General features: G+C 65.3%; 218 protein-coding genes, 8 tRNA genes, 1 other RNA gene and 1 pseudogene (2 of these 228 cut by a window edge). 121 read left to right on the top strand and 107 right to left on the bottom strand.

Features of this window, described 5'->3' with window-relative positions:
• Positions 1-328: the final stretch of a GGDEF domain-containing phosphodiesterase gene (locus tag DL238_RS08835; RefSeq protein ID WP_115491917.1), read on the top strand. 1,982 nt of this gene lie to the left of the window's left edge; 328 of the gene's 2,310 nt are visible here — the last part of the coding sequence; the start codon falls outside the window, past its left edge; its stop codon occupies positions 326-328.
• 173 nt (positions 329-501) lie between these two features.
• Here DL238_RS08835 and DL238_RS08840 read toward each other — a convergent pair whose 3' ends face one another.
• From DL238_RS08840 to wrbA, 4 genes are all read right to left on the bottom strand, one after another.
• Positions 502-831 (bottom strand): winged helix-turn-helix domain-containing protein, encoded by a 330-nt coding sequence (locus DL238_RS08840; RefSeq protein WP_115491918.1) that lies wholly within the window; start codon positions 829-831, stop codon positions 502-504.
• The gene (locus tag DL238_RS08845) at positions 824-1,459 is read right to left on the bottom strand and encodes a hypothetical protein (RefSeq protein WP_115491919.1); all 636 of its coding nucleotides are present in this window, start codon (positions 1,457-1,459) and stop codon (positions 824-826) included. The genes DL238_RS08840 and DL238_RS08845 overlap by 8 nt, the downstream gene beginning before the upstream one ends.
• A 14-nt stretch (positions 1,460-1,473) precedes the next feature.
• The gene (locus DL238_RS08850; RefSeq protein WP_115491920.1) at positions 1,474-1,908 is read right to left on the bottom strand and encodes a DUF2141 domain-containing protein; all 435 of its coding nucleotides are present in this window, start codon (positions 1,906-1,908) and stop codon (positions 1,474-1,476) included.
• Between the two features lie 336 nt (positions 1,909-2,244).
• Positions 2,245-2,847, bottom strand: coding sequence for an NAD(P)H:quinone oxidoreductase (gene wrbA / locus DL238_RS08855; protein ID WP_115491921.1), 603 nt, complete (start codon positions 2,845-2,847; stop codon positions 2,245-2,247).
• A gap of 122 nt (positions 2,848-2,969) precedes the next feature.
• On the opposite strand from wrbA, the gene DL238_RS08860 reads away from it, so the two are divergent.
• Positions 2,970-3,758 (top strand): hypothetical protein, encoded by a 789-nt coding sequence (locus tag DL238_RS08860; protein WP_115491922.1) that lies wholly within the window; start codon positions 2,970-2,972, stop codon positions 3,756-3,758.
• Positions 3,759-3,779: 21 nt separating this feature from the next.
• Here the strand turns inward: DL238_RS08860 and DL238_RS08865 are convergent.
• The 5 genes from DL238_RS08865 to infA all read right to left on the bottom strand — a co-directional run bounded on the left by DL238_RS08865 (position 3,780) and on the right by infA (position 6,041).
• Positions 3,780-3,854: transfer RNA gene (locus tag DL238_RS08865), tRNA-Phe, on the bottom strand.
• 102 nt (positions 3,855-3,956) lie between these two features.
• Positions 3,957-4,184: a DNA gyrase inhibitor YacG gene (locus tag DL238_RS08870; protein ID WP_115491923.1), complete on the bottom strand. Its 228-nt coding sequence runs from the start codon at positions 4,182-4,184 to the stop codon at positions 3,957-3,959.
• Entirely contained in the window at positions 4,181-5,152 is a 972-nt protein-coding gene (locus DL238_RS08875) for a ribonuclease E/G family protein (RefSeq protein ID WP_115491924.1), read from the bottom strand. The genes DL238_RS08870 and DL238_RS08875 overlap by 4 nt, the downstream gene beginning before the upstream one ends.
• Before the next feature lie 9 nt (positions 5,153-5,161).
• Complete coding sequence (locus tag DL238_RS08880; RefSeq protein WP_234031022.1) at positions 5,162-5,749, bottom strand: Maf family protein; 588 nt, start codon at positions 5,747-5,749, stop codon at positions 5,162-5,164.
• Between the two features lie 37 nt (positions 5,750-5,786).
• Positions 5,787-6,041, bottom strand: a complete 255-nt coding sequence (infA, locus tag DL238_RS08885) for a translation initiation factor IF-1 (RefSeq protein ID WP_115491925.1) — start codon at positions 6,039-6,041, stop codon at positions 5,787-5,789.
• A gap of 194 nt (positions 6,042-6,235) precedes the next feature.
• Between infA and DL238_RS08890 the strand changes: the two genes are divergently transcribed.
• Together DL238_RS08890 and uvrC are read left to right on the top strand one after the other, a co-directional pair.
• Complete coding sequence (locus DL238_RS08890; protein WP_115491926.1) at positions 6,236-9,166, top strand: TonB-dependent receptor; 2,931 nt, start codon at positions 6,236-6,238, stop codon at positions 9,164-9,166.
• Positions 9,167-9,210: 44 nt separating this feature from the next.
• Entirely contained in the window at positions 9,211-11,166 is a 1,956-nt protein-coding gene (gene uvrC / locus DL238_RS08895; RefSeq protein WP_115491927.1) for an excinuclease ABC subunit UvrC, read from the top strand.
• Positions 11,167-11,187: 21 nt separating this feature from the next.
• On the opposite strand, the gene DL238_RS08900 is transcribed toward uvrC, so the two are convergent.
• The 10 genes from DL238_RS08900 to hisG all read right to left on the bottom strand — a co-directional run bounded on the left by DL238_RS08900 (position 11,188) and on the right by hisG (position 21,883).
• On the bottom strand, positions 11,188-11,913 hold the full coding sequence (locus DL238_RS08900) for an EcsC family protein (protein ID WP_115491928.1): 726 nt from the start codon (positions 11,911-11,913) through the stop codon (positions 11,188-11,190).
• 48 nt (positions 11,914-11,961) lie between these two features.
• On the bottom strand, positions 11,962-12,909 hold the full coding sequence (locus DL238_RS08905; RefSeq protein ID WP_407640844.1) for an acyl-CoA thioesterase: 948 nt from the start codon (positions 12,907-12,909) through the stop codon (positions 11,962-11,964).
• Positions 12,910-12,977: 68 nt separating this feature from the next.
• Positions 12,978-14,018, bottom strand: coding sequence for a GNAT family N-acetyltransferase (locus DL238_RS08910; RefSeq protein WP_115491929.1), 1,041 nt, complete (start codon positions 14,016-14,018; stop codon positions 12,978-12,980).
• The gene (locus DL238_RS08915) at positions 14,015-14,914 is read right to left on the bottom strand and encodes a cupin domain-containing protein (RefSeq protein ID WP_115491930.1); all 900 of its coding nucleotides are present in this window, start codon (positions 14,912-14,914) and stop codon (positions 14,015-14,017) included. Before DL238_RS08915 ends, DL238_RS08910 begins: the two co-directional genes overlap by 4 nt.
• On the bottom strand, positions 14,911-16,053 hold the full coding sequence (locus DL238_RS08920; RefSeq protein WP_115491931.1) for a GNAT family N-acetyltransferase: 1,143 nt from the start codon (positions 16,051-16,053) through the stop codon (positions 14,911-14,913). Before DL238_RS08920 ends, DL238_RS08915 begins: the two co-directional genes overlap by 4 nt.
• A 185-nt stretch (positions 16,054-16,238) precedes the next feature.
• Entirely contained in the window at positions 16,239-18,347 is a 2,109-nt protein-coding gene (locus DL238_RS08925; protein WP_115491932.1) for a sodium-translocating pyrophosphatase, read from the bottom strand.
• 156 nt (positions 18,348-18,503) lie between these two features.
• Positions 18,504-19,373: a thiamine-phosphate kinase gene (gene thiL / locus DL238_RS08930; RefSeq protein ID WP_115491933.1), complete on the bottom strand. Its 870-nt coding sequence runs from the start codon at positions 19,371-19,373 to the stop codon at positions 18,504-18,506.
• A 100-nt stretch (positions 19,374-19,473) separates the two neighbouring features.
• Entirely contained in the window at positions 19,474-19,923 is a 450-nt protein-coding gene (gene nusB, locus DL238_RS08935) for a transcription antitermination factor NusB (RefSeq protein WP_115491934.1), read from the bottom strand.
• Positions 19,923-21,212: a histidinol dehydrogenase gene (gene hisD / locus DL238_RS08940; RefSeq protein WP_115491935.1), complete on the bottom strand. Its 1,290-nt coding sequence runs from the start codon at positions 21,210-21,212 to the stop codon at positions 19,923-19,925. The genes nusB and hisD overlap by 1 nt, the downstream gene beginning before the upstream one ends.
• Positions 21,212-21,883 carry an ATP phosphoribosyltransferase gene (gene hisG, locus DL238_RS08945; RefSeq protein ID WP_115491936.1) on the bottom strand — a complete coding sequence of 224 codons (672 nt, stop codon included), beginning with the start codon at positions 21,881-21,883 and terminating at the stop codon, positions 21,212-21,214. Before hisG ends, hisD begins: the two co-directional genes overlap by 1 nt.
• A gap of 49 nt (positions 21,884-21,932) precedes the next feature.
• Here hisG and DL238_RS08950 point away from each other — a divergent pair, with 49 nt between their 5' ends.
• Both DL238_RS08950 and DL238_RS08955 read left to right on the top strand, forming a co-directional pair.
• Positions 21,933-23,003, top strand: coding sequence for a DUF2332 domain-containing protein (locus DL238_RS08950; protein WP_234031023.1), 1,071 nt, complete (start codon positions 21,933-21,935; stop codon positions 23,001-23,003).
• A complete protein-coding gene (locus DL238_RS08955; protein ID WP_115491937.1) occupies positions 23,000-23,467 on the top strand; it encodes a hypothetical protein in 468 nt (155 codons plus the stop codon). Before DL238_RS08950 ends, DL238_RS08955 begins: the two co-directional genes overlap by 4 nt.
• On the opposite strand, the gene DL238_RS08960 is transcribed toward DL238_RS08955, so the two are convergent.
• From DL238_RS08960 to DL238_RS08980, 5 genes are read right to left on the bottom strand one after another with little or no spacing between them, the layout of a single operon-like run.
• Positions 23,464-24,375, bottom strand: coding sequence for an alpha/beta fold hydrolase (locus DL238_RS08960; protein WP_115491938.1), 912 nt, complete (start codon positions 24,373-24,375; stop codon positions 23,464-23,466). The genes DL238_RS08955 and DL238_RS08960 overlap by 4 nt on opposite strands.
• Positions 24,375-25,193, bottom strand: coding sequence for an SDR family NAD(P)-dependent oxidoreductase (locus DL238_RS08965; RefSeq protein ID WP_115491939.1), 819 nt, complete (start codon positions 25,191-25,193; stop codon positions 24,375-24,377). The genes DL238_RS08960 and DL238_RS08965 overlap by 1 nt, the downstream gene beginning before the upstream one ends.
• Before the next feature lie 10 nt (positions 25,194-25,203).
• Positions 25,204-26,097, bottom strand: a complete 894-nt coding sequence (locus DL238_RS08970; RefSeq protein WP_115491940.1) for a pirin family protein — start codon at positions 26,095-26,097, stop codon at positions 25,204-25,206.
• On the bottom strand, positions 26,094-26,801 hold the full coding sequence (locus DL238_RS08975; RefSeq protein WP_115491941.1) for a glutathione S-transferase: 708 nt from the start codon (positions 26,799-26,801) through the stop codon (positions 26,094-26,096). The genes DL238_RS08970 and DL238_RS08975 overlap by 4 nt, the downstream gene beginning before the upstream one ends.
• Positions 26,802-26,804: 3 nt before the next feature.
• A complete protein-coding gene (locus DL238_RS08980) occupies positions 26,805-27,083 on the bottom strand; it encodes a BolA family protein (RefSeq protein ID WP_115491942.1) in 279 nt (92 codons plus the stop codon).
• Between the two features lie 54 nt (positions 27,084-27,137).
• Between DL238_RS08980 and DL238_RS08985 the strand changes: the two genes are divergently transcribed.
• A complete protein-coding gene (locus tag DL238_RS08985) occupies positions 27,138-27,731 on the top strand; it encodes a J domain-containing protein (protein WP_115491943.1) in 594 nt (197 codons plus the stop codon).
• Between the two features lie 5 nt (positions 27,732-27,736).
• Here DL238_RS08985 and DL238_RS08990 read toward each other — a convergent pair whose 3' ends face one another.
• Genes DL238_RS08990 through DL238_RS09025 form a run of 8 tightly spaced genes read right to left on the bottom strand, consistent with a single transcriptional unit; the run spans position 27,737 to position 32,540 of the window.
• Positions 27,737-28,411, bottom strand: coding sequence for a glutathione S-transferase family protein (locus DL238_RS08990; protein ID WP_199801321.1), 675 nt, complete (start codon positions 28,409-28,411; stop codon positions 27,737-27,739).
• Positions 28,411-29,085, bottom strand: a complete 675-nt coding sequence (locus tag DL238_RS08995; protein ID WP_115491945.1) for a dihydrofolate reductase family protein — start codon at positions 29,083-29,085, stop codon at positions 28,411-28,413. The genes DL238_RS08990 and DL238_RS08995 overlap by 1 nt, the downstream gene beginning before the upstream one ends.
• A gap of 1 nt (position 29,086) precedes the next feature.
• On the bottom strand, positions 29,087-29,569 hold the full coding sequence (locus DL238_RS09000) for a VOC family protein (protein ID WP_115491946.1): 483 nt from the start codon (positions 29,567-29,569) through the stop codon (positions 29,087-29,089).
• Positions 29,562-30,221, bottom strand: a complete 660-nt coding sequence (locus DL238_RS09005) for a glutathione S-transferase family protein (protein ID WP_115491947.1) — start codon at positions 30,219-30,221, stop codon at positions 29,562-29,564. Before DL238_RS09005 ends, DL238_RS09000 begins: the two co-directional genes overlap by 8 nt.
• Before the next feature lie 12 nt (positions 30,222-30,233).
• Positions 30,234-31,043, bottom strand: a complete 810-nt coding sequence (locus DL238_RS09010) for a VOC family protein (protein WP_115491948.1) — start codon at positions 31,041-31,043, stop codon at positions 30,234-30,236.
• Between the two features lie 10 nt (positions 31,044-31,053).
• Positions 31,054-31,407, bottom strand: a complete 354-nt coding sequence (locus DL238_RS09015) for a DUF1428 domain-containing protein (protein ID WP_115491949.1) — start codon at positions 31,405-31,407, stop codon at positions 31,054-31,056.
• A gap of 2 nt (positions 31,408-31,409) precedes the next feature.
• On the bottom strand, positions 31,410-32,093 hold the full coding sequence (locus DL238_RS09020) for a glutathione S-transferase family protein (protein ID WP_115491950.1): 684 nt from the start codon (positions 32,091-32,093) through the stop codon (positions 31,410-31,412).
• 12 nt (positions 32,094-32,105) lie between these two features.
• Complete coding sequence (locus DL238_RS09025; protein WP_115491951.1) at positions 32,106-32,540, bottom strand: VOC family protein; 435 nt, start codon at positions 32,538-32,540, stop codon at positions 32,106-32,108.
• A 69-nt stretch (positions 32,541-32,609) separates the two neighbouring features.
• Between DL238_RS09025 and DL238_RS09030 the strand changes: the two genes are divergently transcribed.
• Complete coding sequence (locus DL238_RS09030) at positions 32,610-33,272, top strand: winged helix-turn-helix transcriptional regulator (protein ID WP_115491952.1); 663 nt, start codon at positions 32,610-32,612, stop codon at positions 33,270-33,272.
• Between the two features lie 5 nt (positions 33,273-33,277).
• Here DL238_RS09030 and DL238_RS09035 read toward each other — a convergent pair whose 3' ends face one another.
• Positions 33,278-34,126, bottom strand: coding sequence for an oxygenase MpaB family protein (locus DL238_RS09035; RefSeq protein WP_115491953.1), 849 nt, complete (start codon positions 34,124-34,126; stop codon positions 33,278-33,280).
• Between the two features lie 94 nt (positions 34,127-34,220).
• Between DL238_RS09035 and cobS the strand changes: the two genes are divergently transcribed.
• Positions 34,221-35,207: a cobaltochelatase subunit CobS gene (gene cobS / locus DL238_RS09040; RefSeq protein WP_115491954.1), complete on the top strand. Its 987-nt coding sequence runs from the start codon at positions 34,221-34,223 to the stop codon at positions 35,205-35,207.
• Position 35,208: 1 nt separating this feature from the next.
• Positions 35,209-35,748, top strand: a complete 540-nt coding sequence (locus DL238_RS09045; RefSeq protein ID WP_115491955.1) for an NUDIX domain-containing protein — start codon at positions 35,209-35,211, stop codon at positions 35,746-35,748.
• On the opposite strand, the gene DL238_RS09050 is transcribed toward DL238_RS09045, so the two are convergent.
• The gene (locus tag DL238_RS09050) at positions 35,735-37,024 is read right to left on the bottom strand and encodes a hypothetical protein (RefSeq protein ID WP_115491956.1); all 1,290 of its coding nucleotides are present in this window, start codon (positions 37,022-37,024) and stop codon (positions 35,735-35,737) included. The genes DL238_RS09045 and DL238_RS09050 overlap by 14 nt on opposite strands.
• A 137-nt stretch (positions 37,025-37,161) precedes the next feature.
• Between DL238_RS09050 and DL238_RS09055 the strand changes: the two genes are divergently transcribed.
• The gene (locus DL238_RS09055; protein WP_115491957.1) at positions 37,162-39,312 is read left to right on the top strand and encodes a transglycosylase domain-containing protein; all 2,151 of its coding nucleotides are present in this window, start codon (positions 37,162-37,164) and stop codon (positions 39,310-39,312) included.
• 2 nt (positions 39,313-39,314) lie between these two features.
• Here the strand turns inward: DL238_RS09055 and DL238_RS09060 are convergent, their stop codons facing one another.
• Together DL238_RS09060 and DL238_RS09065 are read right to left on the bottom strand one after the other, a co-directional pair.
• Positions 39,315-39,728: a PaaI family thioesterase gene (locus DL238_RS09060; protein ID WP_115491958.1), complete on the bottom strand. Its 414-nt coding sequence runs from the start codon at positions 39,726-39,728 to the stop codon at positions 39,315-39,317.
• Positions 39,721-40,209: a PaaI family thioesterase gene (locus DL238_RS09065; protein WP_115491959.1), complete on the bottom strand. Its 489-nt coding sequence runs from the start codon at positions 40,207-40,209 to the stop codon at positions 39,721-39,723. Before DL238_RS09065 ends, DL238_RS09060 begins: the two co-directional genes overlap by 8 nt.
• Before the next feature lie 126 nt (positions 40,210-40,335).
• Between DL238_RS09065 and DL238_RS16120 the strand changes: the two genes are divergently transcribed.
• The 3 genes from DL238_RS16120 to DL238_RS09075 are packed head-to-tail and all read left to right on the top strand — an operon-like array spanning position 40,336 to position 42,236.
• Complete coding sequence (locus DL238_RS16120; RefSeq protein WP_181883879.1) at positions 40,336-40,503, top strand: hypothetical protein; 168 nt, start codon at positions 40,336-40,338, stop codon at positions 40,501-40,503.
• A gap of 9 nt (positions 40,504-40,512) precedes the next feature.
• Complete coding sequence (locus DL238_RS09070) at positions 40,513-41,469, top strand: hypothetical protein (protein ID WP_115491960.1); 957 nt, start codon at positions 40,513-40,515, stop codon at positions 41,467-41,469.
• Positions 41,466-42,236 carry a transposase gene (locus DL238_RS09075; protein ID WP_199801320.1) on the top strand — a complete coding sequence of 257 codons (771 nt, stop codon included), beginning with the start codon at positions 41,466-41,468 and terminating at the stop codon, positions 42,234-42,236. Before DL238_RS09070 ends, DL238_RS09075 begins: the two co-directional genes overlap by 4 nt.
• Positions 42,237-42,261: 25 nt before the next feature.
• Here DL238_RS09075 and ruvX read toward each other — a convergent pair whose 3' ends face one another.
• The 8 genes from ruvX to pyrE form a co-directional block, all read right to left on the bottom strand.
• Positions 42,262-42,750, bottom strand: coding sequence for a Holliday junction resolvase RuvX (gene ruvX / locus DL238_RS09080; RefSeq protein WP_115491962.1), 489 nt, complete (start codon positions 42,748-42,750; stop codon positions 42,262-42,264).
• Positions 42,729-43,952: a DUF3089 domain-containing protein gene (locus DL238_RS09085; RefSeq protein WP_115491963.1), complete on the bottom strand. Its 1,224-nt coding sequence runs from the start codon at positions 43,950-43,952 to the stop codon at positions 42,729-42,731. Before DL238_RS09085 ends, ruvX begins: the two co-directional genes overlap by 22 nt.
• Positions 43,953-43,960: 8 nt before the next feature.
• The gene (locus DL238_RS09090) at positions 43,961-45,136 is read right to left on the bottom strand and encodes an AI-2E family transporter (protein ID WP_115491964.1); all 1,176 of its coding nucleotides are present in this window, start codon (positions 45,134-45,136) and stop codon (positions 43,961-43,963) included.
• 10 nt (positions 45,137-45,146) lie between these two features.
• Positions 45,147-46,049: a signal peptidase I gene (gene lepB / locus DL238_RS09095; protein ID WP_115491965.1), complete on the bottom strand. Its 903-nt coding sequence runs from the start codon at positions 46,047-46,049 to the stop codon at positions 45,147-45,149.
• Positions 46,046-46,447 carry a holo-ACP synthase gene (gene acpS / locus DL238_RS09100; protein WP_115491966.1) on the bottom strand — a complete coding sequence of 134 codons (402 nt, stop codon included), beginning with the start codon at positions 46,445-46,447 and terminating at the stop codon, positions 46,046-46,048. The genes lepB and acpS overlap by 4 nt, the downstream gene beginning before the upstream one ends.
• Positions 46,448-46,709: 262 nt before the next feature.
• The gene (locus DL238_RS09110) at positions 46,710-47,441 is read right to left on the bottom strand and encodes a pyridoxine 5'-phosphate synthase (RefSeq protein ID WP_115491968.1); all 732 of its coding nucleotides are present in this window, start codon (positions 47,439-47,441) and stop codon (positions 46,710-46,712) included.
• Positions 47,438-48,604 carry a serine hydrolase domain-containing protein gene (locus DL238_RS09115; protein ID WP_147291003.1) on the bottom strand — a complete coding sequence of 389 codons (1,167 nt, stop codon included), beginning with the start codon at positions 48,602-48,604 and terminating at the stop codon, positions 47,438-47,440. Before DL238_RS09115 ends, DL238_RS09110 begins: the two co-directional genes overlap by 4 nt.
• Positions 48,601-49,182: an orotate phosphoribosyltransferase gene (gene pyrE / locus DL238_RS09120; protein WP_115491970.1), complete on the bottom strand. Its 582-nt coding sequence runs from the start codon at positions 49,180-49,182 to the stop codon at positions 48,601-48,603. The genes DL238_RS09115 and pyrE overlap by 4 nt, the downstream gene beginning before the upstream one ends.
• Positions 49,183-49,499: 317 nt before the next feature.
• On the opposite strand from pyrE, the gene coxB reads away from it, so the two are divergent.
• The 16 genes from coxB to DL238_RS09195 all read left to right on the top strand — a co-directional run bounded on the left by coxB (position 49,500) and on the right by DL238_RS09195 (position 61,595).
• Positions 49,500-50,636, top strand: a complete 1,137-nt coding sequence (gene coxB, locus DL238_RS09125) for a cytochrome c oxidase subunit II (protein ID WP_115491971.1) — start codon at positions 49,500-49,502, stop codon at positions 50,634-50,636.
• Positions 50,637-50,695: 59 nt separating this feature from the next.
• On the top strand, positions 50,696-52,420 hold the full coding sequence (gene ctaD, locus DL238_RS09130) for a cytochrome c oxidase subunit I (RefSeq protein WP_115491972.1): 1,725 nt from the start codon (positions 50,696-50,698) through the stop codon (positions 52,418-52,420).
• 101 nt (positions 52,421-52,521) lie between these two features.
• A complete protein-coding gene (locus tag DL238_RS09135) occupies positions 52,522-53,469 on the top strand; it encodes a heme o synthase (RefSeq protein WP_115491973.1) in 948 nt (315 codons plus the stop codon).
• Entirely contained in the window at positions 53,466-53,618 is a 153-nt protein-coding gene (locus DL238_RS16125) for a hypothetical protein (protein ID WP_181883880.1), read from the top strand. The genes DL238_RS09135 and DL238_RS16125 overlap by 4 nt, the downstream gene beginning before the upstream one ends.
• Positions 53,618-54,202, top strand: coding sequence for a cytochrome c oxidase assembly protein (locus DL238_RS09140; RefSeq protein WP_115491974.1), 585 nt, complete (start codon positions 53,618-53,620; stop codon positions 54,200-54,202). Before DL238_RS16125 ends, DL238_RS09140 begins: the two co-directional genes overlap by 1 nt.
• Before the next feature lie 62 nt (positions 54,203-54,264).
• Entirely contained in the window at positions 54,265-55,146 is an 882-nt protein-coding gene (locus tag DL238_RS09145; RefSeq protein ID WP_115491975.1) for a cytochrome c oxidase subunit 3, read from the top strand.
• Complete coding sequence (locus DL238_RS09150) at positions 55,146-55,439, top strand: hypothetical protein (protein ID WP_115491976.1); 294 nt, start codon at positions 55,146-55,148, stop codon at positions 55,437-55,439. Before DL238_RS09145 ends, DL238_RS09150 begins: the two co-directional genes overlap by 1 nt.
• Positions 55,436-56,107, top strand: coding sequence for an SURF1 family protein (locus DL238_RS09155; protein WP_115491977.1), 672 nt, complete (start codon positions 55,436-55,438; stop codon positions 56,105-56,107). Before DL238_RS09150 ends, DL238_RS09155 begins: the two co-directional genes overlap by 4 nt.
• 2 nt (positions 56,108-56,109) lie before the next feature.
• Entirely contained in the window at positions 56,110-57,516 is a 1,407-nt protein-coding gene (gene thrC / locus DL238_RS09160; RefSeq protein WP_115491978.1) for a threonine synthase, read from the top strand.
• Positions 57,516-58,400, top strand: coding sequence for a class I SAM-dependent methyltransferase (locus DL238_RS09165; RefSeq protein WP_115491979.1), 885 nt, complete (start codon positions 57,516-57,518; stop codon positions 58,398-58,400). The genes thrC and DL238_RS09165 overlap by 1 nt, the downstream gene beginning before the upstream one ends.
• Before the next feature lie 9 nt (positions 58,401-58,409).
• Positions 58,410-58,781: a dihydroneopterin aldolase gene (locus DL238_RS09170; protein ID WP_115491980.1), complete on the top strand. Its 372-nt coding sequence runs from the start codon at positions 58,410-58,412 to the stop codon at positions 58,779-58,781.
• Between the two features lies 1 nt (position 58,782).
• Positions 58,783-59,154 carry a Rossmann fold domain-containing protein gene (locus DL238_RS09175; protein ID WP_115491981.1) on the top strand — a complete coding sequence of 124 codons (372 nt, stop codon included), beginning with the start codon at positions 58,783-58,785 and terminating at the stop codon, positions 59,152-59,154.
• Positions 59,135-60,205 carry a GTP 3',8-cyclase MoaA gene (moaA, locus tag DL238_RS09180; RefSeq protein WP_115491982.1) on the top strand — a complete coding sequence of 357 codons (1,071 nt, stop codon included), beginning with the start codon at positions 59,135-59,137 and terminating at the stop codon, positions 60,203-60,205. Before DL238_RS09175 ends, moaA begins: the two co-directional genes overlap by 20 nt.
• Position 60,206: 1 nt before the next feature.
• Positions 60,207-60,449 (top strand): MoaD/ThiS family protein, encoded by a 243-nt coding sequence (locus DL238_RS09185; RefSeq protein ID WP_115491983.1) that lies wholly within the window; start codon positions 60,207-60,209, stop codon positions 60,447-60,449.
• Positions 60,449-60,946 (top strand): molybdenum cofactor biosynthesis protein MoaE, encoded by a 498-nt coding sequence (locus DL238_RS09190; RefSeq protein ID WP_115491984.1) that lies wholly within the window; start codon positions 60,449-60,451, stop codon positions 60,944-60,946. The genes DL238_RS09185 and DL238_RS09190 overlap by 1 nt, the downstream gene beginning before the upstream one ends.
• A gap of 112 nt (positions 60,947-61,058) precedes the next feature.
• Positions 61,059-61,595: a hypothetical protein gene (locus DL238_RS09195; protein WP_115491985.1), complete on the top strand. Its 537-nt coding sequence runs from the start codon at positions 61,059-61,061 to the stop codon at positions 61,593-61,595.
• A 96-nt stretch (positions 61,596-61,691) separates the two neighbouring features.
• Here DL238_RS09195 and DL238_RS09200 read toward each other — a convergent pair whose 3' ends face one another.
• Positions 61,692-62,273, bottom strand: coding sequence for a hypothetical protein (locus DL238_RS09200; protein WP_115491986.1), 582 nt, complete (start codon positions 62,271-62,273; stop codon positions 61,692-61,694).
• Between the two features lie 216 nt (positions 62,274-62,489).
• On the opposite strand from DL238_RS09200, the gene rplU reads away from it, so the two are divergent.
• The 3 genes from rplU (at position 62,490) to DL238_RS09215 (ending at position 64,023) form a co-directional block, all read left to right on the top strand.
• Entirely contained in the window at positions 62,490-63,023 is a 534-nt protein-coding gene (rplU, locus tag DL238_RS09205) for a 50S ribosomal protein L21 (RefSeq protein ID WP_115491987.1), read from the top strand.
• A 31-nt stretch (positions 63,024-63,054) separates the two neighbouring features.
• The gene (rpmA, locus tag DL238_RS09210; protein ID WP_010414272.1) at positions 63,055-63,324 is read left to right on the top strand and encodes a 50S ribosomal protein L27; all 270 of its coding nucleotides are present in this window, start codon (positions 63,055-63,057) and stop codon (positions 63,322-63,324) included.
• Between the two features lie 147 nt (positions 63,325-63,471).
• A complete protein-coding gene (locus tag DL238_RS09215; RefSeq protein ID WP_115491988.1) occupies positions 63,472-64,023 on the top strand; it encodes a GNAT family N-acetyltransferase in 552 nt (183 codons plus the stop codon).
• 27 nt (positions 64,024-64,050) lie between these two features.
• Here DL238_RS09215 and DL238_RS09220 read toward each other — a convergent pair whose 3' ends face one another.
• Complete coding sequence (locus tag DL238_RS09220) at positions 64,051-64,899, bottom strand: metal-dependent hydrolase (protein ID WP_115491989.1); 849 nt, start codon at positions 64,897-64,899, stop codon at positions 64,051-64,053.
• A 140-nt stretch (positions 64,900-65,039) separates the two neighbouring features.
• Here DL238_RS09220 and DL238_RS09225 point away from each other — a divergent pair, with 140 nt between their 5' ends.
• Positions 65,040-65,645, top strand: coding sequence for a TetR/AcrR family transcriptional regulator (locus DL238_RS09225; protein WP_115491990.1), 606 nt, complete (start codon positions 65,040-65,042; stop codon positions 65,643-65,645).
• A gap of 22 nt (positions 65,646-65,667) precedes the next feature.
• On the opposite strand, the gene DL238_RS09230 is transcribed toward DL238_RS09225, so the two are convergent.
• Both DL238_RS09230 and ygfZ read right to left on the bottom strand, forming a co-directional pair.
• Positions 65,668-66,768 (bottom strand): S41 family peptidase, encoded by a 1,101-nt coding sequence (locus DL238_RS09230; protein ID WP_181883881.1) that lies wholly within the window; start codon positions 66,766-66,768, stop codon positions 65,668-65,670.
• Between the two features lie 69 nt (positions 66,769-66,837).
• On the bottom strand, positions 66,838-67,581 hold the full coding sequence (ygfZ, locus tag DL238_RS09235; protein WP_115491991.1) for a CAF17-like 4Fe-4S cluster assembly/insertion protein YgfZ: 744 nt from the start codon (positions 67,579-67,581) through the stop codon (positions 66,838-66,840).
• Between the two features lie 203 nt (positions 67,582-67,784).
• Here ygfZ and pyrC point away from each other — a divergent pair, with 203 nt between their 5' ends.
• A complete protein-coding gene (gene pyrC / locus DL238_RS09240) occupies positions 67,785-68,825 on the top strand; it encodes a dihydroorotase (protein ID WP_115491992.1) in 1,041 nt (346 codons plus the stop codon).
• 6 nt (positions 68,826-68,831) lie between these two features.
• Here pyrC and rarD read toward each other — a convergent pair whose 3' ends face one another.
• The 3 genes from rarD to DL238_RS09255 form a co-directional block, all read right to left on the bottom strand.
• On the bottom strand, positions 68,832-69,743 hold the full coding sequence (rarD, locus tag DL238_RS09245) for an EamA family transporter RarD (protein ID WP_115492857.1): 912 nt from the start codon (positions 69,741-69,743) through the stop codon (positions 68,832-68,834).
• A gap of 225 nt (positions 69,744-69,968) precedes the next feature.
• Positions 69,969-71,384, bottom strand: coding sequence for a succinylglutamate-semialdehyde dehydrogenase (gene astD / locus DL238_RS09250; RefSeq protein WP_115491993.1), 1,416 nt, complete (start codon positions 71,382-71,384; stop codon positions 69,969-69,971).
• Between the two features lie 88 nt (positions 71,385-71,472).
• Entirely contained in the window at positions 71,473-72,873 is a 1,401-nt protein-coding gene (locus tag DL238_RS09255; protein ID WP_115491994.1) for a protein adenylyltransferase SelO family protein, read from the bottom strand.
• An 82-nt stretch (positions 72,874-72,955) separates the two neighbouring features.
• Between DL238_RS09255 and DL238_RS09260 the strand changes: the two genes are divergently transcribed.
• The 5 genes from DL238_RS09260 to DL238_RS09280 all read left to right on the top strand — a co-directional run bounded on the left by DL238_RS09260 (position 72,956) and on the right by DL238_RS09280 (position 78,758).
• A complete protein-coding gene (locus DL238_RS09260; protein ID WP_115491995.1) occupies positions 72,956-73,843 on the top strand; it encodes an alpha/beta fold hydrolase in 888 nt (295 codons plus the stop codon).
• Positions 73,843-75,015, top strand: a complete 1,173-nt coding sequence (locus DL238_RS09265; RefSeq protein WP_115491996.1) for a glycosyltransferase family 4 protein — start codon at positions 73,843-73,845, stop codon at positions 75,013-75,015. Before DL238_RS09260 ends, DL238_RS09265 begins: the two co-directional genes overlap by 1 nt.
• Positions 75,016-75,143: 128 nt before the next feature.
• Positions 75,144-75,938: a tetratricopeptide repeat protein gene (locus tag DL238_RS09270; RefSeq protein WP_115491997.1), complete on the top strand. Its 795-nt coding sequence runs from the start codon at positions 75,144-75,146 to the stop codon at positions 75,936-75,938.
• A 29-nt stretch (positions 75,939-75,967) separates the two neighbouring features.
• Positions 75,968-77,326, top strand: coding sequence for an outer membrane protein assembly factor BamB family protein (locus DL238_RS09275; protein WP_115492858.1), 1,359 nt, complete (start codon positions 75,968-75,970; stop codon positions 77,324-77,326).
• 67 nt (positions 77,327-77,393) lie between these two features.
• A complete protein-coding gene (locus DL238_RS09280; RefSeq protein ID WP_115491998.1) occupies positions 77,394-78,758 on the top strand; it encodes a methyltransferase family protein in 1,365 nt (454 codons plus the stop codon).
• A gap of 17 nt (positions 78,759-78,775) precedes the next feature.
• Here the strand turns inward: DL238_RS09280 and DL238_RS09285 are convergent, their stop codons facing one another.
• Positions 78,776-80,146 (bottom strand): glutamate--cysteine ligase, encoded by a 1,371-nt coding sequence (locus DL238_RS09285; protein ID WP_115491999.1) that lies wholly within the window; start codon positions 80,144-80,146, stop codon positions 78,776-78,778.
• 41 nt (positions 80,147-80,187) lie between these two features.
• The gene (locus DL238_RS09290) at positions 80,188-80,955 is read right to left on the bottom strand and encodes a 16S rRNA (uracil(1498)-N(3))-methyltransferase (RefSeq protein WP_115492859.1); all 768 of its coding nucleotides are present in this window, start codon (positions 80,953-80,955) and stop codon (positions 80,188-80,190) included.
• Positions 80,956-80,995: 40 nt separating this feature from the next.
• Between DL238_RS09290 and ubiA the strand changes: the two genes are divergently transcribed.
• The 3 genes from ubiA to DL238_RS09305 all read left to right on the top strand — a co-directional run bounded on the left by ubiA (position 80,996) and on the right by DL238_RS09305 (position 85,320).
• Positions 80,996-81,922, top strand: coding sequence for a 4-hydroxybenzoate octaprenyltransferase (gene ubiA / locus DL238_RS09295; protein WP_115492000.1), 927 nt, complete (start codon positions 80,996-80,998; stop codon positions 81,920-81,922).
• Between the two features lie 66 nt (positions 81,923-81,988).
• A complete protein-coding gene (locus tag DL238_RS09300) occupies positions 81,989-84,757 on the top strand; it encodes an ATP-dependent DNA helicase (protein WP_115492001.1) in 2,769 nt (922 codons plus the stop codon).
• 35 nt (positions 84,758-84,792) lie between these two features.
• Positions 84,793-85,320, top strand: coding sequence for a SixA phosphatase family protein (locus DL238_RS09305; protein WP_115492002.1), 528 nt, complete (start codon positions 84,793-84,795; stop codon positions 85,318-85,320).
• On the opposite strand, the gene soxR is transcribed toward DL238_RS09305, so the two are convergent.
• Positions 85,317-85,757 carry a redox-sensitive transcriptional activator SoxR gene (soxR, locus tag DL238_RS09310; protein ID WP_115492003.1) on the bottom strand — a complete coding sequence of 147 codons (441 nt, stop codon included), beginning with the start codon at positions 85,755-85,757 and terminating at the stop codon, positions 85,317-85,319. The genes DL238_RS09305 and soxR overlap by 4 nt on opposite strands.
• Before the next feature lie 114 nt (positions 85,758-85,871).
• On the opposite strand from soxR, the gene DL238_RS09315 reads away from it, so the two are divergent.
• Together DL238_RS09315 and DL238_RS09320 are read left to right on the top strand one after the other, a co-directional pair.
• Positions 85,872-86,243, top strand: a complete 372-nt coding sequence (locus DL238_RS09315) for a VOC family protein (protein ID WP_115492004.1) — start codon at positions 85,872-85,874, stop codon at positions 86,241-86,243.
• Positions 86,244-86,329: 86 nt separating this feature from the next.
• Positions 86,330-87,964 (top strand): lysine--tRNA ligase, encoded by a 1,635-nt coding sequence (locus tag DL238_RS09320; RefSeq protein WP_115492005.1) that lies wholly within the window; start codon positions 86,330-86,332, stop codon positions 87,962-87,964.
• Positions 87,965-87,968: 4 nt separating this feature from the next.
• Here the strand turns inward: DL238_RS09320 and DL238_RS09325 are convergent, their stop codons facing one another.
• Positions 87,969-88,640 carry a prolyl hydroxylase family protein gene (locus DL238_RS09325; protein WP_115492006.1) on the bottom strand — a complete coding sequence of 224 codons (672 nt, stop codon included), beginning with the start codon at positions 88,638-88,640 and terminating at the stop codon, positions 87,969-87,971.
• 73 nt (positions 88,641-88,713) lie between these two features.
• Here DL238_RS09325 and DL238_RS09330 point away from each other — a divergent pair, with 73 nt between their 5' ends.
• Positions 88,714-89,271 carry a cytochrome b gene (locus DL238_RS09330; protein WP_115492007.1) on the top strand — a complete coding sequence of 186 codons (558 nt, stop codon included), beginning with the start codon at positions 88,714-88,716 and terminating at the stop codon, positions 89,269-89,271.
• Positions 89,272-89,332: 61 nt separating this feature from the next.
• Here the strand turns inward: DL238_RS09330 and DL238_RS09335 are convergent, their stop codons facing one another.
• Positions 89,333-90,235 (bottom strand): RcnB family protein, encoded by a 903-nt coding sequence (locus DL238_RS09335; protein WP_115492008.1) that lies wholly within the window; start codon positions 90,233-90,235, stop codon positions 89,333-89,335.
• A 214-nt stretch (positions 90,236-90,449) separates the two neighbouring features.
• Here DL238_RS09335 and DL238_RS09340 point away from each other — a divergent pair, with 214 nt between their 5' ends.
• The gene (locus DL238_RS09340; RefSeq protein WP_115492009.1) at positions 90,450-91,025 is read left to right on the top strand and encodes a pyridoxamine 5'-phosphate oxidase family protein; all 576 of its coding nucleotides are present in this window, start codon (positions 90,450-90,452) and stop codon (positions 91,023-91,025) included.
• 218 nt (positions 91,026-91,243) lie between these two features.
• Here DL238_RS09340 and DL238_RS09345 read toward each other — a convergent pair whose 3' ends face one another.
• The 3 genes from DL238_RS09345 to DL238_RS09355 form a co-directional block, all read right to left on the bottom strand.
• The gene (locus DL238_RS09345) at positions 91,244-91,744 is read right to left on the bottom strand and encodes a hypothetical protein (protein ID WP_115492010.1); all 501 of its coding nucleotides are present in this window, start codon (positions 91,742-91,744) and stop codon (positions 91,244-91,246) included.
• Positions 91,745-91,816: 72 nt separating this feature from the next.
• Positions 91,817-92,098: an acylphosphatase gene (locus DL238_RS09350; protein ID WP_115492011.1), complete on the bottom strand. Its 282-nt coding sequence runs from the start codon at positions 92,096-92,098 to the stop codon at positions 91,817-91,819.
• Positions 92,095-92,673, bottom strand: a complete 579-nt coding sequence (locus DL238_RS09355; protein ID WP_115492012.1) for a TMEM165/GDT1 family protein — start codon at positions 92,671-92,673, stop codon at positions 92,095-92,097. Before DL238_RS09355 ends, DL238_RS09350 begins: the two co-directional genes overlap by 4 nt.
• Before the next feature lie 305 nt (positions 92,674-92,978).
• On the opposite strand from DL238_RS09355, the gene DL238_RS09360 reads away from it, so the two are divergent.
• Both DL238_RS09360 and DL238_RS15925 read left to right on the top strand, forming a co-directional pair.
• The gene (locus DL238_RS09360) at positions 92,979-93,290 is read left to right on the top strand and encodes a GIY-YIG nuclease family protein (RefSeq protein ID WP_115492013.1); all 312 of its coding nucleotides are present in this window, start codon (positions 92,979-92,981) and stop codon (positions 93,288-93,290) included.
• A gap of 222 nt (positions 93,291-93,512) precedes the next feature.
• Positions 93,513-93,734: a hypothetical protein gene (locus DL238_RS15925; RefSeq protein ID WP_147291004.1), complete on the top strand. Its 222-nt coding sequence runs from the start codon at positions 93,513-93,515 to the stop codon at positions 93,732-93,734.
• 181 nt (positions 93,735-93,915) lie between these two features.
• Here the strand turns inward: DL238_RS15925 and ettA are convergent, their stop codons facing one another.
• Positions 93,916-95,589: an energy-dependent translational throttle protein EttA gene (gene ettA / locus DL238_RS09370; protein ID WP_115492015.1), complete on the bottom strand. Its 1,674-nt coding sequence runs from the start codon at positions 95,587-95,589 to the stop codon at positions 93,916-93,918.
• A 133-nt stretch (positions 95,590-95,722) separates the two neighbouring features.
• Here ettA and DL238_RS09375 point away from each other — a divergent pair, with 133 nt between their 5' ends.
• The 5 genes from DL238_RS09375 to DL238_RS09395 are packed head-to-tail and all read left to right on the top strand — an operon-like array spanning position 95,723 to position 101,050.
• Entirely contained in the window at positions 95,723-96,649 is a 927-nt protein-coding gene (locus tag DL238_RS09375) for an NAD(P)/FAD-dependent oxidoreductase (RefSeq protein ID WP_115492016.1), read from the top strand.
• A gap of 38 nt (positions 96,650-96,687) precedes the next feature.
• A complete protein-coding gene (locus tag DL238_RS09380) occupies positions 96,688-97,761 on the top strand; it encodes a L,D-transpeptidase family protein (RefSeq protein ID WP_234031025.1) in 1,074 nt (357 codons plus the stop codon).
• Positions 97,762-97,805: 44 nt separating this feature from the next.
• Positions 97,806-98,303 (top strand): DUF427 domain-containing protein, encoded by a 498-nt coding sequence (locus DL238_RS09385; protein ID WP_115492017.1) that lies wholly within the window; start codon positions 97,806-97,808, stop codon positions 98,301-98,303.
• Between the two features lie 40 nt (positions 98,304-98,343).
• Positions 98,344-99,738: a M20/M25/M40 family metallo-hydrolase gene (locus DL238_RS09390; protein WP_115492018.1), complete on the top strand. Its 1,395-nt coding sequence runs from the start codon at positions 98,344-98,346 to the stop codon at positions 99,736-99,738.
• A 40-nt stretch (positions 99,739-99,778) separates the two neighbouring features.
• The gene (locus DL238_RS09395) at positions 99,779-101,050 is read left to right on the top strand and encodes a cation:proton antiporter (protein ID WP_115492019.1); all 1,272 of its coding nucleotides are present in this window, start codon (positions 99,779-99,781) and stop codon (positions 101,048-101,050) included.
• 2 nt (positions 101,051-101,052) lie between these two features.
• Here DL238_RS09395 and DL238_RS09400 read toward each other — a convergent pair.
• Positions 101,053-101,129, bottom strand: a tRNA-Pro gene (locus DL238_RS09400).
• A gap of 665 nt (positions 101,130-101,794) precedes the next feature.
• On the opposite strand from DL238_RS09400, the gene DL238_RS09410 reads away from it, so the two are divergent.
• Positions 101,795-103,975 (top strand): transglycosylase domain-containing protein, encoded by a 2,181-nt coding sequence (locus DL238_RS09410; protein WP_234031026.1) that lies wholly within the window; start codon positions 101,795-101,797, stop codon positions 103,973-103,975.
• Positions 103,976-104,021: 46 nt separating this feature from the next.
• Here the strand turns inward: DL238_RS09410 and DL238_RS09415 are convergent, their stop codons facing one another.
• From DL238_RS09415 to DL238_RS09430, 4 genes are all read right to left on the bottom strand, one after another.
• Complete coding sequence (locus tag DL238_RS09415; RefSeq protein ID WP_181883882.1) at positions 104,022-105,095, bottom strand: AraC family transcriptional regulator; 1,074 nt, start codon at positions 105,093-105,095, stop codon at positions 104,022-104,024.
• Positions 105,096-105,233: 138 nt separating this feature from the next.
• Positions 105,234-105,309 (bottom strand) — tRNA-Ile (locus DL238_RS09420).
• A gap of 61 nt (positions 105,310-105,370) precedes the next feature.
• Complete coding sequence (locus tag DL238_RS09425; protein ID WP_115492022.1) at positions 105,371-106,360, bottom strand: polysaccharide deacetylase family protein; 990 nt, start codon at positions 106,358-106,360, stop codon at positions 105,371-105,373.
• A gap of 62 nt (positions 106,361-106,422) precedes the next feature.
• On the bottom strand, positions 106,423-108,282 hold the full coding sequence (locus DL238_RS09430) for a sensor histidine kinase (protein WP_115492023.1): 1,860 nt from the start codon (positions 108,280-108,282) through the stop codon (positions 106,423-106,425).
• A 244-nt stretch (positions 108,283-108,526) separates the two neighbouring features.
• On the opposite strand from DL238_RS09430, the gene DL238_RS09435 reads away from it, so the two are divergent.
• The 3 genes from DL238_RS09435 (at position 108,527) to DL238_RS09445 (ending at position 109,988) form a co-directional block, all read left to right on the top strand.
• On the top strand, positions 108,527-108,991 hold the full coding sequence (locus DL238_RS09435; RefSeq protein ID WP_115492024.1) for an Lrp/AsnC family transcriptional regulator: 465 nt from the start codon (positions 108,527-108,529) through the stop codon (positions 108,989-108,991).
• Positions 108,988-109,434, top strand: a complete 447-nt coding sequence (locus tag DL238_RS09440; RefSeq protein ID WP_115492025.1) for a GFA family protein — start codon at positions 108,988-108,990, stop codon at positions 109,432-109,434. The genes DL238_RS09435 and DL238_RS09440 overlap by 4 nt, the downstream gene beginning before the upstream one ends.
• Positions 109,435-109,511: 77 nt before the next feature.
• Entirely contained in the window at positions 109,512-109,988 is a 477-nt protein-coding gene (locus DL238_RS09445) for a hypothetical protein (RefSeq protein WP_147291005.1), read from the top strand.
• Here DL238_RS09445 and accC read toward each other — a convergent pair.
• The 3 genes from accC to DL238_RS09460 all read right to left on the bottom strand — a co-directional run bounded on the left by accC (position 109,940) and on the right by DL238_RS09460 (position 112,316).
• Positions 109,940-111,289, bottom strand: coding sequence for an acetyl-CoA carboxylase biotin carboxylase subunit (gene accC, locus DL238_RS09450; protein WP_115492027.1), 1,350 nt, complete (start codon positions 111,287-111,289; stop codon positions 109,940-109,942). The genes DL238_RS09445 and accC overlap by 49 nt on opposite strands.
• Before the next feature lie 11 nt (positions 111,290-111,300).
• Entirely contained in the window at positions 111,301-111,792 is a 492-nt protein-coding gene (accB, locus tag DL238_RS09455; protein WP_115492028.1) for an acetyl-CoA carboxylase biotin carboxyl carrier protein, read from the bottom strand.
• A gap of 89 nt (positions 111,793-111,881) precedes the next feature.
• On the bottom strand, positions 111,882-112,316 hold the full coding sequence (locus DL238_RS09460) for a type II 3-dehydroquinate dehydratase (RefSeq protein WP_115492029.1): 435 nt from the start codon (positions 112,314-112,316) through the stop codon (positions 111,882-111,884).
• 93 nt (positions 112,317-112,409) lie between these two features.
• On the opposite strand from DL238_RS09460, the gene DL238_RS15930 reads away from it, so the two are divergent.
• Complete coding sequence (locus tag DL238_RS15930) at positions 112,410-112,982, top strand: hypothetical protein (protein WP_147291006.1); 573 nt, start codon at positions 112,410-112,412, stop codon at positions 112,980-112,982.
• 10 nt (positions 112,983-112,992) lie between these two features.
• On the opposite strand, the gene DL238_RS09465 is transcribed toward DL238_RS15930, so the two are convergent.
• On the bottom strand, positions 112,993-113,406 hold the full coding sequence (locus DL238_RS09465; RefSeq protein ID WP_115492030.1) for a holin family protein: 414 nt from the start codon (positions 113,404-113,406) through the stop codon (positions 112,993-112,995).
• Positions 113,407-113,534: 128 nt separating this feature from the next.
• Here DL238_RS09465 and DL238_RS09470 point away from each other — a divergent pair, with 128 nt between their 5' ends.
• The 12 genes from DL238_RS09470 (at position 113,535) to DL238_RS09525 (ending at position 126,513) form a co-directional block, all read left to right on the top strand.
• Positions 113,535-113,993: a MaoC family dehydratase gene (locus DL238_RS09470; protein WP_115492031.1), complete on the top strand. Its 459-nt coding sequence runs from the start codon at positions 113,535-113,537 to the stop codon at positions 113,991-113,993.
• Positions 113,994-114,204: 211 nt separating this feature from the next.
• The gene (locus tag DL238_RS09475; protein ID WP_115492032.1) at positions 114,205-114,519 is read left to right on the top strand and encodes a hypothetical protein; all 315 of its coding nucleotides are present in this window, start codon (positions 114,205-114,207) and stop codon (positions 114,517-114,519) included.
• Positions 114,520-114,695: 176 nt separating this feature from the next.
• On the top strand, positions 114,696-115,364 hold the full coding sequence (locus DL238_RS09480; RefSeq protein ID WP_234031027.1) for a lytic transglycosylase domain-containing protein: 669 nt from the start codon (positions 114,696-114,698) through the stop codon (positions 115,362-115,364).
• Between the two features lie 4 nt (positions 115,365-115,368).
• Positions 115,369-115,677 (top strand): TrbC/VirB2 family protein, encoded by a 309-nt coding sequence (locus tag DL238_RS09485; protein WP_115492034.1) that lies wholly within the window; start codon positions 115,369-115,371, stop codon positions 115,675-115,677.
• 22 nt (positions 115,678-115,699) lie between these two features.
• Entirely contained in the window at positions 115,700-115,984 is a 285-nt protein-coding gene (locus DL238_RS09490; RefSeq protein ID WP_115492035.1) for a type IV secretion system protein VirB3, read from the top strand.
• 28 nt (positions 115,985-116,012) lie between these two features.
• The gene (locus DL238_RS09495; RefSeq protein ID WP_115492036.1) at positions 116,013-118,442 is read left to right on the top strand and encodes a VirB4 family type IV secretion/conjugal transfer ATPase; all 2,430 of its coding nucleotides are present in this window, start codon (positions 116,013-116,015) and stop codon (positions 118,440-118,442) included.
• The gene (locus DL238_RS09500) at positions 118,439-119,641 is read left to right on the top strand and encodes a type IV secretion system protein (RefSeq protein WP_115492037.1); all 1,203 of its coding nucleotides are present in this window, start codon (positions 118,439-118,441) and stop codon (positions 119,639-119,641) included. Before DL238_RS09495 ends, DL238_RS09500 begins: the two co-directional genes overlap by 4 nt.
• The gene (locus tag DL238_RS09505; protein ID WP_115492038.1) at positions 119,638-120,411 is read left to right on the top strand and encodes a TrbG/VirB9 family P-type conjugative transfer protein; all 774 of its coding nucleotides are present in this window, start codon (positions 119,638-119,640) and stop codon (positions 120,409-120,411) included. The genes DL238_RS09500 and DL238_RS09505 overlap by 4 nt, the downstream gene beginning before the upstream one ends.
• Positions 120,412-120,456: 45 nt before the next feature.
• A complete protein-coding gene (locus DL238_RS09510; RefSeq protein WP_115492862.1) occupies positions 120,457-121,605 on the top strand; it encodes a TrbI/VirB10 family protein in 1,149 nt (382 codons plus the stop codon).
• A gap of 31 nt (positions 121,606-121,636) precedes the next feature.
• Positions 121,637-122,683, top strand: coding sequence for a P-type DNA transfer ATPase VirB11 (virB11, locus tag DL238_RS09515; RefSeq protein ID WP_115492863.1), 1,047 nt, complete (start codon positions 121,637-121,639; stop codon positions 122,681-122,683).
• A 123-nt stretch (positions 122,684-122,806) separates the two neighbouring features.
• Positions 122,807-124,957, top strand: a complete 2,151-nt coding sequence (locus DL238_RS09520; RefSeq protein WP_115492039.1) for an RNA degradosome polyphosphate kinase — start codon at positions 122,807-122,809, stop codon at positions 124,955-124,957.
• Positions 124,957-126,513, top strand: coding sequence for a Ppx/GppA family phosphatase (locus tag DL238_RS09525; RefSeq protein WP_115492040.1), 1,557 nt, complete (start codon positions 124,957-124,959; stop codon positions 126,511-126,513). The genes DL238_RS09520 and DL238_RS09525 overlap by 1 nt, the downstream gene beginning before the upstream one ends.
• Positions 126,514-126,523: 10 nt before the next feature.
• Here DL238_RS09525 and DL238_RS09530 read toward each other — a convergent pair whose 3' ends face one another.
• Complete coding sequence (locus DL238_RS09530) at positions 126,524-127,288, bottom strand: queuosine precursor transporter (protein ID WP_234031028.1); 765 nt, start codon at positions 127,286-127,288, stop codon at positions 126,524-126,526.
• 57 nt (positions 127,289-127,345) lie between these two features.
• Here DL238_RS09530 and DL238_RS09535 point away from each other — a divergent pair.
• From DL238_RS09535 to folE, 4 genes are all read left to right on the top strand, one after another.
• Positions 127,346-127,422: transfer RNA gene (locus tag DL238_RS09535), tRNA-Arg, on the top strand.
• An 86-nt stretch (positions 127,423-127,508) separates the two neighbouring features.
• Entirely contained in the window at positions 127,509-128,000 is a 492-nt protein-coding gene (locus tag DL238_RS09540) for a hemerythrin domain-containing protein (protein ID WP_115492042.1), read from the top strand.
• Positions 128,001-128,107: 107 nt separating this feature from the next.
• On the top strand, positions 128,108-129,556 hold the full coding sequence (locus DL238_RS09545) for a phospholipase D-like domain-containing protein (protein ID WP_199801317.1): 1,449 nt from the start codon (positions 128,108-128,110) through the stop codon (positions 129,554-129,556).
• Positions 129,553-130,161 (top strand): GTP cyclohydrolase I FolE, encoded by a 609-nt coding sequence (folE, locus tag DL238_RS09550; protein ID WP_115492044.1) that lies wholly within the window; start codon positions 129,553-129,555, stop codon positions 130,159-130,161. The genes DL238_RS09545 and folE overlap by 4 nt, the downstream gene beginning before the upstream one ends.
• A gap of 20 nt (positions 130,162-130,181) precedes the next feature.
• Here folE and DL238_RS09555 read toward each other — a convergent pair whose 3' ends face one another.
• Entirely contained in the window at positions 130,182-130,823 is a 642-nt protein-coding gene (locus tag DL238_RS09555) for a TetR/AcrR family transcriptional regulator (RefSeq protein ID WP_115492045.1), read from the bottom strand.
• Positions 130,824-130,935: 112 nt separating this feature from the next.
• Between DL238_RS09555 and DL238_RS09560 the strand changes: the two genes are divergently transcribed.
• On the top strand, positions 130,936-133,305 hold the full coding sequence (locus DL238_RS09560) for a TonB-dependent receptor (protein WP_234031029.1): 2,370 nt from the start codon (positions 130,936-130,938) through the stop codon (positions 133,303-133,305).
• 84 nt (positions 133,306-133,389) lie between these two features.
• Here the strand turns inward: DL238_RS09560 and DL238_RS09565 are convergent, their stop codons facing one another.
• Complete coding sequence (locus tag DL238_RS09565; protein ID WP_115492047.1) at positions 133,390-133,869, bottom strand: peroxiredoxin; 480 nt, start codon at positions 133,867-133,869, stop codon at positions 133,390-133,392.
• Between the two features lie 337 nt (positions 133,870-134,206).
• Here DL238_RS09565 and ahcY point away from each other — a divergent pair, with 337 nt between their 5' ends.
• From ahcY to trxA, 8 genes are all read left to right on the top strand, one after another.
• Positions 134,207-135,604 carry an adenosylhomocysteinase gene (gene ahcY, locus DL238_RS09570; protein ID WP_115492048.1) on the top strand — a complete coding sequence of 466 codons (1,398 nt, stop codon included), beginning with the start codon at positions 134,207-134,209 and terminating at the stop codon, positions 135,602-135,604.
• A 91-nt stretch (positions 135,605-135,695) separates the two neighbouring features.
• Positions 135,696-138,050, top strand: a complete 2,355-nt coding sequence (locus tag DL238_RS09575) for a PAS domain-containing sensor histidine kinase (RefSeq protein ID WP_115492049.1) — start codon at positions 135,696-135,698, stop codon at positions 138,048-138,050.
• Positions 138,029-138,499 carry a tRNA (adenosine(37)-N6)-threonylcarbamoyltransferase complex ATPase subunit type 1 TsaE gene (gene tsaE / locus DL238_RS09580; protein WP_115492050.1) on the top strand — a complete coding sequence of 157 codons (471 nt, stop codon included), beginning with the start codon at positions 138,029-138,031 and terminating at the stop codon, positions 138,497-138,499. The genes DL238_RS09575 and tsaE overlap by 22 nt, the downstream gene beginning before the upstream one ends.
• Entirely contained in the window at positions 138,496-139,491 is a 996-nt protein-coding gene (locus DL238_RS09585; protein ID WP_115492051.1) for an aminoglycoside phosphotransferase family protein, read from the top strand. The genes tsaE and DL238_RS09585 overlap by 4 nt, the downstream gene beginning before the upstream one ends.
• Complete coding sequence (locus DL238_RS09590) at positions 139,488-140,204, top strand: nucleotidyltransferase family protein (protein ID WP_115492052.1); 717 nt, start codon at positions 139,488-139,490, stop codon at positions 140,202-140,204. Before DL238_RS09585 ends, DL238_RS09590 begins: the two co-directional genes overlap by 4 nt.
• Positions 140,205-140,228: 24 nt before the next feature.
• Positions 140,229-143,240, top strand: a complete 3,012-nt coding sequence (gene addB / locus DL238_RS09595) for a double-strand break repair protein AddB (RefSeq protein ID WP_115492053.1) — start codon at positions 140,229-140,231, stop codon at positions 143,238-143,240.
• Positions 143,237-146,755 (top strand): double-strand break repair helicase AddA, encoded by a 3,519-nt coding sequence (gene addA / locus DL238_RS09600; protein WP_115492054.1) that lies wholly within the window; start codon positions 143,237-143,239, stop codon positions 146,753-146,755. The genes addB and addA overlap by 4 nt, the downstream gene beginning before the upstream one ends.
• A gap of 22 nt (positions 146,756-146,777) precedes the next feature.
• The gene (gene trxA, locus DL238_RS09605) at positions 146,778-147,098 is read left to right on the top strand and encodes a thioredoxin (RefSeq protein WP_115492055.1); all 321 of its coding nucleotides are present in this window, start codon (positions 146,778-146,780) and stop codon (positions 147,096-147,098) included.
• Positions 147,099-147,102: 4 nt separating this feature from the next.
• On the opposite strand, the gene DL238_RS09610 is transcribed toward trxA, so the two are convergent.
• Together DL238_RS09610 and argJ are read right to left on the bottom strand one after the other, a co-directional pair.
• The gene (locus DL238_RS09610) at positions 147,103-147,915 is read right to left on the bottom strand and encodes an inositol monophosphatase family protein (RefSeq protein WP_115492056.1); all 813 of its coding nucleotides are present in this window, start codon (positions 147,913-147,915) and stop codon (positions 147,103-147,105) included.
• Positions 147,916-147,925: 10 nt separating this feature from the next.
• Entirely contained in the window at positions 147,926-149,152 is a 1,227-nt protein-coding gene (gene argJ / locus DL238_RS09615; RefSeq protein WP_115492057.1) for a bifunctional glutamate N-acetyltransferase/amino-acid acetyltransferase ArgJ, read from the bottom strand.
• Positions 149,153-149,303: 151 nt separating this feature from the next.
• Here argJ and DL238_RS09620 point away from each other — a divergent pair, with 151 nt between their 5' ends.
• The 4 genes from DL238_RS09620 to DL238_RS09635 all read left to right on the top strand — a co-directional run bounded on the left by DL238_RS09620 (position 149,304) and on the right by DL238_RS09635 (position 153,822).
• Positions 149,304-149,855: an energy transducer TonB gene (locus DL238_RS09620; RefSeq protein ID WP_181883884.1), complete on the top strand. Its 552-nt coding sequence runs from the start codon at positions 149,304-149,306 to the stop codon at positions 149,853-149,855.
• An 88-nt stretch (positions 149,856-149,943) separates the two neighbouring features.
• Positions 149,944-150,189, top strand: coding sequence for a hypothetical protein (locus tag DL238_RS09625; RefSeq protein ID WP_147291007.1), 246 nt, complete (start codon positions 149,944-149,946; stop codon positions 150,187-150,189).
• A gap of 115 nt (positions 150,190-150,304) precedes the next feature.
• Positions 150,305-153,079 carry a preprotein translocase subunit SecA gene (secA, locus tag DL238_RS09630; protein WP_115492060.1) on the top strand — a complete coding sequence of 925 codons (2,775 nt, stop codon included), beginning with the start codon at positions 150,305-150,307 and terminating at the stop codon, positions 153,077-153,079.
• Complete coding sequence (locus DL238_RS09635; RefSeq protein WP_234031097.1) at positions 153,076-153,822, top strand: sulfite exporter TauE/SafE family protein; 747 nt, start codon at positions 153,076-153,078, stop codon at positions 153,820-153,822. The genes secA and DL238_RS09635 overlap by 4 nt, the downstream gene beginning before the upstream one ends.
• Before the next feature lie 70 nt (positions 153,823-153,892).
• Here the strand turns inward: DL238_RS09635 and DL238_RS09640 are convergent.
• Positions 153,893-153,967, bottom strand: a tRNA-Asn gene (locus tag DL238_RS09640).
• Positions 153,968-154,054: 87 nt separating this feature from the next.
• Entirely contained in the window at positions 154,055-154,843 is a 789-nt protein-coding gene (locus DL238_RS09645; RefSeq protein ID WP_115492062.1) for an NAD kinase, read from the bottom strand.
• 174 nt (positions 154,844-155,017) lie between these two features.
• Here DL238_RS09645 and DL238_RS09650 point away from each other — a divergent pair, with 174 nt between their 5' ends.
• Both DL238_RS09650 and DL238_RS09655 read left to right on the top strand, forming a co-directional pair.
• The gene (locus DL238_RS09650) at positions 155,018-156,304 is read left to right on the top strand and encodes an EAL domain-containing protein (RefSeq protein ID WP_115492063.1); all 1,287 of its coding nucleotides are present in this window, start codon (positions 155,018-155,020) and stop codon (positions 156,302-156,304) included.
• Positions 156,305-156,331: 27 nt separating this feature from the next.
• Positions 156,332-157,393, top strand: coding sequence for an alpha/beta hydrolase family protein (locus tag DL238_RS09655; RefSeq protein ID WP_115492064.1), 1,062 nt, complete (start codon positions 156,332-156,334; stop codon positions 157,391-157,393).
• Here the strand turns inward: DL238_RS09655 and mfd are convergent.
• Positions 157,390-160,881 (bottom strand): transcription-repair coupling factor, encoded by a 3,492-nt coding sequence (gene mfd / locus DL238_RS09660; RefSeq protein WP_115492065.1) that lies wholly within the window; start codon positions 160,879-160,881, stop codon positions 157,390-157,392. The two genes, DL238_RS09655 and mfd, sit on opposite strands and share 4 nt — an antisense overlap.
• A 100-nt stretch (positions 160,882-160,981) precedes the next feature.
• The gene (locus DL238_RS09665) at positions 160,982-161,257 is read right to left on the bottom strand and encodes an FAD assembly factor SdhE (RefSeq protein WP_115492066.1); all 276 of its coding nucleotides are present in this window, start codon (positions 161,255-161,257) and stop codon (positions 160,982-160,984) included.
• A 150-nt stretch (positions 161,258-161,407) separates the two neighbouring features.
• On the opposite strand from DL238_RS09665, the gene recG reads away from it, so the two are divergent.
• Entirely contained in the window at positions 161,408-163,471 is a 2,064-nt protein-coding gene (gene recG, locus DL238_RS09670) for an ATP-dependent DNA helicase RecG (RefSeq protein WP_115492067.1), read from the top strand.
• Between the two features lie 336 nt (positions 163,472-163,807).
• On the opposite strand, the gene DL238_RS09675 is transcribed toward recG, so the two are convergent.
• Positions 163,808-164,278, bottom strand: a complete 471-nt coding sequence (locus tag DL238_RS09675) for a low molecular weight protein-tyrosine-phosphatase (RefSeq protein ID WP_115492068.1) — start codon at positions 164,276-164,278, stop codon at positions 163,808-163,810.
• 65 nt (positions 164,279-164,343) lie between these two features.
• Between DL238_RS09675 and DL238_RS09680 the strand changes: the two genes are divergently transcribed.
• Complete coding sequence (locus DL238_RS09680) at positions 164,344-166,098, top strand: DUF885 domain-containing protein (RefSeq protein WP_115492069.1); 1,755 nt, start codon at positions 164,344-164,346, stop codon at positions 166,096-166,098.
• 147 nt (positions 166,099-166,245) lie between these two features.
• On the opposite strand, the gene DL238_RS09685 is transcribed toward DL238_RS09680, so the two are convergent.
• The 5 genes from DL238_RS09685 to DL238_RS09705 form a co-directional block, all read right to left on the bottom strand.
• On the bottom strand, positions 166,246-167,586 hold the full coding sequence (locus DL238_RS09685) for an ABC1 kinase family protein (protein WP_115492070.1): 1,341 nt from the start codon (positions 167,584-167,586) through the stop codon (positions 166,246-166,248).
• Between the two features lie 4 nt (positions 167,587-167,590).
• Positions 167,591-167,746: a YqaE/Pmp3 family membrane protein gene (locus DL238_RS09690; protein ID WP_115492071.1), complete on the bottom strand. Its 156-nt coding sequence runs from the start codon at positions 167,744-167,746 to the stop codon at positions 167,591-167,593.
• 68 nt (positions 167,747-167,814) lie between these two features.
• Complete coding sequence (locus tag DL238_RS09695; protein WP_115492072.1) at positions 167,815-169,320, bottom strand: ATP-binding protein; 1,506 nt, start codon at positions 169,318-169,320, stop codon at positions 167,815-167,817.
• A gap of 87 nt (positions 169,321-169,407) precedes the next feature.
• The gene (locus tag DL238_RS09700; RefSeq protein WP_115492073.1) at positions 169,408-170,625 is read right to left on the bottom strand and encodes a cystathionine gamma-synthase family protein; all 1,218 of its coding nucleotides are present in this window, start codon (positions 170,623-170,625) and stop codon (positions 169,408-169,410) included.
• Positions 170,626-170,629: 4 nt separating this feature from the next.
• Positions 170,630-172,576, bottom strand: a complete 1,947-nt coding sequence (locus DL238_RS09705; protein WP_115492074.1) for an isoaspartyl peptidase/L-asparaginase — start codon at positions 172,574-172,576, stop codon at positions 170,630-170,632.
• 190 nt (positions 172,577-172,766) lie between these two features.
• On the opposite strand from DL238_RS09705, the gene DL238_RS09710 reads away from it, so the two are divergent.
• The 3 genes from DL238_RS09710 to DL238_RS09720 all read left to right on the top strand — a co-directional run bounded on the left by DL238_RS09710 (position 172,767) and on the right by DL238_RS09720 (position 177,957).
• On the top strand, positions 172,767-173,240 hold the full coding sequence (locus DL238_RS09710; RefSeq protein WP_115492075.1) for an Lrp/AsnC family transcriptional regulator: 474 nt from the start codon (positions 172,767-172,769) through the stop codon (positions 173,238-173,240).
• A gap of 237 nt (positions 173,241-173,477) precedes the next feature.
• Positions 173,478-176,354 carry a TonB-dependent receptor domain-containing protein gene (locus DL238_RS09715; RefSeq protein ID WP_181883885.1) on the top strand — a complete coding sequence of 959 codons (2,877 nt, stop codon included), beginning with the start codon at positions 173,478-173,480 and terminating at the stop codon, positions 176,352-176,354.
• A 73-nt stretch (positions 176,355-176,427) separates the two neighbouring features.
• A complete protein-coding gene (locus DL238_RS09720; RefSeq protein ID WP_234031030.1) occupies positions 176,428-177,957 on the top strand; it encodes a C69 family dipeptidase in 1,530 nt (509 codons plus the stop codon).
• A gap of 15 nt (positions 177,958-177,972) precedes the next feature.
• Here the strand turns inward: DL238_RS09720 and DL238_RS09725 are convergent, their stop codons facing one another.
• Both DL238_RS09725 and DL238_RS09730 read right to left on the bottom strand, forming a co-directional pair.
• The gene (locus DL238_RS09725) at positions 177,973-178,974 is read right to left on the bottom strand and encodes a copper resistance protein B (protein WP_115492078.1); all 1,002 of its coding nucleotides are present in this window, start codon (positions 178,972-178,974) and stop codon (positions 177,973-177,975) included.
• Positions 178,971-180,683, bottom strand: a complete 1,713-nt coding sequence (locus DL238_RS09730; RefSeq protein ID WP_115492079.1) for a copper resistance system multicopper oxidase — start codon at positions 180,681-180,683, stop codon at positions 178,971-178,973. The genes DL238_RS09725 and DL238_RS09730 overlap by 4 nt, the downstream gene beginning before the upstream one ends.
• A 77-nt stretch (positions 180,684-180,760) precedes the next feature.
• On the opposite strand from DL238_RS09730, the gene DL238_RS09735 reads away from it, so the two are divergent.
• Positions 180,761-181,060: a metal-sensitive transcriptional regulator gene (locus DL238_RS09735; RefSeq protein WP_115492080.1), complete on the top strand. Its 300-nt coding sequence runs from the start codon at positions 180,761-180,763 to the stop codon at positions 181,058-181,060.
• A 3-nt stretch (positions 181,061-181,063) separates the two neighbouring features.
• On the opposite strand, the gene DL238_RS09740 is transcribed toward DL238_RS09735, so the two are convergent.
• On the bottom strand, positions 181,064-181,654 hold the full coding sequence (locus tag DL238_RS09740) for a DUF305 domain-containing protein (RefSeq protein WP_115492081.1): 591 nt from the start codon (positions 181,652-181,654) through the stop codon (positions 181,064-181,066).
• 543 nt (positions 181,655-182,197) lie between these two features.
• On the opposite strand from DL238_RS09740, the gene DL238_RS09745 reads away from it, so the two are divergent.
• Positions 182,198-183,784, top strand: a complete 1,587-nt coding sequence (locus tag DL238_RS09745) for an ATP-binding protein (RefSeq protein ID WP_199798042.1) — start codon at positions 182,198-182,200, stop codon at positions 183,782-183,784.
• A 10-nt stretch (positions 183,785-183,794) separates the two neighbouring features.
• Here DL238_RS09745 and DL238_RS09750 read toward each other — a convergent pair whose 3' ends face one another.
• The 3 genes from DL238_RS09750 to DL238_RS09760 form a co-directional block, all read right to left on the bottom strand.
• Positions 183,795-185,663: a coiled-coil domain-containing protein gene (locus tag DL238_RS09750; protein WP_147291008.1), complete on the bottom strand. Its 1,869-nt coding sequence runs from the start codon at positions 185,661-185,663 to the stop codon at positions 183,795-183,797.
• Positions 185,664-185,901: 238 nt separating this feature from the next.
• Positions 185,902-186,807, bottom strand: a complete 906-nt coding sequence (locus tag DL238_RS09755; RefSeq protein ID WP_115492083.1) for a hypothetical protein — start codon at positions 186,805-186,807, stop codon at positions 185,902-185,904.
• A gap of 179 nt (positions 186,808-186,986) precedes the next feature.
• The gene (locus tag DL238_RS09760; RefSeq protein WP_115492084.1) at positions 186,987-187,295 is read right to left on the bottom strand and encodes a hypothetical protein; all 309 of its coding nucleotides are present in this window, start codon (positions 187,293-187,295) and stop codon (positions 186,987-186,989) included.
• A gap of 273 nt (positions 187,296-187,568) precedes the next feature.
• Between DL238_RS09760 and DL238_RS09765 the strand changes: the two genes are divergently transcribed.
• The 3 genes from DL238_RS09765 to DL238_RS09775 all read left to right on the top strand — a co-directional run bounded on the left by DL238_RS09765 (position 187,569) and on the right by DL238_RS09775 (position 189,615).
• Positions 187,569-188,114: a hypothetical protein gene (locus tag DL238_RS09765; RefSeq protein WP_115492085.1), complete on the top strand. Its 546-nt coding sequence runs from the start codon at positions 187,569-187,571 to the stop codon at positions 188,112-188,114.
• A gap of 89 nt (positions 188,115-188,203) precedes the next feature.
• The gene (locus tag DL238_RS09770) at positions 188,204-188,770 is read left to right on the top strand and encodes a hypothetical protein (RefSeq protein ID WP_115492086.1); all 567 of its coding nucleotides are present in this window, start codon (positions 188,204-188,206) and stop codon (positions 188,768-188,770) included.
• A gap of 83 nt (positions 188,771-188,853) precedes the next feature.
• The gene (locus tag DL238_RS09775; protein ID WP_115492087.1) at positions 188,854-189,615 is read left to right on the top strand and encodes a hypothetical protein; all 762 of its coding nucleotides are present in this window, start codon (positions 188,854-188,856) and stop codon (positions 189,613-189,615) included.
• Between the two features lie 92 nt (positions 189,616-189,707).
• Here DL238_RS09775 and DL238_RS09780 read toward each other — a convergent pair whose 3' ends face one another.
• The 6 genes from DL238_RS09780 to DL238_RS09805 all read right to left on the bottom strand — a co-directional run bounded on the left by DL238_RS09780 (position 189,708) and on the right by DL238_RS09805 (position 199,338).
• Positions 189,708-192,842 carry a type I restriction endonuclease subunit R gene (locus tag DL238_RS09780; protein ID WP_115492088.1) on the bottom strand — a complete coding sequence of 1,045 codons (3,135 nt, stop codon included), beginning with the start codon at positions 192,840-192,842 and terminating at the stop codon, positions 189,708-189,710.
• Positions 192,839-194,089, bottom strand: coding sequence for an FRG domain-containing protein (locus tag DL238_RS09785; protein ID WP_115492089.1), 1,251 nt, complete (start codon positions 194,087-194,089; stop codon positions 192,839-192,841). Before DL238_RS09785 ends, DL238_RS09780 begins: the two co-directional genes overlap by 4 nt.
• Positions 194,089-195,321, bottom strand: a complete 1,233-nt coding sequence (locus tag DL238_RS09790; protein ID WP_181883886.1) for a restriction endonuclease subunit S — start codon at positions 195,319-195,321, stop codon at positions 194,089-194,091. The genes DL238_RS09785 and DL238_RS09790 overlap by 1 nt, the downstream gene beginning before the upstream one ends.
• A gap of 64 nt (positions 195,322-195,385) precedes the next feature.
• Complete coding sequence (locus DL238_RS09795; protein ID WP_115492091.1) at positions 195,386-196,981, bottom strand: class I SAM-dependent DNA methyltransferase; 1,596 nt, start codon at positions 196,979-196,981, stop codon at positions 195,386-195,388.
• Positions 196,982-197,126: 145 nt separating this feature from the next.
• Positions 197,127-199,151: a site-specific integrase gene (locus DL238_RS09800; protein WP_115492092.1), complete on the bottom strand. Its 2,025-nt coding sequence runs from the start codon at positions 199,149-199,151 to the stop codon at positions 197,127-197,129.
• Between the two features lie 110 nt (positions 199,152-199,261).
• Positions 199,262-199,338, bottom strand: a tRNA-Pro gene (locus DL238_RS09805).
• 132 nt (positions 199,339-199,470) lie between these two features.
• On the opposite strand from DL238_RS09805, the gene thyA reads away from it, so the two are divergent.
• From thyA to DL238_RS09825, 4 genes are all read left to right on the top strand, one after another.
• Positions 199,471-200,403, top strand: coding sequence for a thymidylate synthase (thyA, locus tag DL238_RS09810; protein ID WP_115492093.1), 933 nt, complete (start codon positions 199,471-199,473; stop codon positions 200,401-200,403).
• A gap of 122 nt (positions 200,404-200,525) precedes the next feature.
• Positions 200,526-201,827 carry a 3-methyl-2-oxobutanoate dehydrogenase (2-methylpropanoyl-transferring) subunit alpha gene (locus tag DL238_RS09815; protein ID WP_115492865.1) on the top strand — a complete coding sequence of 434 codons (1,302 nt, stop codon included), beginning with the start codon at positions 200,526-200,528 and terminating at the stop codon, positions 201,825-201,827.
• Entirely contained in the window at positions 201,827-202,903 is a 1,077-nt protein-coding gene (locus DL238_RS09820) for an alpha-ketoacid dehydrogenase subunit beta (protein WP_115492094.1), read from the top strand. The genes DL238_RS09815 and DL238_RS09820 overlap by 1 nt, the downstream gene beginning before the upstream one ends.
• A 7-nt stretch (positions 202,904-202,910) precedes the next feature.
• Positions 202,911-204,239 (top strand): dihydrolipoamide acetyltransferase family protein, encoded by a 1,329-nt coding sequence (locus DL238_RS09825; RefSeq protein WP_115492095.1) that lies wholly within the window; start codon positions 202,911-202,913, stop codon positions 204,237-204,239.
• Between the two features lie 4 nt (positions 204,240-204,243).
• Here the strand turns inward: DL238_RS09825 and DL238_RS09830 are convergent, their stop codons facing one another.
• Entirely contained in the window at positions 204,244-204,684 is a 441-nt protein-coding gene (locus DL238_RS09830; RefSeq protein WP_115492096.1) for a hypothetical protein, read from the bottom strand.
• Positions 204,685-204,881: 197 nt separating this feature from the next.
• Between DL238_RS09830 and DL238_RS09835 the strand changes: the two genes are divergently transcribed.
• Both DL238_RS09835 and DL238_RS16365 read left to right on the top strand, forming a co-directional pair.
• Positions 204,882-204,958: transfer RNA gene (locus DL238_RS09835), tRNA-Asp, on the top strand.
• 102 nt (positions 204,959-205,060) lie between these two features.
• Positions 205,061-205,243: pseudogene (locus DL238_RS16365) on the top strand (glutathione S-transferase N-terminal domain-containing protein); the annotation flags it as partial.
• A gap of 113 nt (positions 205,244-205,356) precedes the next feature.
• On the opposite strand, the gene DL238_RS16370 reads toward DL238_RS16365, so the two are convergent.
• Positions 205,357-205,509: a hypothetical protein gene (locus DL238_RS16370; protein ID WP_234031031.1), complete on the bottom strand. Its 153-nt coding sequence runs from the start codon at positions 205,507-205,509 to the stop codon at positions 205,357-205,359.
• A 77-nt stretch (positions 205,510-205,586) separates the two neighbouring features.
• On the opposite strand from DL238_RS16370, the gene DL238_RS16375 reads away from it, so the two are divergent.
• Entirely contained in the window at positions 205,587-205,736 is a 150-nt protein-coding gene (locus DL238_RS16375) for a glutathione S-transferase family protein (RefSeq protein ID WP_234031032.1), read from the top strand.
• 3 nt (positions 205,737-205,739) lie between these two features.
• Here DL238_RS16375 and DL238_RS09845 read toward each other — a convergent pair whose 3' ends face one another.
• The 6 genes from DL238_RS09845 to DL238_RS09870 form a co-directional block, all read right to left on the bottom strand.
• Entirely contained in the window at positions 205,740-206,522 is a 783-nt protein-coding gene (locus DL238_RS09845) for a DNA-formamidopyrimidine glycosylase family protein (RefSeq protein ID WP_115492866.1), read from the bottom strand.
• Entirely contained in the window at positions 206,515-206,757 is a 243-nt protein-coding gene (locus tag DL238_RS09850) for a DUF2842 domain-containing protein (RefSeq protein ID WP_115492097.1), read from the bottom strand. The genes DL238_RS09845 and DL238_RS09850 overlap by 8 nt, the downstream gene beginning before the upstream one ends.
• A complete protein-coding gene (locus DL238_RS09855) occupies positions 206,754-207,329 on the bottom strand; it encodes a 5-formyltetrahydrofolate cyclo-ligase (protein ID WP_267897136.1) in 576 nt (191 codons plus the stop codon). Before DL238_RS09855 ends, DL238_RS09850 begins: the two co-directional genes overlap by 4 nt.
• Positions 207,330-207,439: 110 nt before the next feature.
• Positions 207,440-207,608, bottom strand: a non-coding RNA gene (gene ssrS / locus DL238_RS09860) — 6S RNA.
• A gap of 11 nt (positions 207,609-207,619) precedes the next feature.
• Positions 207,620-208,192 carry a cell division protein ZapA gene (locus tag DL238_RS09865; protein ID WP_115492099.1) on the bottom strand — a complete coding sequence of 191 codons (573 nt, stop codon included), beginning with the start codon at positions 208,190-208,192 and terminating at the stop codon, positions 207,620-207,622.
• Positions 208,193-208,202: 10 nt separating this feature from the next.
• A complete protein-coding gene (locus DL238_RS09870) occupies positions 208,203-208,400 on the bottom strand; it encodes a hypothetical protein (RefSeq protein ID WP_115492100.1) in 198 nt (65 codons plus the stop codon).
• Positions 208,401-208,606: 206 nt separating this feature from the next.
• On the opposite strand from DL238_RS09870, the gene tkt reads away from it, so the two are divergent.
• The 4 genes from tkt (at position 208,607) to DL238_RS09890 (ending at position 213,448) form a co-directional block, all read left to right on the top strand.
• The gene (gene tkt, locus DL238_RS09875; protein WP_115492101.1) at positions 208,607-210,598 is read left to right on the top strand and encodes a transketolase; all 1,992 of its coding nucleotides are present in this window, start codon (positions 208,607-208,609) and stop codon (positions 210,596-210,598) included.
• Between the two features lie 17 nt (positions 210,599-210,615).
• The gene (gene gap / locus DL238_RS09880; protein ID WP_115492102.1) at positions 210,616-211,623 is read left to right on the top strand and encodes a type I glyceraldehyde-3-phosphate dehydrogenase; all 1,008 of its coding nucleotides are present in this window, start codon (positions 210,616-210,618) and stop codon (positions 211,621-211,623) included.
• A gap of 144 nt (positions 211,624-211,767) precedes the next feature.
• The gene (locus DL238_RS09885; RefSeq protein ID WP_115492103.1) at positions 211,768-212,982 is read left to right on the top strand and encodes a phosphoglycerate kinase; all 1,215 of its coding nucleotides are present in this window, start codon (positions 211,768-211,770) and stop codon (positions 212,980-212,982) included.
• 1 nt (position 212,983) lies between these two features.
• Entirely contained in the window at positions 212,984-213,448 is a 465-nt protein-coding gene (locus tag DL238_RS09890) for a PaaI family thioesterase (protein WP_115492104.1), read from the top strand.
• 3 nt (positions 213,449-213,451) lie between these two features.
• On the opposite strand, the gene DL238_RS09895 is transcribed toward DL238_RS09890, so the two are convergent.
• Positions 213,452-214,210 (bottom strand): flavodoxin family protein, encoded by a 759-nt coding sequence (locus tag DL238_RS09895; protein WP_115492105.1) that lies wholly within the window; start codon positions 214,208-214,210, stop codon positions 213,452-213,454.
• A gap of 123 nt (positions 214,211-214,333) precedes the next feature.
• Here DL238_RS09895 and DL238_RS09900 point away from each other — a divergent pair, with 123 nt between their 5' ends.
• Positions 214,334-215,227: a fructose bisphosphate aldolase gene (locus tag DL238_RS09900; RefSeq protein ID WP_115492106.1), complete on the top strand. Its 894-nt coding sequence runs from the start codon at positions 214,334-214,336 to the stop codon at positions 215,225-215,227.
• A gap of 3 nt (positions 215,228-215,230) precedes the next feature.
• On the opposite strand, the gene DL238_RS09905 is transcribed toward DL238_RS09900, so the two are convergent.
• Positions 215,231-215,629: a hypothetical protein gene (locus tag DL238_RS09905; RefSeq protein ID WP_115492107.1), complete on the bottom strand. Its 399-nt coding sequence runs from the start codon at positions 215,627-215,629 to the stop codon at positions 215,231-215,233.
• Between the two features lie 93 nt (positions 215,630-215,722).
• On the opposite strand from DL238_RS09905, the gene thiE reads away from it, so the two are divergent.
• Both thiE and DL238_RS09915 read left to right on the top strand, forming a co-directional pair.
• Positions 215,723-216,394 carry a thiamine phosphate synthase gene (thiE, locus tag DL238_RS09910; RefSeq protein WP_115492108.1) on the top strand — a complete coding sequence of 224 codons (672 nt, stop codon included), beginning with the start codon at positions 215,723-215,725 and terminating at the stop codon, positions 216,392-216,394.
• Positions 216,387-217,151 (top strand): M23 family metallopeptidase, encoded by a 765-nt coding sequence (locus tag DL238_RS09915; RefSeq protein WP_325048442.1) that lies wholly within the window; start codon positions 216,387-216,389, stop codon positions 217,149-217,151. Before thiE ends, DL238_RS09915 begins: the two co-directional genes overlap by 8 nt.
• A 28-nt stretch (positions 217,152-217,179) precedes the next feature.
• On the opposite strand, the gene DL238_RS09920 is transcribed toward DL238_RS09915, so the two are convergent.
• Positions 217,180-217,590, bottom strand: coding sequence for a hypothetical protein (locus DL238_RS09920; protein ID WP_234031033.1), 411 nt, complete (start codon positions 217,588-217,590; stop codon positions 217,180-217,182).
• Positions 217,591-217,716: 126 nt separating this feature from the next.
• Here DL238_RS09920 and efp point away from each other — a divergent pair, with 126 nt between their 5' ends.
• The 7 genes from efp to DL238_RS09955 all read left to right on the top strand — a co-directional run.
• The gene (efp, locus tag DL238_RS09925; protein ID WP_115492110.1) at positions 217,717-218,280 is read left to right on the top strand and encodes an elongation factor P; all 564 of its coding nucleotides are present in this window, start codon (positions 217,717-217,719) and stop codon (positions 218,278-218,280) included.
• Positions 218,281-218,282: 2 nt separating this feature from the next.
• Complete coding sequence (locus DL238_RS09930; RefSeq protein ID WP_115492111.1) at positions 218,283-218,648, top strand: hypothetical protein; 366 nt, start codon at positions 218,283-218,285, stop codon at positions 218,646-218,648.
• A 21-nt stretch (positions 218,649-218,669) separates the two neighbouring features.
• Positions 218,670-219,491, top strand: coding sequence for an inositol monophosphatase family protein (locus tag DL238_RS09935; protein ID WP_115492112.1), 822 nt, complete (start codon positions 218,670-218,672; stop codon positions 219,489-219,491).
• An 84-nt stretch (positions 219,492-219,575) separates the two neighbouring features.
• Positions 219,576-219,660 (top strand) — tRNA-Leu (locus DL238_RS09940).
• A gap of 105 nt (positions 219,661-219,765) precedes the next feature.
• Positions 219,766-220,359, top strand: coding sequence for a hypothetical protein (locus DL238_RS09945; RefSeq protein WP_115492113.1), 594 nt, complete (start codon positions 219,766-219,768; stop codon positions 220,357-220,359).
• Positions 220,360-220,438: 79 nt separating this feature from the next.
• Positions 220,439-222,235 carry an SLC13 family permease gene (locus tag DL238_RS09950; RefSeq protein WP_115492114.1) on the top strand — a complete coding sequence of 599 codons (1,797 nt, stop codon included), beginning with the start codon at positions 220,439-220,441 and terminating at the stop codon, positions 222,233-222,235.
• A gap of 168 nt (positions 222,236-222,403) precedes the next feature.
• Positions 222,404-223,162, top strand: partial view of an amidohydrolase gene (locus DL238_RS09955; protein ID WP_115492115.1) — the 5' portion only. The gene runs 606 nt beyond the window's last position; 759 of the gene's 1,365 nt are visible here — the first part of the coding sequence; it begins with the start codon at positions 222,404-222,406; its stop codon lies beyond the right edge, outside the window.

A 223,162-nucleotide genomic window follows, 5' to 3' on the forward strand; every position in this document is an offset into this window, starting at 1 on the left:
CGATTTCGGAGTGGGGAGCGCCAATTTCGAGGCGTGGTTCGAACTGCCGTTCGACGAAATCAAGATCGACCGCAAATTCGTCGCCGGCCTCGAACGATTGCCGCGTGCCAATGCGATCGTGTCGGGAATCATCCATTCCGCGCGCGAGGCCGGTGTCGCGGTGCTGGCTGAAGGGATCGAGGACCGTGCGACCTATGACCGACTGGCGACCATGGGCTGCACCTATGGTCAGGGCTATTATATTTCGCGACCCCTATGGCTGGCCGAGTATATCGCGGTCCTAAAGGCCGAGAGGGAGGCCGCTTTGCCGCACCGGGACTTTGGTTAATGCTTTACTAACGATCATGGTTAAGATATTGGAAAGCTCCATCTAGAGGAGATTTACCATGTGTCGTTCGATCTGGGACTGGCTCTTCAACTAAGCCGATCCATTCAAAAATCTTGGAAAAGGGCCCCTTAGAGGGCCCTTTTTTTGTGCTGTCCTGGCGCATCGAAGGTGCCTCAGCCGGGTGGGTCTTCGCCGAACAGCATCGCCTTCATCCGGTCGAGATAGGCGATCCACGCTTCGCGCCCGGCATCGGTCAGGCAGGCGGTGGTGACGGGCTTCTTGCCTTCGAACCGCTTGTCGATGGTGACGTAGCCCGCATCTTCCAGCTTGCGCAGGTGGACGGACAGGTTCCCGTCGCTGCCCCCGGTGCGTTCGCGCAGTTCGCCGAAATCCGCGCATTCCGCGCTCGACAGGTACGCCATGGTGGCGAGCCGGACGCGCCCGTGGATCGTGTCGTCGATCGCGCGGTAATCGAGCGGTGTATCGGGCGGCGGATCAGCCACGGGCCGTGTTCTCCCGCTTGATCAGCAGGAAGCCGGGGATGATCGACACGAGGATCACGCCGACGCCCATCACCGCGAACTGGAGCGCGGTGCCCGCCGTCATCGCGGTTGCCACCACGAATGCCATCGCGAGCGCGGCGAACGGTCGCAGCACCGCAACCCGGCCCGCCGCCGCGCTTGCGGCAAGGGCAGTCGCATAGACGCCGAAGGTGATCGGAGCGATCATGCTCATGAGGTAGAAGGTGACCGTCTCGCCCGTCCGGTCCAGCCGCAGGTAGGCGAGCGCCAGGGTCGATACCGAGATGATGCCGAGGAACGCGCCGCCCGCCTGCCACACCGCCTGTTCGACCTTGTGGCCTAGCGACGGCCGCCAGTCGCGCTCGCCTGAGCGCCACAGCTTGCTGACGACCATGGCGGGCACGATCAGCCCGAGCCAGATGACCGGCAAGGCGTTCGGCGACCAGTCGATCGTGCCCAGCATGACCAGCCCGTGCAGCAGGCTGGCCAGCGCTATGGCCGCCCCGAACAGCACCAGATGGCGACCGGAGAGGAGCGGGCGGGTCAGCCCCTCCTCCGCCAGTTCCCGCATCATTCGCAGGTCGTCCTGCGCGCTTGGCGCCGGATCCATAGGGGCCGCGGCGCTCATTCGCCGTCTCGCGGATAGATCACGGCTTCGGTGACCGTGGCGCTGCCGTCGAGCGTGAAGCTCTGCGCGGGGAAGGTCGGCATGCCGCGCAGTTCGCTCGCGCCGATCATCGCCCAGCCGTCGGTCGGGCCCATCGGACCCATGCTGAATGTGCCGTCGCCGTCGATGTCGTGCCACACCATCAGGGCGTAGCGGCCATCGGGCACGTCGTCGAAAATGACGGTGACCGTCCGATCCTGCGGATTTTCGATCAGGTCGCCGGCAACCGCCGCTTCCTGCATGAACTGCGTTTCGCTCTGCAGGCTGACGTAGAGGTCGCCCGCGTCGGGCTGAACGTCGGTGAGGGTCACCGTGACCTCGCCTGCGAGGGCAGGGGCCGAAGCGGATGCCGCGATGAAGGCGGCGGTGGCGAACAGTGCGTTGCGAATCATGTCACTCTCCTTGGTTTCGATGTGCACTTTAAAACATAAAGTACACTAATGCGCAAGAGGGTGGCTGCTGCGTGGAAGCGGACACGGTGGAAGTGACATGTGGCGTGGCCATGCGGGCGCGCTGTCCTACAGCGCACAGGGCCGCTATCCTGCGCCTTTCCATGCATTCGTCGATCCGTGTCGGCCGCTTCGGGCAAGGTCCGCACGAAAAAGGGGCGAGCCATGCTGGCCCGCCCCGCCGGATTTTGGGTTTGCAGGAAGGCCCGGTTTTTACCCCTAGGACACTGTGTCAGGTGTTTCAGAAGTCCTACCGGCCCCGCCCTTGGCGGCCCGGTATCAGCCGTGCAGCTTCACTGCGGTCTGCGCCACCCGCTTGCCGAGGTAGCGCGCCCCGTCGAGCTCGACCTTGCTCGGCTCGCGGCTGCCGTCACCGTCCGCGATCGTGCTGGCGCCATAGGGCGTGCCTCCCTTGACCTCGTCGACGCCGACGAGCCCCTCGTAGCCGTAGTCGAGCCCCACGATGGTCATCCCCATGTGGAGCAGGTTGTTGAGGATCGACCACAGCGTGGTCTCCTGCCCGCCGTGCTGGCTGGCGGTGGAGGTGAAGGCCGCGCCGACCTTGCCGATCAGCGCGCCCTTCATCCACAGGCCGCCGGTCGTGTCCCAGAAGGCGGCCATCTGGCTGGTCATCCGGCCGTAGCGGGTCGGCGAGCCGACCACGATGCCGTCATACTCGGCCAGTTCGTCCGGGCCCGAAATCACCTCGTGCCCGGGCATCCCGGTGAAACCGGCGTTCTTTACGACTTCGTCTGGGGCGGTTTCGGGCACGTGACGGATCACCGCTTCGGCCCCGCCTTGGCGAATGCCTTCGGCAACCGCCTCGGCCATCGTGGAGGTGTGCCCGTAGGAGGAATAATAGAGGACGAGGATCTTGGTCATGGGTTTCCCTTCGTGAAACTTGCTCGGTCTGCCATACGCCAACGCGGCAGACAGCCGCCCTTTCCGGCTAGCAGGATAGAAAATTCCGGTTAGACTGAACGGAAGATTGGGCGGGGGGCACTATGGCGTCGAAGCGATCCGGTTTCCTGGAATTGGGCGTGGTGGTGAGAGCGCTGGGCTTTGTCGTCGCAATGGCGGGATCGAGTGCGTGCACCTCGCTCGCCGACGGGCAGAGCCAGACGATCTACGTCGCGGGTGCTAACGGCGTCGAGGCGCAGACGGTCGCGATCGGTCCCGACCCCGCGAGGCCCGACCCTGTCGGGCCGGACGAGCTGCGCCGTGCGCTCACCAGCATCGCAACCTACGGCAACGGCTGCGCGGACTGGATCGCGCGGGAACTTTCGCTTCGCGACGAAAGCGACTTTCACAAGCCGGTCGACCGGCAGGACCGCGGCGCCATCCCGCCGGATTGGCGCGCGATCGACGCCAGCGATCTCCAGGTGCATTGCATTCTGCGCGATGGCGCGGGCCAGGCACCTTCCGATGCGACCCCACAGACCCAGCAACTGGTCGAAGCGCTGGCTTCACTGATCGAAAATTCGGGCGAGGGCACGATACCGGCCAATAGCCGGGATCTGGTCAGGAAGGTCGCGCTTGGATCGGACTGGCGCACCCGCGATACGAACTACCTCGAACAGGTCACGGTCGAATTGTTCAATTTCGAGGGCGTCGTCGGGAATCAGCACGGGCTCGTCACGTGCGGGATGGCGAATTGCCGATTCCTCCACACGGTATGCGGTCGGATCAGCCGGACCTATTTCGAGGACACGCCCGATATCGAGGGTTTGAAGACGATCTGCCGCGCCCGAACCGATGCAGCGCTCGATCAATTCAGGCGGTCGATGCGTTGATACATCGCTCGAAGGGGGTGGTGGTGCCCAGGGGCGGAGTCGAACCACCGACACGACGATTTTCAGTCGTCTGCTCTACCACTGAGCTACCCGGGCGTCGCCACGACGGCGGACCTGCCTTGCGGCGTTTCGGTCCGGCGAGCGAATGAGTGCGCGCCTATGGCGAAGCCTCGGACGCTTGGCAAGCCCTATCCGCGATCAATCCTGTCGAGGTCCCCGGTCCAGGTCCTGCCGAGAGTCCGGATCGCGTGCGATCTCTTCTGGATCGGCGGGCCGTCCGGGCACGGCATAGCTGTCGCTGAACCAGCGGTTGAGGTCCTTGTCGCGGCAGCGTGCGGAGCAGAAGGGCTTGAATTCGGCCGTCTGCACGGGCGATTTGCAGATGGGGCAGGGCCGGCTTGGAGTGGGGCGTCTGGTTTCGCTCATGATGCAAGAACTTGGGCGTGCCCGCCCGCGATCGCAAGCGAGGCGTCGCGTTCCACCACAACTTCGCGCCCGCTGCGCCGCGCCAGCTCGACGAGCCAATCATCCTCGAGCCGGTCGGCCACCGCCGGATGCGCACGCAGCAACAGGCGCGGGCCGATTCCCTCGGCCCCTTCGCCCCGGCGCAGCAGCATGCGCGCGGCCGCCGCAGTGCGGTGGAAATGGAGCCGGTGCAGGATCGAGGGGCCCTCGAGTCGCGCAACTAGATGGACGATTCCGAAGCCGTTCATTGCGGTCCGCTCGTGCGGCCAGTCGCCCAGCGCCTCGGCGAGCGCGTGATCGACCGCGCCGCGCTGCGTTTTCTCCGCCAGGGTGGGAAAGTCGATCGCAACCGAGCCGCCGAGGTCCAGCCGCCGCAGGGTGCTCGCGACGGAGGGCACCGCTGCCATGGCCAGCTCGCTTGGAGGCAGATCGCCGTCGATGTCGATCACCGTCATGGCGGGGGTGGGCGTGACGAGGATCGAACCGCCGGCGAACCCGATTTCGGCTTCCCACGCATCGCTCCACACATCTTCCCATGCACCGGCGCCAAATCGGGGCACGACCTTGGCGTCGGGAAGGTCGAATGGATCGTTGCGCGTGTCGGGTGCGACTATGTGCGCCTCGCTGCCCTGGTAGGTGCCCTGTGCGCGTTTGTAGCGCCCCTGTTCGGCGATCGGTGCGCGGGTGATGGCGATGGCGATCTCGCGCCCCTCGCTCGCGTCCTTCGGCAGGCCGGAGACGTTGATTTCGAGGCCGTCAGATGTGCGCGCGATTCCCCGCTTCGCGCCGCCGCTGCGCCGGATGAGCCGGGCTCTGGCCGGGCCGGGCACGACATCGCCGGGCCAGTGGAGCCGGGCTGCGACCACCCGGTCGCCTTCGATAAGCAGTGCGCGGGTTTCCGCGATTCCATGCTCGACCAGCCAGCCCATCGCAGGGCCTCAGGCAAGCGGAAGGCCCGCTGCTTTCAGCAACGCGCGCGTTTCGAACAGCGGCAGGCCGACGACGCCCGAGTGACTCCCGGAGAGGAAGTCGATCAGGCCTGCGGCGCTGCCCTGGATGGCATAGCCACCCGCCTTGCCGATACCCTCGCCAGAGCTTGAATAGCTGGCGATTTCTTCTTCCGAGAGGCGCTTGAAACGGACCTGCGAGGTGGCGCAGCGCGTCCGCTGTCCACCATCCGCGTCGATCACCGAAATCGCAGAATAGACGCGGTGGCGACGGCCCGAGAGCATGCGCAGGAAGCGCGCAACCTCAGCTTCGCTGTCTGCCTTGGGCAGGATCCGCCGACCGAGCGCGACGACCGTATCGCCAGCAAGCACGACCTCGCCATCCTCCCGCGCAACGGCGCGCGCTTTCTCGCTCGCCATGCGCTGCGCATAGGGAAGCGGCAGCTCGCCTTTGTGCGGATTCTCGTCGATATCGGGCGCACGGATATCCGCCGGAACGGCACCGATCTGCGTCAGCAGATCGCGCCGCCTTGGGCTGGTACTGGCAAGGACCAGGGCGGGTCGGGGGCGCGCCATCATGTTGGGCAGACGCTCTGCCGGATCAGGACGCGGCCAATCAGGACGAGGCTTGCGGGCCGGGTCCGCCACGGCCCGGCATGAAGCGATAGGTGATGCGACCCTTGGTCAGGTCGTAGGGGGTAAGCTCTACCAGCACTTCGTCGCCGGTCAGGACACGGATGCGGTTCTTGCGCATCTTGCCGGCCGTGTGGCCGAGGATTTCGTGGCCGTTTTCGAGCTCTACCCGGAACATCGCGTTGGGCAGAAGTTCGACTACCCGACCGCGCATTTCGAGGAGCTCTTCTTTCGCCATACTGTTTTCAATCCTGTATTGTGGTGCGTGTTTGCAACGCGCACGTAGCGATCCGCGGGACAAATTGGAAGACGGGTCAGCTTTGGGAAAGCTTCACACGACAATTCGTTACGCGGTGACGTTTGCCTTTGTTCTCTGCGGCTGCAATCGCCGCGGCAGGGGGGCGTCAGATTTTTCAAGGACGATATCCCCCGATGACCTTTACCCCCCGCTTTGCCTGCTGCGTATCCCTGCTTGCCCTTGCCGCGACGATCGGTGCCCCGGCTGTCGCGCAGGAAGACGCCGCCGATGCGGGCCAGAGCGCCCCGCAGGAAGAGCCTTCGGAAGAAAGCGGCGGAGATGCGAGCAGCACCGACATCGTCGTGGTGGCAAACCGGATCCGCGGCTCGGTCGACACCGATGTCCCGCCGGTCGTCGAGCTCGACGAGGCAGACATCGCCTCTTACGGTGCGGATTCGATAGCCGATCTGGTGGCACAGCTTTCCCCCCAGGTGAGCTCCGGGCGCGGTCGCGGTGGCGGGCAACCGGTGATCCTGGTCAATGGTCAGCGCATCGCGAGCTTCCGGGAGTTGCGCGGTTACCCGCCTGAAGCGATCCAGAAGGTCGAGGTTTTCCCAGAAGAAGTTGCGCTGCAATACGGGTACAGTGCCGATCAGCGCGTCATCAATTTCATTCTCAAGGACAATTTCAAAAGCCGCGAGATCGAGCTGGAATACGGCGATGCGTGGGAAGGCGGCGCGCCCTCTGGCGAGATCGAGGCTTCGCAGCTGCAAATTTCCGGCCCGCGCCGGATCAACATCTCGGGCGAGTTCGAAAAGCAGGGCCTGCTGACGGAGGCCGAACGCGACATCGAGCAGACCCAAGGCAGCCGGCCGACCGTGGCGGGAGACCCCGACCCGGCCCCCTTCCGCAGCCTGCGCGCCGAAACCGAACGCTACCAGCTCGAAGGATCGTTCAACACGGCCATCGGCGAAGGTGCGAATGCCAAGGCGATTTCGCTCAACCTGACGGCGCAGCAGAACAATGCGCGCTCGCTCTCGGGGCTCGAGATCGTCACGCTGACCGATGACGGCAGCAGCGCGGTGCGCGCGATCGATGCCGACCCGCTGACAACCCGTTCGCGCAGCACGTCGCTCTCCGGTGGTGGGTCCTATCGCCAGCCGCTTGGCGAATACGAACTGAACCTGACGCTCGATGCCGCCTATACTGGCAGCGAAAGCGATATCGACCGGCGGCGCGATCTGTCCACGCTACAGGATCTGGTCGATGCCGGATCGCTGGCGATCGACGGGCCGCTGCCCGGGATTGCACCGCTGGGCGCGGATCGCTCGACCAGCGACACATATACGGTGGACTCGCTCGCCACGATCCGCGGTGTGCCGCTCTCTCTGCCTGCCGGCGACGTGAACCTCACGGTCGATGGCGGCTACAAGTGGAACCGGATCGAAAGTACCGATACGCGCCCGTCACGAGGCGCAGTGCAACTGACGCGCGGACGGATCAACGGCGGGGTCAATCTGGCCGTCCCGCTGACCAGCCGTCGCGACGATGTCCTCGGTGCGATCGGCGACGTCACGCTCAATGCGGCGGCAGGGATCGATCATCTTTCCGATTTCGGCACGTTGACCGACCTGACGCTCGGCCTGACCTGGAGCCTTACCGACCGGCTGACGCTTGCAGCGACGATGGTCAATCGCGACGCTGCGCCCAGCCTGACGGAGCTGGGCGCGCCGGTAGTCGAGACCTTCAACGTTTCGCTGTTCGATTTCCGGAACGGCGAGAATGTGCTGGCGACCGTGACCACCGGCGGCAACCCCTTCCTGCCCGCATCGTCGCAGAACGACTGGAAGCTGAGCGCCAGCTACGACCTCGACCTCTTCGAGCGGACGAACTTGCTGTTCGAATATAATCGCAACCGGTCGCAGGACACGAGCGAGAGCTTCCCTCTGCTGACCGCCGAGATCGAAGCAGCATTCCCCGAGCGGGTCACGCGCGACGACGCAGGACGCCTGTTGGCGCTCGACCAGCGGCCGGTCACCTATGCGGAGCGCAACAGCGAGCGAATCCGATACGGCTTCAACATGTTCGGCCGTGTCGGACCTGCGCCGGAAGAGACTGCAGGCGGCGGGCCGGGCGAGGGCGGTCGCGGGCCGGGCCCGGCAGCCGGCGCAGGTGGCGGTGCGATCACGATGCGGATCGATCAGGGCCAGATGCAGAAGATGCGCGAACAATTCTGCGCCAGCGAAGCGGGCACCGTGCCCGACCTTTCGGCACTGCCGCCCTTGATGCGCGATAGTTTGACCAACGAAGACGGATCGGTGAATCGGGAACGGCTTGCCCAGATGCGAACGCGCTTCTGCAGTGCCGACGGGGCCTCCGGATCAGGCGGACCCGGTATGCTGGACCCGCAGCAGGCAGCTGTGATCCGGCAGGCGCTGTGTAGCGCACCCGACCAGCCGATCGACCTTGCGGCCCTCCCGGAGGGCCTGCGGGCCAGGCTCACCAACGAAGACGGCAGCGTGAACGAGGAGCGGCTCGCCCGGCTTCGCGAAGCGCTGTGCACGGCAGAGAATGCGGCTGCGGACCAGGGCCAGGCCTCGGGCGGCCAGCGCGGCGGCGGTCGCCGTGGAGGCCCTGGTGGCCGCGATGATGACGGCCAGGGTCGCTGGTTCCTCTCGCTCTACCATAGCGTGGAATTGCAGAACGAGGCCCTGATCGCGCCCGGCGTTCCCGTGATCGACTATTTCGACCTCGGCCTTCCGAAGCACACGGTCGAAATGGAAGGCGGCGTGTTCCACAAGGGACTGGGTACGCGGCTAAGCGGGCGTTATAGCTCCGGTTATACGATCGAAGGCAGCGACCCGACCGGGGCGACCGATCTGAACTTCGGCGATCTCGTGACGTTCGATCTACGCTTCTTCATGAACCTGGAGCAGCAGAAATGGCTGACGGGCGGAACCCCCGGCTTCTTCAAGGGAGCGCGCCTGTCGTTCAGCGTCGATAACATCTTCAACGCGCGGCAGGATGTGACTGATGAGAACGGGATCACCCCGATCCGGTACCAGCCTGCGCTGATCGACCCGCTGGGCCGTACGTTCGAGATCGAATTCCGCAAGCTTTTCTAGGCGCGAACTGGCGCGGGTCGGTTTGCAGGCCTATCTAGCTGGCGATGTCAGACAGCAAGGCAGACCGACCCCACAACCCGCGCGGCAAGGAACGCTTCAACGAAGAACGCGCGGCGTACACCGTTGCGAGCGCGCAGCCCGATCTCGAAGCGGGGGTCAATGCGATCCGCGAGACGGTGAAAACGCTGCCGCCGCGGCCGGGCGTCTATCGCATGCTCGATGCGCGCGGCGACGTGCTCTACGTGGGCAAGGCGCGCAGCCTAAAGGCGCGGGTGGCGAACTACACGCAGGTCGCCGCTCTCACCAACCGGCTCCAGCGGATGGTCAGCCAGACGCGGCGGATGGAGATCGTCACCACCAATTCGGAGGCGGGTGCGCTCCTGCTCGAAGCGCAGTTCATCAAGCGCTACCGCCCGCCTTACAACGTGCTGCTGCGCGACGACAAAAGCTTCCCCTTCATCCTGCTGCGCGCCGACCACGCCTTCCCGCGCATCCACAAGCATCGCGGTGCCCGGCGCGCGAAGGGCAACTATTACGGGCCGTTCGCCAGCGCAGGCAGCGTCAACAAGACGCTTAATGCGCTGCAGAAGTTGTTCCTCTTAAGGTCCTGCAACGACACGTTTTTCAAGAACCGCGACCGACCCTGCCTGCTCTACCAGATCAAGCGCTGCTCGGCCCCGTGCGTGGGCCGGATCGACGAGGACGGGTACGAAGAGCTGGTGCGGCAGGCCAAGGACTTCCTCGGCGGCAAGTCGTCTGCGGTGCAGCAAGATCTCGAAAAGCAGATGGCCGAGGCGGCGGAGAAGCTCGACTTCGAAACCGCCGCCATCCTGCGCGACCGGCTGCGTGCGGCGACCTTCATCCAGGGCAGCCAGGCGGTCAATGCCAGCGGCGTGGGCGACGCGGACGTGTTCGCGCTCGCCGCCAAGGGTGGCCAGATCGCGGTGCAGGCCTTCTTCATCCGCGGCGGGCAGAACTGGGGCCACCGTGCCTTCTTCCCCACCCATACGCAGGATGTCGACAAGGACGAGGTGCTCGCCCGCGTCATCATGCAATTTTACGAGGAAGTGCCGCCCCCGCGCACCGTGCTGGTCGACCGCGAGCTTCCCGAAGCGGAGCTGCTGGCACAGGCGCTGTACGAGATGGCCGAGCACAAGGTGGAGATTTCGGTGCCCCAGCGCGGCGACCGGCGCCGGCTGATGGAACAGGCGCAGAGCAACGCGGTCGACGCGCTCGACCGGCGGCTGGCGGAGACCGGCACCAAGGCGAAGATCAATCGCGATCTGGCGGATTTTCTGGAGCTGGAAGAACCGCCGCAGCGGATCGAGGTGTACGACAACAGCCATATCCAGGGTTCGAAGGCCGTGGGTGCGATGGTCGTCGCCGGGCCGGAGGGGTTCGAGAAGAGCCAGTACCGCAAGTTCAACATCAAGACCGCGCAGACCAACGATGACTTCGGAATGATGCGCGAGGTGATGCAGCGCCGCTTCCGTCATCTGGCGGAGGATCCGGAAGGCGAGGGTGGGAAGAAGAACACCCATGAAACCGTCTGGCCCGACCTGGTCCTGATCGACGGGGGCAAGGGGCAAATGTCGTCGGTGCGCGATACCTTGGCCGAAATGGGGATCGAGGATGTTCCGCTGATCGCCATCGCCAAGGGGCCCGATCACGGGCGCGAGGGGCGCGAGGTGTTCCACTTTCCCGACGGGCGCGAAAAGACGTTGCCGGTCAATTCGCCGCTGCTGTTCCATCTCCAGAACCTGCGCGACGAGGTTCACCGCTACGCCATCGGCGCGCACCGCGCCAAGCGCAGCCGCGCAATCACCGCGTCACCGCTCGACGAAATTCCCGGTATCGGCCCGTCGCGCAAGCGCGCGTTGCTGCTGCATTTCGGCACGGCGAGCAAAGTCCGCGCGGCGGCGCTCGACGACCTGAAGCGGGCGCCGGGCATCAGCGATACCGTTGCGCAGCAGATCTACGATTTCTATCACGCCCGGTGAGAGAAGGTTCCTAGCGGACGCTCAGGCTTTGGCCGACCGCAGGCGCCTTTCCTGGAAGGCATAGCGCGCTGCTTCGCCAATATCGCCCTGGAACGACACGTTCACCGCGCCGCCGATAACCAAGCCGACGAGCGGCACCACGGCACCTACACGGCGACGGAACAGGGCGAGGGCCAGCGCACGCGACACACGTTCGACAGCCTGCTCGATGATCGGTTCGATTTCGTCGGGCGAGATTTCGGTAAGGCTACCATCGGCTGAAATGCCCGCGTCGAGAACTGCGATGCGCTCCTGCCGCTGGCTCCGGTCGTTGAGGCTAGCGAGTTCGAGGATCTGCAACCGGAACAGCCGCTCGCGCGCGCCCTTGCCATCGTAGCCATAGGCGCGGCCGGTATCGCGGATCGAGCGCAGGGCCACGGCGATGGTCGCCGGGATATCCAGCCCCATCGTCGCAATGCCTCCGAGCCCCGAAGCGGCCCCGGTCGACCCGCTGACCGCCTTGGCCGTGCGCTCGACCTTCTTCGCGGCGTCATGGCATGCGGGCAGGTCGCTCAAATCGTGATCGAACTTGACGAGCTGCGGTGCGCTTATCGCCTGGTCGATGCCCTTGAGGACGCCCTTGACGAGCCCGCCGGGTATGAAGCCTGTGACCGCACTCGCGACCGGGTTGGTGAATTTCTCGAAACCGCGCCCGATGAGGGAGGGTTTGCTGTCGCGAAAGGCCTGTTGCTGTTTTTCGAATTCCATGGAGGCCCAACGGCTCGGACATTGCGCCGTTCCGTATCAAGCAAATGCTTATTCGGACCCCTTCTTGGGCCGCCGCTTGCGCATCATACCTTCCTGCGCCACGCTGGCCACCAGCGTGCCGTCCTCGCTGAAGATGCGCCCGCGGTTATAGCCGCGCCCGCTCCCCGACCACGGGCTGTCGGTATCGTAGAGCAGCCATTGGTCGGCGCGGGCCTGGGCGTGGAACCATACCGCGTGGTCGAGGCTGGCGCCCACCAGTTCGTTGCGCATCCACGAAAGGCCGTGGGCGATCGCCGCGGTGCCGAGCAGCGTGTAATCGCTGGCGTAGGCGATCACCGCGCGGTGCAGTGCCGGATCGTCGGGCAGGGGGCCCACGGTCTTGAACCAGGTCTGCGACTTGGGCTCGCGCGGTTCGGTGTTCATCCAGTGGAGCCCTTCCACGGGCCGCATCTCGATCGGGCGGGGGCGCAGCATGAAATGGCGCTGCGTCGCGTTCATCTGGTCGAGCTTGTCGGCGAAAATCTCCCGCCGCAACTGCTGGTCGGACTTGAGCGACTCCGGATCTGCCACTTCCGGGAAAGCCATGGCTTCGTGCGACAGGCCCTCCTCGGGTGTCTGGAAGCTTGCGGTGAGGTTCAGCATCGGCGTGCCGCCCTGGCTGGCGACCGCGCGCCGGTTGGCGAAGCTGCGCCCGTCGAAATCGCGCGCGATGGCGTAGTCGATCGGGGGGCCTTCCTCGCCCCCGCGCAGGAAATAGGCATGCAGCGAATGCGCCTGCTTCCCGTCGCCGATGCTCGCCTGCGCGGCCTGGAGGGCCTGGGCGATCACCTGCCCGCCGAAAACGCGGCCGATCCCGTCTGTTTGCGGCTTGCCGCGATAGGAATCTTCCGCCACCCTTTCGACCGTCAGCAGGTCGACCAGCTCGCGGGTCAGTGCCTCGGGGTCGGCCTCGGCCATGGCGTCGAAAGCGGAAGTGCTCGATACGGTTTCGTTCATGCGCGAAACCTTGCGGTCTCGCTCGCGCAAAATCAACGCGGGGCTCGCATCCGCCGGGGAATTCATCGCTAGCCGCGTTGCCAGAGCTTCCCGGCGATGCTCGCCAGCACCCGGTTGCGGACGAACAGCAGGTCGACCATGGCGGCGTCCTGGTGCGCGCCCATCTGGCTCTTGTAACCACCGTCGCCCAGGCCCCAGTCGATCCGCGCGAAACCGCGTTCGGCTGCGTCCTCGAAATCGTGGTACAGGAGTACGCGTCCCGGGCTGAACTTGTTGAACTGCTTGTCGAAATTATTGGCAATGCAATAGCGCGTATCGCCTGCTTCGAGGCCGAAAGTGAAGGCGGCGGGAGTATTTCCGACCCACAGGATCGCACCCCGGATCATCGCGGCGATGACGGGGTCGGTCGCCGCGCGCTCCCAGTATTGCCGCAGTTGCGGGTCGAGGAACTTGGTGTCGCCCCCTTTTTCGAGCTGTCCGACCCACGATGCGCCCTCGATGGCCGCGATGGCGTCGCGATCCCGCCCGGTCCAGTCGAGGCCGGTATAGGTTCTAATCGTGACCGGGCCGGTTTTCTCGAGCTGCCGGAGACGCCAGCGATCCTTCTGCTTGCCCTTGGTCGACGGCCAGTTTCCCGAGGCGCGCAAGGCGACCAGATCGAGGCAAAACAGCGTGCCGACCGCCCGCTCGAGACACTGCCAGCCTGCGACCTTCGCCGCGTCGCGCAATCGCACGACCGCAGGGTCGTCGGCGACGACGGGTCCCATCCGCCATACCTGGCCCAGAGCGCGGCGGACGGCTTGCCTGTCGAGCGCGAGGGCGAGATCCTCCACCGACGCCGATCGGTCTGTCGGTACGCCGCGAAAGGGCCAATATGCGCCCGCGACCTGTTTGACCGAAAAGGGCCCGATCGAATGCGAGACCAGCGGGAGGGCGGCGAGCGGCCGGCCATGAGCTTCGCGCGCGATAGAAACATCGAGGGTGGGATCGTCTGCAGCGGTAAACCATCGGCCGCGCAGGAAGGCGCGTCGCGGTTCGTCCGCTTCGGCAAGCAGATTGACCTGCGCCAGCTCCGCCGTGCGATGGCTGATGGCGGTGTGCTCGTTCATCCGGGCATCTTGGGCGGGGCAGGCGGGCCGAAAAGCTTGCGGTAGGCGCGAAAGCCGACGCATTTCATGCGGTTCGATCCGGGCCAGCGCTTCGGGGCTGTGGGTTCCAGACCCGCCTTGCGCAGCAGTGCGTTGAAACAGCGCGCGCCCGCTTCGTCGTAGCTCCAGTCTGAGCGCCACGTGATGCTGAGCGAGATCGAGCTCTCCGGGCCGTTTCTCACGAAATGCGGAGCCATCACCGGGACGAACAGCGCTTGTCCCGCAGCGATAGCGTACTCGGTGCCGTCGCTTGCCAGGTCGTCGCTCCACCGCAACTCGCGCGGGCCGCCGAGGTGATAGCTCTCATGCATGATATCATGGGCAAACCGCGCGTCGCCGGCCGGAAACTGCGTCATGGTCTTCGAGCCGCGCAGCTGCAGCAGGATGTTGTGTTCGGGATCGAAATGATAGGGGGTGACCGCGTCCGGGCTTGAGATGAAGACGAAGCCCTGCGGATGCAGCATCGCGCCGGTCTTCGCCTCGATCGCAGGCCGAAGCTCCTGCAGCAGTGCGTGCAGGAGTGTCCGGTACGCATCGTCCTGCTCGATATTCTTGAGCACGGCCCAGCTGTTCGCCTCGGCAATGCGATGGATCGTCTCGGTGATCGAGAGGCCGGTCGGCCCTGGCTTGCCGTCGACTCCGATTGGCAGGTCGCCGCGATTATACTCGATCGAGCTTTCGGGCAGGCGCGCCGCCAGCTCGGCGAGCGCGTCGAGGCCCAGTAGCGGATGGTCATGCAGATGATGGTCGATGACCAGCGGCTGTTCGGGATAGGCGGCGGCGAAGTTTGCGCGCGAAAGTTGAGCAAACACATACGTGTCGTGCGAGAGTGCGGCAGGTTGGGCGATGGCGTTCATGGTGCGGTTCCACAAGCGAGTTTGCGGCTTTCGTAGGCTATGAGGCGCGCGCCAAGCGCGCGGCGGGCGCGGCCACCGATCGCCACGTTGCGCGAAACGATGGCGCGCTGCTCGCGCCAGAAATGGTCGATCATCGGATGGTCGGGCGCGGCGCAGCTGTCGCACCAGGCAATGTCTTCGCGCGCGAGCAGCGCGAGGTTTTCCTTCTGCAGCAACACTCCGGGCGAATAGCGGGCGAAGCGTTCGTCGAAGGTGGTCTTGAAGCTGAACGCGCCCGGCGGCGTGAGGAAGGTGGCCAGCATCGCGATCGGCTCCCCGTCGAGCAGCAGCGACAGCCCCTCTACCCGGCCGCGCCGTGCGGCCCCGATCAGGCTGTCGCGAAAGAAGCGTGCGCCGGCCGGATCATTGGCAAGCGCGGTTCCTTCGCGCCCTTTCCAGCTGGCCGCTTCGAGCGTGAGGAACCGGTCGGCCCATAGCGCGATGTCCCCCGGCGAAGCGACCCGGTCGACCCGTATCTCGCCAATCTCGGTCAGGCGTCGCGCCTGCCTGCGAAGTTCCTTGCGCTTCTTGTTGGGGAGCGACTGTTCGAAATAGGTGTCCGGAGGCAGATCGGACGCGAGCTGGGCTCGCAATTCGCGCTCGACCATGCCGCCTGTGCGTCCGCTGTCGCGCATCGCGATTTCGAGCGCGCGGTCTGGGATCGAGCCTTCGGGCAGGCCGGGCAGGTGGAAGACCGCGGCCTTTCGCTCATGCCCGTCGGCCCAGTCGAGCAGCTTGGCCCAGAAGATGCTTTCGAACCCGGGTGCGATCAGCGGCACGCCGCAGAAGGTATTGTCGTGCATCCACACCGAGATGTGCGGGACCGGGTTGTGGTAATAGAGAGCGGCGAATTTCAAGGGCGCGAGGCCGACAAGGTGGCCGTCGATCCGGAGCGTTGCCAGTCGCACACGCGCAGCAGGGTCGAACGCTTCTAACGAAGGCCTGAGATACCACTGTTCGAAATACGGATTGGGCTCGCTTGCACCGGCGGCCAGCTGGTCCCACTCGTGCGCATCGGGCAGGCCCGCGCGCCAGGACGCAACCGAGAGCGACGCCTCGCACCCGCTCGCCTGGTCGAAACCGGATTGCACCAGCGTCATTTCGAACCGCTGCCCCTCGCACGCCTGAGCCTTACCGAGCCATTAAGCTAAGCTGCAAAGCCTGCGATTTGCTTAAATCCGGGAGGCGCGTGCGGGTTTGCGGGCCTTTTCAAAGGGAAGGGCGCGGCAATAACCCCCGCCCGGGCTACCGGACGGGGGCTGGTTTCGCTTCGGTAAGCGGCTGGCTAGCCAGCACCACCCGCCGCCAGTGCCGCGAGCAGCAGCAGGGCGACGATGTTGGTGATCTTGATCATCGGGTTGACCGCCGGACCGGCCGTATCCTTGTACGGATCGCCCACGGTATCGCCGGTCACCGCGGCCTTGTGCGCTTCCGATCCCTTGCCGCCGTGGTTGCCGTCCTCGATATATTTCTTCGCATTGTCCCATGCGCCGCCACCGGCGGTCATCGAGAGCGCGACGAACAGGCCGCCGACGATCACGCCGAGCAGCAGTGCGCCGAGCGCCGCGAAGCCATTGTCCTGCCCCGCGATCAGCGTGATCACGAAATAGACCACGATCGGGGCCAGCACCGGCAGCAGCGACGGCACGATCATCTCCTTGATCGCTGCCTTGGTGACGAGGTCCACCGTGCGGGCATAGTCGGGCCGCGAGGTGCCATCCATGATGCCCTTGTCGGCAGCGAACTGCTCGCGCACGTCCTTCACCACGTCGCCCGCCGCGCGGCCCACGGCGGTCATGCCCATGGCCCCGAACAGGTACGGGAGCAGCGCGCCGAGCAGCAGGCCGACGATCACGTAGGGATTCTCGAGACTGAAGTTCACCTCCGCCGTCGGGAAATATTCCGCGATGTCGGTGGTGTAGGCGGCGAAGAGCACCAGTGCGGCAAGGCCCGCCGATCCGATGGCATAGCCCTTGGTCACCGCCTTGGTCGTGTTGCCCACGGCATCCAGCGCATCGGTCTTCTCGCGCACGCTGTCATCCAGCCCCGCCATCTCGGCGATGCCGCCCGCATTGTCAGTCACCGGGCCATAGGCGTCGAGCGCTACGACCATCCCGGCCAGCGCCAGCATGGCGGTGGCGGCGTAGGCAATGCCGATGAGCCCTGCGAGCATGTAGGCGACGATGATCCCCGCCACGATCACCAGCGTCGGCAGCGCGGTCGCTTCGAGGCTGATCGCGAGGCCCTGGATCACGTTGGTGCCGTGGCCGGTCTCGGACGCCTTCGCGATCGAGCGGACCGGGCGGTAGTTGGTGCCGGTGTAATATTCGGTGATCCAGATGATCAGGCCCGTAATCGCGAGGCCGACCATGGCGGACCAGAACAGGTCCATACCGGTGAAGGTGGTCAGCTCGCCGCCGCCCATCTCGGCCCCCATGTCGCCGAGCGCCCAGGCGGTCACGCCGAAGATCGCCGGGATCGAAAGGATCGCGGTGACGAGGAAGCCCTTGTACATCGCGCCCATGATGTTCTGCTCGCGGCCCAGCTTCACGAAATAGGTGCCGATGATCGAGGTGACGATGCAGGCCCCGCCGATCAGCAGCGGCAGCGCCATCAGCGGCATCAGCATGTCGCCCGCCCCGCGCAGCAGCAGGGCGGTCAGCACCATGGTCGCGCCGACGGTGACCACGTAGGTCTCGAACAGGTCGGCGGCCATGCCGGCGCAGTCGCCCACATTGTCGCCCACATTGTCCGCGATCACCGCGGGGTTGCGGGGATCGTCCTCGGGAATGCCTGCCTCGACCTTGCCGACGAGGTCCGCGCCGACGTCCGCCGCCTTGGTGAAGATCCCGCCGCCAAGGCGCGCGAAGATCGAGATCAGCGAGGCGCCGAAGGCGAGGCCGACGAGGCCGTCGACCACTTCGCGGCTATTCGCCTCGAAGCCGAGCGGGCCGGCGAGGACGTAGAAGAAGCCTGCGATCGCGAGCAGGGCGAGGCCCGCCACCAGCAGGCCGGTGATCGCGCCCGCGCGGAACGCCAGCGTCAGGCCCTGCTGCAGGCCGCTCTGCGCGGCGGCGGCGGTGCGCACGTTGGCCTTCACCGAAATGTTCATCCCGATATAGCCCGCCGCACCCGACAAGATCGCGCCGATCAGGAAGCCCACGGCGGGAATCCAGCTGAGGAAGACGAAGACGAGTACCGCGACGACCACGCCGACGATGGCGATGGTGGTATACTGGCGGTTGAGATAGGCGCGCGCGCCCTCCTGAATGGCGCCCGCGATTTCCTGCATCCGCTCGTTGCCCGGTCCGGCGCTGAGCACCTGGCGGCTCGTGAATATCCCGTAGATGATGGCCAGCAGGCCGAGCGCAATCGCGACGAGCACGAGTTCCACGTCTTGTTTCTCCCCCAATATTGTCCCGAATTTCCTTCGGCTGGCTGCCTTTGTTCGGGGCAGTCCTAGAGGGGTAGGGCTATATAGGCTTGCCCCGCTGTGCAAGCCCTCGCGAAACGTGCGCTCGCTCGCATCGATAGCGAGGCACCGTATTCATCAATGTCGGTAGCCCAGACTTTCCGATTGTTTCGGAGGCTTGCCATCGAGCATCACGGGTGCCGCACCGCGCTCGACGACCGTGCCGATCCGGGTGGCTGCCACCGGCAGGGTTCGCTCGGCGGGTGAGGCGAACAGCAGCGCGTAATCGTCGCCCCAGCGCAAGGCGTCCGCGCGGCGATCCTCGGGCGCACCAAGTGGCACCGCACCACTGTCGATTTCCAGTGTCGCACCGCTGGCTTCGGCCATTCGCCATGCGTCGAGAAGAAGCCCGTCCGACACGTCCATCATCGCCGTGACATGCGGCGCGAGCGCGCGACCCTCGGCCAGCAGCGGCGTGGGGCGGGTGAAGGGGCTGATGTCTGCGCCGCTATCGGTCGTGATGGCCTCGAAGCCCATCATCGCCCCGCCGATGCTGCCGCACAGGAACAGGCCGTCGCCCGGGCTGGCGCCGCTGCGCGCGGGCACCGGGGTATGCGTCGCCCGACCGATCGCGGTGACGGAGAAGCTGCGCGCACCGGATGCGCGGACGGTATCCCCACCAAGCAGCGGGACGCCGAACGTGTCGAGAGCCTCGTGCAATCCTTCCAGAAACACTTTGTCGCCTTCGCCCAGCATGTAGGACAGCAGGATTCCGACAGGCTCCGCGCCCTTCGCCGCAAGGTCCGAGAGATTTACGGCAACCAGCTTCCACGCGACATCGGCAAGCGACTGCTGCGCGGGCCAGTGCGTGCCCTCGACCATCGTGTCCGCGGTGAGGACAAGCGTTTCGTTGCCGACGGCGAGCACTGCTGCATCGTCGGCGAGGCCGCGCGCGGCTGGATGCGGGGCAAGCGCGCTGAGCGCGGCGATGAAATCGGCTTCTCCCATGCGAGCTGTCTAGCCCTTCGCCCCGAGCCTGTCGAAGGGCAGCATCTGCTTCATGAGAGGAGCGCTTCGTGAAGGTTGAATCCGCCGGGAGGGGATTGTCCTAGGAGCGAACCGCTTTCGCCACCGCATCGAGCACGCCATTGGCGAACTTGGCTTCGCGGTCGTCGAAGAAGGCTTTCGCGACATCGACATATTCGCTGATGACGGCGCCCTTCGGAATGTCGACGCGCGCGATCAGCTCGTAGGTGCCGCAGCGCAGAACCTGCAGCAGCGTCTTGTCGAGCCGCTTGAGGCTCCACCCCTCGGCCAGCTTCGCCGCTAGGGCTTCGTCGATCTCTTCGCGGCGTGCATCCACGCCGCGCACGATATCGTCGAAGAAGGGGACTTCGGCATCGGCATAGGTATCGCCCTCGATCTCCCGGCCCAGCCGGTGCTGGTGGAATTCGTCGAGCAGGCGGGGGAGGGGGGTGCCCTCCATGTCGCGCTGGTAAAGCGCCTGGACGGCGGCGAGACGCGCGGCGGAGCGGGCGGTGGAACGTTGGTTGGACATTACTTGAGACGCAATCTGATGGACTGGGCATGGGCCGGAAGCCCTTCGGCTTCGGCAAGGGCGATGGCGGCGGGGCCGATGGCGGCGAGCGCATCGGCATCCGCGTCGATAAAGCTGGTCCGCTTCATGAAATCGAGCACCGACAGGCCGCTGGCGAAACGCGCGCGGCGGCCGGTGGGCAGCACGTGGTTGGGGCCCGCGACATAGTCGCCGACCGCTTCGGGCACCATCCGGCCGAAGAACACGCTGCCTGCATGGCGAAGCTTTGCGAACAGCGCTTCGGGATCGTCGACCGCCAGCTCGACATGCTCCGCCGCCAGCCGGTTGGCGAGCGGGATTGCGTCGTCGAGTGTCGGCACCGTGATGATCGCGCCATGCGCGTCCCACGCGGCGCGCGCGGTCTTGCCGGTCGCGAGCATGGCGGCCTGCACATCGACCTGGTCTTCGACCTGCGCGGCAAAATCGGCGCTGTCGGTGATGAGGATGCTTTGCGAGCTGGGATCGTGCTCGGCCTGGCTGAGCAGGTCAGCGGCGATCCATGCGGGGTCGTTCTGGTCGTCGGCGATGACGAGGATCTCGCTCGGCCCGGCGATCATGTCGATCCCGACCGTGCCGAACACCTGCCGCTTGGCCTCCGCCACCCAGGCATTTCCGGGGCCGGTGATGACATCGACCGGGGCGATCCTGTCCGTGCCATAGGCGAGCGCGGCAATCGCCTGCGCGCCGCCGACGCGCCAGATCTCGTCGATCTCCGCGATATGCGCCGCTGCCAGAACCAGCGGATTGATCTCTCCCTTGGGAGTGGGCGTGACCGCGACCAGCCGTTCGACCCCGGCGACGCGGGCGGGGATCGCATTCATCAGCAGCGAGGACGGGTAGGCCGCGCGCCCGCCGGGGACGTAGATCCCTGCGGCATCGACGGCATTCCAGCGATGGCCCAGCCGCACGCCCGCATCGTCGGTATAGTCGCGCGGATTGGGTTTCTGCGCTTCGTGGTAGGACCGGATCCGCTCCGCCGCGAGGTTCAGCGCATCGCGCAGATCGCCGTCCAGCTCCTCGTATGCCTGCTCGCAGCGCGAGGCCGGGATGCGCCAATCCTCGTCGGAAGAGAGCGTGTGGCCGTCGAACCGGATGCTGAGCTCGGCCAGCGCCCTGTCGCCCTGCGCACCGACCTTGGCGATGATTTCGGCCACGTCACGGCCGACATCATTGGCGCTCTCGCGCCGCGCATTGACGACGCGGTCGAACCGGTCCGCGAAATCGGGCGCGCTGGCATCAAGGATTTCCATCAGGCGGCCGCCTTTTCGTTGAGGCGCGCATCGGCTTCGCGCCGGAAGGTCTCGACCAGTTCGGACACCCGGCTGTCGGTCTTCAGCGCGGCGCGGTTCACGATCAGCCGTGCGGTGATGTCGAGGATGCGCATCGTTTCGACGAGGCCGTTCTCGCGCAAGGTGGTGCCGGTCGAGACGAGATCGACGATCCGCCGCGAAAGTCCCAGAGAGGGCGCGAGTTCCATCGCCCCGTTCAGCTTCACGCATTCGGCCTGGATGCCGTGCCGCTCGAAATGGCGACGGGTGATGTTGGGATATTTGGTCGCGACGCGCACGTGGCTCTCGCTGTCGACATCGCGCGCATCGGCGGCCAGCCGGGCGACCGCGAGGTGGCAATGGCCGATATCGAGATCGACCGGCGCATAGAGGTCCGAATAATCGAATTCCTCGATTACGTCCGATCCCACGATGCCGATCTGCGCCGCGCCGTGGGCGACGAAGGTCGCCACATCGAAAGCACGCACCCGGATCAGGCGCATGTCGTCGCGCGTTGTCGCGAAGCTAAGTGAACGGTTGCCCTTGTCGTGAAAAGCAGGCTCGGGCACGACGCCCGCGCGCTCCATCACGGGCAGGGCATCTTCCAGGAGCCGGCCCTTGGGCACGGCGAAAGTGAGTTCGCTTTGCGGCATGGGGCGCCAGATAGGATGAGGCGGACGAAAGGGCAATTGCGCGCAGACTATGACGGACAAAACGGCTGTGATGGATATCGTCTCGATCCCCGAAGCGATCGAATGGCAGGCACGCCATGCCGAGGAAGCCGGCGCGCCGGGTACCGCACGCGTGATCCGCGCGCTCCTCTCGCTCGAAGACAGCAATGCGGCGACCGCGCGGCGCATCTTCGGCTGGCAGGGCCTTAGCCTGCGCGACGCGATGCCCCTGCGCATCGCGGGCGGCCTGCATTACCTGCTGCTGAGCGGCGAGGAGCCACGGCTCGCGGACGTCTATGCCGGGCGCATCAGCGACCAGGGCCAGGTCGATGCGCTGGTGCGCGAGACGCTGGAGCGCTTCGACGCAGTGCTGATGCCGTGGCTCGACGGGCCGCCGCAGACCAACGAGGCGGGCCGTTCGTCCAGCATCATGGCGGGGCTGTGCTGGCTGGCGGGCAAGGTGCAGCCGCGCTTCGAAATGCTCGAGATCGGGGCGAGCGCGGGGATCAACACGATGATGGGCCGCTATCGCTTCGATCTGGGCGGGGTGGCTGTCGGCCCCTCGGGCAGCCGGATGGCGATCGCACCCGAGTGGCGCGGGGATGCGCCTCCCGCCACCGATCCGCAGATCGTCGATGCGCGTGGGTGCGACGTGAAGCCGGTCGACCTAGCCGATCCGGACGCTGTGCTGAAGCTGAAAAGCTATGTCTGGCCCGAAGCGCGCCAGCGGATGGCGCGGATCGATACCGCCGCCGCGATGGCAGAGCGGATGCCGCCCGAGATCGACCGCGAGCGGGCCGGGCCGTGGGTCGAAGAGGCTCTTGCGCGCCCGCAGGAGGACGGCGTCACGCGCGTCCTGTTCCATACCATCGTGTGGCAATACGTGCCCGAGGGCGAGCAGGCGGCGATTGCTGCCGCAATGGAGAAGGCCGGCGAGGCGGCGAGTGAGGACAAGCCGCTGGCGTGGCTGTCACTGGAGACCAACCGCGAAACCTTCCGCCACGAACTGCACGCGCGATACTGGCCGAGCGGCGGCGAATCGCAGCTGCTTGCCCATGCGCATCCGCATGGCGAATGGGTGGAGTGGGTGGCCGCGCAATGAGTAGTCAGGTTCGCTATCAATTTGCCGAGATGTACGTCGCGGGAGCAATGACGGACGCCGGATGGAAAATCTACTTGCCGTATCGCGACGAGGGCTTTGATTTCATTGCGATGTTGGGTTCTGGGGATGAGACCTTAATCCGTCCGGTACAAGTCAAAGGACTTTATCCCAGCGAACAGAAACTGAAGAAGGGACACTATGGATTTCGTCAGAAATTGTCGGCGCTGAACCCTCAAATGATTCTAGCTCTGGCTTTTTTTCCGACTGACTTTTCGCCTTTCCCCCAACACATCGCGTGGATGCCCAGAGCTGAGATCAAGACAATGTCTCGGGGGTGGCATCGGTGCGAGCCCGCGTCTTTCAGTGCTGACGGTCCGGCGCCGCGACGACACTTCTTGCCATACTTTGATGGTGACGGGCTCTCAAACGCTGCCAGCCCGACGTTCAGCGTCGGGTTGCGCTAGGCCGTCTTCGCCAGAAACGCTTCCATCGCGGCATTGACCTTCTGCGGCGATTCCCACGGCACGAAATGTCCGCAGCCCTGCACCTGCTCCACCGTCAGGTCGTCGATGATGTCTTCAAGCCCCACCAGGTTGCCCGGTGGCAGGGCGACGTCGTCCATCGCCCAGATCACCAGGGTGGGGATCGTCAGGCTGGGCAGCTGCGGCGCCTGGTAGCTGACCGGGATCTCGAAAGGCGCATCCATCGGCGGGACGATGACCGGGCTCGCGCGATACCAGTTGAGCATCCCGAAGGCAGCATCGCGATCCTGCCAATCTTCGAGCAGCCTGGCGCGCTCCTCGTCCTCCATGGCCGAGGAACGGTCCCATTTCACTTCCTGCATCAGGATGCCGACGAGGCCGTTCTCGCGCACCAGATCGTCGTTGTCGGTGTTGCGGAAGCCTCGCATGTACTGGCTGCTCTCGCGCTGGTGCGGATCGAGGAAGAGCAGCTTCTGGAAGATTGCGGGGTGGGGCGCGTTGGCGATGATGCAGCGCGACACGCGGCTCGTGCCGCCGCCCTTCTGCCCGGCGAGGGCAACACCCCAGGCGATGGCGCCGCCCCAGTCGTGCCCGACGATGGTGAAATCGTCGATGCCCAGTTCCGCTGCGAGCAGGAAGACGTCGCCGATCAGCTTGTCGGGCGTGTAGGCCTCGACCTCTTGCGGCTTCGACGAACCGCGATAGCCGCGCTGGTCGGGCGCAATGCAGCGGTAGCGATCCGAGAAATGCGCGATCTGGTGGCGCCAGGTGCGGTGGCTTTCGGGGAAACCGTGGAGGAAGATGAGGGCGGGTGCGTCGCGCGGCCCCTCGTCGACCACATCGAGTTCGATCCCGTTTCCAAGCCTTACGCGAGTCTGTTCCAAGCTCATCACTCCGCTTCGATCTTTTCCATGTAGCCTTCCGCAACCCGCTGCGCGACCTGATCGAACAGCGCGTCGGGCGTCCGGCGCTGTTCGCCCCAGCTGCTCTCGCCGCCGCGCGCGACGATGATCTCGCGCTCATCGGCAGAGATGCCCTCGAGGATGCGCTGCGCGGCTTCTTCGGGCGACATGCCGTTGTCGATCACGCTGTCGCTGCGCCCGCGCACATTGCCATCGGCGGTCAGTGCGTTGCGGCTGACATCGGTCGCGACCGATCCGGGGCACACGACATGGACTGCAACACCTGTTTGCGAAAGTTCGGCACGCAGCGCGTCGGCATAGCCGACGAGCCCGTGCTTGGCCGCGCAATAGGCGGTGCGCAGCGGAATGCCGACCTTGCCCGCGACCGAGGATATGAAGACGAACCGGCCGCTGCCGCGCGCAGTCATATGAGGCAGCAGTGCCTGTGCCGCCGCGATCTGCGCGGTGAGATCGACCGCGATGATCCGCCGATAGACGTCCATGTCGGTATCCACCGCCGCGCTGCGTTGCGAAATTCCGGCATTGGCGACGAAGATATCGACCCCGTTCTGCCATGTGGTCGCCTGTTCGGTGGCGGCGTGCATCGCCGCCTCGTCGGTCACGTCGAACGGTAGGATCAGCGTTTCGGTGTCGAGCGTGTCGGCCACCGCCTGCAGCCGCGCGTCGTCACGCCCCGAAAGTATGACCCGCGCTCCTGCGCTGGAGAACTTGCGCGCCAGCGCCGCCCCGATGCCCGAGGACGCGCCGGTGACCCACGCGACCTTGCCTTCGAACATGCTGCTCATCCTTGGCCGATCACGGATAGGTCACGGTCTTGGGCTTGTCGGGCAGGGGAATCCACTCCTCCTCGTCGCCCGGCACCGTGGGGAAGCGGCCGTTTGCCCAGTCTTCCTTCGCCTGCTCGATCCGGTCGCGGTCCGAGCTGACGAAATTCCAGTAGACGTGGCGTTTGGTGGAAAAGCTTTCCCCACCCAGCAGCATCACCCGCGCGCCCTTTTCGGACCGCAATGCGGGGGCGTCGCCGGGCTTGATGACCACGAGCCAGTAAAGTGGCAGTTCCTCGCCATCGAGCGTCGCCTCGCCGTCTACGACCATCAGCGCCCTCTCGTCCGCCGGCGAATCGATCGGCAACTGCCCGCCGGGCGCGAGGACGATTTCGGCGTAGATCGTGTCGGCGTAGGTCGTGGTGGTGGCGCGTTCTCCCCACAAATCGCCCATGATGACGATGGCGCGCGCGCCGCCGTCCTCGATCACGGGCAGATTCTCGACCGCTTCGAACGCGGGGTCGATCTCTTCCTTGCCGTCGGGAAGGGCGAGCCAGGTCTGCATTCCGAACATGCGCGGACCGCCGGTTCGGTCGTTCTCGGGCGAACGTTCCGAATGAACGATCCCGCTGCCCGCGGTCATCAGATTGACCTGCCCCGGCTCGATCGTGGAGAACGTGCCGAGGCTGTCGCGGTGGTCGATCGCGCCCTCGAACAGCCAGGTGACGGTCGCGAGATTGATGTGCGGATGCGGGCGTACGTCCATACCGCCGCCGGGAGGCAGGCGCGCCGGGCCGAACTCGTCGACGAAGATGAAGGGGCCGACCATGCGGCGATGCTTCGACGGCAGCGCGCGGCGGACCTCGAAATCGCCGAGATCGTGGTTGGTCGGCTTGATGGTCGCTTCTACGGGTCCGGGAATCATGCGGCGTCGAGCTCCGGATAGTGGCGGAAAATACCGTCTTCGTTGAACGCCATCCGGCGATCCGACGCAAGGTATGCCTTCAGCCCGTCAAGCTGCGCCATCGCGTCGCGGCACGCGATCAGCTTCGGATAATCGCCTTCGATCGCTGCCATGCGTTGCGGAAAGGCATAGCGGAGGCCTTCGACCAGCTGGAACAGCGACGTGTCGACGTGGGACCACTTCTCACCCAGCACGAAGGGGCCGTCGTTGGCGGACAGGGCATCCTCGAAATAGCGGAAGAACTTCGGCATCCGCTTCTCGCGAAAATCCTCCGCCACGCGCTTGGCCGCGTCCTTCTGATCGTCGTAATAGAGCGCGTCGGCGATCGGGTGGTGCACGTCGTGCGCCTCGGCGGTGATATCGGTGACGGTCAGCTGCAGCATGATAAGCTCGAGATTGCTGCGCGCGTCCTTGCCGCCGAACCCATGCCGGTCGGCCAGCCAGGTCACGATATGCGCGACCTGGGCGATGCAGATATCGCCATCGACCAGATATGGAGGCGCAAAGGGCCGAATGCCCGTGCGTGCTTCCATGTCGTCGACCAGCGCATCCACGCCATCCTCGCGCGCGCGGTCGCGGTAGCTTATGCCCGCGGCCTCCATCGCGACGCGCACGAACTCGCCACGCCCCGGTGCGCCGGTCCAGTACCAGAGGTCGTATGCCATTGGTTAGCCTCCCGCGCCCGGCGCGCTGGCCTTGATCGCCAAGGCGTGGACCCGGTCGCCGGGAATGTCGCCGAGGGCCGCGTTGACCATCCGCTGACGCTCCAGCCTCGACTTGCCGGCAAAGACCGCAGCCTCGATCGCAATCGTGAAATGCGATTCGCCGCTGCCGTCGTCGCCCATGTGGCCACGGTGCTTCGCGCTGTCGTTGATGATGTCGAGCGTGTCGGGCGCGAATGCATCGCGCAGGCGCCGTTCCATCTCCTGGGCCACGGTTTCGGCCATATCGTCTCTCGGTCCCTTTGAAATTCGCGTCCCGCTATCCCACACTAAAGCGCTATGCGACAGACCCGGTTCCATGGCCGCCACGAAGCGGACGGAAGATTGTGTTCCCACCCCGCCTGCGACGAGCCCGGCGAATTTCGTGCGCCCGGAGCCTACGGCAACAGCTTCGACGGGCCGGGCGAGTGGCGCTGGTTCTGTCTGGACCATATTCGCGAATTCAACGCCGGGTACGACTGGTTCGACGGCATGAGCGCGGACGAGATCCTGCGTGCGCAATCTCCCGCCGCCGGGTGGCAGACCGAAAGCCCCGCCTTCCGCCCGACCGCAGGCGTCGACGGAATGCCACGCTGGGCCGAATTCGACGATCCGCTCGATGCGATTTCGGCGCGTGCAGGCGGGATCAAGAGCCGTGCACGGCGCGAGGCCGAAATGGCGATGGACGGGCGCTTCTCGAAAGAAGAGGCGCAGGCGCTGGAGGTTCTGGGGCTGGGTGCGAAGACCGACCGCAAACGGCTTCGGCAGCGCTATTCCGAGCTGGTCCGGCGCTACCATCCCGACCGCAACGGCGGAGACCGCAGCCACGAAGCGCGGCTGGGGCGCGTGGTGGAGGCGTACCAGCTGCTGAGAAAAAGCGCGGCGATCGCCTGACCGGTTCAGTCGCGGTCTGGCGCGCCGGGCGGGAAAAACTCGCGATAGGGCCTCGCATCCTCCACGCAACGAGCGACCGCAGGCAGCCCGAGCATTTCGGCGCGTAGCGCGGCAACACGCGGGCAATCCGCGGGAATGCGCTCGATCCAGTCGGCGTAGAATAGCGAGGGCGCCGCGGCGCAGGTAACGAGGCTGACATGCGGCGGTAGCCTATTGGAACCGAGCCAGTTCTCGATCCAGTTGTAGGCTTGATTGAGCCGCATCCGGGCGGCCGCCTGTTCGGCTGCATCTGGCGTCTCGCGCATACCCTTTTCAGGACGGTCGCGGCTTACGAACCAGCTCGAAACGAAGCGCTGCATGTTGCCCATCACATAATTGTCGAACACGCGGTCCATCATGCGCGCGATTACTGCCTCGGCAGGGTCCGCGGGAATCAGCGGGGAGGGGCCGGGATGGTGCACGGCGAGATGTTCGACAATACTGGTCGCCTCGACCACCACATTGCCATCGTCGACCAGCACGGGAATGTGCCCGCCGGGATGAACCTTTCCGCAGAATTGCTGGTGCAACGGCTTGCCGCCTTCCAACTGCACGAAGGTGAACGGCGTATCATTGGCGTAAAGCGCGATGAGCGCCTTCCAAGTGTAGGAAGAAAACGGGTGCCCGTGGAGTTCCAGCATCACCAGGTGCCTTCTTCCATCCGCCTGCGCCGTTCCAGCTCGCGGTCGCTGGTGATCGGGATCGGCGCTTCGTCGGGGTAGGGGGGCAGCGTGCCGCCGGGGGTGTAGGTCGCCACCACCGTGCCCTTGGCCGTCACGCGGTGGTCAGTCATCTCCAGCTTGTCGACCAGAGTGCCTTCGCCGAACAGCCGCTTCCCGCGGCCGAGGATCACCGGGTAGGTCATCGTGATCAGCTGATCGATCAGCCCTGCGGCGAGGAGGGCGGGGTAGATCTGGCTCGATCCCTGGATGACGAGATCGGCCCCCTCGGTCTGCTTGAGCGCGGAAATGTCTTCGACACCGCGCATCCGGTGGCTGTTCTGCCATTCGAGCGGCTGGTCGCCGCGCGTCAACACATACTTGTTCGCCGCGTCGAAGGCTTCGCCCATCGGCTTGTTGTCGCCATCGGCATAGGGCCAGTAGGCGGCGAAGATATCGTAGGTCCGCCGCCCCAGCAGCAGGTCGTAGGGCGGCGTGAACAGCGCGCCCAGCGTCTCGTCGATCCCCTCGTCCCACAGCTTGAAGACCCAGCCACCCTGGTCGAACCCACCCGTCGGATCTTCGGTAGGGCCGCCCGGGGCCTGCATCACTCCGTCGAGCGACAGGAACGCGGCCCCGGTAATTCTGCGCGCCATCTCAGTCGCCCCGTCGTGCGGCTTCGATCGCTGCGATATCGATCTTCTGCATCTGCATCATGGCTTCGAAGGCGCGCTTCGCCTCCTCACCACCCGCTGCCAGGGCGTGTGTCAGGGCGCGCGGCGTGATCTGCCAAGAGACGCCCCACTTGTCCTTGCACCAGCCGCACGCGCTTTCCTGCCCGCCATTGCCGACGATCGCGTTCCACAGCCGGTCGGTTTCCTCCTGATCCTCGGTATGGATCTGGAGCGAATAGGCTTCGTCGTGCGTGAACGCCGGGCCGCCATTGAGCAGCAGATAAGGCAGCCCGCAGATCGTGAGCGTCGCCAGCAACACTTCGCCCTGCCTGGTCGAAGGGTTATCGGAGGGGGCGCGTTGGATTTCGCCCAAAGCGCTGTCGGGGAAGGTCGCAGCGTAGAAACGCGCGGCTTCCTCCGCATCCTTGTCGAACCACAGGCAGATGGTGGCTTTGGTATCAGGCATTGGCCGCCTCCCGCTGGGCGATCAGGTCTGCGTCCACCTTCTTAGCGGCCTGGTACGCGCCGCGCTGCTTCAGCCGGTCGGCATAGGCTTCGAACACGTCGCGCTTCGGCAGCGATCCGAACTGCATGCCCCAATCGACATGCGACCCGACATAGACGTCCGCCATGGTGAACCGGTCGCCGCACACGTAGTCGCGCCCGGTCAGCATCGCTTCGAACGTGTCGACCATGCGGTCGAAACTGCCGTAGCCGAGCATGCCCTGCTTCTGCGGATCGTCACCCGCGCTCCAGCCCATGCTGTTCGCGACGACCGCCTGCTCGACCGGCCCCGCGGCGAAGAACAGGTAGCGGAAGTAATCCGCCTTCTCGTGCGTGTCGGGGAGCAGCGCCGCGTCGGGGTGCATCTCGGCGAGGTAGTGGCAGATGGCCGCCGCTTCGGTCACCACGTGGTCGTGGACGCCCCCGTTATCATCGGCGTGGTGATGCACGAGCGTGGGGAACTTGCGCATCGGATTGGCTTTCACGAAAGCTTCGGGCTGGTTGGGCCCGTATTCGACGATCACATGATCGTAATCGGTACCGGCTTCGTGCAGAGCCCAGCGGGCGATCTGTCCGCGGCTCTTCGGGTTGGTGTAGAACGTATAGTCGGCCATGCTCGGTTTCCCTTATGCCCCTTGGCTTCGAGGCCCCACGAGTCCGATCGTCGCGCCCTGCGGATCATGGGCATAGACGGTGTATTCGCCGCCGGGAATTTGCTGCGGGTCGCTGAGCAGCTTGCCGCCGTTCTGGGTCACAGCCGCACAGGCACGATCGATATCGTCGACTCCCGCGAAATACTGCCAGCGCGAGCCTTCGCCATCGGGCTGTGCCTTACCGACTGCGCCGATGCCCACACCATCGTTCTCGATGAAGCGGTAATCGCCCATCTCGCCCATCGGCATCGCGCTCTCCTGCGTCCAGCCGAAGAGCTCGGCGTATAATGCGACGGCGGCGTCCTGGTCCGTGGTCCACAGCTCGTTCCAGCGCATGTGCTGCGCTTGGTCGACCGAGAAGACGTCGCTTTTCGCCTCGGGATCGTCGGCGGGCGGGGTGGGGGACATGACGTAGAAGACCGCTCCCTGCGGATCGGCAACCATCGACATTCGCCCGACGCCGGGCATGTCCATCGGCGGCATGTGGACCGCGCCGCCCGCGTCCTTCAGCGCCGATACGGCACCATCGACATCGGGGTGATGGATATAGCCCAGCCAGCCCGGGGCCGCTCCGCCGGCCTTCATGTCGGCGGTGAGTTCGAGCACCCCGCCGGCAAAGCCGCCGTCCGAGCGGACGATCATGCGATAGGTGCCGCCCGTCGGCAGCGCCTGCCCCTCGGCCTCGATCTCCCAGCCGACGACCGCACGATAGAACGCGCGCGCGCCCGCCGGATCGTCGGTCATCAGTTCGTACCAGATGAAGCTTCCGCGATCTTCGGTCATCACGGCCTCCTCAGGCGTGTTCTTCGAGGATCGGGTCGAATCCGCCGAAGATCATGCGCTTGCCATCGAACGGCATCTCGCCGAACTCCGCCATCCGCGGGTCTTCCATCATCTTCTTTTCCGCGGCCTTGGCGGTTGCCTGATCGGGCCAGGTGACCCAGCTGAAAACGATCTTCTCGCCAACCTCGGCCTTGGTGGCGCGGCGGAAGTCGGTGGTGTGCCCGTCCTGCACGTCGGCCTCCCAGCATTCGATTTGGCTGAGGGCGCCGAACTCCCTGGCAAGCGGCCAGAATTTCTTCGCCACGTCTATATAGGCCTGCTTGTTGCCCTTGGGCACGGCGAGAACGAATCCGTTTACGTACATTCTTACTCTCCCTGTGGTTCTGGTGGTTCGTGCCGGTCGAAGACGGCGAGCTGGTCGGCCATCGCCTGCCGGAATGCCGGGCGGGCCTCGCCGCGCGCAACGTAGGCCTGTGTCGCGGGGTGGGGCGAAAGCAGGTCGCTGCCGCCGATCGCGCGGAGCACGGTGACCATGGCGATATCGGCGATGGTGAATGTCTCGCCCAGCCAGTTCTGCCCACCGAGCAGCCTTTCGAGCGGGGCGAGGCGCTTGGCGATGAACTCCTCAAGGCTCGGGCGGCGGAGCCTGGCCCATTCTTCATCGCGCGCGAAGGCGGTTACGTTGACCCACTCGAACAGCCACGGTTCGACCGAGTTGAACGCTCCGAACAGCCAGGAGATCGCTTCGGCATTGCGCTGCGGATCGCCGGGAAGCAGCGTTTCGCTCTTCCTGCCCAGGTGCAGGAGTGTCGCCCCGCTTTCGAACAGCACGATGTCCCCGTCGCGCAGAACCGGGACCTGGCCCCAGGGTTGCGCTTCGAGTAGCCAGTCCGGCTTGTCGGTCACATCGGCGAGCCGCTCGCGATAGCGGATGCCCGCTTCCTCGCACGCCCAGCGCGGGCGCAGGTCGCGCACGAAGCCGCGCGCAAACGGCGGGACCCACTGGTAGCCGGTGATTTCGATTTCGGCGTCGGGACTAATCATCGACATGGTGCCCGTCCCTCAGGCGTCGATTTCGGCTTCGGCCGGCGGGCCGTCGCTGGGGGCCGCCGGGTCCATCCAGACCGTTTCCCAGGTGTGCCCGTCCGGATCTTCGAAAGCGCCGCCGTACATGAAGCCCTTGTCCTCGATCGGGCGGGGCTCCCCGCCACCGGCGTCGCGCGCGGCGGCATGGATCGCATCGACGGCAGCCTTGTCGTCGAAGGTCAGGCACAGCAGCGCGCCGCTGGTGCTCTTCGCGTCGATGATCGCCTTGTCGGTGAAGGTTGCATAGAACGCATGGTCGAGAAGCATCACGTAGATTGCTTCGGACCAGACCATCGCAGATGCCTGTTCGTTGCTGAACTGCGGGTTTTTCTCGAATCCCAATGATTCGTAGAACGCGGTCGATGCGACCACGTCGGCGACGGGGAGGTTCACGAAAATCATCCTGGCCATGGTGCTGTCCTCTCTTCGCCCCCGACTCGATGTTGAAAACAATGCGCCCTACGATTACATAAGGCAACAATGAAGTTACAAAAAGATACTAAAGTCCATGGCCGCTGGTATGACGACGCCTGCGGCACCGCTTTCGCGCTGGAACTGGTGGGGGAGCGCTGGTCGCTGCTGATCATCCGCGAGCTGCTGCTGGGGCCGCGCCGCTTCTCGGACCTGCGCGCGACGCTGCCTGGGATCAGCGCGAAGGTGCTGACCGAGCGGCTGTCGACGCTGGCCGACGCGAACGTGCTGACCCGCCACAAGCTGCCACCGCCGGCCGCATCGCAGGTCTACGAACTGACCGAGTGGGGCTATTCCGCCGAGACCATTATCCAGGAGCTGGGCCGCTGGGCGGCGACCTCGCCGCTGCACGATCCCACGCTGCCACTGTCGGCGGTGTCGTTCATGATCTCGCTGCGCACGATGTTCGATCGGGGGAGGGCCGGAAACTGGTCCGCCATGATCGGCTTCGCCATCGGCGAGGATCGCTTCGTCGCAAGCCTCGCGAATGGTGCCTTGCCGATCGTGCGCGGTGAGAGTGACGGGACGGACGCGGTTTTCATCGCCGCCGAAGCGCCTCAGCTGGCGGCGGTATTCTACGGCAAACAGCCCGCCGATGCGGTCGGCGCGAGCATCGAGGGCGATGCAGAGGTGGCGGCGCGCTTCATCGACCTGTTCCACCTGCCGCGCTGAGCGCGCTACTGCCGCATCGCCCAGCGCAATGTCTTACCCAGCCCCCAGCTGGTCGCGCGGGCGGGCAGGGCGGCGAGGCCGGGGCGCGAGAGCCCCAGCATCGATCGCGCGAAGGGGGGCAGGAGCATTACAGCCTCGGCGCCGATCGCCCGCTGCAAGGGCGCAGGAAAGCCGCGCGGGCGGATCGCGAGCACGAATTGCGCGATCTCGCGCGCTTCGGGCGACGTCCTCAGCTCTTGCCGGAACTCTCGCATGATCGCGTCCGCCTCGGCCACGCTGGTCGGGACCGGATCGGCGTGCAGCGCGCGCCCGATCACCGCCATCTGCGCATAATATTCGTCCTGTTCTGCCAGCGGCATGTCGGGCCTGGCATGGCGCAGATATCCTTCGAGAAAGCTGGACGCCTCGGCAATGTGCACCCATGCCAGCGTACGCGGATCGCCCGCCGAATAGGGCGATCCATCGGGCAATGTGCCGGTGATCTTGCGGTGGATCTTGTTCACCCGGTCGATCGCCTCGTGCGCGCGGTCGCGGTGCCCGAAGCTGGTGATCGAGATGAACTGCGCGGTGCGGTGGAAGCGCCCTTCGGCATCCTCGCGAAAGTTCGAGTAGTCGAGCACGCCCTGCAGCGCCGGTGGATGGAGCATCTGGAGGAACAGGCCCCTGATCCCGCCGATCATCATGCCCATCACGTCGGCATGGACCATGCGGATGGGCGAGTCCTTCGCGAACAGTGCCTCGTCCGAGGGCGGCGTGCGGTTCTCGGGCACCTTGCCTTCGTTGAACGCCGCGCGCACCTGCCGCAGGATCGCATTGCGGAGCGGGTCGAGCGGATCGGGGCGGGGCGCTGGCATCTCGCGGTGGACTATAGCGCGCGGGGCGCGATTGGAAATCCATGGGCCAAAGCCCGCTTGCGAGCGTCGCGCAACCTCTCTACGTCCGCCTGCGATGAGCGAAGACAAGACATTCAAGCCCTCCGACACCACCATCCTCGGCGCGCCCGACACCATGCTCGACGTGCGCGAGACTTTCGGCGTCGATATCGACTGGCAGGTCCCGGCCTTCAGCAAGGCCGACGACCGCGTGCCCGACCGGGACGACAGCTACGTGTTCGATCCGGACACCACGCTGGCGATCCTGGCTGGCTTTGCGCACAACCGCCGCGTGATGGTGCAGGGCTATCACGGCACCGGCAAGTCGACCCATATCGAGCAGGTCGCCGCGCGCCTCAACTGGCCGACGGTGCGGATCAACCTCGATGCGCATATCAGCCGCATCGACCTCGTCGGGCGCGACGCCATCGTGCTGCGCGACGGGTTGCAGGTCACCGAATTCCGTGAGGGCCTGCTGCCATGGGCGCTCCAGCACCCGGTCGCGCTGGTCTTCGACGAATACGACGCGGGCCGCCCCGACGTGATGTTCGTGATCCAGCGCGTGCTCGAAGCGCAGGGCAAGCTGACCCTGCTCGATCAGAATCGCGTGATCCGCCCCAATCCCGGCTTCCGCCTGTTCGCGACCTCGAACACGGTCGGGCTGGGCGATACCAGCGGGCTCTATCACGGCACCCAGCAGATCAACCAGGGCCAGATGGACCGCTGGAACGTGGTCGTAGGCCTCAACTACCTGCCGGCCGAGACCGAGCAGGAAATCGTCACCGCCAAGGTGCCCGAGATCGAAAAGGACACGATCGCGGACATGGTCAAGGTCGCCGATCTCAGCCGCCAGGGCTTTATGAACGGCGATATCTCGACCGTGATGAGCCCGCGCACGGTCATCAGCTGGGCGCAGAACTACGCGATCTTCAAGGATATCGGCTTCGCCTTCCGCGTCACCTTCCTCAACAAGTGCGACGAGGCGGAGCGGATGCTGGTGGCGGAGTATTACCAGCGCGTGTTCGGGACCGAGCTGCCCGAAAGCGTGGTTGGAGCCGCCTGACTTGAAAGGCACCATCGAGACCATGGAGGAACGGGTCGTCTACGAGAACGACTACGCCACGGTCTACGACGACCGGGTGCGCTTTCCCGACGGGCACGAAGGCACCTATTTCCGCTGGCAGTGGAACGCGCCGCACGGGGTGGCGATCGTACCCGTGATCGAGGACCGCGTCGTCCTCATCAGGGCCTACCGCTATCAGAACAAGGCGTTCGTCGTCGAAATCCCGCAAGGGTTCGGCGGCCAGGAAGGCGGTCCCGAAGAGGACGCGCGCCGCGAATTGCGGGAGGAGACCGGGCTGGAGGCGGGCGAGCTCGTCCCCCTCATGCAGTTCGAAGGGAACATCGCGACCCATTGCTATCTCGCGAAGATAGCGGGCGGGCAGAGCAGGCACATGGAAGGCGCCGAATCGACCGAGAGCATCGTCGAGACGATCGAGCTTCCGATATCCGAACTCACGCCCGCGAAGCTCAACGCAATGGGTGTCGTCGGTCCGGTGACGATGGCCGCTCTTCTTGCGGTGCGTCTCGTCAGCGAACGATGATTTCGCGCTCGAAGCCATCGCTCGCTTCGACATCGTGTTCGAACTGCAGTGAATCGCCTTTGCCCTGGCTCCTGAGGTAGGCTTCCAGCTCCGCCCTCTCCAGATCGTGCATCGCGGCGTCGATGTGCTTGCGCTCCGGATTGATCTTCGCGTTGACCGCATCGACCAGAAAGCTGCTTGCCCATCCCAGCGCCACGCCGCTGATCGACGGAAAGACGGGCGTGATCGAAAGCACGTCGGTGGCACGCTTGATCCCTTGCGAGACCCAACTCCCGTACTGCTTTCGCAACTGGCGCGGGTCGGGGGCGGGGCTGTGCCCGGCCAGTTCGCGGAAGCGGGTGAAGATCCGGTCCTCGATCACGCGGTTGAGCTCGCCATAGACGATGAACAGCGGATCGAAACTGGCGACGGGGTCGGGATCGCTGTTCAGACGATGGAACTCCCTGAACGCGTCGCTCTGGTGGACGCTCTCGATGTCTTCCACGTCGAGCATGTTGAGCCCTTCGGTGAAATGCTTCGCGGTGAGGCGTGGCTTGAGGTCGAGCGGATCGCCCATGTCCGAAAGTTCGTAGCGCCCGCCGCGCAGGAGCATGAAGGAATCGCGATGCTCCTCGGCGTAGATCGGTTGCAGGCCGATCGTCTTGGGCAGGTTCGACAGGTAGACCGCGTCGGAACAGCGCGTGAGGAATTCCAGCGCACGTGCGCTGTCCAGAATTCCTGCCTTGTCCATCATGTCGGGCAGGTCGCGCTGGAGAAATATCCGGCCGAGCCCTTCGTTCGCCTGCGACTCCTCTCGCAGGGCGTCGTGGAGGAAATCGACCTGTGCGGTCTCGAACGAGCGCCGCCCCTGTTCGAGGATGATCCTCTCGCACTCGCTCGTGAAATTGCGCCTCACGGCATCATATTGCCAAGGAACCAGCGAGCCGTGCCGCTGCATGAAATCGATCTCGGGGCTTTCTCCCAGGTCGCGATAGGCCGGCGGGATCTTCTGCTCGGCGAGGAACTGCTCGAACGTCTCCTGCAGCGTCTGCGGACCCTCGCCGTGGGGATCGCGACAGGCGACGCGGATTTGGCCATCCTTCACCAGGGTGCGGATGATGCCGTCGTCACGTACCAGGAGCCTGAGGTTGGGGGACGACATCATCTGGTTGTCGGAGAACGTCAGTTCGCCGTTGACCAGGATATTGAAGACGACATGCGCCTTGAATGGCTTGAAGAGATTTCTGTCTTTCGAGAAGCGCGAATTTTCGTCGGCCAGCAGCGTGTAGGTGCCCATTCGCTCGATCCTCCCCCATCGATCGGGCAAGGATAACGCGAGCCGGTACCGATGGAAGGTTTTTTCCCGGCATTGCTTGCTGCCGCCTGACCAAGATCGGCTGGCACGGTTAACGCGCTTGCGGTATTCATGCCGGGATGTGGGGATCAAAGGCCAAGCCGCGCCTGAGCCGCGAAGGAGCCGGGGGCGCCGGCCATTCGGGCTATTACAGCCTCTCCGAAAGCATGGTCGACGATCCGTGGGACGGCGATGACGACGACTTCATCGACCAGCGGGAAGGGCTGACCGGCTGGGGCCTGAGGCAGCGCAGCTGGGATTTCCTGACCGACCGGCGTACGCGCTTCTGGGGCGTGCGCGTGCTTGCCGGGATGGTCCTGCTTCTGATCCTGATCGTGATCTGGCTCGCCTTCACCGCGCCGCTATCCAAGTCGCTGGAGCCGATCGCGCCGCCGCAGGTCACGCTGCTGGCCGCCGATGGCACGCCGATCGCGCGCAACGGCGCGGTCTACGACGAGCCGGTGGAAATCGACCGCCTGCCCGATCACGTGGTCGAGGCGTTCCTCGCGACCGAAGACCGGCGCTTCTACAGCCACTGGGGCATCGATCCGCGCGGTCTGGCGCGCGCCACGCTCAACAACATGTCGGGCGGGCCGACGCAGGGTGGCAGCACGATTACGCAGCAGCTCGCCAAGTTCACCTTCCTGACGCCCGAACAGTCGCTCTCGCGCAAGGCGCGCGAGGTGTTGATCTCCTTCTGGCTGGAGACGTGGTTGAGCAAGGACGAAATCCTCGAACGCTATCTCTCCAATGCCTATTTCGGCGACAATACCTATGGTCTGCGTGCGGCGAGCCTGCACTATTTCTACCGCCAGCCGGAAAAGCTGCAGCCCAATCAGGCGGCGATGCTGGCCGGGCTGCTGAAGGCGCCATCGGCCTATGCCCCGTCGAAGCATTACGGGCGTGCTGCGGCGCGGATGCAGGCGGTGAAGGCGAGTCTCGTCTCGGCCGGATACATTTCCGAGAGCGAGGCCGAGGCGATGCGCCCGCCCGAGCTCGACATGCGGCTGACCAACGACCTGCCCACCGGCACCTATTTCGCCGACTGGGCGCTGCCCGAGGCGCGCGACCGCGCCCCGCCGGGCTATGCGGTGCAGGCGCTCACCACAACGCTCGACGCGCGGCTTCAGGGCATCGCGCGCGACGTCATCGCCAGCGCGCCGCTCGGCGATGCGCAGGCGGCGCTGGTCGCCATGCGCCGCAATGGCGAGGTCGTGGCGATGATCGGGGGCAAGGACTATTCGGACAGCGCCTTCAACCGGGCGACGCAGGCGCGCCGCCAGCCGGGTTCGACCTTCAAGACGATCGTCTACCTTGCCGCATTGCAGGATGGCTTCGAACCGGACGACCCGGTCAGCAACAGGCCCTTTACCGAAGGCAGCTACCGGCCCGAGAATTACGACGGGCGCTATTCCGATTTCCTGACGCTGGAACAGGCTTTCGCGCGGTCGAGCAATGTCGCGGCGGTGCGCATGTTCAACGAGGTCGGCTCGGACCAGGTCATCGAACTGGCGCGCGATCTGGGCATCCGGACTCCGATCGCGCGCGGCGACCCGAGCGTCGCGCTCGGCACGGCGGGCATGTCGCTGATGGATCTGACCGCGGCCTATGCGGGCATCGCGGGCAATTCCTACCCCGTGCGGCCGACCGCTTTCGTGCGCGAGCCGCGCGGCCTGTGGGATCGCATTTTCAATGCTCCGCGCAGCTTCTCCCATTCGACGCACCGCGAGATGGAACAGCTGTTGCGCGCGGCGATCAACGACGGGACGGGGCGCGCCGCGCAGCTCCCGGGGCTCAATTTCGGCAAGACCGGGACCACGCAGAACAATCGCGACGCGCTGTTCGTGGGCTACGCGGGCGATCTGGTGGTCGGCGTGTGGATCGGCAACGATGACAACACCCCGCTCGACGGGGTGACCGGCGGCGGTTTGCCCGCGCGCATCTGGAAGAGCTTCATGCTGCGCGCGCAGGGGCAGGGGGATCGGGCATCGCCGATCCGCCGCCAGGACCCGACCGCTCCGGTCGAACCGCTCGACGTGCCCGACGCGAGCGACATTCCCGAGCCGGTGGCAGAGGACGGGTCGGAGATCACCATCGACGCGCAGGGAATCACGATCCGCGAGGAAGCGCCGGACAGGCAGGCACCCCCGATCGACGCACCGGCCGATGCCCCCCGCACCGCGCCCGAGATCGCGCCGCTGCGCGAGGAAGAACCCGCTCCGGCGCAGTAGCCTCAGGCTTCGGCGTTCTCGGTCCGCTGGATCATCACGTTCATCACCGCGCTGGCGCGGGGGCGATGGCGTTCCTCCTGCCACGCCTCGACGCTCACGTTGGCGCTGCGCCGCCCCAGCTTCGTGATCCGCGCCTTGGCGAAAAGCGGTGCCTTCTTCGCTGCGGCGAGGAACTGGACGGTGATGTTGATCGGCTTGAGCTGCGCTTCCTCGCCCCGCTCGTGCAGCGCCACGCGCAGCGCGGCATAGGCGGCGGTCTCCATCAGCCCGCTGGTCGCGCCTCCGTGGAAATGGCCGGGACGCCCCTCGATCGCGTCGATGCCGGAGACGCACAGCACCGGCACGCCGTCCTCGAAGGAATCGACTTCGATGCCGAGCGAGCGGGCGTAGTTGGAGAGCAGATCGGGCTCAGTCATTCCTGGGCGCTCCGGTGTTGCCGATCGTCATGTAGACCGCCGCCATGGTCGCCACCGGATTGTCCGGATCGCCATCATGCGCGCTGCCGCGCACGAAGGCGGCGGAGCGCGTGGTGCGGAAACATTCGCAGCGGCCGATGACGTCGGCACGCTCGCCCGCCGGGCGCTGGTAGTCGACCCGCATGTCGAGCGTGGCGACCGGCACGAAACGCTTCTCGCGCGTCCAGATCGCGATGCCGCCCGCCATGTCGAGCATGGAGAAAATCGGACCGGAAGCGATCACACGGCGCACGTCGTCGCCCATCAGCTCCTCGCGCCAGGGCAGCGTCAGCTCGGTCCAGTTCTCGCCATGATCGCGATAGGCGAGGCCGAGCCAGCCGGGATGCCCACCTGCGAAAAGGAAGGGCGAGGCGGCCTTGGGATCGAACACATTGGACGGATCGCGGTGCGCGTCGGGTTTCGGGGAGGACTGTTTCTCCATGCGCGTCTTCCTGTGCGGTGCATCCCGCGATGACAATATTTTAATTCGCTTCTGCAGGCAGGCTGCGGGAATCCATGCGCGTCGCGCGGCGGGGGGCTGCGCGCGCAACAGGGAGCTTCTTGCGACATGATCTTGCCCAAAATCCTGCTCGACAGCCTGCCCGGTCTCGCCGACGCACCGGGGCTCGTCGGCAGCCTGTCCGATCTGGCCAATGCCCATACCGACGACCGGCTCGTCTACCTGATGGTCTATCTCTACGACACCTATCCGCCCGACGCCCTGTTCCCGGGCTGAGGCCGGGCGATGCGCGTGGACCCTGCGCTGGCGGAATTTGCTGGCGATCCGGCCTGGATGGCGCTTGCGCAGGGTCGCGTGCTGGCCGCGCGCGATGCATGGGCGGCCTGGCCAGACGTGGCGAGCGTTCTGCGCGAATGCGATGCCCTAGCCGGAGGACGCGCGTTCCAAGAATGTCCGCAACTTGGCCGACTCATGGCGGGGGAGGGCGCTCACGGATTTGTCGCCAACTGGCTGAACGCGATGATGCAGGCGTGGCGCGACAATCCGATGGCCCAGCTTTCTTTCCGGCACAGCCATGCGGGTGGCACTGCGATCATGCACCTCTATCACGCCAACCGGGTGACGCTGGCGGTGATGGCAGTGGCACCCGGTGTTGCGGAGAGCCTGTCCACGATTGCCTTCACCGATTGCGAGCGGCGCGAGATCGTTCTGGCCGGGAGGGGGCGGGCGAAGACCTATCCTTTTCGCGAAGGAGCGACGCCCGAAGCCGAGGAGCAGCCGTTGGAGCGAGGCGTTCAGCTTCGCCGCGACGGCGGCCAGTCGGGCGTCATTCTGGCCGAGGGTGCTCCGGTCGTCCTGCTGAGACTTGCGCTGGATCCCGAAAGACCCGCGCCGACGCACGAGGTCGAGATTGCGAGCGGGCGGGTCGTCCACCGTGCCTCGGCCAGCGCGGCCGAAGGACGCGCGGAACTCGCTGCAGCCTTACTCGGCGCAATGGGTCGGTCCGACGCTGCGCCCACCCTCGCCGACTATGCCTGTGGACAAGCCGGGGAGGGCGCGCGCTGGCAGGCGCTGCGCCACGCGCTCGCGCTGGAGACAGGCGCGGGATTTGCAGGGCTCTGCGCGATTGCGGACCGCGGCTCGGACCCGCTGGCGGCTCCGGCGCGCGACCTGCGCGATCGCTTGTGCGCAACCTATCCACAGCTTGCCAACCTGCGGGCGGACGCGTGCCTCGCGAGTTGAAACCGACGATCGAGGGGGCTCTGTCGCTCGAGCAATGCGTCGCGCGGCTCGACGCGACCGGCTTCGATCCGCGCGACGAGGACTCGCTTGGCCACGCCGCACAGGCGCTGGCAAGGCTTGCCGCCAACCGCACATTCCTGGGCGATCTGCTGATCGCGCAGATCGCCGGCGAAAGCGATGGACAAGCGACCGCTTACGGCCCGCAGGCGATCATGCTGGCGGGGCCGCGCAACGGCTGGTTCCTGCGCGCCAATATCTGGCCCGCTCGCGCCGACCCGGCTTTCGAGGCGAGCGGCGCGGCGAGCTTCGTCTACGGCCTGCCGCACGATCACAATTTCGACTTCCTGACCGTGGGCTATTTCGGGCCCGGCTATGTCAGCGACTATTACGAGTACGACTACGAGAGCGTGCACGGTCAGCCGGGGGAGGCCGTGGACCTGCGCTTCATGGAGCGATCCGCGCTGAGTGAGGGACGCGTGCTGCACTACCGCGCGCACCGCGACGTGCATTGCCAGCATCCGCCGGCAAGCCTCTCGGTCTCGCTCAACATCTGCTCCGCGCATCCGGCGCAGGGGTGGTTCGACCAGTATCGCTTCGACCTCGAAAAGGGCGAAATCGCGGGCGTTCTCAATGCGAGCGCGAACGAGGTCATGCTGCGGATCGGCATGGCGCTGGGCAGCGATGCTGCACGCGATTGTGCGCAGCATTTTGCGGCAGAGCATCCTAGCGCCGCGATGCGCCGCGTGGCTTCCGAACTGTCGCAGTGAAGCCGCTCACGAGCGGGCGCGGGCGTCAGTCGAGCGGCGCGTTGGACGCCGCATCGATCGCGGCTTGCAGGATCACCGCCGCAGCCTCGGCATCGATCCGTTCGGCGCGCTTGCGGCGGCTGACATCGAGGCCGATCATCGCGTCGTCCGCGCTCTTGGTCGACCAGCGCTCGTCCCACAGAAGGACCGGCAACGCGAAAGCTTCGGCCAGATTGCGGGCATAGGCGCGGCTCGCCTGCGCGCGCGGCCCTTCGCTGCCGTCCATGTTGCGCGGCAGGCCGAGCACGAAGCCACGGATGCCGCGCTCGTCCACCAGTTGGCGCAGCGCGTCGCGATCGCGGCCGAATTTGCCGCGCGGCAGCGTCTTCAGCGCGTTGGCGAAGCGCCAGCCCGCGTCGCAAACGGCGACGCCGATGGTCTTGGTGCCGAGGTCCAGCCCGATCAGCGCGCCCCCATCGGGCAGCGCCTCGGCCAGCCGCGCGGCGGATTCGCCTACGAGTTCGCTGCCGCCCATTCGCGCACCCGCGTCACGACGTCTTCCTGCAGGTTCCGCCAGAACAGCGGGATGTCGTAGACGTGGTAGTTCGCTCCGGGCAGCACCGCAGAACCCATTGCGGGCGGATCGCCGATCCGCAGGATGCCCTGTTCATCGCACCGCGCACCGACCGCACCCGCGACCAACTGGCCCGAGGCGAGATTTTCGTCGGGCACCAGCGTGCCCTTGTTGTCGTCGGCAGGGGCGGCGCTGTTCTGGAAGCCGGTGATCGGATTGACGCACAGGATCGGCGTATCGCCGCGGACCTCGCCGTCCAAACCGGGGGTATCCCTGAACCGGCTGAGAAGCTGGCTCGGATCGCCGTCGTCGGCGAAGCTCGCCCAGCTCAAGATGCAGCCCGCCTGATTGGGACGCTCGCAGCCGGGCAGGGGGAGGACGGGCAGGTCGTGATCGAGCGAGATCGGCCAGCCGACCGCGTAGACGGCGGCAATGCGGTTCTCGAGATCGCGGCCCTTCACCCGCTCCCGCAGCAGGCGCAGAAGGTGAAGCGATCCCTGGCTGTGGCCCGCAAGAACGATCGGCCGGTCCTCGTCGACGCTTTCGAGGAAATAGTCGAAGGCCTGCGCGACGTCGCGATAGGCGGAATCGATCGAGCGCTGGCCATCGGGTCTGGCGGTCACGAAGGCACCGACATGCGCCTGGCGATACTTGGGCGCCCAGATTTCGGCCGCCTGGTTGAAGGGGCTGGCGAGCCCGCGCAGGAACAGGTCGGCCCGCGCTTCGGCTTCCTCGTTGCCGAAATCGGCGTTCCAGTTGACCTCGCCGCCGTCGAAACGCGTGGGGATGTAGCTGGTCGGGTGGACGAAGAAGACCGCGAAGGGCGGGGCGTCTTTGATATCTTCGGAGGATGCGCGGTGCGATCCCGCCTCGCTGGCCTGTTCGACCAGCGTGCCTTCGTCCTCGCTGCGCGGCAGCGGGTTCTGCGTTTCCGCGATGGCGGGCTGGTAGCGCGAGGGGTCGTTGGTGCCGATGCCGGGGCGCGAATACCACATGTCCGGATCGTTGTAGGCGTTGTCCTCCAGCGGATCCTGCTCGACGAATTCGGTATCGGGCGTGAAGGTGAACTCGGTCACCTGGTCGGACCAGATGTTGAGCGCGAACATGCCCGCGATCACCAGCACGACCATCGTTGCGATGAAGTAGAGAAACGCGCGAACCATCTTTCCCCCTAGGTGTCGCTCACGATGTCTGTGCCTCGGGCAAGTTCGGCCGCCTGGGCCACTTCGTTGGCTTCGGACCGGCGAACCAGCGCCACTTTGATCATCGCCAGCAGCGGATCGGCCAGAAGCAGTCCGATGATGCCGAACAGGACGCCCATGATCAGCTGCGCGCCCAGCACCAGTGCAGGGGGCAGGTCCACGGTTTTGCGCGCGATCATGGGGATGACGACATAGCCGTCGAAGGTCTGCACCACGAAATAGACCGCGATTGCGGCGAGGCCGGTTTCCACGCCGACCGAGAAGCCGACGATCGCCATGAGAATGCCGGAGATCAGCGCGCCGAGGTTGGGAATGAAGGCCAGCAGGCCGGTCAGGATCCCGAGCAATGCCGCCATCGGCACGCCGAACAATTCGAGCGCGATCCAGGTGAACACGCCTTCGAAAAGCATGCCGACGACGCGGCCCGCCATCAGGCGGCGCATCGTATGCGCCATCTGCGCGAGCGTCTTGCGCAGTTCGCTGCGTTCGCCGCGCGGGGCCATCCATTCGACGCCGCGTTCGTAGAGGTTGGGTTCGAGCGCAATGTAGATGCCGATGACGAGGATGATCACGGTCGTGCCGAGGGCGCCCGCAATGCCGCCGATGGCGCGGGTGACGGTGCCGACGCCGGAAAGCACCTGATCGAGCATTGATTGCGCATCCGACAGCGAGACCGCCATGCCGTTCTGGCGGGCGAGGCTGACCAGCTCGTTGAGCTGCGCCTCGACAATGGCGGGCAGGGTCGCCGCCTGTTCGGTGACCTGCTGGCCGGCGAAGTAGCCGAGCCAGATGAGGAAGGCGATGGCCCCCAGCAGCACCATGGCGATCCGCGCGGGGCGCGGCAGCCCGATATAGCGTCCAATCAGTCGCGATCCGCCATCGACGAGCGAGGCGAAAACCAGTGCGGCGAAGATCACCAGCAACGCCTGTGAGATATAGATCGCGAGCGCGACGAGGCCGATCACGCTGACCCAGATCAGCGCCTTGCCGACCTCCTGGCGCAGCAGGGGGTTGGAGATGTAGGCGGGGCTTGCGGTATCCCACTCGTCGCGCTCGGGCGAGATAGCGGGGCCGACGCCCGGCAGCGGGTAGTTCGCCGGGTCGGCGGTGCTTGCCTGATCGGGAGTGTCGCCTGTGTCCTGCATGGCCAAGCGATCAGGTCGCGTCGCTGGCGGTGGGGGAGGCCTGCACCGCGGCATCCTCCGAATGCGTCGGGCGCAGCGTGCTGAAGGCACGGTCGCCGCGCATCGCGCCGAACCAGCTGAACGGGTTCCAGGTGGCGCTGCCGTCGAGCGAGAAGGTGATGAATTCCGCGCGCCCGCCGATATTGGTCAGCGGGACCGGCCCGCCGAGGCCCTGGCGAGCCACCGAGGCGCGGCTGTCGGCCGAATAGTCGCGGTTGTCGCCCATCACGAAGACCGCGTCGTCGGGGACGAGGATCTCGTCGTAATTGTCGAGCGGCTGATCGGGCAGGGCCTCGATGATGAGGTAGCTGACGCCGTTGGGCATGGTCTCGCGCATGACCGGCACCTTGCACTTCTGCGTGCCGTCGGGCCCTTCGACCACCTGGAACTCCGGCTCGAGGCAGGGCGTGTTGAGGTCGAGCGGCAGCAGCATGTCGGGCTCCACTTCCTGGCGGACGGGCTGGCCGTTCAGGATGATCTGGCCGTCGCGCACCGCGATCCTGTCACCCGGCAGGCCGACGACGCGTTTGATGTAGTCCTCGTTGCGCTGCGGGTGCACCGGAATCACGATATCGCCGTATTCGGGCGTGCCGCCGAACAGGCGCCAGTCGCCGCGCGGCAGCAGGTGGAAGGTGATCGAGGACCAGTTGTAGCCGTAGGGATAGCGGGTGACGATCAGGTGGTCGCCCACCAGCAGGTTGGGCATCATGCTGGTCGACGGGATGAAGAACGGCTTGGCGACGAAACTGTGGAATGCCAGCACGGCGAGGATCATCAGCGCCAGCCCGCGCACTTCGGCGAACCAGTTGATGGAGTCTTTTTCGCCGTCGGTCTTTGCGGTGTCGGTATCGCTCATGCCGGAAACATTGCTCATAGGGGAAAGGCCTCGATAATCACGAAGGCCTGCGCCCATGGGTGATCGTCGGTGAGGGTAAGGTGAACGTGGGCCACATGCCCCTCCGGCGTGATTTGCGCAAGCGCCTTGGCGGCACCGTGTGCCAGTTCGAGAGTGGGCGCGCCGCTGGGGGCGTTAACCACGCCGATATCCTTCATGTAGACGCCGCGCTGGAAACCGGTGCCGACCGCCTTGCTAAAGGCCTCCTTCGCGGCAAACCGCTTGGCGTAGGTGCCCGCAATGGTGAAGGGCCGCCGCCGCGCCTTGGCGCGCTCGGTTTCGGTGAAGACGCGGTTCTCGAACCGCTCGCCATAACGGTCGAGCGAGTTCTGGATGCGCTCGATATTGCACAGGTCGGAGCCGAGGCCGATGATCATAGTCGTCCAAACATCGTAAGCGCAAAGAATGTGACAGCGAGAATATTCAACACAGTCATCATCCATAGGCCAAGAACACGCCATCTGGTGAAGCTGATCGCAAGGCCGAGGCCGATTCCAGCAGAGAATATGCTAGGCGTGGTAAAGTCATTGAAATAGGACGCTGAAGCGAGAGAGATCAGGAGCACAATAGCTGCAATTGGGAGGTTAAACGCGAGAAAGCACCCTCGGTCGGTGAATTCTTCCAGTCGCTTGCTAAAGCTCACCGCGCTTCGTCCATCAGCTCGCGCATCCGGCGGATCGCGGACTCGAGCCCTGTGAAGATCGCCTCGCCCACGAGATAATGACCGATATTGAGCTCGGCGACCTGCGGGATCGCGGCGATCGGCTGCACGTTGTCGAAGGTCAGGCCGTGGCCCGCATGGGGTTCGATCCCGTTCTTCGCTGCCAGTGCCGCCATGTCCGCGATCCTCTTCAATTCCACCGCGCGCGCCTCGCCGGTTGCATGCGCATATTCGCCGGTGTGGAACTCTACCACGGGCGCGCCTAGGCGCATGGCCGCTTCGAGCTGTGCCGGATGGGCTTCGATGAACAGCGAGACGCGAATCCCTGCGTCCTTCAGCTCGGTCACGATCGGCGCGAGCTGGTTGTGCAGGCCCGCCGCGTCGAGCCCGCCCTCGGTCGTACGCTCCTCGCGCTTTTCGGGGACGATGCAGGCGGCGTGCGGCTGATGGCGCAGCGCGATCTTCAGCATTTCCTCGGTCGCTGCCATTTCGAGGTTGAGCGGCAGGTCGGTCGCATCCTGAATACGCTTGAGATCGTCGTCGCGGATATGGCGGCGGTCTTCGCGCAGGTGCGCGGTGATCCCGTCGCCGCCCACCGCCGCGACGATTTCCGCCGCGCGGACGGGATCGGGATGATCGCCGCCGCGCGCGTTCCTGATGGTTGCGACATGGTCGATATTGACGCCGAGGCGGAGCTTGTTGTCTGTCATGCAGGCTCCTGCTCGCACGCCGCGAGGCTCAGCATGTCGTGCGAGAAACCCGCGCCCTGCCAGACCTCGCCGAAATCGAAATCACCTTCGCCTTGGTCGGTGAAGATGGAGAGAGCGACGCCGACCATGGGCAGGATGAAATTGCGCACCTGCACACCGCCGATCGCGCCCCGACGCTCGACGACCCGTACCGGAGCTTCGCAGCCTTTCAGTGGCACTTCGAACACCCATTGGCCGAGCGCCATGTAGCCGAGGTCCGGCTGGCCGTTCCACATGGCCTCCAGGGCATCGGGGCCGAGCAACTTGCCGCTGAGCAGGGCCAGATCGAACTTCACCATGTCGGCAGGCGTGCCGTAGAGCGCGCCGCTGGCCCCATATTGCGCCAGGTCCTGCGCGGCTTCGGGCGCGCCTGCCGAAAAGCCCGGGACCGTCGGCTCGGATGCGGGAAAAGCGCCGAGGGTGGAGATGCCGGCGGGCTCGGCGATCCGCTTCGCCACGAGCTCGCGCCAGGGCTGCCCGGCCACCCGTTCGAGCAGCGCGCCCAGCACGATATAATCGCAGTTGTTGTAAGACCATTCGCCGCCTGGCTGCCCGGTCGGCGCTCCGGCGCAGTAGGTCAGCGGGTCGATGCCCGAATCCGGGCGGTAGAACGCGGGGATCTCTTCGTCGTCCGCTGCAGTGCTGGGGTTGGGAAACCCGCTCTGGTGGCGCAAGACTTGCTCCACCGTCGCAGTGCCTGCGTTGGCCGAGGCGAAATCGGGCAGGTAGCGGGAAATCGGCTGGCCAAGATCGATGGTGCCCGCATCGACCTGCTGCATTAAGAGGGTGGCAACGACCTGCTTGGTGACAGAGGCCCAGCGCCATTTCTGCCCGGCTGTGCGCTGGGTCCCGTCCGCATTCTGTGCTGCAGATACGATGACCGGCGATTGGAAATACACGTGCCCGATGGCCATTTCGCCGCTGAAACCTGTGTCGCGCGCAATGTCGCGCCAGCCTGTCACGACGGCGGCGACGCGCTGGTCGGCGATGCGCACATCCTCGGGCACCGGACGCGGGTTGGCAGGGGCGGGGGCCGGTATCAGCCGCGGCGCCGGCTGCTCCTGCGCGTGGGCGGGGGCTGCAAGGCAGGCGGTTGCAGCCAGCGCGAGGAGGACCCGTCTCACTTCTTCCGGCTCCCCGGCTTGGTGACGGGCACCGCGGCCAGATCAGCCGGGACGTCGCCATCCGCATAGGTCGGGAACGACAGCTGGATCAGCGGGTAGAACGGCACGCCGAGCTCCGCCTCGCCCGATGACCGGTCGACGAGAGCGGCCTCTGCAATCACCTCGCCACCTTCGCGCTCGACCGCCTCGATCGCCTCGCGGCTCGACTTGCCGGTGGTGACGACGTCTTCCACCATCAGCACCTTCGCGCCCTTTTCCAGCGCGAAACCGCGCCGCAGCTCGAACGTGCCTTCGGGGCGTTCGAGGAAGATCGCGTTCTTGCCCAACGCGCGGCCCATCTCGTGCCCGATGATGAGGCCGCCCATCGCCGGGCTGACCACGACATCGATCTTGTTGCGGATGTCGCGCGGGATCTTCTGGCTGAGCGCGAAGGCCATGCGGCTCGCACGTTCGGGGTCCATCAGCACCCGCGCGCATTGCAGGTAATGGGCCGAATGGCGGCCCGAGCTGAGCAGGAAATGCCCTTCGAGCAGGGCATCGCATCCGCGCAACTCGCCGATGATTTCTTCTTCGGTCATGTCCGGTCAGGCTCCGTTTGGCCGGTTGGGGCTGGCTCGTTTGTCGATGGAGACCGCGTTGTCCATAGTTTTTGCCCGTGACCGGGTCCCTGCGCGCTCCTGTTCCAGCTCATCATAGCCGTGCCCTCATGCCAGATGCTTCGAAAATCCGGAAAAGGTCTTGCGCCTAACGCATTGGACGACCCGTGAATTACGGGATAGAGGCGCTTGAGAGTCGCGGCAAGCGCGCCTATAGCGCGAGCCCAATTCAGGTGCAGACAGCCGTTCCCGGCGGTTTTGCGCGAATTTCTTCCGCTTCGAAGGAAAGCAGACCGACAATGCCAATTGCCGCCACCATCCGCGATATCCGCCATCTCGTCCTCGGGCTGCTCGCCCTTGCAGGTCTGATGCTGGCCTCGCAGAGCGCATTTGCCGCCGCTCCCGACGTTGCCGCGCCGGAGACTGCGGCCGAAGCTTCGGGCGAAGCGGCCGCGGATGGCGAGGCCGCAACCGACAAGGCTGCTGCCGATGCGGAAGGCTCCTACGAGCATCTCGGGCCGGAATGGATCAAGGGCCAGCCGACCTCCTTCGAAGACGATCCCTGGAAAAGCACGCAGTTCCAGGACCAGTACACCGACAACGGCAATTACGCGAAGTGGATGAACACCTATATCCTGACGCCAGTGATCGTCGTCATCAGCGCGTTCGTGTTCTTCCTGCTGCTGGTCGTGGTGGTCCGCTATCGCCGCCGCGAGGGGCGCGAACCTTCGCGCACCACGCACAACACGCTGGTCGAAGTCGTCTGGACGATCGTGCCCGTGCTGATCCTGATTGCGATCGCCGTGCCTTCGATCACGCTGCTTGCGCGCCAGTACGAGACGCCGCCGGCCGATGCGATCACCATCAAGGCGACCGGTTACCAGTGGTACTGGGGCTATACCTATCCCGACCAGGGCGGGTTCGAGGTGATTTCGAACATGCTGCCCGAAGAAGAGGCGCTGTCGCGCGGCCTCCCCGGCCAGCTCGCGGTGGACAACCGCATGGTCGTGCCCGTGGGTGTGCCGCTGCGCATCCAGACCTTCGGCGCGGACGTGATCCACTCCTTCGCCGTGCCCAGCCTGTGGTTCAAGCTCGACGCCATTCCGGGCCGCCTGAACGAGCGCCTGCTGACGATCGACGAGCCGGGCATCTATTACGGCCAGTGTTCCGAACTGTGCGGCGCGCGCCATGCCTACATGCCGATCGCGATCGAGGCGGTCCCGATGGATCGCTGGCGCCAGTGGGTCCTGTCGAAGGGCGGCAGCTTCGGCGAGGATGCCGAGACGAGCGAAGCGATGGACATCCAGGCGCCCGCGAGCGCAGCCGACGGCGCACCGGCGGCGGGTGGCGCTCCGACCGCGGCTGATGATGGCGGCACCGCGCCTTCCGCTCCGCTCGACGCATCCGAGGCGGACGGGGCCCAAAGCACCAATTGACGGCGCACGCCCGACACGCAATTTGACCGATTAGCAGAACCGAAGAGAACAGAAGCGACATGGCAACCACCGCTGACACCTTCCAGGCCCACGATGATGCGCACGACCATCACGATGCGGACCACAAGCCGGGCTTCTTCGCCCGCTGGTTCATGTCGACCAACCACAAGGATATCGGCACGCTCTACCTGATCTTCGCGATCTGCGCGGGGATCATCGGCGGTGCGATTTCGGGCATCATGCGCGCCGAGCTCGCCGAGCCGGGCGTCCAGTATCTCAGCTGGTGGGCGCAGCTGCTGGGCGGCGGTGCGGACGTCGATACCGCGCTCCACATGTGGAACGTGTTCATCACCGCGCACGGCCTGATCATGGTGTTCTTCATGGTCATGCCCGCGATGATCGGCGGTTTCGGCAACTGGTTCGTCCCGCTGATGATCGGCGCGCCGGACATGGCCTTCCCGCGCATGAACAACGTGTCGTTCTGGCTGACCGTGGCGGGCTTCTTCTCGCTGCTGTTCTCGATGTTCGTCCCCGGCGGCATCGGTCCGGGCGCGGGCACGGGCTGGACGGTCTATGCGCCGCTTTCGACCAGCGGTTCGGTCGGCCCGGCGGTCGACTTCGCGATTTTCTCGCTCCACCTCGCGGGCGCAGGCTCGATCCTGGGCGCGACCAACTTCATCACCACCATCTTCAACATGCGTGCGCCGGGCATGACCCTGCACAAGATGCCGCTGTTCGTGTGGTCGGTGCTGGTCACCGCCTTCCTGCTCCTGCTGGCGCTGCCGGTTCTTGCCGCCGCGATCACGATGCTGATCACAGACCGTAACTTCGGCACCACCTTCTTCGATCCGACCGGTGGTGGCGATCCTGTGCTCTACCAGCACCTGTTCTGGTTCTTCGGCCACCCCGAGGTGTACATCATGATCCTGCCGGGCTTCGGCATGATCAGCCAGATCGTGGCAACCTTCAGCCGCAAGCCGGTGTTCGGCTATCTCGGCATGGCCTACGCCATGGTCGCGATCGGCGTGGTCGGTTTCATCGTGTGGGCGCACCACATGTATACCGTCGGCCTCGACGTGAACACGAAGATGTACTTCACCGCAGCGACCATGGTCATCGCGGTGCCGACCGGCGTGAAGATCTTCAGCTGGATCGCCACGATGTGGGGCGGCAGCCTGGAGTTCAAGTCGCCGATGGTGTGGGCGATGGGCTTCATCTTCCTGTTCACCGTGGGCGGCGTGACCGGCGTCGTGCTTGCCAATGGCGGCATCGACGACAACCTGCACGACACCTACTACGTCGTCGCGCACTTCCACTACGTGCTGTCGATGGGCGCGGTCTTCTCGATCTTCGCGGGCTTCTACTACTGGTTCCCGAAGATGAGCGGCCGCTGGCACTCCGAACTGCTCGCCCACATCCACTTCTGGGTGTTCTTCATCGGGGTGAACATCATCTTCTTCCCGATGCACTTCCTCGGCGTGCAGGGCATGCCGCGCCGCTACCCCGACTATGTGGAGGCCTTCGCCTTCTGGAACGAGGTTGCGACCTTCGGCTACGTCGTGACGGCGGTGTCGGTGGTGATCTTCTTCGCCAACCTCGTCTACGCCTTCACGGCGGGCAAGCGGGCCGAGGCGAACTACTGGGGCCCGGGTGCGACGACCCTCGAATGGTCGCTGTCGAGCCCGCCGCCGTTCCACCAGTTCGAGACGCTGCCGGTGATCGAGGATCACCACGACTACCACGATCACCTGCCGCGCGGCGATGCGAAGCCCGCGACGGCGTGACCGGATGTTTCCGCCCGCACCCCGTGTGCGGGCGGACGACATGATCGGCGGTCGGGGAGGGCACCAAGCCGCCCCGGATCGCCCGCGATAAAGATCGAGCAATGACCACGACGACGACCCTTATCACGCCGACCGCAGCGACGCCGATGTCGAGCCATTGGCGCGACTTCCTCGCGCTGACGAAGCCGGGCGTGGTGCGGCTGGTCGTCTTCACCGGGCTGTGCGGCCTGCTCGCCGCGCCGGGCAGCATCAACCCCGTACTCGGCTTCACCGCGATCCTGTGCATCGCGCTTGCCGCCGGTGGCGCCGCGGCCTTCAACCAGTGGTACGAGGCCGACCTCGACGCGCTGATGAAGCGCACCGCGAAGCGCCCGCTGCCCGCAGGCCGGGTCAGCAGGAACGATGCGCGCGATTTCGCCGCGGTCCTGTGCGGTGCCTCGGTCCTGACCATGGGGCTAGCCATCGGATGGCTCGCCGCCGCGATCCTCGCGGTGTCGATCTTCTACTACGTCGTCGTCTACACGATGTGGCTCAAGCCGCGGACACCGCAGAACATCGTCGTCGGGGGCGGGGCAGGGGCCTTTCCGCCGCTGATCGGCTGGGTCGCGGTCTCGGGCGACATCACGCTGACGCCGGTGCTCCTGTTCGCGATCATCTTCTTCTGGACCCCGCCGCATTTCTGGGCGCTCGCGATGTTCGTGAAAAGCGATTACGCCAAGGCGGGCGTGCCGATGATGCCCGTGGTGCATGGCGAGCGTGCGACGCGCCACCAGATCCTCGCCTATTCGCTGTTCATGGTCCCGCTCGCCGCAGCGCCCTGGTATCTCGGCACCGCCGGGATCATCTATGGCGCAGCCTCGCTCGCGCTGACCGGCTTCTTCGCCGCCCTGTCGGTGCCGGTGGGCCTTCGCACGTCGAGCGATGGCGACACGATGAAGCCCGAAAAGCGGCTGTTCGCCTATTCGATCATCTACCTGTTCGCGCTGTTCGCCGCGCTGGTAGTGGACCGCGTGATGCAGAATGCCGGACTGATCGGAGGTGTCGCATGACCGATCCCAACCGTCCCAATCGGATGACTCCCGAAGAGGAAGAGCGTTTCAAGAAAGCCCGTAAGGGTCGCAACCTCGCCATCGGTGCGGTGCTGCTGTTCTTCGTTGTGCTGTTCTACGCCATCACCATCGTGCGGATGGGTGACTGATGGCTTTCGCATCCTCCACTCTCTCGCTCGAACAGAAGAACCTGCGGCTCGGCCTCATGGCGCTGATCGCCGCGGCGGCGATGGTGGGCGTCGGCTTTGCCGCGGTTCCGATGTACCGCCTGTTCTGCCAGGTCACCGGCTTTGCCGGGACGACGCAGGTCGCGTCCGAAACGCAAGCCGCCGAGGCGGAGCGTGCGGCCGCGATCGCAGGCGCACCGCCGATCTCGATCCGCTTCGATGCGAGCACGGCGCGCGACATGCCCTGGACCTTCGCGCCGGTGCACACGACCGACACCATCCGGATCGGTACCCGCGACCTCGCCTTCTACACCGCGCGCAATAATGCCGACGTGCCGATCACCGGCACCGCGACCTTCAATGTCGAGCCCGAGCAGGCTGCCCCCTATTTCAACAAGATCCAGTGCTTCTGCTTCACCGAGCAGACGTTGCAGGCGGGCGAGGAAGTACGGATGCCCGTATTGTTCTACGTCGATCCGGCGGCACTCGACGATCCGAACATGGAAGGCGTGGAGCAGATTACGCTGAGCTACACCTTCCACCGCAAACCACCCGAAGAGAGCTGACCCTCTGGACCACCGCGAACCGCCCCGGTATGGGCGGAGCCGCTGACAAGGAAAGACGAAACATGGCCGGCGCCAAGAACCACGACTATCACATTCTCGCCCCCGACATCTGGCCGTTCGCCGGTGCGCTGTCGGCGCTCGTCTTCACCACCGGCATGGTGATGTTCATGCACAGCGATGGCGAGGCGTTTCCGGAAGGCGCATGGTACGTCGTCCTGGGCCTGGGTATTGCCGGCCTGATCGCGACCTTCTGGGGCTGGTTTTCCAAGATCATCAACGAAGCGCATGCGGGCGATCACACGCCGGTGGTGCAGCTGCACATGCGGTACGGGATGATCCTGTTCATCCTGTCCGAAGTGATGTTCTTCGTCGGGTGGTTCTGGTCCTTCTTCGATTTCGCGCTGTTTCCCGCCCCGCTCGAGATGATTGCCGAAGGCACGTGGCAGAACCTCATCGGTCAGGAAGGCGCAGCAATGCTGGCCACCTTCCCGCCAGAAGGCTTGCACGTGATCGACGCTTTCGACCTGCCGCTGATCAACACGCTGATCCTGCTGTGCTCGGGCACGACCGTCACCTGGGCGCACCACAGCCTGATCAATGGCGACCGCGAAGGCCTCAAGATGGGCCTGTGGGCGACCATCGCGCTCGGCGTGCTGTTCACCAGCATCCAAGCATACGAATATCTGGAAGCGCCCTTCGGCTTCGGCGGCAACACCTATTCGAGCGCCTTCTACATGGCGACGGGCTTCCACGGTTTCCACGTGCTGGTCGGCACGATTTTCCTGATCGTCTGCCTGCGCCGCGCCTATCTGGGCCACTTCACGCCGCGCCAGCATTTCGGTTTCGAAGCCGCCGCCTGGTACTGGCACTTCGTCGACGTGGTATGGCTGTTCCTGTTCATCACCGTCTATGTCTGGGGTGGCTGGGGCGCCGAAGTCCACTAATGCCCGATGACGGCCGCGAGGCCACCGGCGGTTCCGCCGGAACGAAGGGGCAGCCCGCATTGCGCGAGGCTGCCCTTTTCGGTCTGTGCCCGCGATGCGGCGCCAGGACGCTGTTCGCCGGATGGATCGCCTTTGCCGAGAGGGGGCGGTCCCGTGGTCTCGACTTCTCGCGGTCCACCGTCGGCGACGGGCCCGCAGCCTTCCTCGCCGTGACCATCGGCGGATTGCGCCTGTGCAGGGCGGCGCCGCTGTGGTCCGAATCCCGCCAGAAAGCACTTGAGGCAGGACGATGAATATTTGGCAGCGCCTCCCGGTCATCCCGACGATTATCGTCGCCCTGGCGGTTGCGATCATGATCGTACTCGGCTTCTGGCAGCTTGGCCGCGCGGACGAGAAGGCGGACCTTCTGGCGCGCTACGCCGCAGCCAAGGACATCGCCGACCCGGTCGAATGGCCAGGCGACAGCGAAGCCGCGCTCGAACAGCGGCTCTATCGCCGCAGCGCCTTCGATTGCGCGAAAGTGACCGAGCTGACCGCTGTCGCAGGGACCAATTCCCGCGGATCGCGCGGATGGGCGCAGATCGCGGTGTGCGACCTGGCAGACGGAGGCGAGGCGCGTGTGGCGCTTGGCTGGACCCGCGCGCCCGAGGGCCCGCTGTGGAATGGCGGCGAGGTGACCGGCATCATCGCGCCCGGGCCGCGGCTCGTGGCCGATCCGCCGCGTGCCGGCCTGCTCGCGCTGGAGAGGCCTGATCCGTCCGACCTTCCGAACAATCACATGGCCTATGCGTGGCAATGGTTCCTCTTCGCGCTCACCGCGCTGGTGATCTACGGCCTTGCGGTGCGCAAGAAGGTGTTCGGTCCGCAGGGAGGCACACGTCATCCTGTGAAGCCGAGCGAGGATGACCGCGATCGTCCGGTCGAGCGGGCAGAGGACGACGAAGAAGAGGACCTGTTCTGACCATGCGCTATGTGTCGACCCGGGGGCATGCGCCCGTGCTCGATTTCGAAGGTGTCACGCTGACGGGCCTCGCCAGCGATGGCGGGCTCTATCTGCCGGAAGAGTATCCCGCGTTCGGCAGGGACGAGATCGCCGCGATGCGCGGCATGCCCTATGCCCAGCTAGCGGCGCGGGTAATGGCGCCTTTCACCGCGCCCTGCGTGTCCGAGGATGATCTGCTGGCCCTGTGCGAAACCGCCTATGGCCGCTTCGACCACGCCGATGTCACGCCGCTGACGCGGATCGATGAGCGGCACCACCTCCTCGAACTCTTCCACGGCCCGACGCTCGCCTTCAAGGATGTGGCGCTGCAACTGCTCGGCCTGCTGTTCGAGCGTTTCCTGAAGACGCAGGAGCGCCCGCTGACGATCATCGGCGCGACCAGTGGCGATACCGGGTCGGCCGCGATCCACGCGGTGGCGGGGCGCGACAATGTCGAGATATTCATGCTCCACCCCGAAGGCCGGGTGAGCGAGATCCAGCGCCGCCAGATGACCACCATCGACGCGCCGAACGTGCACAACATCGCGATCGGCGGCAGCTTCGACGATGCGCAGAGATACGTGAAGCGCATGTTCGGCGATGCGGCACTGACCGATCGGATCGCGGTCGGCGCGGTCAATTCGATCAACTGGGCGCGGCTGATGGCGCAGGTCGTGTACTATTTCCACGCCGCACTCCAGCTCGGCGGGCCCGATCGCAAGGTCGCCTTCAGCGTTCCTACGGGCAATTTCGGCGATGTGTTTGCGGGCTACGTCGCGGCGCAGATGGGCCTTCCGGTCGAGCGGCTGATCGTCGCGACGAACAAGAACGACATCCTCGCGCGCGCCATCCGCGACGGCGACTATTCGGTGGGCGAGAGCCACGCGACGATCACGCCGTCGATGGATATCCAGGTCAGCTCCAATTTCGAACGCCTGCTGTTCGAGGCGAACGGGCGCCATGCGGCTGCGCTGACCGCCCAGATGCAGGGCTTCGGCAAGAGTGGCCGCCTGGCGCTCGACCCCGGGCAGCGCGAGGGGATCGCCGCCATGTTCGCAGCGGAGCGCGCCACGCCCGAAGAGACGCTGGCGGCGCTGCGCTGGGCGCACGAGACATGTGGCGAGGTGATCGACCCGCATACCGCGGTGGGCCTGCACGCGGCGCGCGCGCTTGCCGATACGATCGACCCGGACGTGCCGATCGTCACGCTCGCCACCGCGCACCCTGCGAAATTCCCCGACGCGGTGGAGCAGGCAATCGAGGCCAAGGCCGATCTGCCGGCGCGCGTGGGCGATCTGTTCGCACTGGACGAACGCTCCGAAACGCTGCCCGCCGATTACGACACCGTGCGCGACTACATCGCAGCGAACGCCAGCGGCGCGCGCTGATGGCACAGCTGCGCCTCGAACCGCAGCTGATGATCGGCGACGCGTGGGATGACTATGCGCTGGTCGACAGCGGCCATGGGCGAAAGCTCGAACGCTTCGGCCCCTACCGCTTCATCCGGCCCGAGCCGCAGGCCATGTGGTCTCCGCGTGAGGCAGACTGGCAGGCCGATGGCGAATTCGTCCCCGGTGCGGACGAGGATGGCGGCGGGCGCTGGGATCTGTCGCCCGAAGTGGCCGATTCGTGGGAGCTGGCGTGGGACGATGTGCGCTTCCGCGCGCAGTGCACCCCGTTCCGCCATCTCGGCTTCTTCCCCGACATGGCGCCGGTGTGGGACTGGATGCGCGGCGAGCTGGCGGCGACGCATGATCCGCAGACGCTCAACATGTTCGGCTATACCGGGGTCGGCACGCTCGCGCTCAGCCGGTGCGGCCCCGTCACCCATGTCGATGCGAGCAAGAAATCGGTCGCCCAGGCGCGCAACAATGCTGCGCTGGCCGGGATGGAAGAGCGCCCGATCCGCTGGCTGGTCGACGATGCGGCCAAGTTCGCCGCGCGCGAAGTCCGCCGCGAAAACCGCTATGACGGGATCATCCTCGACCCGCCCAAGTTCGGGCGCGGGCCGAAGAACGAGACCTGGCGAATCGAGGAGGGCCTCAGCCCCCTGATCGCCGATTGCCGCCGGTTGCTCGACGACAACAGCCGCTTCCTGTTCCTCACCGTCTATGCCGTGCGGATGAGCAGCCTGTCGCTTGCCGCGCTGCTGGACGAGGCCTTTGCCGATGCGCCGGGCGTGGTCGAGCATGGCGACCTGGGCGTGCGTGAAGAGGGGGGAGGGCGTATTCTGCCGACCGCCATCTTCGCAAGGTGGCGCAACAATGGCTAAGGAGGCCCGATGACCGACAGCCTGATCCTGACCGTCGCCGATCTCGAAACCGATGTCCTGACCGGCATCTATTCCGAAGAGACGGGCAAGCCGCAGCCGCTGCGGATCACGATCGACGTGCACATGCGCCCGCAGCCGCACTACGACGCGGACACCACGCTCGACGCGAGCAAGAACTACATGGACCTGAAGCACGCCGCGACCGAGGCGCTGCCCCAAGGCCTGCATTTCAAGCTGATCGAGGCGGTGGCGGACCACATCTGCGAAACGCTGTTCCTGCAGGACAAGCGGATCGACGCGATCACGGTCAAGATCGTGAAACTGGCGATCGGGATCGGCAGCGAGAAGATCGGGATCACCCTGCATCGCGAGCGGCCCTGACATGGGCGCGGCCGCGCCGGCGATCATCCGGGTGGATGCCTTGCCCGAGACCGCGCTCGAGGCGGCGGCAGCCTTTCATGCCGGGTGGACGGAAAAGATCCGTAACGCCGCGGCCGATGGCCACGAATACGTGGTCGTGGTGATGCATCCCGCCCCTTACGATCATGCCGACTGGCGCCGTGCGGCGGCGCGCGATCTTGCGCGTGCGCACCCCGATCATTGCATCAATATCGTCGCCGGATCGAATGGCGGCGAAATCGCGCGAATGACCGAATTTCTCGGACGCGCACCCGCGATCACCGGGCAATACTTGCCGCTCGCCGGAACAGGCGTGTGCGACGAGGGTAACGTGGATGATGACACGGAAGGTTGATCGCCTCGATTTCGCACGGCCCGTTGCCGATAGAGCCACGGCCGGAGCGCCGCTGGTCGACACCTTCCGTCGACGGATAACCTACCTGCGCCTTTCGATCACCGATCGCTGCGACCTGCGCTGCACCTATTGCATGCCGGAGCGGATGACCTTCCTGCCCAAGGCGGACATCCTCTCGCTCGAAGAATCGTACCTGCTGGCCCGCGCCTTCATGGCGCGCGGCGTGCGCACGATCCGCCTGACCGGGGGCGAGCCGCTGGTGCGGCGCGACGCGATCGACCTCGTCCGCGCGATCGGCCGTCATGTCGGCAAAGAACTCGACGAGGTGACGCTCACCACCAATGGTACGCAGCTCGCTGCCCACGCCGACGCCCTGGCGCGCGCGGGCGTGCGGCGGATCAATGTGTCGCTCGACACGCGCGACCCCGAAACCTTCCGCAAGCTTTCGCGGCGCGATGTGCTTGGCAAGGTGCTGGAGGGTATCGCAGCGGCGAGCGAGGCGGGGCTGAAGGTCAAGCTCAACACGGTTGCGATGCGCGGGATCAATGATGACGAGATCCCCGATCTGGTCGCCTGGGCGCACACGCAGGGCCATGCCATCAGCCTGATCGAGACGATGCCGCTGGGCGACGTGGACGAGGCGCGCGAGGATCGCTTCGTACCGCTGAGCGAAATCCGCCGCCAGCTCGACGCGCGCTGGACGCTGCGCCCCAGCGATGCCTCGACCCCGGGCCCTTCGCGCTATTTCGACGCCATTGGCAAGGATGGGGCCGAAACCGGCGGGCGAATCGGCTTCATCACGCCGATGAGCGACAATTTCTGCGAGGGCTGCAACCGCCTGCGGGTGACCGCGACCGGGCAGCTCTATCCCTGCCTCGGCGGGGGCGAGCAGGTCGATCTGCGCGCCGCACTGCGCTCCGAGACGCCCGACACGCGCGTGGCCGATGCGCTCGATATGGCGATGGCGATCAAGCCGGAGCGGCACGACTTCCGGATCGGCGCGGGAGAGAAGCCCACGCAGGCCCGACACATGTCGGTGACGGGCGGCTGACATGGCGGTGCGCGTGCTGTTCCTGGGCCCGTTGAGAGACATGGCGGGCATGGCGGAAACCGAATTGCCCGCGCCCCTCAATTGGGACGGACTGCTGGCCGCCGTGCCCTCCGAAGTTGCGGAGCAGCTTCGCGAAAGCCAGGTCCATGTCGCCTGCGCGGGCAAGGTGTTGACCGACAAGACCACGCTCGCCGCGCAGGATGGCGATGAAGTGGCGCTGCTACCCCCGGTGAGCGGGGGCTGATGGCCCGGCTCACGCTCGACACTCCCGCCGATGTGCGCCTCCTCGACAGCGGCCTCTCGGTCGGCGAGGCGCTGGCCGCGTTCAACGCCGCGTATCCCCAGGCGGGCGGGATCGCGACCTTCCTCGGCAAGGTTCGCCCGGAGGAAGACGGCGATCCGGCAGACAGGGTGCACGTTCTCGAACTCAGCCATTACGAGCCGCTGACCCTTCCGGGCATGCGCGATCTCGCAGGGCAAGCAATGGAGCGCTGGCCGCTCGACGGGGTGCTGGCGTGGCACCGGGTGGGTGTGATGCATCCGGGCGAGGCGATCGTGCTGGTTGCCGCCGCCGCCCGCCATCGCCGCGATGCTTTCCACGCGGTCGATTTCCTGATGGACTACCTCAAGAGCGCGGCGTGGTTATGGAAGCGCGAAAAGCGTGGGCCCAGGGGAGAGGGCGCATGGCATTGGATCGAGCCGCGCGCGCAGGATTTCGCGGATCGCAATCGGTGGGAATAGGCGCTGGGACAAAGCGCTAGGGCCGAAATAATTCGCGCGGTTTGATCCAGATCAAGGAATGATCGCTTCGGCGGGTGCAAACCGCTTCTCGAACACAACGAGGAGCAAGCCAATGTCCGAACGTCTGAACAGCGCCGCAGTCGCCGAAAAGGCGATCGTCCATGCCGATCTGCCGGCCCTGCGCGGAAGTGCGCAGCAGCTTTTCGATCAGCCCAGTCTGGGCCTCGCCGAAGCGCTGGGCGGGCGCGACCGCGAAGCGAACGTCGCAGCGGCTCTGCCGAACATCCGGCAGGACGTCGACCGGACCTTCGAAATGCCGACCGCGCTCTACGGCGCAACCGTGGCGCTCTATCTCGGCTTTATTGCGGTGCTCGGGATCGGGCTGGCGACACCCGGCCTCGCGCTGCCGATGGCGATCTTCGCGATCTTCATCGTCGGGCTGTTCGCGGCCCCCGCGCTCTGGCTCGGCCTGGGGCGCAAGCCCGAAGCCAAGGCGATGAGCTATGGCGACCTGATGCGGCACGGCATCATGACCCATACGGGGCTGCTCAAGGGCCGCGACGCCGCCATCCAGATGATGATCCTGCCGGTTCTGATCATGGTCTGGGCGATGACGGTGCTGGTGATCGCGGGCGTGGTCGCTGCCTGACCGGCACGCGACGAAGCGAGCAAAGACGCGAGAAAGGGGCGCGGGGTCGATCGGTTCGATCCCGCGCTTCTCGTCGTGGGTGAACGCCGATTGTGGCTAGCGCGGCGCGAGCTCGGCCAGCGCGGCGTCCTGCTGCTCGATCAGGCGCGCCACCTCGTCACGCGTATCGACGATCGGCGCGACGGGCTCTCCGGCCACGGACCGCGTCGCCACCAGCGTATCGAGATCGGCCAGCGGGATCGCGGTGCGTGCCCGGATGGAGCGCAGATTGGCATAGGCCACCTCGGCGCGGCCCCAGCTCTTGGAGCCGGTCGACCCGCGCGCGCGAACGGCTGCGCGCGCCGCGGGAAGCGCGGCTTCGAAGTCGGCATCGGCGGCGCGCGCCTGCGCCTCCAGCTGGGCGACTCGCTCCGCCAGATCGTTCGAGAGGCCGGGGGGCGGGGGCGCAGGCGGGGCGGACGGCGCGGGCTGGAGCGTCCCTTGCACCGGCGCTGCGCTGTCGCCGTCCGCGTCTCCCAGGCAATCGCCTGTGGGCTGCGGATACTGGCCCGTCGCCCGCTCGGCATCGCGCAGGGCAAGCGAGGGATAGTCCTTCTCGGGCGCGCTGGCGCAGGCCGACAGGGCAAGTGCGGTGGCAAGAGCAGCGGTGGGGGCCAGGGCGAGGCGCGAAGCATTCATGCGCGCGTCCTTAGCATGTCGCCACGCATCGGGTAGGGGTGAAGCAGCGCCCGGAAGGGATCGACAGGCGGATTTCTCGCCCGCCCGGCGTTGACTTTGGCAAAACCATCCCATAAGTGCGCCCTTCTTTGGGGGGCACGCCAATGGTGTTGCCCACTGATACGCTTTTCCGTGAGGAAGAGTGTCATAGCAAAACGATTGAAAGTGTTGAAACCGATGTTCGCAGTGGTGCGCACGGGCGGCAAGCAATACCGGGTTGCCGCCGGAGACAAAATCGCGGTCGAAAAGCTCGCAGGCGAAGCCGGCGATACGATCACGCTGGGCGATGTCCTGCTGGCGGGTGAGGGCGACGACCTCGCCGACGCCTCCAAGGTGTCGGTCTCGGCGGAGATCATCGCTCAGGCCAAGAGCGAGAAGGTGGTGATCTTCAAGAAGCGCCGCCGTCACAATTATCGCCGCAAGGCGGGCCATCGCCAGCAGATGACGCTGCTGCGCATTGTCGACGTCGGCGAAGGCTCCAAGAAGGCCGCCGCGAAGAAGCCTGCCGCCAAGAAGGCGGACGAGGCTCCGGCGACCGAAGACAAGGCTGCGGACAAGGCGCCCGCCAAGAAGGCTCCGGCCAAGAAGGCGAGCACGGCGAAGACGGCTTCGGCCGAGAAGCCCGCCGCCAAGAAGGCTGCGCCGAAGAAGACCGCGGCCACCAAGGCCCCGGCCAAGAAGGCGGCTGACAAGGATTCGGGCGACGCGTAGGCGTTGCTCAAACGGATAAGGACGAAGCGCAATGGCACATAAGAAAGCAGGCGGCTCATCGCGGAACGGTCGCGATTCGGCAGGCCGTCGTCTTGGCGTGAAGAAGTTCGGCAGCGAAGGCGTTGTCGCGGGCAACATTATCGTGCGTCAGCGCGGGACCAAGTTCTATGCGGGCAGCAATGTCGGCATGGGCAAGGACCACACGCTGTTTGCGCTCACCGACGGTATTGTACGCTTCCACGACGGTAAGCTCGGCCGCAAATACGTATCGGTCGACATGCTCGCGCAAGCGGCAGAATAAGCGGACGGTTCACGAACAGGGCCGTCCAACGAGGCGGCCCCGCCGGAGGTAGCATCCGGCCATCGAGGGAGAGGGGGCCAGCCCCGTCTCCCTTTTTTCGTCTCCCTTGAAACGCGGCCCCGGGAGGGTCGCGGCGGGGGAAGTACGATGTTTCACAGAAGCGAACGGCTGCTGTTGCGGCCGCCCTGGCCGGAAGACTGGCGCGCGGTACGTGCGGGCATCGCAGACGAGGGTATCGTGCGCAATCTCGCCACCGCGCCGTGGCCCTATGCCGATTCCGACGCACAGAGCTGGTGCGCCACGCCATTCGTGGCCGAGACGCCGCGTTTCCTGATCACGCTCGCCGATAGCGGCGAGGTGATCGGCGGCATCGGCTTCGGGCCGCTGGATGTCGAAGAGGGCGGCGGAGACGGTTCGATGGAGCTGGGCTACTGGATCGCGCGCGCGCACTGGGGCCGCGGCTATGCCAGCGAAGCGGCCCGCGCGGTGATCGAAATCGCGCGCATGATCGGCCATTCGCGGATCGTCGCGAGCCATTTCCTGGACAATCCGGCCTCGGGCCGCGTGCTGCGCAAGGCGGGCTTCGCTCCGACCGGCAAGATCGGGCGGCAGTACAGCAAGGGCCGCGGCTACGAAGCGCAGACGATCGGCTACGCGCTCGACCTCGCAGGGGACCGGGCGCTCCCGGCGGCGGCGTAACGTCGCCGCCGGGGTAGCCCGAGGGCTTCAGGCGGGAAGCAGCGCGTCCTCGTAATCGCCTTCGTACTTGCCGATCAGCGCGCGGTCGTCGTGGTCCCACGGGTGGAAACCGGGCTTGAAATAGCTCAGCCAAGCCGGGAAGCAGCGGCGCAGCACGCCCGGCGTGCCGAACAGATACTTCGCCAGCCCCCAGTGGGCACGCACACCCGTGATGCCGTCCTGCGCGAGCAGCTCGGTCGCATCCTTCCACCGGTTGGTGAGGAAGCGCTTGGTCACCGCCATCATGATGATGCTGCGGCGGCTCCAGCGCTGGAAGCCGGTCCACTCGCGCGTCGCGTGGTTCCACACGTCGTAGGCGACGCCCTTGTGTTCGATCTCCTCGACCGCGTGCCATTCCCACATCTTGCGCACTTCCGCGTCCGAATCCGCGAAATGCTGCGGATTGGCGAGGAATTCATGCGCCATCATCGCGGTATAGTGCTCCAGCGCCATGGTGATCCCCAGCTTGGCGATCTCCGGCTTGTCCGCCGCCAGCTCGAGCAGTTCCTTCGTGCGCCGGTCGATCATGTCCATGTCGTAGCCTGCATCGGCCGCAAGACGGTTGAACGCGATATGCTCGCGCGTGTGGTTGATCTCCTGCTTCACGAAGGCGCGGATCTCGCCCGCGAGCTTCGCATCGGTGCCTTCGCGGAAGGCCTTTACCGATTCGATGAAGAAGGCCTCGCCCCGCGGAAAGGTGCCCGACAGCGCGTTGTGCCAGGCGGTGCCGAAGGGCTCGCCCGCCCACCAGCGCGAGGGCGTGCTGTCACGGTTGAAGCGTTCGTCGCGAATGGTGATCGCGCTCGCGTCGGAACGGGCGGAATGGTGTGCGCTCATGATCACGACTCCCTGTGTCTGTTTCGAGAGGTGTCTGTTTCGTGGTGCACAGTCTAACTTACACCAATGTCAGTAGCATTAACAGGGATGTCAGTAGGAGGTTCCTTGCTGCGCAGGCCCCGGCGGACTACGAAACCGCGATGGCACCCCGTAAACGTCTGAGTCCCGAGGAATCGCGCGCCGGAGCGCTCGAAGCTGCCCGCAGCCTGCTGATCGAGGCCGGCCCGCAGGCGGTCACGCTGAAGGCGGTGGGCGCGCGCGTGGGCCGCACGCACGCCAACCTGCTGCACCATTTCGGTTCGGCAGCGGGCCTGCAGCATGCGCTGGGCGCCTATCTGGCGCAGGACGTGTGCGACCGGATCGCGAGGACCATCCGCGCCGGCCGCGTCGGCGCAGCGTCCCCGCGCATGATCGTGGACCAGGCCTTCGACGCGTTCGACGGAGAGGGCGGCGGCGCGCTGGTCAGCTGGCTGCTCGCCACGGGGCAGGAGGATGCGCTGGAACCCTTCGCGAAGGCGATCCACGAGATGATCGAAGACGTTCACCGCGAAGGCGAGGCCGTAGACCACTCGGCCGATACCCATGCACTGCAGACGACGCTGACCGTAGTGCTGCTCGCGCTCGGCCAGTCGCTCATCGGGTCGCCCCTGGCATCGGCGCTGAAATTGCCGGACCAGACAGCGCGCGACATTGCCGAGCAGTTCGTGATCGATTCGTTCGATCAGGCGGGCCGCGCCAACTGCTAGGCCCGCTACTGGCTATTGCCGGTTAGCGCTTTCGCGGATGCGTCCAATCGGGCAGCGAAACATTGCCCGCGCGCACCTCGGCAGAAAGCTCGGCCAGTTTGCGCTTCTTCCCCGGCTCTCCGATATCATCCGCGACCTTGTCGAGCGCCAGCGCGAGCGCGGTGGAGAGAGCCCGGTCGGCGGGAACCGCGACATCGGGGACGACGCCTGTGTGTTCCCAGTTCGTCCCGGTGACCGGATTGATCGCGCGACCTGTGGGGATGAAGGCGATGAAACCATGGGCCAGCGGCATCATGTCGCCCGGGTTGGCGCCGCCGCCGGTCGTCTCCCCCACCAGCGTGCCGCGCGCGTGGGTCTGCATGTCGTAGGCAAGCTCCTCGCCGCCCGAAAAGGTTACGTCCGAGGTGAGGACATAGACGGGCCCGGCAAATCGCGTCTGGACGTCCGGATCGAGCCAGAATTCGCGCGTGGAATCCTGCGTCCGGTCGTAGATCGAATTGACCAGCAATTCGGTGCCGACCGGGAAGAAATGGCTCATCAGGCGGGTGACGCTCTCCGGCTCGCCCCCGCCATTGGACCGAAGATCGATGATGATCGCATCGCTGCCTGCCAGCAGCGTCATCGCGGCTTCGTAGGCGGGCGCAACGTCATGGGTCGGAAGAAATCCACGGACCTCGAGGTAGCCGACATTTCCCGGCAGGCGCTGGATTCGCGGCAGACCATAGGCCATGCGCGACGCCATCTCGCGCATCCGCGCAATCTCGGTATCGTCGGGCGGACCGTCGCTTTCGGCGTCATAGGGAGTGAACGCCGGATCGTAGCGGACGCGGAAATGGGCGTCTTCGCCGATCCTGCGCATATCCTGCGTCAACGCGTCGGCAAATGCACTCGCGGTGGTCGCGTCGCGGTAGGCCCCCGATGACCGCCGGCTTTCCAGTTGCGGAGCGAGAGATCCCGCCACGTCTGGAAAAACGTAGCTTTCTCGCAGCGTGTCACCCAGCGCCCCGATCACCTCCTCGCGCATCGTCTCCGTCACCGGGGGATCGCCGGTTTCCTGTCCCTGGACGGTGACCGGCACCAGCAAGGCGGTGGCAAAGGCGAGACTGCACAGGGCGCGGAGCATCGATCTTTTCTCCCATCGGATCGTTCGCGAGCCCGCGATGCTAGCCGGGTGCTCCGGCAGGCAAAGATGCTACTCGACGAGCGACGCACCCAGCCAGTCGGGCAGTGTCGAGGGATCGAGGTCGGCAACGCGCAGGTGGTCGACCGCGTATCCGAGATCGGGGTAGGCTGCCTTGCGTCGCTTCTCTTCCGAGCGGTCGAGCGGCACCACCACCAGCCGCCGGTTGACCTTCTGCCGCCAGTTCATCCGCGCGGTGTTCTCCTGCCCGATATAGCAGCCTTTCGAGAAGCTTACGCCGTGAAGCTCGACCGCATTGGTCTCCAGCCACAAGGTGTCGGCCAGCTCGGCCTGACCCTCGGGCACGCCGAGCGAGAGGCGGTGGGCGAGCCATGTGGCGTCGGCAGGTTCGCCGTCATCGGCGGGCGCAAGCCAGCGGTGGCCGAGCGCGGGCAGACGGGGATCGGGCGGATGCGCGTCGATTGGCTCCGCGCTCCAGTGGACGGCCAAGCTGTCGTCGCGCGCGATCTCGATATTGCGACGCAGGCGATAGATCGAGAGGCGCTTGGCCAGATCGTCGGCCACCGCCGCCTCGCAGTCGAGCAGGATCGTCGCGCCATGCTCGTCCGTGCGGCCGGGCCATACGATCAGGTCGAACAGGGTCTTGCCCTGCGCGCTCAGCAGCGCGGCATAGGCGGGCAGTTCGCCGGTCACATCGTTGGTCAGCAGGCCCTGCAGGAATCCGGCGACATCCTCCCCGGGTTCGAGCGGGCTGAGGCGGATCACGGCGCGGTCGGCGAGGCGGGTTGCTGTCATGTCCGCCGAGATAGGGGTGCGGGGCCGATCATGCCACCCGGCGCTGTCCTACAGCGACCCGCACGGGCTAGACCGAATGCGATGCGCCGCCCGATCTCCTCCTCCCGCCTGCCTTTCCCCGCCACGCAAGAGGAACGCTTTTTTGGTCCTGGACACTGTGTCAGGTGTGTCAGAAAGCCTACAATGCGGCTAGGTAACGCAGCATGACGAAGACGCTTACGCTCCGCCGCCCCGACGATTGGCATGTCCACCTGCGCGATGGCGCGATGCTGCAAAGCGTAGTTGCAGCCACTGCAACTCAGTTCGCGCGCGCCATCGTGATGCCCAACCTCACGCCGCCCGTAACCACCGCCGAACTCGCGCGCGCCTATCGCGACCGGATCATGGCGGCGGTGCCCGAAGGGATGGACTTCACGCCGCTGATGACCGCCTACCTGACCGACGATACCGATCCGGCGGATCTGGTCGGTGGCTATCGCGATGGCGTCTTCACCGCGGCCAAGCTCTACCCCGCCAATGCGACCACCAATTCGGCGCATGGCGTGACCGATATCGCGAAGCTGCGCCCGGTGTTCGAGGCGATGGCCGAGGCGGGCATGGTCCTGTGCGTCCATGGCGAAGTGACCGACGCGGAAATCGACATCTTCGACCGCGAGGCGGTGTTTATCGAGCGGATTCTCGCGCCGCTGCACCGCGATGTGCCGGAGCTGAAGATCGCGTTCGAGCATATCACCAGCCGCCATGCGGTCGATTTCGTCGAAGCGAGCGGCGATAATGTCGGCGCGACGATCACCCCGCATCACCTCCACATCAACCGCAACGCGATGCTGGTCGGCGGGATTCGCCCGCATGCCTATTGCCTGCCCGTCGCCAAGCGCGAGGAGCACCGCCAGGCGCTGCGTCGCTTTGCCACCTCGGGGTCGGGCCAGGTCTTCCTCGGCACCGACAGCGCCCCGCACGAGCAGCATGCGAAGGAAAGCGCCTGCGGCTGTGCGGGTATCTACAACGCGCCGCACGCGCTCGAAGCCTATGTGCAGGTCTTCGACGAGGAAGGCGCGCTGGAGCACTTCGAAGCCTTCGCCTCGCTCAACGGGCCGCGCTTCTACGGGCTGCCCGTCAACGAGAGCACGGTGACGCTGGCGAAGCGCGAGCAGTCGGTGCCCGAGAGCGTTCCGGCGGCAGGATCGCAGGTCGTGCCCTTCATGGCGGGCAAGACGATCGGCTGGAGTCTGGAGGAACGGTAGGCGGGGTCAGCCAATCGCGGTCGGCTTTCGCGCCGCACGCCGCCGTGCCAACAGGTCCCACACGAAGATCGCGGCGGCGATCCAGATGCAGCCGAAGCAGAAGGCCTGCGCCGGGTGCAGCTCCTCGCCGAAGACGGTCAGGCCAAGGATGAAGACGATGCTGGGCGCGAGGAACTGGACGAAGCCGAGGACCGAGTAATCCATCCGCCGCGCGGCGATGGCGAACATCAGCAGCGGCACGGCGGTGAAGAGCCCGCCGAGCATGATCGCGAGGCTGAGGCCGAGACTGTCGTCGAAAGAGGACCCTTGCGGACTGGCCCAGAACCATGCGGCGACGCCGAGTGCGGGGAGAACGAGGATCGCGCTCTCGATGGTCAGCCCCGGCAGTGCGCCCACGCTCACCTGCTTGCGCAGGAGGCCGTAGGTCGCGAAGCTGAAGGCGAGGGTGAGGCTGATCCACAAGGTCGAAAGCGCGCCCCCCGCCAGCACGGCGATGCCGACACCGGCAAGCGCGACCGCGATCCACTGCGCGCGGGTCAGCCGCTCTTTCAGGAGCAGCGTGCCGAGGAGGATGTTGACGAGGGGGTTGATGTAATAGCCGAGGCTGGCGGCATAGACCTGATTTTGCTGGATAGCCCAGACATAGACCAGCCAGTTGACCGCGATCAGGACCGCGCTGGCGGCAAGGACGAGCAGCGCGCGCCGGTCGGCCAGGGCTTCGCGGATGGCGGGGAACTGGCCGCGGAACGCGACGATCATGAGGCAGACCGGCAGGGTCCACACGATTCGCCAGCCGACGAATTCGAACGCGGGGACCTGTCGCACCAGCAGCAGGTAGAGGGGCATGAATCCCCATGTGACGTAGGCGCCCAGCGCCTGCGGAAGGCCCGAAGGCGAGGTGGTGTCGGCGTCGCTCACCAAGGCGCTCTAGTTCTGTACGAAAGCCGGAACAAGCGTTGCCATCCGTTAATGTTTAAGTACCTAAATATGAACATGCGCCGATTCGGAAGCGAGACACCTCGTGGCTCGGTCGGCACGAAATCACGATCTTTGGTGCACGTCCGCGTGGCCAAGGCGCGGCGTCCCACCAGCGTCGCGGAGGGCGCCTCGGCACGAAAGTGCCGGGGCGTTTTCACCTGCCGATCACGTGTCCTTGAACCCGATCCCAATGCTCGCGCGGGGCTGCGCGATTTCGCTGCTCGCCACGGGATAGGCACAATAGTCCGCCGCGTAAAAAGCTGCCGGGCGGTGATTGCCCGACAGGCCGAGCCCGCCGAAAGGCTGCTTGGAAGAAGCACCATTGGTGGGCTGGTTCCAGTTGACGATACCGGCGCGAATATTGGCCCAGAAGTGGTTGAAGTCGTCCGGCGATCCGCCGAGCAGCGACGCCGACAGGCCGAACCGCGTATCGTTCGCCTCGGCAATCGCACTGTCGAGATCGGGCACCTTGATGACCTGCAGCAGCGGCCCGAACAGCTCGATATCGGGGCGCTCTTCCATCGCGGTCGTATCGATCAGCGCGGGCGCCACGAAAGGCGCATCCTCGCTCAGACGGCGCAAGTGGCGGATCGCCTTGCCACCGTTGGAGAGCAGGTAGAGGAAGCTCTCGGTCAGCTGGTCGGCCGCCTGGTTGTCGATCACGCACCCCATGAAGGGCGCGGGGTCGGCGAAGGGTTCGTCGACGATGATCTTCATGGTCAGGTTCTTCACCGCCTCGACCGTCTCGTCGTACATGTCCTCGGTCACGATCAGCCGCCGCGCCGCGGTGCAGCGCTGGCCCGCGGTGGTGAAGGCGGAGCGGACGATAATCAGTGCGACGTCCTCGATCTTCGGTGTCTTGGTGACGACGATCGGGTTGTTGCCGCCCATTTCGAGCGCGAGGATCTTGCCCGGATTGGTCGCGCATTTGCGATTGATGGCAATCCCGGCCTGCGCACTGCCGGTGAAGAGAATTCCGTCGACATCGGGGTGCGCGACCAGCGCCTTGCCTTCGTCCGGCCCGCCGATGAGGACTTCGACTACGCCGCGCTCGATTCCTGCGCGGTGGAAGCATTCGACCAGCATGGCACCCACTGCCGGGGTCTTCTCGCTCGGCTTGAAGACCACCGTGTTGCCCGCGATCAGCGCGGGGACGATGTGACCGTTGGGCAGGTGGGCGGGGAAATTGTAGGGGCCGAGGACCGCCATCACGCCGTGCGGCTTGTGACGTACGGCGGCGGTGCCGCCCAGCGCGCTGTCGAGCTTCTTCTGCCCCGTGCGCTCCATATAGGCGGAGATCGAAATCTCGACCTTGTTGATAACGGTTTCGACCTCGGTCTTGGCTTCCCACAGCGGCTTGCCTGCCTCGCGCGCGATCAGTTCGGCAAACTCGTCCGCTGCGGCGCGCACTTCGTTGGCGAAGCGGCGGACCAGCTCCATGCGGTTGGCGACGGGCCGCGACGCCCACCCGGGGAAGGCCTCACGCGCCCGGGCGATCGCTTCGTCGACATCGCCGATAGGCGCGCGAAACAGTTCCCGGCCGTTCGCGGGTTCGAAAGACACGATTTCGGAAGATGGCACTCCTGGCAGTTCCTCGGTTCCTCTGGACGACCTTGCGCGTCGTTTCTCATGATTGGACGGCGCGCATTAGCGCCAATCCGCGGCTGCGTCACCTTTCCTGAGCGGCTGGTGAGGGGGCGGGGCCGTGCGCTTCGCCCATCCGGCGAAGCGCGTCGACCTTGGCGTAGAGCGGCTGCCAATCGTCGCGTTGGTCGATCGCGGACCAGATGTTCTCGACCTCGTCGATCAGCATGCTCTGCGGTGCCCCCTCCTGCCAGTACGGGTGACCGGATGGTTCCGGCTCGTAATCCGCGAAGATATCGCCAAGTTCCCCATTTGCGCCGCGACCGCCGCGGTGGGCATGGAAGAAGTCGTCCGGGCTCTGCGCGGTCTCGCGCATGTGCCGCTCGCACGCCGCGATCAGCGCGGCATCCTCCTGCTCGCCGCGCGGGGCCAGCCCCAGCCGCCACAGCCACCGGCGGCGCAGGTGCCTGCCATAGAGCTCACCGAAGCGCTCAAGCGCACCTACAAGGCCCCGAGACGGTGCTACGAGCCGCAAGGCGGTGGCGAGCTGCGCACAGTTCCACCCGAGCGCTTCGGGCTGACGGCCGAAGGCATAGAGGCCGGCATGATCGAAATAGGCAGCGGTGAAGCCCGGCTCCCATTTCGGCAGCCAGCGCCACGGGCCATAGTCGAAACTCTCGCCCGAGACGTTCATGTTGTCGGTGTTGAGCACGCCGTGGACGAAGCCTGCGACCATCCAGCTGGCGGCAAGATCGGCCAGGCGCTCGACCACCTGGTGCAGCAACTGCACTGCGGGATCGTCGCGGTCGGGCGCGTCTTCGGGCGGGGGCGGACCCGGAAATTGCGTGAGGCAGTAGTCGACCAGCGCGCGAATGTGATCGGCCTCGTCGTGGGCGAGCAGGCGCTGGAAGGTGCCGATGCGGATGTGGCCGTGGCTCAATCGGGTGAGCACGGCGGAGCGGGTGGGCGAGGGCTCGTCCCCGCGCACCAGCTGCTCGCCCGTCTCGACGATCGAGAATGTCCGGGAGGTATAGACGCCCTGCGCCTCGAGCATTTCGGTGGCGAGCAATTCTCGCACCGCGCCTTTCAGCGTCAGGCGACCGTCGGCGGTGCGGCTGTAGGGCGTGCGGCCCGAACCCTTGGTGCCCAGATCCAGCAGACGGCCCGTCTCGTCGCGCAGCTGTGCGAAGAGGAAGCCGCGCCCGTCGCCGATTTCGGGATTGTACACGCGGAACTGGTGCCCGTGGTAGCGCAGGGCCAGCGGTTGCGGCAGGTTGCCGGCAAGTGGCTCGAACCGCCCGAAATGCGCCAGCCATTGCTCGTCCGACAGACCGTCGAGCCCGATCGTCGCAGCCGCGCGCTCGTGACGCCATCGCAGATCGGTGCGCGGGAAGTCGGCGGGCTCGACCGGGTCGCCGAGCCAGTCGGCCAGTTCGAGGATCGGCTGTTCGGCTTCGCGTCGGTGCGGTTGCGGTTTTTCGTCCATCGCGGCAATAGTGGGCGCGCGCGAGCTTCCGCGCAACCGAACGACTATTGCCGGCCTTCGTGTCGGGGGCGAAAAGAGGGCCATGGATCAGCGCTTTACCGACGGTTTTTGGCACAGCGCCGACGGCCTGAAATTGCATTATCGCGACTACGAGGGCGGGGCGGAAGGCCGGCCGCCGATCCTGTGCATGCATGGTCTCACCCGCAACGTGCGCGATTTTGCGGGGGTGGCGGAGCGGCTCTCGCCCGCATGGCGCGTAATCGTGCCCGAAATGCGGGGACGGGGCGAAAGCGGCTACGCCGACGACTCCTCGACCTACAATCCGGTCCAGTATGTCGAGGATGTCGAACGCCTGCTCGACGCGCTGAAGGTCGACCGCTTCGTTGCCATCGGCACCTCGCTCGGCGGGTTGATGACCATCCTGCTCTCGAGCAAGAACCCCGAGCGGATCGCAGGGGCCGTCCTCAACGATATCGGCCCCCAGATCGAGGAGGCCGGACTCGACAAGATCCGCACCTATGTTGGCCAGGGGCGCAGCTTCCCGACATGGATGCATGCCGCGCGCGCGCTCGAAGAAACGCATTCCGATGCCCATCCGACCTACGAGCTCGAGGACTGGCTCCAAGCGGCGAAGCGCACGATGGTGCTGGGCCAGAACGGGCGGATCAGTTTCGACTACGACATGGCGGTAGGCGATGCCTTCCGCGAAGCCGACGACGGGGGCGGGGCGCCGGCGGCGAACCTGTGGGTCGCCTTCGAATCGCTCGGCGACACGCCGTTGCTGCTGGTGCGCGGCGCGCTTTCCAACCTGCTGTCCGAGGAAACGGTGCGCCAGATGAAGGCGCGCAATCGCGACATGGAGGTCGTGGTCGTGCCCGATACCGGCCATGCCCCGACGCTCGAAGAGCCCGAGGCTATTGCCGCGATCGATACGCTGCTGGCCAAGGTCAGGGCACAGGAAACCGTCTGATGTCGGACAAGCCGGGCGCGAGTGCAGCACCGCGCGTGCTCCATCTGCATTCGACCTTCGCGGCCGGAGGCAAGGAGCTGCGCAGCGTCCAGCTGATCAACGCCTTCGGTTCGAAGCTGGCACACGCGATCGTGTCCGCCGATCCCAACAATTACGGTGCGGCCGCGCATATCGCGAAGGGCCGCGACGTGCGCTACCCGCGCGATTTTCCGTCGCTGAAGGGCAAGCCCTGGCCGGGCAGGCTTCACGCTCTGGCGAGGGCGATGAAACCCTACGATCTGGTCCTGACCTATAATTGGGGCGCGATGGATGCGGTGATGGCGCATACCCTGTTCAAGGACGCGCTCCAGCTGCCGCCGCTGATCCATCACGAGGATGGCTTCAACGAGGACGAGCAGAACCGGCTCAAGACCTCGCGCAACTGGTATCGCCGGATCGCGCTGGGCAAGGCGAACGGGCTCGTGGTTCCGTCCGAAGTGCTCGAAGGCATCGCGCTGGAAACCTGGCAGCAGCCGATTGGGCGGGTGAAGCATATCCCCAACGGCATCGATACGAAGGCGTTCACCGCGAACCCGAAGCCCGACGCCTTGCGCGGCGTCATCAAGCACGAAGGCGAACGCTGGGTCGGCACGCTCGCGGGATTGCGGCCGGTCAAGAACCTCTCCGCGCTGATCCGCGCCGTGGCGACGCTGCCCGAGGAATGGCAGCTGGTCATCGTGGGCGAGGGGCCGGAGGGCGAGCGGCTGCGCGATGCCGCCGAGGCGGCCGAAATCTCGCACCGCGTCCACATGCCCGGCTTCGTGGCCAATCCGCAGCGCTATATCGGCCTGTTCGATATCTTCGCGCTTTCTTCGCTGTCCGAGCAGTTTCCGCTGTCGGTGGTCGAGGCGATGGCGGCGGGACTGCCGGTCGCCGCGCCTGCCGTGGGCGATATTGCGGCGATGGTGTCGGAAGAGAATGCGCGTTTCATCGTGCCGCCCGGGAGCGAGGCGGCGCTCGCCGAGGCGCTCGATGTGCTGGCGCAGGATGCCGACGCGCGCGGCGCGGTGGGCGAGGCCAATCGCGTGAAGGCGCGCGCCAGCTTCGACGAGGCCAAGATGATCGCGACCTACCGCCGGTTGTACGACAGTGCGCTGGGCGGCGGCGTCCTCGGTAGCGGCACGCCGCGTTGAGCCGCGCCCGGGGCCTTTCATTGGGCGTTCACCCGCGCCCGTGTTCAAGAGCCTCCTATTGAACTCAGCGCGCCATGGTTTAAAGACCCGGCCCGATCCCGGCAGTTTTTAGAGAAAGTCCCTCAGGCGTGGCCCTGTTACCCAACCGCGACGGTGCGAAAGCCGAAGACCGCAAGGCCAAAACCCAGGCCGCCCAGGACGATGCGCTCTTGCGCGAGGTCGACGATGCGGTTCGTACGGACCAATATCGCCACATCTGGACCAACTACGGGCTCTACATCATCGGCGCGATCGTGCTGGCCCTGGTCGCATTCGCGGCCATCCTGTTTTTCAGCAACAGCGGCGAAGGCGACCGCGAGCGTGATTCCGAAGTGCTCGTGACCGCGCTCGACCAGCTCGAGGCCGGCAATATCGAGGAAGCCGATGCGCGCCTCGCCCCGCTGGCCGAGGATGGCGACGGGGGCGCACAGGCGCAGGCGCAGATGCTGCGCGGCGGGATCGCGCTGGAGGAAGGGCGCCGGGAAGACGCCGCCACCTTCTTCGAACAGGTCGCCGCGAACGACGATGCGCCCGAGCCGATCCGCGATCTGGCAGAACTGCGCGCAGTCGTGGCAAGTTACGATTCGCTCGAACCGTCGGAAGTCATCCGGCGGCTGACGCCGCTCGCCCAGCAAGGCGAGCCCTATTACGGCAGCGCCGGAGAGATCCTGGCGATGGCCTATCTCGATGCGGGCGACGAAGACAAGGCGGGCGAACTTTTCGCGCAGATCGCGAAGAGCGACGAGGTCCCCGAAACGATCCGGGGCCGCGCGCGCCAGATGGCGAGCGTGCTCGGTATCGACGCGGTCGGCGATGTCGACGAGCTGATCGAAAGCATGCGCGCGTCTTCCGCGGCGCGGACGCTCGGCCGCCAGCAGCAATAACGATAACGACAAGAGACCAGATGCCCATGATGGCCAATTTCCGGAAGACGACCTTGCGAGCCAAGGGCGCGATCCCGCTTCTCCTGACGGCGCTCGTCGTGACGGGCTGTTCCGGAGGGCTGTTCGGCGGCGGCGGCGACAAGAATGTCACTCCCACGGTTGGCAATCGCGTGCCCGTCCTCTCGCGTGTCGAAAGCGGCGCGAGCGTGGATCCCGCGCTCGCAGGCGTTTCGGTCGTGTTGCCTCCGGCGCGCGTCAACTCGGACTGGGCGATGGCCGGCAGTACGCCGAGCAACAGCTATGGCCACTTGGCGCTTGGCGCCAATCCGACCCAGGCATGGTCGGTGCAAATCGAAGGGTCGAGCAGCAGCCGCAGGCTTGGCGCTGCGCCGATCGTCGCGGACGGAACGCTTTACACAATCGATACCGCAGGCACGATCCACGCGCTGGATGCGGAAACCGGTGCGCGTATCTGGGAATACCGCGCGGATATCGCGTCCGACCTGCGCGGTGCCGCCTTCGGTGGCGGGCTGGCAGTTGCGGGGAACCGCCTGTTCGCGAGCGGCGGCACGGGCAAGGTCGTGGCGCTCGATACCGCCAACGGAGCCGAAATCTGGTCCGCGACCCCCGCAGGCCCGCTGCGCGATTCGCCCACGCTCGCCTTCAACCTCGTGCTGGTGGTGACGCAGGACAACCGCATCATCGCGCTCGACCAGAGCGACGGCAGCATCTCGTGGCAGGAATCGGGCTCGGTCGCGCAGGCCGGCGTGTTCGGCATCGCGTCGCCAGCCGCCGGGCAGGGTACGGTGGTGGCCGGATACAGCTCGGGCGAACTGGTCGCCTACCGTTACGAGAACGGCCGCGTGCTGTGGTCCGACGCGCTTGCGCGCACCTCGATCTCGACCGAAGTCGGCAGCATTTCGGATATCGATGCCGATCCGATCATCCAGGATGGCCGCGTCTATGCGCTGGGCCAGGGCGGGCGCATGGCCGCATACGAACTGGTCACCGGGCAGCGTATCTGGGAACTCAACCTCTCGGGCATTTCGACCCCCGCGCTGGCGGGCGAGTGGCTGTTCACGCTGACCAGCGATGCGCGCATGCTCGCGATCGCGCGCGCCACGGGCAAGGTCCGCTGGATCACGCAGCTGGCGCGTTACCGCAACGAGGAAAAGCGCAAGAACCCGATCTTCTGGACCGGGCCGGTGCTCGCCAGCAACATGCTCTACGTGGCGAATTCGCGCGGTGAGCTGTGGCAGCTGAGCACGGGCGAAGGCTCCGCAAGCCTGCTCGCGGAACTCGACGATCCGGTCAGCCTGCCGCCGATCGTGGTCAACAATACGCTCTACGTGCTCGACGATGGCGGAACGATCACCGCGTTCCGGTAAGGTCCGGTATTCCGCCGCACCGGCGGCGTTACCGGGCATTTAACCCTTTGCAGCCTATGGCGGCGTCATGCGCGACGCCGCCATCACGACCGACACGGACCGGGAGGCACCCCGCAGCGATGTGTCTGCGGGTGTGGGCCTTATCGGGCTGGCCGGACTTGTCGGCTGGATCGTCTTCTGCCGCGCCTTTCCGGAGATATCGGCCGCCCTCGATCTGCCGGGGCCGCGCGCCCGGCTCGACGGGCCATACGCCGCGCTGTGCGGTCTTGCGGCGAGCGGCGTGCCGATGGTCCTCTGGTCCGTCTTCGTCGACAAGGTCCATCGCAATCCCTCCACCGGATTGACCTGGAGCAAGCTCGCCGATCCCGACAGCACCCGCTCGATCTCGCTGACCAAGCTGACCGGCCTGTGGGCGACATGGGCCGTGCTCGCCGCGTTCTATTGCATCGCGCGCTGGTACTGGGACGGGCAGTACCTCTTCGCCATGGAGGTGCTCGGCTATCTGGCGGTGCCCGCGCTCGTCCTGTCGGTGCCCTACGTCTTCTGGCTCGACCGGAAGATGGACGACCCGCGCGACGGCAGCTGGCATTTCGGCGCCTTCCTGCTCGCGCGCGAACGCTGGGATCGCGGAAAGGTGATCGGCCACTGGCGGGCGTGGATCATCAAGGGGTTCTTCGGCGCTTTCATGATCTCGATCCTGCCCGGCGGTTTTGCCGCCGTGGTCAACGCCGACCCGGGCGACCTTGCGACGCAGCCCGGCGCGCTGGCGGTCGCGATGATCGAGCTGCTGTTCGTGATCGACGTGCAGATCGGCACGGTGGGCTACCTGATGACGCTGCGCCCGCTCGACAGCCATATCCGCAGTGGCAATCCCTTCCTCGCCGGGTGGCTTGCCGCGCTGGTGTGCTATCCGCCGTTCGTTCACGGTATCATGAATGCGGGCGGGTTGCTGGCCTACGAAACCAATGCGCCCGGCTGGCGACACTGGCTGGCGGACAGTCCGCTGATCCTCTCGCTCTGGAGTGGCTGGCTGGTGATGCTGACCGGGGTGTACGCCTGGGCGACGGTGGCCTTCGGCCTGCGATTCTCCAATCTCACCTATCGCGGAGTGATCACGCACGGGCCTTACCGCTTCACGCGCCACCCGGCCTACCTCTCCAAGAACCTCTTCTGGTGGAGCGCGGCGCTACCCTTTCTCGTGACCGATGGCGGTCCGGTGGAGGCGCTGCGCAACTGCATCGGCCTCGCCCTGGTCTCGTCGATCTATTACTGGCGCGCCCGGACCGAAGAGGCGCATCTGCTCAGGGAAGATGCGAAATACGTCGAATACCATGCATGGATGGCGCGCAACGGCGTGATTACCGCTCCGCTCGCCGCGCTGGGTCGCGCCGTCACGCGCAGCCGGAGCCAGGGATTGCAGCCCGCCGAGTAACCGCGCGCTTGGCGACGTCAGAAGCTGTACTTGTAGACCCGCGAGATATCGCCGCCCCATTCGCCGTGATAGCGATCGAGCATGCGCTGCGCGGGGGACTTGCCGCTTTCGACGATCTCTTCCAGCGTCTGGAGAAACCCGGTCTCATTGTCGCCGCTGGTGTTGAGGCGCGCGCGGGCGGTGAGTCCCGATTTCGCGATGGCAAGCACGTCGCGGCCGAGATCCTGCAGGTTGCGCCCGCCGGGCACACTGGCGGCGAGCCCCTCCTTGGGGACGGCATTGCGCAGGTTTTCGCGCTCTTCCATCGACCAGTCCTTGACCAGGTCCCATGCCGCGTCGAGCGCGCCCTGATCGTATAGCAGGCCGACCCACAGCGCGGGCAAGGCGCAGATCCGGCTCCACGGTCCGCCATCGGCACCGCGCATTTCGAGGAAGCTCTTCAGGCGCACCTCGGGGAAGGCGGTGGAGAGATGATCCCACCAGTCGCTCTGCGTCGGGCGCTCGCCCGGCAGGATCGACAGCTTGCCCTCGAGGAAGTCGCGGAAGCTGAGGCCAGCCGCGTCGAGATACTTGCCATCGCGGAAGACGAAATACATCGGCACGTCGAGCATGTAGTCGACCCACGCCTCGTACCCGAAGCCTTCGTCGAACACGAAGGGCAGCATGCCGGTGCGGTGCGGGTCGGTGTCCGACCAGATATGGCTGCGATAGCTGAGATAGCCGTTGGGCTTGCCTTCGGTGAAAGGCGAGTTGGCGAACAGCGCGGTGGCGAGCGGCTGCAGCGCGAGGCCGACGCGGAATTTCTGCGCCATGTCGGCTTCGGAGCCGTAGTCGAGATTGACTTGGATCGTGCAGGTGCGCAGCATCATGTCGAGCCCGAGGTTGCCGACGCGCGGCATGTGCCGGGCCATGATGTCGTAGCGGCCCTTGGGCATCATCGGCAGCTCTTCGCGGGTCTTGTCCGGCCACATGCCGAGACCGAGGAAACCGACTCCGCGGCGCTCGCCGACTTCCTTCACCTGGGCCAAGTGCCGCCCCGCCTCGTTGCAGGTCTCGTGCAGGTTTTCGAGCGGTGCGCCCGACAGTTCGAGCTGGCCGGCAGGTTCCAGGCTGACCGTGCCGTCGTCGCCCGACATCGCGATGACCTTGCCGCCCTCTTCGACCGGTCGCCAGCCGAAATCCTGCAACGACAGGAGGATATCGCGAATGCCTCCCTCTTCGTCGTAGCTTGGCGCGTGGTGATCGCCGCGCTTGTAGACCAGCTTTTCGTGTTCGGTGCCGATTCGCCAGTCCGCCTTGGGCTTTTCGCCATTCTGCATCGGCGCGACCAGCTGGTCGCGGCTTTCGATCACGGGATCTTCGGTGCTCGATGCGTTGCGCGTGCTCATTGCGGTGGCGATAGGAAACGCATCGGGCCGAGGGAAGATATTTATTCTTTGCTGCCCGACACGCTTTTCCAGTCGCCCGCCTGGGCCATCCAGACCGAAAGGGCGGCAATGGTGGCGGTCTCGCCGCGCAGGATACGCAGGCCGAGAGAGATCGGAACGGCCTGCGGTAGCGCGCGAATGGCCTGGCGTTCGGCATCGTCGAAGCCGCCTTCGGGGCCGATCAGGATCGCAGCGGGTCCCTCATGGGCAGCAAAAGCGGCACCGGCTGCCCGTCCGCCTTCTTCGTCGGCAAAGAATAGCGCGCGGTCATCCGGCCAATCGGCAAGCAGCGCGTCGAGCTTCTGCGGATCGGAGAGTGCGGGCAGCGCGGTGCGCGCGCATTGCTCGGCCGCTTCGGTCACGATCGTTTTCGCGCGCTCCGGATTGAGCTTGTCCGCCACACAGCGTCGCGTGATGACCGGATAGATAGCTGCAACGCCCAGTTCGGTCGCCTTCTCCAGTGCCAGGTCGAAGCGGTCTTTCTTGAGGAGGGCAGGGCACAGCCACAGGTCTGGCACTGCTTCGCGGGGGCGCAGCCGTTCGACCACGGTCACATCGACCCGCCGCTTTTCCACTTGCCCGACCCGTGCGGCCCATTCGCCGGTCATGTCGTCGCACAGGATCACGGTATCGCCCGGCGACACGCGCATGACCTTGCCGAGGTAGTGTGCGCGATTGCCGTCGAGGGCGAGAGGAAGGCCCTCGCCAAGCTCGTCTTCGACGAACAGGCGCGGCGCGCTTTTCGGGGGCCAGGCGGGGGTTGCGGGCATGGCTGGGCAGGTGGCACGCGGCGCGCTAGGGAGCAAGTCCATGAGCAGCAGCAGCGATTCCGCCGACACGATCGTCCCCGACTCGGAGCATCGCGGGCTGATCGCATCGCTGCCGCAGCTGCCGCGCGATCTTGCCCAGCTGGCGCGTTTCGACCGGCCGATCGGCTGGTGGCTGCTGTTCTGGCCCTGCGTCTTCGGCGTGTGGCTGAGCGGCTCGGGCTGGCAGTTCGGCCTGCTCGCATGGCTGCTGCTGGGCAGCATCGCGATGCGCGGCGCGGGCTGCGTCTACAACGACATCACCGATGCCGAGCTCGACCGGAAGGTCGCGCGCACCGCCAGCCGGCCGATCGCGAGCGGGCGTGTGAGCAAGCGGACGGCATGGATATGGCTGGCGGCGCTCAGCCTCGTCGGGCTGGTCGTGTTGCTGCAACTGCCGGTGCGTGCCCAGATCATCGCGCTGGCGAGCCTCGCGCTGGTCGCCGCCTATCCCTTCATGAAGCGCATCACATGGTGGCCGCAGGCGTGGCTCGGGCTGACCTTCAACTGGGGCGTGCTGGTCGGTTTTGCGGCGCTGGCGAACGATCGGTGGCCGGTCGCGATCGCGGTCTATCTCGGTTGCGTGCTGTGGACCGTGGGCTACGACACGATCTACGCGGTGCAGGACACCGAAGACGATGCGCTGGTCGGCATCCGGTCGAGCGCGCTCAGGATGGGCGGCAAGGTCCGGCAGGGCGTGGCGCTCTGCTATGCGGGCGCGGTCGCGCTGTGGGCGATCGGTTTCTGGCTGCTGCGCGAGGACTGGGTTGCGTGGCTCACACTGCTCCCGGTCGCGGCGCACCTCGCATGGCAGGTGTTGACGCTCGATCAGGGCGACCCGGCCAATCCGCTGGAGCGGTTCCGGTCGAACCGCTGGGCGGGCTTCCTGCTGGCGCTCGCGTGCTTCGTTGTGGGCAACGCCGGAGTGTAAGCGGGACGGGCAAAGCCGCGCCCCGCCTGTTTACTTTTCGTTCCCCACGCATGACATTGGCCCGCGATGGCCGCGCCGACCCCCGAACCGCCTGCATTGCCCGCCCTCCATGCCAGCCATGCCGGGCTGTGGCTGGCGTCGCCCGATGGCGATGCGCAGGAGATCGGCAAGGGACAGGCGATCAATGCCTGCGCGGATACGCCGGTGCTGATGCTCAACGCGCCGCTGGTTGCCGCGCGGCTGGGCTATCCCGATCTATCGGGGCTCGACCTGCTGGAGCTTTACGCCTTCCTCCACCCGGCGAGATTCTGCGTGCCGACGCCCAAGGGGCTGGCCGCGGCGCTCGATATCGAACCGCCCGAAGACGACGCGGCGACCCCGCTGTTCCTGCGCGATGCGCTGGCGGCGATGCTGGCGGTCTGCGCGCGCGACGACTGGGAAGAGCGGCACGGCGCGTGGAGCACGCTGCAATCGCTCGCCCGCGCGCGCTGGCCTTGGGCGCAGGTGCTCGCCCCCTTCGTGGCCAAGCCCGAGCGGGCCGAGCGTTGGCTCTTCTCCACGCTGCCCGAATGGGAAGAGACGCCCGAGCGGCCGCAGCCCGCGCAGGTCTCGATCGGCGAGGAGGAAGTGCGCGGCCAGCTGGCGCGGCTGACGGGCGAGGGTGCCGAGCAGCGCGAGGGGCAGCGCGCCTATGCAGCGCAAGTCGCGCAAATCTTCGCCCCGCGCGAAAGCCGGGGCAGGCCGCACCTGCTGCTGGCGCAGGCGGGGACGGGGATCGGCAAGACGCTCGGCTATCTCTCGCCCGCTTCGCTGTGGGCGGAGAAGGCCCAGGGCACGCTCTGGGTCAGCACCTATACCAAGAATCTCCAGCGCCAGCTGCGGCGCGAGAGCCGCCGCGCATGGCCCGAAAAGCGGGCCGACGGCAGCGCGCCGGTCGTGGTGCGCAAGGGGCGCGAGAATTACCTGTGCCTCCTCAATCTCGAAGACGCGATGCAGGGCGGATTCGCCGGGCGTGGCGCGATCCTTGCGCATCTGGTCTCGCGCTGGGCGCAATATTCGCGCGATGGCGACATGATCGGCGGAGACCTGCCGGGATGGCTCGGCACGCTGTTCCCCCGGCGCGGGATCAAGGCGCTGACCGACCAGCGCGGCGAATGCGTCTACGCCGGGTGCCCGCATTACCGGAAATGCTTCATCGAGCGCGCGGCGCGCACCTCCGCGCAGGCCGATCTGGTGATCGCCAATCATGCGCTGGTGATGATCAATGCGGCGCGCGGGCGCCATCATGGCCATCCGCCGACACGGCTGATCTTCGACGAGGGCCATCACGTGTTCGATGCCGCCGACAGCACCTTCGCCGCTGCTCTCACCGGGCAGGAAGCGATCGAGCTGCGCCGCTGGATCATCGGGCCCGAACGCAACACGCGCGGGCGCAGGCGCGGTCTGGCGGCGCGGCTGGCGGATGTCGCGTCCTACGACGATGCGGGTGGTGAGGCGGTCGAAGCCGCGATCGAAGCCGCGCATGCCTTGCCCGCCGACGGATGGCTCGGCCGCATTGCCGAAGGCGCACCCTCGGGCCCGCTGGAGGAATTGCTGGCGCAGGTCCGCGCCACCGTTTTCGCCCGCGACGAGAGCGGCGGGCAGGAGGCGGGCTACGGGATCGAGACCGAGATCGCCGATCCGCCGGGGCCGCTGGTCGACGCTGCGCAAGCCGCGCAGGGCGCGCTCGCCGATCTGCGCAAGCCACTTCTGAAGCTCGGGCAGAGGCTGGAAGCGGTGCTCGAGGATGCGCCCGACTGGCTCGATTCGCAGGGCCGCGCGCGGATCGAGGGTGCGCGCCATTCGCTGGCGTGGCGGGTCGATCTGGTTTCCGCGTGGGAGGCGTTGCTGGGCCGGGTCGGCGGGCCGACCGATCCCGATTTCGTCGACTGGCTGGCGGTCGACCGGTTCGAAGCGCGCGATTACGACATCGGGCTGCACCGTCGCTGGCTCGATCCGATGAAGCCCTTCGCCAAGGTCGTTCTCGAACCCTCGCACGGGGTCATGCTGACCAGTGCGACGCTGGCCGACCGCGCGGCCGATGGCGAAATCGACTGGGCCCGCGCCATCGCGTCGAGCGGGGCCGAGCATATCGGCCTCCAGCCGCGCCTGACCAGCCAGCCAAGCCCGTTCGATTATGCGAGCAAGGCCGAAGTGCTGATCGTGACCGATATCAAACGCGGCGATCTCGCCGGGCTCGCCGGGGCCTATGCGCGGCTGATCGAGGCGTCGGGCGGCGGGACGCTGGGGCTGTTTACGGCGATCAAGCGGCTGCGAGCCGTCCACGCGCGGATCGCCGACCGGCTCGCCCGGGGGCGGCTGCCGCTCTTCGCCCAACATGTCGACCCGATCGACACCGGTACGCTGACCGATATTTTCGGCGACGATCCGCGCGCCAGCCTGCTCGGCACCGATGCGCTGCGCGACGGGATCGACGTGCCGGGCGAATCGCTGCGGAGCGTCGTACTCGAAGCCGTTCCGTGGCCGCGCCCCACGATCCTCCACCGCGCGCGGCGCGCTGCATTTGCGGAAGATGGCGGCGGCGGGGCCTATGACGACCGGATCATCCGTGCGCGCCTGGCGCAGGCCTTCGGGCGCCTGATCCGCAGCCGCGAGGACTCGGGCCATTTCGTCGTCCTGTCCGCCGCCTTCCCGAGTCGCCTGCTGAGCGCGTTCCCGCAGGGCACGCCGATCCACAGGGTCACGCTGGACGAAGCCGTCTCCCGACTTGCGGCGGGGCCTCCGGCAGGGCAGGGAAGCGAAACGGCCGCCGCATTCGACATGCCGGCCGGCTAATCACTTGGGAGCAAGGCGAGGATGAGGCACGTATCGTGAAATATCTCGGCCTGTTCCGCCATGCCAAGTCCGACTGGGACGACCGCGACCAGCGCGATTTCGACCGTGGCCTCAACGAGCGCGGGCGTGAGGGCGCGCGGATCATGGGCCGCCATATCCGGCGCAGCGATTACGCATGGGACTGCCTGCTCGCCAGTCCGGCGCAGCGCGTGCGGCTGACGCTCGAGGAAGCCGCGATCGGGGTCGATCCGCATTTCGACCAGCGGCTCTATCTTGCCGGGCCCGAGACGCATTTCGAGGTGGTGAAGGAGCTCGCAGGCGAGAGCGATGCGCTCATGCTCGCAGCCCATAATCCCGGCCTGCAGGACGTGGTGCTGGCGCTGGTTTCGGCCGAGAACGAGACGGCCGATTTCCGCGAGGCGATGGTGAAATTCCCGACCGCGTCCTTCGCGGTGCTCGAACTGCCGATCGACGACTGGAGCGAGCTGGGCGCGCAGAACGCGAAGCTCGTCCACTTCAAGCGCCCGCGCGATCTCGACGCAACACTGGGCCCGGTCGACTAGGCGAGCACGTTGCGCGGACCCGGACCTTCGTCCGCCAGCCTGTCCTGCGGATTGTAGAGCGCGCATTTCTTCAGGCTCAGGCAGCCGCAGCCGATACATCCATCCAGATTGTCGCGCGCGCGCTTCAGTTCCGCGATGCGCGCGCCCAGTTGGTCGCGGATCGCGCGGCTGATCGCGGCCCAGTCGCGCGCATTGGGCGTGCGGCCCTGCGGCAGGCGTGCCAGCTGCGCCTCGATCTCGCCTAGCGACAGGCCCAGACGCTGGGCGATCAGGATGAAGCTGAGGCGGCGGATATCGCTGCGCAGGAAGCGCCGCTGATTGCCGCCCGTCCGGTGCGGTTCGATCAGCCCCTTGCTCTCGTAATAGCGGATTGCTGAGACGCTGAGGCCGGTTCGGCGGGCCAGTTCGCCGATCGGCAGAAGATCGTTCGCTTTCATCGATCACACCGATAGGCACAATCAGGCTTGACCTCAAGTGAGGTTGAGGTTGCATGTATATGCGCATCGCAATCGCGGGGCCGCTCCGGCGCCGCCCAAACAAGGAGAAATGCGATGCCGACAGGACGTCTGGAACACGCCAATATTTCCGTCACTGATCCCGAGCGCAGCGCCGCGCTGCTGGTCGATCTGCTGGGGTGGCACGAGCGCTGGAGCGGCCCTTCGATGGGGAACGGGCGCACGATCCATGTCGGGAGCGCCGACTCCTATGTTGCGCTCTATACCGGCAGCCACGTCGCGGGCGACTATGTCAAAGGCAACCCGCTCAACCATCTGGCCTTCGTGGTCGACGATCTGGCGGCCGCCGAGGAGGTCGTGAAGCGCCACGGGCTCGAACCCTTCGGCCACGACGATTACGAACCCGGACGCCGCTTCTACTTCTTCGACTGGGACGGGATCGAGTTCGAGGTGGTCGATTATGAATGAGCCGGTCCTGAGAGAGCCGATGTTCGGGCCCGCTTCGCAGCCTTCGCGCTTGCAACACGCCCGAGGCTGCGCAACAGGCAATGCCCATGAGCATGCAAGACCTGATCGAAGCCGCCCGAACCTCCAAGGCCTGGCCGTTCCAGGAGGCCCAGCGCCTGCTCAAGCGCTACCCCGACGGGGCCAAACCTGACGGGTCGCCGGTGCTCTTCGAAACCGGCTACGGACCCTCAGGCCTGCCGCATATCGGCACCTTTCAGGAAGTGCTGCGCACCACGCTGGTGCGCCGCGCTTTCGAAGCGCTGATCGGCGCCCAGCCCGAGGATGGCAAGACGCGGCTGGTGGCCTTCAGCGACGACATGGACGGCCTGCGCAAGGTGCCGGACAATGTCCCGAACGCCGAGCTGCTTCAGGCGAACCTGCACAAGCCGCTCAGCCGCATTCCGAACCCGTTCGACACCGATCACCCCAGCTTCGCGCATCACAACAATGCAAAGCTACGCGAATTCCTCGACCGCTTCGGGTTCGACTACGAATTCGTCGCGAGCCACGAACGTTACGAGAGCGGCGCGTTCGACGATGCGCTGAAGAGGGTGCTCGCCAACAACCAGGCGATCCTCGACATCATGCTGCCGACGCTGCGCGCCGAGCGGGCGGCGACCTATTCGCCGATCATGCCGATCAGCCCGGTGACGGGCCGCGTGCTGCAGGTGCCGGTCGAGGTCGTCGACGCCGAGGCGGGCACGGTGCGCTTCACCGACGAGGACGGCACCGTAGTGGAACAGAGCGCGCTCGGCGGGATGGCCAAGCTGCAGTGGAAGGTCGATTTCGCGATGCGCTGGGTCGCGATGGGGGTCGACTACGAAATGTACGGCAAGGACCTGACCGATACCGGCATCCAGTCGGGCAAGATCGCCAGGGTGCTGGGTGGCCGCAAGCCCGAGGGGTTGATCTACGAGCTGTTTCTCGATGAGAAGGGCGAGAAGATTTCGAAGTCCAAGGGCAACGGCCTGACGATCGACGAATGGCTGACCTATGGCAGCGAGGAATCGCTCGGCTTCTACATCTTCCCCAATCCCAAGAGCGCCAAGCAGCTGCATGTCGGCGTGATCCCGCGTGCGGTGGATGACTACTGGCAGTTCCGCGAGCGACTGCCCGAGCAGGCGCTCGACAAGCAGCTGGGCAATGCCGCCTGGCACCTGCTGCGCGCCAATGGTGGATACGAGGCGGAAGAGGCGCGGGGCGCGGGCGACAGTCTGCCGGTAACCTATGGCCTGCTGCTCAATCTGGTGGGCGTGATGGGCGCGACCGCTACGCGCGACCAGGTGTGGAACTACCTCGGTAACTACATCGACGATCCCGATCCGGCGAAGCATCCCGAACTGGACGCGCTGGTGGGCACAGCGCTTGCCTATAATCGCGATTTTGTCGCGCCGACCCTGAAGCGCCGCGCGCCCACGCCGAACGAAGCCTCGGCATTGGCCGCGCTCGATGGCGAATTGTCGCAGGTGCCCGCGGACATGAGCGCCGAAGACCTGCAGACGATTGTTTACGAGATCGGCAAGCGCGAGGAGTTCGGCTTCGAGTCGCTGCGCGACTGGTTCAAGGCGCTGTACGAGACGCTGCTGGGGTCCGAACAGGGCCCGCGCATGGGCAGCTTTATCGCGCTCTATGGCGTCGCCAACACCCGCACGCTGATCGCGGAGGCGCTGGCGAAAGCCTAGCTCGTCAGCCCCACTTGCGGCTGCGATACCACCGCGTGATGACGTATTTCACGCCCTCGGTCACCGGCGTGCCTGCGTGCAGCGTATATTCGTTCGGCGTGCCGTCCGGCTTGGCGTTGTTCCAGGCGAGCAGCACGCCTGCCTTTGGCTCGATCCGGATGCCAAGCTCGGGGAAGGCGGTCGCGCCGCCCGCGGGCACATTGTTGAGGAACATCATCGCGGTCCAGCTGCGCTGGCCGCCGTTCTTCTTTTCCTGCTTCCAGTAGTCCTCGGACGGGTAGAAGTAGTCGTGGTGGTCCTTGAACTGCTGGCCCGGCAGGTAACGCTGGCCCTGCATCGTCTCGCCCAGCTTGCCCGGCAGGCCCAGCGCATCGTCGATCCGGCGGCTGATCATCTTCACCATCGGATCGTCGCGGTCGAAATTGCCCGAATAGGAGGTGCGGAAACCGTCCTTGTAGGTGCCTTCGTAGAGCGAGCTGGGCCGCGCAACCTGATCGATCTTGCCCGCCAGCTGGCGGCATTCGTTGCTCGTCAGGAATTCGCCGATGGCGTAGATTTCCGCCTTGTCGCTCGGCACCTTGTAGGCCTTGGGATCGGCCTCCAGCCGTTGCCGAACGATCTTGCCTACGCGCGCGAGCCCGTCCTGATCGGGCACCTTGGTCTTGGTCTCTGCCATGCCCATTGCGTAGCAACACCTGCGCGAGCCTGCTAGACCCGGTTCGGGTCTTCGGATCGTGGGAGAGAGAGGCATGATTACAGAGAGACGATCGCGCTACAGCACCGGAGCGATGATCTTTCACTGGCTGATCGCGATCCTGGTGATCGTGAACTGGCGGATTGCGGAGAGTGCCGAGCATCTGGAGGGCGCCGAAAAGGGCGCCGTCTTCGCCAATCACAAGGCGCTGGGCATGCTGATCCTTGCCCTGACGCTGGGGCGGCTCGCGTGGCGTTTGACCCATCCCCTGCCGCGCTTGCCGGAGAACTATGCCAAGTGGGAGCGGGTGCTGGCCCGCGCGACGCACGTCATTTTCTATGTGCTGCTGATCGGCCTTCCGCTGGGCGGATGGCTGGCAAGCTCCCTGGTCGATCGACCGATCGACTTTTTCGGCCTGTTCACCATTCCCATGCTGCCCGTCGGCACCGACAGCGACCTCGGCGGAGCGATCTTCGATGCGCACGCGACCGGCGGCACGATCATGATCTACCTGATCGTGCTGCACACGCTCGGCGCGCTCAAGCATACCTTCATCGACAGGGATCTGGGCATCTTCCGGATGTTGCCGTTCGGCGGGAAGGCCCGCGAATAGCGCGCAAGGAAAGGCCCCGCCGGTTTGTCCAACCGACGGGGCCTTTGGATATGGGCCGCGCTTACCAGAAGAAGTCGTAGACCACGTCGACCACTTCGCCCGTGTAGGTATTCACCAGCAGGACGTCGTCGTAATAGCGGACCCACCTGTACGGGCCGTAGACTTCCGGAAGACGGTAGCTCCACGGATCGTTGATCCAGTAGCGGTTACCGAAAAACACGCTGCCCAGCGTGAAACCGATGCTCAGACGGCGATAGCTGTAGTCGCGATAGGGTGCGTAGTAGCGCCCGAGGCGGTAGGCGCGGCGGTTGCTCGCGCGGTAGTTGCGCCAGTTGTAGCGGTTGTTGTTGCGCCAGCTGCGGTTCCACTGGCGATAATCGCGACGCGCCTCACGCCGGTCCCAGCGACGCTCTGCGCGTCGTTCCGCGCGGCGATAATCCCGGCGATAATCCTGACGTGCCTCCCGGCGATAGTCCCGGCGGGCATCGCGTCGCGCCTCGCGCCGTTCGTCCTGGCGATAGTCGCGGCGCTGGTCACGACGTGCGTCCCTGCGCTGATCGCGACGCGCTTCGCGGAGCGCATCCTGGCGAGCCTGCTCCGCCCGCTGGCGTTGCTCCCGCACGCCGCGATCGCCATCGCGGCGCTGTTCCTGACGCGCTTCGCGCCGTTGCTGGCGGGCATCGCTTCGCCGTTCCTGCCGGATCTGCTGGCGCGCCTCGCTGCGACGCTCCTGCCTCGCCTGCTGGCGATTTTCGCTTCCGCCACGCAGTACCCTCTCCTCGCGCGGGGCACGGCGATCTTCGCGACCGGGCTGGACCGCAGCGGCGCTGGCATCGACGAAGGTCAGCACGCTATTGGCGGGCGCCTGACCGACGGCGGCGCCGGCCGGCACGCCGGTGGCGGCAAGCGCGAGGCCGACCGCAGTCAGTCCGCTATATCGGAAAAAGTCGGATAGATCGTACATGTGAATGCGGCTCCCATTGCTGCGCTGGACCATTTGCACCGCACCCACCAAGCGGCCCCGTTTGTCCCGGGTTCTTACATGGCCGATACGCACTGACACAAATATGAACCTTTCGTAAGGGTTTCTGTTCAGATTCGCGCTCGACTTGATGAATGATAGGTCGGCTGCGGGTCCGAATTTGACTTCGCCCCGGCGCTCGTGCCTTGAGGCGCGTATGTTCGACACGCTCGATGCCATTCGTGACGATGCGGCCCAGCGGCTGGCCCGGGCGGCGAGCGACCGGCGCTCTCCCATGCACACGCCTGTCGTGGCGACCGCCGATGCGGATCTGCGCGTGATGGTGCTGCGTGCCTTCACGGAGAGCGCGTGGAGCCTGCGTTTCCATACCGACACCCGCGCACCGAAGGTGGCGACGGTCCGCGAGCAGCCACAGGTCGGCGTGCTGTTCTACGACAAGGCGCAGAAGGTTCAGCTTCGCTGTCGCGGTGTGGCGCGCATCGAGCCGGATAGCGCAACCGCGCAGGCTGCGTGGGAGGCGGGCAGCAACTTCGCCCGCCGCTGCTACCTCGGTGATGGGCCCGGTACGGTGAAGCAAGGCGCGGCCTCCGGCCTGCCCGATGTCTTCGAGGGGCACGAGCCCCCGGACGAAGAGCTGGTCCCCGCGCGCGCCAACTTTGCGGTGCTGATGGTGGAGATCGAGCGCCTGGACTGGCTCTATCTCGCCCATGACGGGCACCGGCGTGCGCAGTTCGACCTCGCAACGGGCGAGTCGCGCTGGGTTACGCCCTGACGAACACTCTGCGACGCCGCTCCGTTCGTCGCGCGTGAGCCTCGCCTGACACACCTGACACACTGTCCAGGACAAGAAAAAGAGCGGGTCCGCACGCTGTGGGTCTTCGCGCGCCCACCGCGCCGCCATTCACCGGTAGAAAGAGCCGCCGGGAGGATAGCGCGCGCAAGCGGCGTAGGAAAATGCTGGCTCGCGAGGCGTTGCACCCGAGACGGGGGCTACACGTCGTCGCCCGGAGTGATGGTGCTCACGATCGACCGGATCGTCATGAACACGATCGTCACGCTCGCCGCAGCCAGCGCAACCATCATCACCGTCAGCGCGAACAGCGCCGTATAGAGGTAATTGTACCAGCCGCGCGGCAGGTTCTCGAACTCGCCGATGGGCAGCGTGAAGGCCAGCAGAACGAGGAAGGCGATCATCAGCGTGGCGGTCGACAGCACCGCGATCCGCGTCACCTGCTGGTAGGTTTCCCGGCTGAACTCGGTGTCGATCCGGCGGATCATCCCGATCAGGGTCAGCATCAGCGCCAGCGTGGTGGCGGACGCGGTGGCGATCGCCGAGCCGAGGTAGAGCCCCGCGCGAGACAGTGCCTCGAGCAGGTCGCGCGCCTCGGCAGCGCCATAGACCGAGCCGATCGCCTCGCGCGCGGCGAGTCCGATCAGGCAGAAGATGGAGAAAGTGATGGCGGGCCAGAGAAGCGGTCGATCAGTGTTCATACCCGGAGGGACGCGTAAGTAAGGGCCCAAGGCCCGGAACTGATGATTGAGGGTCTTTATGGACAGCGCGAGTCAGCGCCGCTCGAACCCGTCGAAGCCTTGCGGCTGGGCGGTGCTCTGCTCGATCCGGTCGACGCGGGCGCGGGGAGGGCCGTCGCGCATCGCATCGACCATGCGCGCGATAGCGCCTTCCTCGCCTTCCAGATGCGCTTCGACCGTGCCGTCGCTCAGGTTGCGGACCCAGCCCCTGAGGCCGAGCAAGCGCGCGTTTTCCACCGTCCAGTCGCGGTAGAAAACGCCCTGCACGCGGCCATGGAGGATCAGGTGGGTGGCGGTGTGCGCAATGTCGGTCATCCAAGCAGCATACCAGCCGCTTCGGCGATCACCCACAGTCCGATCGCAAGGAACATCAGCGCGGCGACGATCCGCACGGCCTTGAGCGAGACGCGCTCGATGATAGCCTGCCCGAACCACACGGCGGGCACGTTTGCGAGCATCATGCCCAGTGTCGTGCCGATGGTGACCAGCAGCACGCTGCCGAACTGCGCGCCCAGCGCGATGGTGGCGATTTGGGTCTTGTCGCCGATCTCGACCAGGAAGAAGGCGATGGTGGTGGTCAGGAATGCGCCGAAGCGGCCTGTCTTGGGCTCGTCGTCGTCATCGAATGTGTCCGGCACCAGCGTCCATGCCGCCATCGCGACGAATCCCAGCCCCACGGCATAGCGGAACCACTCTCCGTCGAGCAGGCCCGCGATCGCATGGCCAAAGAAGGCGGCGATGCCATGATTGGCGAGCGTGGCGACCAGGATGCCGAGGATGATCGGCACCGGCGCGCGGAACCTCGCGGCGAGCACGATGGCGAGCAGCATGGTCTTGTCGCCGATCTCGGCCAGCGCGACCACGGCGGTAGAGGTGAGGATGGCGTCCACTTGAGTATCTCCGGGCCGGGCGAACAAGACAGCAACGGCACATGACCTCCCGCCCGGCCAGGCGGAAGTCAGGTGCCATTGGTCTTGCCCGTGCGGATCACTCCGCGCCCCTGCGCCACGACCTCTCGGCCGAGTATGTTGACGCGAGGGAACCGCTGCGCGTGGGCGACGGCGGGCTACTCCCCAGATGACGGGCGCTGGTTAGCGGAGGGGAGGGTGTGGTGCAACCTTATCCACTTTCGTCGGCCCGTGCTCGACACGGGCCAAGGCTTCTCTTCAGCCACCCGCACCGGCATAACGACAAGATGGAAAAGGGCGGCTGGGTATACATCATGGCCAACCGCTATCGCGGCGGAGTGTATGTCGGCGTCACCGCAGACCTGATCGCGCGGGCACACCAGCACCGCACCGGCGAAGGCTCGGATCACGTCGCGCAGACCGGCAAGACCCTGCTCGTCTACGCCGAGCGCCACGAGGACATCGAAGCCGCCATCGCCCGCGAAAAGCTGGTCAAGAAATGGCGCCGCGAATGGAAATTCGCACTGATCGAGGCGGAGAACCCCGAGTGGAAAGACCTGTGGCACGTGTGGTTCGGCGGGGATAGCGCACGCCCATAGCAGCATCGTCGGGCCGTGCTCGACACGGCCCAAGGCTCTTCTTGTTTCCCGCCAAGCCAAAAAAAGCCCTGGCCCGTGTCAAGCACGGGCCGACGAGGATGGATAAGCGCTACACCCCAGCAACGTCATTGCGGCCTCCGAGCCGGGCTCAAGCTCCTCAGTCGCGACCTGCCAACGGTATTGAGGGTCGCGCACCGTGTATGCGCTGCAAGGAGAAGTACAATGCTGTCACCGCTCTTAAGCGTTCCGCTGAATTGCCTCCAAGATGAACGCCATCAGCAAGTTAAGACCGCACTCTTCTATGCCAACCTTGCGTCGCTCACGGCCCTCCAAGCCACCGGCGCATTCTTCCAAAAGTTCAAGCATCGGCATTCTCTGATCGCTATCGCTTCCGAACAAACTGAAGTCAGTTTCTCCGGGAAATCGTTGCGCAAGGTGCTCTAAAATATTTCCGTCACTCAGAGTTCGATAAACTTCTTCAAAGCTCATTTCCCCCGGGTGACTTTCGAGCAGTGAGTTTACGTAAAATCCGACAAAAGTCAGAGAGCTAGTTCTGAGCTTCGACATAAAATCCCTCCATGTAGGATGGATTTTGAATAGCAGCGTTGGAACATAGCGGCAACATTCACCGCGTCAGCTTCTTATACGCCAACCGCGTAGGCCGATCCGCCGCATCGCCAAGCCGCCGCCGCTTGTCTTCCTCGTAAGCCTCGAAGTTGCCCTCGAACCACTCGACGTGGGAATTGCCCTCGAACGCCAGAATGTGCGTCGCCAACCGATCGAGGAAGAAGCGGTCGTGCGAGATGACCACGGCGCAGCCGGCGAAGTTCTCGATCGCGTCTTCCAGCGCGCGCAGGGTTTCCACGTCGAGGTCGTTGGTCGGCTCGTCCAGCAGCAGCACGTTGCCGCCTTCTTTCAGCATCTTGGCCATGTGCACGCGGTTGCGTTCACCGCCCGAGAGCTTGCCGACGTTCTTCTGCTGGTCCTGACCCTTGAAGTTGAACGCGCCCACGTAAGCCCGCGTGCTCATGTCGTGGCCGTTGACCTTCATGTAATCGAGCCCGTCGGAGATTTCCTCCCACACGTTGTTGCTCGCCGTCAGGTCGTCGCGGCTCTGGTCCACGTAACCAAGGTGTACGGTGTCGCCGATCTTGATCGTGCCGCTGTCGGGCTGTTCCTGACCGGTGATGATCTTGAACAAAGTCGACTTGCCCGCGCCGTTGGGCCCGATGATGCCCACAATGCCGCCCGGGGGCAGGGTGAAGCTGAGGTCTTCGAACAGCAGCTTGTCGCCGAACGACTTGGAGATGCCGTGCGCCTCGATCACCTGGCTGCCGAGCCGTTCGGGCACCTGGATCACGATCTGCGCCTTGCCCGGCTTGCGGTCGCTCTGCGCGTCCTGCAGCTGTTCGAACTTGCGCAGGCGCGCCTTGGACTTGGTCTGGCGGCCCTTGGGCGTCTGCCGGATCCACTCGAGTTCCTCCGACAGCGCGCGCTGGCGCCCCGAATCCTCACGCTCTTCCTGCGCAAGGCGCTTGGCCTTCTTGTCGAGGTAGGTCGAGTAGTTGCCTTCGTACGGGTAGTAGGACCCGCGATCGAGCTCGAGGATCCAGCCCACCACGTTATCGAGGAAGTAGCGATCGTGGGTGATCATCAGCACCGCGCCGGCATATTCGGCGAGGTGGTTTTCGAGCCAGTTGACGGATTCTGCGTCGAGGTGGTTGGTCGGTTCGTCCAGCAGCAGGATGCCCGGCTTCTGGATCAGCAGGCGGGTGAGGGCAACGCGGCGCTTCTCACCACCCGACAGGTTCTCGACCGATGCATCGGAGGGCGGGCAGCGCAGCGCTTCCATCGCGATTTCGAGCTGGTTGTCGAGTGTCCAGCCATCGACCGCGTCGATCTTGTCCTGCAGCTCGGCCATCTCTTCGCTCAGCGCTTCGAAATCGGCGTCTTCCTCGCCCATCTCGATCCCGATCTGGTTGAAGCGTTCGACCATGTCGGCGGTTTCGCGCGCGCCGTCCTTGACGTTTTCGAGCACGGTCTTGTTGGGATCGAGCTCGGGCTCCTGCGGCAGGTAGCCGACCGTGATGTTCTCGCCCGGCCATGCCTCGCCCGCGTAGTCGGTATCGATCCCCGCCATGATCTTCATCAGCGTGGACTTGCCCGCGCCGTTGGGCCCGACGATGCCGATTTTCGCGCCCTGGTAGAACTGCAGGTTGATGTTGTTCAGCACCGGCTTGGGGGCGCCGGTGAAGGTCTTGGTCATGTTCTTCATGACGTAGGCGTATTGCGCGGCCATCGGATGGTCCTTCGGATAAGCAGGTGTTCGGGAATTTGATCCGGCAGATAGTGGCAGACGCGCGCAGGGGCAAGCGCGGGTAGGGCCAAGGTCGAGGCTTGCACCGGCGGCCGCGCGCGCCGATGTGCACCCTATGAGAATTGCGATCATCGGGGCCGGGATGGCCGGACTGAGCTGTGCGGTGCAGCTGCGCGAGGCGGGGCACGCGGTGTCCGTGTTCGACAAGGGCCGCGGACCGGGCGGGCGCATGGCGACGCGGCGGATGGAGCACGAGGGCGAGACCTTCGCCTTCGATCACGGTGCGCAATATTTCACTGCGCGGGAGATCGCGTTCCAGGCCAGGGTGCGGGCGTGGGAAGCCGAAGGGATCGTCGCTGCATGGCCCGCCGCGAAAGAAGGCGCTTGGGTCGGCACCCCCAGCATGAACGCTCCGATCCACGCGATGGCCGAAGAAGCAGGCGCGATCTTCGGCACCCGGATCCATGCGCTGGAGCGCGTCGGCCACCAGTGGCGCCTCGCGGGCGCGAGCGATGAGGAGATGTTCGACGCAGTCGTGGTCGCTGTCCCCGCCGAACAGGTCGCGCCGTTGCTCGCCAGCCACGCGCCCGACCTGGCCGAGGATGCGCGGGACGTGACAAGCGAGCCGTGCTGGACCGCGATGGTCGCGTTCGAGGGGCGCGTCGATGCGCCTGATACGCTTTCCGAGGCAGGCGCGATCGGCTGGGCGGCGCGCAATTCGGCCAAGCCGGGCCGCGATGCGGAGCAGGAGTGCTGGGTGATCCAGGCCAATCCGCGCTGGTCGCGCGCGCAGCTGGAGCGCGAGGCGGAGAATGTCGGCGAAGAGCTGCTCGCCCATTTCGCCCGCGCGGTCGGCGATCTGCCGGCGGTGCTGTTCAGGACCGCGCATCGCTGGCGCTATGCCATGTGCGAGAAGAACGACGCGGGCGCGCTGTGGGACGCAGACCTGCGGATCGGCGTCTGCGGCGACTGGCTTTCGGGGCCGCGGGTGGAGAACGCGTTTCTCTCCGGCCTCGAACTTGCCCGGCTTATCGAAGGCTAATCGGGGAACGGCTTGCGCGCTGGCCCCGTTCGGGGGTCATGAACCATCACCGATTGCTCGCCCCGCTCGCCGCTGCCGCCGTCATGCTCGTCGCATGCGGTTTCCAGGGCACCGACTCGCCCGAAGTGGAGAGCGAGCGCGCCGACAATGAGAGCCAGACCAGCACGGACGGCTACGACGACGCGCGAACGGCCTCGCAGGAAGAGGCGCGCTTCGCCAATGGCAAGGTCGAGCTGACGCTGCCAGATGGCGTGACCGACGAAATGATGGGTGAACGCACGCCTACGATGCTTGCGGTGCAGGTCATGCTCGACCGCAGCCGCCATTCGCCCGGCGTGATCGACGGACGCGGTGGCGGCAATACCGACCGCGCGATCCGCTATTACCGCGAAGCCAATGGACTGAGCGGCGGGTCCGAGGTCGATGAGGCTCTGCTCGAATCGCTGTTCGAGAACGAACGCGGCGACATCTTCCGCACGTACACCGTCACGCAGGCCGATGCCGAGGGTCCGTTCTACGACGTTCCGGACTCCTTCGCGGCAATGTCCGACCTCGAAGAGCTGGGGTACGAGACCCCGCTCGAAATGCTGGCTGAGCGGTTTCACATGGACCAGGAATTCCTCCGCGCGCTCAACCCCGATGCCGATTTCGGCAAGGAGGGCACGAAGCTCGTCATCGTCAGCCACGGCGATGGCGCGGTCGATGGAGAGATCACGCGGATCGAAGTCCGCAAGGGCGACGACAGTCTCGTCGCGATGAACGAGGCGGGCGACATCGTCGCGAGCTATCCGGCGACCATCGGCAGTTCGCGCTTCCCCAGCCCGAGCGGTACGATGGAAGTGGTCGCGGTGGCTCCCGAACCCAACTACACATTCACCAGCGGAGGGCGCGAATGGGGCCCCGAGGGCACCTACATCCTGCCGCCGGGGCCGAACAATCCGGTCGGCGGAACGTGGATCGATCTCGAGAAGGAGGGCTACGGCATTCATGGCTCGCCCGATCCGCAGCTGATCGCCAAGAGCAACAGCCACGGCTGCGTGCGGCTGACCAACTGGGACGCGGAGGCACTGGCCGAAGCGGTCGAGCAGGGCGTCACGGTGGAGTTCGTCTAAGGTCCATATCGGACCCTCCGGGCGCGCAGGTTAAAGGCTGGAACATGAAGCGACCCGACCCGATACCGCCCGGCCCGGGGCAGGAAAGCGTGTGGGACTATCCGCGCCCCGCGATCGCCGAGCCTGCGCACGCGCATATCGTGATCGAGCATCGCGGCGTCATGGTGGCCGACACCCGGCGGGCGGTGCGCGTGCTCGAAACCAGCCATCCGCCGCAATATTATATTCCGCCGCAGGATATCGCAGCCGGCGTCCTCGAACGGGCGCCGGGCACGTCGCTGTGCGAATGGAAGGGGCAGGCGCGGTACTGGGATGTGGTGGCCGGCGGCGATCGGCTGGAAAAGGTCGGCTGGAGCTACGCCGACCCGACCGTGCCGTTTCGCATCCTGACCAATCATGTCGCGTTCTATCCCGCGCCGTTCGAGCGGATCACGCTCGACGGCGAGGCTGTCGAGCCCCAGCCCGGTGAGTTCTACGGCGGGTGGATCACCAGCAAGGTGGTCGGCCCGTTCAAGGGCGTGCCCGGCAGCCGCTTCTGGTGAGGCTTGGCAGGCGCGGGGCTTGGCGCTAGCCACTCGCACCATGAACATCACGCACCTCGCGCCCGTCGCGCTCTCGCTCGCCATCGCAACCCCCGCCGCCGCGCAGCTCGGCCCCGGCCCGTGCGAAGGGGCGCTCGCCTGCATCGCGAACGACGCGCTCGAAGGCGACAGCATTGCGTGGGATTTCGTCGAGGGGATCACGACCGAGGTCGGCCCGCGTCAGGCGGGGACTGAGGCGGAACAGCGCGGGCGCGACTGGGCGACGGCGTGGCTGCGCGATCGCGGCTTCGCCAATGTGGCGGACGAGCCGTTCCGGATGGACACCTGGGTCCACGGCGGCCCCGCCACGGCCCGCGTGACCGCGCCGTTCGAACAGAACCTCGAAATCGTGCCGCTGGGCAACAGTGCGAGTACTGGTGAGGATGGAATCGAAGCCGAAGTCGTCTATTTCCCGAGCTATGCCGATCTCGCCGCCGCGCCCGATGGGGCCTTGCGCGGCAAGATCGCTTTCATCAGCCACGACATGCGGCCGACGCAGGATGGTTCGGGCTACGGCTTCGCTGGCCCTGCACGCTGGACCGGGGCGGGTCTCGCTGCCAGCAAGGGCGCGATCGCGACCGTGATCCGCTCTGTCGGGACCGAGAACGAACGCACGCCGCATACCGGCGGGACGAGCTTCCCAGATGGCGTGGAGGCCACGCCCGCGGGCGCGCTCTCCAACCCCGACGCGGACAATCTGGAGCGTATGTTTGCCCGCGCCGGCGACCGGCCGATCACCATGCGCCTGATGATGACGCCGCGCCTGCTGGGCGAGACGACCAGCGGCAACGTGGTGGGCGAGATCGTCGGGAGCGATCCCTCGCTGCCGCCGGTATTGCTCGCGTGCCATCTCGACAGCTGGTGGAATGCACCCGGCGCGTTCGACGATGGCGCGGGCTGCGGGATTGCGGCCGCCGCCGCGCTCAATGTCGCCAAGGCGGGCCAGCCGCTGCGCACCATCCGCGTGCTGTTCGCAGGGGCCGAGGAAGTCGGCCTGTTCGGAAGCAGCGCCTATAGCGAGGCGCATATCGACGAGCCGATCGGGGTCGGGATCGAAAGCGATTTCGGGGCCGACCGGATTTGGCGGATCGACACCAATTTCACTCAGAGCAACCCGGAGCTCTATCGCGAGCTCGCCTTGGCGGTGGCTCGGTTCGGCGTCGCTCCCTCGCGCGAAGAGGCGACCGGCGGTGCGGATCTAAACATCGTGCGCGATCAGGAAGGCGCGCTGGTCGACCTGCAGCAGGACGGCACGCGCTATTTCGGGCTGCACCACACCAACAACGATACGCTCGACAAGATCGACCCGGCGCAGCTGCGCCAGAACGTCGCGGTGTGGACGCAGGTCGTCGGGATCCTCGCCAACACGCGTGAGGATTACAAGACCGGCGAATAGCGCGGTGGGGCCCTATCGCGATCTCGTGCATTGATAGGCGATGGATAGCCCCACCTTCGGTTTCAGTTCCTATCACGTATTGCTCGCCGGATGCGGCCTGGCGATTATCGTCGCCTACTGGCTGCCGCGCTTCTTCCACGGACGCGAACCGGCGGCGTCGGGCCTGCTGATTATCGGCGGCTTGGCGGTCTTCGGCCTCCTGCCAGGCGTGCCCCAGGCGCTCAACCCGATCGACAGTCCGAAGGTCTGGGAACTGGCGAGCGAGTTCGCGGTCATCATCGCGCTGTTCGGCACCGGCATCCGGATCGACCGGATCAAAGGCAAGGGCCTGTGGAGCCCGACCGTGCGGATGCTCGCCATCGCGATGCCGCTCTGCATCATCGCCGTGCTGTTCCTCGGGATGTTCGTGGGCCTCACTATTGCTGCTGCTGTGCTGCTCGCCGCGGTGCTCGCGCCGACCGACCCCGTGCTCGCCGCCGACGTGCAGGTCGGCCCCCCGACCGAGGGCGGCGAGCATCCGGTGCGGTTCGCGCTGACGACCGAGGCAGGCCTGAACGACGGCCTCGCGTTCCCCTTCGTCTATCTCGCAATCTTCATCGTCGCGGCGAGCGGCGGCATGTCGGGCTGGATCGGCGAGTGGGCCGGCTTCTACGTCGTCTACAAGATCCTGGTCGGCTGCCTTGCGGGGGCGGCGGCCGGCTGGCTGCTGGGCAAGGTCCTGTTCGCGCTGCCCCGCCGCAATCCGCTGGCCGATGCGGGCACCGGCGTGATCGCGCTGGCGGGCGTGCTGGTCACCTACGGCCTCACCGAACTGATCGAGGGCTATGGCTTCATCGCCGCCTTCGTCATGGGCATCGTGCTGCGCCGCAAGGAGGAGGAGCACGCCTACCACGCGCGGCTGCACAGTTTCTCCAGCGCGCTGGAGCACTCCGTCACCGCCATTCTGCTGGTGCTGCTGGGCGGGGCTATCCCAGCGCTGATGGGCTATCTCGACTGGCGCCACGCGGTGCTGGGGGTCGCGCTGATCTTCATCTTCCGCCCGCTGAGCGGAATGCTGGCGCTGTGGGGCACGCCGATGTCGATCCGGCAGCGCGGAGTGGTCGCCTTCTACGGCGTGCGCGGGATCGGCTCGATCTACTACCTCGCCTATGCGGGCGGACAGCTCGAACTCGTCGACGAAGGCGCGCTGTGGGCGACCGTCACCTTCACGATCCTGCTATCGACCATCGTGCACGGCTTCAGCGCGGGCAGTGTGGTCTGGGCCGCGACCCATGAAGGCGAGGATCCGGAAAAGCGCACCAGCGAAGGATGAGTTGGTCGGGGAGACAGGATTCGAACCTGCGACATCTTGCTCCCAAAGCAAGCGCGCTACCGGACTGCGCCACTCCCCGAGCCGACTGAAACGATGGCGATCCCGGCTTACAGGCCGGGGCAGGCCGCGTTGGTCGGACGCCATCGGCCTGACCCAAGCCTCGTGTTGCTGCATTACGCAACGAAATTGCGCCTAAGGCTGGGCCCGGTGAAGGTCAAGTACGGCGTTCCGAAGTTCGCCTTCGAGTGCCTTGTGGACCGGGATCCCGAGAGACGAATCACCCACCAAATCTTGACGCCGAATCGCGCAGAAATTGCCACACGTCCAAACCTTTAAGCACAGCTCGCCAGGAGAAGAGCGTTTTGCCTATTCGCGACAACCGTGCGCGATATGCAAAAAGTCAGGAAACTGACCCTGACTCTGAACGAATTTTGCCCGTTTCCAAGGCGGGCACGTTGCGAAACCGATGTGCCGCAAGTGTAAAATCGTTGTCGCGGAATGTGAAAACCCTCGACCAGATTTAACCGATCATGCCCAACAACATGGTTAACAACCGTATTACGGGGCTCGAAACTAATGCAGATGCCGCATCGACAAGCATTCCGTCTCTCAAGGCAGCCACACGACTCGATTGGCGCGTCCGCCATTCCGACAACCGGCGAGATCGCGCAACGTTTCGGTCGATCCGCGACTATGCCGGTGGATTATTATAGCGGCGATGCTCCGGTTCGCAGGGCCAGCGCCATGGCTGCATTTCACCGCAGTGCGGATATTCCCCCGATACCTTCGCTCGCTTCTGCCCATCACGCGCGGGAAGAGGATCTGCCGCGCACCAGATCATGGGAAGACTGGGCGACACTTGCGCTCGAAAAGCGGGCGGCCAAGCGCAAGACGTCGCGCGAAGCCAAAAGTGCGCGCGACACTGGTCGGTTCAACAGCCTGCTCGCGAGTGAAACCGCGCTGTCGAGAAATGCGAGCGCTTACGACTGGAGCCGCTTCGAAAGCGAGATCGTCGGCGATCAGGCAGCCGCAGGCAACACGAAGGCCGCAAAGAAGCGCAGAAGCGATCGCGGATGGTTCGCCCGCACGCTGGTCGCCTGCCTCATGGGTATCGTCCATCTGATCGGCATTTCGACCATCTTTTCGGTCTTCCTGTTCATCTGCCTTGCCGCCACCGCTCCGCTTTCACGCTCGCTCCAGCCGATCGTGACGCCGCAGATGACGCTGCTGGCGGCCGACGGGACCCCGATCGCGCAGAGCGGATCGGACTATGCCGAACCCGTGATGGTCCACGACCTGCCGCCGCATGTGATCGACGCGGTCCTCGCGATCGAGGATCGCCGGTTCTACGATCACTTCGGAATGGACCCGAAGGGGGTGGCGCGCGCGGCGTGGAGAAACATGTCGAGCGGCTCGACCGAGGGTGGCAGCACGATCACCCAGCAGCTTGCCAAGTTCACCTATCTGACGCCCGAACGATCGCTGGCGCGCAAGGCGCACGAACTGCTGATCGCCTTCTGGCTGGAAACCTGGCTGACGAAGGACGAGATTCTCGAACGTTATCTGTCCAACGCCTATTTCGGCGACAACAACTACGGGCTGCGCTCGGCCAGCCGCAACTATTTCGGCAAGCAGCCCGAAGAGCTAAGCCTGTCGGAATCCGCCATGCTGGCGGGATTGCTCAAGGCGCCCTCGGCACTCGCGCCGACGCAGCATTGGGACAAGAGCGTCGCACGCATGAACGTGGTTCTTGAGGCGATGGTCCAGGCGGGCTATATCGATGCCGATACCGTTGCCTCGGTGGCACCGCCCAGGCTCGCCGCGACTTCCGGGACCCGGCTTCCGTCTGGTACGCATTTCACGGACTGGGCGCTGGCCGACTACGACAAGAGCGCGCTCGCCCAGCCGCGCGTCACGCTGGTCACGACGCTCGATTCGCGCTTGCAGGCCACGGCCGAAAACCTGATCGCCGGTGCCGACCTCGGCGAGGCCGAAGCCGCGCTGGTGGCCATGCGTCGCAATGGCGAGGTGGTCGCGATGGTCGGCGGGCGCGACTATTCGCGCAGCCGGTTCAATCGCGTCACCATGGCGGAACGCCAGATCGGCTCCACGTTCAAGACCTTCGTCTATCTCGCGGCGCTCGAAAACGGGGTGAAGCCGGACGATCCGATCAGCAATCGCCCGATCAAGACCGGCGACTATCGCCCGCAGAACCACGACGACAGCTATTCGGATTTCCTGACGGTCGAGAAAGCCTTCGCCCAGTCGAGCAACGTGGCCTCGGTGCGGCTCTATCGTGCGGTCGGGGGCGCGAAGGTGCAACAGGTGGCGCACAAGCTAGGTCTGAAGGCGGACTATGATCCGGAACTTCCCAGCGTGGCGCTGGGCACGCCGTCGGTATCGCTGATGGATCTGACCGCTGCCTATGCAGGCATCGCGGCCAACCGCTATCCCGTCGAGCCGACCGGCTTTCGGCGCTCGCCGCCCGATCTGTGGGATCGCATCGTCGAACCGCGCAAGGCTTTCTCGAAGAAAACCCACCGGGACATACAGCGTCTGCTCGCGACATCGATCGAACAGGGGACCGGACGCGGCGCAAAACTCCCGCTGAAGGCCTATGGCAAGACCGGGACGACGCAGGGGAGCCGCGACTCGCTTTTCGTGGGCTATGCCAGCGATCTGGTCGTCGGTGTGTGGGTTGGCCACGATGACAATCGTCCCAATCCCGGATTCAGCGGCGGCGGCGTGCCAGCGCGCATCTGGAAGGATTTCATGATGGAGGCGCACCACCTGTCCGGCGACAGGTCTACCCGTCCGGCAGCCAGAGTTGCGGCATCTGCCGTGGCGGCGCGGATTCCGGACGGGCGCCAGATGGCGACGAGATCCCTCGCGCAGGCAGCGGAGAGGCCGCAGATCGGCAGGTAGGCGAAGCGGCGCAGGAGTCGCGGGCTGCGATCGCCCGCGCTTCGCGTCAGAACATTTGCAGTTGCATCGCGCGCTTGAATTTCTCGCCCTTGCGCAGCGAAACCGGGGTCTGCTGGAATTCGGACAGGAACCAGCGCGTGAAAGAGCTCTGGTTGGAATAGCCGAGGAGCGACGCGATCTGGCCGATCGGGTGGCGTGACGAGGTCAGATACCGGATCGCCAGCTCCTTGCGCACATCGACCAGGATATCGCCGAAGGTGGTGCCTTCTTCGCGCAGAACCCGCTGCATCTGGCGCGATTGCATGCCGATTGCCCTTGCGATCCCGTTGGTCGTGACGTCCGCATTTGCATTCGAAAGGTGCATGTGGATCGCTGCGCGCACTTTCTCTGCGGTCGAGATCGCGGAAATCTCGGGCGCCACCGTGGTCATTAGCTGCTCTGCGTAACGCGCGAGCATGGGGACCGCTGATGGGTTGGGTACGTCGAGATATTTCGCGTCCATGGTAATGCCGTCGAACTCGGCATCGAACACGACCTCGCAGTCGAACAGCCGCCGGTGGAGGCTTCTGTCCTCGGGCGCTGAGTGGAGAAAATAGATCGTTTCGGCCTGCCAGCTTCCGCGCATGATCTCCTTGAACATGCGATAGATGGCGAACACCATGCTCTCGTAGGCAGAGCGGACATCGGTGCCGATGCGGCCTCCCACGCGCAAGGTTGCTACCTGACCGTCCTTCTCGAAGCCGATCTGATGCATGCCGGAGGCGTGATTCTGGTGGGTGCGGAGCGCGTCGATGATCCCGCGCGGATTTTCCTGATGGACCAGCAGCAGGCTGAGCGGGCCAATGTCGGCAAGGCTCCAGTCTTCGAATAGCTTCAGGCCGAGATTGTCGCAGCCCGATTGCACCTCGGTCTCGCGCAGGAGGCGCAAGATCGATTCGCTCGACACCCAGGCGTCGGGCTTGCCGAGCAGGTCCGGCGAGATCTGCGCTTCCCTGAGGATCGCATAGGGGTCCAGATCGAGCGACTCGGCGACCGGGATGAACGCCCGGAACGGGAAGAGCCGACTTAACGTGGTGTCGGCATCGCCCGCTGCTTCGCTGAAGGAATGGTGGTAGTGCAAAACCAGTTCTTGCCTGTGATGTGTGGAGGTTTTCCCGGTTTTTAGGGATTCGCCTATGAACCAGCGCTTGCATGGAGTTAGCGCGACCATTCAGTCACGGTCGACCCAGGGATTATCCGCATTTGACATCGTGGGAGATGGTGGGCCCGGCAGGATTCGAACCCGCGACCTAGCCGTTATGAGCGGCCAGCTCTAACCGCTGAGCTACAGGCCCTTCGCGAGGCGTACCTTCGCAAGCCGTGCCGCTACCCGCGATCGGCCGGTTGCGCAAGGAGTCAGGCGGGGTCGGCTGCTGCCCAGATCTTCTCAATCGTGGTTGGGGTGACCTTTCGGTTCGCCATGTGGGCATAGACCCCGCGCAGCCAGTCGTAGAACCGGTCCATATCCCGATCGTCACGTACATAAGGCGTGTTGCCGGGTGCCAGCGAAGGGCTGTGGAAGGACAGCACGAGCAGCGGAAGTCCGGCATCGAGCGCGGTATCGACCGCCTTGATCGCGTCGGGCAGGGGGGTGCCTTCGGGCGTCAGAGCGATCCGTTCGAGAAGCCCGGTGCGCGCCGCGATCCCTGCCGCGTGCCGCACTTTCTCCAGCTTCGGGAACAGCGCCGTGCCCTTGCGGGCGAGCAGGCCGCGATAGATCGTCGTCAGCGGAAGCTCGAGCAGCGGTTTCTCGCCCGCAACCCAATAGGGATGGGTGGGAAACGCCGCGTAGTTCGGCCCATCACCGGGTGAATAATCATACAGCGCGCGCACCGAACTGTCGATCACGACCCCGCAATCGTGCAGCACCGCCTTGGTCGCCGGACCCAGGCCGTATCTGCCCGCGCGGTACATCATCGGCGCGCTGCCGAATGCCTCTTCGATCGCATCGCGCAGCGCCATGAACTTCGCCCGCTCCAGCTCGGGCGGCAGGTTTCCGGCATAGGAATTGCGGTTGCTGACATCCTCGTCGAACGGCGGGTTGACCCAGGGATGAAGCTGTGCGCCTACCTCGGCCGCGCCGCGCCGTACCGCATCGCCGATAATCTCCTTCGCCCTGTCCGACTGCACGATGGGCCAGTCGACCAGATAGACAGGCGATGCGCCCAGATCTTCGCAGAAGGACTGGAACTGCGGCAGACGGTCGAGATGGGTGAGATCGTGCTGGTCGCGGGTGAAAGGCCCGTTCCAGTCGAATCCCTCTTCGGTATCGACGGTCAGCAGCGAAGCAGGGGCGAAGCCGGGCGCAAACTGCGCGGCCTGCTCCGCCTTCGGCAATCTCAACATTCGCATGGCCCCCGCTCGCTCGGAGCAGCCCCCGCCGGCACCTCTTTTGCACGTTCTGCGCGTTAATGGGCGTGTTCGGGCACTCCGTCGCCTTGGGTAAACGCGGGTTCGCTGGCGGTCAAAGCGGGCAGCGTAAGTATCAACCGTCGGTTTTCGCGACGCAGGCTGCCACCGATCGCGCGTGCCTCGGCCCGCGCCAGCCGGAGCGCGAAACCGGGGCCGAACGGACCGGCGCTGATCGCGACTGACAGAGGTTTGCCACGTGCGGCAAAGATGTCCTCGCTGCCGTTGAGCGAGGCGGGCAGATCGGCGACGAACTGCGCGTTACTGCCTTCATGGTCGAGTGTGAGGGCGAGCTTCTCGCTCGGCGCGGCGGCCGAGCCGAGCGTTGCGAGGATTCTCCAGCTGAGCAGTTCGGCCTCGGCCCGCGACAGATCGACCCGGCAGGTGCCGCCCAGCGTCGCCACGAAGCCCGCATTGCGGGGCTGCAGCAGCGGGACGAGCTGGCCGAGGTGCTGGCGGAAGATCGCAGCAAGGTCCGCATCGCCGCCCTTGGGTCGCAGCTGCCCGCTTTCGAGGCGGCTCAGACGCTCCAGATCGTCGAATCCGGCGAGCATCCGGGCGCTATCGCCGGCAATGCCGGCGGCGAGCGCGCGATAATCGTGCGGTACGGGGCCGACGACCTGCTGCTGGATGACCTCGGCAAAGCCCTGGATCGCGTTCACCGGAGTGCGCAATTCGTGCAGCAGCTGGCGCAACCGGTCACTCTGGTTGCCAGGCTCTTCGGCTTCGAGCGCCCGGCGCATGCCGCCGGCAAAGCCGAGGAAGCGGCCGTCGGGGCTGGAGAAGCGCGGCTGCGCGTCGAGTACCCATTCGCCGGCAATGGCAGGCCCACCCTCGAGCACGACCGGCACACCGCGCAGCGGCTGCTGCCTTTCGATCGCCCCGGCATATTCCTCGGGCAGGACCGATGGCAGCGAAAGGTACACCACGCGGGCGGCGGCAAAGCTGTCCGCCCAGTCGATGACCCCCGCCGTGTCGGTGGAGAAGCCGAAGCCGGTCAATTCCTGCGGGCCGGTGCTCGAATCGCTGAAAGGCAGGGTGGGGGCGGCGGCATCGCTCGCCTCCTCCCGCTGTGGCATATGTTGCCGGGCCTCGCGGGCTCTTTGAAAGGCATCGATCCGTTCGCGCAAGGCGGCGATTTCGCCTTGGGGCTCGGCACCGGATCCACCGCTGGCATCGCGTGCCGACTTTCCTGCGGGCTTGTCCGTGTCGGCAGTCCGAGCTGCGGCGGCGACCGCAGCGGCTGCATCAACTCGGGGGTATTCGGTTGCGTATGGCGGCACGGGCTCGGGCTCGGAAGCCTCGCTTGGATCCACTTCGGTGAATTCGCCGTCGACGATATCCTTGTCGTCCTCGCGAGCTTCCTGGGGCGGGGGATCGCTTTGCGGAGCCTTTTCCACCAGCGGTTCGGGATGGGGCGGCAGCGGCAGCGCGCGGTCGAGCACGCCCAGCCGCTCCAGCAGCGCATCGACCTTGTCCGGCAAGTCGCGGCGCAGGCGCAGGAAGCCACGCGCCCTCACCGGCAGTTCGGGGATGAGGCGCAGCCAGTCGGCTTCGGTCAGGCGAGCCGTCGAGAGCGTGGCCGATGCAATATCGGGCTCGGCCTCCGCGAATTGCGCAACCAGAACCGGATCGTGCAGCCGTCGGCCCTGTTCGCGGATAATCTCCGCCCGCTCGCGCACCGAAATCACGTCGGCAAGCGATTCGAGCCGCAGACGCGCAGCCGCGACCAGGCTGGGATCGCGCCCCTCGTGCGGGCGACCCAGCAGGTCGAGCAGCTGGCGATATTGCGTGCGCGCACCGCCGCTCGCACTCGCCTTGTGGCGCAAAACCGTGGCAAGGCGGTCGTCGAACTGCATGGGGGAAGAGGAGACGGCTCCAGCGTAAGAGAGATGATCGGCCGCCGGACCTAATCGGCGCGACGTGAATGGTTCATAACCCTTTAACACGGCGCGGGAATGCCAGTCAGTCCTCACGTTGCAAAGCGGGACATTCGCTGCCATGAACAATAATGTTAGCCGCTGAGATTATTAACAAAGGTGATCCTTTCACGAATCACCAGTGCGGCGACAGGGACGAGAAGCGCGAGGAGGGATGGCCCGAATGGCCAATCTAGACGAAATTGACCGGCAACTGCTGCAGGAATTGCAGACCGAAGGGCGGGTAACCAATGTGGAGCTGGCGCGCCGGGTCGGGCTGACCGCGCCGCCGTGCCTTCGCCGCGTGCGTGCGCTGGAAGACATGGGGGTGATCCGCGGCTACCATGCCGACCTGGAGCCATCCAAGCTCGGCTTCGCGATCGTGGTTTTCGCGATGGTGAGCCTAAAAAGCCAGGCCGAGGAATCGCTCCGCGAGTTCGAGGCTGCGATGCAGGACCTGCCCGAGGTGCGCGAGGTCCACATGCTCAATGGCGAGATCGACTTCATCCTCAAGATCGTCAGCCGCGACCTCCAGAGCTTCCAGGAATTCCTGACCAGCAAGCTGACGCCTGCACCCAATGTGGCGTCGGTCAAGACGTCGCTGACGATCCGGACCAGCAAGCATACTCCCGGCGTGCCGCTCAAATGACGGATGCCGTCCGCCTGGCCCAGCCGATCACCGGTAGATGTTTGTGCGGTTCGGTCTCGATCACGGTGACCGGAATGGAGCGGCATGTCGACGTGTGTCACTGCGACATGTGCGCGCGTTGGGGCGGGGCATTTTACGCTGGGGTCGAAGGCGAAGGTGTGGAGATTTCCGGCGAGGATGCGATCACTGTCTACCGCTCCAGCGAGTGGGCTGAGCGCGCCTTCTGCAGTCGCTGCGGCAGCAACCTGTGGTATTGCTTCACGCCCACTGGAAACCGGACGTTCCTTGCCGGGCTCTTCGAATTGCCCGAAGGTTTCGCGATCAAGCACCAGATATTCGTGGACGAAAAACCCGACTGGTACGATCTCGCCCAGCACAGCGAGATGAAGACCGGCGCGCAGGTGATCGCTGAAGCGAAGGCGGCGGGTTTCACTTTCGATTGACGGCGGATGGGGCAATCGAGCCGGGAAAGCGCGGCGACGCTTTCGCCCCGGTGCGCTTTCGTACCGGATGCGTGGCCGTGGCAGTCGCGCTGATGCTGGGTTCCGCAGCGTTTATGGGCTTCGCGGCTTTCGACGAGGCTCTTCTGCTCGATATCGCGAATTCGTCTTCGCGCGGGGCAGGTGCTTTCCTTATACTTTTGCCGTTCAACATTGGTGGCGTGAACGTCGCCGCGGTGGCGCTGGTATTCTACCTCGGCTGGGTGGCCTGGAACTTTTTCAGACGTTTGCTCGATCCCGTAGCCGTGCGAATCGACGGCGACGTCATCCGTTTCCATCCGACTCTTCGCAAGAAAACCGTCCCGATCGCCGATGTTGCCGGCATCGACTGGAACCACGCTGGCCTCAAGTCGGAGTTCGTCGTTACGAAAACCGATGGGACCTCTGTGAAAGTCAAAAACGTCGACGAGTGGGAGGCGGAACGGGCGGTCGAAGCCTGGGCTGCGACTTACTCCGCGCGTTCGGCCAGCCAGGCCTCGAGCCACTTGATCGAGTAGTCGCCATTGAGGATGTCGGGCTCCTGCAGCAGGGCCTGGTGCAGCGGCGTGTTGGTCTTCACGCCCTCGACCACCATTTCCTCCAGCGCGCGCTTGAGGCGCATGATGCACCGCTCGCGCGTCCGGCCGTAGACGATCAGCTTGGCGATCATCGAATCGTAGTAGGGCGGGATCGAATAGCCCGCGTAGAGCCCGCTATCGACGCGCACGTGCATGCCGCCCGCCGCGTGGTAGGCGGAAACCTTGCCGGGGCTGGGCGCGAAGGTGAACGGGTCTTCGGCGTTGATCCGGCATTCGATGGCGTGGCCTTCGAAGCGGATCTCGTCCTGCGTCACCGACAGGGGCTTGCCCTCGGCCACACGGATCTGTTCGCGCACGAGGTCGACGCCGGTGATCGCCTCGGTCACCGGATGTTCGACCTGCAGGCGGGTGTTCATCTCGATGAAGAAGAACTGGCCGTTTTCCCACAGGAACTCGATCGTGCCCGCGCCGCGATAGGCCATGTCGCGCATCGCCTGCGCGCAGATTTCGCCCATCCGGTTGCGCTCTTCGGTCGACAGGACCGGCGAGGGCGCTTCCTCGAGCACCTTCTGGTGGCGCCGCTGGAGCGAACAGTCGCGCTCGCCCAGATGGATCGCGTTGCCCTTGCCGTCGCCGAACACCTGGAATTCGATGTGGCGCGGATTGCCGAGATATTTCTCGAGATAGACGGTGTCGTCGCCGAAGGCGGACTTCGCCTCGGACTTGGCCTGGCTCATCAGCCCTTCGAGCAGGTCCTCGCTGGGGACGACCTTCATGCCGCGCCCGCCGCCGCCGCTCGCCGCCTTGACAAGCACGGGGTAGCCGATTTCGGCGGCGATTGTCTTCGCTTCCTCGACCGATCCGACCGCGCCGGGGCTGCCCGGGACCAGCGGCAGGCCAAGCTCGCCCGCGGTGGTCTTGGCCGTCACCTTGTCGCCCATCGTCCGGATATGTTCGGGCTTGGGTCCGATCCACGCGATGTCGTGCGCTTCGACGATTTCCGCGAACTTCGCGTTCTCGGACAGGAAGCCGTAGCCCGGGTGGATCGCGTCGGCGTGGCTCACCTCGGCCGCCGAGATGATATTGGCGACGTTGAGGTAGCTATCGGTCGCGGACGGCGGCCCGATACAGACCGCGTGATCGGCCAGCCGCACGTGCATCGCGTCGGCATCCGCAGTGGAATGCACCGCGACCGTTTCGATCCCCATTTCCTTGGCGGCACGATGGATGCGCAGGGCGATTTCGCCACGGTTGGCGATCAGTATGCGGGTAATGGCCATGCTGTCTCGCCTCAGTCGATGACGACCAGCGGCTGGTCGAATTCGACCGGCTGGGCATTGTCGACGAGAATCTGGCGCACGGTGCCGGCGCGCGGCGCGGTGATCGGGTTCATGACCTTCATCGCCTCGACGATCAGCAGTGTCTGGCCTTCGGTAACCTTGTCGCCGACCGAAATGAAGTCGCTCGCCCCCGGTTCGGGCGCGAGATAGACGGTGCCGACCATGGGCGAGGGCACGGCATTGGCGAGGTCCGGGCCGCTGTCGGCTGCCGGCTGCGGCGCGCTTTCGGCCTGCGGCTGCGGTGCCGCAGGCGCGGCCTGCGGAGCGGGCCCGGCATACTGCGCGACCTGGAGTTCGCGGGCGACGCGCAGCTTGCGCTCCCCATCCTCGACCTCGATTTCCGAAAGGCCGGTTTCGGACAGAAGCTCGGCAAGCTCGCGGACGAGCTCGATATCGACATTCATCTTGGATTTGCGACCGGAATTGCGGCTGTGCTCTGCCATGAAGGACCCTGATCCACCTGTTTGGGAAGCGCCGCGTATGCTCCGGCTGCGCGAGGCTTGCAAGTTCTAGAGCACTGGGGCGGCGTCTTTTAGAGCCTCGCGGCGGCCTCGATCGCTTCGCAATAGGAGGCGAGACCCTTGCCCTTGAAGCACTGCCGCGCGGCCTGGCCGATATAGGACAGGTGGCGGAAATCCTCGCGCGTCTGCGGGTCCGACAGGTGGACTTCGATCACCGGCGGGGTGATCGCCTTGGCCGCATCGAGCAGCGCGACCGAGGTGTGGGTATAGGCCGCGGCGTTGATGATGACCGCCTTGGCGCCTGCCGCGTGAGCCTCGTGCAGCCATTCGACCAGCACGCCTTCGTGGTTGGTCTGGCGGAAGTCGACCGCGAGCCCGTGTTCGCGCGCCTTCTCGACACACGCTGCCTCGATCTCGGCCAGCGTGGTGGTGCCGTAGATTTCCGGCTCGCGCGTGCCGAGCAGGTTGAGGTTGGGGCCGTTGAGGATGAAGAGGGTGGGGGTCATGGCGTTGTCTTAGCGAGGGCTGCGAGCGGGTGAAAGCTAATGTCCGCTGACGACTCCATTGCGGACGGACAGGATTCTCTCCTAATTGGTGATATGAGCGGCGCTCCCGAGAAGTCGACAGAACGTCGCCTCAGGCAGGCAATCATTGGCTGTTCAGTCACGCTACTACCACTGCTTCTCGTGGCAGGATTACACCTCTCGTTCCTGCCAAAAATCTTGGTCGCCACTTATGGGCTTGACCGAGAGCAAGCACGCTGGGCCGTGTCAGAATTTTGGCACGAGTATGCCGCAAGCCATGCTTTTCCATTGTCTTTGGTCATCCTTCATTGGGTTCTTTCGGCAGCGATGGGGAGGGGGGATTTACTCAAGGTTCGAAGTGCGAATCTGACGTTGGCGCTTTCGATAATTTCTTTTGCGTTTGCAGTGCTACTCGCGTCGGTCGCTCCTCCGCCATTCAACGAAGTCTGTGCAATCTTGGGCATTTCACAAACGGACTGGCCATTCGGCTTCGATACGCAGTCGTCTTGCGAGAGGTATAGTTTGTTGGCCGCGGGCAGTTTGGCAGTTGTGTTGCCACCCGTACTGATCGCGGTAAGCGCTGTTCTCCGAATTTTAATCTCGCGCCGCCGATGGCGCATTGAAAATCCGCTAACCACCCCATTTTAAGACTTAGAGGCTACCGCTCCACGCCCTTGACCTTCCCCCACTGGCGCGCGGCGGTGTAGCCGAGGTAGCCCGTGCCGAAGAGCGCGTACAATTCCTCGGGCAGACCGCGCAGGTAGGCCGTCACGCCGTTGCCGATATCGACCGCGATCCGCGCATCGAAGGCCGACAGGATGCCCATCGGCAAGGCGAACAGGATCATCGCGTACATCACATAGAGGAAGGAAGGTCGCGCGCGACTGGTCCACGGGTCGGGCGACTGCGCCTCGGCGATGATCGCGGCCATGCGCGTCTCGATCGCCTTCAGCTCCTGCGATCCTTCCAGCGCGAGCAGTTCGAGCTTGGCTTTCGCTCGCGCTTCCTTGTCCGGAATGATCTTGTCGATGATCGAGGCGACGGGGCCGATCAGGCTTTCAAGGATGGGCATGGGGGAGGACTCCGTATCTGTTGGAGCCGCATCACGTAACCACACAGGCGCGAGTAGGAAAATGGTTTGCGCGCTCACAGCGCGTGGCTAGGCCGCCACCAACGCACTCAGGCACAGGAGAGACGCACATGGCAGGCATCTGGTTCGACGATATGGAAGTGGGGCAGGTGATCGACCATCCGATCCGCCGCACGGTGACCGAGACGGACAATGTCATGTTCACCTGCATGACCCACAATCCGGCGCAGCTGCACCTCGACGAGGAATATATGAAGGGGACCGAATTCGGCACCCGGATCGTCAATTCGTGCTTCACGCTGTCGGTGATGGTCGGGATTTCGGTCAACGACACCACGCTGGGCACCGCGGTCGCCAATCTGGGATGGGACGAGGTGCGCTTTCCCAAGCCGCTGTTCCACGGCGACACCATCAACATACAGACCGAGATCGTGGCGCTGCGCGAGAGCAAGTCACGCCCCGAAGCGGGCATCGTTACCTTCGAGCATCGCGCGTTCAACCAGCACGGCGACCTGGTGGCCAGCTGCAAGCGCAGCGGTCTGCAGCGCAAGCGCCCGGTCGACGGCTAGGCGGAGGGGACTTCCTGGCCGAACTGGACGAGGACCGCACCAATCACTTCGATTCGATGACAATGTTACAGCAACTGTAACAATCCAAAGCCGCAGATTTCCGGGCATTCCGCGGCTTCGCGCATTACGAAAAGAAGACAATATTTCAGTTTTGTTGCAATCTCCCTCAAGGTGTGTCTATAATGACCCCAAGAGAGAGGAGAATTGTACGATGTTGATCGAGGCAATCATCGCGAGCGCAATGATGTTTCAGGGCGGGCAGTCGACCATTCCGCTCCAGCCCGAAATCGAGGCGCAACCGGTCGCGCAGGTCCGGACGCTCGAGGATCCGGCAGAGCTGCTCAATCTCGGGGTTACCCTGATGCAGGCCGGTGAAATCGATGCCGCGCGTCTCGCGTTCGAGAAGGTGCGCGACATGCGGGTGGACTATACGCTCGAGACAACCGACGGGCGCTGGGTCGAACCTGAAGTGCTCGCCCAGCAGGGCCTCGCGATGCTCAATCGCGAGCGGATCGCCAGCCGCTAGACGCCCCTGCCTTCAAGACAGTTGCGCCGCCGCCGGTGCCTTTTGAACCTGCCCAGGCCGAAAGGCATCGTGCGGCGGTAAACCGTTGCTAAATCGAGACAACCGACGGGAACCGATTATTCGCCTGTCACTGCGCTGTCATGTATGATGCGCAAGGCGACAGGACGGAGGGCTCGATGATTCTCGGGACATCGGGTCGGCTGGCCGCCTTTGCGGCGCTGACCCTGCTAACGGCCCCGGCACGGGCCGATGTTATGGAAATCGGTGACGATGGCGCGCGCTGGATCGCGGGCCAACGGGCGGGCATGCCTGCTGCAGGTCTGGAAATGACCGCCGCGCAGGCCGCCGCGCTCGGCGGCGCGACCGGTGACATCGTCTCGCTCGACGGGACGGACATGGTCGCGAGCCTGCCTGCGCATATCGCATCCGATCCGCGTATCACCGCCCGCGCGGTGCCCGCGGGCTACCAAGCGAAGGTCGCCGAACTTTCCGCCCGATTCGATCTCAGCCCCAGTCTTATCGAAGCGCTCGTGTGGCAGGAAAGCCGCTGGCGCGAGAATGCCGTGTCGCCGGTCGGCGCGCGCGGCCTCGCGCAGCTGATGCCGGGGACCGCCCGCGATCTGGGCGTCGACCCGAACGATCCCTTCGCCAATCTGGAGGGTGGGGCACGCTATCTTCGCGAACAGCTCGACCGTTTCGACGGCGATCTGGAGAAAGCGCTCGCCGCCTATAATGCGGGCCCGGGGCGCGTGATCCGCGCGGGCGGCGTGCCGCGCATCCGCGAGACGCAGCTTTACGTGGCGGCCATCATGGGCCGCCTCGCCAATCATTCCCGGAACGACTAAAGGTATGCAGATGAAATTGCTTTCCCGCCTTGCTGCGCTGATCGCGCTCGCTTCTCCTTCGGCCGTGCTGGCCCAGGTGCAGCAGCAGGACCCGGCCGGTTCGGGCCCGATCGTCAACGCGCTGGCGTGGCTGCAGGGCACGCTGCTGGGCAACGTCGCCACCGCCGTCGCCGTGATGGCGGTGGCCGCTGTGGGCTTCATGATGCTGACCGGCCGGATGAACTGGCGCTTCGGCGCGACCGTGATCATCGGCGTGTTCATCCTGTTCGGCGCGACCTCGATCGTCACCGGCATCCAGGCCGCAGCAGGCTAGGGCAGGGGAGGGAGCACCGGTCATGGATCAGCTCGTTCGCCACCCGGTGCACCGCGCACTGACCCGCCCGCAGATGTTCGCGGGCGTCACGATGAACTATTTCATCATCAATATCGGCGTGACGACCGAGGTGTTCCTTATCACCGGCAGCTGGCTTGCCCTGCCGGTGGCCGTGGCGATGCACGGTGTGGGTTACTTCGCCTGCATGCGCGAGCCGCGGATTTTCGACCTGTGGATCACCAAGGTCAGCAAATGCCCGCGGATCAAGAATTACAAGCGGTGGGGCTGCAACAGCTACGCTGCCTGACACGCAGCCGACCTAGGAGGGTCGACGCATGAGCAAATGGAAAGGTGCCGCCGCCTGGAGCGCGAAGGAAGCCCGTGTGGGCGACCGGCTGCCTTTTGCGCGCCTGGTCGACGAGAACGCGCTGCTGCTGCGCGACGGTTCGCTGATGACGGCGATCCAGGTGCCCGGCCTGCTGTTCGAGACCGAGGATACCGAAGCGCTCAACGCCCATGCCGCGACGCGCGAGGTGATGCTGCGCAGCACGCTCGACAGCCGCTTCGTCATGTACCACCACGTGATCCGCCGCCGGGTCGAGGTGGAGCTGGACGCGGAGTTCGAAGACCCGCTCGCCGCCCATATCGACGCGCGGTGGAAGGAACGTCTCGGCTCGGGCGCGCTGTTCATCAACGACCAGTTCGTGACGCTGGTGCGCCGCCCCGCGCGCGGCAAGGCGGGCTGGGTCGAAAAGGCGAGCAAGGCGCTGAACAGCCGCAAGAAGGACGCGGTCGAGGTCGATCCCAAGGACCTGCGCAGCTTGCGCGCCGCGGCGACGGGCCTCGTCGCCTCGCTCCAGCCCTACGGCGCGGCGCTGCTCGGCGATTACACCGGGCCCAAGGGCTACGTGAATTCCGAAATCCTCGAGCTGCTGTCAGCGCTCTATAACGGCGAGATGCGCCCCGTGCGCCGTCCGGCCGAGGATCGCGATATCGGCCACATGCTGCCCTATCGCCGCGCCAGCTTCGGGATCGACGCAATGGAGCTGCGCGGCTCGGGCGATCCCGATTTTGCCGCGATGCTCAGCCTCAAGGACTATCCCGACGCGACCAGCCCGGGCCTGCTCGATAGCCTGCTGCGCCTGCCCTACGAAATGGTCGTCTCGGAAAGCTACGCCCCGGCAGAGCGGACCACCGCGCGCGAGCGGATGGATCTGGCGATCCGGCGCCTGCGCTCGGTCGATGAGGAAGCGCAGGCAGAGCGCAACGACATGATGGCCGCGCGCGATGCGCTGGGCAACGGCGCGGTCGGCTTCGGCGATCACCACCTCTCGGTACTGGTGCGCGAACGCACGCTGCCCCGGCTCGATGATGCGACCGCCGCGTGCTCCGCCGCGCTGGCCGATACCGGCGCCATCGTGGTGCGCGAGGATACCAATCTGGAGCCCGCGTTCTGGGCACAGTTCCCCGGCAACGAACAGTATATCGTGCGCCGCGCGATGATCTCTTCGGCCAATATGGCGAGCTTCGGCAGCCTGCACGGCTTCGCGCTAGGGCAGGCCGAGGGCAACCACTGGGGCGAAGCGGTGACGCTGCTGGAAACGACCAGCGCGACGCCGTTCTTCTTCAACTTCCACAATGGCGACCTGGGCAATTTCTCGGTCATCGGGCCGTCGGGTTCGGGCAAGACCGTGGTGATGAACTTCCTCGCCGCGCAGGCGCAGAAGTTCAATCCGCGCACCATTCTGTTCGACAAGGACCGCGGCGCGGAGCTGTTCGTGCGCGGGATCGGCGGGCGCTATGATCGGATCTATGCGGGCGAGCCTTCGGGCTTCAATCCGCTGTCGCTGCCCGACACGCCCGCAAACCGCGCCTTCCTTCGCGACTGGCTCGGCGTGATGCTGAAGGCCGAGGGGCCCGAGGAACTGCAGACCGTCAGCCACGCGGTCGATGCGGCGTACGAGAACGATGCGAGCCTGCGCCGGCTGCGCAATTTCCGCGAACTGCTGAGCGGCACGCGCCGCCCCGAGGCGGGCGATCTTGCCGACCGCCTCTCCGCCTGGATCCACGGCGGCGAACATGCCTGGCTGTTCGACAACGAGACCGACGAGCTCGACCTGGAGCGCAAGACGCTCGGCTTCGACATGACCGCGCTGCTCGAAAACCCGCGGCTGCGCACGCCGACGATGATGTACCTGTTCCACCGGATCGAGGAGCGGCTCGACGGTGAGCCGACCATGATCCTGATCGACGAGGGCTGGAAGGCGCTCGACGACGAAGTCTTCGCCGCGCGCATCCGCGACTGGCTGAAGACGCTGCGGAAACGCAATGCGCTGGTCGGGTTCGCAACGCAGAGCGCGCGCGATGCGCTCGAAAGCCGTATCTCCACCGCGCTGGTCGAACAGACCGCGACGATGGTGTTCATGCCCAACAGCCGTGCCAGGCCCGAAGATTACTGCGACGGGTTCGGCCTGACGCAGCACGAGCTCGCGCTGATCCGCACGCTGCCCGCGCACAGCCGCTGCTTCCTCGTGCGCCAGCCCGACGCGAGCGTGGTCGTCCGCCTCGACCTGTCGGGTGCGCCCGAGGTACTCACCATCCTCTCGGGCCGCGAGAGCAGCGTGCGCCGGCTCGACCTGCTGCGCGAGGCGGTGGGCGACGATCCCGCCGACTGGTTCCCCGCGCTCACCGGCCACGCCTGGCCGGGTGGCAAGAAGGACGACGACAGCGCTGCGGTGCTGCCGTTCAAGCAGGCCGCCGAATGACCCCTTCCGCATCATGCGATCTGGCGATGTCCGAAGCCGCCGGCGGCGTTGCCGCCGCACTGGAGGCGGTCAATTGCGTCGCGGCCGAAGTGACCGGCGCCACCTTCGGGCGACTCTTCGCCCCCGGCGGCGCGCTCGTGACCGTGCTCACGATCCTGCTGACACTCTACGTGGCGTTCTTCGCGCTGCAACTGGTGACGGGGCGCAGCACGCTGGGGGTCAGCACGCTGACGCCCAAGATGCTGCGGATCGGCCTCGTGCTGACCTTCGTCACCAGCTGGGTCGCCTATCAGGCGGTGTTCTGGAACATCTTCGTCGACGGGCCGGACTGGCTGGCGAGTGTTCTGACCGGAGACGACGGCTCGGCCACGCAGACCTTCGCGACCAAGGTCGACGTCGTCTTCGCCGCGGTCCAGCAGGCGAGCGAGGGACAGACCGACATCCAGGCCTTCTCGCCTCCGGGCATGCTGTGGATGGGCGCGTTGCTGTTCATGCTCGGCACGGTCGGCCTGCTGGTGACGACGCGGATCGCACTCGCGCTGCTGGTCGCGCTGGGGCCGATCTTCCTCGTCATGGCGCTGTTCGACGGCACGCGTGGGCTCTTCGTTGGCTGGCTCAAGGGGCTGACCATGATGGCGCTGACCCCGCTCTTCGCGGTGCTGGGCGGCAGCATCATGCTCGAAATGTCGGTGCCCATCCTTGCCGCGCTCAATATGACACCGGGCGACATTCCCGCACGCGCGGCGATGGCGTTCTTCATGATCGGCGCGGTGCATGTCGCGCTGATGGCGATGGCACTGAAGGTGATGACGACGATGGTGTCGGGCTGGACCGTCTTCGGCCTCGCCAACAGCGACGGCGAGAAGGGGCGGGGGAGCTCGACCATGAGCGCACCGACGCCCGCACCTGCCGCAGCCAGCGCCTACAACACCTCCACCGCTTCGCAGCCGGCCGCGTCGAGCGCTGCGCGCCGTACGGCGGTCGTCGCCGCGACGCCGGTTGCGGCGAACGATGCGGGCGGCAGCGGCGGCGGCGGGTCGGGCGGAGCGCGCGTCACGAACGTCTACGCCACCTCTTCAGGCAGCGGACAGCAGGGCGCGACTAGCAAGGCGGCCTCGCGTACCAACGGCCTCGGCATGAAATTCAAGGGCGCGCCCGCCACCGGCAAGACGCCGCGCCAAACGGAGAAAGTGAAATGATCCGCGCGTTTCCCCCCGCGCTCTTCTGCCTCGCATTGATGACCGCGAGCCCCGGCCACGCGCAGGACCCGCGCCTGGTCGAACGGCTTTACGATCCTGACGAGGTCGTCGTGATCCAGGGCAAGACCAAGGTCCAGGCGACAATCGAATTCGGCGAGGGCGAGTCGATCGAGAACGTCGCCATCGGCGATTCCAACGCCTGGCAGGTCACCCCCAACCAGCGCGCCAACCTGCTGTTCGTCAAACCGCTGCAGCCCAGCGCCCAGACCAACATGACCGTGGTCACCAACCGCCACACCTACCTGTTCGATCTGGTCGCAAGTCCTCGTGCCAAGCCGCTGTATGTGCTGCGTTTCACCTATCCCGAGCCGCCGCCCGAAGAGGTCGAGCTTGCGGAGAACGCGGCCGGCGAAGCCAATGCGCTCGAACTCGCCGCTGCGACCGATCCGCTGGCGGTGATCGATCCGGCGATGCTCAACTTCAAGTGGCAGGCCGAGGGCGAGGCCGAATTGCAGCCCGACGAGGTCTACGACGACGGGCGCTCCACCTATCTTCGCTGGAACCAGGATCGTCCGGTGCCCGCGATCTTGATCGAGAATTACGAAGGCGAAGAAGGCCCGGTCAATTCGACCGTGCGCGGCGATACGGTGATTGTCGATGGCGTGCCGAAGCAGATCATCCTGCGCTCGGGTCGCGAAAAAGCCACACTGGTGAACAATGGTCCGGTCCGGGCAACCGCTGCGAGCGGTCCGGTCGGCGGCGGCCGCTAATCGCGGCACGTCAGAAAGAGGGAAGCACGGATTATGCGTCTCGCGATGAAAATGGCCCCCAAGGGTCCCAAGAGCGGTAACGGCGATGGCCAGGCTGCAAACGATGCGCGCGACGACGATCCGCGCGAAAGCGAAAGCGCGGAGATCATCGATCTCGCCAGCCGTAGCGCGTTTCCGGCCGTCGCCGCCAAGAAGGGCGGCGACAGCATGGGAATGGTCGCAGGGATCGCGATCGTCGCCGCGCTCGGCCTCGTGACGCTCTGGAGCATGAGCAGCGCGCGGCTCGACCCGTCGGATGCCGCTGCTGCCGACGCCGCGACCCGCGGGCCTGTTCGCGACACCTCGCCTGCCAAGGTGACGGTCGATCCGGCACCGACCAACGCGGTAACGGGAACCCCGCAGCAGGTCGTCCGCGTCGATCCCGCGCCTTCGCCGGTCCTGTCGAACAATCCCAATGCCATGCCGGGCACGATGGCCAACCCGAACAACAGCCCGACGATCGTATTCGATGCCTCGGGCAAGGCGGTCGCCTCGGTGCCGGCCGCTGCGATGCCCGAAGCGATGGGTAGCGAAGGCGCGGCTGCCGCCGGAAGCTCGGCAGGCGATTTCGCCAGCCGCGTGGGCGGCGTTGGCGGTGGCCCGGCGCAGGCGAAGGCGATGACCAATCCCGCGACGACGGTGACGCAGGGCACGCTGATCCCGGCGATCCTCGAAACCGCGATCGACACCGACGTGCCCGGCTACGTCCGCGCGGTGGTGAGCCAGGATGTGAAGAGCTTCAACGGCAAGAACGTGCTGATCCCGCGCTCCAGCCGACTGATCGGGCAGTACCAGTCCGGCCTGCAGGCAGGGCAGAAGCGCGCCTACGTGATCTGGACCCGCGTGATCCGCCCCGATGGGGCGAGCGTGAACCTCCAGTCGCCGGGGATCGGTTTCGACGGCACTACCGGCCTGCCGGGCGATGTCGACAGCCGCTTCTTCCAGCGCTTCGGTTCGGCCATGCTGCTCTCGGTCGTCGGCGGTCTCTCTGCCATCGGCTCGGGCGGCGCGTCGGTCGTGATCGGCGGCGGCGGTCAGGCGGCTGCGGCTGCGGCAGCGCAGCAGGACGGCCAGCTCGGTCCGGTCGTGCGTGTGCGCCAAGGCGAGCCGATCCGCGTCTTCACCGCGCGCGACCTCGATTTCTCGGGCGTCTGATCGGGCAGTCTTGGCCAGCGATTCGCAGACCATGGGCGCCGACCTTCAGAGCGTGACCCCGGTGCAGGCACCGGACAGGCAGCCCGAGCCGCTCGACCCGCAGGCGCGGGAACGAAGCGTCTATCTCGAGGCCTATCTCGCCCCCTTCCGCGAATGGCTGGATCGCGACACGGTGACCGAAATCATCGTGAACCGCCCGGGCGAGGTCTGGGTGGAAGATGCCGCGCAGCCCGGCGGGATGCAGCGGATCGAGACCGACAAGATCACCGACATCCTCGTCCAGCGGCTGGCCGAACAGGTCGCGCGGGTCAGCCACCAGGGGATCAATCGCGAGCATCCGCTGCTCGGCGCGACACTGCCCGACGGTGCGCGCGTGCAGTTCTGCGGCCCCCCGGCGAGCCGCAAGCACTGGGTGATGGCGATAAGGCGTCACCGCCGGCTCGACCTGCCGCTCGACGCCTATGACACCGGCCCGCTGAAGAAGCAGGCACGGGCGGAGATGCCCGATGCGCAGGCGGAGCCGATCGCATTCCTGCGTGAGGCGATCCTCCAGCGGCAGACCATCCTGATCTCGGGCGGGACCAGCACCGGGAAGACGACCTTCCTCAACGCCATGCTCGGTGAAATCCCGGAAGACCAGCGCGTGGTGCTGGTCGAGGATACGCCCGAGCTCAAGCTTCCGGGCGAAAACGGCGTCGGCCTCGTCGCGGTGAAGGGCGAGCTGGGCGAGGCGAAGGTGACCGCCAACGAATTGCTTCAGGCGGCCTTGCGCCTGAGGCCCGACCGGATCGTGTTAGGCGAATTGCGGGGCGCGGAAAGCGTCAGCTTCCTGCGCGCCATCAACACCGGCCACCCGGGCAGCTTCTCCACCGTCCACGCCAATTCGCTGCACGGTGCGCTGGAACAATTGTCGCTGATGGTCATGCAGACCGGCATCGGGCTGAGCCGCAAGGACATCATCGCCTATGCCGCCAGCGTGATCGACGTGTTCGTGCAGCTCGGCCGCGGGTCGGACGGCAAGCGCGGGATCGCGGAGATCGCGCGCGCAAGCGATCTGCTGAAATCCGAGGAGTGGTGAGCGCCGGCAGCCAGTCGGCGGACTTTCCCGTCCTGCGATCGCCGGATAGACGCAAGCACGAAACCCCCACCCGTCCTCACGCGTAGGACAGGCAAAAGCCTAGCAAGCGAGATCTCCGATACGATGCAGTCCCCGCTGAGCGCCAATGCGAGCCGCGATTCGAGCATGCGCTTCTTCAACCGCGAGCTCAGCTGGCTGGCATTCAACGATCGCGTGCTGGCCGAGGCATGCAATGCCGATTATCCGTTGCTCGAGCGGCTGCGGTTCCTCTCCATCTCGGGCAGCAATCTCGACGAATTCATGATGATCCGCGTCGCCGGACTCGTCGGGCAGGTTCAGCGGGGGATCGAGAAACCGTCGGTCGATGGCCTCACGCCCGCGCAGCAGCTGTCCGAAGTTCGCACGCGTCTTGCCCACCTGAACGAACGCCAGCAGGGAATTTTCCGCGATCTGCGCGAAATGCTGGCCGAGGCCGGGATCCACATGGCGGACGACCGGCGCATCGACCGTGCGGCGCATGAATGGCTGCGGCAGCATTTCCTCGACGAGATCATGCCGGTGATTACGCCGCAGGCGCTCGATCCCGCGCATCCGTTTCCCTTCATCTCGAACGAAGGTCTCGGCATCCTGTTCACCGTACGGCGCAAGGATATCAAGACCAACGCGGACGAAGAGCTGGTCGAAATGGTGCTCATCCCCTCGGCCCTTCCGCGCTTCCTGCGCGTGCCGGGCGACGAGGCGATCTATATCGGGATCGAGAACCTCATCACCCGTTTCGCCGAGCATCTGTTTCCAGGTTTCGAGATGGTCGGCAGCGGCGTCTTCCGCGTGCTGCGCGACAGCGACATCGAGATCGAGGAAGAGGCCGAAGACCTCGTGCGCACCTTCCGCAGTGCGATCCAGCGGCGCCGCCGGGGGCAGGTCATCCAGCTCGAACTGGAAGAGGACTTCGATCCGACCGCCGAGGCGCTGCTGCGCGACCGGCTGGCGACGCCGGGCGCCTCCTTCGTCAAGATCGACGGCATGCTGGGCATGGCAGGCCTCTCCTGCATCGCGAAGGAAGACCGGCCCGATCTCAAGTTCGATGCCTACTCGCCGCGCTATCCCGAGCGGATTCGCGAACATGATGGCGATTGCTTCGCCGCGATCCGCGAGAAGGACATCGTCATCCACCACCCCTATGAAAGCTTCGACGTGGTGGTCGATTTCATCCGCCAGGCGGCGGGCGATCCGAATGTCGTCGCGATCAAGCAGGCGCTCTATCGCGCGGGCACGCAGTCCGAAGTGATCGAGGCGCTGGTGGAGGCTGCGGAGAACGGCAAGTCGGTGACCGCCGTGGTCGAGCTGAAGGCGCGCTTCGACGAGGAGCAGAACCTCTACTGGGCGAACAAGCTGGAGCGGGCGGGCGTCCAGGTGATCTACGGCTTCGTCGACTGGAAGACGCACGCCAAGGTGGCGATGGTCGTGCGGCGCGAGGACGACGGCTTTCGCACCTACTGCCATTTCGGGACCGGCAATTATCATCCGGTCACCGCCAAGGTTTACACCGATCTGAGCTATTTCACCGCCGATCCCCGCTTCGGCCGCGATGCGGCCAAGCTGTTCAATTTCGTGACCGGCTATGTCGAGCCGCACGAGACCGAGATGCTCTCGATCAGCCCCATCGATCTGCGCGAAACGCTCTATGCGCGGATCGACGAGGAGGCGGAGAACGCGCGGCAGGGCAAGCCTTCGGGCATCTGGGCCAAGCTCAACCAGCTTACCGACGCCGGCATGATAGAGCGGCTCTATGCGGCGAGCGAGGCGGGGGTCGAGATCCAGCTGGTGGTGCGCGGAATCTGCAACCTGCGCCCGGGGATCGAGGGCCTGTCGGAGAATATCCGGGTCAAGTCGATCATCGGGCGCTTCCTCGAACACAGCCGCATCTACGCCTTTGCCAACGGTGCGCCGATCCCGGGCAAACAGACCCGCGTCTATATCTCGAGCGCGGACATGATGGAGCGCAATCTGGACCGGCGGGTGGAGCAGCTGGTGCCGATCGCGAACCGCACCGTGCACGACCAGATCCTGCAGCAGGTCCTGCTCGCCAATCTTCTCGACACCGAACGCAGCTGGATCCTTCAGCCCGACGGAACTTACGAGCGCGCGGAGCCGGGGCAGAAGCCGTTCAACTGCCACCGCTATTTCATGACCAACCCGTCGCTTTCGGGGCGGGGCGGATCGCTGGAGGCGGGGGACGTACCCAAACTCGCATTGCGACGGGGAGCTGCCTGATGGGCCGGAAGAACAAGCACGATCGCGGCCGGATCGCGGGTTCCTATCCGCATGGCGCGATCATCGACATCGGATCGAACACGGTTCGCCTCGTCATCTATGGCGGACCGCCGCGCGCGCCCGCCGTGCTGTTCAACGAAAAGGTGACCGCGCGGCTCGGCCGCGACCTCGACAAGAACGGATTGCTGGCGGACGAGGCGGTCGATCTGGCGATGGTCGGGCTGGAGCGTTTCGCGCTGATCCTTGCCGATCTCGACGTCGAAAGAGTGGATACCGTGGCGACAGCCGCGGTTCGCGATGCCGAGAACGGGGAGAACTTTCTCGCGCGTGTCCGCTCACTCGGCCTCGAACCCCGGCTCCTCAGCGGCCTGGACGAAGCCACGGTCAGCGCGGAAGGCGTGCTGGGTGCGTTCCCGAGGGCGAGCGGCATCGTCGCCGATATTGGTGGCGGCAGCCTGGAACTCGTGCCGGTCGATGGCGGCACGGTGGGCGACGGGTGCAGCTTGCCTGCCGGCACTTTGCGGCTGCCCAGCCTCGGCGGCGGCGACACGGACAAGCTGCGCGACAAGCTGAAGAAGATGGTGGGCAAGAATGCGCCCGCCATGGTGGAGGGTGGCGATCTCTACCTCGTCGGCGGGACCTGGCGCGCGATGGCGGGCTTCGCGCGGGCGCAGATCGATTACCCGCTGACCGATCCGCACGGCTTCACGATGACGCGCGACGAAGCGGCAGCGCTGGCCAAGACGCTCGCCAAGACCGATGTCGAGACGATCAAAGCCATCCCGCGCGTATCGTCCTCGCGCGCCGACAGCCTGCCACTGGCAAGCCATCTGCTGCACGTGTTGCTCAAGCATTACGACCCCGAGCGCATCGTCATCTCCGCATGGGGCCTGCGCGAAGGGCTGATGATGCGGCGGATAGACAGGCACCGGCTTGCGCAGGACCCGCTGCTGGCGGGGACCATGGATTTTGCCGAGAGCCGCGGGGTATCGCCGCTGCAGGCGACGCGTGTGGCCGGCTGGACGGTCGATACGGTCAGCTCGCGGCGCCCGGGTGCCGAACGGCTGCGCTTCGCGGCGATCCTGCTCGGCATGGCGGCGATGCAGACCGAGCCGAACCTGCGCGTCGACCAGGGCGTGGACTGGGCGCTGCACAAGCGCTGGATCGCGATTTCGCCGGAGGGGCGCGCAATGCTCGCAGCCGCCATCCAGGCCAATTCGAACGAGCTCGACCTGCCTGAATCGCTTACCACGCTCGCCTCCGAGGCCGCGCTGGCAGAGGCGATTAGCTGGGGGCTGAGCCTGCGGCTGGCGCGGCGGCTGGGCGCGGGCTCTGCCCGCTCGCTCGAGGCGACGCGCCTGACGCGCGAGGACGGCGCGCTGGTCCTCACGCTCGCGAAGAGCCATGCCGCACTCTACGGCCCGTCCGCCCAGCGCGATCTCGCGCTGCTGGCCGACCATCTGGGGCTGGAGCCGAAGATGAAAGTGAAGGGCGAGAAGAAGCTGCCCGAAATGGGCGAGGCCGCGCTCTCGCTCGACCAGCCGATGAAGGGCTAGCGCCGGCAGCTCAGCGTCTGTCGCCCGCAAAGGGCGAGAAATCGGTGTCGGTGTCGAAAATCTCGACGCCTTCCTCGCGCTTGAGCCAGCCCACGGCGAGGTAGGTGAAAGGGGTGAGGGCAGCCTCCCACACGGTCTTGATGAGCCATTGCGAGATCACGACCTGCCACAGCAGTTCGGGCGGCCATCCGGCGAGGCCGTAGAAGGCGAGCGGGTAGAAGATCAGGCTGTCGAGGCCCTGGCCCACAATCGTGGAGCCGATCGTGCGGGTCCACAGCGCCTTGCCCCCGGTCCAGACCTTCATCTTGGCGAGCACGAAGCTGTTGGCGAATTCGCCCGCCCAGAAGGCGATCATCGAGGCGGCGACGATGCGCCAGGTATTGCCGAAGACCTTTTCGTAGTCCTCCTGCCCGTCCCACCCGTCGGCGGCGGGCAGCGAAACGACGGCCCAGGCCATGAAGGCCATGAAGAGAAGCGCGGCAAACCCGGTCCAGATGACGCGCCGTGCGCGGGCGTAGCCATAGACTTCGGTGAGCACGTCGCCGATGATGTAGCTGACCGGGAAGAAGAGCACGCCCGCGCCGAAGCTCCATTCGGTGCCACCGGGCAGGGTGACGTAACTCGGCTTGGCCGCGCCGATCAGATTGGACAGCAGCAAAATCGTGACGAAAGCCGCCATCACGCGGTCGTAATGCTTGAAGCGGGGCGGGCCGGCACCGTCCGCTTCGGGCCTCGCCACCGGCCTCGTTTCGTCCCTGCGCGTGCTGTCCCCCATGGCGTGCGCATAACCCGGTTTTGATCGCGCGCAAAGGTGGCTATGCGGGTGCCGCGCGCGCCCTTAGCTCAGCTGGATAGAGCACGGGACTTCTAATCCTGAGGCCGCAGGTTCGAATCCTGCAGGGCGCGCCAACATCGTCGGGCGCGATAACCATCAATCGCGGAACCCCACGACATGCATCCGGTTGAAGGTGCAAGACCATCAATGGAGACATGCCGTGAGCAATGCCCAAGCCATTTTCGACCGTCTCAAGCAGGATCACGACCGCCATCGCGCGCTGCTCGACCGGCTCCTCGACACACATGGCGACAGCCCCGAGCGCGAGCGGCTGTTCACCGAGCTGACGAAGGAGCTGAAGAGCCACGCGGCGGCCGAAGAGCAGGCGCTCTATTCGACCATGCTGCGCAAGCCGCCGACCACCGACGAGACGCGCCATTCGGTCGCCGAGCATCACGAGATCGACGAGATGCTCAACGATCTCGCGGCGACGGACATGAGCGAGGGCGCGTGGCTGCAGAAGTTCAAGACCTTCGACCACGATTATCGCCATCACATCGACGAGGAAGAGGAAGACCACTTCCCCGACTTCAAGGAATATCTCGACAAGGCTGACGTCGAGCATATGGCCGAGGTGTTCGAACGCCGGAAGAACGAAGAAAAGGCCGCCGCCGAGGTGACGCCCGAGAAGCAGGAAGACGCAAAGGAATAGTGACAAGCCGAGGGGGTAGAACCGAACTCAAACGGGCCGTCACGGCCGGTGAAGGGGAAGACGCGTCGGTCGAGCCGGGCGTCTGGCGCTACGCGATTGCGGATCGGATGGCGGTCGTCATCGATGGGGAGGATTACTTCGCCCACGTCCATGACGCGATGTACAATGCCTCCACCCAGATCGTGCTGATCGGCTGGGATTTCGACACGCGCATATCGCTGCGACGGGGCGAGGAATGGGAGAACGGCGGTGCCGATCGCCCGGCCAAGCTGGGCGAGTACCTCACCTGGCTGGTCAAGCGCAGCGACACGCTCGATATTCGCATCCTGAAATGGGGCCTGTCGTGGGTCCAGTTCCTCAAGCGCGGGCGCATGGCCTACGACATTGCGCGGATGTGGATGGTCGACGGGATCAGTTTCCGGTTCGACAGCCGCCATCCCACCGGATGCAGCCACCACCAGAAGATCGCGGTTTTCGACCGGCAGCTGGCGGTGTGCGGCGGCATCGACCTGACCTACGACCGGTGGGACACGCGCGGCCACCTGGAAGACGACCCGCGCCGGGTGAACTGGCCGGGCAGCACCCACGGCCCTTGGCATGACATCACCGTGATGATGGAAGGACCGATCGCCGGCGCGCTGTTCGACCTGTGCGATACGCGCTGGCAGGTGGCGGGCGGCGATCCGCTCGACCGACCCGAGCCGCCCGCGAAGAGCCCGTGGCCCGACGGGCTTGCCGCCACGTTCGAGGATGTCGAGATCGGGCTGGCGCGAAACCGGGTGGCGCATGGCGAAGTCACCGAGGTGAAGGAGGTCGAAAACCTCTTCATCGAGCATATCGCGCGGGCCCGGCGCTTCATCTATATCGAGAACCAGTATTTCACCTCGCGCAAGATCGCCGAGGCGATCGCCGCGAGGCTGAGCGAGCCGAAACCGCCCGAAATCGTCATTGTCCATCCGCGGCATGCCGATGGCTGGCTGGAACAGCAGGCGATGGACCACGCGCGCGATCTTGTCGCCGAAGCGGTCGAAGCGGCGGACCGGGGCGAATTTTTCGAAATCTACGTGCCCTATACGGGTGAAACGCCGATCTACGTCCACGCCAAGCTGATGATCGTCGACGACGAGATCCTGCGGATCGGGTCCTCCAATCTCAACAACCGATCGCTGGGACTCGACAGCGAATGCGATACGGTGCTCGACGCGACGCGGCGGCACAATTCGGGGCGGGGGCTGGAAGATCGCATCCGCGCCATCCGTGTCTCGCTGCTGGCGGAGCATTGCGGGGTCGACGAGCCGCAAATGGAGGTCGCGCTGGAAGCCCACGGCACGATGCAGCGCGCAATCTCCGCGCTCGGTTCTACCGGCCGCCTGACCCTGCGGCCCTACGTGCCGCCGACCAAGAGCGAATTCGAGGAATGGCTCGCGCAATCGGCAATGCTCGATCCCGAAGAGCCCTCGGGTATCTTAAGGCCATTTGCGCGCGGCGGACTTTTCGGCAAAGGCGGTCGGCTCAGGCGCCTGCGGGATAAGGCCAAAAGGAAATTGTTGCGATGAGTAGTCTGGTCGGTCCCGACGAGGACCGTGAGAATGGTAAGCCAGCCGTCCCCGAGCACGTGCAGGATGCGATCCGCACCCTGATCGAGTGGACCGGCGACGATCCCGCGCGCGAGGGGCTGCTTGACACGCCCAAGCGCGTGGCGCGGGCGTGGAAGGAATATTGCCAGGGTTATGGCGAGGACCCCTCGGTCCACCTCAGCCGCGTGTTCGAGGAAGTGGGCGGCTACGACGATATCGTTCTGCTCAAAGACATTCCCTTCCAGTCGCATTGCGAACATCACATGGCGCCGATCATCGGGGTGGCGCACATCGCCTATCTGCCGACCGATTTCGTCGTCGGCATTTCGAAACTGGCGCGGGTGCTTCACGGCTATGCACGTCGGCTGCAGGTGCAGGAACGGCTGACGGCCGAGGTGGCGCGCTGCATCTGGGACAACCTCAAGCCCGAAGGCGTCGCCGTGGTGATCGAGGCGACCCATGCCTGCATGACCGCGCGCGGCGTGCGGACGCCGGGCGTCACCATGGTGACGAGCCGGATGATGGGCGTGTTTCGCGACGATCCGCGCAGCCGCGAGGAAGTGCTGAGCCTGATGGGGCACTGAGCGCGCGCCGAAGCCGCGCGCTAGCCCTTGGGGCCGATGCCTTCGGCGAGGATCGAATTGGCGATCTGCACGGCCCGGTCGGCCGCGCGCGTCGAACCATCGGCAGCGTCGTCGTTCTCGTTCCATACGGCATAGCGCAGGCCGAGAAACACGTTCATTCCCATGATCGCCCACGCATGGGCCTCTTCGATATCGTCGCGTAGCTGGTTCTCGGACGCACCCTCGCGCAGGCGGCCGAGGATGCGTTCGGCCGTCTTTTCATAATGCGTGCGATAGCTTTGCGGGTCGACGAACTCGGCTTCGTCGATGATCCGGTAGATTTCCTTGTGTTCGCGCGCGAAGGCCATGAAGGCGGACAGCGCGGCACGCTCCGTCTCGAGGGCGTCGAGGTCGCGCTCTGCCAGGCGTTCTGACGCCGCGCGGCGCACCCCGTCGCTGAGGTCGCGCACCAGGTCGCGGAAGATCGCCTCCTTGCTCTCGAAATAGGTGTAGAAGCTGCCGAGCGCCACGCCGGCGCGCCGGGTGATCGAGGCGATCGATGCTTCGTGGAAACCACGCTCTCCGAATTCGCTGGTCGCTGCATCGAGCAGCTTTCTGCGCGTGCGCCGCCCCCGCTCGGTGGCGGGCGGGGCAGGGCTGGTTTGGGGTTCGATCTGCGCCATGTCGACCTCAGCCTATGGAAAGAGCGGGCAGGCGACAAGCGAGAACTTGAAACATGGTTCAGGTTTCAATATGATGGCTCGCATAAACAAAACCTTTGGGAAGGGATCTGTGATGCGTAGCTCCAAGAGAGACATGTTCGGCGTGCGTGCGGGGTTGTTGACCGGAGCCGCGCTGGCCGCGTGTCTCGCAGCACCGGCAGCCGCTCAGGACCAGGCGGACGACAGCCCGCCGGTCGCCGAATCGAGCGATGGTGACGGCGCCGTGATCACCGTGACGGCGCGCCGGCGCGAGGAGCGGCTCACCGACGTTCCGATCGCGATCACTGCCTTTTCGGGCGAGCAGCTCGAACAATCGGGCGCGATCGACATCATCGACATTGCCCAGACCACGCCGAGCGTCACGCTCGAGGCGTCGCGCGGCACCAATTCCACGCTCACCGCCTTCATCCGCGGGGTCGGTCAGCAGGATCCTGTCGCCGGGTTCGAAGCGGGCGTGGGCATCTATCTCGACGACATCTACCTCAACCGCCCGCAGGGCGCGGTGCTCGAAATCTACGATGTGGAGCGGATCGAGGTTCTGCGAGGGCCGCAGGGCACACTCTACGGCCGCAACACGATCGGCGGCGCGATCAAGTACGTGACGCGCAGGCTGGGCGACGAGCCGCGATTGAAGCTGCGCGCGACCTACGGCACCTACGACCAGGCTGATCTGACCGCGAGTTTCGCGATGCCGCTGGGCGATAGCGGCTTTGCGATCGGCGGCGGCGGCGCGGTCCTGACCCGCTCTGGCTTCGGCGAGAACCTGACCACCGGGCAGGACAACTACAACAAGGATATCCGCGCGATCCGGGGCACGATCGAATATGATCGCGGGCCCGTGTTCGTGCGCCTGTCGGGCGACTATACCGACGACAACAGCAACACGCGCGGCGGCCATCGCCTGATCCCGGGGCTGGTGAGCGGCACGCCGCCGCTCGACGATGTCTACGATTCGCGCGGTGCGCTCGTCGATCCGCAGCAGGATGTCGAAGCCTATGGCGGCTCCCTGTTCGTCGAGGTCGCGGCAGGCGACGCGGTGACGCTGCGGTCGATCACCGGCTACCGCAAGGACGACAGCGCAACGCCGATCGATTTCGACGCGCTTCCCGCCGTCGATGTCGACGTGCCCGCGTTCTACAACAATGAACAGTTCAGCCAGGAACTCCAAGCGCTGATCGACTTCGACGGCTTCAACGCGCTGCTCGGGGTCTATTACCTCGATGCCAGCGCCCGCACGGTTTTCGACGTCCGGCTGCCGGGCGGAGTGACGGCCCTCACCTTCGGCGATGTCGGCACCGAAACCTACGCGGTCTTCGCCGATGCGACCTATGACTTCACCGACCAGCTCAGCCTCTCGGTCGGCGGGCGCTATACCTGGGACGAGCGCGATTCGACGATCAACCGCGCGGTGTACCTGGGTGGCGGATCGCCGTTCTTCGGCGGCACGGGCACGCTGTTCCTGCAGCAGACCGACTTCCAGGGCACGCGCGATTTCGAACGCTTCACCCCGCGTGCCTCGATCAGCTTCGAACCGAATGAGGACAATCTGCTCTACGCCAGCTATTCCAAGGGCTTCAAGGGTGGCGGGTTCGACCCGCGCGGCGTGGGCACGGCGGCACCCGACCTCAACGGCAACGGCGTCGGCGGGGCCGGCGGCGACCAGGAAGACATCTTCAACTTCTTCACCTTCGATCCGGAAACGGTCGACGCCTACGAGATCGGTTACAAGGCATCGCTGTTCGACCGGCGCCTCAATGTCGCGCTGGCGGCGTTCCGTTCCGACTATACCGACGTGCAGATCCCCGGTTCGGTCGGCGCGACGGTGAATGGCCAGCAGACCTTCATCGGCATCACCACCAATGCGGGCGAGGCGCGCATCCAGGGGATCGAGTTCGAAGGCAATGCCACGCTGGCGCACGATTTCGCGGGCCCCGGCAGCCGCGTCGGCCTTGCAGGCTCGGCTGGCTATCTCGATGCCGAGTACAAGCAGTTCATCGATTCGCGCGGAATCGACGTGGCCGATCGGCGCGCGTTCCAGAACACCCCCGAGTTCACGGCCAGCGGCACGCTGAGCCTGTCGTTGCCGGTGGGCGAAGGCTCTGTCGATGCGAGTGCGACGGCTGCCTATCGCAGCAGCACGCAGCAGTTCGAACTGCAGAACGCGCTGCTCGATCAGCCGGGCTTCACGCTGTTCGACGCGAACATCGTCTACCACGCTCCCGGCGACCGCATCACGGTCGGGCTGCATGGGCGCAACCTGTTCGACAAGCGTTACATCGTGTCGGGCTACAACTTCCTCGCGCAGGATCCGGACACGGGTGCGTTCATCCCCAACCCTGCGACCAACAGCCCCTACACCTCGACGCTGGGGACCGAAGGCATCCTGACCGCCTATTACGGCAATCCGCGCCAGGTCTTCGTGACCGTGGGGCTGAGCTTCTAGGCGACAGCGGGCCTCTTCGTCGGATGCGAAAAGGGCGGCCGCTTCATCGAAGCGCGCCGCCCTTTTTCGTATCCTTGGTAAGACCTAGAGCTGCGTGAGCATGTGCTCCGCGCTCGAGACCGAGAAATCGCCCGGCTTCTCGACATTGAGCTTGCGGACCTGGCCATCCTCGACCAGCATCGAATAGCGCTGGCTGCGGCGGCCCATGCCGAAGTTCGACCCATCCATCGTCAGGCCGACCGCTTCGGCAAAATCGCCGTTGCCGTCTGCAAGCATGGTCACGTCGCCGCTGCCGTCGGCCTTCTGCCAGGCGGCCATCACGAAGGGGTCGTTGACCGAGATACACGCGATCTCGTCCACGCCCTTGTCCTTCAGTTCCTTCGCCTTCTCCGAAAAGCCCGGGAGATGCTTCGCGGAGCAGGTCGGAGTGAAGGCGCCCGGCACTGCAAACAGCGCAACCTTGCGTCCGGCGAAAAATTCGCGCGTGTCGAGCTGTTCGGGGCCGCTCTCTCCAACCTTGGAAATCTTTACCTGCGGAAGCGTGTCGCCTTCTGAAATCTTCATCTGCTTTGTCCCGTTCTGCTGTGTGGGTGGCATTCCTTTGGCGGTCTCTCGCGGTCTCGGCAATCCTCTGCGAGGAGGCTCGTCGCGCCGGACGCGCTCAAGACTCATACGGATCGCCTGCGCTTTCTTTCCCGCATCGCCCGGCTTTTGCGTCTGTCCAGCGGATTTGCGGCACCACCTGTGGCGCTATCGGGCGTCAGGGCGCTTGCAGATATAAAGAAGTCTTTATATTGGCATCACCACACACGCAGGCGGCCCGGCCGCCTATGAAGAGACATCACCCCCCGGGTTCCCTGCGCCTGCCAGGCGTATGCCCACAAAATCCAAAGGAGCAAGCATGGCTACCAAGGAACAGGACTACATCGTCGCGGACATCGACCTCGCGGATTACGGCCGCAAGGAAATCGAGATCGCCGAAACCGAAATGCCGGGCCTGATGGCGCTGCGCGAGCAGTATGGCGAGAGCAAGCCGCTCAAGGGCGCGAAGATCGCCGGTTCGCTGCACATGACGATCCAGACCGGCGTGCTGATCGAGACGCTGGTCGAGTTGGGCGCGGATGTGCGCTGGACGACCTGCAACATCTACTCGACGCAGGATCACGCCGCGGCCTACATCGCCGACAAGGGCATTCCGGTCTTCGCGATCAAGGGCGAAACGCTCGCCGACTACTGGGACTACGTCGCCAAGATCTTCGACTGGGGTGACGAGCCCTGCAACATGATCCTCGACGATGGCGGCGACGCCACGATGTTCGCCCTGTGGGGCGCGCGCATCGAGGCGGGCGAAGAAATGCCGTCGCCGAAGAACGAGGAAGAGCGCGAAATGCAGCGCGCCCTCAAGGCCTTCATCGAACGCAAGCCCGGCTACCTGACCAAGACGGTCGAGACCATCCGCGGCGTGTCCGAAGAGACCACCACGGGCGTCAACCGCCTCTACCAGCTGTCGAAGGCCGGCAAGCTGCCGTTCCCCGCGATCAACGTGAACGACTCCGTCACCAAGTCGAAGTTCGACAACAAGTACGGGTGCAAGGAATCGCTGGTCGACGGCATTCGCCGCGGCACCGACGTGATGATGGCCGGCAAGGTCGCCTGCGTCGCGGGCTACGGCGATGTCGGCAAGGGCTCGGCAGCCTCGCTGGCCGGTGCCGGCGCGCGCGTCATGGTCACCGAAATCGACCCGATCTGCGCCCTGCAGGCCGCGATGGACGGCTTCGAAGTCGTGACGATGGAAGAGGCGACCAAGCGCGCCGACATCTTCGTCACCACCACCGGCAACAAGGACGTCATCACCGTCGACCACATGCGGGCCATGAAGGACATGGCGATCGTCGGCAACATCGGCCACTTCGACAACGAGATCCAGGTCGAAGGCCTGGCCAACATGAAGTGGACCGAGATCAAGCCGCAGGTCGACATGGTCGAATTCCCCGACGGCAAGCGGATGATCCTTCTCTCGAAGGGCCGCCTGCTCAACCTCGGCAACGCGACCGGCCACCCCAGCTTCGTGATGAGCGCCAGCTTCACCAACCAGGTGCTGGCCCAGATCGAGCTCTATACGAAGGCCGATCAGTACGACAACGCCGTGCACGTTCTGCCCAAGCACCTCGATGAAGAGGTCGCCGCGCTTCACCTCCAGAAGCTCAACGTGCAGCTGACCGAGATGAGCGACGAGCAGGCGGACTACGTCGGCATTCCGAAGGAAGGGCCCTACAAGCCCGAACACTACCGCTACTAAGCGCTAGTTCAGCGATATCGCGGGGAAATCCTCGCGTAATGAGGGCCCGGCGTGGTTGCCAAGCGACCATTGCCGGGCCTAGCTGATTCTCATGGACCTCGGCTCAACCGCGCTGGCGCTTCTCGGCCTCCTGCTCGCCGCGTGGACCGCTGGCGCGGCGTGGCTGATGATCGCCGCAGGCGCCCGCACGCGCGGCGCCGAGACCGCGCGGCGCACCGCGCGGCGGCTCAACCGCCTGCTCGACGAAGCGCCAACCGCGGCACTGCTGGTGCGCAGCGACGGCCGCCTCGAAGGGTCGGAGCGGCTTGCCCACTGGCTGGGTTTCGAGGAATTGCCCCAATTCCTGGGCGAACTGGCCAAGCATCCCGATCGCGGCCTGACCGCCGAACAGCTTGAGGAACTGACCGACAAGGTTCGGCTCGCCCAGAAAACCGCCGCGCCTTTCCGCATGGCGGTCACCTTGCCCGGCTCTTCGCGTGCGCTGGCATTGCGCGGCAGCCTTGCCGATCCGCAGATTTCGCCGGGCGGCGCAGCCCTGATCTGGGTGTTCGATTTCAGCGAGAGCGAGCTGGAGCTGTCGCGGATGCGCAAGGAAACCGCGCGCGCGAAGTCCGACTTTGCGGCGCTGGTCAGCCTGATCGAAGCCGCGCCCACGCCGATGTGGTTCCGCAACGCCGAGATGCGGCTGCAGCTGGTCAACCGCGCCTATGTCAAAGCGGTCGGGGCGGCCAATGCCCAGAGCGTGATCGACCAGCAGATCGAGCTGGTCGAAGCGGTCGATGGCAATCCGGCAGGCGAAGTGGCGCGCCAGGCCGCGCTGACCGGCGAACCGGTCGAACGGATCGTGTCGGTGACCAGCGTCGACGGGACCCGGCGCCGCTTCCGCGTTTCCGACCTGCCGCTGGGCGACGAAGGCGTCGCGGGCTACGCGGTCGACATCCAGGAACAGGAAGATCAGGCGCGCGAACACCGCGCCTATCGCGAGGCGCAGCGCAGCATGCTCGACCGCCTGTCGGTCGGCGTCGCCCAGTTCGACGGGCAGCGACGGCTCACCTTCGCCAACCAGCCCTTCCGCAGGCTGCTGGGCGTGCGCCCCGGTGGAGGCGCGCTCGGCACGGCGTTCGAACGTTTGTTGAGCGATGCGCGGGACGAGGGGCGGGCACCCGAAGTCCGCGATTTTCCGAGCTGGCGCAAGGATCACGTCGCATGGTTCAGCGAGGGCGAAACACAGGAGGAGGACTGGCCGCTGTCCGATGGCACGCACCTCGCGGTGGTCGGCCAGCCGATGCCCGACGGCGGGCTCGCCCTGATCGTCGAGGACCGGACCGAGCAGCTTTCGATCGCCGCCAATCGCGACACGCTGCTGCGCACCCGCACCGCCATGCTGGACAGCCTGTTCGAAGCGCTGGCGGTGTTCGCGCCCGACGGCACGCTCCAGCTGTGGAACCACAGCTTCCCGGAAACCTGGGGCCTCGAACCCGATGCATTGGACACGCACCCTTCGGTCGACGCGCTCCTGAAGCTGGTCCAGCCCAATCTCGCCCGGCCGAAGCAGGTGAAGGGCGTGGGCGAAGTGATCCGCTCCGCCACGCTCGACCGCAAGGAGCGGGCAGGGCGCCTGCAACTCGCCGACGGTCGCACGATCGAATTCGCAGGGATTCCCTTGCCCGATGGCAACGGCCTGCTGACCACGCTCGACGTGACGGCGAACGAGCAGGCCGAGACCGCGCTGCGCGACCGGGCCGAAGCGCTCGAGCAGGCGGACAAGGTCAAGACCCGCTTTCTCGCCAACATGTCCTACGAATTCCGCACGCCGCTGACCTCGATCGGCGGTTTTGCCGAACTGCTCGAAGCCGAAGTCGCCGGGCCGCTGAGCGACGGGGCGAAGGAATATGTCTCCGCGATCCTCGAATCGGTCGCACGATTGACCGACCAGGTCGAGAATGTCCTCGACCTGTCGCAGAGCGAGGCGGGCCTGCTGCCGATTGCGCCGCGCGAACTGGCGCTGGTCGCGTTCGTTGCGGGGGTGGCGCGTGCGCGCGAAGATGCGATCGAGGCGAAGGAACTCACGCTCGACCTGCGGGGCGGACAGTCGTTGTCGCTTTCGGCGGACCCGCGCCAGCTGGGTCGCGCGATCGGCCAATTGCTCGATAACGCGATCGCCGCCTGCAGTGACGGGGGCCGCATCGTCGTCGATCTCGGCAAGCACGATGGAGGCATCCGGATCGTCATCTCGGACAATGGGCGCGGCATGGACGAGGGCGAACTTGCCCGCGCGCTCGACGGAATGCGGGAACGCGGCGGCAGCGAGGGTGCGCTGCGCAGGCAGGGCCTCGGGCTCCCGCTCGCCCAGCAGCTGATCGAGGCGCATGGGGGCCGCTTCGACATCCAGTCGCAAAAAGGCTCCGGGACGAGCGTCAAGATATGGCTACCGCAGAAACAGTGACCGTCGATCTTCCCCATCTGGCCGCGATGGAGACGCTCGGCGCGCAGATCGCCGCGAATATGCGCGCTGGCGACGTCATTGCGCTGTCCGGCCCGCTGGGGGCGGGGAAGACGACCCTCGCGCGTGCGATCCTGCGTGCGGCAGGGCATGCAGGCGAGGTGCCGTCGCCCACTTTCACGCTGATCGAGCTGTACGATGCGCTCGACCCGCCGGTCGCGCATGCCGACTTCTACCGCCTCGAAGACCCGGCCGAGGCGGCTGAGCTGGGTCTCGAAGATTACCGCGACGGCGCTGTCCTCATCGCCGAGTGGCCCGAACGCGCGGGCGGCTTCGCGCACGAACCCGGCTGCCTCCGCGTCGACATTGCTTTCGTCGACGAGACGGCTGCGGATGAGGGGCGCAAGGCGATTGTCCAATGCGGGGGCAATTGGCTAGGACGCGAGCCATGAGCACTCTGCCTGACGGTATCCACGACTTCCTCGGCTCGGCAGGCTGGGACGGAGCGCGAATCGCCCCGCTGACCGGCGACGCGAGCTTCCGGCGCTATTTCCGCATCCAGCGCGATGGAGAGGCTGGACCGCAAAGCGCGATGCTGATGCACGCCCCCCCGCCCGAAGACCCGCGCGAGTTCCTGCATGTGGGTCGCTGGCTGATCGAACAGCAGGTGCGCGCGCCGCAGATCTATGCCGAGGATGCCGATGCGGGCTGGGTGCTGATCGAGGATTTCGGCGATGCGCGGATGCGCGACTGGCTGGACGACAACCCCGACGGCGAAGATGCGGCCTATGGCGCGGCGATCGATGCGCTGGCCGATCTCCACCGCACACCGCCCGGACCCTTCAATCCCTACGACGAAGAGACCTACCTGCGTGAGACGCAGCTCTTCACCGAATGGTACTGCCCCGCGATCGGCCTCGATGTCGACACGCAAGGCTTCGACGCGGCATGGCAGGAGGTGCTTGCTCCGCTGGTGGCGAACCAGCAGCCCGGCGTCACCGTGCTGCGCGATTATCATGCGGAGAACATCATGCTGCTGCGCCCGGACGACGGCGCGGACGAGCAGGGCGTGATCGATTTCCAGGACGCGCTGGTCGGCCATCCGGCATACGATCTCGTCTCCTTGCTGCAGGACGCGCGGCGCGACGTTTCGCCCGAGCTCGAGGCGCGGATGCTCGCCCGCTATCGCGCCTGCGCGGATTGCGGGGAGCAGTTCGATGCCGACTACGCGCGGCTCGGCGCTCAGCGGAACACCAAGATCGTCGGCATCTTCGCGCGGTTGAACGAGCGCGACGGCAAGCCACGCTACCTCGAGCTGATCCCCCGCGTGTGGGAAGCACTGGAGCGCGATCTGAAGCATCCCGCACTCGCCCCGGTGGCACGGTGGTTCGACGCCAATATTCCCGCAGACCTGCGCGCACGGCGCGGGGCGGTGCCGGCATGAGCGATCTCGTCAGCGATACCGCGATGGTGATGGCGGCAGGGCTGGGCAAGCGGATGCGACCGCTGACCGCAACGATGCCCAAGCCGCTGGTGCGGGTGGCGGGCAAGCCGCTGATCGATCACACGCTCGACCGCCTCGCCGATGCCGGGCTGGCGCGTGCCGTGGTCAATGTCCATTATCTCGCCGACGCGCTCGAAGCCCACGTGGCGGAGCGTGAGCGCCCCAAGGTCGCCATCTCCGACGAGCGTGCGGAATTGCTGGAAACCGGCGGCGGGATGATCAAGGCGAAGGACAAGCTGCCCGATCCGTTCTTCTGCCTCAACTCCGACAATATCTGGCTCGACGGCCCGCGAAATGCCTTCGCCGAATTGTCCGACCGGTGGGATGCCGACGCGATGGATGCGCTGTTGCTGGTGGTGCCGCACAAGCGCGCGGCGAACTTCAGCGGGCCGGGCGATTTTCATCTCGACGGACGTGGCGGGCTGACCCGGCGCAAGCCGGGGCGGATTGCTCCGTTCATCTATACCGGGATCCAGCTGGTGTCGCATCGCCTGCTGCGCGATGCGCCCGAAGGCAAGTTCTCGACCAACATCCTGTGGTCTCGCGCGATCGAGGAAGGGCGGCTGTATGGCCTGCCTTTCAACGGCGAGTGGTTCGAGGTCGGCACCCCGCAGGCGATCCGCCCGACCGAAGAGGCGCTTGCCAGTGGCTGAGGCCCCGTGTGTCTGAGACGATGTGTGTCTGAAAGGGGCAAGCCGCAGGTCTATTCGATCGCGGCCCATCGCGGGTTCGCCGATGCGCTGGTGGCCGGGCTGGTCCCGCGTTACGGCGAGGAAGGCCTCGGCCTCGCACGGCTGACGCTGCTGCTGCCGAGCGGGCGCGCGATCCGCACGGTGAGCGAGGCTTTCGTGCGCCATATGGGTGAGAGCGACACCCGCGGCCTGCTGCTGCCGCGGATGGTTACGATCGGCGATCTTTCGCTCGACGAAGCGCTGGGGCCGCTGCTCGATCCGCTCGGGGCGAGCGATATTCCGCCAGCCGTCGATCCGACCTTCCGCTGGCTGCGGCTGGCCGCGCTTTTGGCGGACGAGATGGGTGATGACGCGCCTAGCGGCCCGCCGCTGTTCCGTCAGGCGCAGATGCTCGCGCAGACGATGGATCGCCTGCTGGTCGAGGAGATTGCCCCCGAAGAGCTGCTGGGCGATCCTGTTCTCGATGTCGTCGGATCGGTCGCGGGGCACTGGCAGAACAGCCTGCGGCGGTTTGCGCGGGTGCAGGCGCGGTGGCTGGTCGAACTGGCGGAGATGGGCCGGGTCGATGCGGCCACCCGTCGCAACCTGCTGTTCGCGCATGCGGTGAAGAGCTGGCGCGCCGATGCTCCGGCCACACCGATCGTCGCCGCCGGCGTCACCAGCGCTGCGCCCGCGCTCGCGCGGCTGCTGCGGGTGGTGAGCGAGCTGCCGCAGGGCGCGGTCATTCTGCCCGATCTCGATCTCGCGCTGTCCGATGCGGCGTGGGCGGAGCTGGGCCGCGCGGGCCAATCCGACGATGCGCAGGGCGAGACGCTGGGCCGCGACGATGCGCCGACGCATCCGCAATACCACCTCAAGCTGCTGCTCAATCGGATGGGCGTCAATCGCGGCGAGGTCCAGCAGTGGCACCGTCGCGGGATGGGCGCGGCGAACCCCGACCGGACCCGTGCGGTCAGCGCGCTGTTCCTGCCGCCCGAAGCGAGCAAGGTCTGGGTCGATCTTCCGTCCGAGAAGCGGCGGCTCGCGGGCGTGCGGCTGCTGGAAACGGGCAATGCGGAGGAGGAGGCACAGGCGGTCGCACTCGCCGTGCGCGAGGCGCTGGAGACGGCGGGCAGACGGGTCGCGGTGGTGACGCCCGATCGCGCGCTCGCGCGGCGGATCGTCCATCACCTACGCCGGTGGGACATTCAGGCCGACGATTCGGCGGGCATGCCGCTCGGCGAGACGTCCGCTGGGCGGGCGCTGCTGCTACTCGCCCAAGTTATCGCGGAGGATGCGGCTCCGGTGCCGCTGGTCGCCTTGCTGGGCCACCCGGCGATGGGTGTCGTGGACTCAGCGGACGGGGCGCAGGACGAGGGACCGGCCCGCGCGGACTGGCTCGATGCGCTCCGCCGGTTCGAAGCCCGCCTGCGCGGTCCGCGCCCCGCAGCAGGGCTGCGCCCGCTGCGCCCGATCGCCGAGAAGGCGGACGTTTCCCAGTGGTGGGATTCGGTCGCAACACGGCTGGCCCTTTTGTTCGAGGTGGAGGGAGAGGCCCCGCTCGCCGACCTCCTGACCCGCCTCGCGCAAGTGCTCGAGGATTTCTGTGGCGAGGGCATCTGGGGGCGTGAGGATGGCCGCGCGCTCGGCAGCTTCGTGGACGATCTGCGCCAGCAGGCCCTGGCGGCACGGACCATGCTCGACCCGCAGGACCTCCACGGCCTGCTCACCGATGCGATGGAGCGGATCGCGGTGCGGCCTGCCTATGGCGGGCATCCGCGCGTCGCAGTCTACGGCCTGCTCGAAAGCCGGATGGCGCGCGCCGATCTCGTCATTTGTGCGGGGCTGAACGAGGGCACCTGGCCGCGCGGTGCGTCGCCCGATCCGCTGCTCGCGCCGCCCGTGCTGCGTGCGCTCGGCGTGCCGGGGGGCGAGTTCCGGATCGGCCTCGCCGCGCATGATCTCGCGGGCGCGCTGGGCGCGCCGCAGGTGCTGCTGACCCGCGCCGAACGGACCGCCGAAGGGCCCGCGATCCCGTCGCGTTTCTTCCTGCGAATCAAGGCCTTGCTCGGCGATCTGGCCAGTCGCCATGAAGAGACCGCGCTGCCTGCGCTGGTCGATGCGCTGCGGGATGCCGAACCGGCTCAGCCGTACCCGCAACCGCAGCCCAGCCCGCCCGCAAGCTTGCGCCGCGTGCGCATCAGCGCGACCGCGCTCGATCGCCTGCGCTCGGACCCCTACCAGTTCTACGCCCGCTCGATCCTCCATCTGGGCGAGATGGACCCGCTCGATGCCGAGCCTTCGCCAGCATGGCAGGGCACGCTGGCGCATGCGATTCTCGAGGAATGGCACAAGCAGGGCGGTGCGCTGACCGATCTTGCCGAAAAGCATCTCGCCGCAATGGATGCCCATCCGCTGACCCGCGCGCTGTGGGAGCCGCGCCTGATGGCCGCGCTCGAATGGATTGCCAACGAGGTTGCATCCGATCCGCAACGGCAGATCGTGGGCGTGGAAGAGAAGGGGGCGCGCACGTTCGGCGGGATCGAGATCGGCGGCACGGCGGACCGGATCGACCGGCTGGCCGACGGCAGTTACGCGATCGTCGATTACAAGACCGGCGGCCCGCCGTCGAAGAAGATGGTGCAGGAAGGCTTCGCGCTCCAGCTCGGCACGCTCGGCCTGCTGCTGGCGGAGGGCGCCTATGCCGATCGCGGGATCGAGGGCACGCCCACGCGGTTCGAATACTGGTCGCTGGCGCGCGATGCGAAGTCGGACACCGGCTTCGGTTATGTCACCACGCCGCTCAAAGTGGGCGCGGCGCGTAGCGGGATCGAACCGGACGATTTCCTCCCCGAAACACGCCGTTTCCTCTCCGACGCACTCGATCGCTGGATTCTGGGCGACGAGGCCTTCACCGCGCGGCCCAATCCCGATCTCAAGCTCTACGCCACCTACGACCAGCTGATGCGGTTGGAGGAATGGCTCGGCCGGGAAAGCCAGGGGGGTGAAGAGGGATGAGCGACACGCTGTTCCCCCTCCTGCCCGAACAGGCGCGTGCGGCCGATCCGGGGCATTCGGTGTGGCTCTCCGCCAGTGCGGGGACGGGCAAGACGCAGGTGCTCTCGGCGCGGGTGCTGCGCCTGCTGCTGCAACCCGGTATCGAGCCCGGATCGATCCTGTGCCTCACCTTCACCAAGGCGGGGGCGGCGGAGATGGCGACGCGCGTCAATGCGCGGCTCGCCAAGTGGGTGCGGATGGACGCGACCAGCCTTGCGCGCGATCTGCGGGCCATCGGCGCGAAGGTCGATCCCGAAACGCAGGCGCGCGCCCGCACGCTGTTCACCAGGGTGCTCGATTGCCCCGGCGGCGGGCTCAGGATCGATACGATCCACGCTTTTGCGCAGTACCTGCTCGCCGCTTTCCCCGAGGAAGCGGGGCTGGAGCCGGGCACGGTCGCGATGGACGACCGCACGCGCGAGGTCCTTGCGCGCAAGGTGCTGACCGATCTGGTGACGCAGGCGGACGAGGATGATCGCAGCGCGCTGTCGATGCTCTCTCTCCGCCTCTCGCCCGATGGGGCCAAGGCGTGGCTGATGGCCTGTGCCAAGGCACGCGAGCTGTGGGCCGAGCCGGGCGGCTGGCCCAGCCCGATGCGGCCGCAGGTGTTGCAATTGCTCGGCCTGCCGAGCGATTACGAGGAAGCCGATCTGGCGCGCGAATGCGCCGATGGTGCGTTCGATACAGGCTCGCTGCGCGCGTGCCTCTCTACCCTGCGCGACTGGAACACCAAGAGCGGGCACGCCGCGGCGGACCCGCTGGAGGCGTGGCTCGCAGCCGATCCGATGGAGCGCCTCGCCACGCTCGCCTGTTTCAACGGCAGCCTGCTGGTCGCCGACGGATCCAAGCCCAAGAACCTGAGCAATCTCGCGAAGCGCGATCCCGCTTACGAGGCGCGGGTCGGGGCGGTGCAGACCTGCCTCGATGCGATCCGCGAAAAGCAGGCGCTGCTGGCGCTGGCCGAATACCTAACGCCCGCGCTCGAACTCGGGCGGCGGTTCGCGCTTCTGTGGGACGAGGCCAAGCGCAGCCGCGGGCTGGTCGATTTCGACGACCAGATCGCGCGCGCGGCCAAGCTGCTCGGCAATTCGGAGATGGCGCAGTGGATCGGCTACAAGCTCGATCGGGCGTTCGATCACATCCTCGTCGACGAGGCGCAGGATACGAACGAAAGCCAGTGGGCGATCATCGACGCGCTGACGCAGGACTATTTCGACGGGCTGGGCGCCGCGGGCGCGCGATTGCGGACGGTGTTCGTGGTCGGCGATTACAAGCAGGCGATCTTCGGCTTCCAAGGCACCGAGCCGCGCCTGTTCGTGGAGAAGCGCGGCGAATACGACGCGCGGATCAACGCCGCGATGGACAATGCGCGCGAGCTGGCGGATCGCACGCGCAGCGAGCCGATGGTCCCGCTCACCCCGCTCGAGAAGCTGGGGCTGGAGCGCAATTTCCGGTCCTCGCAGACGATCCTCGACTTCGTCGACCGCGCGGTGGCGCATGTCGGGGTCGAGGCGATGGGCATGGCGGGCGAGACCGTGCGCCACCGGGGCGACGCGGACCTTCCGGGCCGCGTCACCCTGTGGGCCCCGATCCGCGCCGACGAGGGCGACGACCCCGAAGCGGTCGAGGAAGAAGGGGCGGAGACATGGCTCCCCGCACCCGAACGCCGCATGGCGGACCGGATCGCCGCGCAGGTGAAGACGTGGCTCGATGAAGGCCACCCGCTGACCAAGGGCGGCACCCGCCGCGCCACCGCGGGCGACATCATGATCCTCGTGCGCAAGCGCCGCGCGCTCGCCGGGCTGATCGTCGCGCGGCTTCATGCCGCCGGAGTGCCGGTCGCCGGCGTCGACCGGCTGCGGCTGGGCGCGCCGCTGGCGGTGAAAGACCTGCTCGCCGCGCTGCGCTTCGCGACCCAGCCACGCGACGATCTCAGCCTCGCCAACCTGCTCGTCTCGCCGCTGGGCGGCTGGTCGCAGGACGACCTGCTGGCCAACGCCGTGCGCGAGAAGGGCGTTACGCTCTGGGATCATATCCGCCGCAGCGACGCGCCCTTGTGCGTCGAGACCGCCGAGCGGCTGCGCGCTCTGCTGGCGCGGGTCGATTACGAACCTCCACAGGCGCTGCTCCAATGGCTCCTCACCGGTCCGTGGGACGGGCGGCGCAAGCTGGTTGCGCGGTTGGGGCAGGAAGCGAATGATCCGATCGACGAGCTGGTGGGCGCGGCCTTCGCTTTCTCGGCCGAGCATACGCCGAGCCTGCAGGGCTTCCTCAACTGGTTCGATGCCTCGGACGAAGAGCTGAAGCGCGAGGCGGCGGGCGGCGGCAGCGCGGTGCGGGTGCTGACCGCGCATGGATCGAAGGGCCTGCAGGCGCCGATCGTGATCCTTGCCGACGCGACCGGCAATCCGGATCGCGGCCCTCCGCGCGCGGGCGAGCTTGCAACGGCTGACGGACGCCCGGTGCCGCTGCCCTCGCTGCCCAAGGAGGCGCGGGCGGGGCCGGTGCGCGAGGCCGAGGAAGCCAAGGCCGCGCGCGAGCGCGAGGAGCACTGGCGGCTGATGTATGTCGCGATGACCCGCGCGGAGGAGGCACTCTATATCGGCGGGGCGCTGCTGCCGAGCGACAAGGATGTGCCCGAGGCGAGCTGGTATGCGCAGGCCGCGGCATTGTTCGGCGGCGAGGATGGGGACGCGGGCGTGTCGGACCCGATCTGGGGCGAGCGGCACGATCTTGGCGCCCTGATGGATCGGCGCGCACCCGCACCCGATACGCACACGGCAGGAGAGCGGTCTGCGCTTCCCGATTGGGCCACCCGGCCGCCTGCCGACGAGCCGACCCCGCCGCGCCCGCTCGCGCCCTCGGCGGCGGGCGACGATCTTGCGCCCAACCCCCCGGGGCTTGTGCAGTCTGGCGAGGCGGCACAGCGCGGTACGCTGATCCACCGGCTGCTGGAGCGGCTGCCCGACATCGCGCCCGACCGGCGAGCGAAACGCGCGGCGCAATGGCTGGAGGCGCAGGCCGCCGATCTGTCCGGCGAAGCGAGGGGGGCGATGATCGCACAGGCGCTCGCCGTACTCGATCACCCCGATTTCGCGGGCCTGTTCGCGCCGGGCGCCTTGGCCGAAGTCTCGCTCGCCGCCACGGTGGAGGGGCAGGTGGTTACCGGCAAGCTCGACCGGCTGTGCGTGGGCGAGGAGGAAGTGCTGGTGGTGGATTACAAGACCACCCGCCGTCCGCCGGACGCGCTGGAGCAGGTGCCCGCCGCCACGCTGCGCCAGATGTCGGCCTACGCCCACGCGCTTGCCGAGATCTATCCGGGGCGCAAAATCCGGGCGGCCCTGCTTTACACCCAAGGGCCGCACCTGATCGCGCTTTCCGATGCCGTTCTGGCGGCTCACAAGCCGGGCTTGCACAGGGCGGAGGAAAGTTTGGGCGCGAATGGTTTGTCTGATCGCGCAGGCACCCTAGATTAGCGGGCGAAAAGGAGAAAATTCCATGGCCACCAAGACTGTCACCGACGCCAGCTTCAAATCCGACGTGATCGAAAGCGACAAGCCCGTGCTCGTCGATTTCTGGGCCGAATGGTGTGGCCCGTGCAAGATGATCGCGCCCGCGCTCGAGGAAATCAGCGACGAACTGGCCGACCAGGTGACCATCGCCAAGATGGACATCATGGAAAACACCGACACCCCCGGCCAGCTCGGCGTGCAGGGCATCCCCTATCTGGTGCTGTACAAGAACGGCGAGCGTGCCGCGGAACTGACCGGCGCGCGTCCCAAGAGCCAGCTCAAGGCGTGGCTCGAAGAACAGCTCTGATGCCTCAGGCGGCGGGCTGGTAGCCTGCCGCCGCCAGCCGGGCGAGCAACTGGTCGAACAATTCGCGGTTTGCCGCGCCGATCATGCCCTTGCGCCCGTCGTCGACGCGGTAGGGTGTCCCATCCAGCCGCAGGCAGGTGCCGCCCGCCTCGTTGAGAAACAGCGAGCCCGCTGCGTGGTCCCACGGCAGCGTGCGCTCGTAGATGGCGACGTCGTGCTCACCCAGAACGGTCAGCGGATATTGCTCGCAGGCCGCACCGGGTGCCTCGACCATCGTGTAGTGCAGCGCGACGTCGTTCCTGAAGCGGGTGCGCTGCGCCGGCGCCATGAACTTCATCATCGCGGCAAGGCGCGGCGGGTTCGCACCGCTCGGGCGGGCGAGCACCTGTTCGCCATCGATGGTCGCACCCTGGCCAAGATGCGCGGCGCACAGCCGGTCGCGCTGCGGGTCGTAGATCCATCCCGCCTGCGCAGCGCCGCCTTCGGCCAGCGCGATCATGATCCCGAAATGGCCGGTGCCGGCGGCGAAGTTGGACGTCCCGTCGATCGGGTCGATGATCCAGCAGGCGCCGGAGAGGCGATCCATCACGGACGCGTCGGCGTGAACCGCTTCCTCGCCCACGATCGCCGCTTCGGGCACGAGCTTCGCCAGCCCTTCGGCCAGCGCCACCTCCGCCTCGCGGTCGGCGATGGTGACGAGATCGTCGTCCGCCTTCTCGATGATCTCGGTCGCCTTCAGCGTCTTGTGGCGCGGCATGATGATCCGCTCTGAAACGTCGCGCATCAGGGCCAGGATTTCGCGGTCGAGCACGCTCATGTTGGTTTCCTCAAGAGCGGTAATCCGCGTTGATGTCGATATATCCGTGCGTCAGGTCGCAGGTCCACACGGTGGCGCGGCCCTCTCCCAGACCAATTTCGACCGCGATGTCGATTGCGTCGCCCTCCAGATGGCGGGCGACCGGCGCTTCGTCGTAATCCGCCACCGGCTGCCCCTCGCGCGCGGCCCAGTGGCCGCCGAACGCGATGGAGAGCTTGTCGCGGTCCGCCGGTTCGCCCGCCTTGCCCACGGCCATGACCACGCGGCCCCAGTTCGCATCGCCGCCCGCGATCGCGGTCTTCACTAGCGGTGAGTTGGCGATCGAGAGGCCGATGGTCCGCGCGCTCTCGTCCGATACCGCGCCGCTGACGCTCACGCCGATGAACTTGCGCGCCCCTTCGCCGTCGCGCACGACCAGATGGGCGAGCTGGCGGCACACATCCTCGAGCGCTGCGGCAAAGGCATCCGCTCCCGGATCGTCGAACGCGCTTATCGGCGCGTGGCCCGCCTTGCCCGTCGCACAGGCCAGCACGGTGTCGCTGGTCGAGGTGTCGCCGTCGACAGTGATGCAGGAAAAGGTTTGCGCGTTGATCCGGTCCAGCAGCGTTTGCAGGAAAGCAGGCTCGACCGCCGCATCGGTGAAGACGTAGCCGAGCATGGTCGCCATGTCGGGCGCGATCATGCCCGAACCCTTGATGATCCCGCCGATCTCGACCCGCGTATCCCCGATCATCGCCGATGCATGCGCGCCCTTGGCGAAGGTGTCGGTCGTGCCGATGGTGTTGGCGGCATCCTCCCACCCGCACGGTTCGGCCGTAAGCGCCGCTTCCACGCCCGCGCGTGCCTTGTCCTTGGGCAGCGGAACGCCGATCACTCCGGTGGAGGAGACGAATACTTGCTCGCGCGCGCATCCCAGATGGTCGGCGACCTGCGCCATGATCTGCTCCACCGCCTCGCGCCCGCGATAGCCGGTGAAGGCGTTCGAATTGCCCGCGTTGACGATGATGGCGCGCGCGCGCCCCTCCTTCACCTGCTCGCGCCCCAGCTCGACCTCGCTGGAAGGGCACGCACTGCGCGTGAAGACGCCCGCCACGCTCGTCCCTTCGGCCAGCTCGACATAGGTCAGGTCGGCACGGTCCCACTCCTTGTACCGCGCGCGGGCGACACGCAGCGTCACGCCGTCGATCGCGGGGATGTCGGGAAAGGGCAGGGCGAGGGGCGAGCGGGGCAGGTCCATTGCGGCAGTCGCTAGAGGAAAACGTGCAGGTGCGACAATCGCTTTTGCATCGGCCGTCCGCTAACTGTAGTTTCGGGATCGAAGCGGGAGGGGCGCCATGGCGATCAGACGGGTGGCGATATTCACTATACTATCCTGTGTAGGTGGCGGCTTGGCTCTGCCCGCGCTGGGCCAGATAGGAGCCTCGCCTCGAAACCCGGGTGACTGGATTCTCCCGTCCGATTACCCTTCAGAAGCGATCCTCAACGACGTGGAGGGCACGGTTTCCTTCACGGTCGACGTCGGCATCGATGGACGCGTGCAGGCGTGTGTTCCTACGGGTGGCTCGGCATCCGCGTTGCTGCAGAGCAAGACCTGCGAAATGCTGGCAAAGCGGGCCGAATTCACGCCAGCCACCGATACTGAAGGCAGGCCCGTTATCGGCACGTACGACGGCACGGTTCGCTGGGTGATTCCCGAAGACCGTCTGGCCGAGGGATTGCGGAATCGACCGCGCGAGGGCGAATGGGACTATAGTTTCGTAATAGAGCGTGATGGGTCGGTCTCCGAATGCGAAATCGCCGTTCTCGATGGGCCGCCCCGGCGCTGGGCCTGCGGCTTCCCCGAGGGCGACGTCTATCCTCCATTCCGCGGCGAAGATGGCGAGCCAGTGCGCAAACGCGTCCGCATGGAGGGGCGGATCACGATCGACGATCCGGATTAAAACCCTTTCCCTCGCGCACCTGCGGCTGGACGTTGCGTAGATGCGACCTTATGTGAACCCGCAAATGCTTCGCCAAATCCTCATGCTGATGGCTCTGTTAAGCGGCCTGAGCGCGCTGTGCGCGCCCGAGCAGGCGCTTGCGCACGACCATGGTACGAGCCAGGTCGAAGCGGGCGAGGCGCCCGGTGGCGAGCAGGAACTGGCCTCTTTTGCCGAGATTTTCGGCCCGGTGCCGACGATTGCGGGCGCGGCGAAGACGCCCGTTGCCATCGTCGCAATCGAATCCGTCGACGCGCCGCGCGTCGTCATCGGGGTGGACCGCTCGCGCCAATAGCGCCTGCCCGGTTGCCCTTTCGCGCCCGCAGTCGGGGCGAAGCTTTCCCATATTCCAGCGAATGATCGGCGTGTCCTGCCGAGATCCGCACCTCCATATTTGCAAGGCGTTTTCCATGCTCCAGTCGTTCTTCAAGTCCTTCCTCGGGTCGTCCAACGACCGTTACGTCAAGTCGCTTCACAAGATCGTCGCGGCGATCAACGCGCTCGAGCCCGAGATGCAGGCGCTTTCGGACGAGGACCTGCAGGCGCAGACGCACAAGCTGCGCGACCGGCTTGCCAATGGCGAAACGCTCGACGACATCCTGCCCGAAGCCTTTGCCACCTGCCGCGAAGCATCGGTCCGCGTGCTCGGCATGCGGCACTTCGACGTGCAGTTGATCGGCGGCATCGTGCTCCATCGCGGCGAGATCGCCGAAATGCGCACGGGCGAAGGCAAGACGCTGGTCGCCACGCTCGCCACCTTCCTCAACGCGCTCGACGGCAAGGGCGTCCACGTCATCACCGTGAACGACTACCTGGCGAAGCGCGATGCCGAGTGGATGGGCCAGCTCTATCGCTGGATGGGCCTCTCGGTGGGCGTGATCGTTCCCAACCTTGGCGAGTTCGAGCGGCGCGAGGCCTATGCCGCCGACATCACCTACGGCACCAACAACGAATTCGGCTTCGACTATCTGCGCGACAACATGAAGCACGAGCGCAGCCAGATGGTGCAGCGCAAGTTCAACCACGCGATCATCGACGAAGTCGACTCGATCCTGATCGACGAGGCGCGCACCCCGCTGATCATCTCCGGCCCCACCGAGGACAAGACCGACCTTTACGTCACCATCGATGCGATCGTGAAGAAGGTCGAGCCCGAGTGGTACGAGGCCGACGAGAAGAGCAAGAACATAACCTGGACCGAAGAAGGTTCGGACGCGATCGAGCAGCTGCTGCTCGATTCAGGCCTGCTCGAAACCGACAATCTCTACGATGTCGAGAACACGCAGGTGGTCCACCACCTCGACCAGGCGCTCAAAGCCAACATCATGTTCAAGCGCGACGACAACTACATCGTGAAGGACGACAAGGTCGTCATCATCGACGAGTTCACCGGCCGCATGATGGAAGGCCGCCGCTGGTCGAACGGCCTGCACCAGGCGGTCGAGGCCAAGGAAGGCGTGAAGATCGAGCCCGAGAACCAGACGATGGCCTCGATCACCTTCCAGAACTACTTCCGCATGTATCCTAAGCTTTCGGGCATGACCGGCACGGCCGCGACCGAAGCGGCGGAATTCTGGGAAATCTACAAGATGAACGTGGTGGAAATCCCCACCAACGTCCCCGTCCAGCGGATCGACGAGGACGACGAGTTCTACAAGAACACGATGGACAAGTTCCAGGCCATCGCGAAGGCCATCAAGGAAAAGAGCGAGATCGGCCAGCCGGTCCTGGTCGGCACCGTCAGCATCGAGAAGTCCGAACTGCTGAGCCAGTTCCTCGACAAGGAAGGCGTGAAGCACGAGGTGCTCAACGCCCGCCAGCACGAGCGCGAGGCGCATATCGTCGCGCAGGCGGGCCGCCCGGGCGCCGTCACCATCGCCACCAACATGGCCGGCCGCGGAACCGACATCCAGCTGGGCGGCAATCTCGACTTCCTGATCGAGGACGAGGTTGGCGACATGCCCGAGGGGCCGGAGCGCGAGAAGGCGATCGAGAAGATCAAGGAACAGGTGGCGCAGGACAAGGCCAGGGTGCTGGAGGCGGGCGGTCTGTTCGTGCTCGGCACCGAACGCCACGAAAGCCGCCGGATCGATAACCAGCTGCGCGGCCGCTCGGGCCGTCAGGGCGACCCTGGCCTGTCGCGTTTCTACCTGTGTCTCGAAGACGATCTGCTGCGCATTTTCGGGCCGGACACGCTGTTCGCCCGGATGATGAACTCCAACCTCAAGGATGGCGAGGCGATCGGCTCGAAGTGGCTCTCCAAGGCGATCGAGACCGCGCAGAAGAAGGTCGAGGCGCGCAACTACGACACGCGCAAGCAGGTCGTCGAATACGATGACGTGATGAACGACCAGCGCAAGGTGATCTACGAACAGCGCGCGGAAATCATGGACTCCGAAGCGGTCGACGATGTGGTTGTCGACATGCGGCAGGACACCATCTCCGCCATCGTCGCCGAAGCCTGCCCGCCGGGCTCCTACCCCGAACAATGGAACATCGCGGGCCTGAAGGAACGGGTCGAGGACGTGCTCGGCCTGACGCCGCCCATCGACGAGTGGCTGGAGGAGGACGCGGTCGACCCCGAGATGTTCGAGGACCGGCTGCGCGAACAGGCCGAAGAGGTGATGGATCGCAAGATCTCCGCGGCCGATCCGCAGCTTTGGCGGCGCGTCGAGAAGGCGATCCTGCTCGAACGGCTCGACTTCCACTGGAAGGAGCACCTCGCCACGCTCGATGCGCTGCGTCAGGTCGTGTTCCTGCGTGCCTACGCTCAGAAAACGCCGATCAACGAGTACAAGCAGGAAGCCTTCGGCCTGTTCGAGAAGATGCTCGAAACCCTGCGCGAGGACATTACGAAGATCCTGCTGCGCAACGAATTGCGGGTCGCTCCGCCGCAGCAGAAGCTGCCCGACCTGCCCGACTTCCTCACCGGCCATATCGACCCGCTGACCGGGATCGACGACAGCAACGACGGCGACGGTTCATCGACCAAGGCGGCGATGTTCGGCTCGCTCGCGGGCAGCCCGCGTGCCGATGCCGGTCCGCGCGGCTCGGCCGGCGCGTCCGACAATCCGTGGGCAGGGAAGGATATCAGTCGCAATGCCCCATGCCCGTGCGGGTCGGGTAACAAGTACAAGCACTGCCACGGCGCCGCCGGCTCGGCCACTGCCGGGGCGGGCGCATAGGCTTCGCAGCGCTCCTCGCCGCCTTCACGCTGACCGCGCTGCTCTATGCGTCGGTCGGCTTCGGCGGCGGATCGACGTACAGCGCGCTGCTGGCGCTTGCAGGGACCGACTACCGGCTGCTGCCGGTGGTCTCGCTCCTGTGCAATCTCGCGGTGGTCATCGGCGGGACGATCCGCTTCGCGCGTGCCGGGATCACCCCATGGCGCGGAGCGCTGGCGCTGACGTCCATTGCAGCCCCTGCCGCCCTGCTCGGAGGGCTGACCCCTATCTGTGAACGCGCTTTCCTCGCGCTCCTCGGTGCGAGCCTGTGCGCGGCGGGCCTGCTGCTGCTCCTGTCGCGGCAACACGAAGGCGAAGAAAATGTCCGCACATTCTCGCGCGCGATGCTGCTGGCGGCGGCGCCCATAGGCTACCTCTCCGGCCTCGTCGGGATCGGCGGCGGGATATTCCTCGCCCCGCTGCTCCATCTGGTCCGCTGGGATAATCCGCGCGCGATCGCAGCAACGGCAAGTCTGTTCATCCTCGTCAATTCGCTGTTCGGCCTTGCCGGGCAGCTGACCAAGAACGGCGTCGATATGCTCGGCGCGGCGGCAAGCACCGGCCTGCCGCTGATGATCGCCGTGGCGATCGGCGGCCAGATCGGCAGCCTCTTCGCGGTCCGCCTGTTCAAGCCGCAACTGATCCGGTGGCTGACCGCGGCGCTGACGCTGTTCGTGGGGATAAGGTTACTACTGGGGGCCTAGACAGCGCGATGACCGCAACGACGACTATCATCGGCGCACCGCAGCGGGTCTCTAGCGATTTGGTGAAAAATGGCTCCCCGAGTTGGATTCGAACCAACGACCAAGTGATTAACAGTCACCTACTCTACCGCTGAGCTATCGGGGAGCAGCCATATCGGCAGGCCCGCGCCTATATGGGGGTGTTCCGGATAGCGCAAGCCCCCCAAAGCCAAATCGAACGACAAACGCCAAATCAGCCCATGAATTGTTCGGCTACGATCCGGTCGTCGAGCGAGTGGCCCTTGTCGAACAGCAATGTCAGCTCGGAATCGCGCGCGATCTCCACGTGCACCTCGGCCACGTCGCGCACTTCCTTCTGGTCGGCCACCGCGGCGACGGGGCGTTTTGCGGGCTCGTTGATGCGGAAGGTGACGCGCGCGCGGTCGGGCAGGATCGCGCCGCGCCAGCGCCGGGGGCGGAAGGCGCTTATCGGCGTGAGCGCCAGCAGCTGCGAATCGAGTGGCAGGATCGGGCCGTTGGCAGAGAGGTTGTAGGCGGTGGAGCCTGCGGGCGTGGCGACCAGCACGCCGTCCGCCACCAGTTCCTCGATTCGGGTCTTGCCGTCGACCATGATCTCGATCTTGGCGGTCTGGCGCGTCTCGCGCAGCAGCGAGACTTCGTTCAATGCGCACTCGACGCGCGTGTGCCCGTCCTGCGTCACCGCCTCCATCCGCAACGGCGAAATGCCCACCGCGCGGCTTTTGTTGACCCGGTCGATCAGCGCGCCCTTGGGGCGGTGCTTGTTCATCAGGAAGCCCATCGTACCGCGGTTGACGCCGTAGACGGGCAGGACGTTGCCACTGTCGAGCATGCGGTGGAGCGTCTGCAGCATGAAGCCGTCGCCGCCCAGCGCGATCACCGCATCCGCCTCGTCCTGCGCAACCCAGTCGTGCGCATCCTCCAACACGCGCGCCGTATCCTGCGCCAGCGCGGTATTCGATATGGCCAGCGCCAGTTTTTCATAGGGCGGTTGCCCGGCCATCACGGTCCTCTCCAAAGGTGTTGCGCCCTGACTATGGAGCGCGCCCGGACTTTGCAATGCGCGGGCAAGATTGCGCCCGTCTGCGGGCCCAATGCGGCCCCATTGCGGGACGCCGGGGCATTGCCGCGCGCATTGGGCTTCCCCATCGGCGCGCGGGTTGCGATAGAGGGGGGCATGCATGCCTCCGGCGACCATGATCTGCTGACCGGCCTTGCGAGCGCCGCGCAGGCGCGCGCGACGCTGGGCGAGTGGCTGGGGCGCGAGAAAACCCGCGTCCATGCGCTGCTGCTCGTGCTCGGCCGGTTCGACAGCGTCAACCTGGCGCACGGCGCGGTGGCGGGCGATTTCGCGCTGACCGAGGTGGCGCGGCGGATCAGCCATTTCGCGGAAGACGAGTTCGAGGGCGGGCAATGGTTCGCCGCGCGGCTCGACGGGGGCAAGTTCCTGCTCGCCACGCGCGAACCCGCGAGCCGCGAGCGGTGGCAGTTCCTCGCCGAAGCGCTGGCCGACGGGATCGCCCAGCCGCTCGCGGGGACGGCGATCGGCATACCGCAGCTCTGGCCGCATATTGCGCTGATCCGCGCGCTTTCGGGCGACGATCCGGCGAGCGTGCTGGGCCGCCTCGGCGATGCGCAGGTCGGCCTCAAGGGAGAGCCGGGGCGCAGGATCGTGTGGATCGACCGCGACGAGGCTCCCGCCGGGCTCGACGGAGCCCAGGTCGAGGCGGAACTGCGCCGCGCGCTCGACCAAAATGCCGTCTCGCTCCATTTCCAGCCCCAGTTCCGCCTGTCGGACGATGCACTGATCGGGGCCGAGGCACTGGTCCGGTGGGAACAGCCGCTGCTCGGCTCGGTCGGCGGCGAAGCGCTGCTGAGGATCGCGGCGCGCGCCGACCTCACCACGCAGCTGACGCGGCGGGTGATGGGTGCTTCGCTGAAAGCGGTTCTTGCCTGGCCGACGGGCCTGAAATGCTCGATCAACATCACCGCCGCCGATCTGGCGGTGGCGCGTTTCCCACGGGAAATGCTCGACATGGTCGGCGATCTTGGAGTCGATCCCGCGCGGGTGACGCTCGAAATCACCGAGCAGGCGTTGCTGGGCGATCTGGACCTTGCCGCGCGCTCGCTCGGCAGGTTGCGCGATGCGGGCATGTCCATCGCGCTTGACGATTTCGGCGCGGGCTTCTGCAATTTCGGCTATCTCAAATACCTGCCGCTCGACATCCTCAAGCTCGACCGGCTGATGCTCGACGGCGTGCGCGAGAACGCGCGCGACCGGGCGGTGCTGCGCGGGGTGGTGGCGATGGCCCGTGCGCTCGACCTGCAAGTGCTGGCCGAGGGGGTCGAGCACGAGGCGCAGCGGCAGATCGCGCTGGAAGAAGGCTGCACCGCCTATCAGGGCTTCCTGCGTGCCAAGCCGATGGCGCAGGCGGAATTCCTGGACCTGGCCCGAAAAGGCTGAACAGGCACAGGGGGGGGAGGTGGGCAAATGGGAAAGTTTCTGATCGGTCTGGCGTGGGCGACGCTCTGGCTCGGCGCTCCTGCCACGGCGCAGGAGATGGCACTGGACAGCGCGCAGGTGCCTGCCAGCGGCGAGATTGAGCAACTCGCGATTCCGTCGGTACCCGGTGTCGTCATCGCGGGCACGCTGCGGCTGCCCAAGGGGCACGGCGAGGGGCCGTTCCCGCTGGTCGTGTGTTTTGCCGGTTCGGGAAAGTGGTCGCGCGGCGGCTATCATCTGCTGTCCGAACGGCTGCTGGCACGCGGCATCGCCATGTTCGAGTTGGACAAGCGAGGCGCGGGCCAGTCGACCGGCACCTTTACCGATTCAATCACCGAACACGTGATCGACGGGCACGCGGTTATCCGTGCCCTGCGAATCCACAAGTCGATCGATGGAGCACGCATCGGCGTATGCGGGCTGAGCCAAGGCGGAACCGTGGCGCCTTCGCTGGCCGCACAGGATTCCGAGATCGCTGCGGTCGTGACATTCGCCGGGCCGGTTGGCCGCCGGGGCGAGCTCTTCCTCGATGCGCTTCGCCGGACCTTGCTGGGATCGTACCCGCAGGCCCATCAACAGGTGGATGTCCTGGTGGCGGCCACCGAATCGTTGATGGACGCTTATCAACGCGATGCATCAGCTGCCGAGATCGAACCGCTGCGCGAAGCGGTGATCGAGGCGATGGTGGCAACGGGTTTCACCCGAGCCGAGGCGGAGAACACCTACGCCGTACTCGACACGCCGCAGACCCGTTCGATGTACGCCGTCGGATCGTTCGAGGATCTGCAGGCGCTGGATATCCCCGTGCTCGCGCTATTCGCCGATCGGGACCGCGTGGTAGAGGCGCAACTCAACGCTTCGGCTGCGGCCGAGGCGCTGCGGGGGAACGCAGATGCGGCGGTATTTACCGTGGCGGGATACGGGCATACGTTCCAGCCGGTGGATCCCGATACCGGTGACGCCACCGGAGGTGCGATGCTGGACGCGCCCGAAGTGCTCGAATTGGTGGCGGACTGGCTGGCACGGCGGTTCGGCGTTTCCGCACGCTAGGCCGCAACATCTTCCTTTTTCGCAGTCCGCTTTGCGATGGCGCTCAGCCCCTTGGTCAGTTGGAACAGGCCGTTGAGGCGGCTTTGCGGGTCGTTCCAGGCCCGGTTGACCACCAGCTTCATGTCGGGACGCAGTTTCACCGCCTCGGCGCGCTTGTCCACGTAAGCGAGCAGGCCGCCGGGGTTGGGGAAGTCGTCCTTGTGAAAGGTGACCAGCGTTCCGCGGGCGCCGACATCGATCTTGGCGATATTGGCGGCGATCGCCTGGTGCTTGATCTCGATCAGGCGGACGAGGTTCTGCGTGGCGGAGGGAAGCTCGCCGAAGCGGTCGATCATCTCGGCGGCCAGTCCTTCGATCTCCGCCTTGTCGCTCGCCTGGTTGAGGCGGCGATAAAGCGCCATGCGCACGGCGAGGTCTGGCACGTAATCCTCGGGGATCATGATCGGTGCATCGACCGTGATCTGCGGGCTGAAATCTTCCGCAGGCTTCTCCAGCCCCATCTCGCCCGCCTTGGCCGCCAGGATCGCGTCCTCCAGCATCGACTGGTAGAGTTCGAAGCCGACTTCGCGGATGTGGCCCGACTGTTCGTCGCCCAGCAGGTTGCCCGCGCCGCGAATGTCGAGATCGTGGCTGGCGAGCTGGAACCCTGCGCCGAGGCTGTCGAGATCGCTCAGCACCTTGAGGCGCTTCTCCGCCACTTCGGACAGCGCGGTGTCGGCGGGCGTGGTGAGGTAGGCATAGGCGCGCAGCTTCGCGCGGCCCACGCGCCCGCGCAGCTGGTAGAGCTGGGCGAGGCCGAAGCGGTCGGCGCGGTGGATGATGATCGTGTTCGCGCTCGAGATATCGAGCCCGCTTTCGACGATCGTGGTCGAGAGCAGCACGTCGTATTTCTTCTCGTAGAACGCGCTCATCCGGTCCTCGACCTCGGACGGGCTCATCTGGCCGTGCGCGGGGACGACCTTCACCTCGGGCACGTTCTCGCGCAGCCATTCCTCGATCGCTTCCATGTCCGCGATGCGCGGGCACACGATGAAGCTCTGCCCGCCGCGATGGTGTTCGCGCAGCAGCGCCTCGCGGATCACCATGTCATCCCACTCCATCACGTAGGTGCGCACTGCGAGGCGGTCGACCGGCGGCGTCTGGATGGTGGAAAGCTCGCGCAGGCCGGTCATCGCCATCTGCAGCGTGCGCGGGATGGGCGTCGCGGTGAGCGTGAGCATGTGCACGTCGGCGCGCAGCGTCTTGAGCTTTTCCTTGTGGGTGACGCCAAAGCGCTGCTCCTCGTCCACGATCACGAGGCCCAGATCCTTGAACTTGGTCGACTTGGAGAGGATCGCGTGCGTGCCGATGACGATATCCATCGTCCCGTCGGCCAGTGCATCGCGCGTCTCGCTCGCTTCCTTGGGCGGGACGAGGCGGCTGAGGCGCCCGACCTTGAGCGGGAAGCCGGCAAAGCGCTCGGCGAAATGCTGGTAGTGCTGGCGCGCGAGCAGGGTGGTGGGCGCCACTACAGCGACCTGCTGGCCGCCCATCGCCGCGACGAACGCCGCGCGCAGCGCGACCTCGGTCTTGCCGAAGCCGACATCGCCGCAAACGAGCCTGTCCATCGGCTTGCCGCTTTCGAGGTCGCGCAGCACGTCTTCGATCGCGCGCTCCTGATCGTCGGTCTCCTCCCACGGGAAGCGGTCGACGAACTGATTGTAGCTGGCCTCGTCGGCTTCGAGCACGGGCGCCTTTTTCAGCGCGCGCTGCGCGGCGGTGCGCATCAGTTCGCTGGCGATCTCGCGGATCCGTTCGCGCAGCTGGGCGCGGCGTTTCTGCCATGCCTCGCCGCCCAGCCGGTCGAGCATGACCGCCTCTTCGGACGATCCGTAACGCGAGAGGACTTCGAGGTTCTCGACCGGAATGTAGAGCTTGTCGCCGCCTTTGTACTCCAGCATCACGCAGTCGTGCTGGCTCTTGCCGACAGCGATCGGTTCGAGGCCGAGATACTTGCCGATGCCGTGTTCGGTATGGACCACCAGGTCGCCGCGCGAGAGCGCCTGAAGCTCGCTCAGGAAGGCATCGGAATCCTTGCGCTTCTTGCGCCGGCGCACCAGCCGGTCACCCAGCAGGTCCTGCTCAGTGACAAGCTCGATATCGTCGCTGGCGAAGCCGCTGTCGAGCGGCAGGATCATCGCGGTGGGCTTGGCTTTGGCCGACTTGCCCAGCGCATCCTGCCAGCTTTCGGCGAGCGTGACGTTTGTGCCCGCCTCGCCGAGGATCGAGCCGATGCGCTGGCGGCTCCCCTTCGAATAGGCGGCCAGCAGCGGGCGCTTGCCCGCCTTGGCGATGGCCTTGAAATGCGCGGCCGCCGCTTCGTACACATTGTCGCCGCGCGCACGCTCGGGCGCGAAGTCGCGGGCGGAGCGGAAGCCGAAATCGATCACGCTGTCGCTCTCGGGCTCGTCGAAGCCGGTCGCGCGGTGGACGGGGCGATTGCCCATCACGCCGTCGATCTCGTCCTGCGTCAGGTAGAGCGCTTCCGGGTCGAGCGGTCTGTAGCTGCCCGCCTTCTGTCCGGCGGTCTCGGTCCGCGTGCGGCGGTATTCGGCGATGTCGGAGATACGCTCCTCGAACGCGGCGAGCGCGCCGGTGTCGATCACCACCGGGTCGCTCTCGTCCAGGTGGTCGAACAGCGTCGCCAGCCGCTCCTCGAACAGCGGCAGCCAGTGCTCCATCCCGGCTTGCCGGCGACCTTCGCTGACCGCCTCGTAAAGCGGGTCCTGCGTGGCGTTCGCACCGAAGCGTTCGCGATAGCCGGAGCGGAAGCGCTTGATCGTCGCGTCTTCGAGCAGCACCTCGCTGGCGGGCAGCAGCAGGAAGGAATCGAGCGTGCCGGTGGTGCGCTGGGTCGACGGATCGAACAGGCGCAGGCTTTCCAGCTCGTCGCCGAAGAAATCGAGCCGCAGGCCTTGCTCTAGGCCGGAGGGAAAGATGTCGAAGATCGACCCGCGCACCGCGAATTCGCCCGCGTCGATCACGGTGTCGGTGCGGCTGTAGCCCTGCTTCTGCAGCAGCTGGGTCAGGCTCTCGTGCCCGATATGGACGCCGGGTTTCAGCTCGCGCACCGCCTCGCGAATGCGGAACGGGGTGAGCATGCGCTGGAGCACCGCGTTGGCGGTGGTGACGAGCAGCTGCGGCGCGCCTTTCTCGGCCTGCAGGCGGTGCAGCGCGGAGAGCCGCTGCGTGCTGATCGAGAGCGCGGGGCTGGCGCGGTCGTAGGGCAGGCAATCCCATGCGGGCAGCTCGATCACGCTCAGCTCGGGCGCGAAATAGCGTGCGGCATCGGCGACCGCGCGCATCGCGCTGTCTTCGGGCGCGATGAACACGGCGCGACGTTTGGCGGCGCGGGCGATGTCCGCCATGACCAGCGGCTGCGCACCGCGGGCGACCTGTGCGAAGGTGAGCGGCTGTTTGGCGGCGAGGATGCGGGAAAGATCGGGCATTGGTGTCTAAGTCGCTCCTGCGCAAAGGCGTTCCGCGCACACGAAAATTGCCCCCTGCCCGGATCGGGAAGGGGGGTCGATGGCTGTTGGTGACGTGGCCCTAGCGCGGAATATCGACGTAATCGAGCTTTTGCATGATCGCGATGCGTTCGCCCTGCATTTCGGCGGGTACGGGCTGCGTCTTGAGCGCCCAGGCCATGATGTCGACATCGTCGTAATCGAGCAGCCTTTCGAACCAGACGAGGTCGTCCTCGGCCCAGTCGGCGTGGTAGCGATCGAAATAGCCGCCGATCATGTAATCGGCTTCGCGCGTGCCGCGGTGCCAGCTGCGGAATTTCGCGCGGGCGAGGCGGGCTTCGAAGGTGGGGGCGGTCATGGCTGCCCTTTAACCCCTGCGCCTTCATTCGTCATCCCTATGCAGGCAGGGATCCATCCGAGGCTGGCGGCCCGCGATATCGACAGCTTATCTGGACCCCTGCCTGCGCAGGGGTGACGACCGGATTTGTGGTGGAGTAAGGCTACGCCAATGCGGCCCGAAATCCTCAACCCCCTGTTTGCCGAGGTCGACACGCTGGACGGTGTCGGCCCCAAGCTGAAGAAGCCGCTCGAGAAACTGCGCTGCACGCGGGTGCGCGACATTGCCTACCACTGGCCCGACCGCTTCGTGACGCGCCGCCCGGTCGACAATCTGGACGACGCGGGCGAGGGCGAGCAGATCATCGTCGCGCTGACCGTGACCGAACATCGCGCGGGTGCCTCGCGGCGCGCGCCGTACAAAATCCTCGCCACCGACAGCGCGGGCAACGTGCTGGCGCTGACTTACTTCGGCCGGTCGAGCTACACCGCGAAAAAGCAGCTGCCGGTGGGCGAGAAGCGCCGCGTGGCGGGCAAGCTGGAGCGCTATGGCGACATGCTCCAGATGGTCCACCCGGACCATGTTCTGACGATGGAGGATGCCGCGCTCGGGCAAATGCGCGAGCCGATCTACCCGCTGGCGGAAGGGCTAACCCAGCCGCGCATGGCGAGCCTCGCGGCGCAGGCGCTCGATCGCCTGCCCGCGGTGCCCGAATGGATCGAGCCCGGCATGCTCGCGCAGCAGAAATGGCCCGCCTGGGCCGACGCGCTGCGCAGCGTGCACGCGCGCGATGACGAGACCGCGAAGGACCGGCTCGCCTACGACGAACTGCTGGCAAATGCGCTCGCGCTGCAACTGGTGCGCGCGGATAATCGCAGGAAGCGCGGCCGCCCGCTGGCAGGCGACGGGAGCCTGCGCAGCAAGCTGCAACTGCCGTTCCCGCTGACCGGCGCGCAGGAGCGCTCGATCCGCGAGATCGAGGGCGACCTCGCGCAGGACGCGCCGATGCTGCGCCTGCTGCAAGGCGATGTCGGCGCGGGCAAGACCGTGGTGGCGCTGCACGCGATGCTGGTCGCGGTGGAAGCGGGCGCGCAGGCGGCACTGCTCGCCCCGACCGAAATCCTCGCGCGCCAGCATTTCGAGACGCTGCGCGAGATGGCGCGGCCCACCGGGGTCGAGGTCGCGCTGTTGACGGGCCGCGACAAGGGCCGCTCGCGCGAGAGCATCCTGATGGGGCTGATGGACGGCAGCATCCAGATCGTCGTCGGCACGCACGCGATTTTCCAGGAGGCGGTGCAGTACCGCGACCTCGGGCTGGTGGTGGTGGACGAACAGCACCGCTTCGGCGTTTCGCAACGGCTCCAGATGGCGGGGAAGGGCAAGCGCCCGCCGCACACCCTTTCGATGACCGCGACCCCGATCCCGCGCACGCTGACGCTGGCGAACTACGGCGAGATGGAAGTTAGCCGGCTCGACGAACTGCCGCCCGGCCGGCAGGCAATCGACACGCGCGTTGTCGGGATGGATCGCCTGCCCGAAGTGGTCGAGGCGGTCGGGCGGCATCTCGCGAGCGGCCAGCAGGCCTATTGGGTGTGCCCGATGGTCCGCGATGAGGAGGGCATGGAGAAAGCCGCGGCCGAGCAGCGCTTCGCAGCGCTCAAGGCGCGGTTCGACGACGATGCCGTGGTGATGGTCCACGGGCAGCTCGACCCCGAGGTGAAGGACGCCGCGATGGCGCGGTTCGCCAGCGGACAGGCGAAGCTGCTGGTCGCCACCACGGTGATCGAGGTCGGCGTCGACGTGCCCGCCTCCACGCTGATCGTGATCGAGCAGGCGGAAAGCTTCGGCCTCGCCCAGCTGCACCAGCTGCGCGGGCGTGTGGGGCGGGGGAGCGAGAAGTCGACCTGCCTGCTGTTGCGCGGCAACCAGCTGTCCGAGACCGGCCAGCGCCGCCTCGCCCTGATGCGCGAGACGCAGGACGGGTTCCGTATCGCCGAGGAAGACCTCGAACTGCGCGGCGGCGGCGAACTGCTCGGCACGCGGCAGTCGGGCGACACGCCGTTCCGCATCGCCACGCTCGACCAGATGCAGCGCTTCCTCGACCCCGCGACCGCCGATGCCAAACTGCTGATGGACCGCGACGCCGGGCTGGAAGGCGAACGGGGCGAGGCGGCGCGCATCCTGCTCTACCTGATGGAGCGCGACATGGGCGTGCGCACGCTGCGGGGTGGGTAAGGAAAACTCTCCTCCCTTGGGGGAGGGGCTGGGGGTGGGTGCTCTGCCCTCTCGACCCGAATAAACCCCCACCCAGCCTCCCCCTCAAGGGGAAGGAGCGGGTCGCGCATCACCTCAGCGGGCAGTTTCCTACTTCACGCGCAAAGAGTAATGAGGCGGCGGCTCTTTCCCATCGTCGTCCACCTCGCTCTCGCACGCAGATTTTCACGGCCAAAAACCCGAAAGTGTCACCCGAATGGATATAACATGCTGAGAGATAAAGGTTTTCCGAGGGTGACACCTGGGTGACACCTGGGTGACACGTGTCACCCGTGTCACCCGCCGTGGGGGAGGAGGTTATGTCGGCTCCGACAGCCGTTCCACCAGCGCCTTCGCCGCCGCGTCGACATCCTCCCACGTATATTCGAACTGCTCCTCGCCGTCGTGATACGGGTCCGCGATCGCCGCGCCCTCGCGCCCGGGCACGAGGTCCATCAGCAGAGAGACATGCACGCGCGATCCCTCGGGCCTCAGCGCCTCGATATTGCGCAGGTTCTGATGATCCATCGCGAAGATATGCGTGAAGCGGTCGAAATCCTCGACCACCAGCTGGCGGCCCGCGTAGCCCGATATGTCGATCCCGTGCTTGGAGGCTTCCTCGACGCTGCGCGGATCGGGCGGGCTGCCCACGTGGTAGTCCGCGGTGCCCGCACTGTCGGCTTCCGCCTCCAGCCTGGCCTTTTCCGCAGCGTCGCGGAACGCCGCTTCGGCGAGGGGGGAGCGGCAGATATTGCCAAGGCATACGAACAGGATTGCGGGTTTTTCCATGGCTCCGGCCTACTGGACGCACGCCGCCGGGCGCAATAGGGATTGCCGCAAACAAGGGGAACCACATGAAGCACCTGCTCGCCGCCACCGCGCTCGCATTCACCATAGCCAGCCCGCTGACCGCCGGCCCGGTGGAGGATTACAAGGAACTGCGCGAAGACGTCTGGCAGGACATGCTCGACGACAATCCTACCTTGGCGACTTCGGTTGGCGATCGGCGCGGCGACGGGCAGCTGGGCGACCTCAGCATGGCGGCCTATGATCGCAACGTCGCCGAAGACCGCGAATTCCTCGCGCGGCTGAACGCCATCGACGAGAGCGCGCTGCCCGAGGACCTGCGGGTCGACTACGCGATTCTCAAGTCCTCGCTCGAAGATGGAATCGAGGGCGCGCAGTTCGACCAGACCCGCTACGTCCTGTTCACCAATCGCGGCGGCTGGTTCAGCTGGATCGCGTCGCTGCCCTACAGCTCCCCGCTCTTCACTAGGGCCGACTACGAAAGCTACGTCTCGCGCCTCGAAGCCTATGGCGCCCAGAACGAAGCCGGGATCGCTCGCAGCCGCGAGGCGGTGGCGCGCGGGCTGACGCAGGCATGCGGGCCGATGGAAGGCGTCGAGGACCAGATCACCGGCCAGATGGCGGACAACCCCGAGGAATCGGGCTTCTGGCGTCCCTTCGAAAAGCGCCCGTCGACCATTTCGGAAGCCGACTGGGCAGCCTTGCAGGCCCGTGCCCGCGCCGCGCTGACCGATGTGGTGTTCCCCGCCTACGAGGATTTCCTCAGCTTCTACACCGAGGAATACGCGCCCGAATGCCGCACCGGCCTGCCCGGTGTCGCCGAAACCGCCAATGGCGATGACTACTACGCCTATCGTGTCCGCAGCTTCACCACGACCGACATGACGCCGGACCAGATTCACCAGCTCGGCCTGTCCGAAGTCGCGCGGATCCGGGCCGAAATGGAGCAGGTCGCGGCCGAGGCCGGGTTCGACACCCGCGAGGCCTTCGTCGAACACCTGCGCACCGACCCGCAATATTACATGACCGACGAAGCCGAGTACGAACGCTATGTCGGCGCGCTGGCCAAGCAGATCGACGGCTGGATGCCCAAGCTGTTCGGCACCCTGCCGCGCCAGCCCTACACGGTCCAGCCGATCCCCGCCGCGCAGGCGCCGGGCAACACCACCGCCTATTACGAGCCGGGTTCGCTCGAAACCGGGCAGGCGGGCATCTACCGCATCAACCTGACCGAGCTGGACCAGCGCCCTCTGTGGGAACTGCCGGCGCTCGGCGTGCACGAGGCGGTGCCGGGCCACCACCATCAGATCGCGCTTCAGCAGGAGCTCGACCTCCACCCGCTGCGCCGCAACGGCACCTTCTTCACCGCCTTCGTGGAAGGGTGGGGCCTCTATTCCGAGCGGCTCGGGATCGAGATGGGGCTGTACGACACCCCCGCCAAGCAGATGGGACGGCTGAGTTACGAGATGTGGCGCGCCACCCGGCTGGTGGTCGATACCGGCATCCACTCGAAGGGCTGGACCAAGCAGCAGGCGGTCGATTTCATGACCGAGAACACCGCGCTTTCCGCCGCGAATATCGATGCCGAGGTCAACCGCTACATCACCTGGCCCGGCCAGGCGCTGGCCTACAAGATCGGCGAGCTGAAGATCCGGGAACTGCGCACCCGCGCGGAAGAGGCGCTGGGCGACCGGTTCGACCTGCGCGCGTTCCATGACGCAGTGCTGAAAAACGGCGCGGTCCCGCTGGATGTGCTGGAAGAGCATGTCGATCGCTGGATCGCGGAGCAGCAGGCGGGCTGAGCCTCCAAACTCGTCATTGCGAGCGACCGGAGGTCGCGCGGCAATCCATTGTCAGGCGTCGCAGCTTGTTCGGACCGCTTTAGAGGAAGCGAAGTCTGGCCATGGATTGCTTCGGTGCCCTTCGGGCTCCTCGCAATGACGAGTAAGCTAGGGTTCCGTCCGCTCCAGCACATCGCGCACGATGGCGTGAATGTTCACCACCGCGCCGATCCGCGCGCCGAGCAGGGCGGTGCCGCTGACCTTGCGCTGGACGAACAAGGTCTCGGCAGGCGGGATGTGCCAGATCGCCTTGTCCTGCGCGATGGCGATGCCCTCGTCGCGCAATGCGGGGACGAAGCCGCGGTCACCAAAGTCGAACGGCGCATCCTTGGCCATTTCGCCAAGGATGATGTCGATCATCCGGTCGATCGCCTCGCCGTGCTTGTCGACCACAGCAGGCGACATGAACTTCGCTTCGATCGCGGCCTGCTGCACGCCCTCGTGATCCCGATCGAGTCCGGCGCGCAGCAGGTTGCGGTAGGATTGCTGGACCTGCGCATCGACCTCTCGCGTGGCGCCGAAATCGAGCAGCACGATCTTCCGGTCCGCATCGCGGTATCGGTAATTCGCGAAGTTGGGGTCGGTCTGCATCAGGCCCCATTCGAACAGCTCACGCGCGACGAGTTCGATCACCTCCGCGAAGACGGCATCGCGCACGTCCTGCGGCTGGTCACCGAGCTGTTCGACCGGGCGGCCTTCCTCGTAACTCATCGCGAGGATGCGGTCGCGGGTCAGCTCTTCGTCGAGCGTAGGGACAACGAATGCCTCGTGTCCGGCGAGCAACTCGCCGTAGCGCTCCATCATGCGGCCTTCGCGGCGGTAGTCGGCTTCCTCGTGCAACTGCTCCTTCGCTGCGGCGAGGAGCGGCTTGATGTCGAGTTCCTTGGGCAGGAGGCCTGTGATGCGCAGCAGCGTTGCGACATTGTCGACATCGGAATCGATGCTCTGCTTCACGCCCGGGTACTGGACCTTGATCGCCAGCGTGCGCCCGTCACGGGTCAGCGCGCGGTGCACCTGGCCGATGCTGGCGGCGGCGATCGGACGGGGCTCGAAACGGCGGAAGTTCTTGCGCCAGTCCGCGCCCCATTCCTCCGCCAGCACCCTGTCCAGCTGTCGAGGTGGCATGAAATCCGCATTGTCGCGCAGCTTGGCAAGTATCTCGGACAGCTCGGGCCGCAGGGCATCGCCCGCGTCCATCGAAAGCATCTGCCCCATCTTCATCGCCGCACCGCGCAGGTGCGACAGGCGCTCGGTCAGGCGGCCGATATTGCCGGGGGTGAGGACAAGGTCGTTCATCCTGACCTGCTCGCCCGAAGCGACGCGGCGGGCGCCTTCGGCCAGCATGCCTCCGGCCACCCCGCCTGCCAGGCGGCCGAAGCCGCTCAGCCGCCCGAAGCGGGAGGAAGGGACTGCGCGGTGGCGGCCCCTGTTGTCGCGCTCCAGCGCCATGCCCTTATGCGTAGTTCACGTAGAGCGAATAGATGAGGCCGGGGATGTAGAAGATCAGCGTCAGGACGAGGCTGATGAGAAATTGCGTGCCGAGGCCGTGCTTGAGCGCAACGCCGAGCGGCGGAAGCAGGATCGTGGCGATAAGAATCAGAATTGGCATAGAAAAGTTCTCCTTTGCCTTCTCAACCGTGCCGGACGGGCGCTGTTCCGCCCTTGCGCCGATTGGCGTCAGGAAACCTCGCCGGCACCCGTCGCTTCTTCCAGCCCGACGACGATGATCGTTCGTCCGCCGCCGAACTCCTCGCGCACCACGATCAGCCCCTGCCGCTCCATATGTTCGAGCAGACGCCGGATGCGGCTCGGCGATGAACTGCCGTAGACGCGTGCCAACTCGTCCTCGTCGGGCGCGGGGCGACCCTGGGCCGCAGCGACCGCGATCGCGAGGTAGGGGGCGAGCACGTCCTCCGGCACGGCCTGGGAAAGCTCTTCGATCGCGTCGCGTGCGGGCTGCGGAAGGTCGTGCAGCCCCGCGCTCGCGAAGGCGAACAGGCGGCGGAACTCGAGCATGTCGACATGCGCGCTAGGCACGCCTTGTTGGCGGCAGCGCTGCGCGAAGCTGCGGAACAGAGCGGCGGAGGACTGGAAGGTGGCGCCTTCCTCCGCTGCGAGATCGGCGATGATCTGAGAGAGCGCGTCGGCGCTGTCGCCGGTGTCGGTTCGAGGTGCCTCCTCGGTCGGGGGATCGCCCGATCCGTTGCCCTCCAAGCTTTCCCCACCGGCTGCATTCGCGGCAGCACGCTCGGAAATCGCCTGCTCGATCTCGGGTGTGCGCGGGGGCGGGGGAGGGGCCGGCGCCGGGGCAGGCGTGGTCGCTTCCTCCGCCAGTTCGGAGTGGAGCAGCGCCTCCAGCTCCTCGCCCTTCGCTTGCGGCAGCGGCATCAGGCCTTCGGCGGCGTTCTTCCCGCCGGTCCGCACGTCGCCGATGTGGACTGCGATCGGGCGGCGGCTGATCGCAGGGCCGAGGCCCAGGAAATGGCCGCGCTGCAGATCGCGGATACGCTCTGCCTGCCGGCGGTCCATGCCGAGCAGATCGGCCGCGCGTTGCATGTCGATGTCGAGGAAGGTTCGGCCCATCAGAAAGTTCGAGGCTTCGGCGGCGACGTTCTTCGCCAGCTTGGCCAGGCGCTGTGTGGCGACGATCCCCGCGAGGCCGCGCTTGCGCCCGCGGCACATCAGGTTGGTCATCGCGGACAGGGTGAGGCGGCGCGTGTCCTCGGCCATGTCGCCTCCAGCAGAAGGCGCGAACATCTGCGCCTCGTCGACCACCACCAGCGCCGGATACCAGTGCTCGCGCGGGGCATCGAACAGCGCAGCCAGGAACAGCGCGGCGCAGCGGATCTGTTGCTCCACTTCCAGCTCGTCGAGCGCGAGCACGACCGAGACGCGGTGCTGGCGTACACGCCCCGCCAGCGCCTCGATCTCGCGCACCGAATGGGCGGCGCCGTCGATCACGATATGGTCGAATTCGTCCGCCAGGCTGGTGAAGTCGCCCTCCGGGTCGATCACCACTTGCTGGACGAGGCCGGCGGTCTGTTCGAGCAGGCGGCGCAGCAGGTGCGACTTGCCCGAGCCCGAGTTGCCCTGGACGAGCAGCCGCGTCGCGAGCAGTTCGGCAATATCGACGGACACGCCCTGTCCGGACGAATCCGTGCCCATTTCGATCTGCGACCTCATACCCCTAGCGAATAGGTGGCGAGGGGCGGCGCGCAAAGGCGGATCGGGCAGTTATCCCGCTCTCGCTGCGCGCCGCCTGCGATCGCGTCAGACCGCTTTCAGCCCCTCGTCGAGCTGTGCGATCAGATCCTCGGCGTCTTCGACCCCGCACGAATAGCGCAGCAGCGTCTCCGAAATGCCCAGTTCAGCACGCTGCTCCGCGGTGCACTCGACATGGCTGGTGACCGACGGCGGGCCGATCAGCGTGTTGACCGAGCCAAGGCTGGCCGCACGGTGGACATATTTGAGCCCGCCGACGAAGCGCTTGAGCGCGTCGAAGTCGCCATCGACCGAGAAGCTGAGCATCCCGCCGAAGCCGGACATCTGTCGCTTCGCCACCTCGTGCTTGTCGTGGCTTTCGAGCCCCGGATAGAACACGCTCGCCACCTTCGGGTGCTGATGCAGGAACTTCGCCACGGCGAGGCCGGTCTCGTTCTGCTTCTTCACGCGCAGGTCGAGCGTCTTCATCCCGCGCAGCAGGAGATAGGCGGAGAAGGCGGACAGGACGGCGCCGCAGATCTCGCGGTGCTCATAGACAGTCTTCACCAGATCCTCGCGCCCGATGAGCACGCCGCCCATCGCATCGTCGTGCCCGCCGAGATACTTGGTCGCCGAGTGCAGCACCAGATCGGCACCGAAGGCCAGTGGCTGCTGGTTGATCGGGGTCGCGAAGGTGTTGTCGACCACCACGATCGCGCCCCGTTTCCTGGCCGCGCGGATCGCCCGGTCGAGATCGATGATCTTGAGCGTCGGGTTGGTCGGGGTTTCCAGATAGACCAGCTCGCAGCCCTTATCGATCGCCGCGTCGATCGCGTCGGCATCGCTGGTTTCGACCAGATCGACCTCGATATGCATGCGCGGGAGCGTATCCATGAACAGGCGGCTGGTGCCGCCATAGCTGTCCTTGATCGAAACCACGCGGTCGCCCGGTGACAGCAGCGAGAGCAGCGTGTTCGAAATCGCCGCCATTCCGCTGGCAAAGGCGATCGCCTTTTCCCCGCCTTCGAGGATCCGGCATTTCTCCTCGAACACGCCTACGGTCGGGTTCGTGTTGCGACTGTAAATATACCCTTCGGCCTGCCCCAGTGCGACCGCGGCCCATTCGTCCATATCCTCGTAGGCGAAGGGGGCGCTCTGCACGATCGGCACCTGCGCGGCCCCGAAGGCCAGCGGCTTTTCCTCGCCCCCCCACACGGCGATGGTGGCGGGCTTCTGGTTGATGATGGACATGCGGTCTGCCCCGTTCGCGGGCGTGTAATCGGCCATTATCTCAATCCTCGTTCGCCAGCGTTTCGTCGGCGTAGATCGCCTCTTGCGCCGGGTAGTCGCTGCTGGCCGCGCCCCGATACATTCCTTCGGTGTTCATCGCGAAGGCGACGCGCCCCATCGCGTCCATCGCGATCAGGCCGCCGTCGCCGCCCAGCGCGCCGATCGACCCGATCGTATCGTCGGCCGCCTGTGCGATGCTCTGTCCGTTCCACGCGACCCGGTCGCACACTTGGCGGCCCGCGCTCTCTCGGATGAAATATTCGCCGGTGCCGGTGCCCGAGACCGCGCACTTGCCGTTTGCGGCGTAGGTGCCCGCGCCGATGATCGGTGAATCGCCGATCCGGCCCCAGCGCTTGCCGGTGAGCCCGCCAGTCGAGGTGGCGGCAGCGAGGTTGCCGTCCTTGTCCAACGCCACCGCGCCCACCGTGCCGAAGCGATGCGTGGGATCGAGCGCGAGGGCGGAAAGGTTGTCCCGGCGCCACTCCTCGATTTGCCGCCAGCGGTGCTCGGTGCGGAAGTAGGACGGATCGACCTGCTCGATCCCCTGTTCGCGGGCAAACTGATCCGCACCGTCGCCCGACAGGAGTACGTGGCGCGAATTTTCCAGCACCGCACGCGCCAGTGTAACGGGGTGTTTCGTGGTGCTGACCGCCGCAACCGCGCCTGCATTCAGGGTCGCGCCGTCCATGATCGCGGCGTCGAGCTGGTTGCGACCTTCGGCATCGAACACCGCGCCGCGTCCCGCGTTGAACAGCGGATCGTCCTCGAGGATCCGCAGCGTCGCTTCGACCGCGTCGAGGCTGGTGCCGCCGTTTTCGAGAACTTCGGAGCCTGCTGCCAGCGCCGCCTGCAGGCTGGCGCGGTACGCCGCTTCCATCTCGGGCGTCAGGTCGCCGCGCTCGATCACGCCCGATCCGCCATGGATGGCGAGCGACCATTCGCGCCGCGCGGGCGGGGCGGGAACATTGCTCAACTCGCCGCCGCTGACCTGCGCAGTGCCGGAGACAGCAGGGTTGCTGACGGTCATATGGGCGAGATCTGCCCGGCTCTGCTTCCCGATGGCGGTTAGTTCGACCTGAGCCCATTCGAGTGCGCCGCTGTCTTCAAAACCCGGCGCGCCCTGTGGACGGACGAGCCATGCATGCCCGTCGCTGGTCGTATGGAGGCGTGCGGTTCCATCGGCCTCGACGCACAGCGCAGTGTCCTCGTCGATGCCGAGGCCGATCGCGTCCGTGTTACCCGCAGCTCGCGCCTGCGCCAGGAAAGCGACCAGCCGGCCGAGCCGGTCGCGCTCGCTGAAATGCGTGTCGGTGATGACATTGCCAAGGAAAGGCGCGGTGAGAAAATCGCTCACCAGCGTCACCTTAGAGCCCCTCGGATCGGCGAGTGCTTCGCGCGAATCGACCGCCTCTTCGGCCAGTGCGCCGTATCCGGTGCCGCCCAGGATCGCGAGGCCTGCGCTGGTCCCGCCAATCGGGCGACCCGCGGCCATATGAGCGTTGAGCGCAATCTCGACCGGCGTGTCCCGCCAGAAGCGCACATATTTCGACTGGTCGCCGCCTGCGATGAAAATTCCGTCGGCATGGGCGAGAATCTCGCCCACTCGCGGGTCGAAGGCGGCGTCGCGGTTCGCAAAGACCAGCGTCTGGACCGACGCGAGCCCGCCGATATTCTCCATCAGCCATTCGCCGTCGCTGCCATCCTGCGAGGCGCGCAGGATGACGAGGTGGCCGCCGCCTGCCTTGCCCGCGAACCAGCGCCACGCGGGCTTGCTCCAGTCAGACCCGCCGATCAGCAGCAGACCCGGCGACGGCACACCCGGCGTTGGATCCGACAGGTCTCCGGTCTCGTAATAGGTGTAACCGGGTGCGTCCCTGGCCTGGGCAAGGCCTGGCAGCAGCAGGGATAGGGCAGCGAGAAGCGCGACGACCAAACTTCTGGGTTGCATGTATCGACCTCCCAAAGCGACCGGACCGATTATGGGAAAACGGCGCATCGGCGGCCGGAATGCCACACGCCCGCTTGCCCCTGTCAAACGATTCGACCGGCGCCAGCTTCGCAGATAGGTTGGATTGAATCAGGACTAATCGGCATATCCAGAGACAGATTTTGTCGCTAATGAGCCCAGGGAGGCCAATATGAGGAATATCGACGCGGCAGACGCCCGCCTGCTCGAGGCGGTGCAGGCCGATGCGCACCTGACGGCCGAACAGCTCGGCGCCGCCTGCGGACTGTCTCCCACCGCCGCGCTCAAGCGATTGAAACGGCTGCGTGCGGACGGCATCATAGAGCGCGAGGCGGCGATCGTTTCGCCGCGCCCGCTGGGCTACAACATCATGGCGCTGGTGATGGTGACGCTCGATCGCGAGGATCGCGGCGTGATCGACCGGTTCAAGCAGGACATCCGCAACACGCCCCAGGTCACCAACGGCTATTACATCACCGGCGATGCGGATTTCATCCTGACCGTCGTGGCGCGCGATATGGACGAGTACGACGAATTTACTCGTGACTTCTTCTACGACCGCCATCCGATCAAGACGTTCAAGACCTGCGTGGTGATGAGCGTGGTGAAGACCAACGGGCCGCTCCCCGTGCACAAAGATGCGTAATCTGTAAAAAGTCTCTCTAGAACGACAAAATCTGTCGTTCGACGAAGCGGATTTGCCCGAAGCTCTGAACCCGGCGCGATATAGTTTCCGGCAATGATCCTTTGCGCGGCGCATCCGACAGAGAACGCGCGCGTCAGGGGATGGCCGCTCCGCCAATCGGTGGAGACGGGAGGGGACGCCGGTTCAGGCGAAGTAATCAAGGTCGCGGGTGCGCTGCACCCGAGGGGGAACATTTTTATGCGCCGAATCTCAATTGCCATCGCGCTGGCAGGCACCAGCCTGATCGCAACCGCCGCCGCCGCCCAGAGTGCGGATCCGGCGCCGCAGGCGGACGCGGACGACGATACGCTCGAACTGCGCGACGACGACGCGCCCGAGCAAGGCAATGTCATCATGGTTCTGGGCTCGCGCATTCCGCGCTCGCAAGAGGAAGGGCCCGCGCCGGTCACGGTCATCAGCTCGGAAGACATCCTCAGGCAGGGCTATGGAGACGTCCCCGAACTGCTGCGCTCGGTCACCCAGAACAACGGCGAGACGCAGAGCACGCAAAGCTACGGCGCGAACACCTTCACGCCCGGCGCCAAGCAAGTGGACCTTCGCGGGCTCGGCCCCAACCATACGCTGGTGCTGGTCAACGGCCGCCGCGTCGCCGATTTTCCCATGCCCTATGGCGGGAACAGCAACGTCGCCGACATCTCCAACATCCCCATCGGCCTGATCGAGCGGGTCGAAATCCTTAGCGGCGCGGCTTCCGCGATCTACGGATCGGACGCGATTTCGGGTGTGGTCAATTTCCAGCTCAAGCAGGAACCGGACGGCACGCGAATCGATGCGCAGGTTGGCCTGACCGAGGATGGTGGCGGGGAATCGTGGCGCATCACCGGGTCGACCGGCTTCCGGTCGGGGCCCTTCCACGCGCTGATCGGCGCGCAGTACAGCGCGCAGCGCCCGCTATGGGGCTACGAGCGCGAAATTCAGGATTCGACCGCCGACAATTCGACGACGGAGGATCCGCTCGCCTACCGCAACTTCGTGCGATACGATTCGGGCGGCTACTACATCGATCCGGGCGCCTCGACCTGCGCCGATCTGGGCTTCACCAACCAGGGCACCACCTTCTACGCGTCGCGCGATGGATACGGCTTCGACGTCGACAACGGCTATGCCGCGACCGACGGCTATTTCTGCGGCAGCAACGAAGCGATCGCCTATGGCCAGATCCTGTCGGACCGCGACCAGATCAGTCTCTATGGCTCGGCGGGCTATGAACTGAGCTCCACCACCGATCTCTTCCTCGACGCGCAGTTCGGCTATTCGGATCTCGAACTCTTCAACGGCTTCAAGACCTGGTTCTACGTCGCGCCCGACGGGAACGAGGAGGGGCTGTTCTACAACCCGCAATATCTCGATCCGATCGACACCTACTGGCTCGATCAGCTCGACGGGTGGAGCCGGACGTTCACCCCCGAGGAGATCGGCGGATTCGAGAACGGGATGATCCAGAACGAATCCTACACGTTCAACATCACGCCCGGCATTCGCGGGCAGATGGGCCTCGCCGGGCGGCAGTGGGATTACGAGCTCTATTTCAACCATGCCAGCTACAGCTCGCGCATGGCGTGGCCCGAAATCGTGATCGACAAGGCGAACGACCTGTTCCTCGGCCAGCCGATCGACGATCCGGACAACATCACCGGCTACCAGCGCTTCGATGCCGACCCGACGCGCCTGTTCACCGCACTGACCCCGGCCGAATATGCGAGCATCCAGGAATACACGGTCTACGAGCCCAAATCGTGGGTGAACAATATCCAGGCGAACATCACCACGACCAGCCTGTTTGAGCTGCCGGCCGGGCCGGTCGGGTTCGCCGTGGTCGCCGAAGCCGGCAAGGCGGGGTACGAGATCAACCCCGATCCCAAGGCGCTGACGCAATACTACGTCGGCATCCAGGATTCGGACGGCGAGGGCGATCGCGAACATTGGGGCATCGGCGCGGAAATGCGCGTGCCGGTATTCTCTTTCCTCAGCCTGACCGGCGCGGGCCGTTACGACGGATACAATTACGCGGGCAACAATTTCGGCGAGTTCACCTATAATGCGGGCGCCGAATTGCGGCCCACCGACACGATCCTCGTGCGCGGAGCGATCGGTACGGGCTTCCGCGCACCCGACCTGCACTACGTCTATCGCGGCCCAGGCACGGTCAACGGCGGCGGCGCGGACTATTACAACTGCCGCCTCGAACAGACCGACCCCACGCTCGCCGATTGCGTCAATACCCGTTACGAGGGCTTCATCCAGCAGCGCAGCGGCAACCGCGAATTGCTGCCCGAAACCGCGCAGTCGGTCACTGCGGGGATCGTCTGGGCACCGGGCCGGATCTTCGACATCTCGGTCGACTATTTCCGCATCCGGATGGAAAACCAGGTCCTCAACCTCGACACCAACAGCCTGCTGATCGACGAGGCGAATTGCCGCCTCGGCACCGATATCAACGGCGGCACGATCGACACGAGCTCACCCACCTGCGTCGACGCGCTCGAGCGAGTCCAGCGCTATGAGTCGGGCGCGTCGGCTGGCGAACTGCAAAGGATCAGCGTCGTGCCGATCAACGTGGCGCGCGAGCGGGTGGAGGGGATCGACGTCGCGCTCAACAGCCGTTTCGGCATGGGGCGCGCGGGCGATGTCGCGATCGGCGCCAGCTACACCTACGTCTTCGACCACAAGATACAGCAGTATCCGGGCGATCCGACGCTGGACAAATACGTGCCCCTCAACGGCTACGAAATCCCACGCGACAAGGGCAAGGCGTACCTCACGTGGAGCCTTCCGCGATTCTCGACCACGATCACCGGCATCCGCATCGGCGAGATGACCAACTGGAACTGGGACGACAAGATCGACGAAAGCTATTGGTTCAACCTGTCGGCCCAGTATGATGTCACTGAGCGGATCCGCCTGTCTGGCACGGTCAACAACCTGTTCGATCGCGACCCGGTCGAGGACCCGAGCCACGCGAGCTATCCCTATTACAACGGATCGTGGTTCGATGCGGTCGGGCGCCGCTACTACCTTCAGCTGACCTACAAGTTCGGCGGGGAGGCGCTCTGATCGGCAGGGTGATTGACCCGGTGCGATGTCGATCCGACAAGGGAGGCTCCCCATCGTGATGGAGCCTCCTTTCGTGCCTCTCTTCGTCCGCGCCTTCTCCATCGCAATTGCCGGCCTTGCGCTGGTCGCAACGACCGCCGCGCAGGCGAGCTATGCCTATTACGTCGGCAAGGACCTGACCGAAGACGGCAGCGTGATGGTCGGCGGGACGGGCGAGGAGGTGTCGAGCCACTGGCTCGAGATCGTGCCCGCGAAGGACCACCCGACCGATGCGACGATCACCGTCGGGGTGACGGCGGACGCGGTGATCCCGGGCGAACTGATCGCGATCCCGCAGGCGGCGCATACCTTCCGCTACATGCAGATGGCCTATACCGATTTCGAAGGTTTTCCGCCGCCGCTGACCAATGGCGGCGTCAACGAGCACCAGGTTGCCGTCCGCGACGTCTGGGCGCCGAGCCGGCAGGAACTGGTCGACATGACCCCCCGCCCGCAGCGCGGGGTGCAATATTCCGACCTCGCCCGCATCGTGATGGAACGTGCCCGCACCGCGCGTGAGGGCGTCGAGATCATCGGCGATCTGATCGCGGCGCACGGCTTCGCGACCTATGGCGGCAACACCCACCTGATCGCCGACCCCGACGAAGGATGGGTCGTGTGGGAGTTCGCGGGCGGGCAGGGCCTGTGGGTGGCCGAACGTCTCGGGACCGACGAGGTGCGCGTGCTCTACCCCGGCGGGATCGGCGAGATACCGACCGAGCTTGCGGGCAATCCCGATTACCTTGCGTCGGACAATTTCATCTCCTTCGCGATCGCACAGGGCTGGTACGATCCGGTTTCGGGCGAGCCGTTCAACGTCCAGCACGTCTATGGCGACCAGAGCATCCGCGATTTTCGCGATCCGGGCATCAAGCTGATGTCGCCCGCAGCGATGGAGGCGGCGACGCGCGCGATGGCGCCGGTCAGCGAGGCCGATCTGATGGAACGGGTGCGCGATCCGCGCGTGGTCGATGACGACAGCGGTTACGGGCAGGTCGTCGGCCTGCGCTCGGACCTCGCAGACCCCGACCTTATCCGCGTCTGGAACGCTCCGACAGGTTCGGTCGCCGCGCCGTTCAACGTGTGGTGGATGGGCATCGAGAAGGTGCCGATGGAATATGCGCAGCATCGCTATCTGACCAAGGACTCGGCGGCGACCTTCCTCGATCCCGATTACCAGATGCAGGAGGCGACCCGCTTTGCCGGGCGCACCTTCAAGCGGGTGATGTATTATGCATGTTCGGCCCCGGACCGCCTGCTGCCGCCGGTGACCGACATGCTGACGGGTTTCGAGCGCGAGACGCGCGGCGATCTGGAATGGGTGGAGCGGACCGCGCGGGCGATGATTGCCAGTGGCGACCGAGAGGCGGCGCGTGCGCTCCTGACGCACTATGCCGAAACCCGCGCCATTGCCGCGCTCGACATGGGCGACACCATGGCCGGCGCGCTCGACGCCTATACGCGGCTCGTGACCGACCGGATCGCGCCGGAGGGCAAGCGGATCAACACGCTCGACCCGACGGTCAACTGCCTTGCCGATGGCGACCCGGATATCGCCGAGTAAACGGCATTCCCCGGATCAGAACCAGGCGCGCAGGCCGATCAGGGCCTTGAGGCCGTCGGGGTCTTCGCCGCCAGCGCGCGCGATGTCCGCCGTCTCGCCCAGCTTCGCCTCGTATTCGACGCCGATATAGGGCGCGAATTCGGGCACGATCTCGTAGCGCAGGCGCAGGCCCGGCTCGATCTTGGTGACGCCTGCGCCGATCTCGCGCTCGGGAATGTCCTGCGCGGCGAATTCGGCCTCGATGCGGGGCTGGAGGATGAGCCGCTGCGTGATCTTCTGGTCGTATTCGCCCTCGATCCGCGCGGTCAGGTCGCCCCGGTCGGACAGGAACAGCGCCCCTTCGACATGGAACATGTAGGGCGCGAGGCCGGCCACGCCGACCACCAGATGCGTGAGGCTGTCGGGTTCGGGATCGAACCGCGCACCCGCCTGCAGATCGAAGAAGGGGCCGATCGCGCGGCTGTAGAGCGCCTGGATTTCGGCATCTTCCAGCGCGCCGCCAATCTCGCCTTCGCCTTCGGTCTTGAGCACGAAGCGGTTGATGTCGCCGCCATACCAGCCTTGCGCATCCCACACGTAGCCGTCCTCACCGCCGTCGGTCGCGATCCGCGCCTCGAGCCGTTCGACGAGGATCATGCCCGTGCTAATCCCGCCATGCTCGCGCGCGAGCTGGCGACGCGCGGGCGCCATCGCCCCGCTGCCCCAGATCGCATCGGCGGCATGTTCCGGCCCTTCGAGCGCGCGCGGCGGGAGGGCATCCTCGGGCGCTGCGCCCGGAGCGGACTTGTCGGCCATGCCACCATGCGAGCCGTGGCTCATCCCGGCCATCGTGTCGTCCATTGCCGCGGTAGGCTCCGCGTCGTCCTTCGGCGGGCATTTTTCGGGCGGGAGGTGGCCCATCGCGCAGTGGTCCATTTCCGGCTGCGCGTCGGCGTCCATTCCGTGCGCCGAATGATCCTGTGCGGCGAGCGGGGCGGCGAAGAGCATGCCGCCCGCCAGCAGTGCGGCGCGCATCATGCCCCGCCTCCTGCGGGGAAGGGCCGCACGGTCACCACCTGCATCATGCCGGCATGCATGTGATAGAGCAGGTGGCAGTGGAAGGCCCAGTCGCCCGGCTCGTTCGCGGTCAGGTCGAAGGTGGCGGTGCCGCCCGGTTGCACGACCACCGTGTGCTTGAGCGGCTGGTGCATGTGGTCGGCGCCGTTGACGAGCTCGAAAAAATGACCGTGCAGGTGGATCGGGTGCGCCATCATGGTCTGGTTGACCAGCTTCACCCGCACCCGCTCGTCGTAGCCGAAGCGGATCGGATCGTCGGTAACGGCGGTAAATTTCCTGCCGTCGAAGCTCCACATGTAGCGTTCCATGTTGCCGGTGAGATGGATCTCCATCTCCCGGTCGACCTCACGGTGCGGGTTCATCCGCTTCGCCTTGAGGTCGGTGTAGCGCAGCACGCGGTGCGAGACATTGTCTAGGCCGAGGCCGGGGAAGTGCATCCGGTCCATCGGCATGGGCGCGATCATGTCCACGCCCGGGCCGACCTTCACGTCGTCGGGCACGAGGGACTTGTCGCGCATCGAGTGGTCCATCCCGCCGCTCATGGCTTTTGGGCCCTCCATCCCGGCCATGCCCGAATGGTCCATCATGCCCATATCGACCATCGACAGCGTCGGAATTTCGCGCAACGCGGGCGGGGTCGCACGGTGGCCCTTGTGCGAGGTGAGGCTGGCCACGCCCATGCCGCTGCGGTCCACCGCCTCGGCGACGATCGCGTGGCTGCCATCGGGCGGGGTCACGACGACGTCGTAGGTCTCGGCAACACCGATCTGGAATTCCTCAACCTCTACCGGGTCCACGTCCTGCCCGTCGGCCGCGATGACGGTCATCGGCACGCCCGGGAGGCGCACGTTGAAGAAGGTCATCGCCGATCCGTTGATGACGCGCAGGCGCAGGCGCTCGCCCGGATTGAACGCGAGTTGCAGATCGTCGGCAGGCCCGTGGCCGTTGATGAGGAAGGTGTAGGTGCTGCCGGTAACGTCCGAGATGTCGCGCGGGTTCATCCGCATCTCGCCCCACATACGCCGCATTTCGCCGGGCATCTCGCCTTCGGTCGCGGTCAGCATCTGGCGCTGGAAATAGTGCTCGCCCACCTTGAGCTTCCGCATGATCTCGTGCGGATGCATCGGCGTGAACTCGCTCAGCAGCACGACGTAATCGCGGTCGTAGCGCGGATCAGGGTCGGCGCTTTCGACCACGATCGGCCCGTAGTGCCCCGCCTGTTCCTGCAGGCCCGAGTGCGAGTGCCACCAGTAGGTGCCGCTCTGGCGGATCGGGAATTCGTAGGTGAAGCGCTCGCCCGGGCGAATGCCCGGGAAGCTGACGCCGGGCACGCCGTCGAACTGGAACGGCACGAGCAGGCCGTGCCAGTGGATCGAGCTGTCCTCCTCCAGATGGTTGGTGACGTGCAGCCGCACGTTCTGGCCTTCGCGCAGGCGGATGAGCGGCCCGGGCACGGTGCCATTGACCGCTACCGCGTGGCCCGAACGGCCGCCGGTGCTGAAATGGTGGTTGCGAATGGCGAGCTCGATATCCTCGCCCGCGACTTCGCCGAAACCGTTTTTGGCATGGGTGAGCGACGCGCCGCGCGCCCAGGCGGGCATGGGCAGGGCGCTGGCTGCGGCGAGTGCGGCGGTGCTGCGGATAAGGTTGCGGCGGGAGATGGGGGGCATGGGGGCGTGCAACTCTGTTGATCCTGTGCTGCACCACATATATACCCCCATGGGGTATGACAACTGGACCTAGGGCCATGAGCGCAACAAATACGAGCACCGCAAAAACGGCAGACGGGAAGACCGCGAAGATCAACCGGCTGAACCGGATCGCGGGGCAGGTGCGCGGCCTCGCGCAGATGATCGAGGACGATCGTTACTGCATGGACGTGCTGCACCAGATGCAGGCGGTCAAATCGGCGCTCGCCAAGGTGGAGACGCAGGTCCTGAAGGATCACGCCGCCTGCTGCGTGGCCGAAGCCATCGCCAGCGGCGACGAAGCCGACCAGCGCGAGAAATTCGAAGAGCTGGTCGAGCTGTTCGCCAAGCGGCGCTGACGCCTATTCGGCGCCGGTCAAGCCGGCATCCTCGCGGGCCTTTCGGCGCAACTCTGCCGTCAGCTCGGCGGTACGAGGGGGGAGGGCGGTTCCATCGCCCTGTTCGCCGTTCTCCTCGATATCTTCGAGCAGCATTTCCATCTGCGCGATTTCCTTCACCTGCGCCTCGATGATCGCATCGGCGAGTTCGCGCACGCGCGGATCGCTGATTTCGGCGCGGCGACTGGTCAGCACGGCGATCGAGTGATGCGGGATCATCGCCTTCATCCATGCCTCGTCGTCGACCGTCGCCTGGCTGCGCGCGAGAAACAGGAACAGGATGAAGCCCAGTACCGCGCCCGCCATGACCAGCACCTTCGTTATGAAGGTCTTGTACATGCCCCACATGAAGCCGAGCATGATGACGATCATCGCCATGCCCATCATCAGCGCCATCCACATGCGGGTCTGGCTGAACCAGATGTGCCCGGCCTCGTAGACGTTCGAATATTTGAGCACGAACATCGTGACGATGGACGTCGCGATCATGGCCGCAAAGGTCGGCCACTTGCTCTGGTGTTGCCGATCGTTCGTGGTCGCGTTTTCGCTAGCCATAATTGCCTCCTTGTCAGGAAATACACCCCCGGGGGGTATCGGGTTCCGAAACAGGAGGCGCTTGGAAACTGCTCGCCATCGTCGAATTTCTGGTTCGCGATAGAGGACCTAGGTGCCCGACATGGGCGTCCTCTCCGGCGGCGGCGCGCCGAGTCGCGGGGATCATTGGCGAAAGCGAAGAAAATTGGTCGGGGAGAGAGGATGCGAGTCCACTTTTCCGACCATCTGCAAAGCCAGGAAAACCGCAGGCTTGCACCACCGAAATCCGGTGGGTGAACCAGCATGTGACATGCGCCGGGGCAGGGTGCAAGCCCGAGATATCAACATGTGGTCGTGAGCCCGGAAGCACAAAACGGGAAGGGCAAAACTGAGCCAGTCGGGACGCCGACTAGGGGCCACCTTCTGCTGTTCTGCTTTGCGAGCACAGGGCCTCAAGCCTTCCTTCCCGCTGCAACCTATTTCTCCTCATCACAGCCTACGTGCTGGACGTCTTTCTCACTGCGCCGGTTTCGGCTAGCTCTATTTCCAGGGGGAAAGTGCATTGTGACGGACCAGACGATCGACGGGACGCCCGAGAAGCACATCTTTCGCGGTATGATCGCGGATTACGATATGCGCACCGGCCTGTGCGAGCTGATCGATAATGCGCTGGATTTCTGGGGCGCTGGCGGCCGCAGATCCAAGGTTACTATCGATCTGGTTCTAGACGCTGCGCGGCAGATCATCACGGTGAAGGACGACGCCGGAGGGGTTAGGGAGGAAGATCTGCGGCTGCTGATCGCGCCGGGTGCGAGTCGCGAGGCGTCTGAGGAGAACCGGATCGGGATCTTTGGTGTCGGCGGCAAGCGGGCCGGAGTTGCTCTGGGCGAGCTGGTTGAGATCCGTTCCCGTCATGGGAATGGTCGCAGTTTCAAGATCAGGATCGACGACGAGTGGCTGCAGGACGAAAGCTGGGACATCGGCTATGGCGACTGCGCCCAGATTGAGGCCGGAACGACAATCGTTGAGGTGTCGAAGCTCCGCCAGCCGTTCGGGAAGGCCGATGTCGACCGCATGGCTAGGAGCCTCGGCGAGATTTATGGCCGCTTCATCGGACCAGACTGCGAGATCAGGCTCAACGGCGCGGCGGTCGATGGACTGACTTTCGAAGTTTGGTCGTATCCGCCCGATTATCCGCCGCGCACGCTAGGCTTTACCATCAAACCTGACGGCGAGCGCGATCTCCAGGTGGTGATGAACGCGGGGCTTATCGGGGACCGCGACCCTGAGGGCGAAAACTACGGCGTTTACATCTATTGCAATGACCGATTGATCGTGAAGGAGATGCGTGAGCGCGACGTCGGATACTTTGTTACCGGAGAGGCCGGCGTGCCGCACCCTGACGCATCGTTGTGCCGGGTGATCGTGCGTCTCGAGGGCAGCCCGGAGCTTATGCCGTGGAATAGCAGTAAGAGCGGCGTGAATATCGCGCACCCCTCGTTCATGCAGCTCCGGGCAAATGTGATCGCGCTCGTCAGCTACTACAGCAAGTTGTCGCGCCGGCTAAAGAACACATGGGAGGAGGACGTCTTCGCGCACTCAGTCGGAGAGGTCGAGGTAGTCGACGCCGACGAGATCATCGACGGGGCGAGGCTGGTTTTGCCAAAGCTCCCGCGGGGACGGCGCGCGTCATATCTCGAGAGAGCGCGACAGCTCAACGCGACCATCATGGCAGACCAGCCGGTTACCGTTGGGCTGGTCGAGGCCATGGTGATGGTCGACTCTGTGAAGCGTGTGAAGGTTGAAACGCGCAACCGCGCGGCGCTAATCCTCCTGGACAGCAACTTTGAGATCGCCCTTAAGGAGTTCATCGTCACGAACAAGGCCGCCTTCCCTCCCAAGGCTTATAGCGACAAGCAGATCAAAGCGATCCTCGGTCAACGAACGACCGTTATCAAAGAAGTGCGAGGGAAGATTTCCGGCCTGACGCCGGCGATGGTGACGAAAGCCGAGTTCTACTACGGACTGCGCAACAAGCTAATACACGAGAGGACGACGGTGCCGATCAGCGACCGCGAGGTGGATGACTACCGGAAGCTGGTCGAAGAAGTCCTAGAGCTATTGTTTGGCCTCTCTTTCCCGACAGGCTGAGTGCGCGGCATCAAACGCCAAAATCGGGCGGGGGGAACCCATGCCGCGCGAGGACCTGCTGGGCCTCGCTCACGATTGGCTTCTTGGCTGGTGTCAGCAGCGGCCCCGCCTGCTCGATCATCGCTGCGAGCTCCTGAGCAGCGGCGTCCGCTGCTTGCGTGCTCTCATCCGCCTTTCGCTTGGCCGCTGCGAGATCATGGCGCTGGCCAACCAGCCACGTCGCCCATTCTGGGGGCTCCTTCTTCAGAAGGTCCGCGACTGCGGCTGGAAGAGCCCTTTCGGCATTTGGCGTGACCGAAATACGCCCGTTGGGCGAAACGCTCACTTCTTCAGATAGAGCCTCCAAGGCCTGCATCGCCGTGAACCATTTGTTCTGCTCTTCGCGCTCAGCCTTCGTCACGAAGGCGTCAAACTCCGCGTCCTGCAGCTTCTTCTGTGCTTCCGCCGCGACCTTCGCAGCGGCCTTCTCAGCGGCCTTCTCGGCTTCCGTAAGTCTGCTCGTCCTGACGTTGAACTGGACCAACCTCTTTTCGTGCTCGGCGCGATCAGCAGCGTAAGTGGCTTGGTTATGCTTCAGCTCGGCTTCGCGCTTGTCCAACGCTGCATCCCGCTTTGCCATTACCAGTTCGCGCTGCGCCAAGCTGGCAGCCATGTCTCGTAATTTCTGCAGAGTGGTGGCGATGGTTCGGGCGATGGCAATGATGTAGTCTGGCCACTTGGTGGCTTGTGTGACCTTTTCATCCTCGGTCATCTTCGAGCTGGACATTGTGAAGGTGTTGCTGGCGATCCTCAAGTCCAAGCCATTGGCGTCGTCAGAGGCGCGAGCGACGAGGGCAAGTTGCTTTTGATGCAGAGCGCGCTTTTGCGCATCTGTCTCGCGGTCTGCCTGTCTGGCTTCGCGATGGGCGGTGGCTTCAGCCAATGCCGCCTCCGTTGCGATCCGGTTTTGCCGGCTTGCCTCGGCATCGACCAGTGCCTTCCTGCCGTTTTCAGCGACTTCGGCAGTGCGTTTGGCAAGTTCGTCTTCTTGTCGCTTCAGGGCTGCTTTTATATCTTCCACTTCGTGATTGGTGCGTTCTTGCTCCTGCATGGCTATGCGGGCTCTCTCGTCAGCCTCGAGGACTATCCTCTCGGCTTCGGCGCGGCTCTGCTCAAGGAGAATCCCATCATGCTCGGCTTTCGCTGCAGCGGCGCGCGCGCGCCTGAGCTCTGCCTCAATCTGCCTCTCTTTTTCCGCCAGCTCCTCCATGCGTAGCTGCTCGGCAGTCTCCCAGTCGGAGCCCGCGAATTTTTTGGGCTCCCCACGTTTAACTCCCTCCAGGCCGACGGTGTTTTTGAGGTAGTCATAGAGCGCATCCTGAAGCGCACGCCCCGTATCCCATTTGTGCTGTTTCCGACCATATTTGTCAGCCACAGCCTTTAGGTCTCGCGTCATGGAGACTGCGAGTTTTTCGGTGTGCTTGGTCCTTTTGAGATATTTCGGCGTAACGAACAGATCGACGTTCGTTCGCCCCTTCTCATCGCGATCGACCCGATCTGCGAAGATCGCATGGGAGCCGAATACGGTTTCAACGAACCCGCGCGCATATTTCAGCAAGGTGTCCGGATTTTCGCCGTCTATCAAATTTTTGGGAAGTTGGACCAAGACATGAATGGCAATGGCCTTGGCCGTCGGCACGAATGCATCGGCAACGTGAGCTTTATACAGTTTTTCGAGGTCAGGTCCGGTTGTTGTCACGGGCGGAGCTTCGAACACCGCGCGTGATTTGCCAGTAGCGTCCAGGCGCTTACCGTGACGTTCGGCTTTGCGAAGTTCTGAAAGGTTTAGCTTTTGTACTCTGACGGCGCCGGCGCAGCCGGAAACGGGGCTGAGCTTCATGATCCACCCCCGGCGAAAGCAGAGGTAGAAAAAAAGGAGTACACGCTACACTTTTTTCCCGCAGGGAAAAAAGGCGTGCCAGGGGAGAGCCCCTGGACCCCCGTCGAACCTGCGCTGTTTGCTGCGGTTCGAGGCTTCCCCGAATACAGGGAAGCCGGGTTCCGGCATGCTATGCCTTCACCCGTGGCGCCCCCTGAAAGGAGGCGCCACTTGCGTGACAGATTGACCGTATGCGCCATCACCGATCCTCCCCTTTGCGGGCAGGATCGCTGCTTGCGAGCGGAAGCTCACTCTGGCCACCCTCAGGGCGGTCAGGTTCGCTTGCCGACGGTCTATCGTCACGCAAGGAATTGTGAGCAGCAGACGCCTTGTCATCGGACGCTGTTGCCTCGGCTTTCCTGCCATCGGGCAGGGGCGGCTGGCTCCCTGACGGTTTGCCTGCCGGCCCTGCCTGTGGCCGATCCGATGCAACCTCGGGCGCGCGTGCCGGCGTCTGCGCTGCATCAGTTGCAGCCAGCGATTGAGCAGGGCGACCATCCTGCTCACTTGCGATGTCTGGCGATGGCTCAGGTGCCTTCGCTATGGCCGTCCTCGCTTTGGCTGCCTGCACCTGCTCTTGCATGATAGCCCCGCGTTCTTCGAGGCGCCCGGCCAGGCGCTCCTCGCGGGACTTGCCTTCAGCCAGTTCTCGCTCGAGGGTTTCGACCTTCTGCCGCACAGCGCGGAGTTCCTCTTCGGTCTCCACCCATGACGCGATCACTTCATCGGCTGCCGCTTGTTCCTTTGAGGCTCGCCGCTCGGCCGCCGCAATCCGGAGCAAGGCAGCACCGTTGACGTCATTGACTGCCATGCGCAGTGCGCGCTGGAAATGGCCCATAGCGTCGTCCGAGAAGGTCTCGAGGGCCTTACGGAAGCCAGTTTGCGCCTCCGGCGAAACATCGACTTCCGGTTGGTCGCGTTCTGCGACACGACACTCCGCCCATTCTCTTGCCACAGCATAGAAACGGCCATTTGGCTCGATCCCCAACGCTCTGGCTGCGGAATAGATCTTCATCTCCTCTGGGGGAAATCCTTTATCCTGGGCCAGTTGGTCGAGCCGTTTAAACAGTTCTGTTTTTGTGGCCCAATCTTCACTCTTCTTCATTGCACCGAACTCTCATCGAGCGCGGCATGTCATCCTGCGAGACCTGCGAGACCTGCGAGCCCTGCGATATCGCAGGTCTCGCACTTCGATTTCATGGGGATGGTCGATGTCGCGTATAATTGCAGAGGCGCGCCCGCGTAGAAGCGGTGGCGCCTATCGAATTGACGAGGCTCGGAAGGTTAGGGCGCAGCCCACACTTGTGCGGGGCGGCAGAGCATCCGGAATTGCCGGATAGCCGCAAGCGCCGCGGCAATCTGTGATCGCCGGTATGTTCGGCGGGTAAGCTCCAGGCTCGCGAATGCTGCCAGCATCGCCTTCAATTGCCCCGCATTGCGGGCCAGCATCGGATCGAGAGGAGGCAGGCCTTTGAGGGCCTGCAAGATAAGGGAAGTTGCGGCAAGAAGTTTGCCAATCGCTTCGATTGCAGAATCAGAGAGGTTCTTGCGCTCTCCATGATTCATTTCTTCGAGGCGATCCGCTTGATCCATTTCATTATTATAGCGAATTTTGAATTTTATGCCAAACAGGCATGGAATTGTTTTTCAAAATATACGCCCAAGAAATTCATGCGGGAAATTTTGTTGCCCTGCATGGCTGCATTGGAAGATGGTCAGCCAATGCGATCTGTTCGCGACCAACTTTGGCGCTCATATAGGGAGTTAGTTTCCAGATTGAATGTGAAAGGCGAGTGAGCCTTCCAGATGAAGGAAAAAGGGGCTCCAGCCGCAAGACGGCTGCCACACGAGCAAGAGTGAAATACAATGAATACTTACTACGATCAGGTAATGAGGATGACAGCCTATTCCTATGGCCTGTGCTGCGCGATGGTCGACGATAGCTTGAACAGCATCTCGCCCGCAGGCTTCAGGAACACGCTGGGGCTGACGGAGGCCGAGCTGCAGTCAGATTTGGTAGGTGCTGCGATGGAGGCCGGCTGCGATGTCGTTTTTGACAATTGGCAGTCTGGAGACGCGGATCAGCCGACCGAGATTGTGGTCGCCTTCCACAAGGATATCGGGGTCGAGCTCTTGCGCGCCTGCGTCCCGGTCGTGAGCGCAAACGGCAGTCGCCTAAAGCTATATGCCCCACGAACTCATGAGCTGGTGTTTGTTGGAGAAGGTGGCCTTATTCGGCGCCAGGCCGTGCCGTCAGGGTGGAAGTTGGGCCCTGCGGTTCGGCGTGGAGCGAAGCGGATGGCAGCGGCCACCATGGAAATGGTCACCTTGCTTTCTGGGGTTTTGGACATGCTTGAAGTTGACAACGACCTTTTGTCCGCAGGCGACGCTGAAGCTTTTCAGGTCGCCTGAACCCATCAATCCAAAATGACTCGCGAAAGGGTCGGCGCCGCGAGGCCGCTGGCCCTTTTGCGCATCTGGCCCTCGGAAAGGACCACATCATGCGTATTAACGAATCCATCACCAGCCATGCAGCTGCTTACGACAGTGACGGCAGGTTACTAGATTTCGTCACCTTCACTGCTACCCGCGAGGACGAGGAGACCATCGCTTTCGACCTTCGGCGGGGGCACGCCGCCAAATATTCGCACATGCATCCGATTCTGTTGCTGTTGGAGCAGGTCCCGGAGGGCGGGAATGTGCTTGCCCCTGTCGTGGAGCGGGCGGACCCGGTCGATCGCGGGGCAAGGGCGATGCAGTTCAGCGCAGACGATCTTGTTTCTTCGTTTCCCTTCCTAAACCTTGAACCCGGCCGGTTCGGCTCGCTGTTGATGCTAGGCTCGGCGGAACGCGCGATCGAGGATCGGGCCAAGGCCTTTGGCCTTGCCTACCACTGGCCGCGAGATGACGCAGAGGACGCCCTGCGAATTGCCGTCCTGCCAGACCGCGCGCAGGCTATTTGGCTGACTTGGGTCACCACCATGGTCGACGACGTCAGCGACCGGCACCTGCTCGTCGCAGCCTGGCGAGCTTGGTCCGCACTGGAGGCGGCCAGGATACCGTTCTGACCCGCCGTCACGTTTCCCACCACCATCACCAACACCTGCCAGGGCCGCCTTCGTGCGGCCCTTGGCGTTTCTGGAGCCATGAAATGAAATACATCGCCATCGACACCGAGAGCACCTTCGATCCCTACCTGAAGGAAGCCTACGAATGCATCGACCCGGATCAAAATAGAGCCCGCGAAGCCTGCCGCGTCATTACCGCAGCCAGCGCCTTCCAATTCGAGCTGGATGAACAGGGCAGGGTATCAACCGGCCCCGTAGCGAGCTGGACAGCATACGATCATAGCGAGGCGGAAATCCTGGGCCGCCTGTCGAACCACCTGATCAGCCAACCGGAGCATTCAGTCGTCACCTGGGGTGGTGCCAGCGCTGACCTTGTGCGGCTGACGCTCGCCTCAATGGCAAACGACCTGCCGCTGCCCGGGCAATTGCGGCGCGAGCCATCGGGCCACCGGTCACGTCAGCATATCGATGTGAGCGCGGCCATGACGGCGGGAACCGGGAAGTATCATCACCTGTCCGAAGTTCTTATCCGGCTAGGCCTCCCGGTGGGGTTGCTGCTGGATAAGGCTTGCCCGTTGCAGGCTCATACTTCGACCGAATGGGACCACCTGCGCCAGCACTGTGAGCTGGACAGTCTGTTCGCCAGCATCGCGTTTGTTGCATGGCGCAGGGTCGAAGGCGCGCCGGGACTGCGGATCCCTGAGGCCGTCTACGCGCTGATCGCTGGATACCTGCGCCAGCGTCCCGGCTGCATTGGGGAACCGATGCTCACGAGTGTATGCTCGGACATGGCGGAGAGGGTTGCTGCGCGAATGGCGCAATTGGTTCAGGGGGCGCACGCTTGAAAAAAGTACGGGCCTCGGCTTGCCCTAACCCACCATCACAGTAAGGCGGGCCTGAATAGCTTGGAGCCTACAGCATCCTTGGTTCGCGTCGATCAGCCGAGGTCCTTTAACAGGATCTCGGCTTGCGCCAGAACCGTTTGGACTGCCTCATCCGCGAGGTCTGGTGGGTAGCCGTATTTCTTCAGGATACGCTTCACCAATACCCGCATCCGAGCGCGCGCGCTCTCTCGCTGGTGCCAGTCGACGGTCACATTGCCGCGAAGCTTCTCCAGCAACTCGTGGGCAATCACGCGCAGCTTGTCGTTGCCCATAGCTTCAACTGCGCTCTCGTTGTCAGCAAGCGCCATGTAGAACGCGACCTCTTCGGGGCTGAGCCCCAACTCATCGCCACGTGTGCGAGCTGCCTTCATCTCCTTGGCAAGCTCAATCAACTCTTGGATCATTTCCGCCGCTGAGATGGCACCAGCATGGTAGCGGGCGACTGCCTCCTCCAGACGGTTGGAGAAGGCCTTGCTCTCGACCAGATTGGCTTTTGAACGGCTGGCGATTTCACCGTTTAGCAGCTTTTTCAGCGCTTCAAGAGCGAGATTCTTCTTCTCCAGCTTACCGACTTCCATGAGGAATTCGTCGGACAGGATGGAAATGTCTGGTGATTGCAGGCCAGCTGCCTGCAGGATGTCGATGATCTCGGATGATGCAACCGCTCGGTCCACGAGCTGTTGCACGGCAAATGCACGGTCCTTCTCACTGATCTTGCCGGTTGCGGTGGTCTTGGAGAGCGCCGCCCGGATAGCCTGAAAGAACCCTACTTCGTCCCGAATGGCACGGGCTTCGTCGCTCGCTGAAGCAAGAGCATAGGCCTTCGACAGTTCCAGAACCATATCGAGGAACCGGCGGTGAGCGCGCTTCTTCTCTTCGTCGGTCTTCTGCCGTGCTGCCAGCGATTCCTGCCACTTCAAGACCCAGTCAATGGCACCGCCAAGGCAGATCAGGCGTTCGCGCGGTTGCCCCGTTATGCCGGGACGGTAGTCGAAGCCGTGGAACAGGTCGCGGATGGCTTCATACCGTTCTACCATCGCGGCGACGGCGGCGGCCTCATCGATGCCGGTCTTGTCGCGGTCGGATTCGGTATATTGGCTGAGCGCGTTGCGCAGGTTCTGGGCGACGCCAATGTAGTCGACTACCAGCCCGCCAGGCTTGTCCTTGAATACCCGGTTCACGCGGGCAATGGCCTGCATCAGTCCGTGTCCGCGCATTGGCTTGTCGATATACATGGTGTTCATGCACGGGGCGTCAAACCCCGTAAGCCACATGTCGCAGACGATGACGAGGCGAAGCGGATCATCGGGTTTGCGGGCGCGCTTGGCGAGCTCATCGCGGCGCTTCTTCGATCCGATATGTGGCTGCCATTCGAGCGGATCCGATGCCGAGCCGGTCATCACGATCTTGATCCCGCCTTTGGCATCATCGGTAGAATGCCACTCGGGACGCAGGGCGATGATCCTGTCGTAAAGGGCAACGCATATTCGACGGCTCATGCAAACGGCCATAGCCTTGCCATTCATGGCTTCGCTGCGCGTCTCAAGGTGAGCGACCATGTCTTCCGCCACTTGCGCCAGCCGCTTATCGGAACCGACCAGCGCCTCGACCGCGGACCATTTGGCCTTCAGCTTTTCCGCTTCAGTCAGCGATTGATCTTCGATCAGCGCCTCGATCTCGCTGTCGATCAGCGGCTTTTCATCGTCGTTCAGCTCGATCCGGGCGAGGCGGCTTTCGTAGAAGATCGGCACCGTCGCGCCGTCTTCCACGGCGCGGCTGATATCATAGACGTCGATGTATTCGCCGAAGATCGCGGGCGTATTGATGTCGGCGGCTTCAATCGGCGTGCCGGTAAAGCCGATAAACGACGCGTTCGGCATGGCTTGCCGGATATAATGAGCATAGCCATAGCGCCTGAGGCCTGTTTCGCGGTTTAGTTTCGCCTCGAACCCATACTGGCTGCGGTGCGCTTCGTCGGCGATGATGATGATGTTGCGCCGATCGCTGAGCAACGGGAAACTTTCTTCACCCTTTTCCGGTGAGAACTTTTGAACAGTGGTGAAGACCACACCGCCAGCTGCCTTGTCCAACAGCCGCTTGAGATCTGCGCGGCTGTCAGCTTGAGCGGGTTTTTGCCGGATCAGATCCCGGCAAACGCCGAACGTGCTATATAGCTGATCGTCGAGGTCATTGCGGTCGGTCAGCACAACCAGCGTTGGATTTTCCAGCGCCTGCGATTTCACCGCCAGCCCCGCGAAGAACGCCATCAACAGGCTCTTGCCCGAACCCTGTGTGTGCCAGATCACACCAATCTTGCGATCGCCACCGGGCCGCGTTGCTTCAATTGCCTCTCGCACAGCCTTCTGCGCGCCATGGAACTGGTGGTAGCCGGCGATGATCTTGAACGGTCCATCGCCTTTGTCGCCGAACACGATAAAATCCCGGATCAAGGCGAGCAGGTTGGCAGGCTTGCAGACCCCTCGGAGCAGTGTTTCAAGCTCCGGCGTTCCCCGATGGGCGAAGTCCTCTCCGTCGACTGTGCGCCAAGGCATGAAGCGCTCGGCATTCGCGGTAATGGAGCCGACGCGCGCTTCCATCCCGTCCGATGTAACCAGCACTGCGTTTGTGCTGAACAGGCTCGGGATCTGTTGCAGATAGGTCTGCAACTGGTTGTAGGCGTCGGTGATCGTGGCGTTCTGTGCGGCGGCGTTCTTCAGCTCCAGCACAGCAAGCGGTAGACCGTTTACGAACAGGACGAGATCGGGGCGCCGGTTGGCGCGGTTCTGGACGACCACGAACTGGTTCACAGCCAGCCAGTCATTGGCGTCCGGCCGCAAGAAATCGATTAGCCACACCTTCGTTGTCGCGGTAGCTCCGCTTTCGGAGCGATACTCAACATCGATGCCGTCGGTCAGCAGGCGATGGATGCGTCGGTTCTCTTCGACCAGCGATGGCAACTCGCCGGTCAGAACGCGGCGCAGTGCTTCGGCCCGCGCAGGCTCCGGCGTATCAGGATTTATGCGCGCTATAGCCGCTTCCAGCCTGCCGGTGAGTATCACATCGCCGAAGGAGCGACGTTCCGGGGCGGAGCCATCAGGGGCAATTACTGAGCCGTGGCAATACGCCCAGCCCAATTCTTGCAGCGTTTCGACGGCCGCCTGTTCGACGATATCTTCGGTGATGCTCAAGGCTTGCCACCAGCAGCCGGCCTATTGGTAAGCCGCCATTTCGCCATGAAGAAGCCGATCATGCGGCGAGCGCAAATCTCCGCCATCTCCTTATCGACACTATTCGAGAGGAAGAAGCGCCGGAACTCGAGCTTAAGCCGTGAGCTTGCCGTCGGGCGCTCTGGCCAATCGATTTCTGCCTTCCGGCTATACAAAGCTTCGAGCTTGCCAGACCAGTTCGCCAGTAGATCATCCGGGTGCGTAGCTTGATCCGGTAGCAAGTCGCGCAGGATACGCACGATCTGCTCATCGACCGCTCCATCTTCGGCGGCGATGGCCGCCGGATCGAGTTTCTTGCGAGCCTCCGCCGCCTTTGCGGCCTCCGCCGCCTTTGCGGCCTTCGCCGCCTCAGCTGCGATTGCGGCCTCTGCCTCTTCCTTATCTTTCTGCTCTTCTCTGATCAGCCGGGTCAGCCAATCATTGCAGTATTGGGAAGCGCCGCCAGGATCGGGAAACAGGTTTCCAGGGTGAATGTTCATTTTGCGAAGTGTGTTCAGGCAATCCGTCCGGCCTTCATTCGGGATGTGGATCTTGCTGATGTAGCGGGCAACATCCTTTGGATTATCGGGGTCGATAACCTCATTGTCGATCAGTTCATTCAGAAGGGCGGAAACAAGGTTGTCCCTCCCGCTGGGCGTGATCGTAAACAGCCCCGCCTGACTGACTAGCCGCGCGTTATCGTGGTGCGTCGGCTGAAAGACAATTTTTGACAATTCCTCATCCGCGCGAAGCACGGTCGTGTTCAGGCAGAAGACCGCCCGTGATGGATTTTCCTTGCCCTTCTCATCAAGCTCGCCGAAGGCGAAGAACAAGGCGACGTAGGGCGATTTTGTCCAATCGAGCAGCGGAGTCATTAGGCCGTGGTGCTGGCCAAAGGCCCAAAGCTCCTCCACGTCCAGCTTGCTGCAATCTAGCCCGCGTCCTCGCATGGCGAGGCGGAACTGTTCAAGCAAATTTGCCTCATGTTGCTCGGGAACCGCTCCGCCATCGAACAAACGGCTGAGCGTGGACGACAGATGCCAGTCGTGGCCGCGATGTCCACGATAGACGAATTCATCCTTGGCCTTGTTATGATCGGGTGAGCGCATCGCGGTGATGAAGTCTTCCCAGCTCTCCACCCGGCAGGCAGGGACGAGGCCATCTATCTCCTCTTCGCCGAAGTCGTAGTTGGGGAACTTGGGAAGCGAGGTGAAATATGGGCCGGCCATCAGGTTGCTTCAGCGTTGGGCACGACGCGCACCGCGCCGGACATCAGCCGGGGCAGGAGGTAATCGCGGGTTTCGGCGAGGGTTTTTGTTTCGGAATTGCTGGCATCTTGTCTGGCACGCAGGGGATTAGCGATTGCCTCGAATGCATCCAGAAGCGGCGAACCGCCAAAGGCGAACTCCAGACGATAGGCGTTGCCACGGTTCAAACCCGGAACGGCTGCATCGGTATTCATGCCTTCTAGACCAAGTGTTTGGAGCAGGTGCCAAGCGAAGTTCAGCGGGACACCATCCCTTGGGATGACATAGAAAACAGTGTCGATTGCGAAGAAATCCCCCGCCTCCCAATAGAGGCTACCCACGGTCCCTTTGCGCCCAACAATGATGCCGGGACCATTGGCAAGAGGGGTGGAGTGCGTCCCAGAAATTCCGCCGGAACCATAGACGGGATACGGGCCATCTTTCCGCACCGTTTTGGGCAGGGATTTGCCATAAGCAAGTTCCATGATACTTTCGACGGTTCGGCGGGACCATCCCACTGGCAAGCCATCGGCGCCGAGCGCGTCGGGGAAGTGAGCTGCGAGTTCGGCGGCGCGGGCGGGGTCTGGGGTCAGGCCACCCATGATCGCCACCGGATCGGCCTCGCCAGCCGCCCTACGGCGCACGGGGCCGAAGTCGACAAACCAATCCCGAAAGACCGCCTGCGCCATGCCCTCCAGTGTCTTATTCATCCGCCGGTTAAGTTCGATCTTGTCGTCAAATGCCTCCATCGCCTCGGCAATGATCCGTTGTTCATCAAGCGCGAGGGTCGGAATTTCCAGCGAGCGAAGGCGATCCGTGTCGAGCACCCCGGTTCCGTGGCCGGCGGCACTAACCAATCCAAGCAACACCGGCTTGGCGGCGGAGAGTGCATAATACAGGAAGGTGGGGTCAATAGACGGCCCGGCGACAACAGCCTTGATGTCTTGATTGAACGAAATCGGCCGGGCACTACGCACCACACGAATTTCATTGTGCAGCGACATTCCCCGCACGGCTACGTATGAAGCGTTTTCGGGCGCGAGTTTTGTGCCTTTGCCAATAGCCGCCTTGGTGACGTGCGCTTCCGTGACACCCTCCCATTGGCTCATATCCTTTGGAGTCAGCCATGGAACGTCGCCGTTCCAGAAGGCGCTATTCGCCTTGCTGGGAGTGCCGCCGGAAAGCAGCTGCACGACATCGCCGAGTTTCTGCATACGTCGTCCGCTTTGGACATTAGACCAGTTCGCTTGCGGCGATGCGCCGTCCATATCTGGCTGGTTAGGCATCGGCCTGCACCATCGCCAACTTGTCACGGATTAGCGCTGTCAGCCGGTCACTCTCGTCGAACTGATTTTCAAGCGTCGCGGTCAAAGCCGAGATGCGTTCCGCGAACGGCACGCCGTCATCTTCAGCATCTTCCGCCCCGACATAGCGCCCCGGTGTGAGGACGTGGCCATGCTTGCGGACTTCCTCAAGTGTGGCTGATTTGCAGAAGCCGGGGATGTCATCATACTCGCTCAGCCCCGCATCAGTCTTTGTGCGCCAGCGGTGATAGGTGTCCGCAATCGTGGCGATGTCGCTTGTCGAAAACTCGCGGCGAGTGCGGTCCACCATGTGGCCAAGGTTGCGAGCATCGATGAACAGGATTTCGCCGCGCCGGTCACGGTGACCATTCGCGCTCTTGTCCCGCGCCAGAAACCACAGGCAGGCCGGAATCTGTGTGGAATAGAACAGCTGACCGGGCAGGGCGACCATGCAATCCACCACGTCGCCCTCGATCATAGCTTTGCGGATTTCGCCTTCGCCAGACTGCTGCGATGACATCGAGCCATTGGCCAGCACCACGCCTGCTGTTCCGCGCGGGGCAAGGTGATGGATGATGTGTTGGAGCCAAGCAAAGTTGGCGTTACCCGCAGGCGGCTGACCGAACTTCCAGCGCACATCACCTTCGAGCTGCGGCTGCCACCAATCCGAGATGTTGAATGGCGGGTTGGCCATGACGTAATCGAACTTGAGCGTGGGGAAGGCGTCGTTGATAAACGAGCCCTCCTTGTTCCATTGGATGTCCGCGTCGATGCCACGCACCGCAAGGTTCATCTTGCAAAGCTTCCACGTAGTGTGGTTGCGCTCCTGCCCGTAGATCGCGATGTCGCCGATCCGACCCTGATGATTGCCAACGAAGCGCTCCGATTGGACGAACATGCCGCCGGACCCACAGCAGGGGTCATAAACGCGACCGTTATGCGGCTCGAGCATTTCGACGATGGTTTGCACCACCGACCGGGGGGTGAAGAATTCCCCGCCTCGCCGCCCTTCAGCGCCGGCAAACTGGCTGATGAAATATTCGTAGGCGCGGCCCAGCAAGTCCCTCGACTGGCCGTCTGTGCTGTGCATGCCGACCGTTGAAAACAGGTCGATCAGCTCGCCCATCATCGTCTTGTCGAGTTGAGGCTTCCCGTATTCCTTGGGAAGAACCCCATCGAGTACAGGCGTGTTGGCCCGTTCGATCGCTTCCATGGCGTTGTCGATCAGGTTGCCGATGTCGCCCACGCGCTCGTTGCCCGTCGTAACATCGACGAACGGGATCTGCTGGAGCTTGGCGTTGGCCTGCAAGTTCGACCAACGAGCCTCCGGTGGCACCCAGAACACGTTCGAAGCGAGGTATTCCTCGGGGTCTTCCGCGTCGGCGTATTCTTCTTGCAGCAGATGCGCACGGTGCTGCTCAAAGGCGTCGGAGATATACTTGAGGAAGATCAGGCCGAGGGCAATGTGCTTGTATTCGGACGGCTCAAGGGTCCCGCGCAGTTTGTCCGCAGCCCTGAAGAGATCGGCCTCGAATCCGAGATCTCCGCCGCCATTTTTTTGTGATGCCATGGGTGGTTAATTCCTCCGCCTGCAGGGGTAGCGGAACCTGGGCGAAGGGGGCAACAGGCGAACGCGGGCATGAATTGAAGTTGGTGGCGGGGCTGCGGCTGAAGGTCGCAGACCCGTCACGAGGGCGATCACCTCATCGCCTCATTTACTTGGGCATACGCGGCTTACCCGTCCGCGACCGATGGTTGATCGGCAGCAGCTTGACCGGGTGCGGCTGAAGTTGGTCGGTGGCAACATCGGTCCACTTCTCCATGAAGTCGAGATATTCTGACAGAACCAGCTGCACTCCATGCGTATCGCTGCGCTTCGAGTAGTGGAGGGCATTCGTCCCGCTGCGAGCATGCCCCATTACGTCGGCGCGCATGAAATCCGGCACCTCGGCCTTGGCATAGAAACTGGATCCGAGCGCGCGGATCGAGTGCATGTCTGCCGACTTGCCGACCTTATTGGTAGGAATGTGCATATGCAGGCCGATCCACGCCACCATATGACGCCAGGCGATGTTTCGGAACTGGTGGCCGCCGATCCGAGCTTCGTTGAGGTAGAGCTCGGGGAACAACTCTCTGTGTCCTTCGGCCCGGATCGCCTTCACGTAATCGAGGAAGCCAAGCCGCAATAGCTCTGGGTGGAGCGGAATCAGTCGGCCGCGGTCTTCGTTTTTCTCGCCACCGTCGACATTATCCTCGGCGCGCACGTCATTGTCTTGGATGACGATGTTGGGGATGGCATCATCGAGATGAACCTCATCGGCCCGCAGGCCAGCAATCTCGTTTAGGGCGGCGTGCGTGTAGTATAGCAGGAGCGGCAGCCAGTAAGCGGCATCATGCCAGACATTGTTGCCCGCCGCACTGTCGAGCCGCCGCAACTGACCGCCACCGCCCGTCCAGATCGGAGCGGAAAACAAGCAGATCATGTGCTCCGGCATCCACGGCGGACGCGCGGTCTTCTTCGACACCTTCTTGTGCTTGCCCAGCTTCACCGCCGAGAAGTCCAGCGCCTTGGTATTGGGGATCTTCGGCGCCCATTCGTCTTCGGCCAACAGGTCGTAAGCGGTCGACATGTAGGAGAGATCGCGCTTCAGAGTGTTCATCGAACGGGCATTGCCGCTGGTGACGGTAAAGGTTTCGGCAACCTCCTCGAACGGGCGATCAAAATCCTTCGAAGGGCGGTAGGTGCGGGGCATATCCAGCAATGCGTTCTTGAACTTGGCAACATCTGTGTGGTCGTAGGCGCCGAGAGGCTTGTCGCCCGTCACCCATGCGAAGGTTTTGAGAACGCGCTCGTATTGGGCAAGACCCCGGTTCCAATGGCCGGTGCGACGCGCAAGCCGAATGATCTTGGGAATCACCTCGCTGAACCGCGTGGCATGGTAGGTCTTGAACACGCAATCTGGGTGGGAAGCTGCGCTGGTCTCGGCGGGCGCTGATACAGGCAAGGGCTGGGCAATCGTTTGTGGCGTTGCCGGCTGCGGCGGCGCAAAGGTCAGTGATGCCCCGTTCGCCCGGCGTTTCGCCAGCAGGGCTTCTTCCTGATCGAAGGCCGATTGCACATCCTCGTCGAGGAAGTGGGACGCCAGGCGGTGCGCTTCGGCCTTTGCTTGAAGATGGACATGTTTGAGACGGGCTACCACGGCGTCAGTCGGTTCAAGCCCCAGCCCTTCGGCCATGAGGGCCATGATTTCGTCGTCGATGGTATCCTTTCCGCAGTAGCGGTCGAGATCGCAGGCTACCCACTCGATATCCATTTCGTCATGGCCCGCAGCTGCCAGCGTTTGACGCTGGGCGTCGGTCAGCTCGTTGGTTGTGCCTGGCCGCTGGGCGATATCCAAAGCGCTCGCCATTGTGCGGAAATCCCGCACCTGGGCGGCGGGATTACGTGACGGGTCGTGCAGTTCCATGATAAGCTTAGACAGGCAATCGCGTAGCTCGGTTTCGAACAACGCCTTGATTGTGCCGCCATCGAGCGTCTGGTTCTGTTCGAAATAAGCGTTCACTGTCCGGCGCACCCTGTCAAATTGCGCGGCGAGAATCGCGGTCCGCTCGCGAGCTTCCTGCCCATCGCAGGTCGAAAGCGGCACGATTACATGTATATCCTTGCCATCGTGCAAACGCACACGGCGGCGGAAATAGTAGCGGCCTGAGCGGCGGGTGCTGAAGGGAATCTTGGGCATTGAAAGGCTCTTTCCGACTGGGTCGGTGAACCGGCATGTGTCACATCAAGTGGCACCCCGCTTCACCGGGTGGGTGAAAGCGGTTTTCTTTCAATGCGTTGCAGGAAAAATGGTCGGGGAGAGAGGATTCGAACCTCCGGCCCCTGCCTCCCGAAGACAGTGCTCTACCAGGCTGAGCTACTCCCCGACCGGATGCTTGCGGGGCGGACCCCGCGAGGCAGAGGCGGCCCTATAGGTGTGGATCACCGCACACGCAAGCGGACATTCGCAGGCAAAGTGTCCTAAGCACCTCGGGCCAGCCACAAGAGCGCAATTCCCCGTGTCCGAGTCGCATTTCGAACAGTCCTATCTCGATCTGATGGAGCGCATCTGGCGCACCGGCGACGAGCGCGTCGATCGTACGGGTATCGGCACCCGCTCGGTCTTCGGCGCACAACTGCGGTTCGACCTCGGTGACAACCGCGTGCCGTTGCTCACCACCAAGCGGGTCTACTGGAAAACCGCCGCGCGCGAGATGCTGTGGTTCCTGACCGGGGAGACCAATATCCGCCCGCTGGTGCTGCAGGGCGTGAAGATCTGGAACGAGTGGCCGCACGCACGCTACGTGAAAGAGACGGGTAACGACCTGCCGCTCGGCGAGTTCGTCCAGCGTATCGGCGATGACGAGGCTTTCGCGGAGCGCTGGGGCGATCTCGGCCCGGTCTACGGCAAGCAGTGGGTCGACTGGCCCACCTACCGCTATCGTCCCGATGGCCTCTACGAAAAAGGGGAGGGGATCGATCAGGTCAGCCAGGTGATCGAAAGCCTGCAGAGCAATCCCGGCAGCCGGCGACATATCATCGAAGGATGGAACGTCGCCGAACTCGACCGGATGGCGCTGCCGCCATGCCACAAGACCTACCAGTTCCACGTCGGCTCCGGAGGTACCCAGCTCAACTGCCTGCTCTACCAGCGCAGTTGCGACGTCGCGCTGGGCCTGCCGTTCAACCTGTTCGGGGCGGCGCTCCTGATGCGCATGATCGCGCAGCAGGCCGATCTGGAGCCGGGCGAGCTCGTGTGGATGGGGGGCGATACGCACCTTTACCTCAATCATGCGCACCTGATCGAGGAGCAGCTCTCCCGGGAACCGCGAGGCACCCCGAGGCTTGAGTTCACAAGGCACGCGCCGAGCATTTTCGACTACCGGATAGAGGATTTCGCAGTCAGCGATTACGATCCCCATCCGCCCATTAAGGCACCTGTCGCCGTCTGAGTGCGGGCCCCGACGATCGGCGTGCTTGACCCCGTCGGGCTCGCGCAATAACCGGTCGCCAATGTGAAAGAATGCGTCCCAGGCGATTGAATTCAGGTCTGGCCGGGCGCGGGGAGATGAATATGGCCAATCGGCCCGAGCGCGAGACTTCGCGCGCAAACAAGCCGCAATTATCGCTTCACGTGCCCGAGCCCGAGTATCGGCCGGGCTCGGAAGAGGTCGACTTCTCCGGCATCGAAATTCCGGAAGCGGGAGCGCAGCCGCGACCCGACGAGGCGTGCGATCCCTCGGAGACTGTGGGCCTGTGCACCGATCTGATCCGCGTGCTGGGCGATGACAACAAGGCGCACGGTCCATGGGACCCCAAGCTCGATCCCGATACTCTGCGCGAGATGCTGCACCACTTCTCGCTGGTGCGCGCGTTCGACGAACGCATGTTTCGGGGCCAGCGGCAGGGCAAGACCAGCTTCTACATGAAGTGCACCGGGGAAGAGGCGACCAGCATCTCCACCGCGATGGCGCTGCAGCCGGACGATATGGTGTTCCCCAGCTATCGCCAGCAGGGCGTGCTGATCGCGCGCGGCTATCCGCTGATCGAGATGATCAACCAGATCTATTCGAACAGTGGCGACAAGCTGAAAGGCCGCCAGTTGCCGATCATGTATTCGAGCCGCGAGCACAGCTTCTTCAGCATCTCGGGTAACCTCGCCACGCAGGTCCCACAGGCGGTCGGCTGGGCGATGGCGAGTGCAATCAAGAACGACAGCCGGATCGCGACGAGCTGGGTGGGCGAGGGCAGCACGGCGGAGGGCGACTTCCATGCGGCCTGCACCTTTGCCAGCGTGTACAATGCACCGGTTATCATCAACCTTATCAACAACCAGTGGGCGATCAGCAGCTTCTCCGGCTTTGCGGGCGGCGAGCGCGCGACCTTCGCCAGCCGCGCGATCGGCTACGGCCTCGCGGGGCTTCGCGTGGACGGCAACGACCCGCTGGCCTGCTATGCCGCCGAACGCTGGGCCGCCAACCGCGCGCGGACCAACAGCGGCCCGACGCTGATCGAATTCTTCACCTATCGTGCGGAAGGCCACTCAACATCGGACGATCCCTCGGGCTATCGCAGCGCGAACGAGCGCGAGGCCTGGCCGCTGGGCGATCCCGTGGCGCGGCTCAAGAACCACCTCATCGAACTGGGTGAGTGGGACGAGGACCGACAGGCCGAGATGGACCGCAACGCGGCCGAGAAGGTCAAGAAGGACACCAAGGAGGCCGAGAAGAACGGCATCCTGGGCCATGGCATGCACCAGCCCTTCCACACCATGTTCGAAGATGTCTTCGACGAGGAGCCGTGGCACCTGCGCGAGCAGAACGAAGAGTCGCAGCGTGAGCGCGAAAAGAAATATCCGGACGGGGTGCCGCACTGATGAGCGAGACGAAAGAGAAGTCCAAGCCCCAGCCCAAACAGGGTCGGCACGCGACTGGCGACGATCGCCGGCTCAACATGATCGAGGCGATCAACGATGCGCTCGACGTGGCGATGGGCCGCGACGACGATGTGGTCGTGTTCGGCGAGGATGTCGGCTATTTCGGCGGCGTCTTCCGCTGCACCGCAGGGCTCCAGGAAAAATACGGCAAGACCCGCGCGTTCGATACGCCGATTTCGGAATGCGGCATCATCGCCGCGGCGATCGGGATGGGCGCCTACGGCTTGCGCCCGGTGCCCGAAATCCAGTTCGCGGACTACATCTACCCCGGATACGACCAGATCATCAGCGAAGCGGCACGCATCCGCTATCGCAGCGCGGGCGAATATAATGTGCCGATGACGGTCCGCTCGCCCTTCGGCGGCGGCATCTTCGGCGGGCAGACCCACAGCCAGAGCCCCGAATCGCTGTTCACCCACGCCTCGGGCATCAAGACGGTGATCCCGGCGACGCCCTACGACGCAAAGGGCCTGCTGATTTCGTGCATCGAGGATAACGACCCGGTCATCTTCTTCGAGCCCAAGCGCATCTATAACGGCCCGTTCGACGGTTTCTTCGATCGCCCGGTGCAGAACTGGAAGTCGCATCCCGACAGCGTGGTGCCCGAAGGCTATTACAAGGTCCCGCTGGGCAAGGCGCGGCTCGTCACCGAAGGCGAGCAGCTGACCGTGCTGACCTACGGCACGATGGTCCACGTCGCGAAGGCGGTGATGGAGGAGCGCGGCGTTGAGGCCGACATTCTCGACCTGCGCACGCTCGTCCCGCTCGACATCGAGGCTGTGGAAAAGTCTGTGAAGAAGACGGGGAAATGCCTGATCATCCATGAGGCGACACGCACTTCGGGCTTCGGCGCGGAGCTTTCCGCGCTGGTGCAGGAGCGCTGCTTCTATCATCTCGAAGCGCCGATCCAGCGCGTCACCGGCTTCGACACGCCTTATCCTCATAGCCTCGAATGGGCCTATTTCCCCGGCCCGGTGCGCATCGGCACCGCCCTCGACAAGCTTCTAAGCGAGTAAATCCGACATGGCGAAATTCACCTTCAACCTGCCCGATATCGGCGAAGGCATCGCCGAGGCCGAGATCGTCGCATGGCATGTCTCTGTGGGCGACACGGTCGAGGAAGACGGCCCGCTGGCCGACATGATGACCGACAAGGCGACGGTCGAAATGGAAAGCCCGGTCGCGGGCAAGATCATGGAGATCGCGGGCGAGGTGGGTGACACCATCGCGATCGGATCAATGCTGGTAACGATCGAGGTCGAGGGCGAGATTCCCGACGATGTTGCGGAAGAGAACGCCGCCGCAGCCGATGCCGAGCCGGAAGCCGGTCCCGCACCATCGCCCGCTCCCGCGCCGAAGTCCGACGAGGTCGAAGAAAGGATCGAGGTCGAGAACCCCGATGCGAGCGATGCGAACGACGCGCACGAGGCCGATCCCGAACCTGCACCCGAGCAGCCGGTCGGCAAGAGCGAACCCAAATCGCAGAGCAAGGTCCTCGCCAGCCCGGCCGTGCGCAAGCGCGCGAAGGACATGGGCATCGATCTGGCGCAGGTGAAGCCGGCCGATGACGGCCGCGTGCGCCACGGCGACCTCGACCAGTTCATTGCCTATTCGGGCGGCTATTCGCCTGCCAGCGGTCCGCGCGCCGACGAGACCGTGAAGGTCATCGGCATGCGCCGCCGGATCGCGCAGAACATGAGCGCGTCGAAGCGCAACATCCCGCACTTCACCTATGTCGACGAGGTCGACGTGACCGACCTCGAGGCGATGCGTGCGCAGCTCAACGACGGGCGCGGCGACAAGCCGAAGCTCACCATCCTGCCGCTGCTGATCACATCGATCTGCCAGTGCCTGCCCGAATTCCCGATGATCAACGCGACCTATGACGACGAAGAAGGCGTGGTGACGCGCCACGGATCGGTCAACATGGGCATGGCCGCGCAGACCGATGCCGGGCTGATGGTGCCGGTCATCAAGGACGCGCAGAGCCAGAACCTGTGGCAGCTCGCGCGCGAGATCGGCCGCCTGGCCGAGGCCGCGCGCAGCGGCAAGGCCAAGTCTGACGAAATGCAGGGCGGCACGCTGACCGTCACCTCGCTCGGGCCGCTGGGCGGGATCGCGACCACGCCGGTCATCAATCGCCCCGAAGTCGCGATCATCGGACCGAACAAGATCGTCGAGCGTCCGATGTTCGTGAAGGGTGCCGATGGTGTTGAGCGGGTCGAGAAGCGCCTGCTCATGAACATCTCGATCAGCTGCGATCACCGCGTGGTCGATGGCTGGGATGCGGCGAGCTTCATTCAGGCGTTGAAAGCCCGGCTCGAATCGCCTGCGCTGATTCTGGCGAACTGAGCGGCTAGCGTACGACCGCGCTGTAGGTGAACACACCGCGCCCTTTCGCGGCACGGGGGTTCGCGACGTCCCAGCGAATATTGGTGACATCTGCCGAGGTCGCCGGGCGGCCTTCTACCCGGAGGCTCGCCAGCGTGCCCCACGTCCGCCCGCCGTCGACCGACACCTGCGCGGTGGCGCCTCCGCTGGCGCGGAAGGCGAGATTGCGCGGTACGCGACTCGAAATGGTGAAGGGCGCGTCACGGGGCGAGCGCCACGCGAGCATCAGCACCACCGTGTCGCCGCGTTCGAGCATCTCGGCAGGCGCGAGCAGGCGCTGCGTGCGGCCGTCGCGCTCTTGCGATACTTCGAGAAACACCTCGCGGTCGATGGCGACCAGCGATTGCGCGCCTGCCGTGCTCGCGGCGAACATCGCGGCGCTTGCGATCAGCAATCCTGTACGCATGAAACGGCTCCCCCTGCCGATTTCCAAGGTGCTGCGGACGCTGCCCGAAAATGCTCAAAATGGGGTTAATCCCGCGCTAACCACGAGTCCGGCGCGCACATGTGAAAAAGCTTCGCGACAATCCATTGACAGCCCCGAAAGGGTGGCTTAAGCGCGCCCCTCCCACGCAGCGGAGACACTCTCTCCCACGTGTTTGCGCGGGTGTAGCTCAGTTGGTTAGAGCGCCGGCCTGTCACGCCGGAGGTCGCGGGTTCGAGTCCCGTCACTCGCGCCATTTCACTCAGAAATGGTGTTCTCGAAGGCAGGCTTAGTGCTTGCGCGAAGCCGTGCGCTTCGCCACCCCCGCAGGCGAACCTACGCAGGGAAGGGCCATTCGATGATCACGCTTCACCACCTCGAATATTCGCAGAGCTTCCGCATTCTCTGGCTGCTCGAGGAACTGGGCACGCCTTACGAGCTCAAGATCTACGAGCGCGATCCCGAAAGCCGTCTCGCGCCTGCCGAGTACAAGGCACTCTCGCCGCTCGGCACCGCGCCCGTCATCACCGACGACAAGGGTCTTGTGCTGGCGGAGAGCAACGCGGTGATCGACTATATCCTCGATTCGCATCCCCAGAGCCCGCTGCGGCCCGCTCCGGGCGAAGCGAGCCGCGCGGACTACCTTTTCTGGTTTCACGCAGGCACGGGCAGCCTGATGCCGATGCAGTTCTTCAACGGGCTGCTGACGATGATGAAGGCGCGCTCGCCCGCGCTGGTCAAATCGGTGGTCGGTATCGCGACCGACAAAGTCCGCGAAATGCTGGTCGCGCCGCGGCTCAAGACCATCTTCGACAAGCTGGAGAGCGATCTGGGGCGCAACACCTTGGCTCGCGGGCGACCAGCTGACGGCAGCCGATATCTCGATGTGCTATTCGATCGCCTCGGCCGATGCGCAGGGCAGGCTCGAAGGGCGGCCCAACTGCCAGCGCTGGATGGCGCAGATGCGCGATACGCCGTCGTTCCAGCGGGCGATGCAGAAGGACGGTCGCGAGACCTTCGTCTTCACTTTCTAGGCGTCATTCCTGGTGGCGGTCGCAGTGATAGGCGCTGCGCCCGCTCACCTTGGTTCTCACGATCTCGCCGTCGCAGCGCGGGCACTGCGCGCCCTCCTCGCGATGGCGGATCAGCCAGTCGTCGGGCAGTTTGCGGTAGGTCGCTTCGGTGTCCATCACCGCTTTCAGGATATCGCGCATCTCGTCGTACATCTGCGCGAGCTTTTCCTCGGATAGGTCGGTGCCCTTGCGTTCCGGCCCGATGCCGACGCGATAGAGGATTTCGTCGGACCACAGGTTGCCGATCCCGGCGAGCTTCTGCTGTGCCATCAGCGCGGACTTGATCGCGCCACGCGACGATCCGATCGCCTCGACGAAGGCGTCGCGCGAAATCTCGAGCGCGTCGGGACCGAAGCCGATCCGCTCGATCTCCTCCTCGGGGTTGTCGACCACACGCACCCAGCCGAGCTTGCGCGGGCAGCGGAAGGCCAGGCGGCGGTCGCCTTCGAAGCGGATCAGGAATTTCGTGTAATCGGGCGCGCCGTCTTCTTCGTCGAAGGGGCGAAGCGAGCCGGTCATCCCCAGATGGACGCCGATCCACGGGCCGGTCTTCGATCCGGCAAAGATCAGCTTGCCATGGCGATGAGTCTGCGTGAACTGGTGGCCGACCAGCCGCGCACGTTCGTTGTCGCCCGGCAGCTCGATATATTCGGTATCCTCGCCAGGCTCGGCCGCCTCCATCGTGCGGTTGAGGCACTTGCGCTCGATCCGCAGGCGATTGGCCTCGGCCTCCGGAGCCTCAGGCATCCGCGCCGTCATCGGCAGGCGCGCCCCAGCGGCCGGTTTCCATCCAGATCAGGAAGCGCCGCAGCGGCAGCAGCCAGATCAGGCCGAGGACGAGATAGACGACCATTTGCAGGATGACGGGCCACCCCACGACCAGTTCGGGTACGTAGCGGGCGATGACGATGCCGTAGACCAGCAGCCCGATCAGGAGGGCAAAGATGCCGACCGGAATACGCCAGTTGGGTTCCTGCCTCATGCCTCGCCTCCATGGACCCGCGTGGGGGTGATGACGAGGTGCAGGGGGATATCGTGTGGCTCGCTCGGCACCTCGTCGACCGCTTGCGTGTCCCACGCGAGGCCGATGCGCAATACCTCCCTGTGGTCCGCCATCCAGCGGTCGTAGTAGCCGCCGCCCTGGCCGAGCCTGCGGCCTGCCGCATCGAATGCCAGCAGCGGCACGAACAGCACGTCGGGCACCAGATCGGCCGCGCCGCCGCCCGGCTGCATGATGCCGTGCGGGCCTTCGACAAGGTCGCTCTCGCCCAGCGGGTCGGTGTGTTCGGCAAAACGCATCGCACCCTCTTCGGCCAGCAGGCGGGGGAGGGCGATGCGATGGCCCGCTTCGAGGAAGAACTGGGCGTAGCGCGCCGCCGGGGCTTCGTTCGTGCTTGCCCGGTACAGGCCAATGACCGCATTATCCGCGATCCGTTCGAGGACCGGTCCGGGAGGGCGCGAGAAGACGAGGCTGCGCACCGCGTCGGGCAGATCGGCGACGGTTGCCTTGCGAATGGCGCGCATATCGCGGCGGAGTTCTGATTTCTGGTTCACCGCTCGCCCTGTAGCTTGGTGGAAGCTCTACTGGCCAGAGGCCGATGGCCGGCTTTCTTCGACAACATCGGCCAGAGCCGCCCCAGGTCGAAGCACTTCGGCGTTCGAGTGGCGGAACCACCATGGGTCGGTGCCTGGGAAATCCTCTGACGCAAAAGGTCAGGTGGGTGCCGTATACCCCGGTCCCACAGCCGAACTGGTGGACCAGGACAGGGACAGCTCCCTAGGATAAGCTTATAGCCTCAGGGATGTTCTACGGCTCGTGCCGGGCAGTCCCGCCACCCACCTATCTAGGCGTTGCCGACGCGACCCTCAAGCTTGTCCGCGCAGGATTCGAGCAGACCCGCAAAACGCTCCAGCGCAGGCAGCAGGTCGGGATCGTCCGAGGCGCCGTTCGATCCGCCGAAAGGCAGTTCCTGCATCTGCGCCGCTTCGAGCTTGTGCTGCAAGTCTTCGCAGCGGTTTTCGAGCAGCGCGATCCGATCCGCCTGTGCCTTCGACTCGGCGTCTTCGCGCTCGCGTGCTTCCTCGCGGGCGGTGCGCATGTCGCGTTCCAGCCGACCGCGCGCATCGGTCGCGGCCGACAGGGCGGCCTCCAGCCGGTCGCGCTCGTGCTCGACTGCTTCGAGCTGTTCGCGCAAACGCTTGGTCTCGGGATCCTCGCCCGGCGTGACGCCCGCCTGGTCGAACACGTCGTCCGCCGCGCGCAGGCAGGCGAACAGAAGATTCTGCGAAAAGCGCGGGGCGAGAGGCTGGTAGTGCTCGTCGATCGCGGTGGCGAGCGCCCGCACGCGCGGCTCGTCGTCGGGCCCGCAGGTGAATACGAATTCGCGCCCGCCGATCGTGATCTCGACCTTGCTCATGTCGCGAATCTCACCTTTCGACCTCGCCGATCACGTTGTCGAGCCGTTCGAGCTGCGCGCGCACCTGCTTGCGCAGCGCCGCGTGGCGCTCCGCCAGATCGACGGGGACGCCCGGGCGCTCGCTGGCTGCCGCATCGGCGGCGGCGGCGATCCGGGCCAGCGCCCGCTCGATCCGCTGGATGGTCTGTTCAAGCCGTTGGTCGGTCATCGTACGAACGTGTAATAGGCATTTGCGCCATCCCCAAGAGCGGGCACGCATTTTTTGGACAGATTGGGCAATCGCCGAGGGGATCGGGGCGGGCAAACCGCGCTTTGCGCAGGGCTCCATGCCTTGACCTGAGCGCCCGCCTTGTCGAAGGCACTTGCGATGATCGAATCGCGCGCGTCTCTCGCCGCTCAGGAGTACCCCCACAGATGAGTCTCGACCCAGCCCGCATGATCCCGATGGCCAACGCCATTCGGGCCCTCTCGATGGATGCGGTGCAAAAGGCACAGAGCGGCCATCCCGGCATGCCGATGGGCATGGCCGATGTCGCCACGGTGCTGTGGTCGAACTACCTCAAGTACGACGCCAGCGCGCCCGGATGGGCCGATCGCGACCGTTTCGTGCTGAGTGCGGGACACGGTTCGATGCTGGTCTATTCGCTGCTGCATCTCTCCGGCTTCGCGCACCCGACGATGGAGGAGATCGAGAATTTCCGCCAGCTCGGTAGCCCGACCGCCGGGCACCCTGAGAATTTCCTGCTCCCCGGCATCGAATGCACCACCGGCCCGCTGGGCCAGGGGCTGGCGATGGGCGTGGGCATGGCGATGGCCGAACGTCACCTCAACGCGCAGTTCGGAGACGACCTGGTCGACCACCGCACCTGGGTGATTGCGGGCGACGGCTGCCTGATGGAAGGCGTGAATCACGAAGCGATCGGCCTGGCCGGGCACCTCAAGCTCAGCCGCCTGATCGTGTTCTGGGACGACAACCAGATCACCATCGACGGCAGCACCGATCTTTCGACGAGCGAAAACGTGCGCGCCCGCTTCGAGGCGACCGGATGGTTCGTCAATTCGTGCGACGGGCACGACTATGCCGATATCTCGCGCGCGATCGAGGAAGCGCTGGCGGAAGACCGTCCCGCGCTGATCGCGTGCCGCACCATGATCGGCTACGGCGCGCCCAACAAGCAGGGCACCGCCGCCACACACGGTTCGCCGCTGGGCGCCGCCGAGATCGAGGCTGCGCGCGAGGAACTGAAGTGGACCGCGGCCCCGTTCGAGATTCCCGACCAGGTCAGCGCTGAATGGCGCTCCGCCGGATCGCGCCACTACCAGACCCGCACCGACTGGACGACGCGGCTTGGCGACAGCGACCAGAAGGCAGAGTTCGAACGCCGCATGGCAGGCAACCTGCCCGAAGGCTTCGACCTGGGCGAATTCATCGCCGATCTGGTGCGTGAGCCGGAGAAGGTCGCCACCCGCAAGGCGAGCGAAAATGCGCTCGCCGTCATCAACCAGCGCCTGCCCGAAACGATTGGTGGCTCCGCCGACCTGACGGGTTCGAACAACACCAAGACCGAGCAGCTCCAACCCTATACCGCCGACGATGGCAGCGGCCGCTATGTCTATTACGGCATTCGCGAATTCGGGATGGCTGCGGCGATGAACGGCATGGCGCTGCATGGCGGCGTGATCCCCTATGGCGGCACCTTCCTGGTGTTCAGCGATTACTGCCGCCCCGCGATCCGCCTGTCGGCCCTGCAACAGACGCGCGTCATCTACGTGATGACGCATGATTCGATCGGGCTGGGTGAAGACGGGCCAACCCACCAGCCGATCGAGCACCTGCAATCCTTGCGCGCGATTCCCAACCTGCTCGTGATGCGCCCGGGCGATGCGGTCGAGACTGCCGAATGCTGGGAAGTCGCGCTGCAGCAGAAGAAGCGGCCGACCGTGCTGGCCTTGTCGCGCCAGGGCCTCGCGCAGTTCCGCACAGAGGAGGCTGAAGAGAACCGCTGCGCACGCGGAGCCTACCGGATCAAGGACGCCGAGGCGGACCGCCGCGTGATCCTGATCGCGACCGGGTCCGAAGTCGGACTCGCGCTCGAATGCGCAGCCGATCTGGAAAAGCGCGGCATTGGTGCGGACGTCGTTTCCATGCCGTGCGCGGAGCTGTTCGACGAACAGAGCCCGACCTATCGCGACAACGTGCTGCCCAATGTTGGCCCCGAGGAAATCCTGCGGGTCAGCATCGAGGCGGGCACCACCTTCGGGTGGGAACGCTATACGATGGCGAACGGCCTGCGGATCGGCATCGACAGCTTCGGCACTTCGGCCCCGGCGCCGGATGCCTTCAAGCATTTCGGTTTCACCAGCGAGGCGATCCTGTCCAAGATCGTCGGCAAGCTAGAAGCATAAGTCAGGAGAGAATCATCATGGCGACCAAGGTTGCAATCAACGGTTTCGGGCGCATCGGGCGGCTTGTCGCGCGCGCCATTCTGGAGCGGACCGATCACGATCTGGAACTGGTCGCGATCAACGATCTCGCCAATGCAGACGCGAACGCGCTGCTGTTCCAGTACGATTCGACCCACGGGCGCTTCCCCGGCAAGGTCTCGGTCGATGGCAACGCGCTGGTCGTCGACGGCAAAAAGATCGCGGTGACGAGCGAGCGTGAGCCGGGCAAGCTGCCGCATGGCGAGATGGGCGTGGACATCGTGCTCGAATGCACCGGCTTCTTCCAGTCGGTCGACGCCGCCAAGCCGCACCTCGACGCAGGCGCCAAGCGCGTCCTGATCTCCGCGCCGGCCAAGGGCGATCTCAAGACGATCGTCTACGGCGTGAACCATGAAACGCTGACCGGCGACGATCATATCGTGTCGAACGCCAGCTGCACCACCAACTGCCTCGCTCCCGTGGCGAAGGTGATGCACGACACGGTGGGGATCGAACGTGGCTTCATGACCACGATCCACTCCTACACCAACGACCAGCGCATGCTCGACCAGATGCATTCCGACATGCGGCGTGCCCGTGGCGGCGCGCAGAACATGATCCCGACCACCACTGGCGCTGCCCGCGCGGTTGGCCTGGTGCTGCCCGAACTCAACGGCAAGCTGGACGGCTCCTCGGTCCGCGTGCCGACGCCCAATGTCTCGCTGATCGACCTGGTATTCACGCCGGGCCGCGACACCACGGCGGAAGAGCTGAACGAAGCGCTGAAGGCGGCTGCCGACGGCGCGATGAAGGGCGTGCTCGACTTCACCGACCAACCGCTCGTCTCCAGCGACTTCAACCACCAGCCCGCCAGCAGCACGGTCGACAGCCTTGAGACTGCAGTGCTCGAAGGCAAGCTGGCGCGCGTGGTCAGCTGGTACGACAACGAGTGGGGCTTCTCCAACCGGATGATCGACACTGCCGGCGTGATGGCCGGGTTGATCTGACGCCGGATCCTCCCCGGCACGGGGAGGGGGACCACCGAAGGTGGTGGAGGGGCACCCACCACTGTTCGGACCATTGAAAGTGCCCCTCCACCCCGCGCTGCGCGCGCGGTCCCTCTCCCCCAAGGGGGAGGATCGGGAGTTCTCATGACCACTTTCAAGACCCTCGACGATCTGCCTGCCGATCTTTCGGGTAAGGTCGCGCTCGTGCGCGTCGACCTCAACCTGCCGATGCGCGATGGCTCGGCGACCGATGTGACCCGGGTCGAGGCGGCGAAGCCGACGATCCTCGAACTGTGCGACAGGGGCGCCAAGGTTCTGCTGCTCGCGCATTTCGGGCGTCCCAAGGGCCAGCGCCATTCGACCATGTCGACCAGTTTCGTGCAGGACGATGTCGAGGAGGTGCTGGGCAAGGAACTGATGTTCATCTCCGAAGTCTCGGGCCCCGTGGTCGCACAGTCGATCGGCATCCTCGGCAATGGCGATGTCGGCCTGCTCGACAATGTGCGCTTCTGGCCGGGCGAAGAGGCGAACGACGCCGATTTCGCCGCAGGCATGGCCGAACATGCGGATTTCTACGTCAACGACGCCTTCTCCGCCGCGCACCGTGCGCATGCGAGCACCGAAGCGATTGCGCGCCTGCTGCCTGCCTATGCCGGGCGGGCGATGGAAGCGGAGCTGAAAGCGCTCGACGCGGCGCTCGGCAGTCCGGAAACGCCGGTAGCCGCGGTGGTCGGCGGGGCGAAGGTCTCGACCAAGCTCGACGTGCTCGAAAACCTCGTCGGCAAGGTGCAGCACCTGATCATCGGCGGCGGGATGGCCAACACCTTCCTCGCCGCACGCGGCGCGGATGTCGGCAAGTCGCTGTGCGAGCACGATCTCGTCGACAAGGCGAACGCGATCATGGACGCCGCCGATCATGCCGGCTGCACCGTGCACCTGCCCTACGATGTGATGGTGGCGACCGAATTCGCGGCCGATCCCGAATCGCTGCGGACGAGCAACGTCCACGAGGTCGCGGCGGACGAGATGATTCTCGATATAGGCCCGCAGGCGACCGAAGCGCTGGCGGACGTTCTCAAGACCTGCAAGACGCTCGTGTGGAACGGCCCGCTCGGGGCGTTCGAGACATCTCCTTTCGATCAGGCGACCGTCAGCCTCGCGCGCACGGCAGCGGCGCTGACCAAGGAAGGCTCGCTCGTCTCGATCGCCGGGGGCGGGGATACGGTCGCCGCGCTCAATGTCGCGGGCGTGGCCGATGATTTCACCTATGTCTCCACCGCCGGCGGCGCTTTCCTCGAATGGATGGAGGGCAAGCCGCTGCCCGGCGTCGAAGCGCTGAAGAACGCGGCAAAGGCCTGACATGAGCGAGAACCAGGGGGTAGGCGACGAGAGCGGGCAAGGCCTCGTCGATGTGACCGAGGGCGAGTTCGCGGGCTGGCAGGTGTGGCAGTCCGACGCCTTCGAGCAGCGCGCGGGACCGTTCTACGAAAAACGGGCCGACGACGGGTCGATGATCGCCGCGTTCCGGGCCGAGCCGCGCCACATGAACGGTGCGGGCTTCATGCATGGTGGCTGCCTTATGACCTTCGCGGACGCCGCGATCTTCACGATCGCGCGCGATGCGATGGGCGACAGCCACGGCGTGACCCTGACGCTGACGGGCGATTTCCTCGACCCCGCGCGGGTCGGGCAACTGATCGAAGCGACGGGCGAGGTGGTGCGCGCGGGCGGCAAGACGATCTTCGTCGCCGGGATCGTCAAGGCCGACGGCAAGCCCGTGCTGCGCTTCGATGGCATTATCCGCAAGGTGCGCGGGGAGCGCTGAGCCTCAGGTGCGGTGCTGCGGGTCGGGGCTGCCGAAGCGCATCCCGTCGCTCCAAAGCTCCTGCGAATTGCCATAGGCGGGAAGGCCGCCCGCATCCTTCAGCATCCGCGCCATGTGCAGCATGTTCCAGGTGGCGAAGGTCGTATTGCGACGGGTGAAGTCGTTGTCGAAGCCGGCGCGGCTGCCATCCTCGCGCTCGTCGCCGTAGCTGGGGCCGGGGCCTGCCTCGCCGATCCAGCCTGCGTCGGCCTGCGGCGGGATGGTGTAGCCCACGTGGCTCATCGCGTAGAGCACGCCTGCGGAGACATGCTTTATCCCGTCCTCGTTGCCGGTGACGATACAGCCGCCGACCTTGCCGTAGAACACGTATTGGCCCTTGTCGTTGGTCTGACCCGAATGGGCATAGAGCTTCTCGATCAGGCCCTGTGCGATTGAGCTTTTCTCGCCCAGCCAGATCGGCGTTCCGATGACGAGGATGTCGGCGGCTTTCACGCGCGGCCAGATCTGCGGCCATTCGTCGCGGTCGGCACCATGCTCGGTCATGTCGGGATAGACGCCGGGCGCGATATCGTGGTTGATCGCGCGCATCCGGTCGACCGAGACGCCGACCTTTTCGAAGATCGTCGCGACCTGATCCAGCAGCGTGTCGGTATGGCTCGGCTCGTCGCCGCGCTTGAGCGTGCAATTCACGATCATCGCGCTGAGGTCACCGAAATCCGTGGTATTTTCGGCGCAGAGTCGCTCCTGTGTCGGGTCCAGCATTGCAATCCTTCCGTGTGCGCAGTCGTCGGCGTCTGACGCCAGAGCGCACGGCTTGCGGGGCTTGTTCCGGCTGGCTAAGCGGCTTCCAACGCATTCGAATGTGAGGAAAGGCGAGAGACACCCATGGATTTCGAACAGATGAAGGCGAAAATCGCCCAAGGTAAGGGCTTCATCGCTGCGCTCGACCAATCGGGCGGCTCCACGCCGAAGGCGCTCGCCGGATATGGTGTCGGCGAGGACGAATATTCGGGCGAAGACGAGATGTTCGCCAGGATCCACGAGATGCGCTGCCGCATCGTCGAAAGCCCAGCCTTCACGGGCGACAAGGTTGTCGGCGCGATTCTGTTCGAAAAGACCATGGAAGGCTGCAACGAGGAAGGCATGCCGATTCCCGAGCGGCTCGCAGGCAAGGGCATCGTGCCGTTCCTGAAGGTCGACAAGGGTATGCACGACGAGGCCAACGGCGTGCAGCTGATGAAGGACATGCCGCAGCTGGCCGACCAGTGCGCCCGCGCGAAGGAGCTCGGCGTGTTCGGCACCAAGATGCGCTCGGTGGTGCACGAGGCGAACCAGCAGGGCATCGCCGACGCGGTCCGCCAGCAGATGGATTTCGGCCTGCAGATCCTGGGACACGGCCTCGTCCCGATCCTCGAGCCCGAAGTCAGCCTCAAGTCCGCAACCAGGGGCGAGGCCGAGGCGCACCTGCTCGCATCCTTCCAGGAACAGCTCGAGCGCGTGCCGGAAGGCCAGCAGGTCATGCTGAAGCTGACCATCCCGACCGAGCCTAACCTCTACCTGCCGCTGGTCGAGCACCCCAGGGTGCTGCGCGTGGTGGCGCTGTCGGGCGGTTACGAGCGCGACGAGGCCTGCCGCGAGCTGGCCAAGAACACCGGCATGATCGCGAGCTTCAGCCGCGCGCTGCTCGAAGAACTGCGCGCGCATATGGACGACGAGAAGTTCAACAACGCGCTCGAAACCGCGATCGACGAAATTTACTCGGCGAGCGTCGCGGGCTGAGGGCTAGCCGCCTTCGAAGACGAAGCGGTATTCGGCGGAGGTGATCTGCTTGCCCGTCTGCTGTTCGGGCATGACCGAGACCAGAGTCACGGTGACGCCGCGCACCGTGTGCGGCTCACCCAGCGTGAGCGGCTGGGTCTGCCGCCATCCCGCTCCGTCGATCCGCGTTTCGACAACCGCGCGGCCCGCCCACACGCATCGCGCGTTCATCGGGCAGCGGCTGTCCTCGGTCACGCGCATGGGAGTGACCACCACGCGCCCCAGCTGGACGGGGCGCAGCAGGCCGACGGTGCTGCCCTGCTGCGCAACCTCGTGCGGAGAATCCACGATCGGCCCCTTGTTGGGGACGATGGCGCAGGCGGAAAGCGGCAGGATCGCCGCGAGTATCAGGGCGTGTTTCATATGCAGGGCTTAGCGCTGCGGCGGCTTGCGCTGCGCTGAATGTCGATGCGAAAGAATCGACTGGCGGCGAAAGCGCCGCTAGGTGCGCTCGCAATGAACGACAGCAACAGCACGATCCCGCACGTACCGACGCAGCTTTACCTGATCTCGCCGCTGGATGTGGGCGGCGATTTCCCGCAACGGCTCGCGCGCGCGCTGGAGGCGGGGGCAGGGCATGTCACCGCGTTCCAGTTCCGCGTGAAGGGGTTCGACGGGTCGGCGGGCCAGCACGAGGCCGCGGCGCTTGCGCAGCCTTTGCAGGAAATCTGCGCCGCGCACGAGGTCGCCTTCATCGTCAACGACGACATCGCGCTGGCGAAGCGCCTCAAGGCCGATGGCGTCCATCTCGGCCAAGAGGACGGCACGGTGGCCGAAGCGCGCGATGCGCTGGGCATGCAGGCGCAGATCGGGGTAACCTGCCACGCCAGCCGCCACCTCGCGATGGAAGCGGGCGAGGCAGGGGCGGACTATGTCGCCTTCGGCGCGTTCTTCCCCAGTACCACGAAGGACAAGGGCAATGCCGAGCGGCCTCAGCCGGAAATCCTCGAATGGTGGACCCAGATCTTCGAACTCCCCTGTGTTGCCATCGGCGGAATTACGCCGGAGAATTGCGTCCCGCTGATTGAAGCGGGCGCGGATTTCCTCGCCGTGTCGGGTGCGGTATGGAACGGTGACGAGGCAAAGACCGTTCAGGCTTTCGTGGAGGTGCTCGAGGGGCATGGTTAGGTTCGAGAAAAACAGGCCACCCAAGCGTAAGACCATGGGGCTGGTCGACCGCATCCTGACCATCATCGTCACGGCCACGATCACCTCGATGGTGTGGATCGTGGCGGGCGGCAGCCTGATCGAACTCTCCGACGGCGACGGCCAGATCGAAAAAACGCGGCCGGGCGCAGCCGCTTCCGAGAAGAATAGGCCGGTGACTGCCGAAACGGTCTCTGCCGAGGAGGCAAGTGCGGAAAAGAATGCGCGGGCCGAGCGCGATGCCAATGTCGCATCGCTCGATCGCGGTACGGCCACGTCGCCGCGTAATCGCGAGCTTGGCCAGTTGGTGATACCCGTCCTCAATGTGCGGCCCGACGATCTCTCCGACAGCTTCCTGGCGGAGCGGGGCGACGGTTCGCGCCTGCACGAGGCGATCGATATCATGGCGCCCAAGGGCACCAGTGTGATCGCCGCAGCTCCGGGAACGATCGAGCGTATCTACCAGTCGCAGACGGGTGGCAATTCGCTCTACGTACGCTCGTCCGACAAGCGCACGATCTACTATTACGCGCATCTCGACAAATATGCGCCCGGCCTGAAAGAAGGGCAGAGCGTGCGCCGCGGGCAGCGCCTCGGCGCGGTCGGCACGACCGGCAATGCCGCGCCCGATGCGCCGCACCTTCACTTCGCGATCATGCGGACCACCGAGGATGCCGAGTGGTGGGAACCGACCAACGCGATCAATCCGTTCCCGCTGCTGACGGCCGACGCCGAGTAGCGGGGTGCGGTAACGCGAGGCTACCGGTCTAGTCGCTTGGTCCCGAAAGCACACAGCGCATCCGGCCGAGCGTACCGTCGTCCTGCCGTTCGCGAAGGATCCGGCGTCCGGCGCGTTCCAGCATCATGCCTTCGAGCGGGCCTCGCGTGAAAGTGACCTCGTCACCGCGCAGCAGGTAGATCCCGCGGCTTCCGCGCGCTTCGTAGCTCGATGCGTTGAGGATCGTGAAATCCTTTTCCGGAATGCGGTGCCACGCTGGCCCACCTGCATCGCCGGGGAGCGTGCACTCGTACATGCCGAGCGGCAGCGTATCGAGGCGGCCCGACTGCGGCATGGTCGGCTGCCCGGCCAGCGCGAGCGCGGGCACGGCGAGAGCGGCGAGCGTTACGGCCGCTGCGAAGCGAGCGCGCACCGTGCGATAATCGAAAATCCTGTCCATGGATCGCAATATAGTGTGCCTTACCTTGCCTGACCATGAGCGCTCGGCTAAGGCCCGCGCCTTGCTGCCTCCCGCGCGGTTTCCCGCCAGGCGGCCCCCGATTTGCTCCGAGCCAAGGTATACCCCATGAAAATCAGCGGCGTCGATATCCGCCCCGGCAACATCATCGAATACGAAGGCGGCATCTGGAAGGTCGCCAAGATCCAGCATACCCAGCCGGGCAAGGGCGGGGCCTACATGCAGGTCGAGATGAAGAACCTGCAGGACGGCCGCAAGACCAACGTGCGCTTCCGCAGCGCCGACACGGTCGAGAAGGTCCGGCTCGATACCAAGGACTACCAGTTCCTGTACGAGGATGGCGAGTTTCTGGTGTTCATGGACACCGACACCTACGAACAGATCAACCTGCCCAGCGACCTGCTCGGCGATGCGCGTCCCTTCCTGCAGGACGGGATGACCGTCACGCTCGAACTGTGGGAAGAAAAGCCGATCTCGGTCGCGTTGCCCGAACAGGTCGAGGCCGAGATTGTCGAGGCCGACGCGGTGGTGAAGGGGCAGACCGCCTCCTCCAGCTACAAGCCCGCGGTGCTCGATAACGGCGTGCGCATCATGGTGCCGCCGCATATCGAAAGCGGCACGCGGATCATCGTTGACGTCTACGAACAGAGCTATGTCGGGAAGGCAGGCTGACGATGCGCAGAATTTTCGGCACCCTTGCCGCCGCCGGCGCCCTGCTGGCCGCTCCCGCCATTGCACAGGATGCTCCTGCGGCACCGTCGTCCGACGAGGCGGCTACGATCGAGCGCGCGGGGCTGATCTTCCGCCTCTTCGCCAATGCGGTCGATAACCAGGAAATCCCGATAGAGGAAAAGAACGGCCTGATCGGCTGTCTCTATTCCAACACGCTGGAAACACTGAGCGTGGCGACGGGTGAGACGCTGACCAACAATCCCGAGATCGACGCGAGCGATCCCGTGAATGTCTATGTCGTCGCGGCGATCATCTGCGGCGCACGCCAGCCCGGCGAGGCTCCGGCCGACCCGGCACCGGCACAGTAAGCGGACACGCAGGACACACAGATGGCAGCGATTACCGGCCTCATTCGCGTGATGGAGCGCGCCGCACGCCGCGCAGGCAACCGCCTGCGCCGCGATTTCGGCGAGATCGAGCACTTGCAGGTCAGCCGCAAGGGTCCGGCGGATTTCGTCAGCAAGGCGGATATGCGTGCCGAGCGTTCGCTCTACGACGATCTGTTGCAGGCCCGCCCGGGCTGGGGCTTCCTGCTGGAGGAAGCGGGCGAAATCGCGGGCGAGGACGATCGCGCGCCGCGCTGGGTGATCGACCCGCTCGACGGGACGAGCAATTTTCTCCACGGCATCCCGCACTTCGCCATCTCGATCGCGGCGCAGGAGCGCAAGCTCGACGGATCGGGCTGGGGCGATGTGACTGCCGCCGTCGTCTACCAGCCGATCACCGACGAAACCTTCTGGGCGGAAAAGACGCGCGGCGCCTGGCTGCACGACGGGCGCCTGCGCGTCTCCTCGCGCAATCGCATGTCCGACGCGCTCATCGCGACCGGCATCCCCTTCCAAGGCCATGGCGACTTTGCCGAATGGAGCCGCATCTATGGTGCGCTCGGCCCCGAAGTCGCGGGCATCCGCCGCTTCGGTGCCGCATCGCTCGACCTCGCATGGGTTGCCGCGGGACGCTTCGACGGGTTCTGGGAAAGCCACCTCAAGCCGTGGGACACCGCTGCCGGCTGCCTGCTGGTGCGCGAGGCGGGCGGTTTCGTGACCGATTATCGCGGCCGCAGCCAGCCGATCCACCACGAGCAGGTGCTCGCGGGTAATGACGGCCTGCACTCCAAGATGCACAAGATCGTCGCCGCCTCGCTGCGCTGAGCGGCAGTGCGAATTGCGGCCCCTGGCCGCTTTGGCGTTGATGCGGCTCGCGGGCTCGGCTAAGCGTCCGGCCCCCGCACGGTCGCCCCTGTGGTGGAATTGGTAGACGCGCTCGACTCAAAATCGAGTTCCTTACGGAGTGCCCGTTCGAGTCGGGCCAGGGGCACCATTTTCCTTGGATCACCGCTGTAACGCGCCAGCGCCGCCTGTCGTATGACACGGTATGCGCAGGCGACGAAGCCCTGCGCGATACCGGGAAGGCAGGGGCGTTTACATGAAACATTCGATCAGGGGCCTCGCGCTGGCAGTGGCCGCCGCCTTGCTGGCGAGCGTCGCCACGCAGGTGTTCTACATCACCGTGGTGTCCGAGGCGGCACCCGATACGGTGCTGCGGCCGGCCACCTGGCTGACCGAAATGGCAATCTTCTCGCTCGCTGCCGCCGCCGCCCTGCCGCTCACCGCACGTTCCACATTCCCGCTTGCTGCATCGGCGATCGTGCTGGCGAGCATACTCAATATGATCCAGGTCGGCATCGGGCTGTCGATGTTCGGCCACGCGCAGGAGGCGGGCGAGCAGGTCTTTGCTATGGTGCTCCAGGCCGCGTTTTTCATTTTCTTCCAGGCCAAGGCGCTGCTCGGCCTCGCCGCCATCGGAATCGGTCTCGCGGCATGTCGCACAGGCGCGATCGGCAGGATCGTCGGCTTTCCGGCAATTCTCGCCGGAATTGCGGCCGCGATCGCCAACCTGCTCGGCATGGCGCAGGGCATGGCCGAGTGGTCTTTTCCCGCCGGAGCTGCGGGCACTGTGGCCACCGCGATGCTCGCCGTCGCGCTGCTGATCGTCGCGGCAGAGGATCCCACCGCCTAGGACCGGGCCTCCCAATCATCTTCGTCGCAACGTCAGTGATTGCCTAGCGGGGGGCGGGGCGGCTATCGCGGGCTCACCGATGCTCGAAGCTCCATCTTTCCACGCGATCGCGGCGATGATCGTGACGGTCGCCATGTTTCTCGGCTTCGCGCGCAGCAAGCTTTCGACCGAGATCGTTTCGCTGATGACCATCGCCGTCATTGCGGTGTTCCTCTATTTCTTTCCGCTGCCCGACATGCAGCCGACCGACGGGCTGAGCATCGCGTTCTCGGGCTTCGGGCACTACGCGCTGATCACGATCTGCGCGCTGATGATCATGGGGCGCGGGCTGGTCGTCTCCGGCGCGCTGGAGCCTGCCGCAAACCTGCTCGAACGGCTGTTCAAGTGGAACCTGCAGATCGGCCTGCTGGTCTCGCTCATCGCGGCGATGGTCCTGTCGATGGCGATCAACGATACGCCCGTGCTGGTCCTGCTGTTGCCGATCTTCGTCAGCCTTGCCGCGCGGGGCGCCTTGCCTGCGTCCAAGACGCTGATCCCGCTCAACGCTGCGGTCCTGATCGGCGGCATGGCGACCACCATCGGCACCTCGACCAACATCCTCGTCGTGTCGATCGCAGTCGATCTTGGCATGCCCGAGATGGGCGTGTTCCACTACACCCCGATCGTGCTGTTCGCGGCGGCGATCGCGCTGCCCTATCTCTGGCTGGTCATGCCGCGCCTGCTCAAGGACAACCGCGTCGAAGACACGCGCCCGCGCCGCCGCTTCCAGGCGCGTCTGCGGGTAAGCGAGGACGGGCCGCTGACGGGCGAGGCGATCAAGGACGTCCTCCCGCGCCTGTCGGGCGACGTGACCATCCACGACCCGCCGACAGGCACGCTGCAACCGCAGCAGCGCCTGCTGATTTCGGGCACGCAGGAGGGGATCGAGGATGCGATGCGCCTGCTGCGTGGCGAGACCGCGCCCGAATGGGTCCTGTCCAAGATCAGGCGGCAGGCGGCGGCGCGGCACGAAGACGTGATCGTGCTGGAACTCGCGGTGACCGCGGATTCACGCCTCATCGGGCGGACGCTCGCCAGCTCGGGCATCGCCGACCTCTATGGCGTCGCCGTGCTCGGCGTGCACCGGCCCGAGCGCTGGGTGGGTGGCGAGCAGCAGTATTCCGAAGGGGACCTGCGCTTCGCCGAGGGCGACGTGCTGATGGTGACCGGGCTTCGCCACGAGCTTGAGGAATTCGCACGCAGCGACAGCCTCCTGATGCTCGAAGGCATGCGCGAGCTGCCACGCCGTTCGAAGGCGCTGCTCTCCGCCGTCATCATGGGTGGGGCCGTGTTTACCGCATCGATCGGCCTGTTTCCCATCGCCATATCCGCGCTGGCGGGCGCCATCCTGATGTTCCTGACCGGCTGCGTGAAGTTCGACCGCGTCGGCCGGGCCCTGTCGGCCAAGGTCATCGTGCTGGTTGCCGCAAGCATTGCGGTGGGCGCGATCGTCGAGGCGAGCGGCGCGGCCGCGTGGCTGGGCATGGCGCTTTCCATCGGACTGGGGGAGCTTCCTCCCGCCGCCGTGCTGGCGGCGATCATGCTGTTCGTGACCGTGCTGACCAACTTCGCGTCCAATGCCACGGCGGCGACGGTCGGCACGCCGATCGCCTTCTCCATCGCAACCGAGCTGGGGCTGCCGCCGGAACCACTGGTCCTCGCCGTGCTGTTCGGCTGCAACCTGTGCTACGCCACGCCGATCGCCTACCAGACGAACATGCTGATCATGGCGGAGGGGTCCTACGAGTTCTCCGACTACCTGCGGACCGGCGTGCCGCTGGTCGCGCTGATGGTGACGACGCTCTCCGTCCTGCTGGTGCTCACCTACCAGCTCTAGCATTTCCTATCGGCTCCAATTCTGCGATGGTTTGGAGATGATGTGTCGCGCCGTCCGCTGTTCATCGACTGGATCGATTGCAAGGACCGCAACAGATCGACCGGATTTTGGTCCCTGAACACTGTGTCAGGTGTGTCAGGGCCTTCAGGTAACAGGGGAGAATCGGGAATGCTCAAGCATGTTTGGATGGCGAGCGCAGCGCTGGCGCTGGCAATGGGAACGAGTGGCGCGAGCCCGGCGATGGCGCAGGCGGGCGATGCTGCGGTGGCGGCCGAGCTGCGCGCGGGCGTGGCCGAGGACATGCCCGGCCTCATGGAACTCTACCGCGATCTCCACGCCAACCCCGAACTGAGTTTCGAGGAGGTCGAAACCGCCGCCAAACTGGCCGAAAGGATGCGCGCGCTGGGCTTCGAGGTAACCGAAGGCGTCGGCCGGACCGGCGTGGTCGCAGTGATGCGCAACGGCGACGGGCCGACCGTGATGCTGCGCGCCGACATGGACGGGCTGCCGGTGGTCGAGCAGACTGGACTGCCCTTCGCCTCCACCGTCACCGCAACGCCCGCGACCGGCGTCGAAACCGGCGTGATGCACGCTTGCGGCCACGACACCCACATGGCCGGCTGGATCGGCGCCGCGCAGCAGCTGGTCGATCACAAGGACGAGTGGCAGGGCACGCTGGTGATGATCCTCCAGCCTGCGGAAGAAGTGGGCCTGGGCGCGCTCGCCATGCTCGAAGATGGGCTCTACGAGCGGTTTCCGAAGCCCGATTACGCCGTCGCCTTCCACGATGCGGCGCAGTTCCCGGCAGGGACGATCGGCTTCTCGCCCGGCTACGCGCTCGCCAATGTCGACAGCGTCGATATCACGGTGAAGGGCATCGGCGGCCACGGCGCCTACCCGCAGGCGACCAAGGATCCGGTGGTCCTC

This window comes from Alteriqipengyuania lutimaris (genome assembly GCF_003363135.1).
GTDB classification, from domain to species: Bacteria; Pseudomonadota; Alphaproteobacteria; order Sphingomonadales; family Sphingomonadaceae; genus Alteriqipengyuania; species Alteriqipengyuania lutimaris.

What these genes read in the sequence shown, in the direction of transcription:
- uvrC (WP_115491927.1), top strand. Translation starts at nt 9,211, where the DNA reads ATGTCAGACAGCAAGGCAGACCGACCCCACAACCCGCGCGGCAAGGAA.
- DL238_RS09735 (WP_115492080.1), top strand. Translation starts at nt 180,761, where the DNA reads ATGAGCGCAACAAATACGAGCACCGCAAAAACGGCAGACGGGAAGACC.
- DL238_RS09425 (WP_115492022.1), bottom strand. Translation starts at nt 106,360, where the DNA reads ATGTTGAGATTGCCGAAGGCGGAGCAGGCCGCGCAGTTTGCGCCCGGC.
- DL238_RS08850 (WP_115491920.1), bottom strand. Translation starts at nt 1,908, where the DNA reads ATGATTCGCAACGCACTGTTCGCCACCGCCGCCTTCATCGCGGCATCC.
- DL238_RS09700 (WP_115492073.1), bottom strand. Translation starts at nt 170,625, where the DNA reads ATGGCCGATTACACGCCCGCGAACGGGGCAGACCGCATGTCCATCATC.
- infA (WP_115491925.1), bottom strand. Translation starts at nt 6,041, where the DNA reads ATGGCGAAAGAAGAGCTCCTCGAAATGCGCGGTCGGGTAGTCGAACTT.
- DL238_RS09430 (WP_115492023.1), bottom strand. Translation starts at nt 108,282, where the DNA reads ATGCAGTTCGACGACCGCCTTGCCACGGTTTTGCGCCACAAGGCGAGT.
- thiL (WP_115491933.1), bottom strand. Translation starts at nt 19,373, where the DNA reads ATGGGAGAAGCCGATTTCATCGCCGCGCTCAGCGCGCTTGCCCCGCAT.
- DL238_RS08990 (WP_199801321.1), bottom strand. Translation starts at nt 28,411, where the DNA reads ATGCTGGAACTCCACGGGCACCCGTTTTCTTCCTACACTTGGAAGGCG.
- DL238_RS09610 (WP_115492056.1), bottom strand. Translation starts at nt 147,915, where the DNA reads ATGAGCGTGCTCGACCGCGAAATCCTGGCCCTGATGCGCGACGTTTCA.
- DL238_RS09390 (WP_115492018.1), top strand. Translation starts at nt 98,344, where the DNA reads ATGAACATCACGCACCTCGCGCCCGTCGCGCTCTCGCTCGCCATCGCA.
- DL238_RS09725 (WP_115492078.1), bottom strand. Translation starts at nt 178,974, where the DNA reads ATGATGCGCGCCGCACTGCTGGCGGGCGGCATGCTCTTCGCCGCCCCG.
- DL238_RS09465 (WP_115492030.1), bottom strand. Translation starts at nt 113,406, where the DNA reads ATGCCCATCCTTGAAAGCCTGATCGGCCCCGTCGCCTCGATCATCGAC.
- tsaE (WP_115492050.1), top strand. Translation starts at nt 138,029, where the DNA reads ATGGCTACCGCAGAAACAGTGACCGTCGATCTTCCCCATCTGGCCGCG.
- DL238_RS08910 (WP_115491929.1), bottom strand. Translation starts at nt 14,018, where the DNA reads ATGAACGAGCACACCGCCATCAGCCATCGCACGGCGGAGCTGGCGCAG.
- DL238_RS09410 (WP_234031026.1), top strand. Translation starts at nt 101,795, where the DNA reads ATGGCTGCATTTCACCGCAGTGCGGATATTCCCCCGATACCTTCGCTC.
- DL238_RS09945 (WP_115492113.1), top strand. Translation starts at nt 219,766, where the DNA reads ATGAAACATTCGATCAGGGGCCTCGCGCTGGCAGTGGCCGCCGCCTTG.
- DL238_RS09575 (WP_115492049.1), top strand. Translation starts at nt 135,696, where the DNA reads ATGGACCTCGGCTCAACCGCGCTGGCGCTTCTCGGCCTCCTGCTCGCC.
- DL238_RS09380 (WP_234031025.1), top strand. Translation starts at nt 96,688, where the DNA reads ATGAACCATCACCGATTGCTCGCCCCGCTCGCCGCTGCCGCCGTCATG.
- DL238_RS09215 (WP_115491988.1), top strand. Translation starts at nt 63,472, where the DNA reads ATGTTTCACAGAAGCGAACGGCTGCTGTTGCGGCCGCCCTGGCCGGAA.
- DL238_RS09820 (WP_115492094.1), top strand. Translation starts at nt 201,827, where the DNA reads ATGAGCGAGACGAAAGAGAAGTCCAAGCCCCAGCCCAAACAGGGTCGG.
- DL238_RS09060 (WP_115491958.1), bottom strand. Translation starts at nt 39,728, where the DNA reads ATGACTGAGCCCGATCTGCTCTCCAACTACGCCCGCTCGCTCGGCATC.
- addA (WP_115492054.1), top strand. Translation starts at nt 143,237, where the DNA reads ATGAGCGACACGCTGTTCCCCCTCCTGCCCGAACAGGCGCGTGCGGCC.
- DL238_RS08890 (WP_115491926.1), top strand. Translation starts at nt 6,236, where the DNA reads ATGACCTTTACCCCCCGCTTTGCCTGCTGCGTATCCCTGCTTGCCCTT.
- ettA (WP_115492015.1), bottom strand. Translation starts at nt 95,589, where the DNA reads ATGGCCGCGCAATACGCCTACGTCATGAAGAACATGACCAAGACCTTC.
- DL238_RS09920 (WP_234031033.1), bottom strand. Translation starts at nt 217,590, where the DNA reads ATGGACAGGATTTTCGATTATCGCACGGTGCGCGCTCGCTTCGCAGCG.
- DL238_RS09900 (WP_115492106.1), top strand. Translation starts at nt 214,334, where the DNA reads ATGGATTTCGAACAGATGAAGGCGAAAATCGCCCAAGGTAAGGGCTTC.
- DL238_RS09190 (WP_115491984.1), top strand. Translation starts at nt 60,449, where the DNA reads ATGGCCCGGCTCACGCTCGACACTCCCGCCGATGTGCGCCTCCTCGAC.
- DL238_RS09140 (WP_115491974.1), top strand. Translation starts at nt 53,618, where the DNA reads ATGGCTTTCGCATCCTCCACTCTCTCGCTCGAACAGAAGAACCTGCGG.
- thiE (WP_115492108.1), top strand. Translation starts at nt 215,723, where the DNA reads ATGAACGACAGCAACAGCACGATCCCGCACGTACCGACGCAGCTTTAC.
- DL238_RS09015 (WP_115491949.1), bottom strand. Translation starts at nt 31,407, where the DNA reads ATGTACGTAAACGGATTCGTTCTCGCCGTGCCCAAGGGCAACAAGCAG.
- DL238_RS09785 (WP_115492089.1), bottom strand. Translation starts at nt 194,089, where the DNA reads ATGGCCGGCCCATATTTCACCTCGCTTCCCAAGTTCCCCAACTACGAC.
- DL238_RS08875 (WP_115491924.1), bottom strand. Translation starts at nt 5,152, where the DNA reads ATGGGCTGGCTGGTCGAGCATGGAATCGCGGAAACCCGCGCACTGCTT.
- DL238_RS09285 (WP_115491999.1), bottom strand. Translation starts at nt 80,146, where the DNA reads ATGAGCACGCGCAACGCATCGAGCACCGAAGATCCCGTGATCGAAAGC.
- ctaD (WP_115491972.1), top strand. Translation starts at nt 50,696, where the DNA reads ATGGCAACCACCGCTGACACCTTCCAGGCCCACGATGATGCGCACGAC.
- DL238_RS09690 (WP_115492071.1), bottom strand. Translation starts at nt 167,746, where the DNA reads ATGCCAATTCTGATTCTTATCGCCACGATCCTGCTTCCGCCGCTCGGC.
- DL238_RS09110 (WP_115491968.1), bottom strand. Translation starts at nt 47,441, where the DNA reads ATGACAGACAACAAGCTCCGCCTCGGCGTCAATATCGACCATGTCGCA.
- DL238_RS08920 (WP_115491931.1), bottom strand. Translation starts at nt 16,053, where the DNA reads ATGACGCTGGTGCAATCCGGTTTCGACCAGGCGAGCGGGTGCGAGGCG.
- acpS (WP_115491966.1), bottom strand. Translation starts at nt 46,447, where the DNA reads ATGATCATCGGCCTCGGCTCCGACCTGTGCAATATCGAGCGCATCCAG.
- DL238_RS09330 (WP_115492007.1), top strand. Translation starts at nt 88,714, where the DNA reads ATGATTACAGAGAGACGATCGCGCTACAGCACCGGAGCGATGATCTTT.
- DL238_RS08975 (WP_115491941.1), bottom strand. Translation starts at nt 26,801, where the DNA reads ATGGCATACGACCTCTGGTACTGGACCGGCGCACCGGGGCGTGGCGAG.
- DL238_RS09035 (WP_115491953.1), bottom strand. Translation starts at nt 34,126, where the DNA reads ATGCCAGCGCCCCGCCCCGATCCGCTCGACCCGCTCCGCAATGCGATC.
- DL238_RS09565 (WP_115492047.1), bottom strand. Translation starts at nt 133,869, where the DNA reads ATGAAGATTTCAGAAGGCGACACGCTTCCGCAGGTAAAGATTTCCAAG.
- DL238_RS09765 (WP_115492085.1), top strand. Translation starts at nt 187,569, where the DNA reads ATGAATACTTACTACGATCAGGTAATGAGGATGACAGCCTATTCCTAT.
- ygfZ (WP_115491991.1), bottom strand. Translation starts at nt 67,581, where the DNA reads ATGACAGCAACCCGCCTCGCCGACCGCGCCGTGATCCGCCTCAGCCCG.
- DL238_RS09755 (WP_115492083.1), bottom strand. Translation starts at nt 186,807, where the DNA reads ATGAAGAAGAGTGAAGATTGGGCCACAAAAACAGAACTGTTTAAACGG.
- tkt (WP_115492101.1), top strand. Translation starts at nt 208,607, where the DNA reads ATGAGTCTCGACCCAGCCCGCATGATCCCGATGGCCAACGCCATTCGG.
- DL238_RS09510 (WP_115492862.1), top strand. Translation starts at nt 120,457, where the DNA reads ATGAAAATGGCCCCCAAGGGTCCCAAGAGCGGTAACGGCGATGGCCAG.
- ubiA (WP_115492000.1), top strand. Translation starts at nt 80,996, where the DNA reads ATGAGCAGCAGCAGCGATTCCGCCGACACGATCGTCCCCGACTCGGAG.
- ruvX (WP_115491962.1), bottom strand. Translation starts at nt 42,750, where the DNA reads ATGGGCGGCAGCGAACTCGTAGGCGAATCCGCCGCGCGGCTGGCCGAG.
- DL238_RS09290 (WP_115492859.1), bottom strand. Translation starts at nt 80,955, where the DNA reads ATGCCCGCAACCCCCGCCTGGCCCCCGAAAAGCGCGCCGCGCCTGTTC.
- DL238_RS09480 (WP_234031027.1), top strand. Translation starts at nt 114,696, where the DNA reads ATGATTCTCGGGACATCGGGTCGGCTGGCCGCCTTTGCGGCGCTGACC.
- DL238_RS09385 (WP_115492017.1), top strand. Translation starts at nt 97,806, where the DNA reads ATGAAGCGACCCGACCCGATACCGCCCGGCCCGGGGCAGGAAAGCGTG.
- DL238_RS09275 (WP_115492858.1), top strand. Translation starts at nt 75,968, where the DNA reads ATGGCCAATTTCCGGAAGACGACCTTGCGAGCCAAGGGCGCGATCCCG.
- DL238_RS09145 (WP_115491975.1), top strand. Translation starts at nt 54,265, where the DNA reads ATGGCCGGCGCCAAGAACCACGACTATCACATTCTCGCCCCCGACATC.
- DL238_RS09625 (WP_147291007.1), top strand. Translation starts at nt 149,944, where the DNA reads ATGGCTCTGTTAAGCGGCCTGAGCGCGCTGTGCGCGCCCGAGCAGGCG.
- DL238_RS09830 (WP_115492096.1), bottom strand. Translation starts at nt 204,684, where the DNA reads ATGCGTACAGGATTGCTGATCGCAAGCGCCGCGATGTTCGCCGCGAGC.
- DL238_RS09000 (WP_115491946.1), bottom strand. Translation starts at nt 29,569, where the DNA reads ATGCCTGATACCAAAGCCACCATCTGCCTGTGGTTCGACAAGGATGCG.
- recG (WP_115492067.1), top strand. Translation starts at nt 161,408, where the DNA reads ATGCGGCCCGAAATCCTCAACCCCCTGTTTGCCGAGGTCGACACGCTG.
- DL238_RS08985 (WP_115491943.1), top strand. Translation starts at nt 27,138, where the DNA reads ATGCGACAGACCCGGTTCCATGGCCGCCACGAAGCGGACGGAAGATTG.
- DL238_RS09665 (WP_115492066.1), bottom strand. Translation starts at nt 161,257, where the DNA reads ATGACCGCCCCCACCTTCGAAGCCCGCCTCGCCCGCGCGAAATTCCGC.
- DL238_RS09645 (WP_115492062.1), bottom strand. Translation starts at nt 154,843, where the DNA reads ATGGCCGGGCAACCGCCCTATGAAAAACTGGCGCTGGCCATATCGAAT.
- DL238_RS09790 (WP_181883886.1), bottom strand. Translation starts at nt 195,321, where the DNA reads ATGCAGAAACTCGGCGATGTCGTGCAGCTGCTTTCCGGCGGCACTCCC.
- DL238_RS16375 (WP_234031032.1), top strand. Translation starts at nt 205,587, where the DNA reads ATGTGCTATTCGATCGCCTCGGCCGATGCGCAGGGCAGGCTCGAAGGG.
- gap (WP_115492102.1), top strand. Translation starts at nt 210,616, where the DNA reads ATGGCGACCAAGGTTGCAATCAACGGTTTCGGGCGCATCGGGCGGCTT.
- DL238_RS09350 (WP_115492011.1), bottom strand. Translation starts at nt 92,098, where the DNA reads ATGACCGACATTGCGCACACCGCCACCCACCTGATCCTCCATGGCCGC.
- DL238_RS08860 (WP_115491922.1), top strand. Translation starts at nt 2,970, where the DNA reads ATGGCGTCGAAGCGATCCGGTTTCCTGGAATTGGGCGTGGTGGTGAGA.
- DL238_RS09360 (WP_115492013.1), top strand. Translation starts at nt 92,979, where the DNA reads ATGGAAAAGGGCGGCTGGGTATACATCATGGCCAACCGCTATCGCGGC.
- DL238_RS09935 (WP_115492112.1), top strand. Translation starts at nt 218,670, where the DNA reads ATGGCAGCGATTACCGGCCTCATTCGCGTGATGGAGCGCGCCGCACGC.
- DL238_RS09760 (WP_115492084.1), bottom strand. Translation starts at nt 187,295, where the DNA reads ATGGATCAAGCGGATCGCCTCGAAGAAATGAATCATGGAGAGCGCAAG.
- DL238_RS09870 (WP_115492100.1), bottom strand. Translation starts at nt 208,400, where the DNA reads ATGACCGACCAACGGCTTGAACAGACCATCCAGCGGATCGAGCGGGCG.
- DL238_RS09490 (WP_115492035.1), top strand. Translation starts at nt 115,700, where the DNA reads ATGGATCAGCTCGTTCGCCACCCGGTGCACCGCGCACTGACCCGCCCG.
- DL238_RS09915 (WP_325048442.1), top strand. Translation starts at nt 216,387, where the DNA reads ATGGTTAGGTTCGAGAAAAACAGGCCACCCAAGCGTAAGACCATGGGG.
- DL238_RS09710 (WP_115492075.1), top strand. Translation starts at nt 172,767, where the DNA reads ATGAGGAATATCGACGCGGCAGACGCCCGCCTGCTCGAGGCGGTGCAG.
- coxB (WP_115491971.1), top strand. Translation starts at nt 49,500, where the DNA reads ATGCCAATTGCCGCCACCATCCGCGATATCCGCCATCTCGTCCTCGGG.
- DL238_RS09340 (WP_115492009.1), top strand. Translation starts at nt 90,450, where the DNA reads ATGTTCGACACGCTCGATGCCATTCGTGACGATGCGGCCCAGCGGCTG.
- DL238_RS09800 (WP_115492092.1), bottom strand. Translation starts at nt 199,151, where the DNA reads ATGCCCAAGATTCCCTTCAGCACCCGCCGCTCAGGCCGCTACTATTTC.
- DL238_RS09395 (WP_115492019.1), top strand. Translation starts at nt 99,779, where the DNA reads ATGGATAGCCCCACCTTCGGTTTCAGTTCCTATCACGTATTGCTCGCC.
- DL238_RS09070 (WP_115491960.1), top strand. Translation starts at nt 40,513, where the DNA reads ATGCGCGTGGACCCTGCGCTGGCGGAATTTGCTGGCGATCCGGCCTGG.
- accB (WP_115492028.1), bottom strand. Translation starts at nt 111,792, where the DNA reads ATGGCAGAGCACAGCCGCAATTCCGGTCGCAAATCCAAGATGAATGTC.
- DL238_RS16125 (WP_181883880.1), top strand. Translation starts at nt 53,466, where the DNA reads ATGACCGATCCCAACCGTCCCAATCGGATGACTCCCGAAGAGGAAGAG.
- DL238_RS09260 (WP_115491995.1), top strand. Translation starts at nt 72,956, where the DNA reads ATGGATCAGCGCTTTACCGACGGTTTTTGGCACAGCGCCGACGGCCTG.
- DL238_RS09560 (WP_234031029.1), top strand. Translation starts at nt 130,936, where the DNA reads ATGCGTAGCTCCAAGAGAGACATGTTCGGCGTGCGTGCGGGGTTGTTG.
- argJ (WP_115492057.1), bottom strand. Translation starts at nt 149,152, where the DNA reads ATGGACCTGCCCCGCTCGCCCCTCGCCCTGCCCTTTCCCGACATCCCC.
- DL238_RS09475 (WP_115492032.1), top strand. Translation starts at nt 114,205, where the DNA reads ATGTTGATCGAGGCAATCATCGCGAGCGCAATGATGTTTCAGGGCGGG.
- DL238_RS09315 (WP_115492004.1), top strand. Translation starts at nt 85,872, where the DNA reads ATGCCGACAGGACGTCTGGAACACGCCAATATTTCCGTCACTGATCCC.
- DL238_RS08955 (WP_115491937.1), top strand. Translation starts at nt 23,000, where the DNA reads ATGAGTAGTCAGGTTCGCTATCAATTTGCCGAGATGTACGTCGCGGGA.
- DL238_RS09090 (WP_115491964.1), bottom strand. Translation starts at nt 45,136, where the DNA reads ATGCAGGACACAGGCGACACTCCCGATCAGGCAAGCACCGCCGACCCG.
- DL238_RS09085 (WP_115491963.1), bottom strand. Translation starts at nt 43,952, where the DNA reads ATGGTTCGCGCGTTTCTCTACTTCATCGCAACGATGGTCGTGCTGGTG.
- moaA (WP_115491982.1), top strand. Translation starts at nt 59,135, where the DNA reads ATGATGACACGGAAGGTTGATCGCCTCGATTTCGCACGGCCCGTTGCC.
- DL238_RS09685 (WP_115492070.1), bottom strand. Translation starts at nt 167,586, where the DNA reads ATGGCGCTGGAGCGCGACAACAGGGGCCGCCACCGCGCAGTCCCTTCC.
- lepB (WP_115491965.1), bottom strand. Translation starts at nt 46,049, where the DNA reads ATGAGCAATGTTTCCGGCATGAGCGATACCGACACCGCAAAGACCGAC.
- wrbA (WP_115491921.1), bottom strand. Translation starts at nt 2,847, where the DNA reads ATGACCAAGATCCTCGTCCTCTATTATTCCTCCTACGGGCACACCTCC.
- trxA (WP_115492055.1), top strand. Translation starts at nt 146,778, where the DNA reads ATGGCCACCAAGACTGTCACCGACGCCAGCTTCAAATCCGACGTGATC.
- DL238_RS09715 (WP_181883885.1), top strand. Translation starts at nt 173,478, where the DNA reads ATGCGCCGAATCTCAATTGCCATCGCGCTGGCAGGCACCAGCCTGATC.
- mfd (WP_115492065.1), bottom strand. Translation starts at nt 160,881, where the DNA reads ATGCCCGATCTTTCCCGCATCCTCGCCGCCAAACAGCCGCTCACCTTC.
- DL238_RS09230 (WP_181883881.1), bottom strand. Translation starts at nt 66,768, where the DNA reads ATGCTCCGCGCCCTGTGCAGTCTCGCCTTTGCCACCGCCTTGCTGGTG.
- DL238_RS09555 (WP_115492045.1), bottom strand. Translation starts at nt 130,823, where the DNA reads ATGGCGCAGATCGAACCCCAAACCAGCCCTGCCCCGCCCGCCACCGAG.
- DL238_RS09495 (WP_115492036.1), top strand. Translation starts at nt 116,013, where the DNA reads ATGAGCAAATGGAAAGGTGCCGCCGCCTGGAGCGCGAAGGAAGCCCGT.
- secA (WP_115492060.1), top strand. Translation starts at nt 150,305, where the DNA reads ATGCTCCAGTCGTTCTTCAAGTCCTTCCTCGGGTCGTCCAACGACCGT.
- DL238_RS08880 (WP_234031022.1), bottom strand. Translation starts at nt 5,749, where the DNA reads ATGATGGCGCGCCCCCGACCCGCCCTGGTCCTTGCCAGTACCAGCCCA.
- DL238_RS09280 (WP_115491998.1), top strand. Translation starts at nt 77,394, where the DNA reads ATGCGCGACGCCGCCATCACGACCGACACGGACCGGGAGGCACCCCGC.
- pyrE (WP_115491970.1), bottom strand. Translation starts at nt 49,182, where the DNA reads ATGACCGAAGAAGAAATCATCGGCGAGTTGCGCGGATGCGATGCCCTG.
- DL238_RS09065 (WP_115491959.1), bottom strand. Translation starts at nt 40,209, where the DNA reads ATGGAGAAACAGTCCTCCCCGAAACCCGACGCGCACCGCGATCCGTCC.
- DL238_RS09320 (WP_115492005.1), top strand. Translation starts at nt 86,330, where the DNA reads ATGAGCATGCAAGACCTGATCGAAGCCGCCCGAACCTCCAAGGCCTGG.
- DL238_RS09175 (WP_115491981.1), top strand. Translation starts at nt 58,783, where the DNA reads ATGGGCGCGGCCGCGCCGGCGATCATCCGGGTGGATGCCTTGCCCGAG.
- virB11 (WP_115492863.1), top strand. Translation starts at nt 121,637, where the DNA reads ATGGGCGCCGACCTTCAGAGCGTGACCCCGGTGCAGGCACCGGACAGG.
- DL238_RS09050 (WP_115491956.1), bottom strand. Translation starts at nt 37,024, where the DNA reads ATGGGCACCTACACGCTGCTGGCCGACGAAAATTCGCGCTTCTCGAAA.
- ahcY (WP_115492048.1), top strand. Translation starts at nt 134,207, where the DNA reads ATGGCTACCAAGGAACAGGACTACATCGTCGCGGACATCGACCTCGCG.
- DL238_RS09775 (WP_115492087.1), top strand. Translation starts at nt 188,854, where the DNA reads ATGAAATACATCGCCATCGACACCGAGAGCACCTTCGATCCCTACCTG.
- soxR (WP_115492003.1), bottom strand. Translation starts at nt 85,757, where the DNA reads ATGAAAGCGAACGATCTTCTGCCGATCGGCGAACTGGCCCGCCGAACC.
- DL238_RS08965 (WP_115491939.1), bottom strand. Translation starts at nt 25,193, where the DNA reads ATGAGCAGCATGTTCGAAGGCAAGGTCGCGTGGGTCACCGGCGCGTCC.
- DL238_RS09265 (WP_115491996.1), top strand. Translation starts at nt 73,843, where the DNA reads ATGTCGGACAAGCCGGGCGCGAGTGCAGCACCGCGCGTGCTCCATCTG.
- DL238_RS09890 (WP_115492104.1), top strand. Translation starts at nt 212,984, where the DNA reads ATGAGCGAGAACCAGGGGGTAGGCGACGAGAGCGGGCAAGGCCTCGTC.
- DL238_RS09740 (WP_115492081.1), bottom strand. Translation starts at nt 181,654, where the DNA reads ATGGCTAGCGAAAACGCGACCACGAACGATCGGCAACACCAGAGCAAG.
- accC (WP_115492027.1), bottom strand. Translation starts at nt 111,289, where the DNA reads ATGGCCATTACCCGCATACTGATCGCCAACCGTGGCGAAATCGCCCTG.
- DL238_RS09770 (WP_115492086.1), top strand. Translation starts at nt 188,204, where the DNA reads ATGCGTATTAACGAATCCATCACCAGCCATGCAGCTGCTTACGACAGT.
- DL238_RS09865 (WP_115492099.1), bottom strand. Translation starts at nt 208,192, where the DNA reads ATGAGCAAGGTCGAGATCACGATCGGCGGGCGCGAATTCGTATTCACC.
- DL238_RS09300 (WP_115492001.1), top strand. Translation starts at nt 81,989, where the DNA reads ATGGCCGCGCCGACCCCCGAACCGCCTGCATTGCCCGCCCTCCATGCC.
- DL238_RS09815 (WP_115492865.1), top strand. Translation starts at nt 200,526, where the DNA reads ATGGCCAATCGGCCCGAGCGCGAGACTTCGCGCGCAAACAAGCCGCAA.
- DL238_RS15930 (WP_147291006.1), top strand. Translation starts at nt 112,410, where the DNA reads ATGAGCGGCGCTCCCGAGAAGTCGACAGAACGTCGCCTCAGGCAGGCA.
- DL238_RS09930 (WP_115492111.1), top strand. Translation starts at nt 218,283, where the DNA reads ATGCGCAGAATTTTCGGCACCCTTGCCGCCGCCGGCGCCCTGCTGGCC.
- DL238_RS09500 (WP_115492037.1), top strand. Translation starts at nt 118,439, where the DNA reads ATGACCCCTTCCGCATCATGCGATCTGGCGATGTCCGAAGCCGCCGGC.
- DL238_RS09750 (WP_147291008.1), bottom strand. Translation starts at nt 185,663, where the DNA reads ATGAAGCTCAGCCCCGTTTCCGGCTGCGCCGGCGCCGTCAGAGTACAA.
- DL238_RS08915 (WP_115491930.1), bottom strand. Translation starts at nt 14,914, where the DNA reads ATGAACGCCATCGCCCAACCTGCCGCACTCTCGCACGACACGTATGTG.
- DL238_RS09825 (WP_115492095.1), top strand. Translation starts at nt 202,911, where the DNA reads ATGGCGAAATTCACCTTCAACCTGCCCGATATCGGCGAAGGCATCGCC.
- hisG (WP_115491936.1), bottom strand. Translation starts at nt 21,883, where the DNA reads ATGCCGCAAAGCGAACTCACTTTCGCCGTGCCCAAGGGCCGGCTCCTG.
- DL238_RS09655 (WP_115492064.1), top strand. Translation starts at nt 156,332, where the DNA reads ATGGGAAAGTTTCTGATCGGTCTGGCGTGGGCGACGCTCTGGCTCGGC.
- DL238_RS09200 (WP_115491986.1), bottom strand. Translation starts at nt 62,273, where the DNA reads ATGAATGCTTCGCGCCTCGCCCTGGCCCCCACCGCTGCTCTTGCCACC.
- pyrC (WP_115491992.1), top strand. Translation starts at nt 67,785, where the DNA reads ATGACGAAGACGCTTACGCTCCGCCGCCCCGACGATTGGCATGTCCAC.
- DL238_RS09585 (WP_115492051.1), top strand. Translation starts at nt 138,496, where the DNA reads ATGAGCACTCTGCCTGACGGTATCCACGACTTCCTCGGCTCGGCAGGC.
- DL238_RS09470 (WP_115492031.1), top strand. Translation starts at nt 113,535, where the DNA reads ATGGCAGGCATCTGGTTCGACGATATGGAAGTGGGGCAGGTGATCGAC.
- rpmA (WP_010414272.1), top strand. Translation starts at nt 63,055, where the DNA reads ATGGCACATAAGAAAGCAGGCGGCTCATCGCGGAACGGTCGCGATTCG.
- DL238_RS09460 (WP_115492029.1), bottom strand. Translation starts at nt 112,316, where the DNA reads ATGACCCCCACCCTCTTCATCCTCAACGGCCCCAACCTCAACCTGCTC.
- DL238_RS09525 (WP_115492040.1), top strand. Translation starts at nt 124,957, where the DNA reads ATGGGCCGGAAGAACAAGCACGATCGCGGCCGGATCGCGGGTTCCTAT.
- DL238_RS08995 (WP_115491945.1), bottom strand. Translation starts at nt 29,085, where the DNA reads ATGGCGCGCAGAATTACCGGGGCCGCGTTCCTGTCGCTCGACGGAGTG.
- DL238_RS09325 (WP_115492006.1), bottom strand. Translation starts at nt 88,640, where the DNA reads ATGGCAGAGACCAAGACCAAGGTGCCCGATCAGGACGGGCTCGCGCGC.
- DL238_RS09195 (WP_115491985.1), top strand. Translation starts at nt 61,059, where the DNA reads ATGTCCGAACGTCTGAACAGCGCCGCAGTCGCCGAAAAGGCGATCGTC.
- DL238_RS16370 (WP_234031031.1), bottom strand. Translation starts at nt 205,509, where the DNA reads ATGGTCTTGAGCCGCGGCGCGACCAGCATTTCGCGGACTTTGTCGGTC.
- DL238_RS09680 (WP_115492069.1), top strand. Translation starts at nt 164,344, where the DNA reads ATGAAGCACCTGCTCGCCGCCACCGCGCTCGCATTCACCATAGCCAGC.
- DL238_RS08960 (WP_115491938.1), bottom strand. Translation starts at nt 24,375, where the DNA reads ATGAGCTTGGAACAGACTCGCGTAAGGCTTGGAAACGGGATCGAACTC.
- DL238_RS09885 (WP_115492103.1), top strand. Translation starts at nt 211,768, where the DNA reads ATGACCACTTTCAAGACCCTCGACGATCTGCCTGCCGATCTTTCGGGT.
- DL238_RS08980 (WP_115491942.1), bottom strand. Translation starts at nt 27,083, where the DNA reads ATGGCCGAAACCGTGGCCCAGGAGATGGAACGGCGCCTGCGCGATGCA.
- DL238_RS09950 (WP_115492114.1), top strand. Translation starts at nt 220,439, where the DNA reads ATGCTCGAAGCTCCATCTTTCCACGCGATCGCGGCGATGATCGTGACG.
- DL238_RS09255 (WP_115491994.1), bottom strand. Translation starts at nt 72,873, where the DNA reads ATGGACGAAAAACCGCAACCGCACCGACGCGAAGCCGAACAGCCGATC.
- DL238_RS09530 (WP_234031028.1), bottom strand. Translation starts at nt 127,288, where the DNA reads ATGGGGGACAGCACGCGCAGGGACGAAACGAGGCCGGTGGCGAGGCCC.
- DL238_RS09025 (WP_115491951.1), bottom strand. Translation starts at nt 32,540, where the DNA reads ATGGCCAGGATGATTTTCGTGAACCTCCCCGTCGCCGACGTGGTCGCA.
- DL238_RS08845 (WP_115491919.1), bottom strand. Translation starts at nt 1,459, where the DNA reads ATGGATCCGGCGCCAAGCGCGCAGGACGACCTGCGAATGATGCGGGAA.
- DL238_RS09185 (WP_115491983.1), top strand. Translation starts at nt 60,207, where the DNA reads ATGGCGGTGCGCGTGCTGTTCCTGGGCCCGTTGAGAGACATGGCGGGC.
- DL238_RS15925 (WP_147291004.1), top strand. Translation starts at nt 93,513, where the DNA reads ATGCTGTCACCGCTCTTAAGCGTTCCGCTGAATTGCCTCCAAGATGAA.
- DL238_RS08950 (WP_234031023.1), top strand. Translation starts at nt 21,933, where the DNA reads ATGACGGACAAAACGGCTGTGATGGATATCGTCTCGATCCCCGAAGCG.
- DL238_RS09345 (WP_115492010.1), bottom strand. Translation starts at nt 91,744, where the DNA reads ATGAACACTGATCGACCGCTTCTCTGGCCCGCCATCACTTTCTCCATC.
- DL238_RS08905 (WP_407640844.1), bottom strand. Translation starts at nt 12,909, where the DNA reads ATGAACGAAACCGTATCGAGCACTTCCGCTTTCGACGCCATGGCCGAG.
- hisD (WP_115491935.1), bottom strand. Translation starts at nt 21,212, where the DNA reads ATGGAAATCCTTGATGCCAGCGCGCCCGATTTCGCGGACCGGTTCGAC.
- DL238_RS09590 (WP_115492052.1), top strand. Translation starts at nt 139,488, where the DNA reads ATGAGCGATCTCGTCAGCGATACCGCGATGGTGATGGCGGCAGGGCTG.
- DL238_RS09845 (WP_115492866.1), bottom strand. Translation starts at nt 206,522, where the DNA reads ATGCCTGAGGCTCCGGAGGCCGAGGCCAATCGCCTGCGGATCGAGCGC.
- DL238_RS09135 (WP_115491973.1), top strand. Translation starts at nt 52,522, where the DNA reads ATGACCACGACGACGACCCTTATCACGCCGACCGCAGCGACGCCGATG.
- DL238_RS09850 (WP_115492097.1), bottom strand. Translation starts at nt 206,757, where the DNA reads ATGAGGCAGGAACCCAACTGGCGTATTCCGGTCGGCATCTTTGCCCTC.
- DL238_RS08900 (WP_115491928.1), bottom strand. Translation starts at nt 11,913, where the DNA reads ATGGAATTCGAAAAACAGCAACAGGCCTTTCGCGACAGCAAACCCTCC.
- DL238_RS09650 (WP_115492063.1), top strand. Translation starts at nt 155,018, where the DNA reads ATGCATGCCTCCGGCGACCATGATCTGCTGACCGGCCTTGCGAGCGCC.
- DL238_RS09030 (WP_115491952.1), top strand. Translation starts at nt 32,610, where the DNA reads ATGAAGTTACAAAAAGATACTAAAGTCCATGGCCGCTGGTATGACGAC.
- DL238_RS09335 (WP_115492008.1), bottom strand. Translation starts at nt 90,235, where the DNA reads ATGTACGATCTATCCGACTTTTTCCGATATAGCGGACTGACTGCGGTC.
- DL238_RS09375 (WP_115492016.1), top strand. Translation starts at nt 95,723, where the DNA reads ATGAGAATTGCGATCATCGGGGCCGGGATGGCCGGACTGAGCTGTGCG.
- DL238_RS09730 (WP_115492079.1), bottom strand. Translation starts at nt 180,683, where the DNA reads ATGCCCCCCATCTCCCGCCGCAACCTTATCCGCAGCACCGCCGCACTC.
- cobS (WP_115491954.1), top strand. Translation starts at nt 34,221, where the DNA reads ATGAGCGAAGACAAGACATTCAAGCCCTCCGACACCACCATCCTCGGC.
- DL238_RS08870 (WP_115491923.1), bottom strand. Translation starts at nt 4,184, where the DNA reads ATGAGCGAAACCAGACGCCCCACTCCAAGCCGGCCCTGCCCCATCTGC.
- DL238_RS09225 (WP_115491990.1), top strand. Translation starts at nt 65,040, where the DNA reads ATGGCACCCCGTAAACGTCTGAGTCCCGAGGAATCGCGCGCCGGAGCG.
- DL238_RS09010 (WP_115491948.1), bottom strand. Translation starts at nt 31,043, where the DNA reads ATGACCGAAGATCGCGGAAGCTTCATCTGGTACGAACTGATGACCGAC.
- DL238_RS09150 (WP_115491976.1), top strand. Translation starts at nt 55,146, where the DNA reads ATGCCCGATGACGGCCGCGAGGCCACCGGCGGTTCCGCCGGAACGAAG.
- DL238_RS09435 (WP_115492024.1), top strand. Translation starts at nt 108,527, where the DNA reads ATGGCCAATCTAGACGAAATTGACCGGCAACTGCTGCAGGAATTGCAG.
- DL238_RS09545 (WP_199801317.1), top strand. Translation starts at nt 128,108, where the DNA reads ATGGCGGTCGTCATCGATGGGGAGGATTACTTCGCCCACGTCCATGAC.
- folE (WP_115492044.1), top strand. Translation starts at nt 129,553, where the DNA reads ATGAGTAGTCTGGTCGGTCCCGACGAGGACCGTGAGAATGGTAAGCCA.
- DL238_RS09005 (WP_115491947.1), bottom strand. Translation starts at nt 30,221, where the DNA reads ATGGCCGACTATACGTTCTACACCAACCCGAAGAGCCGCGGACAGATC.
- DL238_RS09705 (WP_115492074.1), bottom strand. Translation starts at nt 172,576, where the DNA reads ATGCAACCCAGAAGTTTGGTCGTCGCGCTTCTCGCTGCCCTATCCCTG.
- DL238_RS09905 (WP_115492107.1), bottom strand. Translation starts at nt 215,629, where the DNA reads ATGAAACACGCCCTGATACTCGCGGCGATCCTGCCGCTTTCCGCCTGC.
- DL238_RS09155 (WP_115491977.1), top strand. Translation starts at nt 55,436, where the DNA reads ATGAATATTTGGCAGCGCCTCCCGGTCATCCCGACGATTATCGTCGCC.
- DL238_RS08970 (WP_115491940.1), bottom strand. Translation starts at nt 26,097, where the DNA reads ATGATTCCCGGACCCGTAGAAGCGACCATCAAGCCGACCAACCACGAT.
- efp (WP_115492110.1), top strand. Translation starts at nt 217,717, where the DNA reads ATGAAAATCAGCGGCGTCGATATCCGCCCCGGCAACATCATCGAATAC.
- DL238_RS09170 (WP_115491980.1), top strand. Translation starts at nt 58,410, where the DNA reads ATGACCGACAGCCTGATCCTGACCGTCGCCGATCTCGAAACCGATGTC.
- thrC (WP_115491978.1), top strand. Translation starts at nt 56,110, where the DNA reads ATGCGCTATGTGTCGACCCGGGGGCATGCGCCCGTGCTCGATTTCGAA.
- DL238_RS09220 (WP_115491989.1), bottom strand. Translation starts at nt 64,899, where the DNA reads ATGAGCGCACACCATTCCGCCCGTTCCGACGCGAGCGCGATCACCATT.
- DL238_RS09695 (WP_115492072.1), bottom strand. Translation starts at nt 169,320, where the DNA reads ATGAGGTCGCAGATCGAAATGGGCACGGATTCGTCCGGACAGGGCGTG.
- DL238_RS09505 (WP_115492038.1), top strand. Translation starts at nt 119,638, where the DNA reads ATGATCCGCGCGTTTCCCCCCGCGCTCTTCTGCCTCGCATTGATGACC.
- DL238_RS09895 (WP_115492105.1), bottom strand. Translation starts at nt 214,210, where the DNA reads ATGCTGGACCCGACACAGGAGCGACTCTGCGCCGAAAATACCACGGAT.
- rplU (WP_115491987.1), top strand. Translation starts at nt 62,490, where the DNA reads ATGTTCGCAGTGGTGCGCACGGGCGGCAAGCAATACCGGGTTGCCGCC.
- DL238_RS09020 (WP_115491950.1), bottom strand. Translation starts at nt 32,093, where the DNA reads ATGTCGATGATTAGTCCCGACGCCGAAATCGAAATCACCGGCTACCAG.
- nusB (WP_115491934.1), bottom strand. Translation starts at nt 19,923, where the DNA reads ATGTCCAACCAACGTTCCACCGCCCGCTCCGCCGCGCGTCTCGCCGCC.
- DL238_RS09795 (WP_115492091.1), bottom strand. Translation starts at nt 196,981, where the DNA reads ATGGCATCACAAAAAAATGGCGGCGGAGATCTCGGATTCGAGGCCGAT.
- DL238_RS09485 (WP_115492034.1), top strand. Translation starts at nt 115,369, where the DNA reads ATGCAGATGAAATTGCTTTCCCGCCTTGCTGCGCTGATCGCGCTCGCT.
- DL238_RS09055 (WP_115491957.1), top strand. Translation starts at nt 37,162, where the DNA reads ATGTGGGGATCAAAGGCCAAGCCGCGCCTGAGCCGCGAAGGAGCCGGG.
- DL238_RS09675 (WP_115492068.1), bottom strand. Translation starts at nt 164,278, where the DNA reads ATGGAAAAACCCGCAATCCTGTTCGTATGCCTTGGCAATATCTGCCGC.
- DL238_RS09440 (WP_115492025.1), top strand. Translation starts at nt 108,988, where the DNA reads ATGACGGATGCCGTCCGCCTGGCCCAGCCGATCACCGGTAGATGTTTG.
- DL238_RS16120 (WP_181883879.1), top strand. Translation starts at nt 40,336, where the DNA reads ATGATCTTGCCCAAAATCCTGCTCGACAGCCTGCCCGGTCTCGCCGAC.
- DL238_RS09520 (WP_115492039.1), top strand. Translation starts at nt 122,807, where the DNA reads ATGCAGTCCCCGCTGAGCGCCAATGCGAGCCGCGATTCGAGCATGCGC.
- DL238_RS09165 (WP_115491979.1), top strand. Translation starts at nt 57,516, where the DNA reads ATGGCACAGCTGCGCCTCGAACCGCAGCTGATGATCGGCGACGCGTGG.